General features: G+C 63.3%; 198 protein-coding genes and 2 pseudogenes (1 of these 200 cut by a window edge). 100 read left to right on the forward strand and 100 right to left on the reverse strand.

Annotated elements, in window-relative coordinates; translation table 11 throughout:
• The first annotated feature begins 501 nt into the window (after positions 1-501).
• Together rhtA and BLS75_RS07580 are read left to right on the forward strand one after the other, a co-directional pair.
• Positions 502-1,389, forward strand: coding sequence for a threonine/homoserine exporter RhtA (gene rhtA, locus BLS75_RS07575; RefSeq protein ID WP_072450574.1), 888 nt, complete (start codon positions 502-504; stop codon positions 1,387-1,389).
• Between the two features lie 158 nt (positions 1,390-1,547).
• Entirely contained in the window at positions 1,548-1,829 is a 282-nt protein-coding gene (locus BLS75_RS07580; protein WP_011062423.1) for a hypothetical protein, read from the forward strand.
• A 9-nt stretch (positions 1,830-1,838) separates the two neighbouring features.
• Here BLS75_RS07580 and BLS75_RS07585 read toward each other — a convergent pair whose 3' ends face one another.
• Positions 1,839-2,408, reverse strand: a complete 570-nt coding sequence (locus tag BLS75_RS07585; RefSeq protein ID WP_072450575.1) for a TetR/AcrR family transcriptional regulator — start codon at positions 2,406-2,408, stop codon at positions 1,839-1,841.
• A 93-nt stretch (positions 2,409-2,501) separates the two neighbouring features.
• Between BLS75_RS07585 and BLS75_RS07590 the strand changes: the two genes are divergently transcribed.
• Entirely contained in the window at positions 2,502-3,242 is a 741-nt protein-coding gene (locus BLS75_RS07590) for an SDR family oxidoreductase (RefSeq protein WP_072450576.1), read from the forward strand.
• A gap of 37 nt (positions 3,243-3,279) precedes the next feature.
• Entirely contained in the window at positions 3,280-3,876 is a 597-nt protein-coding gene (locus BLS75_RS07595; protein WP_072450577.1) for a 2-hydroxychromene-2-carboxylate isomerase, read from the forward strand.
• Positions 3,877-3,960: 84 nt separating this feature from the next.
• Here the strand turns inward: BLS75_RS07595 and BLS75_RS07600 are convergent, their stop codons facing one another.
• The 4 genes from BLS75_RS07600 to BLS75_RS07615 all read right to left on the reverse strand — a co-directional run bounded on the left by BLS75_RS07600 (position 3,961) and on the right by BLS75_RS07615 (position 8,182).
• Positions 3,961-5,769 carry an aminopeptidase P family protein gene (locus BLS75_RS07600; RefSeq protein ID WP_072450578.1) on the reverse strand — a complete coding sequence of 603 codons (1,809 nt, stop codon included), beginning with the start codon at positions 5,767-5,769 and terminating at the stop codon, positions 3,961-3,963.
• 55 nt (positions 5,770-5,824) lie between these two features.
• Positions 5,825-6,994 carry a cysteine desulfurase family protein gene (locus tag BLS75_RS07605; RefSeq protein WP_053159622.1) on the reverse strand — a complete coding sequence of 390 codons (1,170 nt, stop codon included), beginning with the start codon at positions 6,992-6,994 and terminating at the stop codon, positions 5,825-5,827.
• A 210-nt stretch (positions 6,995-7,204) separates the two neighbouring features.
• On the reverse strand, positions 7,205-7,819 hold the full coding sequence (locus tag BLS75_RS07610; protein ID WP_072450579.1) for a LysE family translocator: 615 nt from the start codon (positions 7,817-7,819) through the stop codon (positions 7,205-7,207).
• Positions 7,820-7,921: 102 nt separating this feature from the next.
• Positions 7,922-8,182 (reverse strand): hypothetical protein, encoded by a 261-nt coding sequence (locus tag BLS75_RS07615; RefSeq protein WP_019092950.1) that lies wholly within the window; start codon positions 8,180-8,182, stop codon positions 7,922-7,924.
• Positions 8,183-8,582: 400 nt separating this feature from the next.
• On the opposite strand from BLS75_RS07615, the gene msuE reads away from it, so the two are divergent.
• The 4 genes from msuE to BLS75_RS07635 all read left to right on the forward strand — a co-directional run bounded on the left by msuE (position 8,583) and on the right by BLS75_RS07635 (position 12,742).
• Positions 8,583-9,146 carry an FMN reductase gene (msuE, locus tag BLS75_RS07620; RefSeq protein ID WP_011062431.1) on the forward strand — a complete coding sequence of 188 codons (564 nt, stop codon included), beginning with the start codon at positions 8,583-8,585 and terminating at the stop codon, positions 9,144-9,146.
• Positions 9,147-9,155: 9 nt separating this feature from the next.
• Positions 9,156-10,295 (forward strand): FMNH2-dependent alkanesulfonate monooxygenase, encoded by a 1,140-nt coding sequence (ssuD, locus tag BLS75_RS07625; RefSeq protein WP_011062432.1) that lies wholly within the window; start codon positions 9,156-9,158, stop codon positions 10,293-10,295.
• A 134-nt stretch (positions 10,296-10,429) separates the two neighbouring features.
• Complete coding sequence (locus tag BLS75_RS07630; protein WP_011062433.1) at positions 10,430-11,617, forward strand: acyl-CoA dehydrogenase family protein; 1,188 nt, start codon at positions 10,430-10,432, stop codon at positions 11,615-11,617.
• A gap of 24 nt (positions 11,618-11,641) precedes the next feature.
• Positions 11,642-12,742, forward strand: coding sequence for a sigma-54 interaction domain-containing protein (locus tag BLS75_RS07635; protein ID WP_072450580.1), 1,101 nt, complete (start codon positions 11,642-11,644; stop codon positions 12,740-12,742).
• On the opposite strand, the gene BLS75_RS07640 is transcribed toward BLS75_RS07635, so the two are convergent.
• Positions 12,739-13,104 (reverse strand): antibiotic biosynthesis monooxygenase, encoded by a 366-nt coding sequence (locus tag BLS75_RS07640; protein WP_011062435.1) that lies wholly within the window; start codon positions 13,102-13,104, stop codon positions 12,739-12,741. The genes BLS75_RS07635 and BLS75_RS07640 overlap by 4 nt on opposite strands.
• A 108-nt stretch (positions 13,105-13,212) precedes the next feature.
• Between BLS75_RS07640 and soxR the strand changes: the two genes are divergently transcribed.
• From soxR to BLS75_RS07665, 5 genes are all read left to right on the forward strand, one after another.
• Positions 13,213-13,686, forward strand: coding sequence for a redox-sensitive transcriptional activator SoxR (gene soxR / locus BLS75_RS07645; RefSeq protein ID WP_011062436.1), 474 nt, complete (start codon positions 13,213-13,215; stop codon positions 13,684-13,686).
• A gap of 193 nt (positions 13,687-13,879) precedes the next feature.
• Positions 13,880-15,718, forward strand: coding sequence for an AAA family ATPase (locus BLS75_RS07650; protein WP_072450581.1), 1,839 nt, complete (start codon positions 13,880-13,882; stop codon positions 15,716-15,718).
• Positions 15,715-16,359: a 4Fe-4S cluster-binding domain-containing protein gene (locus BLS75_RS07655; protein WP_011062437.1), complete on the forward strand. Its 645-nt coding sequence runs from the start codon at positions 15,715-15,717 to the stop codon at positions 16,357-16,359. Before BLS75_RS07650 ends, BLS75_RS07655 begins: the two co-directional genes overlap by 4 nt.
• A gap of 15 nt (positions 16,360-16,374) precedes the next feature.
• On the forward strand, positions 16,375-22,692 hold the full coding sequence (locus BLS75_RS07660; RefSeq protein ID WP_072450582.1) for an AAA domain-containing protein: 6,318 nt from the start codon (positions 16,375-16,377) through the stop codon (positions 22,690-22,692).
• Positions 22,689-24,023, forward strand: coding sequence for a coiled-coil domain-containing protein (locus BLS75_RS07665; RefSeq protein ID WP_072450583.1), 1,335 nt, complete (start codon positions 22,689-22,691; stop codon positions 24,021-24,023). Before BLS75_RS07660 ends, BLS75_RS07665 begins: the two co-directional genes overlap by 4 nt.
• Positions 24,024-24,191: 168 nt before the next feature.
• On the opposite strand, the gene BLS75_RS07670 is transcribed toward BLS75_RS07665, so the two are convergent.
• The 3 genes from BLS75_RS07670 to BLS75_RS07680 all read right to left on the reverse strand — a co-directional run bounded on the left by BLS75_RS07670 (position 24,192) and on the right by BLS75_RS07680 (position 26,937).
• Positions 24,192-24,962: a MetQ/NlpA family ABC transporter substrate-binding protein gene (locus BLS75_RS07670; RefSeq protein ID WP_011062440.1), complete on the reverse strand. Its 771-nt coding sequence runs from the start codon at positions 24,960-24,962 to the stop codon at positions 24,192-24,194.
• Between the two features lie 82 nt (positions 24,963-25,044).
• Entirely contained in the window at positions 25,045-25,710 is a 666-nt protein-coding gene (locus BLS75_RS07675; protein WP_011062441.1) for a methionine ABC transporter permease, read from the reverse strand.
• 3 nt (positions 25,711-25,713) lie between these two features.
• Entirely contained in the window at positions 25,714-26,937 is a 1,224-nt protein-coding gene (locus BLS75_RS07680; RefSeq protein ID WP_015636476.1) for an SfnB family sulfur acquisition oxidoreductase, read from the reverse strand.
• A 283-nt stretch (positions 26,938-27,220) separates the two neighbouring features.
• Between BLS75_RS07680 and BLS75_RS07685 the strand changes: the two genes are divergently transcribed.
• From BLS75_RS07685 to BLS75_RS07730, 10 genes are all read left to right on the forward strand, one after another.
• A complete protein-coding gene (locus tag BLS75_RS07685) occupies positions 27,221-27,688 on the forward strand; it encodes a VOC family protein (RefSeq protein WP_072450584.1) in 468 nt (155 codons plus the stop codon).
• Between the two features lie 296 nt (positions 27,689-27,984).
• Positions 27,985-29,208, forward strand: coding sequence for a PepSY-associated TM helix domain-containing protein (locus tag BLS75_RS07690; protein WP_053159635.1), 1,224 nt, complete (start codon positions 27,985-27,987; stop codon positions 29,206-29,208).
• Positions 29,205-29,747: a hypothetical protein gene (locus tag BLS75_RS07695; protein WP_011062445.1), complete on the forward strand. Its 543-nt coding sequence runs from the start codon at positions 29,205-29,207 to the stop codon at positions 29,745-29,747. Before BLS75_RS07690 ends, BLS75_RS07695 begins: the two co-directional genes overlap by 4 nt.
• On the forward strand, positions 29,744-30,082 hold the full coding sequence (locus BLS75_RS07700; RefSeq protein ID WP_015636478.1) for a hypothetical protein: 339 nt from the start codon (positions 29,744-29,746) through the stop codon (positions 30,080-30,082). Before BLS75_RS07695 ends, BLS75_RS07700 begins: the two co-directional genes overlap by 4 nt.
• The gene (locus BLS75_RS07705; RefSeq protein WP_015636479.1) at positions 30,079-30,651 is read left to right on the forward strand and encodes a DUF6162 family protein; all 573 of its coding nucleotides are present in this window, start codon (positions 30,079-30,081) and stop codon (positions 30,649-30,651) included. Before BLS75_RS07700 ends, BLS75_RS07705 begins: the two co-directional genes overlap by 4 nt.
• 35 nt (positions 30,652-30,686) lie before the next feature.
• Entirely contained in the window at positions 30,687-31,616 is a 930-nt protein-coding gene (locus BLS75_RS07710) for a metal ABC transporter substrate-binding protein (protein WP_072450585.1), read from the forward strand.
• Entirely contained in the window at positions 31,613-32,356 is a 744-nt protein-coding gene (locus BLS75_RS07715; protein WP_015636481.1) for a metal ABC transporter ATP-binding protein, read from the forward strand. The genes BLS75_RS07710 and BLS75_RS07715 overlap by 4 nt, the downstream gene beginning before the upstream one ends.
• Positions 32,356-33,255 (forward strand): metal ABC transporter permease, encoded by a 900-nt coding sequence (locus BLS75_RS07720; RefSeq protein WP_047288112.1) that lies wholly within the window; start codon positions 32,356-32,358, stop codon positions 33,253-33,255. The genes BLS75_RS07715 and BLS75_RS07720 overlap by 1 nt, the downstream gene beginning before the upstream one ends.
• Positions 33,256-34,239, forward strand: a complete 984-nt coding sequence (locus BLS75_RS07725) for a metal ABC transporter solute-binding protein, Zn/Mn family (protein WP_072450586.1) — start codon at positions 33,256-33,258, stop codon at positions 34,237-34,239.
• 211 nt (positions 34,240-34,450) lie between these two features.
• Entirely contained in the window at positions 34,451-35,278 is an 828-nt protein-coding gene (locus BLS75_RS07730) for a class I SAM-dependent methyltransferase (protein WP_072450587.1), read from the forward strand.
• A 289-nt stretch (positions 35,279-35,567) separates the two neighbouring features.
• Here the strand turns inward: BLS75_RS07730 and BLS75_RS07735 are convergent, their stop codons facing one another.
• From BLS75_RS07735 to BLS75_RS07750, 4 genes are all read right to left on the reverse strand, one after another.
• Positions 35,568-35,792, reverse strand: a complete 225-nt coding sequence (locus BLS75_RS07735) for an MbtH family protein (protein WP_011062453.1) — start codon at positions 35,790-35,792, stop codon at positions 35,568-35,570.
• Positions 35,793-35,874: 82 nt separating this feature from the next.
• Positions 35,875-37,287, reverse strand: coding sequence for an aspartate aminotransferase family protein (locus BLS75_RS07740; RefSeq protein WP_011062454.1), 1,413 nt, complete (start codon positions 37,285-37,287; stop codon positions 35,875-35,877).
• A 235-nt stretch (positions 37,288-37,522) separates the two neighbouring features.
• Positions 37,523-38,848, reverse strand: coding sequence for an ATP-binding protein (locus BLS75_RS07745; RefSeq protein WP_072450588.1), 1,326 nt, complete (start codon positions 38,846-38,848; stop codon positions 37,523-37,525).
• On the reverse strand, positions 38,849-39,526 hold the full coding sequence (locus BLS75_RS07750) for a response regulator (protein WP_011062456.1): 678 nt from the start codon (positions 39,524-39,526) through the stop codon (positions 38,849-38,851). It lies immediately after the preceding gene.
• A 153-nt stretch (positions 39,527-39,679) separates the two neighbouring features.
• Between BLS75_RS07750 and dsbD the strand changes: the two genes are divergently transcribed.
• From dsbD to dsbG, 3 genes are read left to right on the forward strand one after another with little or no spacing between them, the layout of a single operon-like run.
• Positions 39,680-41,431, forward strand: coding sequence for a protein-disulfide reductase DsbD (dsbD, locus tag BLS75_RS07755; RefSeq protein ID WP_072450589.1), 1,752 nt, complete (start codon positions 39,680-39,682; stop codon positions 41,429-41,431).
• On the forward strand, positions 41,431-42,294 hold the full coding sequence (locus tag BLS75_RS07760) for a TlpA disulfide reductase family protein (RefSeq protein ID WP_072450590.1): 864 nt from the start codon (positions 41,431-41,433) through the stop codon (positions 42,292-42,294). Before dsbD ends, BLS75_RS07760 begins: the two co-directional genes overlap by 1 nt.
• Positions 42,270-43,037 carry a thiol:disulfide interchange protein DsbG gene (dsbG, locus tag BLS75_RS07765; RefSeq protein WP_011062459.1) on the forward strand — a complete coding sequence of 256 codons (768 nt, stop codon included), beginning with the start codon at positions 42,270-42,272 and terminating at the stop codon, positions 43,035-43,037. Before BLS75_RS07760 ends, dsbG begins: the two co-directional genes overlap by 25 nt.
• Positions 43,038-43,249: 212 nt before the next feature.
• Here dsbG and BLS75_RS07770 read toward each other — a convergent pair whose 3' ends face one another.
• The 5 genes and pseudogenes from BLS75_RS07770 to BLS75_RS07790 all read right to left on the reverse strand — a co-directional run bounded on the left by BLS75_RS07770 (position 43,250) and on the right by BLS75_RS07790 (position 60,705).
• A complete protein-coding gene (locus BLS75_RS07770) occupies positions 43,250-44,062 on the reverse strand; it encodes an alpha/beta fold hydrolase (protein ID WP_072450591.1) in 813 nt (270 codons plus the stop codon).
• 108 nt (positions 44,063-44,170) lie between these two features.
• Positions 44,171-44,526 (reverse strand): annotated as a pseudogene (locus BLS75_RS07775) (hypothetical protein).
• A gap of 728 nt (positions 44,527-45,254) precedes the next feature.
• Positions 45,255-46,304 (reverse strand): hypothetical protein, encoded by a 1,050-nt coding sequence (locus BLS75_RS07780; RefSeq protein ID WP_083533693.1) that lies wholly within the window; start codon positions 46,302-46,304, stop codon positions 45,255-45,257.
• 119 nt (positions 46,305-46,423) lie between these two features.
• Positions 46,424-47,461: a hypothetical protein gene (locus tag BLS75_RS07785; RefSeq protein WP_072450593.1), complete on the reverse strand. Its 1,038-nt coding sequence runs from the start codon at positions 47,459-47,461 to the stop codon at positions 46,424-46,426.
• A gap of 227 nt (positions 47,462-47,688) precedes the next feature.
• Positions 47,689-60,705, reverse strand: a complete 13,017-nt coding sequence (locus tag BLS75_RS07790; RefSeq protein ID WP_072450594.1) for a non-ribosomal peptide synthetase — start codon at positions 60,703-60,705, stop codon at positions 47,689-47,691.
• A 373-nt stretch (positions 60,706-61,078) separates the two neighbouring features.
• Between BLS75_RS07790 and BLS75_RS07795 the strand changes: the two genes are divergently transcribed.
• Positions 61,079-61,627 (forward strand): RNA polymerase factor sigma-70, encoded by a 549-nt coding sequence (locus BLS75_RS07795; RefSeq protein WP_011062465.1) that lies wholly within the window; start codon positions 61,079-61,081, stop codon positions 61,625-61,627.
• A 33-nt stretch (positions 61,628-61,660) separates the two neighbouring features.
• Here the strand turns inward: BLS75_RS07795 and BLS75_RS07800 are convergent, their stop codons facing one another.
• The 3 genes from BLS75_RS07800 to BLS75_RS07810 form a co-directional block, all read right to left on the reverse strand.
• Positions 61,661-62,020 carry a hypothetical protein gene (locus BLS75_RS07800; protein WP_041774396.1) on the reverse strand — a complete coding sequence of 120 codons (360 nt, stop codon included), beginning with the start codon at positions 62,018-62,020 and terminating at the stop codon, positions 61,661-61,663.
• Between the two features lie 95 nt (positions 62,021-62,115).
• On the reverse strand, positions 62,116-62,910 hold the full coding sequence (locus BLS75_RS07805; protein ID WP_019095084.1) for a substrate-binding periplasmic protein: 795 nt from the start codon (positions 62,908-62,910) through the stop codon (positions 62,116-62,118).
• A 96-nt stretch (positions 62,911-63,006) separates the two neighbouring features.
• On the reverse strand, positions 63,007-63,630 hold the full coding sequence (locus BLS75_RS07810; RefSeq protein WP_015636493.1) for a TetR/AcrR family transcriptional regulator: 624 nt from the start codon (positions 63,628-63,630) through the stop codon (positions 63,007-63,009).
• A gap of 186 nt (positions 63,631-63,816) precedes the next feature.
• Between BLS75_RS07810 and BLS75_RS07815 the strand changes: the two genes are divergently transcribed.
• The 8 genes from BLS75_RS07815 to BLS75_RS07850 all read left to right on the forward strand — a co-directional run bounded on the left by BLS75_RS07815 (position 63,817) and on the right by BLS75_RS07850 (position 73,161).
• Positions 63,817-65,607 (forward strand): acyclic terpene utilization AtuA family protein, encoded by a 1,791-nt coding sequence (locus BLS75_RS07815; protein ID WP_015636494.1) that lies wholly within the window; start codon positions 63,817-63,819, stop codon positions 65,605-65,607.
• Between the two features lie 10 nt (positions 65,608-65,617).
• Positions 65,618-66,487, forward strand: coding sequence for an SDR family oxidoreductase (locus BLS75_RS07820; RefSeq protein WP_019095082.1), 870 nt, complete (start codon positions 65,618-65,620; stop codon positions 66,485-66,487).
• A gap of 3 nt (positions 66,488-66,490) precedes the next feature.
• Complete coding sequence (atuC, locus tag BLS75_RS07825) at positions 66,491-68,107, forward strand: geranyl-CoA carboxylase subunit beta (protein ID WP_072450595.1); 1,617 nt, start codon at positions 66,491-66,493, stop codon at positions 68,105-68,107.
• A 41-nt stretch (positions 68,108-68,148) separates the two neighbouring features.
• Positions 68,149-69,306 (forward strand): citronellyl-CoA dehydrogenase, encoded by a 1,158-nt coding sequence (gene atuD / locus BLS75_RS07830; RefSeq protein WP_011062472.1) that lies wholly within the window; start codon positions 68,149-68,151, stop codon positions 69,304-69,306.
• Positions 69,303-70,100: an enoyl-CoA hydratase/isomerase family protein gene (locus BLS75_RS07835; protein WP_072450596.1), complete on the forward strand. Its 798-nt coding sequence runs from the start codon at positions 69,303-69,305 to the stop codon at positions 70,098-70,100. Before atuD ends, BLS75_RS07835 begins: the two co-directional genes overlap by 4 nt.
• Before the next feature lie 57 nt (positions 70,101-70,157).
• Positions 70,158-72,113 (forward strand): acetyl/propionyl/methylcrotonyl-CoA carboxylase subunit alpha, encoded by a 1,956-nt coding sequence (locus tag BLS75_RS07840; RefSeq protein ID WP_072450597.1) that lies wholly within the window; start codon positions 70,158-70,160, stop codon positions 72,111-72,113.
• 149 nt (positions 72,114-72,262) lie between these two features.
• Complete coding sequence (locus BLS75_RS07845; RefSeq protein WP_011062475.1) at positions 72,263-72,802, forward strand: 3'-5' exonuclease; 540 nt, start codon at positions 72,263-72,265, stop codon at positions 72,800-72,802.
• A 74-nt stretch (positions 72,803-72,876) separates the two neighbouring features.
• The gene (locus BLS75_RS07850; RefSeq protein WP_011062476.1) at positions 72,877-73,161 is read left to right on the forward strand and encodes a pyrimidine/purine nucleoside phosphorylase; all 285 of its coding nucleotides are present in this window, start codon (positions 72,877-72,879) and stop codon (positions 73,159-73,161) included.
• A 76-nt stretch (positions 73,162-73,237) separates the two neighbouring features.
• Here BLS75_RS07850 and BLS75_RS07855 read toward each other — a convergent pair whose 3' ends face one another.
• Positions 73,238-74,041, reverse strand: coding sequence for an MOSC domain-containing protein (locus BLS75_RS07855; protein WP_011062477.1), 804 nt, complete (start codon positions 74,039-74,041; stop codon positions 73,238-73,240).
• 82 nt (positions 74,042-74,123) lie between these two features.
• A complete protein-coding gene (locus BLS75_RS07860; protein ID WP_011062478.1) occupies positions 74,124-75,059 on the reverse strand; it encodes a chemotaxis protein CheV in 936 nt (311 codons plus the stop codon).
• A gap of 561 nt (positions 75,060-75,620) precedes the next feature.
• Here BLS75_RS07860 and BLS75_RS07865 point away from each other — a divergent pair.
• The 3 genes from BLS75_RS07865 (at position 75,621) to BLS75_RS07875 (ending at position 78,145) form a co-directional block, all read left to right on the forward strand.
• The gene (locus BLS75_RS07865; protein ID WP_015636500.1) at positions 75,621-76,058 is read left to right on the forward strand and encodes a hypothetical protein; all 438 of its coding nucleotides are present in this window, start codon (positions 75,621-75,623) and stop codon (positions 76,056-76,058) included.
• Positions 76,059-76,595: 537 nt separating this feature from the next.
• The gene (locus tag BLS75_RS07870; protein WP_072450598.1) at positions 76,596-77,489 is read left to right on the forward strand and encodes a sensor histidine kinase; all 894 of its coding nucleotides are present in this window, start codon (positions 76,596-76,598) and stop codon (positions 77,487-77,489) included.
• Entirely contained in the window at positions 77,486-78,145 is a 660-nt protein-coding gene (locus BLS75_RS07875) for a response regulator (RefSeq protein ID WP_011062481.1), read from the forward strand. The genes BLS75_RS07870 and BLS75_RS07875 overlap by 4 nt, the downstream gene beginning before the upstream one ends.
• A gap of 1 nt (position 78,146) precedes the next feature.
• Here the strand turns inward: BLS75_RS07875 and yegS are convergent, their stop codons facing one another.
• Positions 78,147-79,046: a lipid kinase YegS gene (gene yegS, locus BLS75_RS07880; RefSeq protein WP_072450599.1), complete on the reverse strand. Its 900-nt coding sequence runs from the start codon at positions 79,044-79,046 to the stop codon at positions 78,147-78,149.
• Between the two features lie 438 nt (positions 79,047-79,484).
• Between yegS and BLS75_RS07885 the strand changes: the two genes are divergently transcribed.
• The 13 genes from BLS75_RS07885 (at position 79,485) to BLS75_RS07945 (ending at position 95,012) form a co-directional block, all read left to right on the forward strand.
• Positions 79,485-80,918 (forward strand): undecaprenyl-phosphate glucose phosphotransferase, encoded by a 1,434-nt coding sequence (locus BLS75_RS07885; RefSeq protein ID WP_072450600.1) that lies wholly within the window; start codon positions 79,485-79,487, stop codon positions 80,916-80,918.
• Positions 80,919-82,376, forward strand: a complete 1,458-nt coding sequence (locus BLS75_RS07890) for a mannose-1-phosphate guanylyltransferase/mannose-6-phosphate isomerase (protein ID WP_015636503.1) — start codon at positions 80,919-80,921, stop codon at positions 82,374-82,376.
• A 68-nt stretch (positions 82,377-82,444) separates the two neighbouring features.
• Positions 82,445-83,221, forward strand: coding sequence for a polysaccharide biosynthesis/export family protein (locus BLS75_RS07895; protein WP_072450601.1), 777 nt, complete (start codon positions 82,445-82,447; stop codon positions 83,219-83,221).
• A gap of 18 nt (positions 83,222-83,239) precedes the next feature.
• Positions 83,240-85,234, forward strand: a complete 1,995-nt coding sequence (locus tag BLS75_RS07900) for a lipopolysaccharide biosynthesis protein (protein ID WP_072442890.1) — start codon at positions 83,240-83,242, stop codon at positions 85,232-85,234.
• The gene (locus BLS75_RS07905) at positions 85,234-86,430 is read left to right on the forward strand and encodes a glycosyltransferase (protein WP_072450602.1); all 1,197 of its coding nucleotides are present in this window, start codon (positions 85,234-85,236) and stop codon (positions 86,428-86,430) included. The genes BLS75_RS07900 and BLS75_RS07905 overlap by 1 nt, the downstream gene beginning before the upstream one ends.
• Positions 86,420-87,715, forward strand: a complete 1,296-nt coding sequence (locus tag BLS75_RS07910; RefSeq protein WP_065365491.1) for a cellulase family glycosylhydrolase — start codon at positions 86,420-86,422, stop codon at positions 87,713-87,715. Before BLS75_RS07905 ends, BLS75_RS07910 begins: the two co-directional genes overlap by 11 nt.
• 2 nt (positions 87,716-87,717) lie before the next feature.
• Positions 87,718-88,935 carry a glycosyltransferase family 4 protein gene (locus BLS75_RS07915; RefSeq protein WP_072450603.1) on the forward strand — a complete coding sequence of 406 codons (1,218 nt, stop codon included), beginning with the start codon at positions 87,718-87,720 and terminating at the stop codon, positions 88,933-88,935.
• The gene (locus tag BLS75_RS07920; RefSeq protein ID WP_065365489.1) at positions 88,926-90,026 is read left to right on the forward strand and encodes a glycosyltransferase family 4 protein; all 1,101 of its coding nucleotides are present in this window, start codon (positions 88,926-88,928) and stop codon (positions 90,024-90,026) included. Before BLS75_RS07915 ends, BLS75_RS07920 begins: the two co-directional genes overlap by 10 nt.
• Complete coding sequence (locus BLS75_RS07925; RefSeq protein WP_015636509.1) at positions 90,026-91,444, forward strand: O-antigen ligase family protein; 1,419 nt, start codon at positions 90,026-90,028, stop codon at positions 91,442-91,444. Before BLS75_RS07920 ends, BLS75_RS07925 begins: the two co-directional genes overlap by 1 nt.
• Positions 91,441-92,262, forward strand: a complete 822-nt coding sequence (locus BLS75_RS07930; RefSeq protein ID WP_072450604.1) for an acyltransferase — start codon at positions 91,441-91,443, stop codon at positions 92,260-92,262. Before BLS75_RS07925 ends, BLS75_RS07930 begins: the two co-directional genes overlap by 4 nt.
• 9 nt (positions 92,263-92,271) lie before the next feature.
• Positions 92,272-93,687: a lipid II flippase MurJ gene (locus BLS75_RS07935; protein ID WP_072450605.1), complete on the forward strand. Its 1,416-nt coding sequence runs from the start codon at positions 92,272-92,274 to the stop codon at positions 93,685-93,687.
• A gap of 16 nt (positions 93,688-93,703) precedes the next feature.
• Entirely contained in the window at positions 93,704-94,630 is a 927-nt protein-coding gene (locus tag BLS75_RS07940; RefSeq protein ID WP_011062494.1) for a glycosyltransferase family 2 protein, read from the forward strand.
• A gap of 127 nt (positions 94,631-94,757) precedes the next feature.
• Positions 94,758-95,012 carry a hypothetical protein gene (locus BLS75_RS07945; RefSeq protein ID WP_072450606.1) on the forward strand — a complete coding sequence of 85 codons (255 nt, stop codon included), beginning with the start codon at positions 94,758-94,760 and terminating at the stop codon, positions 95,010-95,012.
• A 45-nt stretch (positions 95,013-95,057) separates the two neighbouring features.
• Here the strand turns inward: BLS75_RS07945 and glp are convergent, their stop codons facing one another.
• Entirely contained in the window at positions 95,058-96,245 is a 1,188-nt protein-coding gene (gene glp, locus BLS75_RS07950; RefSeq protein ID WP_176876739.1) for a molybdopterin molybdotransferase MoeA, read from the reverse strand.
• 22 nt (positions 96,246-96,267) lie between these two features.
• A complete protein-coding gene (moaB, locus tag BLS75_RS07955; RefSeq protein WP_015636514.1) occupies positions 96,268-96,807 on the reverse strand; it encodes a molybdenum cofactor biosynthesis protein B in 540 nt (179 codons plus the stop codon).
• 242 nt (positions 96,808-97,049) lie between these two features.
• Between moaB and BLS75_RS07960 the strand changes: the two genes are divergently transcribed.
• Positions 97,050-97,271 carry a YgdI/YgdR family lipoprotein gene (locus BLS75_RS07960; protein ID WP_015636515.1) on the forward strand — a complete coding sequence of 74 codons (222 nt, stop codon included), beginning with the start codon at positions 97,050-97,052 and terminating at the stop codon, positions 97,269-97,271.
• Between the two features lie 72 nt (positions 97,272-97,343).
• Here BLS75_RS07960 and BLS75_RS07965 read toward each other — a convergent pair whose 3' ends face one another.
• The 6 genes from BLS75_RS07965 to BLS75_RS07990 form a co-directional block, all read right to left on the reverse strand.
• Positions 97,344-98,234: a pseudouridine synthase gene (locus BLS75_RS07965; RefSeq protein ID WP_041119365.1), complete on the reverse strand. Its 891-nt coding sequence runs from the start codon at positions 98,232-98,234 to the stop codon at positions 97,344-97,346.
• 79 nt (positions 98,235-98,313) lie between these two features.
• Positions 98,314-98,634 carry a hypothetical protein gene (locus tag BLS75_RS07970; protein WP_025127223.1) on the reverse strand — a complete coding sequence of 107 codons (321 nt, stop codon included), beginning with the start codon at positions 98,632-98,634 and terminating at the stop codon, positions 98,314-98,316.
• 40 nt (positions 98,635-98,674) lie between these two features.
• On the reverse strand, positions 98,675-99,121 hold the full coding sequence (locus BLS75_RS07975) for a S24 family peptidase (RefSeq protein ID WP_011062500.1): 447 nt from the start codon (positions 99,119-99,121) through the stop codon (positions 98,675-98,677).
• Positions 99,122-99,232: 111 nt separating this feature from the next.
• On the reverse strand, positions 99,233-99,469 hold the full coding sequence (locus BLS75_RS07980) for a glutaredoxin family protein (protein WP_011062501.1): 237 nt from the start codon (positions 99,467-99,469) through the stop codon (positions 99,233-99,235).
• A 69-nt stretch (positions 99,470-99,538) separates the two neighbouring features.
• A complete protein-coding gene (locus tag BLS75_RS07985) occupies positions 99,539-100,510 on the reverse strand; it encodes an acyltransferase family protein (RefSeq protein ID WP_072450608.1) in 972 nt (323 codons plus the stop codon).
• A gap of 36 nt (positions 100,511-100,546) precedes the next feature.
• Positions 100,547-101,641, reverse strand: a complete 1,095-nt coding sequence (locus tag BLS75_RS07990; protein WP_015636519.1) for an acyltransferase family protein — start codon at positions 101,639-101,641, stop codon at positions 100,547-100,549.
• A gap of 219 nt (positions 101,642-101,860) precedes the next feature.
• Here BLS75_RS07990 and BLS75_RS07995 point away from each other — a divergent pair, with 219 nt between their 5' ends.
• The gene (locus BLS75_RS07995; protein ID WP_072450609.1) at positions 101,861-103,816 is read left to right on the forward strand and encodes a monovalent cation:proton antiporter family protein; all 1,956 of its coding nucleotides are present in this window, start codon (positions 101,861-101,863) and stop codon (positions 103,814-103,816) included.
• A 62-nt stretch (positions 103,817-103,878) separates the two neighbouring features.
• Here BLS75_RS07995 and BLS75_RS08000 read toward each other — a convergent pair whose 3' ends face one another.
• A complete protein-coding gene (locus BLS75_RS08000) occupies positions 103,879-105,087 on the reverse strand; it encodes an ammonium transporter (RefSeq protein ID WP_072450610.1) in 1,209 nt (402 codons plus the stop codon).
• A gap of 335 nt (positions 105,088-105,422) precedes the next feature.
• On the opposite strand from BLS75_RS08000, the gene BLS75_RS08005 reads away from it, so the two are divergent.
• The 10 genes from BLS75_RS08005 to BLS75_RS08050 all read left to right on the forward strand — a co-directional run bounded on the left by BLS75_RS08005 (position 105,423) and on the right by BLS75_RS08050 (position 122,552).
• Positions 105,423-105,737 (forward strand): ElaB/YgaM/YqjD family protein, encoded by a 315-nt coding sequence (locus tag BLS75_RS08005; RefSeq protein ID WP_011062506.1) that lies wholly within the window; start codon positions 105,423-105,425, stop codon positions 105,735-105,737.
• 1 nt (position 105,738) lies between these two features.
• Positions 105,739-106,128, forward strand: a complete 390-nt coding sequence (locus BLS75_RS08010; protein WP_011062507.1) for a phage holin family protein — start codon at positions 105,739-105,741, stop codon at positions 106,126-106,128.
• Entirely contained in the window at positions 106,125-106,466 is a 342-nt protein-coding gene (locus BLS75_RS08015; protein WP_011062508.1) for a hypothetical protein, read from the forward strand. The genes BLS75_RS08010 and BLS75_RS08015 overlap by 4 nt, the downstream gene beginning before the upstream one ends.
• A 125-nt stretch (positions 106,467-106,591) precedes the next feature.
• Positions 106,592-107,755 (forward strand): EAL domain-containing protein, encoded by a 1,164-nt coding sequence (locus BLS75_RS08020; RefSeq protein ID WP_053153063.1) that lies wholly within the window; start codon positions 106,592-106,594, stop codon positions 107,753-107,755.
• 225 nt (positions 107,756-107,980) lie between these two features.
• A complete protein-coding gene (locus BLS75_RS08025; protein ID WP_011062510.1) occupies positions 107,981-109,312 on the forward strand; it encodes a deoxyguanosinetriphosphate triphosphohydrolase in 1,332 nt (443 codons plus the stop codon).
• A gap of 825 nt (positions 109,313-110,137) precedes the next feature.
• Positions 110,138-111,805 carry a ShlB/FhaC/HecB family hemolysin secretion/activation protein gene (locus BLS75_RS08030; protein WP_219737557.1) on the forward strand — a complete coding sequence of 556 codons (1,668 nt, stop codon included), beginning with the start codon at positions 110,138-110,140 and terminating at the stop codon, positions 111,803-111,805.
• A 104-nt stretch (positions 111,806-111,909) separates the two neighbouring features.
• Entirely contained in the window at positions 111,910-116,868 is a 4,959-nt protein-coding gene (locus BLS75_RS08035) for a hemagglutinin repeat-containing protein (protein ID WP_072450612.1), read from the forward strand.
• Positions 116,869-117,070: 202 nt separating this feature from the next.
• Positions 117,071-117,697 carry a response regulator transcription factor gene (locus BLS75_RS08040; RefSeq protein ID WP_019096116.1) on the forward strand — a complete coding sequence of 209 codons (627 nt, stop codon included), beginning with the start codon at positions 117,071-117,073 and terminating at the stop codon, positions 117,695-117,697.
• A 43-nt stretch (positions 117,698-117,740) separates the two neighbouring features.
• The gene (locus tag BLS75_RS08045; protein WP_072450983.1) at positions 117,741-119,483 is read left to right on the forward strand and encodes a response regulator; all 1,743 of its coding nucleotides are present in this window, start codon (positions 117,741-117,743) and stop codon (positions 119,481-119,483) included.
• 120 nt (positions 119,484-119,603) lie between these two features.
• A complete protein-coding gene (locus BLS75_RS08050) occupies positions 119,604-122,552 on the forward strand; it encodes an HD domain-containing phosphohydrolase (RefSeq protein ID WP_072450613.1) in 2,949 nt (982 codons plus the stop codon).
• A gap of 5 nt (positions 122,553-122,557) precedes the next feature.
• Here BLS75_RS08050 and BLS75_RS08055 read toward each other — a convergent pair whose 3' ends face one another.
• On the reverse strand, positions 122,558-123,040 hold the full coding sequence (locus BLS75_RS08055) for a GAF domain-containing protein (protein ID WP_011062515.1): 483 nt from the start codon (positions 123,038-123,040) through the stop codon (positions 122,558-122,560).
• Entirely contained in the window at positions 123,037-123,927 is an 891-nt protein-coding gene (locus BLS75_RS08060; protein ID WP_019092871.1) for an ATP-binding protein, read from the reverse strand. Before BLS75_RS08060 ends, BLS75_RS08055 begins: the two co-directional genes overlap by 4 nt.
• Positions 123,928-124,092: 165 nt before the next feature.
• On the opposite strand from BLS75_RS08060, the gene BLS75_RS08065 reads away from it, so the two are divergent.
• Positions 124,093-126,414: a hybrid sensor histidine kinase/response regulator gene (locus BLS75_RS08065; protein WP_011062517.1), complete on the forward strand. Its 2,322-nt coding sequence runs from the start codon at positions 124,093-124,095 to the stop codon at positions 126,412-126,414.
• Here BLS75_RS08065 and BLS75_RS08070 read toward each other — a convergent pair.
• The 3 genes from BLS75_RS08070 to msrB all read right to left on the reverse strand — a co-directional run bounded on the left by BLS75_RS08070 (position 126,398) and on the right by msrB (position 127,838).
• On the reverse strand, positions 126,398-126,859 hold the full coding sequence (locus BLS75_RS08070) for a MarR family winged helix-turn-helix transcriptional regulator (RefSeq protein ID WP_072450614.1): 462 nt from the start codon (positions 126,857-126,859) through the stop codon (positions 126,398-126,400). The genes BLS75_RS08065 and BLS75_RS08070 overlap by 17 nt on opposite strands.
• Positions 126,856-127,341 carry a glutathione peroxidase gene (locus BLS75_RS08075; protein WP_011062519.1) on the reverse strand — a complete coding sequence of 162 codons (486 nt, stop codon included), beginning with the start codon at positions 127,339-127,341 and terminating at the stop codon, positions 126,856-126,858. Before BLS75_RS08075 ends, BLS75_RS08070 begins: the two co-directional genes overlap by 4 nt.
• A 104-nt stretch (positions 127,342-127,445) precedes the next feature.
• Complete coding sequence (msrB, locus tag BLS75_RS08080) at positions 127,446-127,838, reverse strand: peptide-methionine (R)-S-oxide reductase MsrB (RefSeq protein WP_011062520.1); 393 nt, start codon at positions 127,836-127,838, stop codon at positions 127,446-127,448.
• A 224-nt stretch (positions 127,839-128,062) separates the two neighbouring features.
• On the opposite strand from msrB, the gene BLS75_RS08085 reads away from it, so the two are divergent.
• Positions 128,063-129,274 (forward strand): pyridoxal phosphate-dependent aminotransferase, encoded by a 1,212-nt coding sequence (locus tag BLS75_RS08085; protein WP_072450615.1) that lies wholly within the window; start codon positions 128,063-128,065, stop codon positions 129,272-129,274.
• A gap of 301 nt (positions 129,275-129,575) precedes the next feature.
• Positions 129,576-130,463 (forward strand): protease HtpX, encoded by an 888-nt coding sequence (gene htpX, locus BLS75_RS08090; RefSeq protein WP_015636531.1) that lies wholly within the window; start codon positions 129,576-129,578, stop codon positions 130,461-130,463.
• A 63-nt stretch (positions 130,464-130,526) separates the two neighbouring features.
• Here htpX and BLS75_RS08095 read toward each other — a convergent pair whose 3' ends face one another.
• Complete coding sequence (locus BLS75_RS08095; RefSeq protein WP_072450616.1) at positions 130,527-131,195, reverse strand: thiopurine S-methyltransferase; 669 nt, start codon at positions 131,193-131,195, stop codon at positions 130,527-130,529.
• Positions 131,196-131,297: 102 nt separating this feature from the next.
• Between BLS75_RS08095 and BLS75_RS08100 the strand changes: the two genes are divergently transcribed.
• Positions 131,298-132,065, forward strand: coding sequence for a DODA-type extradiol aromatic ring-opening family dioxygenase (locus tag BLS75_RS08100; RefSeq protein WP_053159698.1), 768 nt, complete (start codon positions 131,298-131,300; stop codon positions 132,063-132,065).
• A gap of 91 nt (positions 132,066-132,156) precedes the next feature.
• On the opposite strand, the pseudogene BLS75_RS08105 reads toward BLS75_RS08100, so the two are convergent.
• Positions 132,157-133,864 (reverse strand): annotated as a pseudogene (locus tag BLS75_RS08105) (DEAD/DEAH box helicase).
• 386 nt (positions 133,865-134,250) lie between these two features.
• Between BLS75_RS08105 and BLS75_RS08115 the strand changes: the two are divergent.
• Positions 134,251-135,042 (forward strand): crotonase/enoyl-CoA hydratase family protein, encoded by a 792-nt coding sequence (locus BLS75_RS08115; protein WP_072450617.1) that lies wholly within the window; start codon positions 134,251-134,253, stop codon positions 135,040-135,042.
• A gap of 49 nt (positions 135,043-135,091) precedes the next feature.
• On the opposite strand, the gene BLS75_RS08120 is transcribed toward BLS75_RS08115, so the two are convergent.
• Positions 135,092-135,847 carry a spermidine synthase gene (locus BLS75_RS08120; protein WP_011062527.1) on the reverse strand — a complete coding sequence of 252 codons (756 nt, stop codon included), beginning with the start codon at positions 135,845-135,847 and terminating at the stop codon, positions 135,092-135,094.
• Positions 135,848-136,009: 162 nt separating this feature from the next.
• Between BLS75_RS08120 and BLS75_RS08125 the strand changes: the two genes are divergently transcribed.
• On the forward strand, positions 136,010-137,356 hold the full coding sequence (locus BLS75_RS08125) for a class II 3-deoxy-7-phosphoheptulonate synthase (protein WP_011062528.1): 1,347 nt from the start codon (positions 136,010-136,012) through the stop codon (positions 137,354-137,356).
• A gap of 67 nt (positions 137,357-137,423) precedes the next feature.
• Here BLS75_RS08125 and BLS75_RS08130 read toward each other — a convergent pair whose 3' ends face one another.
• The 5 genes from BLS75_RS08130 to BLS75_RS32370 form a co-directional block, all read right to left on the reverse strand.
• A complete protein-coding gene (locus tag BLS75_RS08130; RefSeq protein ID WP_072450618.1) occupies positions 137,424-138,638 on the reverse strand; it encodes a winged helix-turn-helix domain-containing protein in 1,215 nt (404 codons plus the stop codon).
• Between the two features lie 64 nt (positions 138,639-138,702).
• A complete protein-coding gene (locus BLS75_RS08135; protein ID WP_041119391.1) occupies positions 138,703-138,924 on the reverse strand; it encodes a DUF1127 domain-containing protein in 222 nt (73 codons plus the stop codon).
• A gap of 130 nt (positions 138,925-139,054) precedes the next feature.
• Entirely contained in the window at positions 139,055-139,957 is a 903-nt protein-coding gene (locus BLS75_RS08140) for a hypothetical protein (RefSeq protein ID WP_072450619.1), read from the reverse strand.
• A complete protein-coding gene (locus tag BLS75_RS08145) occupies positions 139,954-141,411 on the reverse strand; it encodes a thiaminase II/PqqC family protein (protein ID WP_176876736.1) in 1,458 nt (485 codons plus the stop codon). Before BLS75_RS08145 ends, BLS75_RS08140 begins: the two co-directional genes overlap by 4 nt.
• A 447-nt stretch (positions 141,412-141,858) precedes the next feature.
• Positions 141,859-142,026, reverse strand: coding sequence for a hypothetical protein (locus BLS75_RS32370; RefSeq protein WP_015636538.1), 168 nt, complete (start codon positions 142,024-142,026; stop codon positions 141,859-141,861).
• 414 nt (positions 142,027-142,440) lie between these two features.
• Here BLS75_RS32370 and BLS75_RS08150 point away from each other — a divergent pair, with 414 nt between their 5' ends.
• Positions 142,441-143,010, forward strand: coding sequence for a peroxiredoxin (locus tag BLS75_RS08150; protein ID WP_011062532.1), 570 nt, complete (start codon positions 142,441-142,443; stop codon positions 143,008-143,010).
• 72 nt (positions 143,011-143,082) lie between these two features.
• Positions 143,083-143,937, forward strand: a complete 855-nt coding sequence (locus BLS75_RS08155) for a LysR substrate-binding domain-containing protein (RefSeq protein ID WP_041119395.1) — start codon at positions 143,083-143,085, stop codon at positions 143,935-143,937.
• On the opposite strand, the gene BLS75_RS08160 is transcribed toward BLS75_RS08155, so the two are convergent.
• Entirely contained in the window at positions 143,927-144,676 is a 750-nt protein-coding gene (locus BLS75_RS08160; protein WP_072450621.1) for a sulfite exporter TauE/SafE family protein, read from the reverse strand. The two genes, BLS75_RS08155 and BLS75_RS08160, sit on opposite strands and share 11 nt — an antisense overlap.
• 105 nt (positions 144,677-144,781) lie before the next feature.
• On the opposite strand from BLS75_RS08160, the gene BLS75_RS08165 reads away from it, so the two are divergent.
• The 3 genes from BLS75_RS08165 (at position 144,782) to BLS75_RS08175 (ending at position 146,908) form a co-directional block, all read left to right on the forward strand.
• Entirely contained in the window at positions 144,782-145,732 is a 951-nt protein-coding gene (locus tag BLS75_RS08165; protein ID WP_011062535.1) for a LysR family transcriptional regulator, read from the forward strand.
• 76 nt (positions 145,733-145,808) lie between these two features.
• The gene (locus tag BLS75_RS08170; RefSeq protein ID WP_011062536.1) at positions 145,809-146,270 is read left to right on the forward strand and encodes a MarR family winged helix-turn-helix transcriptional regulator; all 462 of its coding nucleotides are present in this window, start codon (positions 145,809-145,811) and stop codon (positions 146,268-146,270) included.
• Between the two features lie 218 nt (positions 146,271-146,488).
• Positions 146,489-146,908 carry an organic hydroperoxide resistance protein gene (locus BLS75_RS08175; protein ID WP_072450622.1) on the forward strand — a complete coding sequence of 140 codons (420 nt, stop codon included), beginning with the start codon at positions 146,489-146,491 and terminating at the stop codon, positions 146,906-146,908.
• A 71-nt stretch (positions 146,909-146,979) separates the two neighbouring features.
• Here the strand turns inward: BLS75_RS08175 and BLS75_RS08180 are convergent, their stop codons facing one another.
• A complete protein-coding gene (locus tag BLS75_RS08180; RefSeq protein WP_007931398.1) occupies positions 146,980-147,552 on the reverse strand; it encodes an elongation factor P in 573 nt (190 codons plus the stop codon).
• A 48-nt stretch (positions 147,553-147,600) separates the two neighbouring features.
• A complete protein-coding gene (gene earP, locus BLS75_RS08185; protein WP_072450623.1) occupies positions 147,601-148,734 on the reverse strand; it encodes an elongation factor P maturation arginine rhamnosyltransferase EarP in 1,134 nt (377 codons plus the stop codon).
• A gap of 123 nt (positions 148,735-148,857) precedes the next feature.
• Between earP and BLS75_RS08190 the strand changes: the two genes are divergently transcribed.
• Together BLS75_RS08190 and BLS75_RS08195 are read left to right on the forward strand one after the other, a co-directional pair.
• Positions 148,858-149,256, forward strand: a complete 399-nt coding sequence (locus BLS75_RS08190) for a hypothetical protein (protein ID WP_072450624.1) — start codon at positions 148,858-148,860, stop codon at positions 149,254-149,256.
• Between the two features lie 2 nt (positions 149,257-149,258).
• A complete protein-coding gene (locus BLS75_RS08195) occupies positions 149,259-149,741 on the forward strand; it encodes a GreA/GreB family elongation factor (protein WP_072450625.1) in 483 nt (160 codons plus the stop codon).
• 12 nt (positions 149,742-149,753) lie between these two features.
• Here BLS75_RS08195 and cysB read toward each other — a convergent pair whose 3' ends face one another.
• From cysB to BLS75_RS08220, 5 genes are all read right to left on the reverse strand, one after another.
• On the reverse strand, positions 149,754-150,728 hold the full coding sequence (gene cysB, locus BLS75_RS08200; RefSeq protein ID WP_011062541.1) for an HTH-type transcriptional regulator CysB: 975 nt from the start codon (positions 150,726-150,728) through the stop codon (positions 149,754-149,756).
• A gap of 111 nt (positions 150,729-150,839) precedes the next feature.
• A complete protein-coding gene (locus tag BLS75_RS08205) occupies positions 150,840-151,340 on the reverse strand; it encodes a universal stress protein (protein ID WP_011062542.1) in 501 nt (166 codons plus the stop codon).
• A 95-nt stretch (positions 151,341-151,435) separates the two neighbouring features.
• Positions 151,436-152,341 carry a 5'-nucleotidase gene (locus BLS75_RS08210; RefSeq protein ID WP_015636544.1) on the reverse strand — a complete coding sequence of 302 codons (906 nt, stop codon included), beginning with the start codon at positions 152,339-152,341 and terminating at the stop codon, positions 151,436-151,438.
• Positions 152,342-152,372: 31 nt separating this feature from the next.
• The gene (locus tag BLS75_RS08215) at positions 152,373-153,329 is read right to left on the reverse strand and encodes a putative 2-dehydropantoate 2-reductase (protein ID WP_011062544.1); all 957 of its coding nucleotides are present in this window, start codon (positions 153,327-153,329) and stop codon (positions 152,373-152,375) included.
• Positions 153,329-153,715: a thioredoxin family protein gene (locus tag BLS75_RS08220; RefSeq protein ID WP_072450626.1), complete on the reverse strand. Its 387-nt coding sequence runs from the start codon at positions 153,713-153,715 to the stop codon at positions 153,329-153,331. Before BLS75_RS08220 ends, BLS75_RS08215 begins: the two co-directional genes overlap by 1 nt.
• Between BLS75_RS08220 and BLS75_RS08225 the strand changes: the two genes are divergently transcribed.
• Complete coding sequence (locus tag BLS75_RS08225) at positions 153,714-154,148, forward strand: PilZ domain-containing protein (protein ID WP_011062546.1); 435 nt, start codon at positions 153,714-153,716, stop codon at positions 154,146-154,148. The two genes, BLS75_RS08220 and BLS75_RS08225, sit on opposite strands and share 2 nt — an antisense overlap.
• Positions 154,149-154,288: 140 nt before the next feature.
• On the forward strand, positions 154,289-155,365 hold the full coding sequence (locus tag BLS75_RS08230) for a 3-deoxy-7-phosphoheptulonate synthase (RefSeq protein WP_011062547.1): 1,077 nt from the start codon (positions 154,289-154,291) through the stop codon (positions 155,363-155,365).
• Positions 155,366-155,425: 60 nt separating this feature from the next.
• Here the strand turns inward: BLS75_RS08230 and BLS75_RS08235 are convergent, their stop codons facing one another.
• Complete coding sequence (locus tag BLS75_RS08235; RefSeq protein ID WP_011062548.1) at positions 155,426-155,707, reverse strand: GNAT family N-acetyltransferase; 282 nt, start codon at positions 155,705-155,707, stop codon at positions 155,426-155,428.
• Positions 155,708-156,349: 642 nt separating this feature from the next.
• Between BLS75_RS08235 and oprI the strand changes: the two genes are divergently transcribed.
• Entirely contained in the window at positions 156,350-156,601 is a 252-nt protein-coding gene (gene oprI / locus BLS75_RS08240; RefSeq protein WP_003448337.1) for an outer membrane lipoprotei OprI, read from the forward strand.
• Between the two features lie 126 nt (positions 156,602-156,727).
• On the opposite strand, the gene BLS75_RS08245 is transcribed toward oprI, so the two are convergent.
• The 3 genes from BLS75_RS08245 to BLS75_RS08255 form a co-directional block, all read right to left on the reverse strand.
• The gene (locus BLS75_RS08245) at positions 156,728-157,702 is read right to left on the reverse strand and encodes a L,D-transpeptidase family protein (protein ID WP_015636545.1); all 975 of its coding nucleotides are present in this window, start codon (positions 157,700-157,702) and stop codon (positions 156,728-156,730) included.
• 134 nt (positions 157,703-157,836) lie between these two features.
• A complete protein-coding gene (locus tag BLS75_RS08250) occupies positions 157,837-158,130 on the reverse strand; it encodes a hypothetical protein (protein WP_007931378.1) in 294 nt (97 codons plus the stop codon).
• 56 nt (positions 158,131-158,186) lie between these two features.
• Positions 158,187-158,792 (reverse strand): arylesterase, encoded by a 606-nt coding sequence (locus tag BLS75_RS08255; RefSeq protein WP_072450627.1) that lies wholly within the window; start codon positions 158,790-158,792, stop codon positions 158,187-158,189.
• A 10-nt stretch (positions 158,793-158,802) separates the two neighbouring features.
• Here BLS75_RS08255 and BLS75_RS08260 point away from each other — a divergent pair, with 10 nt between their 5' ends.
• The gene (locus BLS75_RS08260; protein ID WP_011062551.1) at positions 158,803-159,486 is read left to right on the forward strand and encodes an ABC transporter ATP-binding protein; all 684 of its coding nucleotides are present in this window, start codon (positions 158,803-158,805) and stop codon (positions 159,484-159,486) included.
• Positions 159,486-161,990: an ABC transporter permease gene (locus BLS75_RS08265; protein WP_072450628.1), complete on the forward strand. Its 2,505-nt coding sequence runs from the start codon at positions 159,486-159,488 to the stop codon at positions 161,988-161,990. The genes BLS75_RS08260 and BLS75_RS08265 overlap by 1 nt, the downstream gene beginning before the upstream one ends.
• 33 nt (positions 161,991-162,023) lie before the next feature.
• On the opposite strand, the gene greB is transcribed toward BLS75_RS08265, so the two are convergent.
• Complete coding sequence (gene greB, locus BLS75_RS08270; RefSeq protein WP_065365470.1) at positions 162,024-162,497, reverse strand: transcription elongation factor GreB; 474 nt, start codon at positions 162,495-162,497, stop codon at positions 162,024-162,026.
• A gap of 292 nt (positions 162,498-162,789) precedes the next feature.
• Between greB and BLS75_RS08275 the strand changes: the two genes are divergently transcribed.
• A complete protein-coding gene (locus BLS75_RS08275; RefSeq protein WP_072450629.1) occupies positions 162,790-163,419 on the forward strand; it encodes a response regulator transcription factor in 630 nt (209 codons plus the stop codon).
• Positions 163,420-163,550: 131 nt separating this feature from the next.
• Here the strand turns inward: BLS75_RS08275 and BLS75_RS08280 are convergent, their stop codons facing one another.
• The 3 genes from BLS75_RS08280 to BLS75_RS08290 all read right to left on the reverse strand — a co-directional run bounded on the left by BLS75_RS08280 (position 163,551) and on the right by BLS75_RS08290 (position 166,116).
• Positions 163,551-163,871 (reverse strand): hypothetical protein, encoded by a 321-nt coding sequence (locus BLS75_RS08280; protein WP_011062555.1) that lies wholly within the window; start codon positions 163,869-163,871, stop codon positions 163,551-163,553.
• A 285-nt stretch (positions 163,872-164,156) separates the two neighbouring features.
• Positions 164,157-164,591, reverse strand: a complete 435-nt coding sequence (locus BLS75_RS08285; RefSeq protein ID WP_072450630.1) for a DoxX family protein — start codon at positions 164,589-164,591, stop codon at positions 164,157-164,159.
• Positions 164,592-164,694: 103 nt separating this feature from the next.
• Complete coding sequence (locus BLS75_RS08290; RefSeq protein WP_072450631.1) at positions 164,695-166,116, reverse strand: MltF family protein; 1,422 nt, start codon at positions 166,114-166,116, stop codon at positions 164,695-164,697.
• A 235-nt stretch (positions 166,117-166,351) separates the two neighbouring features.
• Between BLS75_RS08290 and BLS75_RS08295 the strand changes: the two genes are divergently transcribed.
• From BLS75_RS08295 to BLS75_RS08305, 3 genes are all read left to right on the forward strand, one after another.
• Positions 166,352-167,158, forward strand: a complete 807-nt coding sequence (locus BLS75_RS08295; protein WP_011062558.1) for a TatD family hydrolase — start codon at positions 166,352-166,354, stop codon at positions 167,156-167,158.
• Positions 167,159-167,243: 85 nt separating this feature from the next.
• On the forward strand, positions 167,244-168,725 hold the full coding sequence (locus tag BLS75_RS08300; protein ID WP_011062559.1) for a methyl-accepting chemotaxis protein: 1,482 nt from the start codon (positions 167,244-167,246) through the stop codon (positions 168,723-168,725).
• Positions 168,726-168,842: 117 nt separating this feature from the next.
• Complete coding sequence (locus BLS75_RS08305; protein WP_026019949.1) at positions 168,843-169,205, forward strand: terminase; 363 nt, start codon at positions 168,843-168,845, stop codon at positions 169,203-169,205.
• Positions 169,206-169,209: 4 nt separating this feature from the next.
• Here BLS75_RS08305 and BLS75_RS08310 read toward each other — a convergent pair whose 3' ends face one another.
• The 3 genes from BLS75_RS08310 to BLS75_RS08320 form a co-directional block, all read right to left on the reverse strand.
• Entirely contained in the window at positions 169,210-170,007 is a 798-nt protein-coding gene (locus BLS75_RS08310; RefSeq protein WP_011062561.1) for an acyl-CoA thioesterase, read from the reverse strand.
• 109 nt (positions 170,008-170,116) lie between these two features.
• Positions 170,117-170,884 carry a CHAD domain-containing protein gene (locus BLS75_RS08315; protein WP_072450632.1) on the reverse strand — a complete coding sequence of 256 codons (768 nt, stop codon included), beginning with the start codon at positions 170,882-170,884 and terminating at the stop codon, positions 170,117-170,119.
• A gap of 143 nt (positions 170,885-171,027) precedes the next feature.
• Entirely contained in the window at positions 171,028-171,306 is a 279-nt protein-coding gene (locus tag BLS75_RS08320; RefSeq protein WP_011062563.1) for a hypothetical protein, read from the reverse strand.
• Between the two features lie 219 nt (positions 171,307-171,525).
• Between BLS75_RS08320 and BLS75_RS08325 the strand changes: the two genes are divergently transcribed.
• The gene (locus BLS75_RS08325) at positions 171,526-172,560 is read left to right on the forward strand and encodes a patatin-like phospholipase family protein (protein WP_011062564.1); all 1,035 of its coding nucleotides are present in this window, start codon (positions 171,526-171,528) and stop codon (positions 172,558-172,560) included.
• A gap of 15 nt (positions 172,561-172,575) precedes the next feature.
• On the opposite strand, the gene BLS75_RS08330 is transcribed toward BLS75_RS08325, so the two are convergent.
• The 6 genes from BLS75_RS08330 to kdpF form a co-directional block, all read right to left on the reverse strand.
• Positions 172,576-173,271: a response regulator gene (locus BLS75_RS08330; RefSeq protein WP_011062565.1), complete on the reverse strand. Its 696-nt coding sequence runs from the start codon at positions 173,269-173,271 to the stop codon at positions 172,576-172,578.
• Between the two features lie 101 nt (positions 173,272-173,372).
• Complete coding sequence (locus BLS75_RS08335; protein WP_072450633.1) at positions 173,373-176,024, reverse strand: sensor histidine kinase; 2,652 nt, start codon at positions 176,022-176,024, stop codon at positions 173,373-173,375.
• A 123-nt stretch (positions 176,025-176,147) separates the two neighbouring features.
• The gene (gene kdpC, locus BLS75_RS08340) at positions 176,148-176,693 is read right to left on the reverse strand and encodes a potassium-transporting ATPase subunit KdpC (RefSeq protein ID WP_072450634.1); all 546 of its coding nucleotides are present in this window, start codon (positions 176,691-176,693) and stop codon (positions 176,148-176,150) included.
• Between the two features lie 36 nt (positions 176,694-176,729).
• Positions 176,730-178,814: a potassium-transporting ATPase subunit KdpB gene (gene kdpB, locus BLS75_RS08345; protein WP_065365464.1), complete on the reverse strand. Its 2,085-nt coding sequence runs from the start codon at positions 178,812-178,814 to the stop codon at positions 176,730-176,732.
• 10 nt (positions 178,815-178,824) lie between these two features.
• A complete protein-coding gene (gene kdpA, locus BLS75_RS08350) occupies positions 178,825-180,519 on the reverse strand; it encodes a potassium-transporting ATPase subunit KdpA (protein WP_072450635.1) in 1,695 nt (564 codons plus the stop codon).
• 11 nt (positions 180,520-180,530) lie between these two features.
• Positions 180,531-180,620, reverse strand: a complete 90-nt coding sequence (kdpF, locus tag BLS75_RS08355; protein ID WP_019092894.1) for a K(+)-transporting ATPase subunit F — start codon at positions 180,618-180,620, stop codon at positions 180,531-180,533.
• A 342-nt stretch (positions 180,621-180,962) separates the two neighbouring features.
• Here kdpF and eat point away from each other — a divergent pair, with 342 nt between their 5' ends.
• Both eat and BLS75_RS08365 read left to right on the forward strand, forming a co-directional pair.
• Positions 180,963-182,327, forward strand: coding sequence for an ethanolamine permease (gene eat / locus BLS75_RS08360; RefSeq protein WP_011062570.1), 1,365 nt, complete (start codon positions 180,963-180,965; stop codon positions 182,325-182,327).
• A gap of 132 nt (positions 182,328-182,459) precedes the next feature.
• The gene (locus tag BLS75_RS08365; protein WP_011062571.1) at positions 182,460-182,627 is read left to right on the forward strand and encodes a DUF2897 family protein; all 168 of its coding nucleotides are present in this window, start codon (positions 182,460-182,462) and stop codon (positions 182,625-182,627) included.
• Between the two features lie 44 nt (positions 182,628-182,671).
• Here BLS75_RS08365 and BLS75_RS08370 read toward each other — a convergent pair whose 3' ends face one another.
• Both BLS75_RS08370 and BLS75_RS08375 read right to left on the reverse strand, forming a co-directional pair.
• A complete protein-coding gene (locus tag BLS75_RS08370) occupies positions 182,672-183,523 on the reverse strand; it encodes an urea carboxylase-associated family protein (protein ID WP_011062572.1) in 852 nt (283 codons plus the stop codon).
• A 15-nt stretch (positions 183,524-183,538) separates the two neighbouring features.
• The gene (locus tag BLS75_RS08375) at positions 183,539-184,192 is read right to left on the reverse strand and encodes a GntR family transcriptional regulator (RefSeq protein ID WP_072450636.1); all 654 of its coding nucleotides are present in this window, start codon (positions 184,190-184,192) and stop codon (positions 183,539-183,541) included.
• Between the two features lie 191 nt (positions 184,193-184,383).
• Here BLS75_RS08375 and BLS75_RS08380 point away from each other — a divergent pair, with 191 nt between their 5' ends.
• Positions 184,384-184,944: a TetR/AcrR family transcriptional regulator gene (locus tag BLS75_RS08380; RefSeq protein WP_072450637.1), complete on the forward strand. Its 561-nt coding sequence runs from the start codon at positions 184,384-184,386 to the stop codon at positions 184,942-184,944.
• A gap of 24 nt (positions 184,945-184,968) precedes the next feature.
• Here the strand turns inward: BLS75_RS08380 and BLS75_RS08385 are convergent, their stop codons facing one another.
• The 15 genes from BLS75_RS08385 to mtnA form a co-directional block, all read right to left on the reverse strand.
• Positions 184,969-185,763 (reverse strand): SDR family NAD(P)-dependent oxidoreductase, encoded by a 795-nt coding sequence (locus BLS75_RS08385; protein WP_072450638.1) that lies wholly within the window; start codon positions 185,761-185,763, stop codon positions 184,969-184,971.
• Positions 185,764-185,964: 201 nt separating this feature from the next.
• Positions 185,965-186,294, reverse strand: a complete 330-nt coding sequence (locus tag BLS75_RS08390; RefSeq protein ID WP_072450639.1) for a ComEA family DNA-binding protein — start codon at positions 186,292-186,294, stop codon at positions 185,965-185,967.
• A 111-nt stretch (positions 186,295-186,405) separates the two neighbouring features.
• On the reverse strand, positions 186,406-188,403 hold the full coding sequence (locus BLS75_RS08395) for a polysaccharide biosynthesis protein (RefSeq protein WP_176876740.1): 1,998 nt from the start codon (positions 188,401-188,403) through the stop codon (positions 186,406-186,408).
• A gap of 79 nt (positions 188,404-188,482) precedes the next feature.
• Positions 188,483-189,511: an MraY family glycosyltransferase gene (locus BLS75_RS08400; RefSeq protein ID WP_072450641.1), complete on the reverse strand. Its 1,029-nt coding sequence runs from the start codon at positions 189,509-189,511 to the stop codon at positions 188,483-188,485.
• A gap of 89 nt (positions 189,512-189,600) precedes the next feature.
• Positions 189,601-190,563, reverse strand: coding sequence for a UDP-glucose 4-epimerase family protein (locus BLS75_RS08405; protein ID WP_072450642.1), 963 nt, complete (start codon positions 190,561-190,563; stop codon positions 189,601-189,603).
• 439 nt (positions 190,564-191,002) lie between these two features.
• The gene (gene ihfB, locus BLS75_RS08410; protein ID WP_053153140.1) at positions 191,003-191,299 is read right to left on the reverse strand and encodes an integration host factor subunit beta; all 297 of its coding nucleotides are present in this window, start codon (positions 191,297-191,299) and stop codon (positions 191,003-191,005) included.
• A 140-nt stretch (positions 191,300-191,439) separates the two neighbouring features.
• Positions 191,440-191,721: a hypothetical protein gene (locus BLS75_RS32570; protein WP_072450643.1), complete on the reverse strand. Its 282-nt coding sequence runs from the start codon at positions 191,719-191,721 to the stop codon at positions 191,440-191,442.
• A gap of 200 nt (positions 191,722-191,921) precedes the next feature.
• Positions 191,922-193,616 carry a 30S ribosomal protein S1 gene (gene rpsA, locus BLS75_RS08420; RefSeq protein ID WP_007931318.1) on the reverse strand — a complete coding sequence of 565 codons (1,695 nt, stop codon included), beginning with the start codon at positions 193,614-193,616 and terminating at the stop codon, positions 191,922-191,924.
• A gap of 121 nt (positions 193,617-193,737) precedes the next feature.
• Positions 193,738-194,427 (reverse strand): (d)CMP kinase, encoded by a 690-nt coding sequence (gene cmk / locus BLS75_RS08425; RefSeq protein ID WP_072442823.1) that lies wholly within the window; start codon positions 194,425-194,427, stop codon positions 193,738-193,740.
• On the reverse strand, positions 194,424-196,631 hold the full coding sequence (locus BLS75_RS08430) for a bifunctional prephenate dehydrogenase/3-phosphoshikimate 1-carboxyvinyltransferase (protein ID WP_041752460.1): 2,208 nt from the start codon (positions 196,629-196,631) through the stop codon (positions 194,424-194,426). Before BLS75_RS08430 ends, cmk begins: the two co-directional genes overlap by 4 nt.
• 28 nt (positions 196,632-196,659) lie before the next feature.
• Positions 196,660-197,772 carry a histidinol-phosphate transaminase gene (gene hisC, locus BLS75_RS08435; protein ID WP_072450644.1) on the reverse strand — a complete coding sequence of 371 codons (1,113 nt, stop codon included), beginning with the start codon at positions 197,770-197,772 and terminating at the stop codon, positions 196,660-196,662.
• Positions 197,773-197,782: 10 nt separating this feature from the next.
• Positions 197,783-198,877, reverse strand: a complete 1,095-nt coding sequence (gene pheA, locus BLS75_RS08440) for a prephenate dehydratase (protein ID WP_072450645.1) — start codon at positions 198,875-198,877, stop codon at positions 197,783-197,785.
• Positions 198,877-199,962, reverse strand: a complete 1,086-nt coding sequence (gene serC / locus BLS75_RS08445) for a 3-phosphoserine/phosphohydroxythreonine transaminase (RefSeq protein ID WP_072450984.1) — start codon at positions 199,960-199,962, stop codon at positions 198,877-198,879. Before serC ends, pheA begins: the two co-directional genes overlap by 1 nt.
• Positions 199,963-200,026: 64 nt before the next feature.
• Positions 200,027-202,696, reverse strand: coding sequence for a DNA gyrase subunit A (gyrA, locus tag BLS75_RS08450; protein WP_011062585.1), 2,670 nt, complete (start codon positions 202,694-202,696; stop codon positions 200,027-200,029).
• Between the two features lie 354 nt (positions 202,697-203,050).
• Complete coding sequence (mtnA, locus tag BLS75_RS08455) at positions 203,051-204,127, reverse strand: S-methyl-5-thioribose-1-phosphate isomerase (protein ID WP_072450646.1); 1,077 nt, start codon at positions 204,125-204,127, stop codon at positions 203,051-203,053.
• Between the two features lie 109 nt (positions 204,128-204,236).
• Between mtnA and BLS75_RS08460 the strand changes: the two genes are divergently transcribed.
• The 5 genes from BLS75_RS08460 (at position 204,237) to BLS75_RS08480 (ending at position 209,098) form a co-directional block, all read left to right on the forward strand.
• Positions 204,237-205,568, forward strand: a complete 1,332-nt coding sequence (locus BLS75_RS08460; protein ID WP_072450647.1) for a TRZ/ATZ family hydrolase — start codon at positions 204,237-204,239, stop codon at positions 205,566-205,568.
• Positions 205,569-205,630: 62 nt separating this feature from the next.
• Positions 205,631-206,329 (forward strand): bifunctional 2-polyprenyl-6-hydroxyphenol methylase/3-demethylubiquinol 3-O-methyltransferase UbiG, encoded by a 699-nt coding sequence (ubiG, locus tag BLS75_RS08465; protein WP_011062588.1) that lies wholly within the window; start codon positions 205,631-205,633, stop codon positions 206,327-206,329.
• A gap of 3 nt (positions 206,330-206,332) precedes the next feature.
• Positions 206,333-207,004: an N-acetylmuramic acid 6-phosphate phosphatase MupP gene (mupP, locus tag BLS75_RS08470; RefSeq protein WP_011062589.1), complete on the forward strand. Its 672-nt coding sequence runs from the start codon at positions 206,333-206,335 to the stop codon at positions 207,002-207,004.
• A gap of 56 nt (positions 207,005-207,060) precedes the next feature.
• Positions 207,061-207,801 carry a YciK family oxidoreductase gene (locus BLS75_RS08475; protein ID WP_072450648.1) on the forward strand — a complete coding sequence of 247 codons (741 nt, stop codon included), beginning with the start codon at positions 207,061-207,063 and terminating at the stop codon, positions 207,799-207,801.
• A 370-nt stretch (positions 207,802-208,171) separates the two neighbouring features.
• On the forward strand, positions 208,172-209,098 hold the full coding sequence (locus tag BLS75_RS08480) for a GGDEF domain-containing protein (RefSeq protein WP_011062590.1): 927 nt from the start codon (positions 208,172-208,174) through the stop codon (positions 209,096-209,098).
• Between the two features lie 96 nt (positions 209,099-209,194).
• Here BLS75_RS08480 and BLS75_RS08485 read toward each other — a convergent pair whose 3' ends face one another.
• The 7 genes from BLS75_RS08485 to BLS75_RS08515 all read right to left on the reverse strand — a co-directional run bounded on the left by BLS75_RS08485 (position 209,195) and on the right by BLS75_RS08515 (position 217,016).
• Complete coding sequence (locus BLS75_RS08485; protein ID WP_015636578.1) at positions 209,195-209,980, reverse strand: iron-containing redox enzyme family protein; 786 nt, start codon at positions 209,978-209,980, stop codon at positions 209,195-209,197.
• A 44-nt stretch (positions 209,981-210,024) separates the two neighbouring features.
• Positions 210,025-212,484: an EAL domain-containing protein gene (locus tag BLS75_RS08490; protein WP_041119425.1), complete on the reverse strand. Its 2,460-nt coding sequence runs from the start codon at positions 212,482-212,484 to the stop codon at positions 210,025-210,027.
• 208 nt (positions 212,485-212,692) lie between these two features.
• Positions 212,693-214,474, reverse strand: coding sequence for an ABC transporter ATP-binding protein (locus BLS75_RS08495; protein WP_169892275.1), 1,782 nt, complete (start codon positions 214,472-214,474; stop codon positions 212,693-212,695).
• Positions 214,475-214,505: 31 nt separating this feature from the next.
• Positions 214,506-215,108 carry a DsbA family protein gene (locus tag BLS75_RS08500; protein ID WP_169892285.1) on the reverse strand — a complete coding sequence of 201 codons (603 nt, stop codon included), beginning with the start codon at positions 215,106-215,108 and terminating at the stop codon, positions 214,506-214,508.
• A gap of 36 nt (positions 215,109-215,144) precedes the next feature.
• Positions 215,145-216,086 carry an oxygen-dependent tRNA uridine(34) hydroxylase TrhO gene (locus BLS75_RS08505; protein WP_011062595.1) on the reverse strand — a complete coding sequence of 314 codons (942 nt, stop codon included), beginning with the start codon at positions 216,084-216,086 and terminating at the stop codon, positions 215,145-215,147.
• Positions 216,087-216,188: 102 nt separating this feature from the next.
• Positions 216,189-216,488: a BolA family protein gene (locus tag BLS75_RS08510; protein ID WP_011062596.1), complete on the reverse strand. Its 300-nt coding sequence runs from the start codon at positions 216,486-216,488 to the stop codon at positions 216,189-216,191.
• A gap of 12 nt (positions 216,489-216,500) precedes the next feature.
• Positions 216,501-217,016 (reverse strand): DUF2059 domain-containing protein, encoded by a 516-nt coding sequence (locus BLS75_RS08515; protein ID WP_015636579.1) that lies wholly within the window; start codon positions 217,014-217,016, stop codon positions 216,501-216,503.
• A 193-nt stretch (positions 217,017-217,209) separates the two neighbouring features.
• On the opposite strand from BLS75_RS08515, the gene BLS75_RS08520 reads away from it, so the two are divergent.
• Positions 217,210-218,604, forward strand: coding sequence for a class II fumarate hydratase (locus BLS75_RS08520; protein WP_011062598.1), 1,395 nt, complete (start codon positions 217,210-217,212; stop codon positions 218,602-218,604).
• Positions 218,605-218,677: 73 nt separating this feature from the next.
• Here BLS75_RS08520 and BLS75_RS08525 read toward each other — a convergent pair whose 3' ends face one another.
• The 3 genes from BLS75_RS08525 to pap form a co-directional block, all read right to left on the reverse strand.
• A complete protein-coding gene (locus BLS75_RS08525) occupies positions 218,678-219,637 on the reverse strand; it encodes a DMT family transporter (protein ID WP_019093385.1) in 960 nt (319 codons plus the stop codon).
• Between the two features lie 147 nt (positions 219,638-219,784).
• The gene (locus tag BLS75_RS08530; protein ID WP_072450649.1) at positions 219,785-220,969 is read right to left on the reverse strand and encodes a thiolase family protein; all 1,185 of its coding nucleotides are present in this window, start codon (positions 220,967-220,969) and stop codon (positions 219,785-219,787) included.
• A gap of 102 nt (positions 220,970-221,071) precedes the next feature.
• Positions 221,072-222,595 (reverse strand): polyphosphate:AMP phosphotransferase, encoded by a 1,524-nt coding sequence (pap, locus tag BLS75_RS08535; RefSeq protein ID WP_072450650.1) that lies wholly within the window; start codon positions 222,593-222,595, stop codon positions 221,072-221,074.
• Positions 222,596-222,744: 149 nt separating this feature from the next.
• Here pap and mnmC point away from each other — a divergent pair, with 149 nt between their 5' ends.
• The 5 genes from mnmC to BLS75_RS08560 all read left to right on the forward strand — a co-directional run bounded on the left by mnmC (position 222,745) and on the right by BLS75_RS08560 (position 230,069).
• Entirely contained in the window at positions 222,745-224,721 is a 1,977-nt protein-coding gene (mnmC, locus tag BLS75_RS08540; RefSeq protein WP_072450651.1) for a bifunctional tRNA (5-methylaminomethyl-2-thiouridine)(34)-methyltransferase MnmC2/FAD-dependent 5-carboxymethylaminomethyl-2-thiouridine(34) oxidoreductase MnmC1, read from the forward strand.
• Positions 224,722-224,924: 203 nt separating this feature from the next.
• Complete coding sequence (locus tag BLS75_RS08545; protein WP_072450652.1) at positions 224,925-226,697, forward strand: N-acetylglutaminylglutamine amidotransferase; 1,773 nt, start codon at positions 224,925-224,927, stop codon at positions 226,695-226,697.
• Positions 226,698-226,700: 3 nt separating this feature from the next.
• A complete protein-coding gene (gene ngg, locus BLS75_RS08550; protein ID WP_011062604.1) occupies positions 226,701-228,446 on the forward strand; it encodes an N-acetylglutaminylglutamine synthetase in 1,746 nt (581 codons plus the stop codon).
• Between the two features lie 126 nt (positions 228,447-228,572).
• Positions 228,573-229,757, forward strand: a complete 1,185-nt coding sequence (locus BLS75_RS08555; RefSeq protein WP_015636583.1) for an osmoprotectant NAGGN system M42 family peptidase — start codon at positions 228,573-228,575, stop codon at positions 229,755-229,757.
• Positions 229,758-229,841: 84 nt separating this feature from the next.
• The gene (locus BLS75_RS08560; RefSeq protein ID WP_011062606.1) at positions 229,842-230,069 is read left to right on the forward strand and encodes a YheU family protein; all 228 of its coding nucleotides are present in this window, start codon (positions 229,842-229,844) and stop codon (positions 230,067-230,069) included.
• A gap of 36 nt (positions 230,070-230,105) precedes the next feature.
• On the opposite strand, the gene BLS75_RS08565 is transcribed toward BLS75_RS08560, so the two are convergent.
• Both BLS75_RS08565 and BLS75_RS08570 read right to left on the reverse strand, forming a co-directional pair.
• Entirely contained in the window at positions 230,106-230,438 is a 333-nt protein-coding gene (locus BLS75_RS08565) for a YnfA family protein (RefSeq protein ID WP_011062607.1), read from the reverse strand.
• A gap of 65 nt (positions 230,439-230,503) precedes the next feature.
• Positions 230,504-230,686, reverse strand: the end of a protein-coding gene (locus tag BLS75_RS08570; RefSeq protein ID WP_072450653.1) for an SDR family oxidoreductase. Its footprint extends 633 nt past the window's final position; the window shows 183 of its 816 coding nt (coding positions 634-816); the start codon falls outside the window, past its right edge — the gene reads right to left on this strand; the stop codon is at positions 230,504-230,506.

The following is a 230,686-nucleotide window of genomic DNA, read 5'->3' on the forward strand; positions in this document are numbered from 1 at the left end:
GCATTCTACAGCAGCCTCATTTGCTGTCAAGTGATTTTTTTAAGAAGTTTTCAAAGTTTCCTTTTTAACTTCAACCACTTGCGCTTCCGATCTCTCGTTAGCGGGAGGCGAATTCTACAGCGTTACACGCTGCTGTCAACACCTCTTTTCAACCGCTTTCGACCGAGAGGACCGAATCGTTAATAAGGCGAAAACTGACTGCCTTACCAACTGCTTCCGACTTCGATGAACTGAAGCGTAACCGCTATCGAAAACTGCGTAACTCGTTGAATCTCAAGGAGTTTTCCGTTTCGACTGCGCCGGAAGTGGGGCGAATTATAGACCTGTAGAATCTGCCGTCAACACTTAATTTGCATTTTCTATGATCAGCCGCAAAACAGCCCATTCGCAGCTTCTATATAGAGGCGTAAAAAAGACCATGCGCACTATATTGCTCATCCGTGATTAGTTGAGCATCATGTTCCAGGTGCCTCTCCCCCAACACTCTGGATGACCCCTTGCATGAATGACCAACCGCGCAGCCTTGCCTCGACCCTGTTTCCGGTGGGGCTGCTGCTTATTGCCATGGCCTCGATTCAGTCAGGAGCCTCACTGGCCAAGAGCATGTTCCCAATCGTTGGCGCACAAGGAACCACAACCCTGCGGCTGATTTTCGCCAGCATCATCATGCTGCTTCTATTAAGACCCTGGCGCGCCAAGTTCACCACCAACACCCTGCGCACCGTGATCATCTACGGCATGGCCCTGGGCGGCATGAACTTCCTCTTCTATATGTCCCTCAGGAGTGTCCCTCTGGGCATCGCCGTCGCCCTCGAGTTCACAGGCCCTTTGGCAGTAGCCATCTATGCGTCACGCAAGGCCATAGACTTCCTGTGGATCGCTCTGGCTATCATCGGGCTGCTACTGCTTATTCCCACCGGAGCCACAGAAACAGCCATCGACCTGGTCGGTGCAGGCTATGCACTGGGGGCCGGGGTCTGCTGGGCGCTGTACATACTCTTCGGACAGAAGGCCGGAGCCGAGAATGGCATTCAGACCGCCGCTCTGGGCGTCATGATTGCCGCTCTCTTTGTCGCCCCCATAGGCATAGTCCATGCCGGCGCCGCACTACTGACTCCCTCCCTGATCCCGGTTGCCCTGGGAGTCGCCATCTTGTCCACAGCCCTCCCCTATAGCCTGGAGATGGTTGCCCTGACTCGCATGCCAGCCCGGACCTTCGGCACCCTGATGAGTATCGAGCCCGCGTTCGGCGCGCTTTCCGGCCTGTTGTTCCTCCACGAGTACCTGTCCCTGTCTCAGTGGACGGCAATCGCCTGCATCATCCTGGCTTCCGTAGGCGCCACCATGACCATGCGCCGCGAGGCCAAACCAATAGTTGCAGTTGATTGAGATTCAACTCTGGTAATTGGTGCTCATTTAGGCCATGTTTAGCCGGCTACTCAACGTCGCCCAGGGAGTTGCCGGACAGGGATATCGCACACGCAAAAGACGACAGGTAATGCAGTCACACTCGGACGTCAGATCCGGGGCTAGCGATAAGGACGGGGATGAAACGATTTTTGATACTGTTGGCCGTACTTGCAATTGCAGGCTGCGCGGCGACCGCGAAAACCGAAGTCAAACGGGGCAAGAAAGGACTCCACATCAACTGCTCGGGTTTATCTTCTTCCTGGGAAAAGTGCTACACCAAGGCGACTGAGTCCTGCGGCCCCAAAGGCTACAAGGTCATCGCCAAGTCCGGTGATGCCGTGGAAGACCCAGGCGACTACCCCTTCGGCCTGAACCCTGCCGGCTACACCAGCCGCAGCATGATCGTCATCTGCAAATAGCCTTGCCGGTCAACTTGCGGGCAGCCGCTCCAGCTGTCCGATGATCTGCTCATGGCTGGACGCCAGCACCTGACGCTGAACGGCGGGGTTCACCAGCATTCGCGCTACCACCAACGCGCCAACGCACTGGGACAGGATCGACCAGGCCAGGCTCTCGCTGCCCAGAGTCTGCGCCCAAGCCTGATGCAAGCGGCATATCCAGTCCTGCGCCTCCTGCCGCACCTCTAGGCTCCCCCGGGCAATCTCCGCACCCAATGCCGGCAGTGCGCAGCCAGCACCCGGCTGTAGCAGATGCGCCACGCTCAAGTACTGCTTCAGGCAGCGACGCAACTTCTCCTGATTCTGCTGCCCCTCCCCGCCCAGGCGCGCCAGGCTCTGGCTCAACTCGCGCTCGACAATCGAACTGAACAATTCGTCCTTGGAGGTGAAGTGGCTATAGAAAGCCCCGCCACTCAGGCCAATGGCTTTCATCAAGGCATCCACCCCCACAGTGGAAAAACCTTCGTTCTTGGCCTGCGCCGCGCTGCTTTGCAGCAGACGCTCGCGGGTTTCCTGCTTGTGACTGGCTGAATAACGCATTCCCTGACGGGCTCCCAAGTTTTCTTGACGACGGAAAAATCATAGCATAACGTTCGTTTAGTTAACGATCGTTTACCAAAGAGCGAACCTCCCATGACTGCAACCTTGAACAAGAACAAAGTCGTACTGGTAGTGGGTGCCGGCGACGCGACCGGCAGTGCCATTGCCAAGCGTTTCGCCGCCGAAGGCTTTATTGCCTGCATGACCCGCCGCAGCGCGGACAAACTGCAACCCCTGGTGGACGCCATCCAGCAGTCCGGCGGCCAGGCCCATGGTTTTGGCTGTGATGCACGCAAAGAGGAGGACGTGATCGCGCTGATCGAGGAGATCGAAACCCAGATCGGCCCTATTGAGGCGTTCGTCTTCAATATTGGCGCCAATGTGCCCTGCAGCATTCTTGAAGAAACCGCACGCAAGTATTTCAAGATCTGGGAAATGGCCTGCTTTTCGGGCTTTCTCAATGCGCGGGAAGTGGCCAAGCGCATGGCCAAACGCCAACGCGGCACTATTCTGTTCACCGGCGCCACCGCAGGCGTACGCGGTGCCGCCGGCTTTGCCGCCTTCGCCGGGGCCAAGCACGGCATTCGCGCCCTGGCCCAGAGCATGGCGCGGGAACTGGGCCCCCTGAACATCCATGTCGGCCATGTCATCGTCGACGGTGCCATCGACACCGATTTCATCCGTACCAGCTTTCCCGAAAAATACGCCCTAAAGGACCAGGACGGCATCCTCAACCCCGAGCATATCGCCGAAAACTACTGGTACCTGCACAGCCAGCCCCGGGACGCCTGGACCTTCGAGCTGGACCTGCGCCCGTGGAACGAACGCTGGTAAGGCCTTCTCCAATAACAACAATCAAGGAGTCTGAAACATGAGCAAAAAGGTGGAGTTCTTCTTCGACCTGGGCAGCCCGACCTCATACCTGGCCTATACCCAACTGCCAAAAATCTGCGCCGAAACCAATAGCCAGCTGGTGTATCAGCCCATGCTGCTGGGCGGGGTCTTCAAGACCACCGGCAACGCTTCCCCCATCAGTGTTCCCGCCAAGGGCCGGTACATGCTGCACGACCTGGCGCGCTTTGCCCGGCGCTATGGGGTGGAGCTCAACTTCAATCCGCACTTTCCCATCAATACCCTGCTGCTGATGCGTGCCACCACCGGGGTTCAACTGCGCCTGCCGGAACGTTTCGGTGAATTCCTCGACTGCCTGTTCCGTGCGCTCTGGGTGGACAAACGCAATCTCAACGACCCGGCCACCATCACCCAGGTCCTGGAACAAGGTGGCTTCGACCCGCAGCAGATCCTCGACCTGAGCAATGACGAAGAGGTCAAGGCCGCCCTCAAGGACAAGACCGAACAGGCGTTGCAAAAAGGTGTGTTCGGCGCGCCCAGCATGTTCGTGGGAGACGAACTGTTCTTTGGCCAGGACCGCCTGGATTTCGTCCGCGAAGCCTTGAACGCGCCGTAACCTGCCCTGTCCCTGGCAGCGGCCGCGCCATTGCCAGGAACCCATCGCGTGACGTCACCCGCCTTGCGCGGGCGACATCTTTCCTCAGATAGCCGCAGTACGAACCTGCAACCACTCTAGGGCCGGGCCCTCCAGCAGCGGGCTGAGGCGCCGGCGGACTTCAGCGTGATAGCCGTTGAACCATTCGCGCTCATCCTCGGTGAGCAGCGATGGCTCCAGGCAACGGGTATCGATCGGGCACAGGGTGAGGGTTTCGAAGTTCAGAAACTCACCGAACTCGGTCTTGCCCGCCTCACGGTTGAGCGCCAGGTTCTCGATTCGTACGCCCCAGCGGCCAGGGCGGTAGGTCCCGGGTTCGATCGAAGTGATCATCCCCGGTTGCATCGCAGTCTGCGGCGTCGCTGCGGCCTGATAGGCAATCACCTGCGGGCCTTCGTGAACGTTTAGAAAATAACCGACGCCATGCCCGGTGCCGTGCCCGTAGTCCACACCTTCGGCCCAGATCGGCGCCCGGGCGATGGCATCCAGCAACGGCGACAGAATGCCCCGCGGAAACTGCGCCCGGGACAGCGCGATAACGCCCTTGAGCACCCGGGTGCAATCGCGCTTCTGCTCGGCACTCGGCGTCCCCACCGGCACCATGCGCGTGATATCGGTTGTGCCCCCCAGGTACTGGCCGCCGGAATCGATCAGCAACAGGCCATCACCCTCGATCACCGCATGCTCTTCGGGCGTGGCGTGGTAATGGGGCATGGCGCCGTTGGCGTTGAACGCAGCAATGGTATTGAAGCTTAGCGAGACATAACCTGGGCGCCGCTCACGGGCGGCCGTCAGGCGCTCATCGATGGTCAGTTCGGTAATGCGTTCACGCCCCAGGGCGCTGTCCAGCCAGGCGAAGAATTCGCAGAGCGCCGCGCCATCCTGCTCCATGGCCTGGCGAATGTGCTCGGCGTCCGCCAGGCTCTTGCACGACTTGGCCAGGGTGGTGGGGTTGAGCCCCTCCAGCAGCTTCACCCCGGGGTTCAGGTGCTCCAGCAAGCCCGCGGTGACGCGCGCCGGGTCGATCTGCAACGCTACGCCTTCCGGCACTGCCTGCAAGGCCGCGGACACCTCTGAATAGTCGCGCAGGCTGACGCCATCCACCTCCAGTTGCGCGCGCAATGCCTCATCGACCTTGCTCAAGGCCACGAACAAGGTCGCCTGCTGCTGGCTGATCAGGGCAAAGGAGACAAACACCGGGTTGAAGGACACATCGGCGCCGCGCAGGTTGAACAGCCAGGCAATGTCATCGAGGGTAGCGATGAAATGCCAGTCGGCGCCGCGTTCCTTGAGGGTTGCGCGCAACGCCGCAAGCTTCTCGACCCGGCTCTGGGTGGCCTGGGGCGGCAAATGCTGATAGACCGGTTGATCGGGCAAAGACGGGCGGTCGTCCCAGGCTTCCTGTAGCAGGTCGATATCGGTACGCAGGCTGGCCCCGCGTTCCTGCAGCTTGCTGCCCAGGGTACGGGCCGAAGCCAAGGCCATGACCGCGCCGTCCACCGCCACCACCGCACCTTGCGGGGTCTGCTCGGCCAGCCAGTCCAGGGGGCCGGGCTGGCCCGGTTGCAACTTCACCAGTTCGATGCCGCTGCCCTGGAGTTCCTTGGTGGCCTGCTCCCAGTAACGGCTGTCGGCCCATACGCCGGCAAAGTCAGCGGTCACGATCAAGGTCCCGACCGACCCATGAAACCCCGACAGCCACTGGCGCCCTTGCCAGTAGCCCGGCAGGTATTCCGACAGGTGCGGGTCGGCCGAGGGCACCAGCAAGGCGTGAATGCCTTCGCGGCTCATCAGCTGACGGACATGCGCCAAGCGCTGGGGGACCACTCCATTGGTCGAAGGCTGGGTACTCATTGTGTCTCCTTAACCGGCTTAATCATTGTTATGGAAGATCGAAGTCACTCGACCCTCAAGGTTGTGTTGTGGCCCAGAACGCAGGGGCTGAGGCGGTCGCCGCCTGGATCAGTTGAGCGGCGCGATCCACATCCTGTTCGCAGGTGAAACGCCCGAGGCTCAAGCGGATGGTCCGCGCGGCCTGCCCGGCATCATGCCCCAGCGCCAGCAATACATGGGAAGGCGCATTGCTTGCCGAGTTGCAGGCCGAAGTCGCGGAAAAGGCCAGGGCCGCGCCCAACGCCGCCCCATCAAAACCTCCCTCGGTGAAGGTCAGGCTCAGGGTGTGGGGAATGCGCTGGGTAACACTGCCATTCAAGCGCAGGCCGGCGATACCCGCCAGTTGCTCCAGCAGGCGCCCGCGCAGACGCACGATGGCGGCGGTTTCTTCCTCGAACAGTTCGCCGGCCAGGGCGAAGGCGGCGCCCATGGCCGCGATCTGGTGGGTGGCCAGGGTTCCGGAGCGCAAGCCGCCCTCATGGCCGCCGCCATGAATCTGCGCCTGCACGTGTTGCTGCGCCCGCGGCCCGACATACAGCGCGCCGATGCCCTTGGGGCCATATAGCTTATGGGCCGAGAACGACATCAGGTCCACCGGCCACCGGGCCAGATCGATGGCCACCTTGCCCGCACCCTGGGCGGCATCCACATGCAACAGGGCGCCACGCTCACGCACCACCTGGCCAATGGCCGGAATGTCGTTGAGGGTGCCCAGTTCGTTGTTCACCAGCATCAGCGACACCAGGAAGGTGTCGTCGCGCAGGGCTTCGCTGACCGCTTGCGCGGTGATCAGGCCATCGGCATCCGGCACCAGGTAGGTCACTGCGACCCCGGCCTCCTGCAGTTGCCGGGCGGTGTCGAGCACCGCCTTGTGTTCGATCTGGCTGGTGATGACATGGCCGCCGCTCACGCCCCGGGCCTGCATCACCCCCTTGAGGGCCAGGTTGTTGGATTCGGTAGCGCCGGAGGTCCAGACAATCTGCTCGGGCTGCGCGCCGACCAGTTGTGCCACTTGTTGCCGGGCGCGCTCGACGTAACCCCGCGCTTCCCGGCCAAAGGCGTGTGAACTGGACGCCGGATTGCCGAAATGGGCGTTGAAACCCAGGCACTCCAGCATGACCTGAATGACTCGCTCATCCACCGGCGTGGTGGCGGCGTAGTCGAAATAAAGAGGACGCTTGTTCATGACTGAAAACCCGCAGAGCTTGTTCCAGGGTCGGCATATGCTGGCAAAAAGGCGAGGCAGCCATGCGCCGTGCATAGGCGGCGCGGCAACGGCTGGCCTTGAGCAATACCCGATCGGATGCAGTTAAAGAAGAACATCTTCGTTTAAAAGTGCGTAGGAACGCTCCTGCATCGCAGCTTACAGGCTCGAGGCAGCGCCATGAAGCGCCGTTCAACTCATCTTTTCGAACAACAGCGGTGCCAGGGAAAGCACCAGCAAGGCGGCCATCAACAGATTGAACAGGCGCAACCAGCGCGAGTTGCGCAACACATTGCGCAGCAGGCTGCCGCACGCAGCCCAGAGGCTCACCGTGGGCGCATTGATCAGCGCGAACACCGCGGCAATCACCAGCACATTGGTGAAGTAGCCCTGCAACGGGGTGTAGGTACTGATGGCCCCCACTGCCATGACCCAGGCCTTGGGATTGACCCACTGGAACGCCGCGGCGCCCCAATAGCCCAGCGGCCGGCCGTGGTGCTGCTGCTCATCGGACAGCGGCCCGGAACGGGCAATCTTCCACGCCAGGTACAGAAGGTACGCTGCGCCAACGTAGCGCAGCACGCTGTACAGCAGCGGGTAGGCCTCGAACACCGCCCCCAGGCCCAGGCCGACCGCCAGCACCAGGACAAAGAAGCCGCAGCTGATGCCGAGGATGTGGGGAATGGAACGGTTGAAGCCGAAGTTCACCCCCGAGGCCAGCAACATGGTGTTGTTGGGGCCGGGCGTGATGGAAGTGACCAGGGCAAACAGGGCGAAGGCCAACAGCAGGTCAGGGGAAAGGCTCATGGGGGCAAGATCCGGGGCAGGTCGATCAGGCCTCGACCCTAACCCAGCCTCAGGCTGAAACCCACGGACAGTTGCTGAAAACTTGGACCAGTACAGTTCTTCTCAACTGGCAGGTTGATGGCGACTGATATTGCGCTGTGCACTCATTTCACCCTGGCTGTCGAAGCTCGCCGGGCGGCCCAGCAACTCGGCCTTTTTCTGCTGGTATTCATCGAAGGACAAACCGCGCCGGTTCAACGCCTCCATAGCCAGCTCCCGGGTTTCCTGCGCGGTATAGGGCCGCAACTCCGGTGCACCGGGGCTGGCACAACCGGCCAGCACACTGGAGACCAACAACAGCAAGACAGCAGAGAAAGCCTTCATGGCGAGCACCTGGGGCGGGTTGCGAACAATGGACACAGGCTACTCGCGCGCCATCAGCGGCAAAAATCACCCTGCTCGATAGTGGCTATCGATCGTTCCAAGGCCAGGGCGCTGCTCACCCTCATATTCCATAAAACTCTATAAATATGGAAACAAGCTCTTTTGAGGAATAACAACAAGCCTTTATAACAGTCCCATCTCGCCCGCCAACTGTTGCCAGAGCAACTGTTGGCCAGGCAACAGCCGATCAACAAAACAGCGGTTGGGCAACAGCCCCCGGCAACTGCAGATCGGCGCAAAACCGCGCCGTACAAGGGCTGCAAGTCTTTGGTACAGCTCTTGCTCCAGAGCCCGGGACCTGCCACTGCTCGTTGAGCCACTGTTTAAAAAGGAACTGATCATGTCCCGCCCCTTGAACGTCGTAGCCCTTTCCGGTGGAACCTGGCGCCCATCGCGCACCCTGGTGCTGACCCAGGCCCTGCTGGCTGAACTGTCCGGGCACCTGTCCTTCAACGCCCACCTGATCGAACTGGGGGATATCGCCCGCCCGGTGGGTGCCGCCCTGTCGCGCCAGGAACTGCCGGCCGAGGTTGAAGCCGAACTCCAGGCCATCGAGAACGCCGACCTGCTGATCGTCGCCGCCCCGGTGTATCGCGGTTCCTATCCCGGCCTGCTCAAGCACCTGTTCGACCTGATCGATCTCAATGCCCTGATCGACACCCCGGTGCTGCTGGCCGCGACGGGTGGCAGCGAACGCCATGCCCTGGTTCTGGATCACCAGCTACGCCCACTGTTCAGTTTCTTCCAGGCCCTGACCCTGCCGATCGGCGTGTACGCCACCGAGGCCGACTTCAGCAATTACCAGATCACCAGCGAGCTGCTCAAAGCGCGCATCCAGCTCGCCGCCGAACGGGCCGCGCCGCTGTTTCGCGCCCACCCGACCCACCTGCTGAAAATCGCCTGAGGAGCTGTCATGGATGTGTTCTGGTTTCTTCCGACCCACGGCGACGGCCATTTCCTCGGCACTGCCCAGGGCGCGCGCCCGGTCACCCTCAACTACCTCAAGCAAGTGGCGCAGGCCGCGGACAGCCTGGGCTACCACGGTGTGCTGATTCCCACCGGGCGCTCCTGCGAAGACTCCTGGGTGATCGCCTCGGCCCTGGTGCCCCTGACCGAACGCCTGCGCTACCTGGTGGCGATCCGCCCGGGGATCATCTCCCCCACGGTTTCCGCGCGCATGGCCGCGACCCTGGACCGGCTGTCCAACGGACGCCTGCTGATCAACGTGGTCACCGGCGGCGACCCGGACGAAAACCGCGGCGACGGCAGCTTCCTCAGCCACAGCGAACGCTATGAAGTCACTGACGAATTCCTGCAGATCTGGCGTCGGGTGCTGCAAGGCGAAGCCGTGGACTTCGAAGGCAAGCACCTGCATGTGCAGAACGCCAAGGCGCTCTACCCGCCCGTGCAGAAGCCCTACCCGCCGCTGTACTTCGGCGGTTCCTCCGAGGCCGCTCATGAACTGGCGGCGGACCAGGTGGATGTCTACCTGACCTGGGGCGAGCCACCGGCGGCGGTGGCGCAGAAACTGGCCGACGTACGCGAACGTGCAGCGCGCAAGGGCCGCACGGTGAAGTTCGGCATCCGCCTGCATGTGATCGTGCGTGAGACCGAGGACGAAGCCTGGAAAGCCGCGGACAAGCTGATCGAGCACATCAGCGACGACACCATCGCCGCCGCCCAGCAGTCCTTTTCCCGCTTCGACTCCGAAGGCCAGCGGCGCATGGCAGCGCTGCACGGCGGGCGCCGCGACCAGTTGCAGATCGCCCCCAACCTCTGGGCCGGGGTCGGCCTGGTGCGCGGTGGCGCCGGTACCGCCCTGGTGGGCAACCCGCAGCAAGTGGCCGAGCGCATCAAGGAGTACGCGGACCTGGGAATCGAGAGCTTCATTTTCTCCGGCTACCCGCACCTGGAAGAAGCCTATCGCTTCGCCGAGCTGGTGTTCCCGCTGCTGCCGGAGCCCTATGCCAGCCTGGCCGGCCGCGGTGTCACCAACCTCACCGGGCCGTTCGGCGAAATGATCGCCAACGACGTGTTGCCCAACAGCCGCTGAAATCCCCAATGCTGTTGCAGGAGCCGGCTTGCCGGCGAAGGCGATCTTCCGGCCCGCTTCGCTGGCAAGCCAGCTCCTGCAGCTCGCAGCACCTTTTCCCGGCCGCCACAACGGCCACGAACGAGGAACACCGCGTGACTGCCAAACCGCAAAGCGCCCTGTTGTCCCCCCTGCAGACCGCCCGCCAACTGGCCGCCGAGTTTGCCCTGACCGCCGTCGAGCGCGACGAGCGCGGCGGCACCCCCAAGGCCGAGCGCGACGCGCTGCGCCAAAGCGGCCTGCTGGCCCTGAGCATTCCCAGCCAGTTCGGCGGGCTCGGCGCGCCCTGGAGCGAGACGCTGAACATCGTCCGCGAATTCGCCCGGGTCGACAGCTCCATCGCCCATGTCTTCGGCTTCCACCACCTGATGCTGGCCACCGTGCGCCTGTTTGCCAAACCCGAACAGTGGCAACCCTGGTTCGAACAGACCGCACGCAAGAACTGGTTCTGGGGCAACGCCCTGAACCCACTGGACACCCGCACCGTGGTCCGGAACCTGGGGGGCTGGCGCGAGTTTTCCGGCAAGAAGAGCTTCTGCTCCGGTGCCAGCGACTCGGAAATGCTCATTGCCTCGGCAGTGGACGAAAGCAATGGCGGCAAGTTGCTGATCGCCGCAATCCCCAGCGGCCGCAGCGGCATCACCCTGCACCACGACTGGAACAACATCGGCCAGCGCCAGACCGATAGCGGCAGCGCCACCTTCGAACGGGTACGGGTGGAGGAATCGGAACTGCTGCTGGACCCCGGCCCGCTGAGCACACCATTCGCCTGCCTGCGCCCGCTGATCGCCCAACTGACCTTCACCCACATGTTCCTCGGTATCGCCGAAGGCGCCTTCGAAGAAGCCCGGCAGTACACCCTCGGCGAAACCCGGGTCTGGCATAAGTCCAGCGCCCAGGACGTGCGCCAGGACCCCTACATACTCAGCCACTACGGCGAATTCTGGGTCGCCCTGGAAGGCATCCGCCTGCTGGTGGAGCGAGCCGCCGCGCTGCTGGACCAGGCCTGGGCCAAGGGCCCGGCCCTCAGCGCCGAAGAGCGCGGGCACCTGGCCACGGCCATCGCCACCGCCAAGGTCGCCGCCAGCCGCCAGGGCCTGGAGCTGTGCAGCCGCCTGTTCGAAGTCACCGGCGCGCGCTCGACCCACGCCTCCCTGGGCCTGGACCGGCACTGGCGCAACCTGCGCACCCAGACCCTGCACGACCCGCTGGACTACAAGCTTCATGAGCTGGGCGACTGGGCGCTGAACCAGTCCCTGCCAACCCCGACTTTCTACTCCTAGCCTTCTGTTCGACGGAGAGTGCCGATGCAGCTTCTGACCCTACCCCCTTCGCCCGCCCTGGCGACCTCGATCCGCGCCACCGCCCAGGTGTTCGAGGACCCGAAATCCCAGGCCCTGCTGGCGCACCTGCAACAGGTGGCACCGAGCGAAGCCAGCGTGCTGATCATTGGCGAAACCGGGACCGGCAAAGAGCTGGTGGCGCGCCATATCCACAACCTCAGTGCCCGGCGCAACCGACCGTTCGTGGCGGTGAACTGCGGTGCCTTCTCCGAATCCCTGGTGGAGGCGGAACTGTTCGGCCATGAGAAAGGCGCCTTTACCGGCGCCCTCAGCGCCAAGGCCGGGTGGTTCGAAGAGGCCGACGGCGGCACCCTGTTCCTCGACGAGATCGGCGACCTGCCCATGGCCATCCAGGTCAAGCTGCTGCGGGTGCTGCAGGAGCGCGAAGTGGTGCGCCTGGGTTCGCGCAAGAGCATTCCCATCGATGTGCGCGTACTGGCCGCCACCAACGTGCAACTGGAAAAGGCCATCAACGCCGGGCATTTTCGCGAAGACCTGTATTACCGCCTGGACGTGGTCAGCCTGGAACTGAGCCCGCTGCGCGAGCGCCCCGGCGACATCCTGCCGCTGACCCGGCACTTCATCGAGGCCTACAGCCAGCGCCTGGGCTACGGCAGCATCAGCATCAGCCCCGAGGCCGAGCACAAGCTCAAGAGCTACAGTTGGCCGGGCAACATCCGCGAGTTGGAAAACGTCATCCACCACACCCTGCTGATCTGCCGCAACGGGGTGATCCAGCGCGATGACCTGCGCCTGTCCAACATGCGCATCGAACGCGCCGACGACAACCACCCGAGCCACGACGACTCTGCCGAGGCCCTGCTGGAACGGGCCTTTGAAAAACTCTTCGCCGAACAGGCCGGGGCCCTGCACGAAAAGGTCGAGGATGCCTTGCTGCGCGCGGCCTACCGCTTCAGCCACTACAATCAGGTGCACACCGCCAACCTGCTGGGCCTGAGCCGCAACGTCACCCGGACCCGGCTGATCAAGATCGGCGAACTGGCGGTGAACAAGCGGCGCCCGATCGATGCGCCCAACGAGCGCACCCTGCAACTGTCGATCTAGCCCGGCAGGTCGCAGTGCAAGGCATTGTCGTGGCTACGGGCGATGCTGCTGCGCACCTGGAATGAACCGAAGGTCACGGTCTTGGCCTGGTGGGCGAGGATCAACTGCCAGAAATCCTGCTCGCCGTTCTCGAAGCGCCGGAACGCCGCTTCGCCGGCTTCCCGGGATTGCCATTGCAGGTAATTGAGCACCCGCCGGCCATCGTCGCTGGCCTGCACGCTGGCACTCAGGAAACCGCCATAGCCCTGGGCCAGGCGCTCGGTCTGCTCGGCCAGGGCCGAAACCAGGGCCTGTTGCTGATGGGGCTCGATCTCGAACTCGATCAATTGGGTAAAGCTGCGGGTCTTTTCAAAGGCGCTCATGGATCACTCTCCACTGGGGGCAAACAGAATATTGCTGTTGAATGCGCCGCAGGGTAAAACCTCTAGTTAAGTCAAGGTCAAGCGTATTTTTCCTCCCGAGGTCCACTGATGATCGAACCCGACTCCCGTCATAAAGAGCTGAGCGTCGGCCAACTGTCGGCCCGCAGTGGCGTAGCCGTCACCGCGCTGCATTTCTACGAAACCAAGGGCCTGATCCACAGCCATCGCAACGCGGGCAACCAGCGCCGCTACCCACGTTCGGTGCTGCGCCGGGTGTCGCTGATCAAGGTGGCCCAGCGCCTGGGCATTCCCCTGGCAGAGATCGGCCAGGCCCTGGCGACCCTGCCCGCCGACCGCGCGCCCACTGCCGCGGACTGGCAGCGCCTGTCGGAACAGTGGAGCCGCGAACTGGACGAACGCATCCGCCAACTGAGCCTGCTGCGCGAGCGGCTGAACCAGTGCATTGGCTGTGGCTGCCTGTCCATGGAAGGGTGCCCGCTGCGCAACTATGGAGATGCCCTGGGAGACGCCGGCCCGGGCGCCCGCCTGCTGGAGCCCGACGCCGCCACCGACACCCCGTAGCCAGCGCCTGCAGCAACATCGCGTTCATATCCGTAGGAGCCGGCTTGCCGGCGAAGGCGATCTCACGGGCATCTTCCCTCGCAAGCCGGATTCCCACTCAACGCTGACAGGTAAGAAAACCTGTGCAGCATCGTAAGTAAAAACGTCCCTATGCTAATGTCGCGTCCTGCTTCCTACGACGAGCTCCGCTTCCATGCCAAGGACTGCCACTTTCGAAAAGCCACGCTGGCTGCGCGATCTGCTGCGCTTTCTACCCCTGAAAAGCCAATTCGTCCTGTCCGGCAACGTCCGCGACCTTCAGGCCAGTGAGGTCGCCCCCGGGGTCATCACCCCCCAGCCTTTCAACCTCAATCTGCGCGACGAACTGCTGGCGGCGGGCTATGCCCATGTGCTGAGCTGGGACCCCCTTGGCGGCCTCAGGGTTTTGCTGCCCCCCGGCAGCGAGCCGGCCCAGGCCGACAACCTGCTGCGCGAGCTGGGCCTGACCCCGGTGGAAGGAGCGGCGCCGGCCGGCCTCGACCTGTTGTCGGCGACCTTGCCGCGCCTGGTGGAGCGCCAGGGCGCGCCCCTGGCCCTGATTGTCGATTTCGCTTCACGCCTGGTGATCCGCAACGACGCCCTGAGCGCCGCAGAACACCAGCTGTTCACCCAGGCCCTGGTACTGTCCCACCAGGCCCGCAGCCGCCCGGCCGGGGAGCTGCGCACGCCGTTCTTCAACAGCATTCTCTGGGTGGTGGAAAAGGAAGGCGACCTGCCCGACTGGATGCTGATCGACAACCCACGCCTGCGGCCGATTCCCGTGTCCAAACCCGACCAGCAGGCCCGCCAGGCCCTGGCTCCGGCACTGTTGCGCGGCCTGCCCGGCGCCCAGGAGGCCAGCGAAGAAAGCCGCGACAGCGCGGTGCGGGCCTTCGTCGAAAACACCGAGGGCCTGCTGCTGCTCGACCTCAACGCGATCGTCCAACTGGCCCGGGTCGAAGGCCTGGCCATGGAACGCATCGGCGATGCCGTACGCCGCTATAAAGTCGGGGTCACCGAAGACCCCTGGCTGAAGATCGACCGCCAGCGCATCCGCCAGGCCGACGGTTTCATCCGCCAGCGGGTCAAGGGCCAGGGCCACGCCGTGACCCACATGCTGGATATCGTCAAGCGCGCCATGACCGGGGTCGGCGCCAGCCGCAAGGGCAACCGGCCCCGGGGCGTGGCCTTTCTTGCCGGGCCCACCGGGGTCGGCAAGACCGAACTGGCCAAGACCATCACCAGCCTGCTGTTTGGCGATGAAAGCGCGTACATCCGCTTCGATATGTCAGAATTCAGCGCCGAACACGCGGACCAGCGTCTGGTAGGCGCGCCACCCGGCTATGTCGGCTACGACGTGGGCGGCGAACTGACCAATGCGATCCGCGAAAAACCCTTTAGCGTGGTGCTGTTCGACGAGATCGAAAAGGCTCACCCGCGGATCCTCGACAAGTTCCTGCAGATCCTTGATGACGGTGTGCTTACCTCAGGCCGGGGCGACCGGGTGTACTTCTCCGAGGCGCTGATCGTCTTCACCTCCAACCTGGGCATCTACCGCCAGGGCGACAACGGCGAGCGAGTCGCCAACGTCCAGCCCGGCGAAGCCTTCGAAGCGGTGCAAGGCAAGGTCCAGGGCGAGATCGAGCGCTATTTCAAACTGGTGCTCAACCGCCCGGAAATCCTCAACCGGATCGGCGAGAACGTCATCGTCTTCGACTTCATCCGCCCGGACATCGCCGAGCAGATCTTCCAGCAGATGGTCGGCAATATCCTCGCCGACCTGGCGGCCCAGGCCCTGCATGTGCAGCTCGATGACGACTCGCTGCACAACCTGCGCCAGCTGTGCCTGCAGGACCTGTCCAACGGTGGCCGGGGCATTCGCAACCAGTTGGAGGCGCACCTGCTCAACCCCCTGGCCCGGGCCCTGTTCGACCAGGATGCGCAGCCCGGCCAATCCTTCGAAATCCGCCAACTGCAGGCCGGCGGCCTGCAACTGCTTGCCCGCGCCTCGTGAACATCAGCCTGTCGCGGGTGCACTTCCCGGTCACCACCCTGGGGCCGGGGCAACGCCTGGGCCTGTGGTTCCAGGGGTGCAGCATCCGCTGTGCAGGCTGCATTTCCGCGGACACCTGGGGGCCGGGCAAGCACCCCTTGCCGTTGGCCCAGGTGCTGGACGACCTGCAACCCTGGTTGGCCCGGGCCGAAGGCATCACCCTGTCCGGCGGCGAGCCCTTCGACCAGCCCGAGGCGCTGCTGGCCCTGCTTCGAGGCCTGCGCGAGCGCACCGGGGTCGACATCCTGGTCTACAGCGGCCACTCCCTGGAAACCCTGCAACCGCTATTGCAACAAGCCGAAGGCCTGCTGGATGCATTGATCTGCGACCCCTTCGAGCAACAACAGGCGCAAACGCTGGTCCTACGGGGCAGCGACAACCAGCGCCTGATCTTCTTGACCGAGCTGGGCCGCCAGCGTCTGTCCACCTACCAGCGCCCGCTGCACCACGAAGACCGCGCGCTGGATGTGATGTTCGACGACGACGGCAGTGTCTGGATGGCTGGAATTCCCCGGCGTGACGACGTGCTGCGTCTGCGCGACCTGCTGCACGACCAGGGCCACCAACTCCAGATCAGCGCCCACACCTCACGCCGCCGTTAACCGGAACCGCTACCGATGATACGTTTTTGCCCCAATTGCCAGACTGAACGCCCACTGGCCGAAATTTTCTGTGAAGGCCAGGTAGACAACCGGGCCTGCGGCTGGGAACTCTCCGCCGAAGCGATTCATCCCGAAGGCTGGCGCCCACAACCGGTAGTCACCCTCGAAGCGCTTGAGCCGCAGCCCCCGGTCGCGGCGGACAGCGGCTCGCCCCTGCTCTGCAGCAACGGTCATGCCATGGCGGACGGCGACTTGATGTGCCTGGTCTGCGGCGCCGACCCGCTCGCCCCGGAGCAACAGCCACCCGCAGCGCCCCCAGCCGCCGACAGTGAAACCGTGATCGAAGGCTGGCGCCTGCTGCGCCAGATCAGCAGCGGCGGCGTGCGCGAGCGCTTTATCGCCGAGCACCGGGAAACCGCGCACCAGGCGGTGCTGACCCTGTACCAGGCCGGCGCCGAACCCGACCCGTCGGTGTACGAAGCCCTCAAGCGCCTGCCCCGGGAACACGTGCCGGAAATCATCCTCACCGGCCGCTGGGACGAGCGCGCCTTCGAAGTGGCTGAAGAACTCACCGGCGGCACCCTGGCCGACCTGGGGATCGTGGTCAGCGACAGGGCCGCGGTGCAGCACATCGTCCGTGAACTGGGCCAGGCCCTGCATGCCTTCAGCGAAGCCGGCCTGCGCCACCGCGACCTGCGCCCGGCGACCTTGCTGGTGCGCAGCCGCGAGCCCCTGGACCTGGTGATCAGCGGCTTCGGTTCGGCGCGGCTGTCGGAGTTCGACCTGGACATCGTCTCGCCCCTGGAAACCAGCCGCTACATGGCCCCCGAAGCCATTGCCGGGGGCGTGGCCGCAGCCTCCGACTGGTGGAGCCTGGGGATGATCCTGCTGGAACAACTGACCCAGGGAGAATGCTTCGCCGGCATCAATGCCAACGCCTACCTGATTCACATTCTGGCCAACGGCGTGCTGCTGCCGAACGACCTCGACCCGCGCCTGGAACTGCTGCTGCGCGGCCTGCTGGCCCGGGACCGCCACCAGCGCTGGCAATGGCCCCAGGTGCAGGCCTGGCTCCAGGGCGAAAGCCCCAGCGTCCCGGCCTCGGTCGCCAGTGAAGAGGACGCCGAGGAAGGCGCCAGCATCGCCCTGGGCAGCCGGCGCTTTCGCCGGCCAGGGCCGTTCGCCCTGGCTGCCGCCGAAGTCGAACACTGGCCCCAGGCCCTGGATCACCTGCTGCGCGGGGTGATCGTCACCTGGGCCGAACAGGCCGGTTTGCCCGCACGGCAGTTGGCGGGCCTGCGCCAGGTGGCCCAGCACGAAGGGCTGGACGATGACACCCGGCTCATGCTCGCCTTGAAACTGCTGAACCCGGAAATGCCCCTGATCCAACGCGGCGAGATCGTCACCCCCGGCTGGTTGCTGGAGCATCCCCTGGACGGTTACCGCTTGATCAGCGGCCCGGCCCCGGACCTGCTGGAACGCCTGGAGACCGAGCACTGGCTGTCGCGGCTCAAGCTGCGGGCCGAACAGGTACGCCAGCGCGCCCAGCACCAGGCCATCGAACTGGACGAGGAGCAACTGCGCATCTACCTGCTCTCCAGCTCCCGCGCCCGTCTGGCCGCACAGTGGGAAGAACGCCAGCGCCTGCTGCCGGACAGCGAGCACAACGGCATCCTGTCCCTGTCGGACCGCCGCTCCATCAGCGAAGAAGACCTGATCGTGCTGCTCAGCGCCGCCATCGGGCAGTTCCGCTCGGTGGACGCGATCCTCGAAGAAGCCGCCACCCTGGCCCGCGAAGCCGTGGTCCTGAGCTTCGATGCGGCCAGTGCGCGTGCCCTGCTGGGGCTGCCGCGCCCGGCCTTGTACCGTGAAGTCGACGAGCGCATCAGCGGCTTCGCCCGTTGTGGCGTGCCGAGCGTCGATGAATGGGCCGAGCAGTTCCGCCTGGAACGCCGCATGCCCCTGGCCAGGGCCCTGGTGCTGCTGGCCATCGGCGCAGAGCAGTGGCTGGAGCCGCAAAAGCAGCACTACGTGTCGCAGATCCTCGACTTCTTCGAGAAGAAGGTCGCCAGCGTGGTGCTGCGCGGCCCGCTGGTGCGCATGAGCATCGGCAAGACCACCGCCCGGGTCGACCTCAACGAATTGCACAGTGAGCGCAGCCCGGCCCCGGCGCTGCTGGATCACCTGGTGGCGCGCAACGCCCAGCCCATCAGCCTCGACCCGGCGTGCTTCGCCGAAAACCCGCAGCTGGATGCACGGCTCAACAGCCTGTACCGCCAGAGTTCGCTGTACAAGCGCGACACCGGGATCGATGGCCTGTACCTGGGCTTCCCCTTCCTCCTGACCCGGGACGCGCGTGGCACCACTCGCACTCGCATCGCGCCGTTGCTGCTGTGGCCGGTCAAGCTGCTGCTGGAGGTCGGCAGCCGCGGCAAGGTGGCCCTGGTCTTCGACAGCGAGCGTGAAGAGGTGCGCCTCAACCCGGGGCTCGACACCTTGCTGGGCATCGATGCCGCCAAGCTCTGGCGCAAGGCCGCCGACGAACTGCTGGGGCGCTCGGCGCTCAAGGCCGCCGACGTGATGGACGCCTTCGGCATGCTGGCCACGGCCAGCTCCCGGGTGCTCGGCAGCCTGCCGCCGCCGAGCACCGAAGTGCAGCCCTACCAGGATCAACTGGCCTGTGCCGCCGTGCTGTTCCATGTGGCCTTCATGGGCCAGGCCATTGGCGAGGACCTGCGCCAGCTCAAGGCCCTGCCCCCCGGCGGCACCGGCCTGGAAACCGCCCTGCGCCTGAACCCCGCGGAGCCCGACAGCGGCGACAGCGCTGCCACCGCGCTCGCGCCTGAACTGCAGCGCTTCTTTACCGTGGCCAGCGACCCCTCCCAGGAAGCCGCGGTGCTCCAGGCCCGACAGGCCCCCGGGCTGCTGGTGGAAGGCCCGCCCGGCACCGGCAAGAGCCAGACCATCGTCAACATGGTGGCCGACGCCATCGGCCGCCAGCGCAGCCTGCTGATCGTCTGCCAGAAGCACGCCGCCCTGGAAGTGGTGCACAAGCGCCTGGTGGCCGAAGGACTGGGCAACCGGGTGGTGATGCTCAACGACATCAACCGTGACCGCGAACCGGTGATCCGCAGTGTCCGCGAACAGCTTGAGGCCCTGTTCAAGGACGATGCCGTCCAGCAACCCTGGCTGCACCAGCGTGAACGCCTGGCGGCACGCATCGAAGCCCTGGAGGGCGAACTGGATCGCTTCCACCAGAGCCTGCACCGCATCGATGAACACTGTGGCTTGAGCTACCGCCAGTTGATCGGCGAGCTGATCGGCCTGGAACAGGGGCCAGCGGCCCTGGATGTCCCGGTATTGCGCCAGCACCTGGCGGCCCTGGACATCGCCAGCCTGACCCGTCTGGAAGAGGCCTGCGCGCCGCTGATCCGCCTGTGGCTGCCGGCCCGCTATGAACACAGCGCCCTGGCCCAGCTCCAGCCCTTCCCCACCGACGCCGCCACGGTGCAAGCGTTCAACCAGGGCTTCGAGCGCCTGCTGAGCTGCGAGGAACAGCGCCTGGAAACCCTGCAGGCGCACCCGGCCGACTTCGAAGTCGACGACCCGGCACCCTACCGCGCCTGGCTCGACCAGCACCTGCACAGCCTGCTGGGCCTGGACGATGAGCGTCGCCAACGGCTGGCACGCTGGCTCCCGCTGTTTCGTGGCAGCAACGGCCAGGCCGCAGAAGGCGACGGGCTGATCCAGGCCCTGCAGGCACTGGCTCAACAACTGGCACAGTGCGACGCCGCCGCTTACCAGGCCGACCTGGCGCCGGGCCTCAGCGCCCTGCCCGCGGCCCAACTGCGCACCCTGCAGCAACGCGCCCGCGCCGTTATCCAGGGTCGCTCCTGGCTGGCGCGGCTCAACCCGCTGCGCCTGATCCGCCAGCGCCAGTTGCTGGCCTTCCTCGCCGAACAGGGCGCCGCGGCCCAGCCGCAACGCCTGCCGGAACTGCTGGCGGCGGCCCTGCTGGAAAGCCAGTGGCGGCCCTTGCGCGCGCAGTTGCAACACCTGCATCAACAACTGAGCCTTGTAGAGATCGCCAGCGATTGCGGCCCGGGCCTGCTGCCGCAGGTACGCCAGGACCTCGGGCAACTGCAAGAAATGCGCGCCCTGGCCATGACCCTGGCGCAAGCCCCCCGGGCGGAGCAGTTGGATGCGGTGGTACTGACCGGCGAGCGGCGCTCCCTGGACAGCCTGCTGGCCGGCTACGACGCCGCGTTTATCCGCCACAGCGTGCGCCAGGACAGCCTGAATGCCCTGCAGCGCCTGGATCAGTGGCTGCAACCCGAGCTGCTGGGCCAACTGCGCCAGCGCGTGGAGCACAACCAGGGCAATCAGTCGGCCCTCAACCGCCTGCGCGACGCCTTGCCGACCCTGAGCGCCTACCAGGCTTTCCGGGCCCGGGCCGGCCAGCTGTCGCCGGCGGACCTGGAGTTGCTGGTAGTCCTGCGCGATTACCAGGACGCGCTCGACGCCATTCCCGCCGAGCAACTGGAAGCCGTGGTGCGGCGCATGCTCAACCGCGAAGCACGGCTGGGCTGGAAGCGCCAGATCGAACAACGCCAACCCGAGCTGATGCTCGAGCACAGCGAAACCGCGGCGAAGATCGCCAGCCTGGGCGAAGCCGACACCCAGATGCGCAACCTCAACCGTCAGTTGCTCAGTGAAGGCATCGAGCTGTCGCGCCTGGGCACCCGCAAACAGTGGGAGGACGTCACCCGCCTCACCGGGCGTCGTTCGCGACGCTTGCGCGAGTTCATGGAGATGGGCGCGGGGCTGGGGCTGATGAGCCTGCGACCGGTGTGGCTGATGAACCCGGACGTGGCCAGCCGGGTGCTGCCGCTCAAGCCCGGGCTGTTCGATACGGTGATCTACGACGAAGCCTCGCAGATGCCGGTGGAGTTCGCCCTGCCGACCCTGTACCGGGGCCGGGTCACGGTGGTCAGCGGCGACGAGAAGCAGATGCCGCCCACCGCCTTCTTCTCCAGCCGGGTGGAAAGCGACGAAGCCGAACTGTTCGATGGCGACCAGCCGGACGCCGATGCCGACGAGGAACAACGGGAGGCCTTCGAAGACACCTGGAACCGCCGCGAAATCAAGGACTGCCCGGACCTGCTGCAACTGGCTCGCAGCTCGCTACCCGCCACCACCCTGCAGATCCACTACCGCTCGGCCTACCGCGAGCTGATCGGTTTCTCCAACGCCTCGTTCTACGGCAACCGCCTGAGCATCCCGGTACGCCATCCCCAGGCCAATATCCTCGCCATCAAGCCGCTGGAGCTGATCCGCGTGGACGGCGTCTACCAGCAGCAGGTCAACCCCGACGAGGCCGAACGGGTGGTGGACTACCTGGCCGAGCTCTGGCAGGCGCCCTATGCCGAACGCCCCTCGGTGGGGGTGGTGACCTTCAACCGCAAGCAGGCCGACCTGATCGAAGAGCGCCTGGAGTTGCGCGCCGAGCAGGATCCGGCGTTTCGTGCAGCCTACAGCCAGGAGCGCGAACGCAGCGAGGACGGCGAGGACATGTCGGTGTTCGTCAAGAACGTCGAGAACGTCCAGGGCGATGAGCGCGACATCATCGTGTTCTCCTCGACCTTCGGGCGTAACAGCCAGGGCAGCTTCCGCCGCAACTTCGGGGTCCTGGGGCAGACCGGCGGCGAGCGCCGACTCAATGTGGCGGTGACCCGGGCCCGGCGCAAAGTGGTGATGATCACCTCGATGCCGATTGCCGATATCTCCGACATGCTCACCACCCAGCGCCCACCCGCCAGCCCGCGAGACTACCTGCAAGGCTACCTGGAGTACGCCCGTGCCCTGTCGGCCGGTGAGTTCGCCAGCGGCCACAACCTGCTGGGGCGCCTGGTCACCGAGCGCCAGGATGCAAAGGTCCAGCACAACGCCCACAGCGACGGCTTCACCCAGGCGGTGGCGGCGTACATCCGCACCCTGGGATGGAGCCCGGTCAGCGCCAACGAAGGGGATGCCTTCGGCCTGGACTTTGCCATCGAGCACCCCGATACCGGGCTCTACGCCCTGGGCATCGAATGCGATACCCCGCGCCACGGCCTCCTGGCCCGCGCTCGCTCCCGGGAAATCTGGCGCCCTTCGGTGCTGCGCCGGGCCATTCCCCACCTGCACCGGGTCTCGTCGCAGGCCTGGTACCACGACCCGCAAAGCGAGCGCGCTCGCCTGCAGGCCGCCATCGAGCAGGCCCTGCAGCCGCTGGCCGGTGCCGATTCGGTGACGCAGCCCCAAGCCCTGGCAGACACGGAGCAAACCCCATGAGCGGCCCGAAAGTGGTGCGTATCGTCACCCGTGAAGAAATCCTGGAGATCTGCGCCGGTCACCTGCGGCGCCTGGAGCAAGCTATTGCCCGCTGGGAAGAGCAGGCACAACGCCTGGGGCAACTGACCGAACAGGAACGGGCCGCCACCCACGAGCGGTTCAAACAGTTGCGCCAGTTGATCGAGGCCGATCGCCTGCAGGACCTGCAAAAGCAGGTACCGATCGAGATCGAGTTCCTCAAGGACGATCTGCAACAACGGGAAAACCGCGCGGTGCAGCAAGCCACGCAACAGCGCCAACTGGCCCGCCGTCAGCGGGAAAACGCCGCCACCCTGCTGGGCGCCCTGCAAGGCAAGCCGCTCGCAGCCCAATTGCTGGAGCCGTTGCGGGCGATTGCCGATGGGCAGCCGGTGCCGGCTGTGGAGTCGATCCTGGCCCAGGGTTTCGCCAGCCTGGGGGCGGCAGTCGAAGAACAGGGCCTGAGCGAGGTCCAGCAGCAACTGGCCCGGCGCCTGCAAGGCGAAACCCCAACCCAGACCCTGGCGCAGTGGCGCGCCGCCCATGAGCAAGCGGAACCCAGACTGGAACGCATCGAGCAGCACATTGCCCAGTTGCTGACCCTTGATGATCAGGCCAGCGCCGAACCCTACCTGGCCAAGTTGCGCCAGATAGATGCAGAAACCCGCGTGCAGCAGCGCAACCTGCTGCTGGACAGCCTGGTGCTGGAGCTGGCCCAGGCCACCCGCGACAGCCAGGAGCGCCGCGCGCGCCTGGCGCGCCTTGAGGAACTGGCCAGCGAAGTGGCGACCTTGTGCCCCGCAACCGCCGAGAACGAGCTGGCCCAGGCCGGCCAATGCAGCCTGGCCCATATGGCGCCAGTGGACGGGCTGATTGCCCGTTTCAGTGCGCTGATCGAAGCCGAGCTGCAACAACGCGCCGCCCTGGCCCGCCGCCAGGCGGTACTCGAAGGGCTGGCCAGCCTGGGCTACGAAGTTCGCGAGGGCATGGCCACCGCTTGGGCCCAGGACGGCAGGGTGGTGCTGCGCAAGGGCGCCACTCCGGGGTATGGCGTGGAGGTGGGCGGCAATGCCGACAACGGCCGGTTGCAGGTACGCGCGGTAGCCCTCAGCGCCCAGCGCGATACCCAGCGCGACAAAGACATCGAGACCATCTGGTGCGGCGAGTTCCAGCGGCTGCAAGCCCTGCTGGCGGCCCGTGGCGACGACCTGAGCATCGAGAAAGCCCTGGCCGTAGGGGCGGTGCCGCTCAGGGAGGTGCTGCTGGACGACACCCAGCAGCAATACCGGGAGCAGGCGCAACAGCGCACCTGACCCGCCTCGCCCTGTGGGAGCCTGCTTGCCGGCGAAGGCGATCTCGCGGGCCTCTTCGCTGGCAAGCCAGCTCCTACAATCCGCCTCCCCGTAGGAGCCGGCTTGCCGGCGAAGGCGATCTCGCGGGCCCGTTCGCTGGCAAGCCAGCTCCTACAAGGGGGCAGATGCTCAGAAGCCGGGGGCGATCTGGCCTTTGTAGCGGGTCAGGATGAACTGGCGCACGGCATCGGAGTTCAGCGCCTTGGCCAGTTTCTGGATCCGCGGGTCGTTGATGTTGTCCGGGCGCGCCACCAGAAATTCGATGTACAGGTCCTTGCCCTTCTCCACGATCAAGGCGCTGTTGGTATCGATCCCGGCTTCCAGGGCGTAGTTGGCGAAGACAAACGCCAAGTCCACCTGGCTTACCGAGCGGGCCAGCAAGGCGCCTTCCAGTTCACGGATCTTCAGGTGCTTGGGGTTCTCGACAATGTCGCGCTGGGTGGCCAGGGTGTTGCTCGGGTCCTTGAGCTTGATCAGCCCCGCTTCATCCAGCAGCACCAGGGCCCGGCCGGTGTTCACCGGGTCGTTGGGAATCGAAACGCTGGCCCCGTCCTTGAGCTCGGCGATGCTCTTGATCCTGGTGGAATAGGCGCCGAACGGTTCGATGTGCACCCCCACCACGGGCACCAGGTCGGTGTGCCGGGTCTTGTTGAAGTCATCGAGGAACGGCCGGTACTGGTAGTAGTTGGCGTCGAGGTTCTTCAGCGCCAGCTGCTGGTTGGGCTGGATGAAGTCGGTGAACACCTTGATCTGCAGGTCCACGCCTTCCTTGGCCAGTTGCGGTTTGACGAATTCGAGGATCTCGGCGTGGGGCACCGGGGTCGCGCCCACCAGCAGCTTTTCGTTGGCGTTGACGCTCAGGGACAGTACGGCGGCCAATACGGCCAGGGTCTTCTTCATGGGTTGCTCCTAAGGCAGAGGCAGGCAGCCGTCGTGGGGCGCACGTGGGGCCGTGTTTCGGGTTGGGTTCGAAGAAATCGCTTCAACGGCGGCTGTAGTGCGCCACCAGGCGGTCACCGGTCATCTGCAGGGCCTGCACCAGCACCAGCAGCAGGACCACGGTGACCACCATCACATCGGTCTGGAAACGCTGGTAGCCGTAGCGGATGGCCAGGTCGCCCAGGCCGCCGCCACCGATCACCCCGGCCATGGCGGTGTAGTCCACCAGCACGATGGCGGTCACCGTGACCGCCGCCAGCAGACCGCCCCGGGCTTCGGGCAGCAAGGTGTGGCGAATGATCTGCCAGGTGCTGCCGCCCATGGCCTGGGTCGCTTCCACCACCCCGCGGTCCACTTCCCGCAGGGCGGTTTCCACCAGCCGGGCAAAGAACGGCGTGCAGCCCACCACCAGCGGCGGGATAGTGCCCGGCACGCCAAGCGAGGTGCCCACCAGCAAGGTGGTCAGGGGAATCAGCACGATCAGCAAGATGATGAAGGGCAAGGAGCGCAGCATGTTGACCAGCACCGACAGCACCCGATACAGGCCCACCGCTTCATGCAACTGGCGCTTGCCGGTGAGAAACAGCAGCACGCCCAGGGGCAGCCCCAGCAGCACGGTAAAACCCAGGGCCGCGCCGAGCATGCTCAGGGTATCGACGCAGGCCTGGGCGATATCGGCCCAGTAAATGTTCTTGAACAGTTCGGCCATGGTTCAGGACCAGTCATGGCGCGGTGGCTTGATGTCGTTGAGCAGCCAGTTGCCCACCACGTGGTATTTCCAGCGCACCGGGTCGTGCAGGGTATGCACCCGGGCGTTGCGCCAGTGGCGGTCGAAGTTGTGGCGCTTGAGGGTGGAACGGGTGCCCCCCAGTTCGAACAGTTTGTTGCTGGCCTCGATGGCGATTTCGGTGGTCAGCACCTTGGCCTTGGCCACCGCCAGGGAGGCCCGGGCCACATTGTCTTCATCGGGTGCCGGGCGGGCCGCGTCCAGGGCCAGGCCGGCCCGTTCCAGCAGGGCCTCGGCGGCTTCCAGGCGAATGTCCAGGGCCCCCACCTGGATGATGGTCAGCGGGTCTTCACTGGCCTTCTCCACCCCTGCATCGATCCACGGCCGGGCATGCTCACGCACGAAGGCGATGGTGTCGCGCAGCGCCGCCCGGGCAATCCCGGCGTCGATGGCGGCCGTGGTCAGCTGGGCGAAGGGCCCGGCCAGGGTCGGGCTTTCGTAGGAACGGTAGGTGGGAAACAGGTTGAAGGCCGGCACCTTGAGGTCCTGGGCCAGTACGGTGCCACTGGACGTGGTGCGCTGGCCGATGCTGTCCCAGTCGTCGATCACCGCCAGCCCCTCGCTGCCCCGGGGCACGAAGGCCAGCTGGCCCCTGCCCTGCTCGTCCAGGGCCAGCACTGCCAGCCAATGGGCATACAGCGAACCGGTGCAGTAGCCCTTGCGGCCATTGATCACATAACCGTCACCCGAGCGGCGGATAGTGGCCTGGATGTCCTGGACGTTCTTGCCGCCGGTTTCCGACAACGCATTGGCAAAGCGATGGCCTTGCAGGGCCAGGGCGAAAAAGTGCGCCTGTTGCTCCGGCGTGCCCTGCAGGCGGATGTCTTCCAGCAGGCAGTAGTGGTTCTGCGGGATCTGCCCCAGGGACGGGTCGGCAGCGGAAATGATCGCGATGACCTCGGCCAGCACCGCATAGGACACCTGGGCGCCGCCGAATTCGCGAGGCACACTGATGCCCCACAAGCCACTGTTGGAGTACAGGTCGACCACCTGCGCCGGTACTTCCCGGGTACGGTCGCGCTCGGCGTCCTGCTCCAGCAGGATCGCGGCCACTTGCCGGGCCACGGCCAGGGCTTCGGCGCCATCGCGGATCACATGGGCAGCGGGAGTGTGCAGGGGATAAACGGCAGATTCAGGCAATGCAGGCATACGGCGCTCTCGGGCGAATGAAGGTGACTGCCGCTCATTGCAGCTTCTGTGCCTAAAGCCTGCCCCAATGAATTCAAGGACTTGGGTGGGTATTTCGCCCCTGCATCAGGCCCTCTACCGGGCAGATTGCTGGAACGCTGTTGATGGGCCAACAGTAGGCCAGTGTTGCCTGGACGACACCTCGTCGGCCCGTGCCAGGCAGGCAAGGGCCCGGGTATAGAGTGAAGCCTGCTCCACGCGGCGTCAGCGTCGCCCCCAACAACAAGATCAAGGAGAAACCCTGATGAGCGTCAATCCCATTCCCGAAGGTTTCAGCGGCGTCACCCCCTACCTGGGCATCCAGCGCGCCGCCGAGGCCATCGAGTTCTACAAGAAGGCCTTCGACGCGGTGCAGATCATGCGCCTGGACATGCCCGACGGCAGGGTCGGCCATGCCGAACTGCGCATCGGCGGTTCGGCCATCATGCTCGGCAGCCCTTGCGAACAAACCCCGATGGGCAGCCCGGAAGCCCACAAGACATCGGTCGGGCTGCACCTGTATGTGGAAGATGTCGACAACCGCTTTGCCCAGGCGATCGCCGCGGGCGGCACCGAAGTGTCGGCGGTCAAGGACCAGTTCTACGGCGATCGCAGCGGCAGCCTGCGCGACCCTTTCGGGCATGTGTGGTTCCTCGCCAGCCGCAAGGAGGAACTGAGCGCCGAGGAAATCGGCCGAAGGGCCCGGGAAATGTTCCAGCAACAGGCCGGCTGAGCCTGCCCCTGTAGGAGCCGGCTTGCCGGCGAAGGCGTCTCGCGGACCCGTTCGCGGGCGAGCCCGCTCCTACGGGGCCATGGGCATTGGCCAAACCAGTCAAGCAGCGGCTTTCACGAGGGTTTCGCAGCTTCGTAACATTTACTTTCATATCGCCTTTCGGGATTTACGATTCTCATTCGTCTTAATTAGATGCAGCAGGCCGCGTTGGCCCAGGCTATGCCCGGCGCTTTTTGTCCCGGGCCCGGTCCCGGGTTCCAGTGCCGCTCCATTCCTCGAATCAAGACGCCCATTCAATGTCGAAGAAGTCCCGTTCAAAAATCTGGTTTCTGGTGCACAGCTGGCTGGCCCTGCCCATCTGGTTCTTTGTGCTGATTGTCTGCGTCACCGGCACCCTGGCGGTGGTCAGCCAGGAGATCGTGTGGCTGGCCAACCCCGACGTGCGCGCCAGCAAGCCCAGCGATGACGCACAACCGCTGAATTACGACCAGATCGTCCAGGCCATCAAGCGCGCCGAACCCCAGACCCGGGTGGACACCATCGTCACCCCGGATGAAAGCCACTTCGCCCTGAGTGTCAGTGTCAGCTACCCGGACGGCCGCTCGCCGACGCTCTACGTCAACCCCTACACCGGGGTGATCCAGGGCACCAGCCCGCAGTTCGATTTCCAGGGCTTCACCCGCGCCCTGCACGGCTGGTGGCTGGTGCCCTTCACCAACGGCTACAGCTGGGGCTGGTACCTGGTGTCCTTGCTGGGCCTGCCCATGCTGGTGTCGCTGATCACCGGGCTGGTGGTCTACAAGAAGTTCTGGAAAGGCTTTCTCAAGCCGACCCTGCGCCTGCGCCATGGCGCACGGATCTTCTGGGGTGATTTCCATCGCCTGAGCGGTATCTGGTCAATCTGGTTCATCGCGGTGATCTCCATCACCGGCACCTGGTTCATGATCGAAGCGATTCTTTCGGACAACCACATCAGTATCTCCAGCGAACCCGTGGTCCCGGTGATCGCCCGTGAACAAGTGCCGACCACGGGCGATGGCAGCCCGGCGCCGATGATCGGCCTGGACCAGGCCATCGGCATTGCCACACAGAAAATCCCCGGCTTCGACATCAGCTTCGTCAGCCTGCCGAGCAACGCCTACAGCCACCTGTATGTCGGCGGCCGCGGCTGGTATCCGCTGATGTACCAGACCGCCAACATCAACCCCTATACCGGCTCCCTGGACACCTCGCACCTGCTGGCAGACCGCAACACCCTGGAGTTCGTCACCGAATCCATGCGCCCGTTGCACACCGGTGATTTCGGCGGCCTCTGGATCAAGCTGATCTGGTTCTTCTTCGGCCTGGTGCTGAGCATGATGGTCCTCAGCGGCCTGCTGATCTGGACCAAGCGCACCGCCCTGGCCACCGCCAACGCCCTCAAGCGCGAAGAAAAGGCCGCCCGGGCGCGCCCCGCCAGCAAACCCGCCCAGGCACCCGCCCCGGCCATGAGCGCCGAAACCTCGGAGAGCACCCTGTGAGCCAGACCAGCACCGCCGCCGCGCCTTCGAACCTGAGCCGGCTCTGGCACAAGTGGCGCTTTCACCTGAACATCCTGCTATTGCTGATTCCCCTGGGCTTCATGCCCAAATACTTCGCCGACGTTGCCCTGTTTCGCGGCGAAAGCGGCCTGGGTGAACGGGAGATCGGCGAGATCCAAGTCGGCCCCTGGAGCCTGCGCCTGGCGGAAATGCGCAACGAAGCGCCACGCAGCGATGGCCCCGCCGGTTACCTGAAAAGCTTCAACGCCGCCCTGTGCCAGGCCTGCATCGAGCCGGTCAAGGCCACCTACCTGCGCATCGGCAAGCCCCGCAGCCTGCGGGCCGCCGGGGTGATCTTCTTCGGCAGCCCGTACCGCATGGGCGCCAGCCTGCCCATCCCGGAAAAGACCAAGGCCGATTCCGAGCTGTGGATCACCATGGAAGGCTGGGACGGCAGCATGCACCAGGCATCCATTCCCCTGAGCCAGGCGTCACCCGCCACCGTGGCCTGGCTCGAAAAACAAGGAGGCAAACGATGAGTTGCGCAGTATCCCCTCGACGCCTTGGCGCCCTGGCCCTGTTGTTGCTAGGCGGCGCCTTCAGCCACAGCGCCCTGGCCCACAACCCGATGTGCGAGTGCAAGGCCATAGACGCCGAGCAGATCCGCTGCACCGGTGGTTTTTCCGATGGCAGCGGCGCCCCGGGGGTGACCCTGGACGTGATCGGCTACGACGAAACCATCCTGGTGCCGGGCAAGCTGGGGGCCGACTCGACCCTGACCTTCAAGAAACCTTCCAGCGAGTTCTACGTACTCTTCGATGCGGGCCCCGGCCACGTGGTCGAGATCGACCAAGCGGATATCGAGGCCCCATGACTCCTGCCACCACCCAGGTCGTGCGCCCCGCCGGCGCCGGCCATGAAACCCTCTATGTGCTGTTGCTGTGTGCACTGATTCTGAGTGTGGCTGCCACCGTGGTGCTGTGGCGCGGCGAAGAAACCGCGACCGGCAGTGTCGCCAGCCACCAGTTGGACGCGCGCCGCGACCTCAGCGCCGGCGAGCAAGGCATCTATGCCGACCTACGGGTGACCCTCGACGAAATCCACCTGCTGCGCGCCGAAAGCCAGGACCTGCCGACCCCCGAGGAACTGGCCGGCGAAGGCTTCGCACCCTTCGCCCAGGACGCCAGCTCGGTGAGCCGCGGTGGCCATATCTGGACAGTGCAGAACCAGGCCTACCTGGGTCTGAGCCAGAACCCGCAAGTGGCCGGCTCCTTTCTGATGCGCATCGACGCCGAAGATGACACCCAGGTGGATATCTGGCTCAACCGCGCCCCTTCCGCCGCCCTGCCCGCTGACCTGGGCGACGAACCACTGGCCGCCGCCGGCTGGCAACAGGTGGTGGCGCAATTCGATGCCGGAGTGACCCGCCAGCATCGCCACTGATCATTCGCATTCACCCGAGAGAAGACCGCTTGCCCATGCCTATTTCATCTCAACGCCGCCCCTTTCTGCAGGTGCTGCTGGTCAGCCTGCTGGCCCTGGTGCTCAGCCCCCTGGCCAGCGCCGACCCGGCCAAGCGCCTGCGCATCGGTATCACCCTGCACCCCTACTACAGCTACGTGGCCAATATTGTCGGCGACAAGGCCGAGGTGGTGCCGCTGATTCCCGCCGGCTTCAACCCCCACGCCTACGAACCCCGGGCCGAGGACATCAAGCGCATCGGCACCCTGGACGTGATAGTGCTCAACGGCGTGGGCCACGATGACTTCGCCGACCGCATGATCGCCGCCAGCGAGCGCCCGGACATCCCGGTGATCGAAGCCAACGAAAACGTGCCGCTGCTGGCCGCCACCGGGGTGGCCGCGCGAGGCGCCGGCAAAGTGGTCAACCCGCACACCTTCCTCTCCATCAGCGCCTCCATCGCCCAGGTCAACAACATCGCCCGGGAGCTGGGCAAGATGGACCCGGCCAACGCCAAGACCTACACCCATAACGCCCGCGCCTACGGCAAGCGCCTGCGGCAGATGCGCGCCGACGCCCTGGCCAAGCTGACCCAGGCGCCCAATGCCGACCTGCGGGTGGCCACGGTGCATGCTGCCTACGACTACCTGCTGCGCGAGTTCGGCCTGCAAGTCACCGCGGTGGTGGAGCCGGCCCACGGCATCGAACCCAGCCCCAGCCAGTTGAAGAAGACCATCGACCAACTGCGCGAGCTGGACGTCAAGGTGATCTTCTCGGAGATGGACTTCCCCTCCACCTACGTCGACACCATCCAGCGTGAATCCGGGGTCAAGCTCTACCCGCTGTCGCACATTTCCTACGGCGACTACAGCGCCGACAAGTACGAGAAGGAAATGAAGGGCAACCTCGACACCGTGGTCCGGGCCATCCAGGAGGCCGGGGCATGACCGCCATCGAGACCCTGCTGCGGGGCCCGGCCATCGAGTTCGACCAGGTCAGCCTGACCCTGGGCCGCACCACCATCCTCGATCGCGTCGCCTTCCAGGTGCAGCCCGGCAGCGTGCACGCCCTGGTGGGCCCCAACGGCGGCGGCAAGAGTTCGCTGATCAAGACCCTGCTGGGGCAGATGCCGCACCAGGGCCAGTTGCGCCTGCAGTGGCCGGATGCCCCCGGCACCATCGGCTACGTGCCCCAGGCCCTGGAGTTCGACCGCGGCCTGCCCATGACCGTGGACGACTTCATGGCCGCCATGTGCCAGCGCCGCCCGGCCTTTCTCGGCCTCAGCCGGCACTACGCCCAGGCCATTGGCGAGGCCCTGGAACGAGTCGGCATGCAGGACAAGCGCAAGCGGCGCATGGGCGCCCTGTCCGGCGGTGAACGCCAGCGGGTACTGCTGGCCCAGGGCCTGATCCCGGCACCGCAACTGCTGGTACTGGATGAGCCGATGTCGGCCCTGGACGAGGCCGGCATCCAGGTCTTCGAACGACTGCTCCACGACTGGCGCCAGAGCGGCATCACCCTGTTGTGGATCGAGCACGACCTGGAGGCCGTGGGCCGCCTGGCGGACCGGGTCACCGGCCTCAACCGTCGGGTGCTGTTCGACGGCCCGGCGCAGCAGACCCTGACCCCGGAGCGCCTGCTCAGCCTGTTCTCCACCCATCCACGAGCCGCCGGGAGCGCCGCCTGATGACCTATGAAGCTTTTCGCCTGATGGTCCAGGGCTGGGCTTCGGCCGGCTACCTGCCCGAAGCCCTGGCCTACGGGTTCGTGGTCAACGCCCTGCTGGCCGGGCTGCTGATCGGCCCGGTGCTGGGCGGCCTGGGTACCCTGGTGGTGGTCAAACGCTTCGCCTTCTTCTCCGAAGCCGTGGGCCACGCGGCGCTGACCGGGGTGGCCATCGGCATCCTCCTGGGCGAACCCTACACCGGCCCCTACGGCAGCCTGTTCGGCTACTGCCTGCTGTTCGGCATCCTGCTCAACTACCTGCGCAACCGCACCGGCCTGGCCCCGGACACCCTGATCGGCGTGTTCCTCTCGGTGTCCCTGGCCCTGGGCGCCAGCCTGCTGCTGATCCTCGCCGGCAAGATCAACGTGCACATCCTGGAAAACGTGCTGTTCGGCTCGGTGCTCACGGTCAACGGCAGCGACCTCTTGGTGCTGCTGATCGTCGGCGCCCTGGTGCTGGGCCTGAGCCTGCCGTTGTACAACCGCATCATGCTGGCCAGCTTCAACCCGCAGCTGGCGGCGGTACGCGGCGTAGCGGTGAAGGCCCTGGACTACCTGTTCGTGATCCTGGTGACCCTGATCACCGTGGCCGCGGTCAAAGTCATCGGCGCCATCCTGGTAGGCGCCCTGCTGGTGATTCCGGCCGCCGCGGCACGCCTGCTGAGCCAGTCGCTCAAGGGCTTCTTCTGGATCTCGGTGAGCATCGCCACCGTCAGCACCCTGTGCGGCATCCTGCTGCCGATCGTCTTCGACCTGCCGGTGCCCTCCGGCGCCGCGATCATCCTGGTGGCCGGTGTCGCCTTCGCCCTGGCCGCCATCGCTCGCGGCACTGTCCCCAGCCTGAAAGGGAATATCGGATAAATGCACAGTTCATTGCCTCACCTGTCACTGCGTCGCCTGACCCTGGCCCTGGCCCTCGGCGGCCTGATCGTTACTCCGGCCCTGGCCGAGCGCGACCACTTCGAACCGATGCGCGTGGTCGCCAGCCACGGCATGGGCAACACCGCGCTGCACAGCGCCACCTCAAGCAAATCACCGACGGTGCTGGCTTCCCTGCCGGTGACTTTCGGCCTGGGGCAGATCCTGCTGCAGGGTACCGACATCAAGCTGGAACGGGCCGCCCCGGCCAACCTGCCGGGCTCGCGGCAGACTGCCTATTTCACCGGGCGTGGCGCTCCGGCCCTGGCCAAGCTGGCACTCAATGCCGACGCAGTGATCGGCCTGCGCTCGATCTGGCCGGACGACCCGCTGTACCCCAACGCCCGGCGCAGCAACATCCGCATCGTCGAGATCGACGCTGCACGCCCGGTGGACGGCGCCCTGCCCGGGGTGGCCCTGCAACCGGGCAAGAGCGACGGGCTCAACGCCCAGCCCTGGCTGTCCAGCAACAACCTGGGGCGCATGGCCGACGTGCTGGCGGCGGACTTCGCGCGGCTGGCGCCCGAAGCCAAACCGCAGATCGAAAGCAACCTGGCAGGCCTCAAACAGCGCCTGCTGAAACTCAGCGCCGACAGCGAAGCGCGCCTGGCCGAGGCCGACAACCTCAGCGTGCTGAGCCTCTCCGAGCACTTCGGGTACCTGGTCAGTGGCCTGAACCTGGAACTGCTGGAAGTGGACGCCCGGGCCGACAACGAATGGACCCCCGAGGCCCTGAAAAAGCTGCAAGCCCGGCTCAAGGACAACGATGTGGCCCTGGTCCTGCACCACCGCCAGCCGTCCGATGCACTGAAAGCCGCCATCAGCGCCGGCGGCAGCCAGCTACTGGTGCTGGAAACCGACAGCGCCGACCCGCTCGCCGAACTGGAAGGCAACCTACAGAAAGTCACCCAGGCCCTGAGCCTGTAGCCGCTGCCGCAGGCTGCGAACGGCTGTGCAGGAGACGCTGCTCTTGAGATCGCTGAAGGTCCTGCGGACCTTGGCGCAGCTTCGCCATGGCTCGGCAGCGGCTACAGTCGGGGTCAGGGGGCCGGGGCCGCTTACATATTCCCTCAAGATCGCGCGCATTTTCCGGTGCTAGTCTGCGCTTCGCCAAAAGCCCAGAGAAGAAGCCCGCGCCATGAGCGACTACGTAAAACTCAACAAGACCAACTGGGACGAACGCGCGCCCCTGCATGCCGCCTCGGCGGACTACGCGGTGCAGCGTTTTGTCGACGAAACCGGCTATCTGTCCGACGTGGTGCAGTTCGACCGGCCCTTGCTGGGGGATATCCGAGGCCTGCGCGGGGTGCATCTGCAATGCCATATCGGCACCGACACCCTGTCCCTGGCCCGCCTCGGTGCGCAGATGAGCGGCGTGGATTTTTCCCCGGCGTCCCTGGCTGAAGCCCGGACCCTGGCCCGACGCTGCAATACGCCTATCGACTACCACGAGTCCGACGTGTTCCTGGCCGCCGAGGTACTGCCCCAAGGCAACTTCGATCTGGTCTACACCGGCATCGGCGCCCTGTGCTGGCTGCCGAGCATCGAGCGCTGGGCGCAGACCGTCGGCGCCCTGCTCAAGCCCGGTGGCCGGCTGTTCATCCGCGAAGGCCACCCGATGCTCTGGGCCATCAACGAAGATCACCACGACTCATTGCGGGTGGAACTGCCCTACTTCGAAACCCGCGAGCCTCTGGTCTGGGACGACGAAAACACCTACGTGGAAACCGACAGCCCCCTCAAGGCCACCATGACCCACGAATGGAACCACGGCCTGGGAGAGATCATCAGCGCCTTGCTGGCCCAGGGCCTGGACATCACGGGACTGGTGGAGCACCAGAGCATCCCCTGGGAAGCCCTGCCCGGGCAGATGGTGGTGGATGAACGCGGCGAATGGCGACTCAAGGAAGCGCCATGGCGCCTGCCACTGAGCTACACCTTGCAGGCCGTCAAGCGCGGGGGCTGATCGCCCGGCATGAAAAACCGCCAAGCTCAAGAAGGCAGCGCCTCTGTAGCCGCTGCCGCAGGCTGCGCACAGCTCCGTAGGAGGCGCTGCTCGTGAGATCGCTGAAGGTCCTGCGGCCCTTTTCGCAGCCTCGCCACGGCTCAGCAGCGGCTACAGAACAATCTTGATCCGGGATCTTTGTAGCCGCTGCCGCAGGCTGCGAACGGCTCCGCAGGAGGCGCTGCTCGTGAGATCGCTGAAGGTCCTGCGGCCCTTTGCGCAGCCTCGCAGGCTCGGCAGCGGCTACAGGTCAGCCGGCTACGGCCTGCTGGTCCATCTTCTGGCGCAGGCTCAGGGGACGCATGTCGGTCCAGACTTCTTCGATGTAGGCCAGGCAGTCCTTCTTGAAACCGCTCTTGCCCACAGTGCGCCAGCCCTGGGGCACGGCCTTGTAGTCGGGCCAGATCGAGTATTGCTCTTCATGGTTGACCACCACCTGGAACAGGATGTCCTCACGGTCGAATACTGAAGTCATTGCTTGTCTCCATCACTGATAAGGTTCGCCGCGCTCAGCGCACGGCGGTTGTGTAGAAGGAACGAAACGGCGGGGCAAAAAATTAGAGGCTGGCCACTGCCGCCGCTACGGCTTTACTGAAGATCTGGGCCACCTGGTCGATCTGCGCTGCGGTGATTACCAGCGGCGGCAGGAAACGCACCACGGCGCCGTGGCGCCCGCCCAGCTCCAGGATCAGCCCGCGCTTGAGGCATTCGCGCTGCACCAGCGGTGCCAGGCGCGCATGCTGGGGTGGATGGCCCTGGGCATCCGGCACGCCGGCCGGGTCCACCAGTTCCACCCCGAGCATCAGGCCACGACCACGGATATCCCCCAGTTGCGGGAAGTCGCGCTGCAGGATCAGCAGGTGCTCGCGCAAGCGCTCGCCCATGGCCGCCGCGTGCTCGGGCACCCGGTGTTCCTTGAGGTAGCGCATCACCGCGGAACCGGTGGCCATGGCCATCTGATTGCCGCGGAAGGTGCCGGCGTGGGCACCCGGCTGCCAGGTGTCGAGCCAGTCGCGATAGACCATCACCGCCAGCGGCAGGCTGCCGCCGATGGCCTTGGACATCACCACCACATCGGGAATGATCCCCGCGTGCTCAAAGGCGAACATCTTGCCGGTGCGACCGAAGCCGCTCTGGATTTCATCGACGATCAATGCCACCCCGGCCTTCTCGGTGATGCGGCGCACGCCTTGCAGCCATTCCAGGTCGGCCGGGATCACCCCGCCCTCGCCCTGCACCGCCTCGACAATCACTGCCGCTGGCAGGGCCACCCCGGCTTCCGGATCGGTGAGCAGGTTTTCCAGGTAATGCAGGTTGACCTTGACCCCTTCGGCGCCCCCCAGCCCGAACGGGCAGCGGTAGTCATAGGGGAACGGCAGGAACTGCACGCCGTTGTTCAGCAGCCCGGCCAGGGCGCGCTTGGGCCCCAGGCTGCCCATCAGGCTCAGCGCACCCTGGCTCATGCCGTGGTAACCGCCCTGGAACGACAGCACGGTGCTGCGCCCGGTAGCGGTGCGCGTAAGCTTCAGCGCGGCTTCCACGGCATCGGTGCCGGTGGGGCCGCAGAACTGGATCCTGGCCTCGCCAGCCAGGGCCTCGGGCAACAGGCCGAACAGGTCCTGGACGAACTGATCCTTGACCGGGGTGGTCAGGTCCAGGGTCAACAGCGGCAATTCATCGGCCAGCACCTGCTGGATCGCGGCGATCACCACCGGGTGGTTGTGGCCCAGGGCCAAAGTCCCGGCACCGGCCAGGCAATCGATGAAACGCCGACCCTCGACGTCTTCGACGTGAATGCCGCTGGCCCGCTTAAGGGCCAGGGGAATGCGCCGTGGATAGCTGCGGGCATTGGATTCCTGGCGGCTCTGGCGGGCCAGCAGGGGCGACTCGTCGAACTGGTAAAGCGTCTCTTGCGGGGCGGCGCCAAGGCCCACCGGCGAATCTTCCATCAGGCTGGTAACGGCTGACATGTCTCGAACCCTCACGCTGCAATTTGAGCAAAACGGCCACCGGCCGGATGCGCAGCCCAAGCGCGGGCGCGCACTGACAGGTTTTCCTGTTCTAAAAACGCTTCAGCGCGGTGGGGATTTACACCCCGGGGCGAGGAAATTGCACATGCCGCCCCGTAGGAGCCAGCTTGCTGGCGAAGGCGGTCTCAAGGGCCCCTTCGCTGGCAAGCCGGCTCCTACAGGGGAAGGTGATGGGTCAGGCGCGGTGGGCAGGCAGGGTCAGCTCGACTCGCAGGCCATCGGGGCGGCTGTCGAAATTCAGCTCGCAACCACAACGCTGGACGATGGCCTGGACAATCGCCAGGCCCAGGCCACAGCCACTGCTCTGGCTGTCGCGCCAGAAGCGCTGGGTCAGGTGCTGCAAGTCTTGCGCGGGAATGCCCGAACCATGGTCGCGGACCTGGAAACGCACCCGGGCGCCGACTGTCTCCAGATTCAGCTCCACCGGGCATTCTTCAGGGGTGTGGCGCAGTGCGTTGTCCAGCAAGTTGCGCAAGGCAGCGATGGCCAGGGTCGAGGGCATTTCCACCGCAGCCTCGCCGGCCTTGCCTTGCATATGCAGCTTGACCCGGGCCCGAGCGCCCACGGCGGCGTCCTGGATCGCCAGGCGCGCCACCTGTTCGGCAGTACAGTGCACGCCGTCGTCGAACGACAGGCTGCCCTCGACCCGGGCCAGCAACAGCAACTGCTCCAGGGTGCGGTGCATGCGGTCGGCGCCCTCCTCGGCCCGGGCCAGGGACTGATCCCGGGCCGCACCTTCGGTCATGCGCGCCACTTGCAGGTGGGTCTTGATCGCGGTCAGCGGGCTGCGCAATTCGTGGGCGGCGTCACCGGTCAGGCGGCGTTCGCGCTCGATGGTCTTGGCAATGCGCTGGAACAGCTGGTTCTGGGTTTCCAGCAGCGGCCGCAGCTCGCTGGGCATGGGCTGGATCTGCAACGGTTCCAGGGAGTCGGCGCTGCGGCGCATCAGCGCGTCGCGAATCCGGTTCAGCGGGGCCAGGCTCTGGCCGATGCCCAGCCACAGCAGCCACAGGCAGCCGAGCAGGGCCACGCCCACCGGCACCGAAGCCGCCAGCAGCACCGACATGTTCAGGGCTTCGCGCTCGACCTGGCGATCCGCGGTGGTGATGCGCATGTCGCCGCGCACCAGGGTGAAGGTGCGCCAGGGCGCGCCGTCGATCATCTGGTCGTGAAAGCCCAGCTTCTCGGCTTCCAGCGGGTGCTCCGGAGTGCTGTGGCTGCGGGCCAGGATCTGCCCGCGCAGGGAACTGACCTGGCAGGCCATGCCGCCGGGGATGGTCAGGGCCGCGCTGTTGATCTGGTTGCTCGGGCCATGGGACGGCAGCGCCGGCATCTGCTCCAGCAGCCCGGCGACCATGCGCGCCGAGGCGACCAGGCGCTGGTCCAGGGAAAACATCATCTGGTTGCGCAGGTCACTGAGCATCCAGGCCGCGGCCAGGGCCCAGATCAGGATGAAGGCAGCGCCCAGGGTCATGCTCAGGCGCAGGCGCAGGCTTCTCACTTAGCGGTTCTCCTCACCGTCGGCCGGGCCCAGGCGATAGCCGAGGCCGCGCACGGTTTCGACGATGCCGTTGCCGAGTTTGCGCCGCAGGTGGTGGATATGCACATTCAGCGCGTTGCTCTCCAGCTCATCGTTGAAACCGTAGACGCTGTCCTTGAGTTGCTCGCTGGACAGCACCCTGCCACGGTTGTGCAGCAGCGCCTGGAGCAGGGATTGCTCGCGCCGCGAGAGGTCCACCGGTTGGCCGCCGAGCAGGGTTTCCCGGGTGCTCGGGTCATAGGTCAAGCGCCCGTGCTCGATCAGGTTGACGCTGCGCCCCGCCACCCGGCGCAACAGGGTGTGCAGGCGCGCCGCCAGTTCCCGCAGGTCGAAGGGCTTGAGCAGGTAATCGTCGGCACCGGCCTGCAAGCCATCGACCCGGTCGGTCACCGAGTCGCGGGCGGTGAGGATCAGCACCGGAATCTCCAGGCCCTGCTGGCGCTGCTGCTTGAGCAGCTTCAAACCGTCTTCATCCGGCAGGCCAAGATCCAGTACCATCACGTCGAAATCGGCCACGCCGAGCATGGCCCGCGCTGCCGAAGCGGTGGCCACATGCTCGACCGTCAGGCCCTGGGCCGTGAGGCCGGCGACTATCCCGCTGGCAATCAGCTCATCATCTTCACAGACAAGTACGTGCATGGTCGGTCCTGTACAAAGGCGTTGATTAAGCGGGCTGCGGATTAAGCGGACATTATGCCCGCCGTTTCCTGGCCACAAGCCAAGTATGGTTAATCATCGGTTAATCAGGACCGGCCATTGTGCTCGCAACTTGCACCGGTTTAAGGCTTGGCCATGCGTCGATTGTTTCTCCTGTTGTTCATGCTCTTCACCACACTGGCGCACGCCGGCAACAACCCGTTCGAGGTCAAGCCCGACTTCCTGCCGGTGGGCAAGGCCTTCGTCTTCACCTCCGAGCGCCTGCCTTCAGGGGAAACCCAGCTGTTCTGGCAGATCGCCGACGGCTACTACCTGTATCAGAAGCGCCTGAAATTCGACGGCGTGGCGCCAGAGCTGCAACCCACCCTGCCGGCCGGTGAAGACCACAGCGACGAATTCTTCGGCCAGCAGACGGTGTATCGCCAGGGCCTGGAAGTGAAGCTGCCGGCCGCCGCCAGCGGCAAGGTCAAGCTGGGCTGGCAAGGCTGCGCCGACGCCGGCCTGTGCTACCCGCCGCAAACCCTGGAAGTGGACCTGGGCGGTGCGCCGGCAGTGGCCGCCAGCAACGTCGCGCCCACCAGCAATGGCTCGGCCCAGGACCAGTTGCTGGCCAATGACCTGCAACACAAATCCTGGGGCCTGGGCCTGCTGGCCTTCTTCGGTTTCGGCCTGCTGCTGGCCTTCGCCCCCTGTTCGCTGCCGATGCTGCCGATTCTGGCCGGCATGGTGGTGGGCAGCGGCGCCAGCCCGCGCCGGGGCCTGGCCCTGGCCTCAAGCTATGTGCTGTGCATGGCCCTGGTGTATGCCGGCATGGGGGTAATCGCCGCCCTTTTGGGCAGCAACCTGCAAGCCTGGCTGCAACAACCCTGGGTCCTGGGCAGCTTCGCCGCGCTGTTCGTGCTGCTGTCGCTGCCGATGTTCGGCTTCTTCGAGCTGCAGATGCCGGCCCTGCTGCGCGACCGCCTGGAAGGCGCCAGCCGCCAGCGCCAGGGCGGCAGCCTGATTGGCTGCGGCATTCTCGGCGCGCTGTCGGCCCTGTTGGTGGGCCCGTGCATGACCGCGCCACTGGCCGGCGGCCTGCTGTACATCGCCCAGACCGGCAACGCGCTGTTTGGCGGCCTGGCCCTGTTCGCCCTGGGCCTTGGCATCGGCCTGCCGCTGTTGCTGCTGGTGACCCTGGGCAACCGCTTCCTGCCCAAGCCCGGCCCGTGGATGAACCTGCTCAAGGGTGTATTCGGCATCCTGTTCCTGGGCACCGCCATCTACATGCTGCGCCCGGTACTGAACCCCGGCCTGTGGATGGGGCTGTGGGGCGCCCTGGCCCTGGTGGTGGCCTACTGCGCCTGGCAGCAACGGGCGATTGCCGGCCGCTTGCTGCACCTGTTCGGTGCCGGCGCGCTGCTGTTCGCGGCCTGGGGCGGCATGCTGCTGGTGGGTGCCGCCGGTGGCGGCGACGACCTGTGGCGGCCGCTTAAGGTCTACAGCGGTGGCCCTGTGGCCAATAGCGTCACGGCCCATGATGCCTTCACCACGGTGAAGTCCCCCGCCGAGCTGCAAGGCGCCCTGGACAGCGCCCGGGCCCAGGGCCAGTGGGTGCTGCTGGACTACTACGCCGACTGGTGCGTGTCCTGCAAGATCATGGAGAAAACCGTGTTCGGCCAGCCTCAGGTGCTGGAGGCCCTGAAGGATGTGCGCCTGCTGCGCCTGGACGTGACCCTGGACAACGCCGACGGCCGCGAACTCCTGAGCCGCTACAAGGTGCCGGGGCCACCGAGCATGCTGTGGATCGGCCCGGACGGCAGTGAACGCCGCAGCCAGCGCATCACCGGCGAAGTGGATGCCAACGCCTTCCTGCAACGCTGGACCCAGACCCGGGAAGCCCGTTGATGCTGACCTTTACCATCGGCACCTTTGCCATCGCCCTCAACCACCTGCTGCTGATCAGTGCCCTGGCCCTGGCCACCCTGGTGGGCTGGCGCGTGGCCAAGCGCGGCGGTGACAACCCCGAGTCCGTGCTGTTCAGCCTGTTCCTTTTGGGCATGCTCGCCGCCCGGGTCAGTTTCGTGCTCGCTTACTGGAAGCACTACCAGCACGACCTGTGGATGATCATCGACCTGCGCGACGGCGGCTTCCTGGCCTGGCCGGGGGTGATCGTCATGCTCCTGGCGGCCCTGGCCTGGGGCTGGAAACGCCCGGCGCTGCGCCGCCCATTGGGTGCCGGGGTGGCCAGCGGCCTGGCCTTCTGGCTGCTGGCCACCCTGGCCCTGACCCTCTACGACCAGGGCACGCGCCTGCCGGAAGTGGCCCTGCGCAATGCCGCCGGCGAAACCGTGCAACTCACCGACTACCAGGGTGGCCCGCTGGTGATCAACCTCTGGGCCACCTGGTGCCCCCCGTGCCGGCGGGAGATGCCGGTGCTGGAGAGAGCCCAGCAGCAACGCCCGGACCTGACCTTCCTGTTCGTCAACCAGGCCGAAAGCATGCAAAGCGTCAGCACCTTCCTGGCCACCCAGGACCTGAACCTGGACAACGTGCTGTTCGACGGCAGTGGCCGCCTGGGCAAGGCCGTGGGCTCCATGGCCCTGCCGACTACGCTGTTCTATAGCGCCGATGGCCGCCTGCTGGGCAGCCACCTGGGGGAACTCTCGGAAGCCAGCCTGGCCCGGGCCCTGGAAAACTTCGACGACGCCCACCCGACCTCGGTCGCCCCTTCAAGGAAACTGCCATGCCCTTCATCCGCCACTTGCTGAGCCTGTCTTTGGGCGCGGCGTTGCTCAACGCTCCGCTGCTACAGGCCGAGGAACTGCCTGCGCCCATTCGCAAGATCGAAGAAAAAGGCGCCAAGATCATCGGCAGCTTCGACGCCCCGGACGGCCTCAAGGGCTACGCCGCGCAGTACCAGAACCGCGGCATGACCCTGTACCTCACCCCTGACGGCAAGCACGTGCTGCTGGGCAACCTCTACGATGCCGACGGCAAGGACCTGAGCGCCGAACCGTTGCAGAAACTGGTCTACGCGCCCATGGCCAAGGAAGTCTGGGGCAACCTGGAAAAGAGCAACTGGATCGCCGACGGCAAGGCCGATGCACCACGCATCGTCTACCTGTTCAGCGACCCCAACTGCCCCTACTGCAACATGTTCTGGGAACAGGCGCGGCCCTGGGTCAAGGCCGGCAAAGTGCAGTTGCGGCATATCATGGTGGGCATCATCCGCGAAGACAGCCCGGGCAAATCCGCCGCCCTGCTGGCCGCCAAGGACCCGCAGCAGGCCCTGCAGGATCACGAAAAGGCCGGCAAGGGCAGCGCCCTGAAACCCCTGGCCAGCATTCCCGCAGCGGTGCAGGCCAAACTCGACGCCAACATGAAACTGATGGAAGAGCTGGAGCTGTCGGCGACCCCGGCGATCTTCTACCTCGACGACAAGGGCGAGTTGCAACAGCAGCAAGGCGCCCCGGCCCCGGGCAAGCTGACGCAGATCCTCGGCCCCAAATAACCCCGCCCCTTCCCCATAGGAGCCGGCTTGCCGGCGACGGCGTCCGTCAGGCTAGCGCCCGGCTTGCGGGCCTCTTCGCTGGCAAGCCAGCTCCTACAACGCGTATCCCACCCGTAGGAGCCGGCTTGCCGGCGAAAGCGCCCGTCAGGCGGGCACCTGGCTTGCGGGCCTCTTCGTTGGCAAGCCAGCTCCTACAACGGAAGAATCAGGCTTCAGCCGTCGCGCTGTAAAAACGCCAACAAGGCCCGGGTCACGAATTCCGGGTTTTCCCGGCTGGAAATATGCCCCGCGTCAGGAACCCACTGGTAAGGGCAGCCAATGCGTTCGGCCATCTCGAGGGTTTCCGCAGGTGGCCGCGGCTGGTCCTGGTCGCCACACAGCAACAAGGTGTTCGGCCCATCCAGGTGCTGCAGCTGATCCAGCACATCCGCCCGGCTGAAAGTGATGCGCCCCATGGGAATTACGCTCTGGCGCAGGCGCTCGGCCGGCAGTGCCGCGAGGCTGGCACGAAAATCCTGGAACAGCGCCGACTGCCGATCGATCCCCGGACGGAAGAAGATCGGCACCACGATGTCCAGCAGCGGCTCGGCGATCAGGCCGCTGTCCTCGATCTGCTGGAACAGGGAAAAGTAATACTGCCGGGTCGGTGCAGGCTCGGCGCCCAGGTAAGTGTCCATCAGCACCAGGCCGTCGATACGCTGCGGCGCCGCCAGGGCCAGGCGCGCGCCCCACATGCCCCCCACCGACAAGCCCACCAGGGTTACGCGCTCGATCTGCAAATGGTCGAGCAAGGCCAGCATCTGCCGCGCCACATCATCCAGCGACGCCGTGCCCTCAGGCAGCGCCCCGGACTGGCCATGGCCCCACAGGTCCACCGCGATCACCCGATACTGCGCCGACAGCGCATCGATCTGCGGCGCCCACATGCCGGTGTCCCACAAATAACTGCCGGCCAGGAACACCACCGGCCCCTGGCCCTGGTCGAGGTAGTGCAACGGTTGTCCATCGATGGTGGCGAACGGCATGGGCTAGCTCCTGCAAGGAAATGACGAAAAAGGTCCGACAGACTGTGCCGTGAAAAAAGCCCAGTCAATCGAACCCGTCCGACAAAACGTATCAGGAGATGCCCGGATTCAACGCCCGCGCTGACCGTCGAGCAAGGCTTCGACCACGGCCCTGGCCATTTCCACGGAATGCACCATGGACCAGATCAGCCCGCGCTCCAGGCCGCTGCCCTGCTGGGTGATTTCATCGCAGACCTCTTCGGCGCATTTGAGCAGCAGCGCCACATGCACCAGGGCCTCTTCGGCGCTAACGCCTTCGCGCACGCTGAACAGCGAGTCGGGGAAACGGGTTTGGCTTGGGTCGTGAGCTGGAACAGCGCGGGGTCCAGCGGTTGCCGGGCCAGGGCCACGCGCAGGGTGGCGTTGGCGGCCTTGAGGGCGGGATCGCGATAGGACGTGGGTGGATCGGGGACGAGCTTTTTCATGGTCAAACTCCTGGTAATGACAAGGAGCCGACACCGTTCGCTTGCACACGAATAAGGTGGCAGCCGTACGCGGGTGTGCAAGACCGAGTTACCAGAACCCCGGCAGATCCGAAGATCTCCCGCGCACGGCCGCCATAACACGGCGAACATGAAATCGCTCAGGCATGACTGAGCGCTTATGCGTCTGGTAACAGTCGGACTTGCACATCCGAGCCATCGATTGGGCGATGGCTCCAGCACCCTAGCCCGCCCACCAGGCGCATTCAAGCGGCCCGCAGTTTCTCGGAAATGCCTTACAAAAGAAAGCGACTAAACACCATTCCAGCGACCTTCCAGCTCGTTTCCGAAACCACCTTGCCCCAATCGGCATAGGCCTGTGGACCTATGGCCCTGCGGACCTGTAGCCGCTGCTGAGCCTTGGCGAAGCTGCGAAAAGGTCCGCAGGACCTTGCTTGGCGATCTCCCGTCAAAGACCTGAGGCGGCCTTGAGATCGCCGCGTCTGCTGCGCAGCCGTACGCAGCCTGCGGCAGCGGCTACAGGGTTGCCAGGGGTTGCTGTAGCCGCTGTCGAGCCTTGGCGAGGCTGCGAAAAGGTCCGCAGGACCTTGCTTGGCGATCTCCCGTCAAAGACCGCTGGCGGCCTTGAAATCGCCGCGTCTGCTGCGCAGCCGTACGCAGCCTGCGGCAGCGGCTACAAAAAACCGATTGGCATCAGCCGCAAGCATGACTCAACGGTATTCTTCCGGCGCTTCGCGTTCGAGGATTTCCTCCAGGTCGCTCAGGTCACCGCGCTCCTTGAGAATGCCGCTGACCTGGTCGATCCACGCCTGCTCCGAGGCAATCCCCGCCCAGGACTGGCTGCCGAAGCCGTGATACGGCCGGTCGTCGAAGGTGCTGATCAGCAACTGGTTGAAGCGCCCGGTGTCCAGTTTTTTGCGCTGGATTTGCACTTGCAGCGCCCCCAGCACCTTCTGCTGCTCTTGCGGGTTGGGGCGATAGCGGTAGAGCCGCGGCGAGCTGAGCACCAGAAACTCCGGCGGCAGGTTTTCATCGATGGCCGCCTGCAGGCGGTAATGGCCATCGAGAATCAGATAGCAGCTCAGACCGGTGACGTACCACAGCAGGATCGGCGGCAAGCTGCCTTCGCGGGCCTTTTTGCGCCACCACTTCAAGCGCCCGGAATGCGGGTCCACGGCATGCAGGCCGACTACTGCGCCACCGTACTCTCCCAACCCGACCCAGCGCGCCGTACCGGCCTGTTGGTTGTCGAGGATGTTGCGACCATAGATCGCCCACTGCGGCATATGGCTCAGGGCATCTTCACCGCCCTTGAAGTACCAGGCTTCGGTGCCCTCCAGCAGCGGCCGCATCGGTTTCTGCGATGCCGGGCGCAGGGCCCGCACCAGCCAGTAGCCGGGGTAAAAGAAGTCCGGCTGGTGCTGCATCAATTGCTCGACGAAGAAGCGACTCCAGGCCTTGAGGCGCAACGCCGGGTCGAGGCGCGCCTGTTGTTCCACCTGAGGCGAGTCGATGGGGCCCACCAGGGTTTGCGGCAGTTGCTCCGGCAGGTGATTGCGCACCAGCCATACGCCATACAGGCAGCGGGACATGGTGCCCCAGAGCAGGGTCTGGTCGCCGAGCACCAACTGCATACGGCTGTTGTTGCCACTGAGCAGGCACAGGTTGGGCTTGCCGCTGGCCGGGCGTTTGACGTCCACGCCGAGGCCGTTCCAGTGGCCGGCCAAATCCTCGATATCACGCCAGAAAATCTGTTCCACGATTGTCCCTAATCCTTGATCAATGACCGGCCCTGTGGCGGGCAGGCGCGACTATAGCAGAGGGCTGGAGGGCGCATTCGCCTGTAGGAGCTGGCTTGCCAGCGAAGGCGGCCAGCGCCTTACCCATGGCGGCCAATGACCGCGTCTACTTCGTCTGCCAACCCTTGCCCGCCCAGGCACTGACGCACCTCGTCGCACCACTGCGACTCCGGCTCATTGCCGGCCCAGGCCGGGGTAGCGCTGCGGTACTGCGGCCGGTCATCGAACGCCTGGATCAGCACCCGGTTGAGGTTCTCGGTGCTCAGGGCCGGGTTGCGCGGCACCGCGTCGCCGCGCTTGCGCAGTGAATCCATGACTCGTTGCTGATGCTCCAGGCTCGGTGCGAAGCCGCGCTCGCGGGTGGCGCTGAGGACGACGAATGATGGCGCGAGGTTTTCCGCGATGGCCGCCTGCAAACGGTAATGGCCATCGATCACCACGTAGGACGCCAACCCGCCGACGTACCACAACAGGATCGGCGGCAGGTTGCCTTCGCGGGCCTTCTTGCGCCACCACTTCAGGCGCCCGGCCTCGGGGTCGACACGGTGCAGGCCGATGAGCTTGCCGCCGCCATGCCACCAGTCGATCCACTCCAGGGTCTGGGGTTGCAGGTTGTCGAGAAAATCCTCGCCGTACAGGTGCCAGTTGGGCACATGGGTCAAAGGGTCGATCACCGAGGTGAAGCGCCAGTGGTCCAGGCCGCTCGCGGTGCTGGAGGGCTCCGGCAGCAGGCCCTGGGCCAGCCAGAAACCGGGGGTGAGGAAGTGCCGGGCGCTTTCACTGAGACGGCTGACGAAATAGCGGCTCCAGGCCTTGATCCGCAGCTCGGGCGCCAGGGCGGCGTGCTGCTCCACGGTGGGTGAGTCAATGGGTGCCAGCAGCCGGCATTCGGCGCCGTCCGCCAGCGGGTTGCGCACCAACCAGACGCCGCCGTGGTCCCGGGCCAGGGTGGCCCAGAACAAAGGCGTGTCGTGGTGCATCAGCTTGATCCGGGCATTGGCGCCGGTGCGCAGGTACAACGGCGGTCTGTCCGTGGAGCCCGGTTCGACCTCGACACCGAGGCCACTCCAATTGCCCAGGGAATCTTCGATGTCGCGCCAGTAAAGCTGTTCTGCCATGGTTCCGGTCCTTGAATGAAAACGCCCGGCGCAGGTGCTTGGACCTGGGCCGGGCGCGATCATAGCAGAGGACCTGCGGGCCTCTTCGCCCGTAGAAGCCGGCTTGCCAGCGAAGGCGTCGGCCAGGACGATGCAAGGCTTGCGGGCTTCTTCGCCGGCAAGCCGGCTCCTACGCCAGATGTCGGTCCTCCTGCTGCGCGAACAACGCCCCACCGCTCATCCGTCGATCACAGCCCCTCCAGTTCGGCCATCAGGTCGCTCAGCCGATCCACTTTCTCCTCGCTGATTTCATTGGCCCCCAGGCCGTCGATGTACGCGGCCAGCTCCTGCACCGTGCTGCATTCGAACATGGCCCGCAGCGGCACGTTGCGTTGCAGGGTCTTCTGTACCCGTGAAGCGATCTGGGTCGCCAGCAGGGAATGCCCGCCCAACTCGAAGAAGTTGTCGCGCACGCCCACCCGTTCGACCTTGAGCACCTCGGCCCAGATGTCCGCCAGGGTTTGCTCCAGCTCATTGCCCGGCGCTTGATAGTCCTGGCTCTGCAGCTGGCCGATCTCCAGGGCCGGCAGGGCCTTGCGATCGAGCTTGCCGTTGGCGTTGAGCGGCAGGTGCGCAAGCCACAACCAGTGCAGCGGCACCATGTATTCCGGCAGTTCGGCGCGCAGCCGCGGCTTGATCCGCTCCAGGCATTCGCTCGGGCTCAGGTTCGTGTCACTGGCCACCAGGTACCCAACCAGGTGCTTGCCGTTGACGCCCTCCTGCACGCCCACGGCGGCATCGCGCAATTCCGGCTGTTCATGCAGGCGCGCTTCGATTTCCCCCAGCTCGATGCGGTAGCCGCGGATCTTCACCTGATGGTCAATGCGGCCAACGTATTCCAGTACGCCGTCGCTGCGCCGGCGTGCCAGGTCGCCGGTGCGGTACAGGCGTTCGCCCGCTGCACCGAACGGATGGGGCACGAAGGCCAGCGCGGTACGCAACGGGTCGCTGACGTAGCCACGGCCAACACCGGTGCCAGCCACGCACAATTCACCCACCGCTCCCAGGGGCACCAGCTCCAGGGCTTCGTCCATCAGGTACAGCTGGTTGTTGTCGGTGGGCGTGCCGATGGGCAGGTAGGCGCCACGGGTCGAGGCCATATCGACACGGAAGAAGGCCACGTCATCGGAGCACTCCGCCGGGCCGTAGGCGTTGACCAGGCCGACCTGTGGATAACGCAGCAGCCACTGGTGCGCCAGCTCGGGCGGCATGGCCTCGCCGGTGGGCAGCATCCAGCGCAGGCCATCCAGGGCGATGGCGTCCTGGGCGAGCATGCCCTGGATCAGCGACGGCACGCTCTCCAGCACCGTGATGCCCTGCTCCTCGACGTGGGCCAACAGCCCCTGGGGATCGTGGGCGATGGTGTTGGGCACGATGTCCACCCGAGCGCCGAACAGCGGTGCGGCAAGGAACTGCCAGACCGAAATGTCGAAGCTCTGGGACGCGGTCTGGGCGATCACGTCGGCCTCACTTAAGTGCAGGTACGGCACCTTGCTCAGCTGGTTGTTGAGCATGCCGCGCTGCTCCACCATCACGCCCTTGGGCAGGCCGGTGGAACCGGAGGTGTAGATCACATAGGCCAGGTTGTCCGGCGCGCTGTAGCGGCCCGGGTTGTGCTCGGCATGCCCGGCGGCTTGCAGCTCTTCCCAGACCAGCAGCCGCGGACGCCCGGCACAGCCGAACTCGTCCAGCAGGGCCTGGGCCTGTTCGCGGCAGGCCGCGGTGCAGACCAGGATCGGCGTGCGGCTGAGCTCGATGATGCGGCCCAGGCGCTGGCCCGGCAGGCCCGGGTCCAGGGGCAGGTAGCCGGCCCCGGCCTTGAAGCTGCCGATGATCATGCCCAAGAGTTCCAGGCCGCGCTCGGCCAGCAGGGCCACCGGCTGATCAAAGCCCACGCCGTTGGCAACCAGGGCGTGGCCCAGGCGGTTGCTGCAGCGGTTCAACTCGGCATAGCTGTAACGCTGGTCCAGGCAACTGGCGGCGATGCGTTGCGGATGAGCCGCCACCTGGGCCTCGAACAGTTCCACGTAGCTGCGCTCCAGCGGGTACTCATGCTCGCTCTGGTTGCAGCCGGCCAGCAGGAAGTCCTGCTCTTCTTCGCCCAGCAGCGGCAGTTCGGCCATGTCGCCATGAAAGCCCTGCATCAGCGCCAGCAGCAGGCGCTTGAACTCGCCGAGCATGCGCTCGATGGTCGCCTGCTCGAAGTAGCGCTGGTCGTAGGACAGGTGCAGGCCCAGGTCATCCCCCGGGTAGCACACCGCGGTGATCGGGAAGTTGGTGTGGGTACGGCCGGAATCCGAACTGGCGTTCAGGCTCTGGGCACGGTCCAGCACCGAGACTTCCACCGGCGCGTTCTCGAACACGAACAGGCTGTCGAACAGCGGCTGGCCCTTGGGCAGTTCGCTGGTTTCCTGGATCGCCACCAGCGGCAGGTACTCGTATTCGCGCAGCTGCATGTTGCTGTCGAGCAAGGCGCTGAGCCACTGGCGCACACTGCAGCGCTCACCGTCCTGGGGCAGCTTGACCCGCAGGGCGATGCTGTTGATGAACAGGCCGACGGTGCGTTGCATCTCCGGCATTTCCACCGGGCGCCCGGCCACGGTAACGCCGAACAGTACGTCGCGATCGCCGCTCATGCGCCGCAGCACCAGGGCCCAGGCCGCCTGGGCAAAGGTGTTGATGGTGAGCTGATGCTGCTGCGCCAGTTCCCGCAGTTGCGCACCATCCCGGGCATCCAGGCGGGTGTAGCAGTCGCCGACGATCATGCCGCCGCTGTCACCGGCGTGTTCGCGCAGGAACGGCCGGTCGCTGGGGATCGGCGTGGTGCGTTCAAAACCTTCAAGGTTCTGTCGCCACCACTGCCGCGCCTCGGACAGGCTCTGGTGCTGCAGCCAGCCGATGTAGTCGCGGTAACGCGGCGGCACCGCCAGCTGCGCCTCGCGGCCTTCACCGAGGGCGGTATAGATTTCGAAGAAGTCGTTCATCAGCAGCGAGCGGCACCAGGCATCGATGAGGATGTGGTGGTTGCTCATCATGAACCAGTAGCGCGCAGCGCCGACGCGGATCAGCCGCAGGTGGAACGGCGCCTGGTTGAGCAGATCGAAGCCGGCCTCGCGCTCCTGCTTATGCAAGGCTTGCAGCTTGGCTTCCTGCTCGGCCTCGGGCACCGCGCTCCAGTCGAGAAACTCGATCGGGGTGCGGCCCGGCTTGTGGATAACTTGCAGCATGTCTTCGCCGACGTTCCAGCAAAAAGACGCGCGCAGGGCTTCGTGGCGCGCCACCACCGCCTGCCAGGCCTGGGCGAAACGCTCCGGGTCCAGTTCGCTGTTGATGCGGTAGCGGTCCTGCATGTAATACAGGCCGGTGCCCGGCTCCAGCAGGGTGTGCAACAGCATGCCCTCCTGCATCGGGGTCAGCGGGTAGACATCCTCGATCTGCACAGCCGGTACCGGCAGGCCATCGAGCTGGGCCTGGGTCAGACGCGCCAGGGGGAAGTCCGACGGCGTCAGGCCACCGGCATCGTCCTTCAGGCAATGGGCGATCAGGCTGTGCAGCTCACCCAGGTAGGCGTCCGCCAGCTCGCCGATCAGCTCGGCGTCGAAACGTTCGCTGCTGTAGGTCCAGCGCAGCACCAGCTCGCCGCCATACACCTGGCTGTCGATGCTCAGTTCGTTGGGCAACGGTGCTTCCGGTGCATGGGCCGGGCCCACGGATTCATCCAGCGGGCGCAGCAAGGCGTCGGCGCCGAAGCTCTGGTCGAACTGCCCCAGGTAGTTGAAGGTCACCGGCGCCAGCGGCAGCGCTGCCAGGGCCTCGCGGCAGGCGTCATCCGCCAGGTAGCGCAGCACGCCGTAACCCAGGCCCTTGTGCGGCACGGCCCGCAGTTGTTCCTTGATGGCCTTGATCGAGGCCCCCTGCCCGGCCGCTTCTTCCACCTGCAACGGGGTCAGGCGCAGTGGATAGGCGCTGGTGAACCAGCCGACGGTGCGGGTCAGGTCGATCTCGTCGAACAGCGCCTCGCGGCCGTGGCCTTCCAGTTGCACCAGGGCCGAAGGCTGCCCGCTCCAGCGGCACAGCACCCGGGCCAGGGCGGTCAGCAGCAGGTCGTTGACCTGGGTACGGTAGGCCGCCGGCGCCTGTTGCAGCAGTTGCCGGGTGCGCTCGGCATCCAGGGTCACGCTGTGGCTGCGGGCCTGCTGATGCTGCTGGCTGCCAGCGGCATTCAAGCCTGGCAGTTGCGCGGCCGGGCCGGCCAGTTGCTGCTGCCACCAGCCCAGCTCTTCACGCAGGGATTCGCTGCCGGCATAGGCTTGCAGGCGGCTCGACCAGTCCCGCAGGGCACTGGTCTTGGCCGGCAGCTTCAGGGCCTTTCCGGCTTGCAACTGACGATAGGCGTTTTGCAAATCTTCCAGCAGCACGCGCCAGGACACACCGTCCACCACCAGGTGGTGGACGGCCAGCAACAGGCGTTGCTCGCCTTCAGGGCCGTCCACCAGCACCGCCCGCAACAGCGGCCCGTGTTCCAGGTCGAGGCTGCGCTGGGCGTCGGCGAACAGTGCCTCGCAGGTGGCCATGGACGGCACCCGCACCTGCCACAGCAAGGGAGCATCGGACAACGGCAGGTACTCGGCGCGCCACTGCCCGCCCGCCTGGTTGAAGCGCAGGCGCAGGGCGTCGTGCTGCTCCACTAGCGCCAGCAGGGCTTGCTCCAGCAACTGGGCATCAAGGACACCCAGCGGCTCCAGCAGCAGCGCCTGGTTCCAGTGCTGCGGCTGGGGAATGCGGCTGTCGAAGAACCAGTGCTGGATCGGCGTCAGCGGCGCTTCGCCACTGAGCTGGCCCTGCTCGGCGCTGACGCGCTGAGTGTGGCTGGCGACCCGCGCCAGGGTTTGCACCGTCTGGTGCTGGAACAGATCGCGCGGGGTGAAGTGGATCCCCAGCTGGCGGGCGCGGCTGACCACCTGGATCGACAGGATCGAGTCGCCCCCCAGTTCGAAGAAGTTGTCGTTGAGGCCCACTTGCTGCACGTTCAGCACTTCGCCCCAGACCCTGGCCAGGGTCTGTTCCAGCTCGTTGCTCGGCGCCACGTACTGCTGGCGGTTGAGCTCCGGGTCCGGCAATGGCAGGGCCCGGCGATCGAGCTTGCCGTTGGCGGTCAACGGCATGCTGGCCAGGAGGATCAGGTGGGTCGGCACCATGTAGTCCGGCAACTGGGTTTTCAGCTGCTGCTTGAGGGCTTCACGCAGGTTGGCCTGCTGCACCTCGTTGTGCTCGGCCACCTCGGTCACCAGGTAACCAGCCAGCTGCTTGCCGGCCGGGGTATCCAAGGCCAGCACCACCGCTTCACGCACGGCCGGATGATCCAGCAGGCGGGTTTCGATTTCCCCCAGCTCGATGCGGAAACCGCGAATCTTCACCTGATGGTCCACCCGGCCGATGTATTCCACCTGGCCGTCGGCGCACTGGCGCACCAGGTCCCCGGTGCGATACAGGCGCCCGCCATCGGTGGCGAACGGATCGGCGACAAAACGCTCGGCACTCATCCCCGGACGACGGTGATAACCCTGGGCCAGACCGGCGCCGCCGACATACAGCTCACCGGTCGCCCCTTGGGGCACCAGCGCCAGATCGGCATCGAGAATGTAAGCCACCCGGGCCCCGACGATGCTGCCGATGGGCACGCTGGCCACGCCTTCGGCCAACTGCTGCGGCGCCAGGCTGGCCAGGGGCATGACCACGGTTTCGGTGGGGCCGTAGGCGTTGAAGAACAGGTTCGGCTGGAAGGCCGCACGGATGCGCTGCAGGTGTTCGCCGGTCAGGGCCTCGCCGCCGGTGATGCACATGCGCACCGGCAGGGTCTGCTGCTGGGTCGCCAGATGCTGGGCCAACTGGCTGCCGTAGCTGGGGGTGAAACCGAGGATGCTGATGCGGTGCTGACGGATCAGTTGGCAGATCTCTTCGGCGTCCCACTGGCCCTGGGCCCGCAGTACCACCTGGGCGCCGCTGAGCAGCGGCACCAGCAAGCGCTCGGTGGCGGCGTCGAAGTTGATGGAATAGAAGTGCAGCTCGCAGTCATCCGGGCGCATGCCGAAGCGGCGGATCACCGCCTGGCAGTGCATGGCGATTTCCCCGTGGGACACCACCACGCCCTTGGGCTGGCCGGTGGAACCGGAGGTGTAGATCAGGTACGCCTGATGCTGGGGCAGGCTGATGAAGGGCAATTCGCCCGCCGGGTAGTCGGCCAGCAGCGCACCGTCCTCTTCCAGGCACCAGCGGCCGACTCCGGCCGGCAGCTCGCCCAGGGCGGCGAACATCCGCGCATCGCTGAGCAGCAGGCCGATGCCGCTGTCTTCGATCATGTAGTGCAGGCGGTCCAGGGGGTATTCCGGGTCCAGGGGCACGTAGGCGCCGCCGGCCTTGAGAATCGCCAGCAGGCCGACGACCATTTCCAGGGAACGCTCCAGGGCCAGGCCGACTCGCACCTGCGGGCCCACACCACGCTCACGAAGCATCCAGGCCAGGCGGTTGGCGCGGCTGTCCAGCTCGCTGTAGCTCAGGGTCTGTCCGGCGAAGGTCAGGGCCGGGGCGTCCTTGCGGGCCAGGGCCTGTTCGCTGAACAGGTGGTGGATGCACTGATCCAGGCGTTGCTCGCCAGGCTCGACGCTCAAACTGTCCAGCAGGTGCTGCTGTTCATCGGCCTGCAGCAGTGGCAACTCGCACAGGCGCCGTTGCGGGTCGTCGATCAGGACCTGCAGCAGATTACGCCAGTGGCCGGCCATGCGCGCAATGCGCGGCTCGTCGAACAGGTCGGTGCTGTAGGTCAGGCAGCAGCCCAGGCGCTGATCCAGGTCGGTGACTTCCAGGTTGAGGTCGAACTTGGTGGCCCGGGCATCGTTGACCAGGTATTCCACGGTCATGCCCGCCAGTTGCCGGCTTTGCTGGAATTCCCAGCGCTGGACGTTGCACATCACCTGGAACAGCGGGTTGTAGGCAGTGCTGCGCGGCGGTTGCAAGGCTTCCACCAGATGATCGAACGGCAGGTCCTGGTGCGACTGGCCCTCGATCACGGTGTGGCGCACCTGCTCCAGCAACTGGCCGACACTCATCTGCCCATCGAGCTGGCAACGCAGCACCTGGGTGTTGAGGAAGGCGCCGATCAGCCCTTCGCTTTCCGGGCGGATGCGGTTGGCCACCGGCGCACCGATGCGCAGGTCGCTCTGGCCGCTGTAGCGGTACAGCAGCACCGACAGTGCGGCGGTCATGGTCATGAACAGGGTCAGGCCGTGCTCGGCATTGAAGGCCCGCACCCGGGCCGCCAGCTCGTCGCTCAAGTCGAAGCGGTACAGCTCGCCCTGGTGGCTTTGCACCGCCGGGCGTGGCCGGTCGCTGGGCAGCTCCAGCAGCGGGTGTTCGCGGCCCAGTTGCCCGGTCCAGTAGTCCAGCTGGCGCTGTCGCTCGCCGGATTCCAGCCACTGGCGCTGCCACACGCTGTAGTCCAGGTACTGCACCGGCAAGGGTTCCAGGGGCGATTCGCGGTCGTCGAGGAAGGCTTCGTACAGCGCGCCCAGCTCGCGGGCGAAGATGTCCATGGCCCAGCCTTCGGTGACGATGTGGTGCAGGGTCAGGACGAAGTAGTGCTCCTGCTCGCCGGCCTTGACCAGGCAGGCGCGCAGCAAGGGGCCGGTCTCCAGGTCGAAGGGCTGGTGCGCTTCGCTGTCCGCCAGTTGTTGCAGGCGCTGCTGCCGCGCATCAGGGGCCAGGGCCGAGAAATCCTTCCAGGCCATGCGCAGGCCGGTGTCGGCATGCACCTGCTGGCGGGCCACGCCGTTGACGCTGGGGAAGGTGGTGCGCAGGGTTTCGTGACGCAGGATCAGCGCCTGCAACGCCGCCTCGAAGCGGCCCACGTCCAGCACCCCGGACAGCCGCGCCATGCCGCCGACGTTGTAGGCCGGGCTGTCGGGCTCCATCTGCCAGAGGAACCACATGCGCTGCTGGGAATAGGACAGCGGCACCGGCTGGCTGCGGTCTACCCGGGCAATCGGCGGCTGCTGGTTGCGCGCGCCGGACTCCTGGATCAGCAACACCTGTTCGGCAAAGTCCCCCAGCTCGCTGGCTTCGAACAGCGCCCGCAGTGGCAGCTCGACGTCGCAGGCCTGGCGGGTGCGGGAAATGATCTGGGTGGCCAGCAGCGAATGCCCGCCCAGGGCGAAGAAATCGTCCTTGAGGCCGATGCGTGGCTGGCCCAGCACTTCGCGCCATATAGCCGCGATCTGCTGTTCCAGTTCGGTGCTCGGTTCGACGTGCTCGCGCACCTGCCATTGCGGCTCCGGCAGGGCCCGGCGGTCGAGCTTGCCACTGGGGCTCAGGGGCATGGCGTCCAGACGCACCAGTTGCGCCGGCACCATGTATTCCGGCAGCTCGGCGGCCAGGGCAGTTTTCAGCCGGGCGCTTTGCTGCTGTTCATCTTCATCGTGCGCATTGGGCGTGTAGTAGCCGATCAACTGCGGGCCGGCCAGGGTGTCGCGCACCAGCACCGCGGCCTGGGCCACGCCGTCCTGGGCCAGCAGCCGCGCTTCGATTTCCTGCGGCTCGACCCGAAAGCCCCGCAGCTTGACCTGCTGGTCGAGGCGACCGAGGTATTCCAGCACGCCGTCGGCGCACCAACGCACCCGATCCCCGGTGCGGTACAGGCGCGCGCCCTCCGCGCTCAGCGGGTCGACCACAAAGCGTTCGGCGGTCAGCGCCGGGCGTCCCAGGTAACCCCGGGCCAGGCCCTGGCCGCTGATGCACAGCTCACCCGGAACTCCCGCCGGCAACGGATTGAGGTCCGCGTCCAGCACCCGGCACACCACGTTGCCCAGGGGCCGGCCAATGGGCGAACGCTCGCCGTCATCGACTGAACACTGCCAATGGGTGACGTTGATCGCGGTTTCGGTCGGGCCATAGCGGTTGTGCAGTTGCGCATTGGGCAACTGCTGCAACAGGCGATTGCGCAGCTCGGCCGGCAGGGCTTCGCCACCGGAGAACACCCGGCGCAGGCTGTGGCATTCGGCGCTCAGCGGCTCATCGACGAACAACTGCAACAGCGGCGGCACGAAGTGCAGCGTGGTAACGCCGTACTCCTGCACCAACTGGGCGATGCGATGGGGATCGCGGTGCTCGCCGGGGGCGGCGATCAGCAGGCGGCAGCCGGTGATCAACGGCCAGAAGCACTCCCACACCGACACGTCGAAGCTGATGGGGGCTTTTTGCATCAGCACATCGTCGGCCTGCAACTGGTAGCTGTCCTGCATCCATTGCAGGCGCTCCATCAGCGCGCGATGGGTGTTGCCGACGCCCTTGGGCTGGCCGGTGGAACCGGAGGTGTAGATCACGTAGGCCAGGTGTTCGCCGTGCAGGTGCAGGCCCGGCGCGTGGCTCGGCCAGCTGTCGAGCTTGAGGCTGTCCATGGCGATGGCGCTGACACCCGGGGCTTCGGGCATCCGGCCCAGCAGATGGGTCTGGGTCAGCAGCAGGCCCACGCCGCTGTCTTCGAGCATGTAGGCCAGGCGTTCGGCAGGGTAGTCCGGGTCCAGGGGTACGTAGGCGCCGCCGGCCTTGATGATTGCCAGAAGGCCGATCAGCAGTTGCGGCGAACGCTCGGCGGCGATGGCCACGCACACGTCCGGGCCGACGCCCTTGTCCCGCAGGTAATGGGCCAGGCGGTTGGCCTGGGCGTGCAGTTCGGCAAAGCCCAGTTGCCCGCCGTCCCAGACCAGCGCGGTGCGTTCCGGGCTCTGGCGCAGCTGTTCGTGCAGGCGCTCCGGCAGCCACTGTTCGGCCGGCGCGCAGGGGGCCACGCTCCATTGCTGCAGTTGCGCCGCTTCGGCGTTGCCGAGCAACGGCAAATCGCCCAGGGCGCAGTCCGGTTGCAGGCAGGCATGCTCCAGCAGGCTGATGAAATGCCCGGCCAGACGTTCGATGCTGGCCGCGTCGAACAGCTCGTCGGCGTAGTCGAAGGCCAGGCTCAGGCGGCCGTTGCGGTCCTCTTCGCTGTGCAGTTGCAGGTCGAACTTGGCCTCGCGGCTGTGCCACGGCAGCTCTTCGGCCAGCAGCCCCGGCAGGCGGCGCAAGGCACTGAGGTCGCGCTGCTGGTGGTTGAACATGACCTGGAACAGGCCCTGCTCACGGGCCTCGGGGAAGGCTTCGAGCAATTGTTCGAAAGGCAGGTCCTGGTGGGCCTGGGCCTCCAGGGCGGTGCGGCGGGTCTGCTGCAGCAGGTCGGCGAAGGACTGGCGCGAATCCAACTGCCCGCGCAATACCTGGGTGTTGATGAAAAAGCCCAGCAGGCCCTGGGTTTCCAGGCGCGGGCGGTTGGCGTTGGGCACACCGATGCGGATATCGCTCTGCCCGCTGTAGCGGTGCAGCAGGGTCTGGAACGCCGCCAGCAACAGCATGAACGGCGTGGCCTGCCGAGCCTGGGCGGTCTGGCGCACGGCTTCACTGAGGCTCGCGCTCAGGCGCAGGTCATGGCGCGCGGCGCTGTGGCGGACCTGGGCCGAACGCGGGTGGTCGGTGGCGAGGTTCAACACTGGGGCTTCGTCCGCCAACTGCTGTTTCCAGTAGTCCAGCTGGCGCTGGCCTTCGCCCTGGGCCAGCCACTGGCGCTGCCAGCTGCCGTAGTCGGCGTATTGCAGGGCCAGGGGCGCCAGCTCGAGGCTCTGGCCCTGGGCCGCGGCGGCATAGAGCCGCGAAAACTCGTCGATCAGCACATTCAGCGACCAGCCGTCGGCGATGATGTGGTGCAGGGTCAGCAGCAACTGGTGTTCTTCGTCATCCAGGCGCACCAGGGTCGCCCAGTACAGCGGCCCCTTCTCCAGATCGAACTGGGTCCGGGCCTCGTCTTCGCGGATCTGCCGCGCCCGGGCTTCACGCTCGGCCGGTGGCAGGTCGCTGATATCGATCACCTGCAGGTTGAATTCGCCGGCGGCATCCACCTGTTGCAGGGCCTGGCCGTCACGCTCGAAGAAGCGCGTGCGCAGCGCTTCGTGGCGCTGGATCAGTTGCTGGAAGCTGGCGCGCAGGGCCTCTTCGTCCAGCTCGCCGCGCAAGCGCAGGCCGCCGGGAATGTTGTAGGCGCTGCTCTGCGGGTCCAGTTGCCAGGTGATCCACAGGCGGTTCTGCGCCAGGGATTGGGGCAGCGGCTGCTGGCGCGACAGGGCATTGATACTGCCCTGGGCCACGCCGCCGTCCTGCTGCTGGCGCGCCACGGCAGCGCTGAAGGCACCCAGGGTCGGAGCCTCGAACAGCAGGCGCAAGCCCAGTTCCAGCCCCAGCTCTTCACGCAGGCGGGCGATCACCTGGGTAGCGGCAATCGAGTTGCCCCCCAGGAGGAAAAAGTGATCGTCGGCGGCCACTGAAGCGCATTGCAGTTGCTCTTGCCAAATGCGCCCGATCAGGGCTTGCAGCGCGTCACCGGCGCTTTCTGCGGCGTCAGCCGTTGCGCTGCCGGCCTGCGGGAACAGCGCGTAGTAATCCAGGCTGCCATCGGCCAACCGCGTGCGGCAGGCGGAACGCTGCAACTTGCCGCTGGAGGTTTTCGGCAGGGCCCCGGGGTTGAGCAGCACCACCACGCTCGGCGCTTCCTGGCAGGCTTCGGCCACCGCCTGGCGGATGGCCTTGATCAGCGCCTCGGGGGGCAGGATCTTCTGCACGCTGCGGCTGATTTCCGCGGCGATGCCGATGCCTTCCTGGCCCTGCTCGGTGACCGCAAACGCCGCCACCCGGCCCTTGCGCACCACTTCCACCTCGCGCTCGATGGTCTTTTCGATGTCCTGGGGGTAGAGGTTGTGCCCGCGCACGATCAGCAGGTCCTTCAGGCGCCCGGTGATGAACAGCTCGCCATCGCGGATAAAGCCCAGGTCACCGGTGCGCAACCAGGTACGACCGGCATGCTGGACGAAGGTCTTGGCGGTGGCTTCAGGATTGCGCCAGTAGCCATGGGCAATGCTCGGCCCGGCGGCCCAGACTTCGCCAATACGGTTGTCAGGCAATTCGCCCAGTTGCTGCGGATCCATCACCAGCACGGCGTGTTCCGGCTGGCTGAAGCCGCAGCTCATCATCGCACTGCCCTGCCCCGGCTCGGCGCGGTTCTGCGCCAGGGCCTGGTCGTCCAGGTGCAGGGCCGGGATGCCCTGGCCGCGCACGCCACCGGCCACGAACAGGGTGGCTTCGGCCAGGCCGTAGGAGGCGAGGAAGTTTTCATGGCTGAAACCGCAGGCGCTGAACTTCTCGGCGAAACGCTCCAGGGTGTCCAGGCGGATCGGCTCGGACCCCGAATAGGCCACGCGCCAGCCGCTGAGGTCGAGGCGCTCCAGGGCCGACTCGCTGACCCGTTCGCTGCACAGGCGGTAGGCGAAATCCGGGCCGCCGCTGATGGTGCCGCCGTATTCGCTGATCGCTTCCAGCCAGCGTACGGGCCGCGCCAGGAAGTAGGCCGGTGACATCAGCACACAGGGCACGCCGCTGAAAATCGGTTGCAGCAGGCCGCCAATCAAGCCCATGTCGTGGTACAGCGGCAGCCAGCTGACGATCACGTCGTCCGGGTTGAGGTCGATACCGAAGCCGCGACGGATCAGCAGTTCGTTGGCCACCAGGTTGCCATGGCTGACCTGCACGCCCTTGGGCAGCGCGGTGGAGCCCGAGGTGTATTGCAGGAAGGCGATGTCGTCGCCCTGCAGCGCCACGGCCTGCCAGTCTTCGGCCAGCCCGGCTTGCAGGGTGTCCACACACAGCAGTTGCGGCGCGCCTGGGGCCTTGAGTTCGTCCATCTGCAACAGTGAATCCCGCAGCCCGGCGCTGGTCAGCAGCAACCGTGGCTCGGCGTCGGCCATGATGGAAATCAGGCGCTCCTGGTGATGACGACGGGTGGACTCCGGCGGATAGGCCGGCACCGCGATCACCCCGGCGTACAGGCAACCGAAGAACGCCGCGACGTAGTCCGGGCCGCTGGGAAACAGCAATACCGCGCGATCGCCGAACTCGGCGTTGGCTTGCAGAGCCGCAGCAATGGTGCGCGCACGAAGGTCCAGGTCCCGGTAACTGAGGACCACGCTCTGATCCTGCTCTTCGGCGAGAAAGCGCAACGCCACTTGATCAGGTGCCAGGACTGCCCGGCGTTGAAGGGCTTGGGCCAGGGTGCTGGGGAGTTCGAACGCGTCCGTCATGGGGTTTCCTGCCAGGATTGTGCTTGCAATGGAGAGCGGGCCCTGCTCTCCCATAACTTTAATAACTATCTATCAATCAAATAGTTATAAGAAAGTCGTGGGCATCCGGAGGGCGCCGTGGCCGGGTCTGCTACCCGGAATCTTTCTCCAATGAGAACGGATGACGTCTTGAAATAATTAGTCCGCATCCTGCCCTTCAAGGCCTGATCCAGCCCACTGACGAGCAGCCGTTCGCAATCTGCACTGACAGAGAGCATTAGTTCTTTTTCTCAATTGACAATCATTATCATTCAGCCTAATTTGTCGCTCGATGTGTAGGACGGGTCAGATTTTTCTGACGTCCCACTAACCTCTTTGCAACAAGGTGATTTCCATGACGGAACAAGTATCCACAAGCAGGTGCGATTCACCGTTACTCCAGGCTTTTGTCGACAACCGTCTGATCCTGGTGAAGATTGCAGCCCGCATTACTGGCTGCCGATCCCGGGCTGAAGACGTGGTTCAAGATGCGTTTTTCCGCCTGCAGTCGGCGCCGCAGATCACCTCCTCGTTCAAGGCCCAGCTCAGTTACCTGTTCCAGATCGTGCGCAACCTGGCCATCGACCACTACCGCAAGCAGGCGCTGGAGCAGAAGTACTCGGGTACTGAAGAGGAAGGCTTGAATGTGGTTATTCATGGCGCTTCACCTGAAACCTCCCACATGAACTTTTCCACCCTGGAAAACATCGCCGAAGCCCTGACCGAGCTGCCCAGCCGCACGCGCTACGCCTTCGAGATGTACCGCCTGCATGGCGTCCCGCAAAAGGACATCGCCAAGGAGCTGGGGGTATCGCCGACCCTGGTCAACTTCATGATTCGCGATGCCCTGGTGCATTGCCGCAAAGTCTCGGGCAACCGCCCCGATACCTTCGCCCGTCGCTGACTGGCGCCCTGCATGACCCGGCTTGAAGGGTGCCTACACCTCAAGCAGGCCACTGCGGCCAAGCACCAGTAACGCTGCACGTTTATGCAACAGATCGAACTCCTGCTGGCAGAACCGACAACGGTCATGCGCAGCACAGGGCGGCGCGTGGGCGCCTGGCGCCGGCCGCTGCGCACCTGGCGGGTCCAGATACAGGGCATGTACCTGGGCCGACAGCCAGAAAGCCAGCCGATCCTGGCGCGCCGCCTCGGCTGCCTGGGCATCCACCGGCACGGGCGCCTGCCCCCGGCCCCGCAGAGACTCGAACAGCCTTTGGCGGGCGATGACCTCATCGATTCCCGTGAGCTGGCTAGTGGGCAGGGCTGCAACATTCAGCGGATCAACAGGGGACATGGCAGCGCTCACCGTCGGTTGGGCATTCAACCAAGTGACGTGGGCCGCCGCCGGAAATTTAGCCCGTCGCGGGCCGGGCCGGTCGCTGCGTGATGTCAGGCGTGGGGCACGCTCATCACCACAATGCGATAGGGATCGAAGATCTTGTGCATCTGGCCGTTGTCCCGCAGTTTTTGCAGGAGCCCGGAAAAGTCTTCGGCCGTGATCGGCGCCTTGGGCCGGATCAGGGCGTAATGGTGGTAGACCTGATCGATGCGTTCGGAAACCAGCAACTGCTCCGTGCTTTCGGCATTGCGCGCCAGGAAGTCGCTGAGGTAGGAGCGGGTCACCAGGGCGATGTCCGCCCTGCCCCGCAGGACCATCAGCAGGTTGCTGTCATGGGAATAGGTCAGGGTGGCGTTGTAGGTGTCGGCCAGGAACTTGGGGTCGGCGTTGAACTGGGCGAAGGCGTAGTGATAACCGCTGAACAGAGCCAGGCGCTTGCCCTTCAGGTTGGCGAAATAGTCCTGCTGGCGCCCGCCCTGACGCTGGGCGACGAAAATTTCCGCGTCTTCCAGGCCCATGTCGACACTGGTGTGGGCAATGTTCTGCCAGCCCCAGGCCGGGTTCTCGAAGATCGCCAGGTCCACCCGGCCCTGCTCGAAATCGCGGAAACGCCGGGGAATCGAGGTGGGCACCAGGACGAACTGATAGTCGCTCTGGGACTGGTTGAGGGCTTCCACCAGTTGCGGCAGCAAACCGGTGTCGGCACCGGTTTCTGGACGGACGGTATAAGGCGGGAAATGCGCCGCCGCGACCCGCACCAGCTGCGCCGAGGAGGCCGGACAGACCCAAAGTGTTGCCAGCGCCAGCAAGAGCATTCGCAAGGCTGACCGCAGCGGCAAGGACATCAAGGCAACACACCTCAAGGAAATGAAAATGAATGAGCTAAAGCTAGGCGTTTTCAGCCACTTCGACAACGTTGCCACGCACAATTAGCCAGCCGCTCAATGATCCTTGAGCACCAGCAGCAGGGCCTCCTGGGCCAGCTGTTCCAGAGTCATGCTGCCCTCGGCACGAAACCAGGTGGTGGTCCAGGACAGGGCGCCGGTGAGAAAGCGCCGGGTAATGAACACATCGCCCTTGATGAACCCCGCCTCCTTGGCCTCCCCCAGCACCTGCAGCCAGATCTGTTCGTAGATATCGCGCAGCGCCAGGACGGCTGCCTGGCCTTCCGGGGACAGTGAGCGCCACTCGTACACCAGCACTGCCATGGCTTCACCGCTGCCGCCCATGATCGACTGCAGTTCACAGCGGATCAGCGCCAGCACCCGTTCGCGCACGCTGCCGGCCTCGGCCAGTTCAGCGCGCATCAAGGCGGTGTTGTAGTGGATGGTTTCCTGCATCACCGCCCGCAGGATGTCGTCCTTGCTCTTGAAGTGATGAAAGATGCTGCCCGACTGGATGCCCACCGCGCTGGCCAGGTCACGCACGGTGGTGCGCTCGTAACCCTTGTTGCGAAACAGGTGCGCTGCGGTTTGCAGCAGTTTGCCCCGGGCGCTCTCGGGGTCGGTCACCTGGCCACTGGCGATCAGCTCGCGTACTACCTGCAGGGCTTTTTGCTCGTCCACCGGTGTTCTCCTACCTTCACGTCATCAATAGCTCAGCGTAACCCGGCAAATCCGGGCGCGGCGCGCGCAATTTAAGCCTCTGCCGGTTACCAAGCAAGCGCTTGGCCAGAAGAATAGGCCAACGTATTTACAAACCAAGCGCTTGCTTGGTAGCCTCCTCGCAGTTCTTCATTCGAGAGCCCTGTCATGACCAAGACCGTAAGAATCGGCTGCGCCAGTGCCTTCTGGGGCGACACCAGCAGCGCCGCGGCGCAGTTGGTGCAAGGCGGCCGCCTGGACTACCTGGTGTTCGACTATCTGGCAGAGATCACCCTGTCGATCATGGCCGGGGCGCGCATGAAGGACCCGACGGCGGGCTACGCCACGGATTTCGTCGAGGTGCTCAAACCCTTGCTGGGCTCGATCCGCGAACAGGGCATCCGGGTCATCAGCAACGCCGGCGGGGTCAACCCGCAGGCCTGTGCCAGTGCCTTGCAGGCCGCCTGCGAACAGGCCGGGGTGGCGCTGAAGATCGCCGTGCTGCTGGGGGACGACCTGCAACCGCAGTTCAAGCAGTTGAGCGACGCCGCCATTGTGGAGATGTTCAGCGGCGCGCCACTGCCGCCAATGTGCGTCTCCACCAATGCCTACCTCGGTGCCCCGGGCATCGTCGAAGCGCTGCGCCTGGGGGCGGATATCGTGATCACCGGCCGCGGCGTCGACAGCGCGGTGGTCAGCGCCGCCCTGGTCCACGAGTTCAACTGGTCCTGGCAGGATTACGACCGCCTGGCCCAGGCCGCCCTGGCCGGGCACATCATCGAATGTGGCGCGCAGTGCACCGGCGGCAATTTCACCGACTGGCGCCAGGTGCCGGACTACGAACATATCGGCTTCCCCATCGTCGAGGTCGGCGCTGACGGCCAGTTTGTGGTCGGCAAGGCACCCGGTACCGGAGGGCTGGTGAGCCCGCTGACGGTGGGCGAACAACTGCTGTACGAAATTGGCAACCCCAGGGCTTATCTGCTTCCGGATGTGGTGTGCGATTTCTCTCAGGTGGAACTGCGGCAACAGGGCCCGGAAAGGGTTCATGTACAGGGTGCCAGGGGCCTGCCCCCCAGCCACCAGTACAAGGTCAGCGCCACCTACCCGGACGGCTTCCGCTGCACCGCCAGTTGCCTGATGGCCGGGATCGACGCGGTTGCCAAGGCGCACCGGGTCAGCCAAGCGATCATCGACAAGACCAGCGAGATGTTCGCCCAGCGCGGCTGGGGGCCCTACAGCGAAGTGAACATCGAACTGCTGGGCAGCGAGGCCACCTACGGCCCCCACGGCCAGCGCCAGGACAGCCGCGAGGTGGTGATCAAGCTGGCGGTGCGCCATCCGAACAAGGCGGCGCTGGTGCTGTTCTCCCGGGAAATCGCCCAGGCCGCCACCGGCATGGCCCCGGGGCTCACCGGCATCGTCGGTGGCCGGCCGACGGTGTACCCGGTGATCCGCCTGTTCTCCTTCCTGCTGGACAAGGACGCCTGCCGGCTGGAGATCGACCTTGCCGGCCAGCGTCACCCTTGCGCCCTGCCGCACACCGACCGCCTGGACCCGGCGGCCCTGCCCGCCCCCCATTCCCTGCCCGCCCCCCGCGGCCGCGCCGATGCCAGCGTGGCGCTGGTGAAGCTGGCGGTGGCACGCTCCGGCGACAAGGGCAACCACAGCAATATCGGGGTCATGGCGCGCCACCCCGACTACCTGCCGTGGATCGCCGAAGCCCTGACTCCCGAGGTGCTGGTGGACTGGATGGGCCATGTGCTGGACCCGGTGCATGGCCGGGTCCAGCGCTGGTACCTGCCGGGCACCCATAGCCTCAACTTCCTGCTGGAGAACGCCCTGGGCGGCGGCGGCGTCGCCAGCCTGCGCATCGACCCGCAAGGCAAGGCCTTCGCCCAGCAGTTGCTGGAAATCCAGATCCCGGTGCCGCAGAGCATCGCCGACGCCGTCAATTAAAGGAGCTGCCGTGGTGTACGACTCGATTTTCAAAGCGCAATTGTTCGCCGGCCAGACCATCATCGTCACCGGCGGCGGCAGCGGTATCGGCCGCTGCACTGCCCACGAACTGGCGGCCCTGGGGGCCCAGGTGCTGCTGGTGGGGCGCAAGGCGGAAAAACTGCAGAAGGTCGCCGGCGAAATTGCCGAGGACGGCGGCAAGGCCGACTGGCAGGCCTGCGACATCCGCGACGAGGAAGCGGTCAAGGCCCTGGTGGCCCGCCTGATGGAGCGCTTTGGTCCGATCCATGGCCTGGTGAACAATGCCGGCGGCCAGTACCCGGCGCCCCTGGCCTCGATCAACCAGAAGGGTTTCGAAACCGTGCTGCGCACCAATCTGGTGGGCGGCTTCCTCATGGCCCGGGAAGTGTTCAACCAGTCCATGAGCCGCCACGGCGGCAGCATCGTCAACATGCTCGCCGACATGTGGGGCGGCATGCCCGGCATGGGCCACTCCGGTGCGGCGCGCTCGGGAATGGACAACTTCACCAAGACCGCCGCCTACGAATGGGGGCACGCCGGGGTGCGGGTCAACGCGGTGGCGCCGGGCTGGATCGCCTCCAGCGGCATGGACACCTATGAAGGCGCGTTCAAGGCAGTGATCCCCACCCTGCGTGAACACGTACCGCTCAAGCGCATCGGCAGCGAATCGGAAGTCAGCGCCGCCATCGTTTTCTTGCTCAGCCCCGGCGCGGCCTTCATCAGCGGCAGCACCCTGCGCATCGACGGCGCCGCCAGCCTGGGCAGCCGTGCCTGGCCCCTGGGCAAGGCACGCAACAGCGAGTCCTACAACGGCTTCCATCGCGCCTACCTGCCCGACGTACTCAAGGGCGAGGAATAAGCCATGCCGGTGATCCAGTCCCAACTCGACCCCCACGGTCCGCAGTTCGCACAAAACCGCGCAGCCATGCTGGCGGGCCTGCAACAGTTGCAGGAACTGCAGCAGAACCTGCTGGCCAAGGCCGCCGAAGCCAAGGCCAAGTTCGACCGGCGCGGCCAACTGCTGCCCCGCGAACGCCTCAACCTGCTGCTGGACCCGGGCGCGCCGTTTCTCGAGCTGGCCAGCCTGGCCGGCTACAAGCTGCACGACGACAAGGACGGTACCCAGGCCGGCGGCGGCCTGATTGCCGGCATCGGCTATGTGTGCGGCGTGCGCATGCTGGTGGTGGCCAACAACTGCGCGATCAAGGGCGGGACTATCTCCCCCAGCGGCCTGAAGAAATCCCTGCGCCTGCAACAGATCGCCATGGAGAACAAACTGCCAGTGGTGACCCTGGCGCAAAGCGGTGGCGCCAACCTCAACTACGCTGCGGAAATCTTCGTCGAAGGTGCACGCAGCTTCGCCAATCAGGCGCGGATGTCGGCCATGGGCCTGCCGCAGATCACCGTGGTCCACGGCTCGGCCACCGCCGGCGGCGCCTACCAGCCCGGGCTCTCGGACTACGTGGTGGTGGTGCGTGGCGAGGCCAAGCTGTTTCTCGCCGGCCCGCCGCTGCTCAAGGCCGCCACCGGTGAAGTGGCCACCGATGAAGAACTGGGGGGCGCCGAGATGCACGCCCAGGTGGCCGGCACCGCCGAATACCTGGCGGAAAACGACGCCGACGGCATCCGCATCGTCCGCGAGATCGTCAGCCTGTTGCCGTGGAACGCCCGACTGCCAGTGCAGCCCGCCAGGACCTGGAACGAGCCGCTGTATCCCATCGACGAGTTGCTCGGGCTGATTCCCGACGATCCGAAGAAGCCCTACGACGCCCGGGAAATCATCGCCCGCCTGGCAGACGGCTCGCAGTTCCTGGAGTTCAAGGGCGAGTTCGATGCCCAGACCCTCTGCGGCCACTTGCAGATCCAGGGCCGGCCCTGCGGCTTTATCGGCAACAACGGCCCGATCACGCCCCAGGGCGCGAGCAAGGCCGCGCAATTCATCCAGCTCTGTGACCAGAGCCAGACCCCGCTGCTGTTCTTCCACAACACCACCGGCTTCATGGTGGGCACCGAATCCGAGCAGCAGGGGGTGATCAAGCACGGGGCGAAGATGATCCAGGCGGTGGCCAATGCCCGAGTGCCGAAGCTGACCATCGTGGTCGGTGGCTCCTACGGCGCCGGCAACTATGCGATGTGCGGCCGTGGCCTGGACCCGCGCTTCATCTTCGCCTGGCCCAACAGCCGCACCGCGGTGATGGGCGGCGCCCAGGCCGGCAAGGTGCTGCGCATCGTCACCGAGGCCAAGCATGCGAAGAACGGCCAGGAAGCCGACCCGAAGATGCTCGACATGCTGGAACAGGTCACCGCGCAGAAGCTCGACAGCCAGTCCACGGCGCTCTACGGCAGCGCCAACCTGTGGGACGACGGGCTGATCGACCCGCGCGATACCCGCACTCTGCTGGGCTACCTGCTGGACATCTGCCATGAGGCGCAGGTGCGCGAGCTGGCGCCCAACAGCTTTGGCGTGGCGCGGTTTTGATAGGACATTTCGCGGTCTGACCCCACTTGAGGAGAACAACAATGATCTTCACCCAGGAACACGAAGAACTGCGGCGCACGGTGCGCCAATTTGTAGACCGCGAGATCAACCCCCACGTCGAGGAATGGGAAAAGGCCGGGCGCTTTCCCATCCACGAGATTTTCCGCAAGGCCGGTGAACTGGGGCTGCTGGGCATCTCCAAGCCGGAAAAATTCGGCGGCATGGGCCTGGACTACAGCTACTCCATCGTCGCCGCCGAGGAGTTCGGCACCATCCATTGCGGTGGCATTCCCATGTCCATCGGCGTGCAGACCGACATGTGCACCCCGGCCCTGGCGCGCTTCGGCTCCGATGAACTGCGCGACGAGTTTCTGCGGCCGGCCATCACGGGCGAGCAGGTCGGCTGCATCGGCGTCTCCGAAGTCGGCGCCGGTTCCGATGTGGCCGGGCTCAAGACCCACGCCCGCAAGGACGGCGACGACTACGTGATCAACGGCAGCAAGATGTGGATTACCAACTCCCCCAGCGCCGACTTCATCTGCCTGCTGGCCAACACTTCGGACGACAAGCCCCACGTCAACAAGTCGCTGATCATGGTGCCGATGAACACCCCGGGCATCAGCCTCAGCTCGCATCTGGACAAGCTCGGCATGCGCAGCTCGGAAACCGCCCAGGTGTTCTTCGACAATGTGCGGGTGCCTCAACGCAACCGCATCGGCCACGAAGGCGCCGGTTTCATGATGCAGATGCTGCAGTTCCAGGAGGAACGGCTGTTCGGCGCGGCGAACATGATCAAGGGCCTGGAGTACTGCGTGGACAGCACCATCGAGTACTGCAAGGAGCGCAAGACCTTCGGCAGCCCGCTGATCGACAACCAGGTGATCCACTTCCGCCTGGCCGAGCTGTCCACCGAGATCGAGTGCCTGCGGGCCCTGGTCTACCAGGCCACCGAGCAGTATGTACGCGGCCAGGACGTGACCCGGCTGGCTTCCATGGCCAAGCTCAAGGCCGGGCGCCTGGGCCGCGAGGTCAGCGACAGTTGCCTGCAATACTGGGGCGGCATGGGCTTCATGTGGGATAACCCGGTGGCCCGGGCCTATCGCGATGTGCGCCTGGTGTCCATCGGCGGCGGTGCCGACGAGATCATGCTGGGGATCATCTGCAAGCTCATGGGCATCCTGCCAGGGAAAAAGAAATGAACCCGCTCCCTGCCTGCCAGACCCTGCTGCTGGAGCCGCGCAACGGCGTGCTGTTCATCAGCCTCAATCGCCCGCAAAACCGCAATGCCATGAGCCTGCAGATGGTCGCCGAACTGCGCACGGTGATGGCCGCGGTCCGTGACCGGCGCAGCGTCCGTGCCCTGGTGCTGCGCGGCACCGGCGAGCACTTCTGTGCCGGTGGCGACCTCAAGGACATGGCCGGCGCCCGGGCCCATGGCAGCGCCGCCTACCGTGAACTGAACCGGGCCTTCGGCGCCCTGCTGGAAGAAGCGCAGCACCTGCCCCAGGTGCTGGTGTGTGTGCTGCAGGGCGCGGTGCTGGGGGGCGGTTTCGGCCTGGCCTGTGTCAGCGACATCGCCATCGCCGAGCACTCGGCCCAGTTCGGCATGCCGGAAACCAGCCTGGGCCTGCTGCCCGCGCAAATTGCCCCGTTCGTGGTGCAGCGCATCGGCCTGGCCCAGGCCCGGCGCCTGGCCCTGACCGCCGCCCGTTTCGATGGCGCCCAAGCCCAGCGCCTGGGCCTGGTGCACTTTGTCGAGAACGATGCCAAGGCCCTGCACGAACGCCTGGAGCAGCAGCTTTCCCTGGTGCTGCGCTGCGCCCCGGGGGCCAACGCGGCGACCAAGGCCTTGCTCCTGGCGAGTGTCGACCAACCGCAGGGGCCATTGCTGGACCAGGCCGCCAACGACTTCGCCGATGCAGTCCTGGGTGAGGAAGGGGTCGAGGGCACCCTGGCCTTCGTGCAGAAACGCAAACCGGCCTGGGCCAACTGAGCCCTTGTAGGAGCCGGCTTGCCGGCGAACGCCCCCCACCGATTCCCGGGAGCCTGTATGCCCAATTTCAACAAGATCCTGATCGCCAACCGTGGCGAAATCGCCTGCCGCATCCAGCGTACCGCCCAGGCCCTGGGCTATCGCACCGTGGCCGTGTTCAGCGATGCCGATGCCGAGGCCCTGCATGTGCAACTGGCTGACGAAGCGGTGCATATCGGCCCGTCCGCGGTACAGCAGTCCTACCTCGACGGCGCCGCGCTGCTGGAAGCGGCACGGCGCACCGGTGCCGACGCCATTCACCCGGGCTACGGATTTCTTTCGGAAAATGCCGAGTTCGCCGCCGCCTGTGAAAGCGCCGGCCTGGTGTTCATCGGCCCCAGCGCTGCCGCCATCGAGCTGATGGGCAGCAAGCGTCGCTCGAAGATCGCCATGCTCGAAGCCGGCGTGCCGTGCATCCAGGGCTATCAGGGGGCGGAACAGGACGACGCCACCTTGCAGCGCGAAGCCCAGCGCATCGGCTATCCGCTGATGATCAAGGCCAGCGCCGGCGGTGGCGGGCGTGGCATGCGCCTGGTACACCAGGCCGGCCAGTTGCTGGAAAAGATCCGCACGGCCCGCTCCGAAGCCCTGCACGCCTTCGGCAGCGACGAACTGATCCTGGAGCAGGCGCTGATCGAGCCGCGGCACGTGGAGGTGCAACTGTTCGGCGACCAGCATGGCCAGTTGATCTACCTGGGTGAGCGGGATTGCTCGATCCAGCGCCGCCATCAGAAGGTCATCGAAGAGGCGCCCTGCCCGGTCATGACCCCGGAGCTGCGCCAGGCCATGGGCGAGGCAGCGCTCAAGGCCGGGCGGGCGGTGAACTATGTGGGCGCCGGTACCGTGGAATTCCTCCTGGATGCGAGCGGGCAGTTCTATTTCCTGGAGATGAATACCCGGCTGCAGGTGGAGCACCCGGTCACCGAACTGGTAACGGGCCTGGACCTAGTGGCCCTGCAACTGCAAGTGGCGGCCGGCGAGCCGCTGCCCCTGGGCCAGGAGCAGGTGCGCCTCGACGGCCACGCCATTGAAGTGCGGCTGTATGCCGAGGACCCGGCACAGAACTTCCTGCCGCAGACCGGCCAGATCCTGCGCTGGGAGCCGGCACCGGGGATCCGCACCGACCATGGCTTGCAGGAAGGCCAATGGATCAGCCCGTTCTACGACCCGATGCTGGGCAAGCTGATCGCCCACGGTGCTACCCGCGAAGAGGCGCGGCGCAAACTGCTGCGTGGCGTCGAGGATTGCGTGCTGCTGGGGCTGGAAAGCAACCGCCGGCTGCTGGCCAACCTGCTGCGCCACCCGGTGTTCGCCAGCGGCCACTTCAGCACCGCCTTCATTGCCGAGCATTTTGCCCAGGACCCGAGCCTACGACCCCAGGAGCCCACTGCCGAGGAACTGGCCATCGCCGCTGCGCTGTTCCACCACCACAGCGCCAGCGCCCATGGCCCGGCGCTCAATGCCTGGAGCAACAATGCCGGGGTGCCCCTGGACTACCGGCTCGGGGTGCAGGACCGGCAATGGTCGCTGCACCTGAACGCACTGCCCTCGGGCGCTGTGCAGGTGCGCCAGGGCGATGGGCTGCTGGAGCTCAAGGTACGCAGCGCCGATGGCCGGCGGGCCAGCCTGGAGATCAACGGCATTCGCCGGCCGTGCGCCTATCGGCTGGAGGGCGGGGAGCTGTGGTTGAGCAACGCCAAGGGCAGCCTGCACCTGGTGGATCGCACCCATGCCCCGGCCCAGGGCCAGAACACTGCCTCCAGCGGTACGCTCAAGGCGCCCATGGACGGGGCGATCGTCGATGTACTGGTCAGTGAGGGCATGCACGTAAGCAAGGGCCAATTGTTGCTGGTGCTGGAGGCGATGAAGATGGAGCACCCGCTCAAGGCCGGGATCGACGGGGTGATCACCCGGGTCCAGGTCAACCTCGGGGACCAGGTGAAAAACCGCCAGGTACTGGTGGAAGTGGAGTAGCCCGGGCACCTTCCAGCAGATCCAGGCAGACGGGGCATCGGTCGGGACGATGCCCCCTCGATGCGCTCAAGCAGCCGTCCCCCTAGGCGGATGCCTCGGCTTTGGCTACGCTCAAGCCTCTTCAGGATGTTTCAAGGCTGGAATTCGTGATGCCCCACTGGCTGGTAATAGATCTGGAAGCCACGACGGATGAAGGGGGCTGGCCGGTGAGCGAGATGGAAATCATTGAGATCGGCGCCACCCTGGTCAACCGTCAGGGCCGGGAACAGGACCACTTCCAGCGTTTCGTCCGCCCCTTGCGGCGCCCCATGCTGACGCCGTTCTGCCGCGAACTGACCCACATCACCCAGGCCAATATCGACAGCGCCGCGCCCCTGAGCGAGGTCTGGGGCCTGTTCGAGCGCTGGCTCGGCCAGCATCAGCCGCGCCTGGAAGGCTGGGCCAGCTGGGGCGACTACGACCGCAAGCAGTTGCAGCTGGAATGGCACAACCAACAGCTGCACAGCCTGCTCAATGAGGTGCCGCACATGAACCTCAAGCAGCGCTTCGCCAAGGCCCGGCGCCTGGAGCGGCCCCTGGGGCTCAATGCAGCCCTGCAACTGGCCGGCATGCAGTTTACCGGCCAGCAGCATCGGGCCCTGGAAGATGCGCGCAATACAGCACGCTTATTACCGCTGATTCTTCCTTGACGGCGGCAGGTGACGGCCCTGAAGGCCTTGTGCATACTGGCCGCCCTTTTTGACCCTTTCTTGAGGAATCGCCCATGTTTAAAGTCAACGAGTACTTCGACGGCACCGTCAAGTCGATTGCCTTCGGCACGGCCGAAGGCCCAGCCACCATTGGCGTCATGGCCCCGGGCGAATACGAGTTCGGCACCGCACAACGGGAAATCATGCACGTGGTCTCCGGCGCCCTGACCGTGCGCCTGCCAGACAGCGCAGACTGGGAAACCTTCCCGGCCGGTAGCCAGTTCAACGTTCCGGCCAACAGCAAGTTCCAGCTCAAAGTCGCAGTGGACACCGCCTACCTGTGCGAATACCGCGGCTGATCGAGCATCGCGGCGTTACCCCGGAATAAAAAATGCCCGTCTCCCAGGAGACGGGCATTTTTCGAGGTGGCACCGGTTATTCGATGACCGTCACCGCCATCCCTACCTGCAAGCGACCGTTGCCATCATTGACCAGGTTCTGGCCGAACATCGCCCCATCGGCCTGGGCCCGGTACTTCTGCAAGGTGGCCAGAGGTTCGCGGTCGGCACTGCGCTCGCCGGTCTGCGGATCGATGGTGGTGAGAATGCAGCGCGAGCATGGCTTGACCACACGGAACTCGACATCGCCGATACGCACGCGTTTCCAGTCGTCCTCGGCAAAGGCCGCACTGCCCTCGACCACCAGGTTCGGTCGAAACCGCAGCATCTCCAGGGGCCGGCCCACGCGAGCGACCAGGTCATCCAGGGAGGCCTGGCCAATCAGCAGCAGGGGAAAACCATCGGCGAAGGCCACCTGGTCATCGTCCCTGCCATAACCGGCGGCGGTGCTCCGTGCCCGCTGCGCAGGAACCTGCACCAGGCGGCTGGGCTTGCCGATGAATTCGCTGACCCAGGCCGCGGCTTCGTCCCCCGCATCGGGAACCCGCAAGGTGTCCTGCCAGATGGTCACGCCGCGCAACGGTGCATCCGCACCCGGCAGCGCTACTTCAAGGGTGGAGTGGCCGGGGGCGCTCAGGGTCAGGCCACCCTGGTCATTCCACAAGGCCGACAGCTGACTCATCCGCGCTACGGCGCGCTGGGTCAGAAAACGCCCGCTGGCCTCATCCACCAACATCCAGCGGCGATCCCCTTGCAGCCCGAGCTTGTCCAGGCCGATCTGTTGCAGGGTTTCGCCCCTGGCGGATTTCAACGGGTATCGGTAAAGCGCGCTAAGACGCATGTCCAGCTCCCTGTATGGGCAAAAGCGCTCACCCTATACCAGCATCTAGCCGAAACAAAGGAGCGCCGGCGCAAGGCCCGTGTCAGGCGTCGGCTTCGTCCAGCATCAGCCGTTGGCGGACCACGTCCACCAGCTTGTCCGGCTGGAACTTGGACAGGAAGTTGTCGCAACCGACCTTCTTCACCATCGATTCGTTGAAGCTGCCGGACAAGGAGGTGTGCAGCACCACATAAAGCCCGCGCAAACGCGGATCGTTGCGGATCTCGGTGGTCAGGCGGTAGCCGTCCATTTCCGGCATTTCCGCATCGGTGAACACCATCAGCAGCTTGTCGGTCATCACCACGTCGGTGTCGGCCCAGGCCTTGAGCATGTTCAGGGCCTTGAGGCCATCACTGGCGATGTGCATCTTGACCCCGAGCTGGCCGAGGGTGTCGCGCAATTGCGAGAGGGCCACGTTGGAGTCGTCCACCAGCAGCACTTCGCGGCCACGGGCACGCTCCAGCACCGGATCTTCCAGCTTGTCCCGGGAAACCTTGGCGTTGTAGGGCACGATTTCCGCCAGGACCTTTTCCACGTCGATGATTTCCACCAACTGGTCATCGACCTTGCTGATGGCGGTCAGGTAATGCTGGCGCCCGGCGCTGGTGGGCGGCGGCATGATGGCTTCCCAGTTCATGTTGACGATGCGGTCCACGCCACCGACCAGGAACGCCTGCACCGAGCGGTTGTACTCGGTAACGATGATGGTGCTGTTGGGGCCCGGGACCAGCGGGCGCATGCCGATGGCCTGGGACAGATCGATGACCGGCAGGGTCTGCCCGCGCAGATTGACCACCCCACAGACAAAGGGATGGCGCTGAGGCATCAGCGTCAGCTTCGGCAGTTGCAGCACTTCCTGGACCTTGAACACGTTGATCGCGAACAGTTGCCGGCCGGCCAGGCGGAACATGAGGATTTCCAGGCGATTCTCACCCACCAGTTGCGTGCGTTGATCTACCGTGTCGAGAATGCCGGCCATTAATGACTCCTGGGCTTGTTCTGATGAATTCACTAAAGACAGATATCGGCCGGGTCTGCCGTATCTTGACCCGCATGCAAATTGCCACACAAAGCCGTTGATGTCACATTAACATCATGCTTTACTGGCGCGGTCAATTCAGCACCACCCTCTGCGCCGGCCAGACCTCTATTTCGGTGCAAGGTTCCCGTGCCTAGGGGAATCCCCTATCAACAATCAGGACCAGCCTGATATTCGCGATATCCAATAGCCATTAATGTGACGCCATTCTCATTGCATGAACGGAGTCAGGCTTTTGTTTTTGATCGCAGAAAGGTGGCTTGGCCCCCTTTCAAGCCCCACTACCCTCGCTCATCCTGCCCCAGCGCGCTTGCGCCGCCTTGCTGTGGCCGGCATGCGCGCACGGACCGGGTTCGAGGCCACTCGACTCGCTCGGCAGGCTGCGACCGCAGGCAAGCATTCAGCTATAACGTCAATCCAGCTGCACCTATCGCGTCCAACTTGCAAACCGTTCAGCCAACGCCCTATCAAGCCATCGGACACGCAGTCATGGAGATAAGCATGCTAAAGGACGGCCACGAGTGCGCCACACCGCTGCCCGAGTTCCTGCTTGAAGCCCAGGCCCTGCTGGCCAGATCGGAAGACTGCCTGAGCCACCTGCACCTGATCAGAAACGATGAAGAAGCCATCAACTGCCTGCTCGCCAGCCTGCTGAGCCTGGCCCAGGCCGCGGCCCGCCACGCAGTCAGCCCGCTGGCCGAATTCTCCCTGCATATTCATGGCGTGCTCAAGCGCACCCCCCATCCCCTGGACCTCAACGATCCGATCCTCGACGCCTTGAAGAGCTGCCTGACGCTGATGGCCTGGCAACTGGAACTGATCGACCCGCGCAACGGCCAGCTCAATCTGGACGACAGCGAACAAGTCATGCTGATCGAAGAACTGACGGAGCAAGTGGGACAGAACTGTAACTGCACATATCCATCTTGCAGCCACTGAAGTTGTATTTATCCGGCGGGGCAGCGGATAAAACTCTCGCCGATCACCGCCCTACTGCACAACATCGACAAAATATCGGGCCAACTGCCAAGCACCCGGTCGTTATTGATTAATTCATACCCAAGAGCGACATCAATCACTCCATAAAGCCAACTAGCAAGGTCACCGGGACTTGCTGTTCAACGCGCTGTGCATGCGGGCAAACCCGCTCCCCAGCACACTTTGCGCGATGTTCGGGCGCACGTGGCGCCAATGGTACCGACGTACCGCTACCCTCCAGTTCCTGACTCTGAAGTCCTATATGACTGAGCGTATAAACGCGACCGACGGTATCTTCGGTGGTATTATGCGGCGCATAAACGGACACAGTTAATGGCACATTGATTCCAATGGCGGCAGTTACTACTCAGCCTGTACAACACGAACAGACAGCGTTGATTGAAACCGGGTATTCAAAGAGCATCGTTTCCCAAACAAGCCTCGTCATCCATACTTGACCGGGCTCTTCGCAGCGAACATCCATTGGCTCCATCCGCTATGTACGCCAGCCTCAAGTCATTCTTCTCTTGGCCCCCCTCCCGTGATCACCTGCGCTGGCTCAGCCTGTTGCTGTGCTCCTGCTCGACCCTGGCCAGTGTGCTGGTCTACTGGTTGGGCCGGCCTCTGCCTCTGGGGTTGCTGGTCATCAACGTGGCGGCGCTGGCCTGCATCTGGATGCAATACGGTTATTCGCGCAAATCCATCCGCTTCCAGCCCCAGGAACTCGCCGAGCGCCTGCTGGAGGTCAAGGAAAACGAACGGCACCGTCTGAGCCGTGAACTGCATGACGACATCGGCCAACTGCTGACCGCCGCCAAGCTGCAGACCGACTGGCTCAAGCGCCGCCTGCCGGACGAGTTGCAAGAACATTGCGTGGTGCTGGGCACCACCCTGGAAGAGACCCTGGCCAAGGTGCGGGACGTCTCCGCCATCCTCAACCCGCGGCAACTGGCCAGCCTCGGGCTGGAAGCCAGCCTGCGCGCCCACCTGCTCAAGACCCTGGAAAACACCTCGGTGCACTGGAGCCTGGAGTGCCACCAGCGCCTGGCGGGCATTCCCGAGGAAATGGCCGTTGCAGCGTTTCGCATCACCCAGGAAGCAGTGACCAACATCCTGCGCCACGCCCAGGCGAAAAACCTGCTGGTACGCCTGCAACGACTGCCCGAAGGCCTGTCGCTGTTCATCAGCGATGATGGCCAGGGTTTCGCCCCGGCCAGCGACCCGGGCGCCCAGGGCCAGCGCGGCATGGCCGGAATGCAGGAACGAATCAGTCAGTTGGGCGGCCTGTTGAAGGTCACCAGCGAGGCCGACCAAGGCACACAGATCGAAGCACTCTTTCCCTGGGCCCCTCGCACTCTGGAGCGGGCCAGCACGAATAAGGTTTTACATTGACCTGTAATTTACTCTTGGTGGATGACCACTCGCTCATCAGGGCTGGCGTGCGTGCCCTGGTCATGGACATTCCCGGATACGCGGTGATCGGTGAGGCGGACGATGGCTCGTTCCTGCTGGAAATGGTCGAAAGGCTGCATCCGGACATCATCCTGCTGGACCTGTCGATGAAACACACCGGCGGCCTCGACGCCCTGCGCCGGCTCAAGGCGCTCCACCCGCAGAGCAAGGTGCTGATCCTGTCGATGCACACCGACCCGGCCCTGATCATGCAGGCCCTGGAATGCGGCGCCCACGGCTATCTGCTCAAGGACACCACCGCCACAGAACTCGAACACGCCCTCCAGGCCCTGCGCAACAATGAACGCTACCTGAGCCCGGCCATCGCCCACACGGTGATCAACCAGGCCCTGACCCGGGCTCAGAAGCAACCTCCGCCACCGGAGCAGAACCACAACCTGACGGCCCGCCAGCTGGAGATCCTGCGGCTGATCGTGCGCGGCAAATCCACCCGGGAGATCGCTCTGGGCCTGGGCCTGAGCATCAAGACCGTGGAAACCCACCGCTCGCAGATCATGAAGCGCCTGCAGATCTTCGACGTTGCCGGGCTGGTGCTGTTCGCCGTGCGCGAACGCATCATCAGCCTCGACGACTGACTCAGCGGGCGCCTCCCAGCAGCGGCGAATCCTCGGGCAGATGCACCTGCAACGCGCCAGGACGGGCGGTGAAACGCAAGGTATCGCCCTGCAGCGGCTCGCCGTCGAGGTTGATGTCCAGGCCTCGGGACGCCTTGATCTCGACCCAGGGCAGGCGTGCCCGGACAAACAGATTGTCGATCCCCAACCCGCCCGCCAGCAGGTTCTTCAATGTGCCCACCAGTTCCTGGGGCGCCGGCAGGATGCTGATATCCAGCAAGCCGTCATCGGCCAGGGCCCCCGGGCACAACTCGTGCCCGCCGCCCGCTTGACGGCCGTTGCCGATACCCAGGGCCAGAAGTTCGCCATGCCAGTGGAAACCCGGCCCCTGCAACTCGCCATAGGCCGCGCTCAGCTCGGCAAAACGTGACAGACCGGTGAACAGGTAGGCCGCGCCCCCCAGGACCTTCTTCAAATCCTCCGAGGTGTTGGCGGTGACCTGGCTGCCAAAGCCGCCCGTGGCCATGTTGAGGAACATCTGCCCGCCGACCTCCCCCAGGTCGATCGCCCGCGCCGGCACATCCAGCAGGTCCAGGGCCGCCGCCGGGGTCAGCGGCACGCCGGCAGCCCGGGCAAAGTCGTTGGCGGTGCCCAGCGGCAACAGCACCAGGCTGGCCGGGGCGTCGGCATTGGCCAGGGCTTCGGCGATGTCCCGCAGGGTGCCGTCGCCACCGCCGGCAATCAGCCGGGTATGGCCGGCAGCCAACGCCTCCTGCACCAGGCGCTGGGCATCCCCCGCCTCCCAGGTCAGGCGCACCTGCAAGTCCCAGCCGGCGGCGCGCCGGGCCTCGACGGCCGCGCGCACCTCCTCGTTGAGGGCCTGTTTGCCGTGCAGTATCAACAATGCCTTGCGCTCACTCATCAGCCCTGACTCCGGTTATGGATTCCATGAAGGATGTTGACCCTGCCGCCCGCAGAAAAAGTCTGTCGTCGGAATTTATTTTTTTGCCGGAAGCAGTCTGGCCATGGCCCCCCCGGCAATCCGGCAGCTTAGCCGCAGGGAGGCAGGGATTCGTCCGGCACGGTCCGGCTTCCAATTAGCGGGTCGCTGTTTCATGAGCTTTACTGACCCCTGTCGTTTAGATGAGGAAGTGCAGGTCATCACCTTGACCGGCGCCGGGGCCCCACCTGAATACGCAGAGGGCACGGTTTTCCCACTTGAATGCCGACCACGCCTGGGGATGAAGGGACGTGGCTTTTTTCGGTGCCGGGACCAGACGACGGGAAGTCGCAAACATTGCGAACTTCCTCGCGATCTCTCCAGTCAACCGATGTGCCTTAGGTCGAGGGAATTGATCTTATGCGGTTGCAACCTGTAGACAGCCTGTTACTGACTCGCCCCAGCATGGTCGAGTACTTCCTGTTCGGCATCCGTGTGGTTCATGGGCTGACTGCAATCCTTCCCGGGCTATTGCTGATCCTGCTGTCCAACAACAGCCAGGATGCCTTGAAAAGCGACCTGACCCTGCTGGTGTTCTTCGCCCTCATCAGCGTGCTGATCTTCCAGGCCCTGGGGGTGTACGCCGAATCCATCTTCAGCAACCAGCTGCGCTTCCAGCTGACCCTCTTCGCCTGGGCCTCGTCCTTTTGCGTGCTGCTGTTCATGCATCACTCGATGAAGATGTTCAACACCATCGGCAACCCCGAGCTGTTCGGCTGGTTTGCCGGCAGCTTCGTGCTGTTCGGCATCGAGCGCCTGGTGCTGCTGACCCTTTTCCAACAGTTGATGCAGCGCGGCGTGTTCTTGCAGAACGCGGTGATTCTCGGCGCCACGGAAAACGGCCAGCGCCTGGCCGAATACCTGGCCCAGCATCAGGACATCCGCTCCGGAGTGACCGGTTTCATCGACGACCGCATCGGCCGCCTGCCCAAGACCCTGTGCAACCTGCCGCTGCTGGGAAACTCCAGCGACCTGGAGCGGCTGATCCGCGAGGAAAAGGTTACCCAGGTCCTGGTGGCGCTGCCCTGGTCGGCGGAAAACCGCATGGCCTATGTCATCCGCGAGTTGCGAAGGCTGCCGGTGAACGTGCTGCTGGTGCCCGACATGGTGGCCTTCCGGCACGCCCACAACCGCATCACCGAAGTCGCCAACCTGCCGATGTTCAACGCCTCCGAAGTACCGTTGCGGGGCTGGTCGCCGTTCTTCAAGCGCCTGGAAGACATGGTGCTGTCGAGCATCGCCCTGGTGCTGCTGTCGCCGGTGATGCTGCTGGTGGCACTGGCGATCAAGCTGGACTCCAGCGGCCCGGTGCTGTTCAAGCAGAAACGCTACGGCTACAACAACCGGCTGATCGAGGTCTACAAGTTCCGCTCGATGCACCAGCACATGGCCGATGCACATGCCGAAAAGCAGACCACCCGGGGCGACCCGCGCATCACCCGGGTCGGGCGCTTCATTCGCAAGACCAGCCTCGATGAACTACCCCAGCTGTTCAATGTGTTCGGCGGCAGCATGTCCATGGTCGGACCGCGCCCCCATGCCACCGCGACCAAGGCCGCCGGCATTCTCTTCGAAGAGGCGGTCAAGGAGTACACCTCGCGCCACCGGGTCAAGCCGGGGATTACCGGCCTGGCGCAGATCAACGGCTATCGGGGCGAAACCGATACCCTGGAAAAAATCGAGAAACGTGTCGAGTTCGACCTGGAATACATCGAAAACTGGTCGGTCTGGTTCGACCTGTACATTCTCTTCCGCACTGTTCCATCCGTGATCATGACCCGCGAGGCCTTCTGAATGAGCACACTCATTCCCTGCATCATTGCTGGCGGCGCCGGCACCCGCCTGTGGCCGGTATCCCGCGAGGCGATGCCCAAGCCCTTCATGCGCTTGCCAGACGGCGAAAGCCTGCTGCAGAAAACCTTTGTGCGCGCCACCGCGCTCAAGGACGTCGGCCGCCTGTTGACGGTGACCAACCGCGAGGTGTTCTTTCGCACCCTCGACGACTATCGCCTGCTGAACAAGGCCAGGGTGGAGCTGGACTTCATCCTTGAGCCGTTCGGGCGCAACACCGCACCGGCCATCGCTGCCGCCGCCCTGCACGTGAGCCGCCTGTATGGCGATGACGCACAGCTGCTGGTGCTGCCCGCCGACCACCTGATCAAGGATGTGCAGGCTTTCGCCAACGCCGTGGACAGCGCCCGGCAGTTGGCCGAGCAAGGCTGGCTGGTGACCTTTGGCCTGGTACCCACCCACGCCGAGACCGGCTTTGGCTATATCGAGAAAGGCCAGGGCCTGAACAAGGACAGCTTCCAGGTCAGCCGCTTCGTCGAGAAACCCGACGCCGCCACCGCCCAGCGTTATGTCGATGGCGGCCTGCACCTGTGGAACGGCGGGATGTTCTGCATGCGTGCCGACGTGATCCTGCAGGAGCTGCGCGAGTTCGTGCCCGAGGTGGTCAGCGCCGTCGAACACTGCCTGGAGCAGAGCCACCGCAAGGAAGGCAAGCACGAACTGCAGGTGGAGCTGGACGGCGACAGCTTTGCCCAGGCCCCGGACATCTCCATCGACTACGCGGTGATGGAGCGCTCGAAGAAAGTCGCCGTGGTGCCCTGCCAGCTGGGCTGGAGCGACATCGGCTCCTGGCAGGCAGTGCGCGAGCTGACCCCGGCGGACGAACATGGCAACCAGTGCAACGGCGAGACCGTGCTGCACGATGTCAGCAACTGCTATATCGACTCGCGCAAGCGCCTGGTGGGCGGGGTCGGGCTCAACAACCTGATCATCATCGACACTCCGGACGCCCTGCTGGTGGCCGACGGCAACCGCAGCCAGGACGTCAGGCTGATCGCCCAGGAACTCAAGCGCCTGGGCCACGACGCCTACAAGCTGCACCGCACCGTGACCCGCCCCTGGGGCACCTACACCGTGCTCGAGGAAGGGCCGCGCTTCAAGATCAAACGCATCATGGTCAAGCCCAATGCCTCGCTGTCGCTGCAGATGCACCACCACCGCAGCGAACACTGGATCGTGGTCAGCGGCATGGCCCGGGTCACCAATGGTGAGGACGAATTCCTGCTCAATACCAATGAGTCGACCTTCATCAAGCCCGGCCGCACTCACCGCCTGGTCAATCCCGGGGTGATCGACCTGGTGATGATCGAAGTGCAGAGCGGTGAGTACCTCGGCGAAGACGACATTGTGCGCTTCAACGACATTTACGGGCGGGCTCCCGCCGAAGCCGCCAAGACCTGAACTGACGCTCCAAGCAGCAATCTGGCCCGACAGGGAGTTGTGACTATGCACGCCAGGAAGACCGCTCGATGAAAAGACTCCTGCTGATTTCCAGTGTTCTCATGCTCTGCGCCTGCTCCATTCCGGCAAAGGTGGAACTGCCGCCCAGCCAGGACCTGGAGGCCGCCCATCGGGCCGGCGATGCCCTGGCCGGCCAGCCGTTGCCGCCCCAGCGGATTCGCCCGGGGGACACCCTGCGCATCGTCCGCAACACTGGTGAGGCGCCATCGATCTCGGCATTCACCGCCAACTCGATCTACGAACTGACGCTGTTCACCGTGCTCAACGATGGCACCTTCGCCTACCCCTACGCCGGGCAGGTCAAGGCCGCGGGGCTGACTCCGCAGCAACTGACCCAGGTCCTGGAAAACAAGTTGAAGAACATCTATCAGGACTCGGCACTGACCGTGAACATCAACCAGGCACCGGGCAACACCGTGTTCGTCGGCGGCTCGGTACGCAACCCGGCGTCCCTGCCGGTGACCGTGACCACCACCCTGGAGCAGGCCATAGTCGGCGCCGGGGGCCTCTTGAACGTGGGCGACAGCCGCAATATCGCCCTGCTGCGCGAGGGCGAGGACGGCCGCTACAAGACCTATTTCTTCGACTACCGCAAATTCATGATCGCCGGCAACGCCGGCGCCGCCCCGGTGCTGCTGCAACGCGGCGATGTGGTGTTCGTGCCCAAGTCCAGCGTCGGCAACGGCATCGAGTGGGTGGACGTGTACCTCAACCAGTTGATTCCGTTCACCAAGTCGATCGGCATCGGGGCGAGCTACGAAATCAACCGTCAATCCACCAATTGATCGCCAAGGACAGCCCATATGATCAATATCCGTTCCTTTCGCGATTTGCTGCGGTTGTTCTTCATCTTCAAGCGCGAGGTCAAGATCACCGTCCTGGTGACCTTCGTCATCATCCTGCTGGGTGCCTTCCTGCTGCCCAATCGCTTCGAGTCCACCGCCCTGCTGCTGGTCAAGCCGGGGCGCGACACCAGCACCCTGCCGATCGAGATCGCCGATCGCCAGGCTGTGGTGATTCCCAGCGCCCAGCGTGATCCGATCATCGATGAGGAGCGCATCCTCGGCGGCGAACCCATCGCCCGCAAAGTGGCGGAAAAGTACCTCGACGACCTGTCCCGCCAGCCCCAGCCAAGTGGTGCCCTGGCCACCCTCAAGAACGCCGTGAAGGGCGCGGTGGAAGGCATCGTCGACCTGCTGCGCGGGGCCCTGCAACTGGTGGGCCTGGTGGAGAAGCAGACCCCGGTGGAACGCCTGACCGAACGCATGTTGAAAAGCTTCAGCGTGACCCACGCCGCAGGCTCCTCGGTGATGGAAGTGAGCTTTACCTGGAACGACCCCAAAGTGGCCCAGACAGTGGTCAAGAGCTGGATCGAGCAGTACCAGCAGGAACGCGCGCAAACCCTCGGGCGCAAAAGCCTGTACGCCTTCTATGAAACCGAAAGTGGCGCCACCAACCAGCGCATTCTCGGCTACAAGAAGCAGATCGCTGACTACCTGAACCAACTGGGGGCGGTGAGCATCGAGGAGCGCCTGAACGATATCTCGCGCAATCTCAACAACCTCAAGGGCGAACACCTCAATACCACCCGAGCAGTGGCGTCCACTCGCAGCGGCCTGGAGACCATCCAGAAGCAGCTCAACAGCATGAAGAAAGAAATCAGCATCGGCCGCCAGATGAGCCTCAACCCGGACCGCCAGGACCTGCAGCAGCGGATCAACGCCAAGCAGATCGAGCGTCAGGAAATGCTCCGCACCTTCAAGGAAGGCGCCCCTCCGGTTCGCGCCATGGATGCGGCAATCGCCAACCTGCAAGCCTTGCTGAAATCGGAAAGCGGCACTGTGCAACGCAGCGAAAACCTGGCCCCGAACCCAGTCTACACCCGCCTGCAGAACAGCTTCGCCGACCAGCAGGCCAGCCTCAGCCGCCTGCAGACCCAGGCCGCCCAGCAGGAAACCCAGTTGCTCAAGCTCGAACAGGAACGGCGCCAGGCGCTGGCCGTGGAACCTGAACTGGCACGCCTGCAACGGGAACTGAGCGCGGCGGAAAAAAGCTTCGCGCTGTACAGCGACAGCACCGAGAAAGCCCGCATCGACCGCGAGCTGGACCAGAGCCAGATCAGCAACATCGCGGTGATCGAAGAAGCCACCTTCAAACCCAGCCGGGTCTTTCCCAAGAGCCTGAGCATGCTGCTCGCCGCCATCCCCCTGAGCCTGGCGGTGGGCCTACTGGCGCTGTACTTCTTCTATCTGCTGGACCAGCGCATCCATGACGGCGACCAGATCGAGGAGCGCTTCGGGGTCAAGGTCTGGACCAGCCTGCAAGACCTCGACAGCCACCTGCCGCAACGCAACAGCGCCTTCACCGCCAGCCTCTACCGCCTGTACGGCATCCTGCCCCTCAAGCAGGTGGCCCTGCAGGGGCTGGTGATCGGCCTGACCTCGGCACGCCGCGGCGAAGGCGTGAGCTTCGTCACCGCGCACCTGCGCGACCTGCTCCAGGAGCGCGGGCACGTGGTGCGGGTCAATGGCGCACCCAACGCGGTGCCCGGCGAAATCGTCCTGCTGGAAGCCTCGGGCTTCTTCTCCAACCAGGAAGCCTTCGTCAGCCTGCGCGAGGCCGACCTGATCGCCCTGATCGTCGAAGCCGAAACCACCACGGTGCCCGTGCTGCAAAACGCCCTGTCGATTCTCACCACCGCCTTCAAGCGGGTCGACGGCATCATCATCAACCGCCGGCGCTTCGGCATCCCGGAGAACGTGCTGAACTTCCTGGCGCGGATCAGGAGCCCCCACTGATGCACATTGCCCTGCTGGCACCCATGCCTCCCGAGCAGAACGGCATTGCCGACTACGCCGCGCACCTGCGTGCCGCCCTGGAAGGCCTGGGGCTGAAAGTCAGCACGCCGCTGGCCGGGCTGGGCAACGACCCGCAACGCGCCATCGAGCGGGTGGCGCACAGTGACTGGCAGGGGATCGACCTGGTGCACGCCGAGCTGGGCGGTGGCCGGCTGGCGGAGTTTCATGCCCTCAAGGCGTTGCGCGAGCGTTTCCCCAGCCTGCCGCTGAGCGCCACGGTGCACGACCCCGAACGCCTGGTCTGGCGCCGGGCCAGCCTGCCCTGGCCGCTGTCCCTGGCCACGCGGCTGCCCTCACCGCTGCCACAGATCGCCACGGTACTGACCGACCCCTTGTGCCTGCACGAAGAAAAGCAGCTGGCCCGCAGCCTCACCCGGCTGATCACCCTGACCCACGCCGGCGGCGCCTGCCTGCGCCAGCGCATGGGGTTGCGTGCGGAGCAGATGGTGGTGATCCCCCATGGCAACCTGGCCATCCCCGCCCGGCCGCTGCCGCCGCTGACTCCGTTGAGGCTGCTGTATTTCGGCTTCATCTACCGCGGCAAGGGCATCGAGGATCTGCTGGATGCACTGGCCATGGCCTTCGCCCAGCAACCGGCAATGCGCGAGCGCATGCGCCTGACCCTGGCCGGGGGCAGTGAACCGGAAATGGCCTTCGGCAGCGCCGGCAGCTACCTCGACCAGTTGCGCCAGCACATCCAGCGCCTGAACCTGCAGGACAGCATCGACTGGCAACTGGACCTGCCGGCCACGGACATTCCCAAGGTGATCCAGGCCCACCACGTGATGGTCCTGCCCTACCGCGAGTCGAGCAAGCTCAAGCTCCTGGGCACGCTACGGGGGACCAGCGGCGCCCTGTCCTGGGCGGTGGCCTGCGGCCGCGGCGCCATCACCTCCGACGCCCGCTCCTTCGCCGAAGAGGTGGCCCAGGACAACGGCGTGATCTTTCCCCAGGGCAACGTCGCCGCCCTGGCCGCCGAACTCAGCCACTTGTGCGCCAGCCCGGAACGGGTGGAGCGCTGGGCCGAGCACGCTGCGGTGATCGGCTCCCGGCGGGTCTGGAGCCATACCGCCGAGCGCTTTGCCCGGGTGTTCAGCGATGCCTGTGGAGGCCCGGCCCATGCCTATGCGACGTAGCTCGGCGATTGCCCTGCTGGTGCTCGCCTGCCTGTCCTGGAACGCCCTGGCGGATACCACCCTGCGCGCGCCGCGAGCGGTGGTGTGGAAGGATTTTCTCGGGGTCAACGCGCAGTTCCAGTACTTCACCCCCGGCGTCTACCAGAAGCAGATGGACCGGCTCGATGCCCTGGGCCTGAGCTGGGTCCGCCTGGCCATTCACTGGGCCATGATCGAACCCAGCGAGAATGACCTGCAGCTGGACACCCTGGACGCCGCGATGAACGCCATGCAGGGCCGCCAGTACCGGGTCCTGGCCTACATGGTGGGTTCGGCGCCCTTCGCCGCCAACGTGCCCAGCGGCTCGCCCCCTTCCGACCAGTACCCGCCCAAGGACTTCAACGTCTTCGCCCAGCGCATGAAAATGCTCGCCCAGCGTTATCCCCAGGTGAACACCTGGCAGGTGTGGAACGAACCCAACATCGTCTGGCTGCCCAAGGAAGACCCCGACGCCTACGACCAGTTGCTCACGACCACCACCAGCGCCATTCGCGCGGCGATTCCCGACAAGCCTGTAGCGACCGCGGGCATGGCCTACTACAGCCAGATGCGCAGCACCCCGGGGCTGATGCTCGAAGACCTGCTGCAACAGGGCCTGGGCACGGAAAACCTGATTGCCGCCTACCACCCCTATTCCGAGCTCCCGGAAGGCGACGATGCCGCGGCCCAGGATTTCCTCGTACGCGGCAACTTCCTCAACAACGCGCTGCACAGCCAGGGCGTGCAACAGGTCTGGGCCACCGAGTGGGGCTGGTCGAGCTACACCAGCGGAGCCCGGGAAATGCAGGCGATGATCGGCGTCAACGGCCAGGCCGACTACACCCTGCGCCGCCTGGCCCTGATGGCGGCCATGGACTACCAGCGGATCTTCCTGTTCAACCTCAGCGACCTGGATGCCCGCGCCAGCAACCGCGACCAGTCCTACGGGCTGGTGGACCTGGCCGGCGAACCCAAGCCGGTCTACAACGCCCTCAAATATTTTCTCGACACCACCGGGCCGAGCCTGGCCCCGGCTGATCCCCCCGGCCTGAGCAACGCCCCGAGCGACTTGTACAGCATCGCCTGGACCCGGCCCGACGGCTCCCACGTCTGGATGTTCTGGAGCGCCAGCGGCGCCAGCCTGCAGGTTCCCGGGCTCAACGCGGCCACGCTGCATGATCCGCTGACCGGCACCCGCACCGAGCTGAGCGGGCAAGCGGGCCTGAGCGTGCCGTTGAAAACCAGCCTTCAACTGTTGGTGTGGTGAGCATGAAAATCCTCTGGACCCTGCCCTACCTGCCCTGGCCCGCCACCAGCGGCGGCAAGACCCGGCAATACCACCTGCTGCGGGCCCTGGCCGCCCGCGGGCACCGCATCACCTTGCTGGTGCAATCGAAAACCCCGTTGGACGACGCCACCCGCGCGGCCCTGGAGCCCTGGCTGGAACGCCTGATCGTGCTGCCGCGGCGGCCGTTGCGCAGCCTCAAGACCCTGTTCTCGGTGCTGTTCGCGCCCTACCCCATGCTGGCCGACGTCAACGGCTTGGCCGTGCCGCTGCAACAGCGTTTTCGCGAGCTGTTGGAGGAACCCTGGGACGTGATCCAGATCGAGCACAGCTACAGCTTCCAGCCCTTCGAACAGCCGCTCAAGCAATTGCAGCGCCCGTTCATCCTCACCGAACACAACGTCGAGTCGGCCCTCGGTGCCGCCAGCTACGACCGCCTGCCGGCCTGGTCGAAACCCTTTACCCGTTACGACCAATGGCGCTATCGGCGCTGGGAACGCCGGGTGTTCCAGCAGGCGGCCCGGGTCATCGCGGTGACCGAACAGGACGCCCTGACCCTGGCCCGGCTGAGTGGCAAACCGGCCGCGGTGGTGGTCAACGGCGTGGACTGCGGGCACTACGCCGCGGTGCAACCGGACCTTGGCAGCCAGCGCCTGCTGTTTATCGGCAACTACGAATACAGCCCCAACCTGGATGCGGTGCAATGGGCCCTGGAAGAGATACTGCCGCGCCTGTGGGCCATCAACCCCGAGGTGCACTTCGCTATCTGCGGCTACGCCCTGCCGAACAGTTTCCGCCAGCGCTGGACCGACCCGCGCATCGAGTGGCAGGGTTTTGTCCCCGACCTGCGGGACCTGCAACGGCGCTCGGCGCTGTTCTTCGCCCCGCTGCGCCAGGGCGGCGGCTCCAAGCTCAAGGTCCTGGAGGCCATGGCCGCCGGCCTGCCGGTAGTCACCACGGCCCAGGGCAGCTCCGGGCTGCAGGTGGAGAACGGCCAGCATTACCTGGGCAGCGAAGATCCCGGGGCCCTGGCGCAGATTCTCGCCCAGGCCCTGGCCGATCCCGAGCGCCTGCAACGCATCGGCGCCGCCGGGCGCGACTACGTGCTGGCCCACCATGACTGGAGCGCCGCGGCGGCCCAGCTGGAAGCGGTCTATCACCAACTCCCCTCTGACAAAGAAGAAGTGTCCGTATGCGCATAGGTCTGGATTACCGCCCCGCCGCGGGCTACAGCAACAGTGGTATCGGCCGGCAGAACCTGGCACTGGAAGACGCCCTGCGCGCCAATCCGCAGGTCAGCCTGCAATTGTTCGGCGTCGCCCCGGAAGACCATCCGCTGCGCCGCCGGGTGCATTGCCCCAGGTGGGGCGCACCACTGCAGGGGGTGCATCGCCTGCCGAACCGGCTGCGCTTCGAGGGCGGTTTTCTGCCCGAGGCCCTGCGTGAGGCCGAGGTGGAGCTGTACATCTGCAACTTCAACATGGGCCTGCCCCTGGGCAGGAAACCTAAGAACCTGCGCTATGTATTGCAACTGCATGACCTGTTCCAACTGACCCTGACCAACAGCCACGGATCGCGGCTCAAGGAGCGGGTCTATGGCCTCACCGACAAGCTCTCCATCGGCCATTCGGTAAAGCAGGCGGACCGCATCTGGACACCTTCGCAGTACACCGCCGACGAACTGGTGAAGCTCTTTCCCCAGGCCCGGGACAAGGTCCGGGTGCTGCCCAACCTGGTTACCGGTTTCCAGGGCGAACCCGCCGACATCCGCGACCTGCAACTGCCCGAGCGCTACTGGCTGGCGGTGGGCACCCGCGAGCCGCGCAAGAACATTCCCTGGTTCGTCGCCGCCTGGCAGGCCGCGCGCCAGCAATCCCCGGACGTACCGGAACTGGTGCTGATCGGCGCACCGGAACACCTGCCCAGCGAGCTGCGCGCCGTGCATGGCCTGCACTTTCTCAACGACCTCAGCGACAGCCAGTTGCATGGGGTGTACCGCCAGGCCCAGCGCCTGTGGCAGCCCTCCTACGCCGAGGGCTTCGGCCTGCCGGTGATCGAGGCCCTGAGTGTCGGCACTCCGGTGGCGGTGGCCAGCGGCTCGGCCCTGGACGAGATCACCCCGGCGGGCAGCCCGCGCTTCTCGCCCACCGACAGCGCCGCGCTGAGCCAGTTGATGGTGCAACTGGCCAGCGCCCCGCCGGAAGACCCCGCCCCCCTCAAGGCCTGGGCGGCCGGCTACGCCGAGGATGCCTATCGCCAGCGCTTCAATGAATTGCTCGAGGAGCTCAAGTAATGCCCATCGCCCTGCCGCTGGCGCTGATCTTCGGCCTGGTTTTCGGCGTGCTGATCTGGTTGCTGCCAGCGCTCAAGGTGCTGGTGCTGATGGTCGGCATCGCAGCGGCGGTGACCGTGGTCCGCCAGCCCATGCGCGGGCTGTTGCTGTTCGCGGTACTGGCGACCTTCCTGCCCTATTCGACGGTGCAGATCGGCCTGCGCACCACCGTCTCCGAAGCCCTGCTGCTGTTGGTCTGGGCCAGCATCCTGGCCCAGGGGCTGTTCTCCAACCTGCCCCGGCCGCCCAGGCTGCTGCGTACCGAGAAGCTGCTGCTGGCCCTGATGGCCTTCAGTGCCCTGCCCTTCATCATCGGCCAGGTGACGGTGAACGCCGATGGCAATGGCCCCGTGAACTGGGTCCGCTGGTTGCTCAACCTCTCGGCGCTGTTTCTGGTGCGGCGCCTGTTGCAGCAAGCCAAGGCCCGGGAGCAACTGGTCTGTGGCCTGTTGCTGGGGACCCTGCTGCTCCTGCTGCTGTCGATCCCGGTGTTTCTGAAGAACGGCAGCGCCACGGCCATGACCCCGATCCTCGAAAAGCTCGGCTACGGCGGCATCGCGGTACTGGGCGACAGCCTCAGCGCCCTGGCCAATCGCATGGGCTCGCCGTGGATGCACCCCAACGTCACCGGCGGCGCCATGGCCCTGCTGCTGCCCCTGGCCTTCTGTTTCGGCCTGACCCGCAGCGGCTGGCAGCGTAACCTCGGCCTGGCGGTGGCCTTGCTGGGGGCCGCCGGGTTGCTGCTCTCCGGTTCTCGCGGAGCCTTGCTCAGCCTGCTGATCGTGCTGATCTGGATGGCCCGCCAGCGGGTGCCCTACACCGGGCGCATGCTGATGGGTGGCTTCGTTCTGGGGGCCTTGCTGCTGATGTCCTATCCGCCCTTGCAGGACCGCCTGCTGACCCTGTTCACCTCCAACGATGCCAGCACCAGCGTGCGGGTCGACGAGTACTCGCACTTCCCCGCCGCCATGGCGATGTTCCCCTTCGGCATTGGCTTCAAGGTCGACCCACCCGTGCCCGGCACCGGCCTGTGGGGGATTTCCAACCTGTGGCTGAACTACATCTACAAGATCGGCGTGCCCGGCATGCTGCTGTTCGTCGCGGTGATCTGGAGCTGGTGGCGGGAAACCCGGGTTCCCGGGGTGGCCATCCAGTTGAATCGGGACAACGCCCTCTGGCTGGGCAGCGGCGCCGGCCTCAGCGCCGCACTGATCAGCGGCCTGTTCGACCATTACTTCAGCTTCACCCAGGTGTTGATCGCCCTGTTCTGGCTGCTGCTGGGCCTGAACCTGCATGAAGCCAGACGCCTGCGACTCAAGGCCGGCGCTGCGGCGCCCAGGGTTACTCCAGACTCCCCACCCTCAGGAATCCAGCCATGAAACATCGCCTCTTCCACTCGCAGAACCTGAAACAGGCCTTGCCTGACTATGCGCAGAAAATGGGGGTGAGCCTTGCAGAACTGGAGGCGGCCTATCAGTGGATGCTGGAGAACGACGTCGTGTTCGAGCAACCGCTCAAGGGCAACGTGCTGACCTACATCAGCTACCTGAACATCGAATCGAAGATCGAGCCGCCCCTGCCCCGGCGTTTCTACAAACTGCTGGGCCACGAACTCAAGGGGGCGCTGATTCCCATGTACGGAATCAACTGGCCGACCCTGCGCGACCGCATGCTGCGGGTCTGGGAGCAGATCTACAACATCCTCATCTGCAAGATCCCCAGCCACACCCTGCGCCTGTTCTGGCTGCGCCTTGGCGGCGCGAAGATCGGCAAGGGCTCCACGGTGTGGCGCAATACCGAGGTGCTGGGTGTCGACAGCCTGCGCATCGGCCAGGACAGTACCGTGGCCTGGCACTGCCAGTTGGACGCCCGGGGCGGGCTGATCATTGGCGACCATGTGACCATAGCCTCCCATGTGCTGATCATCGCCGGTGGCCACGACCTCAAGGAGCCGGAATTCTGGGCCATCGGCGGGCCGATCTACATCCATGACTACGCCTGGATCGCCAGCCGCGCCCTGCTGTCGTTTGGCGCCGAAATCGGCGAAGGCGCGGTGGTCGGCGGGCAGACCGTGGTGTCCAAGCCGGTACCGCCCTACGCCATCGTCAGCGGGCCGGACGCGGCGATCAAGGGCGAGCGCTGCCGCAACCTCAACTACAAAGTGGGCGGCAAAGGCCTGTTCACTTTGTTCCACTAAGCCCGGCCCATGTTCGGCGCGACGCTGTGGTTGACCCTGGCCACCCTGACCGGGCTGGCCGCCGGCTTTGCCCGGGAATGGCTGCTGGTGGCGGCCTGGGGCGCCAGTGGCCAGAGCGATGGTTTCCTGGTGGCGATGTTCCTGCCCGAGGCCCTGCGCATGGCCCTGGCTGCGGGCCTGCTGAGCGCCGCCGCGCTGCCGCTGTACCAGCAGCGCTCGGCCGGGGAGCAACAGGCCTGGCTCAGTGCCCTGGCCCCCCGCCTGTTGCTGTGTGGCCTGCTGCTGGCGTTGCTGCTGAGCCTCGGCGCGCCGCTATGGGTACGCCTGATCGGCCCCGGCCTGGGCAGCGACGGTTATGCCCTGGCCAGCGGCGGCCTGCACTGGCTGGCCTGGTGCGCGCCGGGGTTCATTCTCCACGGCCTGTTCTGCGTCCCTCTGCAGGCTCGCGCCCGCTTTGTCCTGGCGGGCCTGGGCTCGCTGCTGTTCAACCTGCCGCCAGTGATCTACCTGGCAAGCCTGCACCATGCCGCCACCCCCACCGGGCTGGCCGCGGCCTGTGTGCTCGGCAGCCTGCTGATGCCAACGGTGCTGTTGCCGAGCCTGCTGCGCGATGGCTGGCAGCCCTGGCGCATGCAGGCCGCGCCCGGGGCCGGGCGCGAGTTGCTGCAACGCATCGGCCCGCTGCTGAGCAGCAACCTCGCCAGCCAGGGCCTGGCCCTGCTGGAGCGCATGGCGGCCTCATTGCTGGGTGAAGGGGCGGTTACCTGGATCAACCTGGCACGCAAGCTGATCAACCTGCCGCTGATCGCCCTGATGAGCCTCAATCAGGTGCTGCTCGGGCTGATGAGCGGCAGCTCCGGCGAACAACGCCTGGACCTGCTGCGCAAAGGCCTGAGCAGCGCCACCCTGCTGACCATTCCTGCGGTGGTCGGGCTGATTGGCGCCGCCGCCGCGCTGGTGCACCTGCTGCTGCCCGATCAAGCGGCGGACAGCCCCTTGCCGGAGCTCTTGGCCTGGTTCTCGGTACCGCTGATGTTCGGCGCCTGGAACGCCCTGCTGGCGCGCTACGCCTATGCCGCCGGCGACACCCGCATGCCGCTCAACTGCGAACTGGCCGGCAGCCTGCTCAATGCCCTGCTGCTGGCGGCGCTGCCGTATTTCCTCGGTTTGATCGGCATCGCCCTGGCGGCGATCTGCGGGGTGATCCTCACCGGCCTGCTGCTGATGCGCCGCCAGCAGTTGCTGGGGCTGGTGCCTTGGCGCAGTCATTGGCTGATCGGCCTGGGTGGCATGGCCCTGGCGGCGCTGTTCCTGCATCCGCTGACCTCGATCTGGTGGCAACTGGGCCTGAGCAGCGCCTGCGGCCTGCTGCTGTTGCTGATCCTCGCGGCCTGGCTGCGGCCCTGGCGCCAGAACCTGACCTGAACCGGAGGCTTGGACAATGTCGACACTGCGCGTGGCCTGTGTGATTCCCACCTACAACGGATGCCAGGACCTGGCGCGGCTGCTGGATTCCCTGGAAATCCAGAGCGCGCCCTTCGATACCCTGATCGTCGACTCCAGCTCCAGCGACGGCACCTACGAGCTGGCGCTGGCACGCTGTGCCAATGTGCTGCGCATCGACAGCCGCGACTTCAACCACGGCGGCACCCGGCAACTGATGGTGGAGCGCAACGCCGACTACGACCTCTATGTGTTCATGACCCAGGACGCCTACCTGGAGGATGCCGAAGGTCTCGCCCGCATCGTCGCGCCCTTCGCCGACCCGCAAGTGGGAGCCGTGTGCGGTCGCCAGTTGCCGCACCTCGATGCCAGCCCCCTGGCCAGCCATGCGCGGTTGTTCAACTATCCGCCGACTTCCCAGGTGAAAAGCCTGGCCGATGTGCCGGCACTGGGGATCAAGACCGCCTTCATGTCCAACTCGTTTTCCGCCTACCGGCGCGAGGCGCTGATGCAGGTCGGCGGCTTTCCCAACCACGTGATCCTGTCCGAAGACATGTATGTGGGCGCGAAGATGCTGCTGGCCGGCTGGAAGGTTGCCTATGAAGGCAGCGCCTGCTGCCGCCACTCCCATAACTACAGCCTCAAGGAAGAGTTCCGCCGCTACTTCGACATTGGCGTATTCCATGCCCGGGAACCCTGGATCCGCCAGGCCTTCGGTGGCGCCGGTGGCGAAGGCCTGCGCTACGTCCAGTCCGAACTGCGCTTCCTCGGCCCCGGGCGCCTGGGGCAGTGGCCCGGGTCGCTGCTGCGCAACGCGGTGAAGCTCTTCGCCTACAAACTCAGCCAGCAGGAGCGCTACCTGCCCCTGGGCCTGAAAAGAAAGCTCGGCATGTACAAGCGCTATTGGGACAGCCCCTATGCCTGAACCGAGCCCCCAGGCCTAAAGTGAATTTTCTGACCGAAGAAAGAGAATCACCTGAATTGACCCTGCGGGGCCAATCAGTGACTGTGCATGTCAGGCACTGACGCCTCATACAAGGAAGTGCACCGTCATGAAAGACAAGGAGTTTTATCCGCAAGCGCGATCACCGCTCAAGCATCTGCAGGACCAGCCCTGGGTGGCCGCCCGCTCCCCCCGGGAGCTGGACCTGCCTCTTTCCTCGCAGCCGCTGCCGCGTCATTGTCGGCACCTGTCGTGGCTCAAGCGCCTGGCCAGGGCGGTACTGGCCGCTGCACTGCTGGCGGGCCTGGTGACCTGGGGTTTGCACAGCCGCTTCGGCCTGTTGCTGCTGTTGCTGCTGCGTTAAACCGCTCGGCGCGGGCCGGTGGCAGCCGGGCCCGCGCTGCCGGGGTCAATCCAGCACTTCACTCAGGGGAATGAAGTTGACCCGATCGCCCTGCACCAGGGTCCGCCCTTCAAGCACCTCCACCAGCCCTTCGGCCCAGGCCGCACTGCGCAACACGCCCGAGCTCTGGTTGCGGTAGATAATCGCCTGCCCATTCTCCAGGCGCCCCCGCAGGTACTCGCGGCGATTACCGGGCTGGGGCCAGGCAAAACCCGCCGGCACCTGGAAGCTCAGGGGCTGCACCTGCCGCACGCCCTGGCGACGCAACAGGTAGGGGCGCGCCAGCAGGGCGAAGGTCACCAGGGTCGATGCCGGATTGCCGGGCAGGCCGATCACCGGCACACCGCGAAAATGGCCGAAGGTCAACGGCTTGCCGGGCTTGATCGCCAGCTTCCACAGGGCCAGCTCGCCCTCTTCACGCAGGGCGATGCCCAGGAAGTCCGCCTCTCCCACCGAAACACCACCGGTGGACAGGATCAGGTCGACCTCCCCCAGTTCCGCCAGGCGCTGGCGGGTCGCGGCCAGATCGTCAGGGAGGATTCCCGCATCCAGCACCTCACAGCCCAGGCGCTGCAACCAACTGCACAGCACCACCCGGTTACTGTTGTAGATCTGGCCCGGCCCCAGGGGCTGGCCAGGTTCCACCAATTCGTCACCGGTGGACAGCACCGCCACCCGGACCCGGCGCACCACTTCAAGCTCGGCGCACCCCAGGGAGGCAGCCAGGCCTTGCTCGATCGGCCCCAGGCGAGTGCCAGCCGCGAGCACCTGCTCGCCCACCGTAGTTTCCTGGCCCTGAGGGCGAATGTTCTGACCCAGTTGCAGAGGTTCGCTAAACAGCACGCGCTGATCGTCCTGGACCTGGGCGTTTTCCTGCATCTCGACGCAGTCCGCCCCGGCCGGCACCGGCGCACCGGTGAAAATCCGCGCGCAGGTCCCGGGCTGCAGTGGCTCAGGCGCCTGACCGGCAAAGATCCGCTGACTGACCGGCAGGGGTTCCCCCCGCCAGTCCTCCAGGCGCAGGGCGTAACCGTCCATGGCGCTGTTAGGCCAGGGAGGCAGGTCCAGGCTGGATATCAGCGCCTCGGCCAGCACCCGGCCCTGAGTCGCCGCCAACGGCAAGCGCTCACGCTCGAGGATGGGGGCCGAACCGGCCATCGCCAACAGGCGCTCCAATGCCTCTTCCACCGGCATCAGCGCGCCCTGCTTGCCCGGCTTACCCGCGGGATTCACAGGGTGCCGCCTGTTTCAGGTGAGGAACGAAATTGCACGGCCGGTGCCGCGAATCCAGCTGTTCGGCGAGGATGCCGTCCCAGCCGGTGCGCACCGCATTGGTGGAACCCGGCAGGCAGCACACCAGGGTGCCATTGGCCAGCCCTGCCAGTGCCCGGGACTGCACAGTGGAGGTGCCGATATCGGCGACCGATATCTGCCGGAACAGTTCGCCAAAGCCGTCGACCTGCTTGTCCAGCAGGCAGGCCACGGCTTCCGGGGTGCTGTCACGGCCAGTGAAGCCGGTACCGCCGGTGATCAGCACCACCTGCACCACGTCGTCGGCAATCCAGGTCGCGACCTGGGCGCGGATCTTGTACAGATCGTCCTTGAGCAGCACCCGTGCCGCCAGACGATGGCCGGCGGCGCCCAGGCGCTCGACAAAGACCTGCCCGGAGGTGTCGGTTTCCAGGGTGCGGGTATCACTGACAGTCAGTACCGCAATGTTCAGCGGCGCAAAAGGTACATCAGCCTTGGCTTTCATAGGCTCGATCCAAAGGTAGGAGAAACAGCCCGTTGTTATATCACAGCGCTCCGGCCTGCCGCCGCTGTGGCCTCGGCAATAGCCCCCAGTGGGTAGACGCTGTTGCGAACTCGGCTAATCTGCCGCGGCGAACGCCTGCGATCTGCCCGGCAACGTGGCAGAATGTCCCTGGCCAAGGAACTTGCAGACGTTGTATACGTCTGAAGACCAGCACTCAAAAGTACTCATTTCGGAGACACACAATGACTCAACGGACCCTCGCCACTCTCATGCTCGCACTGGGCCTGGCCACTCTCGCCGGTTGCGCCTCGCCGACAGTGATCACCTTGAATGACGGTCGCGAAATCCAGGCCGTCGATACCCCTAAATACGACAAGGATTCCGGTTTCTACGAGTTTGAACAGCTGGACGGCAAGCAGACTCGCATCAACAAGGATCAGGTCCGTACCGTCAAAGAGCTGTAAGCCTGACGGTTGTCGACCTGAAAACAATAGAACCCGCCTGGTGCGGGTTTTATTGTTTCTGCGCCTGGGTATTCACCACTGCAGGCTGATGCGGCTCTCGAACTCGCGTTCCTGCCCGCTCAACGGGTCGATGAAACGCAGCCCCTGGGCCAGCAGCTTCAGCGGCCGGGCATAGTCGTCCTCGATGTCCTTGAGCACCTCGGGATAAAAGGGATCGTTGCAGATCGCCGCTCCCAGGGCATTCATATGCACCCGCAGTTGGTGCTTCTTGCCCGTGACCGGGTACAGGGCGTAACGCCACAGCTCGCCGTGTTTCTCCCTGACCTCGATGGCTGTTTCGGTATTGCTTGGCCCCTGCGCTTCTTGCATGCGGAAGAAGGGCTCACCGTCCACCAGCCGGCTCTTGTGCAGCAGCGGAAAGTTCAACTGCGGCAAGGCAGCGGCAATCGCCTCGTAGCGTTTTTCTATCTTGCGGGTGGGAAACAGCGCCTGATAGGCCGAGCGACTGTCTGGGTTCGCGGAGAACAGCACCAGCCCAGCCGTATGCCGGTCTATACGATGCAGGGGCACCAGGTGCGGGTTGCCCAGGCGCCGGATCAAGCGCCGCAGCAACGTCTGCTCGACGTACTCTCCTGCCGGGGTCACCGGCAAAAAGTGCGGCTTGTCCGCCACCACCAGATGCTCATCGGCGTAGAGGATGGTTTCCTCGACCGGAATCACCTTTTCATCCGGCACCTCGCGAAAGTAGTGAATCCTCAAGCCTTCGCGATAGGCCAGCTCCAGACTGATGGGCTGGCCCTGCCCGTCCAGCACCCGGCCACGGGCGATACGGTCCAGCCACTGTTCGCGACTGATGGCCTTGAAGTGATCACACAGGCAATCCAGCACCGTCGCCCAGGAGCCCGGGGGCAGGTACAGGGTACTGGCCTGATGCTGTGCAGCGGAAAAAGGTGCGGATGACATACAAAAAGCTCGAAGGATCAATGCAGGGCGGCATTATCCAACAGCCGCCACAAGGAACCTAGGAACAGTTTCCGAGGTTTCAGGCGCAGGACTGCTTGGCCTGGGCCGCGGCCTCGGTGAACTCCTTGAGCCAGCGCAATACATCCACCGCCTCCCAGCGGCCCGGATCGTAGAGGGCGTACAACAGCCCCTGGTAACCCACCACATCCAGTTGCCGGTGGTAGCCCGCACGCTGGAACAAGGCTTCGATCTCGGCAAAGCAGGTGTTGAAGTGCAGCTTGTTGAAAGGCGTCTTGCCTTCGGTGACCAACCCGTCCAGGCGCAGCTCAAGCACCGCTTCACGCACCACATCGGTGGACATGCTGTTCACGCTGTTTTTCAGTTGTTCGACATTGACCATCATCTATTCCTTTAACGGTTTGAAGCGTCCACCACACTCATCAGGGCTGCTTGCGCCCCACATAACTGACCACCCACAACACCACGCCCCAGATCTCGATCGAGCCCAGGTCATCCAGAACGATGGAGGGGATTGAAGGGCGCGCCGCCTTGAGCAGCAAGCCGCCACGAGGATCGGGCGCCAGCAGGCGCAGCGAGTATTCGCTGGCGCCCTGGGCCCGAACCACCAGGTACTGGTCGACCGCCGGAGTGGCCGAGCGGTCGACGATCAACCGGTCACCAGGGTAGATGCCGAACCCCAGCAGGTTGTCATCGTCCACCAGCAGGCCATGGATCTGCGGCGCGCCCAGGCCCAGGGTCCGGTCGAGGGAAAAACCGCTGCCGCTGGGACCATCGGCCAACGCCGCAGGCTCGCTGTCACCCAGCGGCGCAAAGCGGGCTGGCATCGGTTGCGAGCGTTCGGTACCGGTCAGGAAAGTGAGAGACATGGCGAGACTCCTCGATAGCTGTATATGCATACAGTAAACCAATCGAGAGCTCTCGCCAATGAATTCGCACGATGAGCGACGGGCGGAAACCCTGCCCACCCCCCTGGTGCATCAGCGCAGGAAGGCCACCACTTGCTCGGCGTCGAAGGGCCAGCCCAGCTCGGCGCCAGTATCCACCCGGCGCAGTACCGGGATGCGCAGGCCGTAGCTGTCGAACAGTTGCTGGCTGTCGGCGATATCCACCAGTTCGACCATCAGGCCGTGTTCCACCAGGGGCATCAGCTCGGCCTCGGCCAGTTCGCACAGGTGGCATCCAAGGGTGCCGAACAATTGGCATTCAGGGGGCATGGCTGGGCAACCAAAAAAGAACAGGTGCCTATTCTAGGCCCGAGAGAAAAAGCCGTCGACCAGGCGCCCTCAGAGAATGAAACGGACCCGGCGACTGGCCATGATCAACAGCGGCGCAACGCCAAAGGCCAGCAGCAGGACCAGCCCGGCCATGCCGTTGCCATAGGCCATGCCCAGGGACAAGGCGCCGAAGATGAACCAGGGATGCACGTAATACACCGCCGAAGACAGCTTGGCCGCGAAGTTGCTCCGGGAGGCCCGGAAGTACACCTGGGGCAACAGGAACAGGGCCGGAGCAATAACCAGCAACGAGGCGAGGAAGTCGAAATTCTGCTCTACATCGGCGCGCAGGGCGAAGTTCAGCGCCGCCTCGGCCAGGATCAGCCCCAACCCCAGCACTAGCCAGCAGCACACCCCGCGCCGGCTGAGCCGCTCTGCCAAGCAATGCCGGGCACAAAGAAAGCCGATGGCCATGAACGGGAAGCCCATGAACAGGAAATTGCGCGCGGTGTAGTCGTTCTGATTGAAGTGCTGGAGAAAGCCGTTGGGCAGTTCGTAGTAGACCCGCGCGTACTGCAGGCCCAGACCGATGAGGAACGCCGTCAGGGCCAGGCCGATCAGCGCACTTGAACGCCAGCGACGCAGCACCAGCAGCATCGCTGCGCCGCCGAGCATGCCCACCAGGTACCAGAGGTGGAAATAGCCGATCAGCAGCTTCTTCACGACCCCCAGCACCCCGCCCAGGCTGGCGATCGTGCTCGGGTCGATGTACTGCGGGCTGTAGACCAGCATCCAGAACAGGTAGAGCAGAAGGCCGCGCTTGAACCACTGGGCGAAGGAGTGGCCGCTCTCCAGGGTCTGGAAGAGGTAGTAGCCGTTGATGATGAAGAACGTCGGCACCGCCACCCGGAACAGGCCGTTGCACAGCAAGTAGCCGACCCAGGTGTAATTGCCCCCCAGCAGCTTGCAGTGCAGCGCCACCACCATCACCGCCAGCAGGACTTTCAGCGCGTCGAGGTTTGCGTTGAGCACTTTCGGCATCGATGGCTACCCGAGTAAGCAGGAAGGGCCGGACGACTACACCGGATCGTAGTGTTTGCGACGGGGGGCGGTACTGAACCGGCGCTTGCAGTAGGCCGTGGCACGATCGAGGATCGGCTTTTCATAAAAGTGATAGCCAACCCAGCCATAGCAGACCACCGCCGTCATCATCAGCACGATGAAGGCCAGGTTATCCACATAGCTCTCGGGCCAGGCGCCGATCACCTGCCAGGCCCGGCCGACGACCCCCAGCACCAGTAAGTGGGATAGATAGATGGTGTAGGACATATCACCGGTGGCTGTAAGAAACCCTGGCATACGGATCAGTTGCCGCCGCTCCAGCAAGGCCAGGGACAGGGTCAGGGTACCGAAGGTCAGGCCCACCGCGAGCATCCTCGGCAAGCCCTCGGTGAAGAACAGCTGGTACGCGTAGATCAGCGGAAACCCCACCAGCAGAGCCGCCGCCAGCGCGACCCAGACCAGCGCCGTCGGCACCCTGGCGCTATGGGGCCCGTAGAAGAACAGCGCCAGGGCACTGCCGGCAATGAATTCCAGGGCGTAGGGATGGAGGATGATCTTCAGCGCCGGGGAATAGTCCTGCCAGTTCTGCAGCAGGTTGAACAGCACCAGCGCCACCGCCCACAGCAGCAGGATCAGCGGCAGGCGCTTTTCCTTGAAGAACAGGAACAGGGTGAACATCAGGTAGAACCACAGTTCGAACAGCAGCGACCAGGCCACCATCACCAGCAGCACCCGGTCATTGGGCAGCAGCAGGAAGGACATCCACAGGTTGGAGCCGCCGTGGGAGCTGTTCACCAGCGCCGGCTGCCACAGATACACCCCCAGGGTGATGAAGAAATACAGCCAGTAGGTGGGGTAAATCCGGGACAGGCGGTTGAACAGGAAGCGCTGGGTCTCGACGGTTTTCTGAAAGCGCCCACGACTGACGATGACCATCACGAAGCCGCTGATGACAAAGAACAGGTCGACCCCGAGCTGGAAGAAATTCAGCATGACCGGCAGCAGGATGTCACCGCCCGAATACTTGATTTCCACCGACATCATGTGGAACAGCACCACGCCCAACACCGCGGCGCCCCGCAACCCTTGCAGTGAATACAGACGCTCCATACACCTCTCCGACACCTCACTGGCAGGGTCCTGTGGATAACCCCGTCACCCGGGCACCGCCTTTATCGACAGTTTCTGAGCATAGCGAAGGCTCATGAATATGAGACATTCTCGACAAACAATGACCTGAATCAGCGTCACTCTCTGCCGCCCGGGTAATCCTCGCGCCTTTTTTGCCTCTAGGCTTGCCTTGCCCGCCCCCCTGTCCGGAGATGCCCGTTGTTTGCCAATCTGCTGATCATTCTTGCCTCCTCGCTGGTGGTGATTGCGCTGTTCCGGCGCCTGAGCCTGCCCCCGGTGCTGGGCTATCTGTCGGTGGGCCTGATGGTCGGCCCCACCGCGCTGGACTGGGTCAACGACAGTGAGGACCTGCCCGACCTGGCGGAACTGGGGGTGGTATTCCTGCTGTTCTCCCTGGGCCTGGAGTTCTCCTTGTCGAAGATGCTTGCCCTGCGCCACGTGGTGTTTGGCCTGGGCAGCCTGCAAGTGCTGTGCACCGGCTTGATCCTCGGGGTCCTCCTGGCCCTGTTCGGCATGCCCCTGACCGCAGCGCTGATGCTCGGTACCGGGCTGGCCCTGTCCTCCACCGCCATCGTCAGCAAGGAACTGACCAGCCTTGGCGAGATCTTCAGCAGCCACGGGCAGAACGCCATTGGCGTGCTGCTGTTCCAGGACGTGGTGGCGGTGCTGTTGCTGACCCTGGTGCCGGTCTTCGCCGGCAGCAGCGAGCACGCCTGGTACTGGGCCCTGCCGGCGACCCTGGGCAAGACCGTGGTGCTGTTCGTCGGCCTGCTGCTGGCCAGCCGCTGGTTGTTGCCGCGGCTGTTCCATGAAGTGGCCGCTTCGCACTCCGCCGAACTCTTTGTGCTGCTGGCCCTGGTTATCGTCCTGCTCACCGCCTGGCTCACCCACCTGCTGGGCCTGTCACCGGCCCTGGGGGCCTTCCTCGCCGGCATGCTGCTGGGGGAAAGCCATTACCGGCATCAGATCGAGGCCGACATCCGCCCGTTCCGCGACATTCTGCTGGGGCTGTTCTTCGTCAGCATCGGCATGCTCATCGACCTGCAACTGTTCATCGACCATGCCCTGCTGATCACCGGCCTGACCCTGGCCCTGCTGCTGATCAAGGGTTCGGTGGTGGCGACCCTGCTCAAGCTGCGCGGCAGCGATGGCGAAACCGCCTGGCGCAGCGGCCTGGCCCTGGCCCAGGGCGGTGAATTCTGCTTCGCCCTGATGGCGCAGATGCAGCTCAGCCAGATGATCCCGCCCGACATCAGCAGCCTGCTGCTGGCCGCCACCTTCTGCTCGATGCTGGTAACCCCGCTGTTGCTGCGAGCAGCGCCGGTCATCACCGCCCGCCTGCACCGCAAGCCCAACCAGGCCGCGCAACTGGAGGAAATCAGCGCGCAGAACGCCGAGCTGCAAGGCCATGTGCTGATTTGCGGGTATGGCCGGGTCGGCCAGTCCATTGGCCGCTTCCTGCGCCACGAGCAACTGCGCTACATCGCCCTGGACGATGATCCGGTACGGGTCCAGGAAGCGTCTGCGGGAGAAAGCTGCGTGCACTACGGCGACTGCCGGCGCGGCGACCTCCTGGCCGCAGTCGGCCTGGAACGGGCGCGGCTGCTGGTGATCGCAGTGGACAAGAGCGATATCGCGCTGACGGTGCTCAAGGCGGCGCGGCGCCTGGACCGCACGGTGCCGATCCTGGTGCGCACCCGCGATGACAGCCAGTTGGCGGAACTCAAGGCCGCCGGCGCCAACGAAGTGGTGCCCGAACTGCTGGAGTCGAGCCTGATGCTCGCCTCCCATGCCCTGATCATGCTCGGCCTGCCGGAGCAGCGAGTGCAGAGCACCGTGGATGAAGTGCGCCACAGCCGCTACCAACTGTTGCACGGCTTCTATCACGGCACCCAGAACAGCGCCCAGGACAACCGCGAACCGCCGACGGTGCAGATGCACGCGGTCAACCTCGACGCCGATGCCCATGCCTGCAACCGGCCATTGCAGGAGTTGGGCCTGGAGGCACTGGGCGTGGATATACGCGGGGTGCAACGCGATGGCAACGACCTGCCGCTGAACCCCAGCCCGCGCCTGCAAGCCGGCGACCGGGTGCTGGTGTCCGGCCCGCAGGCGGCCATCGAGGCTTGCGAAGCACGCCTGCAAGCCGGTTGAAGCCACCCAGACCAAACCCCGGGCGGCGAGCGCCCAGGGTCATCAATACCAGGGGCGTCGTTTCAGTCCTGGCTCACCGCGCCGATCTTGTGCAGCGACAGGTCGGCGCCGTAGTACTCCTGTTCCTGGGTCAGGCGCAGCCCGCAGACCGCCTTGATCACCCCATACACGGCCAGGCCGCCCAGCAGCGCCACCGCCACCCCGAGGCCGGTGCCGATCAACTGGCTGACCAGGCTGACCCCACCCAGGCCGCCCAGGGCACTCTGGCCAAAGATCCCGCAGGCAATGCCGCCCCATACACCGCACAGGCCATGCAACGGCCAGACCCCGAGCACGTCGTCGATCTTCCATTGGCTCTGCGCGGCGATGAAGCACCAGACGAACAGCGCTCCGGCAATGGCGCCGGTGATCAAGGCGCCCACCGGGTGCATCAGGTCCGAGCCGGCGCAGATCGCCACCAGCCCGGCCAGCGGGCCGTTATGCAGGAAGCCCGGGTCGTTGCGGCCGACGATCAGCGCCGCCACCGTGCCGCCCACCATGGACATCAGCGAGTTCACCGCCACCAGCCCGCTGACGCCCTGCAAGGTCTGGGCGCTCATGACGTTGAAGCCGAACCAGCCGACAATCAGGATCCACGAGCCCAGGGCCAGGAACGGAATGCTCGACGGCGCGAACGCCACCAGCTTGCCGTCGCGGTAGCGGCCATTGCGCGGCCCCAGCAACAGCACCGCGGCCAGGGCCAGCCAGCCTCCCATGGCGTGCACCACCACCGAGCCGGCAAAGTCATGGAAGCCGGCACCGAAGCGCTGCTGCAACCAGGCCTGCACCCCGAAGTTGCCGTTCCACACCAGCCCTTCGAAAAACGGGTAGACAAAGGCCACGATCAGCACCGTGGCGCACAATTGCGGCACAAAACGCGCGCGCTCGGCGATGCCACCGGAGATAATCGCCGGGATCGCCGCAGCGAACGTCAGCAGGAAGAAGAACTTCACCAGGCCGTAGCCGTGATCGGCACTGATCACCGCCGCCGGTTGCAGGAAGCTCACGCCGTAGGAGATCCAATAGCCTATAAAGAAATAGGCCAGGGTCGAGACGGCGAAGTCACTGAGGATCTTCGACAGCGCATTGACCTGGTTCTTCTGCCGGACGGTGCCGACTTCGAGGAAGGCAAAGCCGGCGTGCATGGCCAGGACCATGACCGCCCCGATCAGGATGAACAGGGTATTGGAACCGTGGACCAGGGTGTCCACAGCGCTTTGCAGATTTTCCATGGAGTAGGCAGATCCGAAATCGGCCAGCCGTTCCCTGGCAGGGCGCCCCGCTCCTTGCACCAAGTTGGCTCCCGGGCGCGCCATTGCACGCATTCGGTGAACCGTTTTGGCGCGCCGGGGGCGGCACGACAAACCACGGGGTGAGGACTGACCTGAGGTTATGGTTTTCTTGGCCAGGGTTTACGCGGGCTACAGCGCGACCCTCGCTCGTTTTCGGCGCAGGCCCGGGGCCTGGCGCACCAGGACAAAGCAAAAGCTGTACCAGACAATTGCAGTGAACCTTCGCCCAGGGCTCACACTCATAGCTCACACAAGCAACTAACGGAGATGGAACCATGGCCAGCAAAACGGCAAAGACGGCTCAAGAAGTACTGATGGCGGATTTTCAGGCACTGGTCAGTGACACGGAGCGTCTGCTGGAACACACCGCGACCCTGGCCGGCGACCAGGCCGACGAGTTGCGCGAGCAGATCCACGACAGCCTGCTCAAGGCCCGGGAGACCCTGCAACTGACCGAAGACTCCCTGCGCCAGCGGGGCCAGGCAGCGGTCACCGCCGCCGAGGACTATGTGCAGAGCAACCCTTGGCAATCGGTGGGCATCGCCGCCGGCGTGGGCTTCCTGATCGGCCTCCTGGCGACGCGGCGCTGATATGGCTATCGGCGAATCCACTTCGTCCGGCAGCGGCCCGAGCGCGTCTTCGCGGCGCCTGGGGGCGGCAGTCCTGGGGCTGCTGCACAGCCATGTCGAGCTGTTCGGCATCGAGTTGCAGGAGCAGAAAGCACGCACCGTGAGCCTGCTGCTGTTCGCCGGGCTGGCCCTGGTGTTCGCCCTGCTGTTGCTGGTGGGGCTGTCGGCACTGGTGCTGATCCTGTTGTGGGACAGCTATCGCCTGGCTGGAATCATCGGCCTGTGCGTGTTCTACACCCTGGCGGCGATCTTCTGCGGATTGCGCCTCAAGGCAGCGATCTTCGATGAATCCTCACCTTTCCACGCCACCCTCGAAGAGTTGGCCAATGATCGGGAGCGCCTCCTGCCATGAAACTGCCTGAAGTCCCGCAGAACACTTCACGCCGGGAAATGCGCAAGGTACTGATCCGCCTGCGCATGGAAATGCACCGCCAGGAAATCCGTCACGAGTCCCAGCAACTGCTGCAACCCCTGCAACGGGTCCGCGGCCTGGGGCAGAGCTGGCAGGAAGGCTTGGGCATCAAGCACGCCCCGCTCTGGGGCGTGGCAGTGGTGACGCTACTGGGCTTCATCACCGGCAAGGGTGCCAAGAGCGGCGGTGCCGGCGGCCTCACACGCCTGGTTCGCCTGGGCACCACGCTGGTGCCGCTGATCAAGCTGGTGATGCAAGGCTCCTCGCGCAAATCCTGAGCGGCGCTATCTGGCTGCATTCTTGCTAAGCAACCCGGATCGGCCCCTTTACCCAGGGGCCGGTTCGTGGCCGCCTCCCCGTCAGCCACGGCCCTACTCCACCCAGACTCTTGTAAGGAGGCCCTGTGATCGACGGGCAACCGCTCGCCTGCTTCCAGCCCTTCATCGACACCGCCACCGGGCGTATCGCCGGGGTCGAAGCCCTGGGCCGCCTGCGCCAGGACAATGGCCAACTGGCGTCCGTGGGGCCGCTGTTCGCCGATCCTCGAACCCCCTCCAGCGCCCTGCGCCGCCTTGACCGGCTGATCCGCGACGACGCCCTGCGGCGCCTGCACGAGGCACCCGCGGACTGGTTCCTGAGCCTGAACATTTCCCCCCGATGGATCAGCCGCCTGCGCCCCGGGCAGCCCTTGCCCAGCCTCAAGCAATTGCAGCAGAACCGCGTAGACCCGCGGCGCATCGTGTTCGAGATCACTGAACTGGGGGGCAACAGCCAACGCCTCAGCGAAGTGGTGGCGCGCTATCGTCAGGCCGGGGCACGGATCGCCATCGACGACTTCGGCGCCGGCTACTCGCAACTGGACCGGGTGCTGGCCCTGCAACCGGACATCCTCAAGCTCGACATGCGCCTGTTCCAGGCCGCGGCCCGGGGTGGCCCCAGCAGCGACGTGGTCAAGGCCCTGGCGCAGATGGCGGAGAAGACCGGCTGCTGGATCATCGCCGAAGGTGTGGAAACCGAAGCCGAACTGGATTTCGCCCTGGAGTGCGGCTCGCGCTATGTACAGGGCTTCCTGTTTGCCCAGGCCGAGCAACAGTTTTACCCCAGCGATGCCTTCGTCCAGCCCTTCGCCCGCCTGCGCGAGCGCTACGTGCGGCACAAGCTGGCCGAACGCAACCGGCTGATGCGCATGCGCCTGCAACTGGCCGAGCTGATGAACCTGCTGCAGGCCTGGGCCCAGGCCCAGGCGCCCATCAGCCAACTGCCCCGGGTCGAGGCCTTTCCCTGGCTACTGCGTTTCTATCAGTGCGACCGCCATGGCACCCAACTGACCCCGAACCTGGAATGGCGCCACAACAGCTGGCAGGCCGACAGCAGCTACGTTGGCCACAACTGGTCCTGGCGCCCGTACTTCTATCACCTGCTGGCCGAAGGCTGGGAGGAGCGACGCCTGACCCTGTCCAACACCTACCGCGACGCCACCAGCAACCAGTATTGCCTGACCGCCGGGCAGTTTTTCGACAACGGCCAGCGCCTGCTGCTGATCGACATCGACGCGGCCGGCCTGTAACCCCGTCCCGTTTGCCGGCGAACGCAGCGCCACGATGGATGCACGAACTGCGGGCCCTTTCGCCGGCAAGCCGGCTCCTACAGGTGGGCCGCAGGCCAGGTCATTTCCGTGCAGGAGCTGGCTTGCCAGCAAAGGCGTCGACACAAGCGCAGACCATGCGCCTCTTGCGGCCACGCTCGAGAAACCGGAAGCTCTGCCCTTCAGTTTTTTTCGGAGAGACCCGCCTTGGATTGGCAGACCCTGCTCAACCGCGAACGCCTCGGAAAGCCAGTGCACAGCCCGGAAGAACTCGGCCGTAGCCCTTTCCACAAAGACCACGACCGCATCATCTTCTCCGGTGCCTTCCGCCGCCTGGGGCGCAAGACCCAGGTGCACCCGGTGTCCAGCAACGACCATATCCACACCCGCCTGACCCACTCCCTGGAAGTCAGCTGTGTAGGTCGTTCCCTGGGCATGCGCGTCGGCGAGACCCTGCGCAGCGCCCTGCCCGATTGGTGTGAGCCCAGCGACCTGGGGATGGTGGTGCAATCGGCCTGCCTGGCCCACGACATCGGCAACCCGCCCTTCGGCCACTCCGGGGAAGACGCCATCCGCCACTGGTTCCAGCAAGCCGCCGGGCGGGGCTGGCTGGATGCGATGAGCGAGGCCGAACGCCAGGACTTCCTCAACTTCGAAGGCAACGCCCAGGGCTTCCGGGTGCTCACCCAGCTCGAATACCACCAGTTCGATGGCGGCACCCGGCTCACCTACGCCACCCTCGGCACCTACCTCAAGTACCCCTGGACCGCGCGCCATGCCGACTCCCTGGGCTACAAGAAGCACAAGTTCGGCTGCTACCAGAGCGAGCTGCCGCTGCTGGAACAGATCGCCCACAAGCTGGGCCTGCCACAGCTGGAAGACCAGCGCTGGGCCCGGCACCCGCTGGTGTACCTGATGGAAGCGGCGGACGACATCTGCTACGCCCTGATCGACCTTGAGGACGGCCTGGAGATGGACCTGCTGGAGTACGCCGAAGTCGAGGCGTTGCTACTCGGCCTGGTGGGCGACGACCTGCCGGAAACCTATCGCCAGCTGGGCCCCAGCGATTCGCGCCGGCGACGCCTGGCAATCCTGCGGGGCAAGGCCATCGAGCACCTGACCAACGCCGCCGCCCGGGCCTTTGTCGAACAGCAGGACGCCCTGCTGGCCGGCACCCTGCACGGCGACCTGGTGGAGCACATGCATGGTCCGGCCAAGCGTTGCGTACTCAATGCCAAGGATGTGGCGCGGCGCAAGATCTTCCAGGACAAGCGCAAGACCCTGCACGAGATCGGCGCCTACACCACCCTGGAGATCCTGCTGAACTCCTTCTGCGGCGCGGCGCTGGAACAGCATGGCGGCAAGACCCCCTCGTTCAAGAACCGGCGGATCCTCGACCTGCTGGGCAATAACGCACCGGACCCGAACTGGCCGTTGCATACCTCGTTCCTGCGCATGATCGATTTCATCGCCGGCATGACCGACAGCTATGCCAGTGAGATGGCCCGGGAAATGACCGGGCGCTCCAGCCCGCAATAACCGTCATTCATCAAGTGCCCGGCCACTGTGCCAGGCACTTGATATGACCTGCGACATCCAATCTGCAACTAAGGGAATCCCCTAGCCAGAGTATCGCTACATAGTTTTCTATACGTCGATAATTTCGCCGGCGGCACCACCAGAAACTATGGGTGCAGTGCAGAATTCTTACCACCAAGACATCTAAGGAGATCCCCTAGCAACAACAGCCCGATCAAACAAGAACAACAATAGAGCAACTACTCAAACAGAAAGAGTAAGTAGCCGAAAACACTTGGCGCTCGCAAGTTGATATACGAACTGACGATTACAGAATTAAACATCCAGTTAGCCATTCAACCAAACATCCTACCTTTGAATAATTCACCCGAGCGCCACACCCCTTGCCAATCAGGGCTGACAAGCAAATTCCGTTAGCCTTCTATGTATTTACAATTTACGTACAAATAGCCTTTTGGGTTTCGGATAGTCTCGATTTCACAGGCTATTCCCCCCGCTGACCACCCCCGGAAAAATTAATTTTGCGCTGCGCTGTAACGTTTCCACTGCAACTCACTCAACCCTTTTGTCATACCTGAATTTGCACTAACCCATCCGGCACTTACTCAGGAACTGTCACTTCCGAGCACTTGAGCACTGAACCTCAGATATAGATATCGAAGGTATCTAGCGTTCACAGGGCAGAACTAAAAGCGACGCCACTAGTTGAGCCTCATACCCGGCTTTCCGAGTGTCTGTCACTTCGTCTTATTACAGTAAGGATGCCAAGTGCCCTATTCATTACGCACTGACCGCTCCCTTCTCCCCCACACCAGCACTTGGTGCCTGGGACTGCTGCTGGGCCTGACGTACCTGACGCCGGCCCTGGCCGATAACCTGCAACCGGGCCAGGAAGCCCTGCGCCTGCAGCAACAACAGCAACGGGACCTGCAACAACTGCAACTGGAACAGCGCCAGCGGCAGATGCAGCGCGGCAGTTTCAGCAGCACCCCGGCGGCCCCCAGCCAACCTGCGCAGACTGCCAGCGACGAGCGCTGCTGGCCCCTGAGCGGCACCCGCATCGGCGGCGTCAGCCTGTTCGACAAGGCCCGGCTCAACGCCTACATCAAGCCGTATGTCGCGCCGTGCATGGGGGCCAATCAGATCAACCAACTGCTGGCGGCCATCACTCGCCTCTATGTAGAGGCCGGCTACATCGCCAGCCGCCCTTACCTGGCCAGCACTCCGGCGGCCGGGCACAGCCTGGATATCCTGGTAGAGGAAGGCTACGTCGAAGCCATCGAACTGGCCGACCAGAGCCTGCCGGTATCCCTGCGCGGCGCTTTCCCGGGCATGCTCGGCAAGCCCCTGTACCTGCGGGACCTGGAGCAGGGCCTGGATCAACTGAACCGCCTGCGCTCCCTGGACCTGACCGCCGACATCGCCCCCGGCAGCCAGCCCGGAGCCTCGCGGATCATCCTGCGCTCGCGCAGCAGCGCCGCACGCTGGGGCCTGGGCCTGGGGGTGGACAACCTGGGCAGCGCCGGCACCGGGCGTGACCGGCAGTCGATCAACCTCAATCTCGACAGCCCGTTGCAGATCAACGATGCGCTGAACCTGAACTACAGCGACACCCTCAACCACGGCCCGCGCTACAGCCGCAGCAGCAGCCTGTTCTACTCGGTGCCCTACGGCTACTGGACCTACAGCCTGTTCGCCAGCCATGCCGAATACCGCGCGCCGCTCAAGCTGCCCCGCACCACCTTGTACAACAGCGGGCGTACCGACATGGTCAGCGGCCGCGCCGACCGGGTGCTGTGGCGCGACCAGAGCCACCAGCTCAGCGCCAACCTGCAACTGGCCTACAAGGATGTGGACAGCTACCTGCAGAAGGCCCACCTGCAGATCCAGAGCCCGACCCTGACCGTGGCCGAAGCCGGGCTCAACCTGTTCTGGCTCGACAGCGCAGTGTGGAACCTGGATGTGAATTACGCCCAGGGCCTGACCTGGTTCGGCGCCGACCGCGACTCGCAGCAGGTACAGCGCAACCTACCCCAGGCGCAGTTCCGCAAGTACCGCGCCGGCCTCAGCCAGTGGCGCAACGGCCAGCTGGGCACCCAGCGCTGGCAGTGGCAGAGCCAGCTCTCGGCGCAGTACAGCCCGGACCCGCTGCCGGCCATCGAACAACTGCTGGGCACCGACGATTCGGCGGTGCGCGGCTATCGCATCAACAGTGCTTCCGGCGCCATTGGCGCGGTATGGCGCAACACCCTGCGCCTGCCGCTCGACAACGACCTGCCGGTCAAGATCACCCCGCGCCTGGGGCTGGACAACGGCTGGATCAAGGCCGAGCACGGCGCCCGGAGCCGGCAGCTGAGCGGTGCCAGCTTGGGGCTCAACCTGAGCTGGAAAAAACTCCAGGTCGACCTGGACTACCAACGCAGCCTCAACACCCCAGAAGGTTTCCGAACGGAGCCGGAAGTCTGGCTGGCCAGGTTCAGCCTGCAGATTTGACCCGACCGCCGATTAGCCTGAATCAACCGACGAACCTGAGCATCACGCGCCGTTGCCCCCTTAGAAAGCAACGCCCGGCTCACCCCACTCAGAACGAGGTTCTCATGCCTGACAACACTCACAGGTTCCACCTTTCGCCCCAGGGCACATTGCGCTGGACCATCGCCGGCCTGCTGCTGGTCTCCCATCTGCCCCTGGCCCTGGCCGGCGGGATCACCGTGGCCGAGGGGCCCGGCGGCATCCCCCAGCTGCAAAACCAGGGTGGCGTACCTATCGTCAACATCGTCGCGCCCAATGCCGGCGGCCTGTCCCACAACCAGTTCCTGGACTACAACGTCGGGCAACAGGGCGTGGTACTGAACAACGCCTTGCAGGCCGGGCAGTCGCAACTGGCCGGGCAACTGGCGGCCAACCAGCAGTTCCACGGCCAGGCGGCCAGCGTGATCCTCAACGAAGTGATCAGCCGCAATGCCTCGCAACTCAATGGTGCCCAGGAGATCTTCGGCCGCGCCGCCGACTTCGTGCTGGCCAACCCCAATGGCATCTCGGTCAATGGCGGCAGCTTCATCAACACCCCCAATGCCAGCCTGGTGGTGGGCCGCCCGGAACTCCAGGACGGCAAGCTGCAAGGGCTCAACACCCAGGATGCCCGCGGCCAGTTGGCTATCCAGGGCGGTGGCCTGCGCAACGCCGAGGGTTCGATCAATCTGATCGCCCCGCGCATCGACAGCCAGGGCGCCCTCAAGGCCCGAGACCAGTTGAATGTCACCGTCGGTCGCAACCAGCTGGACTACCCCAGCGGCCAGGTGCGTAACGTCGACCCGGCAAGCCGCACCCAGGAGCAGCGCATCGACGCCAGCCTGTTCGGTGCCATGCAGGCCGGGCGGATCAATATCGTCAGCACCGCCGAAGGTGCCGGGGTGCGTGTCGGCGCCGTCCAGGTGGACGGCCGCGACGGGGTCAAGCTGAGTTCCGCCGGTGACCTGGACATCCGTGGCCAGGCCGTGGACAACAGCCTCGACGCGATCCGTGCCGGGGTCAGCAGCCAGGGCGACATCGAGCTGCACGGAGCCAAGGACCTGACCCTGGCCGCCACCGATGTCAGTGGCCGCAACGTCAAGCTCGACGCCGGGCGCAACCTGACCCTGAGCAGCATCGAAAGCCGCAAGCTCCAGGAAAAACGCCAGCAATGGGAAAACAGCACCATCGGCATCACCTGGGAAACCTACGACAGTACCCACACCGACAGCGACAGCCGCCAGCACGGTAACAAGGTCGTCGCCCGGCAGGATGCCGAGCTGAATTCCGGCGCCAGCACCCAGATCCAGGGCAGCAGCGTCGAGGCCGGCAATCGCCTGAGCGCCCAAAGCGGCGGCGACCTGCGCCTGACCGCCGCCACCGAGACCCACACCCAGCGTGACCAGGGCCAGCATCGCAAGCACCTGTGGAAGGAAAACTGGGACAACGCCAGCAGCGAGCAGCGCACCGTCACCAGCCAGCTCAAGAGCGGCAAGCAGCTGGAACTGACCAGCCAGCAGACACTGCAACTGCAGGGCGCCGAGCTGCACAGCCAGGGCGACATCCTGCTGAGCGCCAAGGACGTCGACATCACCAGCGCCAGCCGCCAGCAGAGCCAGAGCAACCAGCGCTACTCCGGCGACCTGGTGGGCGGTGGCTTCTTCGGCAAGAACGCCGACGGCGACCAGGGCAAGACCCAGAACCAGGGCAGCAAGGTCAACGCCGACGGCAAGCTGATCGTGCGCGCCGACAGCGTACGCATCAGCGGCAGCCAGGCCCGGGGTGGCACCGAGGCCAGCGTCATCAGTGACAAGGGCGCGCTGACCATCGACGGCGTGCGGGACACGTCCCACAGCAACAACCACAGCAAGGACAGCAAGTTCTTCGGCATTGCCAAGGACGAGAGCCGCCAGCAGAACAAGGGCAGCACCACGGTCGGCAGCCAGTTGCGCTCGGACAGCAACCTCAAGTTGCAAAGCGCCGAGGACCTGACCGTCAGCGGCTCCCAGGTTGCCGCAGCAGGGGCACTGGACGCCAGCGCCAAGGGCACGATCAAGGTCGCGGCCGCCGAAGACACCCAGCACGACAGCAGCAGCACCCAGAAGCGCGGCTTCGACGCCTACGCCAAGGAAAATGCACCGGGCACCGGCCAATACCGGGCCGGGGTGCGCTACCAGGATCAGCAGCGCAACGACAGCAACGACAGCACCCGGCAACAGGCCTCCAGCCTCACCGGCGGCACCCTGGCGGTCACTGCCGGCGAAGATCTCAAGGTGCAAGGCAGCGACCTTGCGGCCACGGCCGGCGATGCCAGCCTGAGCGGCAAGCATGTGCAGTTGCTGGCCGCGGACAACACAACCGAGAAGCACAGCGACAGCACCACCACCGGCGGCGGTTTCTATTACACCGGCGGCCTGGACCGGGCCGGCAACGGCGTGGAAGTGGCGCACAACAGCAGCCAGGACAGCAGCAGCAAGAGCACCGCGCAAACCAGCAACATCGGCGCCAGCGGCAACCTGACCATCAACGCCGGCAACCGCCTGACCACCGAAGGGGCCCAGGTCAAGGCTGGCGGTACCTTGCAGGTCAACGCCGGCGAGGTGGTGAACAAGGCTGCCCGCAACAGCGAAACCAGCCACCACCAGGACAACAACTGGGCAGTGGATGTCGGCGCCAACGTCGAATACAAGGGCGTCACCCGGCCGATCGAGAAGGCCATCCAGGGCGTGGCCCAACGCAAGTTCCATCAACCGGGAGTACTCGATGCCCTGGAACAGCCCAACGTCGGGCTGGACGTGGACGTCAGCCACCAGAACCGCCAGCTGGACAGCAGCAGCGGCACCGCAGTGGTCAGCCAGTTGAGCGGTGGCCAGGTCGAGGTCAAGGTCAAAGGCCAACTGCAGGACCAGGGCACCCAGTACCGTGCCACTGATGGCGCGGTGAAAATCAGCGCCGACAGCCTGCTGGCCAGCGCCGCCAGCAACAGCACCAGCAGCAGCGAACAGGCCCTGGATGCCAAGGCCGGCGTGCGGGTCTACACCAATACCGGCGAGGACCTGAACATCCGCGGCAGCGGCGCCGGTGGCAGCAGTACCGTCACCAGCAGCAAGGACCAGGCCCAGGTCGGCAGCTACAACGCCAGCCAGGGCGTGGACATCCAGCTGGCCGGCGACGGGCGCTTCGAAGGCAGCCAGTTCAATGGCGGTCAGGGTGGCGTGAAGCTCAAGAGCGGCGGTGAACTGGCGCTGAACCAGGCCAATGACCGCCAGAGCAGCAGCAACTCCAGCCTGCGTGGCGACGCCTCGCTGACCCTGGGCACCACCCCGGGCAGCAACGGCGGCAACCTCAACCTGGGTGCCGGTGTCCAGTTGGACCACAAAAGCCTGGAGCAGCAGGACAGCCAGGCGCGGGTCGCCAGCATCCAGGGCCAGGGCCCGGTGCAGCTCGACAGCGGCGCCAACCTGACGCTGCAAGGCACGCAGATCGGCAACGCGGCACGGCCTACCGGCGATATCCGCCTGGACGCTGGCGGCAAGCTGGACCTGCAAGCCGCCGTGGACACCCACACCAGCCAGGGCAGCAACCTGGGTGGCGGGCTCACCGCCGGTGCCAGTAAAACTAGCAGCGAGCAAAGCAGCGGCAAGAGCGCCAACCTCAGCGCCAACTTCAACATTGGCCGGGTCTCTGAAAACGACCAGGGCCAGCGCGGCGCGCAACTCTACAGCCAGGGCCAGGTCCTGCTGGGCAGCGCCGCCACCGGCGACGACGCGATTCACTTGCAGGGCACCCGGATCGATGCCGGCAAGGTCGTCCTGGATGCGGCCCAGGGCGGCATCTTCCAGGAGTCGGCGCACTCTACCCAGGCCCATGACAACTGGGGCCTGACCCTGGGCGCCGGTGGCAGCATGGGCAAGACCACCCTGGCCGATGCCAGCGAGCACGACTCGCCGAAAATCGACCGCGGGATCAACGCCCGGGCCAAGATCGACGTCGACCAGCGCCAGAGCACCACCCAGCACAACAGCCTGATCAAGGCCGACCAGGTGGTCCTCAACAGCGCCGGCAACGTGCATCTGGCCGGGGCCAACATCGACGCGCAACGGGTCGACGGGGCCATCGGTGGCCGCCTCGACATCGAAAGCCGCCAGGACCGCCTGCGCAGCACCCAGGTCAATATCGACGCCAAGCTGGAGGTGGCGAAGAACCAGCCCGGGCTGGTGGACAAGCTGGCCAAGCCGGCCGGCCCGCTCAAGGACGACCTGAAGGCCAAGGCCGAGAAAGGCTTCGACAAGCACCGCGAGAAACTGGAGAACGCCGTGGACAAGGGCGTCGACAAACTCGGCTCGGCCAAGGACAGCGTGGTCGCCCAGGCCAGCAACGCCAAGGAGCGCCTGGGCGAGAAGCTCAGCCGCAGCGGCAGCTACGACGTCAACCCCGAGCCCCGTGGCGCCTTTGGCAACGGTGTGGACAAGGCCAAGAGCTACCTGGCCGACAAGGCCGACGCCGTGGGCAATGGCTTCTCCAGCCTCAAGGAACGCTTCTGGCCGAAAACCAGCGACAGCTACTCGGTCAGCGAAAAGAACACTACCGGCAGCAAGGTGGCCAACACCGCTGAAGGCGTGCTGTTCGGCGACAAGAGCGGCAACACCTCCTACACCCCGACCTTGAACCTGGGCTTGAGCCATGCTGGCAAGGACAGTGTGGAGCAGGCCTCGGGCATCCGTGGCCAGCAAGGGGTGAACCTGCGGGTCAGCGGCGAAACCACGCTCACCGGTGCACGCATCGGTGCCAGCGAGGGTCGGGTCGACCTGGGGGGCTCCAAGGTCACCAGCAACGCCCTGGCCGGCTCGGACTACCGCGTTGATGCCGGGCTCAACCTGTCCAAGTCACCGGTCAACCTGGTCCTGGGCGCCGGTAGCGAGCTGACCCGCAAACAGGACGAAGCCACCAGTAAGGACCAGGTGTTCAACCTCGGCCCGCTGCGTGTCGGCGGTCACAGCAACAGCCAGTTGCTGCAAGCCGGTATCGATCAGAAAACGCCATGAGGCCATGGCCGCCCTCCCTCCTCGGAGGGCGGCCTGGGTGCCCCACCCTGTTGAACTTCCATTAGATGCCAACTGCCTGTAATCCCTCCCCTTATTCTGTGTAAGACGCTTCCTAGATTGCGTCTAACCGCTCTTTCGCAACTTTTCCCCTCCATCAGCTGGGCTAACGTTCGGGCTTTCCATTGGTCGGCTGGAGGCCTGTATGGGCTCGGTACTAATCATTGATGATCATCCCGTGGTGCGCATGGCCATTCGTATCCTGCTGGAGCACGAGGGGTATTCGATCGTTGGTGAAACCGATAACGGCGTCGATGCACTGCAGATGGTCCGTGATTGCGAACCGGACCTGGTCATCCTCGATATCTGCATTCCCAAGCTGGACGGGCTGGAACTGCTGGAGCGCCTCGGCAACATGCCGAGGCGCTCGCGGATCCTGGTCCTGACCGCCCAGTCCGCCGCCCTGTTCGCCAACCGCTGCATGCGCGCCGGGGCTTGTGGCTACGTCTGCAAACAGGAGGACATGAGCGAGCTGCTCAGCGCCATCAAGGCAATCTGCAGCGGCTACAACTACTTCCCCAGCCTGGCCCTGCAGGTTGACCGCAACACCCTTGGCTCGCCGCTGGAGTTGGCGCAGTTCAACTCACTCAATGACCGGGAGTTGATGGTCCTGCAGCTGTTCGCCATGGGCCAGACCAACAAGGAAATTGCCGCCGGCATGTTTCTCAGCAACAAGACCGTCAGCACCTACAAGAAACGCATCATGCAGAAACTAGCGACCACTTCGATGAGTGAACTGGTGGACATGGCCAAGCGTAACGCATTGATATGAACCGCCAGCCAGCCCCTTCCCCGATGTGCCGGGTACCCTGGCCATGACTCCGGCCCTGCTGCCGATGGGCGTTGCTGCCCTGCTGTTGCTGTCGATTGTTGCCGGGCTGGGCCTGGCCTGCCTGTACCGGCAACTGCGCCAACACCGGCAACAGGTCCAGGCGCTGCAACAGACGGTGGCAACCCTGGGCACCAGCCTGCAGCAGGCCGAACGGGCCAACCGCCTGAAAGGCCAGTTCCTCGGCCACCTTGGCCATGAGATCCGCACACCACTGAACGCCTTCATCGGCCTCCTGGAGCTGGTGCTGCAACGCACCGAGGCCGGCTCAGCCAACCGTGTTTCCCTAGAGCTGGCCCTGGGTGCCGCCAGTGACCTGCGGGAGCTGCTCGGCGACCTGCTGGACATCAGCCGGATCGAGTCCGGGCAACTGCAACTGAACCCGGCCTGGACCTGCCTGAGCCACAGCGCCGAGGCAGTGCTGGGGGTGTTCCAGGCCCTGGCCCGGCAGAAGAACCTGGACCTGAGCCTGGAATTCCAGGCTCCGTCCCCCGAACCCCAGGTACTGGTAGATGGCCTGCGTTTCAAGCAGATCCTGACCAACCTGTTGAGCAATGCCCTCAAGTTCACCCGACAGGGCAAGGTGCAGGTCAAGCTGCAATTGCTGCCGGCGGCGCGCCCCGGGCACTTCGACCTGCTACTGCGGGTGCTGGACACCGGCATCGGCATTCCCCCACAGGAGCGCCAGCGCCTGTTGCAGCCCTTCGCCCAGGTGGAACCGACCAGCCAGTCGCCACGGGACAGCAGTGGTCTGGGCCTGCCCATCAGCCATCAGCTGTGCCTGCAGATGGGGGGCAGCCTGAGCCTGCATGGCCGCACGGGCCCCGGATGCGAAGTGCAGGTCAGGCTGACCTTGCCCGGCCGCACGGCCGTCGCCCCCAGGCCCGTCGCCGCCACGCCGGCTGCAGCCCAACTGCCGCTGGATGTGCTGCTGGCAGACGATCACCCTGCCAGCCTGACCTTGCTGCAAGGGCAACTGGAGCACCTCGGGCACCGGGTCACCTGCGCCGGGAACGGGTTGCAGGCCTATCAGCTATGGCGCGAGGGCGATTTCGACCTGCTGATCGTCGACTGCAACATGCCCTTGATGAATGGCTACCAACTGGCCGAGGCCATACGCCGTAGCGAAGGTTCCGGCCCGGCGGTCAACCTGATCGGCAGCAGCGCCAGCAACGACCCGCAGACGCATCAGCGTGGCCTGGATGCCGGCATGCACGATTGCCTGTGCAAGCCCCTGGGGCTGGAGTTGCTGGGCTCGCGCCTGGCGACGCTGCGCCCCCTGCCAAGGCCGGACAGTTTCAGCATAGAAGCCTTGTTCACCCTGACCCATGGCAAGCCGCAGCTTGTCCGGAGCCTGCTGGAAAAATTGTTGCAGTGTTGCCGTGAGGATCGCCACCTGCTGGGGAGGATACCGCCCGACGATTTCGCCGCCCTGCTGGAACTGGCCCACAAGATCAGGGGCTCGGCGCTGATGGTCCGGGCCACACCCCTGCAGAACTGCTGTGAAAACCTGGAGCGGGCTTGCCTGGAACGGGCCGGGGCTACCGTCATCAGCACCGCTGTGCGCGCCCTGGACCTGGCCCTGATACGCCTTGCCCAATCCCTGCACCGACACCTCGAAGGCCAGGCTCAATCGCAACCTGCGCTGCCCCACGAAGCAACCCTGCCTGCCTCTTGCCAGGAAAATAGCAAAAGGCCAGTATTGCCTCGCCGTCAGCCACACCCATGAAACCCGTAGCAACGGTTTCCTCGACACCCTCGGTCCCCGGTAAAGCCAAGGCAGGCAGTGCCAGCCTTAACTATGCTTGGGTCCTGAGCCATGCCTCGTGTGCCTTTGGAGTGAATTGGAATGCTGAGCACCCTTGCCTTAGCGCAACGCCGCTTTCCTCTGCATATCCATATCAGTGCAATGTTCACCTTGCTGTTGCTCCTGACGGGTGTGGTGCTGGGCCTCTACAACTACCAGCAGACCACGCGGCTGATCCTCGACAGCAGCGAAAAGCTTTTCCAGCGCATCGAGCTGGATGTACGCAGCGACGTCAAGGCCACCTACGATCCCATGCGCCATCTGCTCAGCCTGCTGGCGGGCTCGCCGGCGGCCCAGGCGGCGAACCTGGAAGACCGGTTGACCCTGCTGCGGCCTTTCAGCCAGGCCCTGCTGGACAACCCGGACCTGGCTTCGCTGTACCTGGGCTACGCCAATGGCGATTTCTTCATGGTGCGGCCACTGCGCAATCCGCAGATCCGCGAGAGGCGCCAGGCCCCGCAGAGCAGTGCCTACGAGGTGTGGAGCATCGAACGCGACTCGCGCACCGGCCAAGTCCATTCCCAATCGCTGTTCTATGACCCCACGCTGGTATTGATCGACCGCCTGGAGCACCCCGACGAGCGCTACGACCCACGTAACCGCGACTGGTTCTCCAGCGCCCGGGGCGACGCCGACCAGATCACTACCCGCCCCTATGTGTTCTTTTCCACCCAGAACGTCGGCACTACCCTGGCCCGGCACAGCGGCAAGATGGCCGTGATCGCCGCCGACCTGACCCTGGAACAGCTGTCCTCGACCCTGGCCAAGCACCGCGTCACACCCTCCACCGAGGTTGCCCTGCTGGATGACCTGGGCAACGTCGTGGCCTACCCGGACAGCCAGAAGCTGCTGCCGGAACAACGCAGTGCGCGGCTGGTCAAGGCGAACGACCTGAGCCCGGCGCTCGCTGCCCTGATGCGTGGCCAGACCGAAGGCGGCCATCTGCAGGCCCAGGGGCGCAGCTGGATTGTCGCCAGCGGCCATATCGCCGAGGGCGGCCCCGGCGGCTTGCAACTGGCGCTGCTGGTGCCCGAGGACGAACTTCTGGCCGACGCCTATCGCCTGCGCTGGCAAGGCGCGCTGATCACCCTCACCACCCTGCTGCTGTGCCTGCCCCTTGGTTGGCTGATCTCCCGGGTCCTGGTACGGCCGCTGCACGCCCTGGTGCAGGAAGCCGACGCGATCCGCAGTTTCGATTTCGACTATCCGGTTTCCCGGCGTTCACCGGTGCTGGAGGTTGATCAACTGAGCATCTCGATGGCGCGGATGAAAGACACCCTGGCGAGCTTTTTCGAGATCAACGCCAGCCTGTCCGCCGAAACCCGTTTCGACCCGCTGCTGCAACGGGTGCTGTTCGAGACCGTGAAGATCGCCCAGGCCCAGGCCGGCCTGATCTACCTCTGTGAAAGCAAGGGCACGCGCCTGGAGCCCCATGGGCTGATCATCGATGGCCAGCCCCAGGACATGACGCAGTTCCCCATCGGCTCCCGGGAACTGGCGGACAGCCGGACTCCCGAGTGGCTGAGCCAGCTGACCCACAACGACAGCGTGGTCACCACCCTGGGATTCGATCAGGCCGCGGACCTGCAGAGCGTGTTGCTGGCCCTCGACAGTCCCAGTGCGCACCTGATGGGCATCCGACTGCGCAACCGGCACAACGAAACCATAGGCATGCTCCTGCTGTTCCTGGTGGACAGCGGCGCCGAGGCCGACCTGGACAAACTCAGCCCGGACCGCATCGCCTTTATCCAGGCCGTGTCCGCCACCGCCGCCCTGTGCATCGAGAGCCAGCGCCTGCAGAACAAGCAGAAACAGTTGCTGGATGCCTTTATCCAGTTGCTGGCCGGGGCCATCGACGCCAAGAGCCCCTACACCGGCGGCCACTGCCAGCGGGTACCGGCCTTGACCCTGATGCTGGCCGAGGCGGCCGCCGCCAGCCAGGACCCGCGATTCGCTGCCTACCAGCCCGGCGAGGACGAGTGGGAAGCCTTGCACATCGCCGCCTGGCTGCACGACTGCGGCAAGGTCACCACCCCGGAATACGTGGTGGACAAAGCCACCAAGCTGGAAACCCTGAACAACCGCATCCATGAAATCCGCACCCGCTTCGAGGTGCTCAAGCGCGACGCCTGGATCGACTACTGGCGCGCCCTGGCCCTGGGCGGCGACGAACAGCCTCTTGCCGCCGAGCGCGAGGCCCGGCTGCTGGCCCTGGACGATGACTTCGCCTTTGTCGCCCGCTGCAACATGGGCACCGAATTCATGGCCGAGGCCGATCAGCAGCGCCTGCAGCGCATCGCCCAACGCACCTGGAGCCGGACCCTGGACGATCGCCTGGGGGTTTCCTGGGAGGAGAACCAGCGCCAGGAACGCACCCCGGCGCCGAGCCTGCCGGTGCTGGAACCGCTACTGGCGGACAAGCCCGAACACCTGCTGGAGCGCAGCGCCACGGAAGTCATGGCGGCGGACAACCCCTGGGGCTTCAAACTGCAGGTGCCCAGCCACAAGTACAACCGTGGTGAGCTGTACAACCTGAGCATTGCCCGGGGCACACTGACGGCCGAAGAACGCTATGTGATCAACCACCACATCGTGCAGACCATCATCATGCTCGAGCACCTGCCCTTCCCCAGCCACTTGCAGAACGTGGCGGAGATCGCCGGCGGCCACCACGAGAAGATGGACGGCACCGGCTACCCCAAGCAGCTCAAGCGCGAACAGATGAGCCTGCCCGCGCGGATGATGGCCATCGCCGACATCTTCGAGGCCCTGACGGCGGCAGACCGCCCCTACAAAAGGGGCAAGACCCTGAGCGAGGCGCTGAACATCATGGCCATGATGTGCCGCGATGCCCATATCGATCCCGAGCTGTTCGAGCTGTTCATCCAGCAGCGGATCTACCAGCGCTACGCGGAGCGTTTCCTGACGCCGCAACAGGTCGACCCGGTGGACCAGGGTTCACTGCTCAAGAAGGCGGGCTTGAGCACCTGAGGGCTTCAGCAGTCGCTCAGGCGCAGAAAGATCGCCGCCAGTTGCTCGATTCCCGCCTGGTCGGCAACACCGAAGCGCGCCAGCTTCGGGCTGTCCAGGTCGAGCACGCCGATCAACCGGCCGTCCTTGACCAGCGGCACCACCAGCTCGCTGTTGGAGGCGCTGTCACAGGCAATGTGCCCGGCAAAGGCGTGCACATCTTCCACCCGCTGGGTCTGCAGAGTCGCCGCCGCGGTACCGCAGACGCCACGGCCAAACGGAATCCGCACGCAGGCGATCTGCCCCTGGAACGGCCCGAGCACCAGCTCCTGGTTGCGGTTGAGGTAGAACCCCGCCCAGTTCAGGTCCTCCAGCTGGCTATAAAGGAAGGCTGAAAACTGCGCAGCGTTGGCGATGAAATCACGCTCATCGGCCAGCAGCGACTCCAACTGCGCGCACAGCAGCCCGTAACCGTCCAGGCCTTGGCCGGCGCTTTGCAAATCGATCATGCTTTTTGCTCCAACAACTGCAGGCCCACCCAATAGCGGGCAAATTGATAGGCACAACGGCCATTGCGGTTGCCCCGGCCGGTGGCCCAGCGTACCGCGAGGATGTCCAGTTCTTCGTCACGCTGCCAGTCGAGGCCGGCCTTGCGCGCCAGTTCGCCGATCCAGTGCTCCACCACGTTGAGGAAGTGCTCCTGGGTGAAGGGATAGAACGACAGCCACAGGCCGAAACGGTCCGACAGGGCGATCTTGTCTTCCACGGCTTCACTGGGATGCAGCTCGCCGTCGACGCGCTTCCAGTTCTCGTTGTCGCTTTCCTTTTCCGGCACCAGGTGCCGGCGGTTCGAGGTGGCGTACAGCAGCACGTTCTCCGGGGCCTGCTCCAGGGAGCCGTCGAGCACGCTCTTGAGCACCCGGTAATCGCCCTCGCCGGCCTCGAACGAGAGGTCGTCGCAGAACAGCACGAAACGCTGGGGCAGCTTGACCAGCTGTTCCACCACCCGCGGCAGGTCCGCCAGGTGGTCGCGCTCGATCTCGATCAGCCGCAAGCCACCCTTGGCGTGCTCGGCCAGCAGGGCCCGTACCAGGGAAGACTTGCCAGTGCCACGCGAGCCCCAGAGCAGGGCATGGTTGGCTGGCAGGCCGTCAAGGAACTGCTGGGTGTTGCGCGCCAGTTGCTCACGCTGCTTGTCGACCCCGATCAGGTCGCTCAGGCGCATGTCCAGGCTGACTTCCAGCGGCAGCAGGAAACCGCTGCGCCCTTCACGCTGCCAGCGGGCCGCCAGGCACTGATTCCAGTCGATGGGCTGGCGCAGGGTGGGCAACAAGGGTTCAATCCGCGCCAGAACCGCATCGGCACGTTCAAGAAATGCATTCAATCGAGCATCCACGACTTTTCCTCAGGCACGTTCAAGGTAATGATGCGGCACACAGAGCAAACGCAATCCCGATCAAGGGGTCTATCGCTTTATCAGCTGCTGCCCGGCCAGCCCGGCAACCGAAAATGATCAGCTATGCTTGCGCAGCGAAGGGAAACGAAAGTGGTTCAACCCCCCATGGATATCAAGTTCACCAACCGCCTGTCCTATAAACAGGCCCGGCTCACCGTGCTGGTGGGTTTCATTCTGGGGACCGCGCTCAGTCTGCTGCAAATCGGCATCGATTATGCCAGCGAAGACGCCTCCATCAATCGTGAAATCCAATCGCTGCTGGAAATCAGCCACAATCCGGCCTCGCGCATCGCCTACAACATCGACGCCGAGCTGGCCCAGGAATTGACCCTGGGCCTGCTGCGCTCCCCGGCGATCATTCGCGCGCAATTGATCGACAACAACAATACCCTGCTGGCCAACGTCGAACGGCCACCGCAACAGAGCCGCTATCGGGCCATCAGCGACTTCCTGTTCGGCGCCGATCGCCAGTTCGAGGATCGCCTGTATCTGAGCCACCTGCCGGAGGAGTCCCTCGGCACCCTGCACCTGGATGTGGATACCTACGCCTTCGGCAGCCGTTTCCTGCGGCGTGCCGAAGTCACCCTGATCAACGGGTTCGCCCGCAGCCTGATCCTCACCGGAATTCTCCTGGCGCTGTTCTACGTGATGCTGACCAAGCCTTTGGTGCGGGTGATCCGCGAGCTCAGCAGCCGCGACCCGCGCAGCCCGAAACAGGCCAAGCTGGACTTTCCCCATGGCCACGAGAACGACGAGGTCGGGGTGCTGGTCAAGGTGGCCAACCAGCAGTTCGACATCATGGCCACCGAGATCCAGCAGCGACGCAACGCCGAAAACCGCCTGACCGAATACCTCGGGCAGCTGGAGAACATCGTCTCGGCACGCACCACCGAGCTCAAGGCCAGCAATGCCCGGCTCAGCCAGTCCAACGAGGAACTGGAGATCGCCCGGCGCACTGCCCTGGACATGGCCCAGGCCCGGGCGGCATTTCTGGCCAACATGAGCCACGAGATTCGCACCCCGCTCAATGGCCTGCTGGGGATGATCGCGCTGTCCCTGGACAGCCCGCTGAACCCCGAGCAGCGCCAGCAGCTGTCGATTGCCCATGACTCCGGCAAGGTCCTGGTGGAATTGCTCAACGATATTCTCGACATGTCCAAGTTCGACGCCGGGCAACTGGAGCTGGAGCGAATTCCCTTCGATCTCGGGGTACTGGTGGAGGACACCGCCAACCTGCTGTCGCAAAACGCCGCGGCCAGCGTGGAGCTGGCCTGCCTGATCGCCCCGGACTTCCCCGCCCTGGTACTGGGGGACCCGACCCGGGTGCGGCAGATCGTCAGCAACCTGCTGTCCAACGCCCTCAAGTTCACCCGTTTCGGCCGCGTCGATGTGCGCCTGAGCACCCTGGGCGACGGGGTGCGCATCGAGATCTGCGACACCGGCATCGGCATCGCCCAGGAAGCCCAGGTGCGCATCTTCCAGCCCTATACCCAGGCCGGCGCCGGCATCACTCGCCAATACGGCGGCACCGGCCTGGGCCTGGCCCTGACCTACAACCTCTGCGAAGCCATGGACGGCCGCCTGAGCATCAGTTCGGAAGTCGGCTTCGGCAGCCAGTTCTGCGCCGACCTGCCGCTGCCCTGCCACACTCCGGCCGCCCCGCCGCCGGCGCTGGCCGGGAAGATCATCGCCATCACCGAGGCCGGCAGCGGCCTCGCCGAGCTGCTGGCCAGCCTGTTGCCCAGTTGGGGCCTGAGCTATCAGCGCTGTGATATCGAGGACTCCCTGGCCGGCCTCGACCCCGACCTGCTGATCACCGACTGCCCGGAATGCCTGTTCGGCCTGCGCCCGGCGATCCGCGCGCCAATCCTGCTGGTGACCGCCTATGGCAGCTTCCTGCCCAGCGAAGAGGCCAACGCCCTGGCGCCGCTGCAACAGCAGGCCCGGCCCCTGGCGCGCAATGCGTTGTATCAGACCCTGCGACGCTCGTTGCTGGGGGAAACCATCACCCTCAACGACGCCCAGCTGGAAATGCCGGTGCAACGGCGCCGGGCGGACATTCTGCTGGTGGAGGACAACCCGGTGAACCAACTGGTGGCCAAGGGCATGCTGAGCAAGCTCGGCTGCGCGGTGACCGTGGCCGCCCATGGCGCCGAAGCCCTCAATCAGTTGGAGCTGCATCGTTTCGATCTGGTGCTGATGGACTGCAACATGCCGGTCATGGATGGCTACGAAGCCAGCCGGCAGATCCGGCGCAGCGGGCGCTGGCCGGATCTGCCGATCATCGCCCTGACAGCCAACGCCATGCCCGAGGAACGCGAACGCTGCCGCGCCGCCGGCATGAGCGACTACCTGGCCAAACCGTTCCGGCGCGAGGAGCTGATCGCCCTGCTCGACCTCTGGGTGCCGACTACGACAAAGCTTTGATCTGCTGCAGCAGTTGATCCAGGCCGGCGCGCAGCTGATCGAGGTTATCCAGATCGATCCCGCTGTCGCACAGCAGCGCCGCCTTCAGCGGCGGCACCTGCTCACGCAGAGCCAGGCCGCTATCGCTCAAGCTCAAGTGCACCTCGCGCTCGTCGCGCCCGGACCGCTGGCGCTGCACCAGTTGCAACTGCTCCAGACGCTTGAGCAACGGGGTCAGGGTCCCGGAATCCAGGGCCAGGCGCTCGCCCAGGGCCTTGACCGTCGGCAGGGACGGAGGCGTTGCCTGCCATTCCCACAGCACCAGCATCACCAGGTACTGCGGGTAGGTCAGGCCCAGGCGGTCGAGCATCGGCTTGTAGCCACGGACCACCGCCCGCGAGGCGGCGTACAGCTTGAAGCACAGCTGGGAATCGAGTTTCAGTGAATCCACGGACAGGTCGTTCATTTGAGCAGGGCTTCGATCTCGCGGCTCAGGTCCTGGGGTTTGGTTGCCGGAGCGAAACGCTTGACCAGCTTGCCGTCCTGGCCGATCAGGAACTTGGTGAAGTTCCACTTGATGCCTTGGGAGCCAAGCACGCCGGGTGCGCGCTTTTTCAACTGCGCGAACAGTGGATGGGCCCCGGCGCCATTGACCTCGACCTTCTTGAACAGCGGGAAACTCACACCGTAGTTGAGCTCGCAGAACTCGGAGATCGCCCCTTCGTTGCCTGGTTCCTGCTTGCCGAACTGGTTGCAGGGAAAGCCCAATACCACCAGCCCCTGATCCTTGTAGGTCTGCCACAGCTCTTCGAGCCCCTTGTATTGCGGGGTGAAGCCGCACTTGCTGGCAGTGTTGACCACCAGCACGGCCTTGCCGGCGAAGTCCGCCAGGGTCTTTTGTTCACCCTTGATGGTGGTGCAGGGAATGGTCAGCAGTGAGTCGGTCATGACGGCAACTCCATGTGTGGAAGTAAGAGGCAGCAAAATAGCGCTCAATTAAATTGCATGCAATTTAATTGAACAAAAGGCGATTCCGAAGAATCGCCAACCGGTCAGCGCGGCACCAGGTCCAGGCACACCGAGTTGATGCAGTAACGCAGGCCGGTGGGCGGCGGGCCGTCCGGGAACACGTGGCCCAAGTGCGCGTCGCACTTGGCGCAGACCACTTCGGTACGGATCATGCCGTGGCTCATGTCACGGATCTCCACCATGGCGCTGTCGGCAATGGGCTCGTAGAAACTCGGCCAGCCACACCCGGAATCGAACTTGGCCTTGGAATCGAACAGCGGCTCATTGCAGCAGATGCAGTGATAGACCCCATCGGTCTTGGTGCCGTTGTACTTGCCCGAGAAGGGCCGTTCGGTGCCCTTGAGCCGGCAGACGTTGTACTGCTCCGGGTCGAGCATCGACCGCCATTCTTCCAGGGTTTTTTCCAGCTTTTCCATGGTCCTTCCTCTGCAACGGAAAAAGCCCGATCTGTGTCTTTTCCACGGATCGGGCGGCACGTATGATTGCGCCTCGTCAGACGCCAGTCTGGCAGCCGCGTTACACCCATTCAAACGGATTTTGCCGCAGCCGGTGCGGGTTACAGGCCGGTGAGACACGGCAGGATTCCCAGTACGGTAGTTCATCCTCCGCCTGGATCGTTCATTTTCGGGAACACATCGCCATGCAGGTCAGCAAATCGAACAAGCTCGCCAACGTCTGTTATGACATTCGCGGCCCAGTGCTCAAGCACGCCAAACGTCTGGAAGAGGAAGGCCACCGCATCCTCAAGCTGAATATCGGCAACCCGGCGCCCTTTGGTTTCGAAGCGCCGGACGAAATTCTCCAGGACGTAATCCGCAACCTGCCCACTGCCCAGGGCTACAGCGACTCCAAGGGCCTGTTCAGTGCCCGCAAGGCGGTGATGCAGTACTACCAGCAGAAGCAGGTGGAAGGTATCGGCATTGAAGACATCTACCTGGGCAACGGTGTTTCCGAACTGATCGTGATGGCCATGCAGGCCCTGCTCAACAACGGCGACGAAGTGCTGGTGCCGGCCCCCGACTACCCGCTGTGGACCGCCGCGGTGAGCCTGGCCGGCGGCAACCCGGTGCACTACCTGTGCGACGAGCAGGCCAACTGGTGGCCGGACCTGGCCGACATCAAGGCCAAGATCACCCCGAACACCAAGGCCCTGGTGATCATCAACCCGAACAACCCCACCGGCGCCGTCTACCCCAGGGAAGTGCTGCTGGGCATGCTGGAGCTGGCCCGCCAGCACAACCTGGTGGTGTTCTCGGACGAGATCTACGACAAGATCCTCTACGACGACGCCGTACACATCTGCACCGCCTCGCTGGCCCCGGACCTGCTGTGCCTGACCTTCAACGGCCTGTCCAAGTCCTATCGGGTAGCCGGTTTCCGCTCCGGCTGGGTGGCCATTTCCGGTCCCAAGCAGCATGCCCTGAGCTACATCGAAGGCATCGACATGCTGGCCAACATGCGCCTGTGCGCCAACGTGCCCAGCCAGCATGCGATCCAGACCGCCCTGGGCGGCTACCAGAGCATCAACGACCTGGTGCTGCCCCCGGGCCGCCTGCTGGAACAGCGCAACCGCACCTGGGAACTGCTCAACGACATTCCCGGGGTCAGTTGCGTCAAGCCCATGGGCGCGCTGTATGCCTTCCCGCGGATCGACCCGAAGATCTGCCCGATCCACAACGACGAGAAGTTCGTCCTCGACCTGCTGCTCTCGGAAAAGCTCCTGGTGGTGCAAGGCACGGCCTTCAACTGGCCATGGCCGGATCACTTCCGCGTCGTGACCCTGCCGCGGGTGGATGACCTGGAGCAGGCCATTGGTCGGATCGGCAGCTTCCTCAAGTCCTACCGCCAGTAACGGAAAAATCGCAGTGCGATCCTTCTCTGGTCGCACTGCGATTAATTCAGCAACACATCTTCACTGCCCTGCTCCACTCCCCTTCTATAAGCTTGCACTTTCCGTCCTGCCCACTGTCACACGTCTGCACCGCAGCCGGGTGGCGGCCGCCCTGGCGTTGGCTCATGGCGTTGAACTACAAGCGTCTAGACCCGGCCTGTGCGACACAGTTTGAAATAGAAGCCGTATTGAATAGGCGGTTGTCGCACCTTATATACCCCGCAGTACGCTACATCTTTAGCTTGAGGAGATTTCTACAACCATGATGCGAATCCTGCTGTTTTTGGCCACTAACCTTGCGGTCGTGCTGATTGCCAGCATCACCCTGAGCCTTTTCGGCTTCAACGGGTTCATGGCGGCCAATGGGGTTGATCTGAACCTCAATCAGCTGCTGATTTTCTGTGCGGTCTTCGGTTTTGCCGGTTCGCTGTTCTCGCTGTTCATCTCCAAGTGGATGGCGAAGATGAGCACCAGCACGCAGATCATCACCCAACCGCGCACCCGCCATGAGCAATGGTTGCTGCAGACCGTCGAGCAACTGTCCCGCGAAGCGGGCATCAAGATGCCCGAAGTGGGTATTTTCCCAGCCTATGAGGCCAACGCCTTTGCCACCGGCTGGAACAAGAATGATGCGCTGGTAGCCGTCAGCCAGGGCCTTCTGGAACGTTTTTCGCCCGATGAAGTGAAAGCCGTGCTGGCCCACGAGATCGGCCACGTCGCCAACGGTGACATGGTGACCCTGGCACTGATCCAGGGTGTGGTGAACACTTTCGTGATGTTCTTCGCACGGATCATCGGCAACTTCGTCGACAAGGTGATCTTCAAGAACGAAGAAGGCCAGGGCATCGCCTACTACGTGGCGACCATCTTCGCCGAACTGGTTCTGGGTATCCTGGCCAGCGCCATCGTCATGTGGTTCTCGCGCAAACGCGAATACCGCGCCGACGAAGCCGGCGCCCGTCTGGCCGGCACCAACGCGATGATCGGCGCGCTGCAGCGCCTGCGTTCGGAACAGGGCCTGCCGGTGCACATGCCCGACACCCTGAATGCCTTCGGCATCAACGGTGGCATCAAGCAGGGCCTGGCTCGCATGTTCATGAGCCACCCTCCGCTGGAAGAGCGTATCGAGGCCCTGCGTCGTCGCGGCTGATCCACTGCAAGGCAATACCCAAAAGGGCGACGCAAGTCGCTCTTTTGCTTGGCCGCCAAAAACCTATCTCGCGGTACCCTGCTTGCTCAGGCGATAGACCCTCTCCACCAGCCGGGTCACGCCACCCTGGAGAAACTTCCAGCTCTCGCCAAGAATGTCGCGCTCCGTTTCTACATGCAGTTGCCAGACGCCCCCCAGACGTTGCCGGACCTCATCGTCGAGCACCGCAAATGGCGGGCCGTCCAACTGCTCTTGGGCGTAATCCATGGTGATCAGCAGCCCCTTGCTGCCATTCGGCAACAGGCCATTAAGGTGAGCGGCATAGCGCTGTCGCATGGGCGAGGGCAAGGCAATCATGGCTGCACGGTCATACAGGGCCGTGCAATCAGCGGTGTCCTCGGCGGTCAGGGCAAAGAAATCGCCGCACCAGAGCTCAATGGGCCCGTGGGCGTAGACCTTGAACACCCCGTGCTGGCTGATCTGCGGCTGCAACTGGTGCTCACTAAAGAAATCCTCCACCGCCTTTTCCGCCAGTTCGATGCCCAGCACCTCGAACCCTTGGTCGGCAAGCCAGATCAGGTCCAGGCTCTTGCCGCACAAGGGCACCAGCACGCGGCTTTGCGCCGCCAGGCCCAAGGCCGGCCAGTACTGCTGCAGGTAAGGGTTGACCTCTGCCAGGTGAAAGCCGATCTGATCGCGCTCCCAGCGCTTTTGCCAAAAGTCCGCTTGCATGAGAAGTCCTTAAAATTCGATCAAAAAGCGCTAAAACTTATATTAGATTTAGATCATTGATCTGATTGAAGATGGCGCATCTTAACCTTCAGGAGCCTCTTCATGCTTCCCAGCCTGTTCATCTCCCACGGCTCTCCCATGCTGGCGCTGGAACCCGGCGCCAGCGGCCCGGCCCTGGCTCGCCTGGCAGCCGAGCTGCCCCGGCCCAGGGCGATCCTGGTGGTCTCGGCCCACTGGGAAAGCTCCGATCTGCGAGTCAGTTGCAACCCGCACCCGGAAACCTGGCACGACTTTGGCGGCTTCCCCGCCGCGCTGTTTGCCGTGCAATACCCGGCCCCGGGCGATCCGGAACTGGCAGCCCAGGTAGTGGAGCTGCTCCAGGCCGAAGGCCTGCCCGCCCAACTGGACAGCCAGCGCCCCTTCGACCACGGCACCTGGGTACCGCTGTCGCTGATGTACCCGCAGGCGGACATCCCGGTGGTCCAGCTGTCGCTGCCCAGCCGCCTGGGCCCGGCCCTGCAGACCCGTATCGGCCATGCCCTCGCGGGCCTGCGGGAACAGGGTGTGTTGCTGATCGGCTCCGGCAGCATCACCCACAACCTGCGGGACCTGGACTGGCACGCTGGCCCGGAAAGCGTCGAACCCTGGGCCAAGGCCTTTCGCGACTGGATGATCGACAAGCTGGCGGCCGATGACCAGGCGGCCCTGCATGACTACCGCCAGCAGGCACCGAATGCCGTGCGCAGCCACCCCAGTGATGAACACCTGCTGCCGCTGTATTTCGCCCGGGGCGCCGGTGGCGAATTCAGCGTGGCCCACCAGGGCTTCACCCTGGGCGCCCTGGGCATGGACATCTACCGATTTGGCTGATGGCCGCCAGCGCCAAGGCAAATGACAGGCAAAAAAAATCCCCGAACCAGTCGGGGATTTTTTATGCCTGATCAATCAGCCCAGGGGCCGATCAATCTTCGCGATAGCGACGCAGCTTCAGCTGCTTGCCGGCAACGCGAGTGTCCTTGAGCTTGGTCAGCAGACGGTCCAGACCGTCCTCCGGCAGCTCGACCAGGCTGAAGCTGTCACGCACCTGGATGCGGCCGATAGCTTCACGGGCCAGGCCGCCTTCATTGAGGATCGCGCCCAGAAGGTTCTTGGCAGCGATGCCGTCACGGGCACCCAGCGCGGTACGGCAGCGTGCACGACCTTCGCCCAGAGGCATTGGCGCGCGACGCTCACGGTCACCACGATCAGGACGGTCACCGGAACGCTCAGGACGATCGCCACGTGGGGCGCTGTTGGGCACCAGTGGACGCTCTTTCTCGATCGCGGCCAGGTTCAGCGCTTGACCGTTGGTAGCCTTGCGCAGCAGGGCTGCGGCCAGGGCACGCGGGCTGCAACCGATGTCGGCGGTCAGGCGATCAAGCAGATCACCGTGGGTCGCTTCAGCATCAGCCACCAGCGGCGACAGGCTGTTGGTCAGCTTCTTGATGCGGGCATCGAGAACGGCTTGGGCGTCCGGCAGGCGAACTTCGGCAACCTTCTGACCGGTTACACGCTCGATCACTTGCAGCATGCGGCGCTCACGTGGAGTCACCAGCAGCAGCGCGCGGCCTTCGCGACCGGCACGGCCGGTCCGGCCGATACGGTGCACGTAGGATTCCGGGTCGTACGGCATGTCCACGTTGAATACGTGGGTGATGCGCGGTACGTCCAGACCACGGGCGGCTACGTCGGTCGCCACAACGATGTCCAGGCGGCCATCCTTGAGGGAGTCGATCACGCGCTCACGCTGGTTCTGGGCGATGTCGCCGTTCAGCGCAGCGGCTTTGTAGCCTTTGGCTTCCAGGGCACTGGCCAGGTCCAGGGTCGCTTGCTTGGTGCGCACGAACATGATCAGGGCGTCGAAATCTTCAACTTCCAGCAGGCTCAGAACGGCAGAGGTCTTCTGGTCGGCGTGAACCAGCAGGTGAGCCTGCTCGATTGCGGTGACGGTCTGGGTCTTGCTCTGGATCTTGACGTGTTTCGGGTCCTTCAGGTGACGCTCGGCGATGGCCCGGATCGACTGCGGCAGGGTGGCCGAGAACAGTACGGTCTGGCGGGTCTCCGGCATGGCCTTGAAGATCACTTCCAGGTCATCCATGAAGCCCAGCTTGAGCATCTCGTCGGCTTCGTCGAGAACCAGGTGGTTCACGGTGGCCAGGACTTTTTCGTCGCGACGCAGGTGGTCGCACAGACGGCCCGGAGTGGCGACAACGATCTGTGCGCCATTACGGATTGCTTTCAGTTGTGGGCCCATCGGCGCACCGCCGTAGACGGCCACAACAGTCACGCCCGGCATTTGCTTGGCGTAGGTTTCGAAAGCGGTTGCTACTTGCAGCGCCAACTCACGGGTTGGGGCCAGGATCAGAGCTTGCGGCTCGCGCTTGGACGGATCAATGCGGTGCAGGATAGGCAGGGCAAAGGCAGCGGTCTTACCGGTACCGGTTTGCGCCTGACCAATCATATCGTGACCGGCAAGGATGATCGGGATCGACTGCTGCTGAATAGCCGAAGGCTCTTCATAGCCGGTAGCGACTACTGCAGCGACAATATTGGGATGAAGTTCAAGAGCGGCGAAGCCGCCGATTTCCTGGGTCATGGGTCTGCCTCTAAGTGCATCCGCAAAGACCCATGCTCCAAAGCTGCGCATGCCGTGTAAGACTCAAGAGTCACCCTGGCAGCTTTGTCGGCGGGGATTTGCGAAAACGATTGGATGAATGGATCGTCAAGGATAGTCCGCGCAGCGGACAAGCAGCCGAAGCTGACTTCGGGGAATTGCATTACCTAAACGTGGCCCGGCTAAAGGCCGGCGCGCACTATACCGGAATTACTCAAAAAAGGGAGTTTTTTTTATCGGAAAAATCCGCTGAACACCCGATTGTCATGGGCTTTGCGCAGACTTCGGCGGCGCGCTATTTTGCTCAGGCCCGGCGCTGTTGGTCATCGCGCTTAAACGGTTCACCTTTGTGCACGAAACCGCCCGCGCCAACCTCCCCTCTTTATTCCCAGGACAGCGCTCATGAATCAGCCCAGTGCCAGCCGTGTCAGCCGTGAACTACGTGGTCACCTGTTCCTTATCGGCCTGGACCGGGTGGCCAAGCGCAATGCCTTCGACCTCGAGCTGCTCAACCAGTTGAGCCTGGCCTACGGCGAGTTCGAAGCCAGCAGCGAGGCGCGAGTGGCGGTGGTGTTCGGCCACGGCGAGCACTTCACCGCAGGCCTGGACCTGGCCAATGTCGGCGCCGCCCTGGCCCAGGACTGGCAAGCACCAGCCGGTGGCTGCGACCCCTGGGGCGTGCTCAGCGGCCCACGGGTGAACAAGCCGGTGATCGTCGCCGTACAAGGCTACTGCCTGACCATCGGCATCGAGCTGATGCTGGCCTCCGACATCAATCTCTGCGCCAGCAATACCCGCTTCGCGCAAATGGAGGTGCAACGCGGAATCTTCCCTTTCGGCGGCGCGACCCTGCGCCTGCATCAACTGGCCGGCTGGGGCAATGCCATGCGCTGGCTGCTGACCGGGGACGAATTCGATGCCCATGAAGCCCTGCGCCTGGGCCTGGTGCAGGAGGTCATGGCCAGCGAAGACCTGCTGCCCCGGGCTATCGAACTGGCCGAACGGATTGCCCGCCAGGCACCGTTGGGGGTGCAGGCGACTCTGATGTCGGCACGCCAGGCCAGGCTCGAAGGGGAAACGGTGGCCGCCCAGGGGCTGGCGCCGCTGGTGCACAAACTGATGAACAGTGAGGACGCCAAAGAGGGCGTGCGAGCGATGATCGAAAAACGGCCCGGGGTGTTCAAGGGCTGTTGAACAGGGGCCGGCAGATCGGCTTCGCCGGCCAGCCGGCGCCAGCAAGGGCTTATGTGGCCGGGCGGATCGCCTTGATCAAGGGTTGCAGGGAGTAGCCCAAGCGTGGGGCCAGGGCTTGGGCCCGGGCATTCAGGCCTGGCAGGTCCAGCTCTTGGTCGAGGTCGGACGGCACGATCAGAATCACGTTGCCCTCCTTTACCGGCAACTCCCAGTAATGGCGGTGATAGAGCCCGCGCAACAGGGCGGCGCCCAGGGGCTTGCCATCATCGGTGGCCCACTGATTGATCACCAGCCAGCCGCCGGGGTTGAGGCGCTTCTGGCAGTTCTCCAGAAACCCCCAGGCCAGATGCCCGACGCCGGGGCCGACGTCGGTGTACAGGTCGACGAAGATCAGGTCGGCGGATTCAGCACTGTCCAGCAGCTCCAGGGCATCGCCGACTCTTATATATAGACGCGGATCGTCGTCCAGCCCCAGGTACTCGATAGCCAGGCGCGGCACGTCCGGTCGCAGTTCGATGGCTTCCACATCTTCCAGGGGCAGGAACTTCAGGCAGGCCTGGGTCAGGGTGCCGGCGCCCAGCCCGAGAAACAACGCGCTCTCCGGCGCCTCATGGCACAGGGCACCGATCAGCATGGCCCGGGTGTAGTCGTACTCCAGCCAACTGGGGTCCGCCGTGAACACACAGCTTTGCTCGATGGCATCGCCAAATTCGAGAAAACGATAGTCCGCCACTTCCAGGACCCGGATCATGCCGAATTCGTCATGCACTTCGGCGAGCAGGCGCTCGACGCGCTCCTCAGTCATTTCATCTCCTAGCCGCGCGGGCACAGAACCTTGCCGGCGCGATAAACCAACCGCTCGGCAGCGAGCGGGAAAGGCGCGATTGTCGGCCAAGCGAGAGGAGCAGGTCACGCACTAATTTGCTGCTAACATGCCTCTCCCACCGTTAAAGCACTCGAGTCTGCGATGAGCCAACCCTGGAGCCCCGACAGCTGGCGCGCCCTGCCGATCCAGCAACAACCCCACTACCCCGATGCCGCGCACCTGCTGCAGGTCGAGCAAAGCCTGGCCAGTTATCCACCGCTGGTGTTTGCCGGTGAAGCCCGGGAGTTGCGTCGCCAGTTTGCCGAAGTCACCCAGGGCCGGGCGTTCCTGCTGCAGGGTGGCGATTGTGCCGAGAGCTTCGCCGAATTCTCCGCGGCGAAGATTCGCGACACCTTCAAGGTGCTGCTGCAGATGGCCATCGTCATGACCTTTGCCGCCGGCTGCCCGGTGGTCAAGGTCGGGCGCATGGCCGGCCAGTTCGCCAAGCCGCGCTCGGCCAACGATGAAACCATCAATGGCGTGACCCTCCCAGCCTACCGGGGCGACATCGTCAACGGCATCGGCTTCGATGAAAAAAGCCGGGTGCCGGACCCCGACCGCCTGCTGCAGTCCTACCACCAGGCCACCGCCACCCTCAACCTGCTGCGAGCCTTCGCCCAGGGCGGTTTCGCCGACCTGCACCAGGTGCACAAGTGGAACCTGGATTTCATCGCCAACTCGGCCCTGGCCGAAAAGTACAGCCAACTGGCAGACCGCATCGACGAAACCCTGGCCTTCATGCGTGCCTGCGGCCTGGACAGCGCGCCGCAACTGCGCGAAACCAGCTTCTTCACCGCCCACGAAGCGTTGCTGCTCAACTATGAAGAAGCCTTCGTGCGCCGCGACAGCCTGACCAACGACTACTACGACTGCTCGGCGCACATGCTGTGGATCGGCGATCGCACCCGGCAACTGGACGGCGCCCACGTGGAGTTCCTGCGCGGGGTGAATAACCCGATCGGGGTCAAGGTCGGCCCGAGCATGAACACCGACGAACTGATCCGCCTGATCGATATCCTCAACCCGGAAAACGATCCCGGCCGCCTCAACCTGATCGTGCGCATGGGGGCGAACAAGGTTGGCGATCACCTGCCACAGCTGATTCGCGCGGTGGAAAGCGAAGGCAAGCAGGTGCTGTGGAGCTCGGACCCGATGCACGGCAACACCATCAAGGCCAGCAGCGGCTACAAGACCCGGGATTTCGCGCAGATCCTCACCGAGGTCAAGCAGTTCTTCCAGGTCCACCAGGCCGAAGGCAGCTATGCCGGTGGCATCCATATCGAGATGACCGGGCAGAACGTCACCGAATGCATCGGCGGTGCCCGGCCGATTACCGAGGATGGCTTGTCGGACCGTTACCACACCCATTGCGACCCGCGGATGAATGCCGACCAGTCTCTGGAACTGGCCTTCCTGATTGCCGAGACCTTGAAGCAGGTCAAACGCTAAGAGCGCTTTCGCCGGCAAACCCGCTCCTGCAAGGGCTGTGTAGGAGCGGGCTGGCCCGCGAAGCTCTTCACCCCAGCACCTCACGCAGGCGTCGCGCGCCATCACGCTGGCAATTGAGCTGAATCTGTTCCAACCCCAGCCAGTCGGCCATCTTTCGCAATTGCAGGGCCAATGCCCGGACACCCTCGTCGTCCAGACCGAATGGCTCCTCATGCACCGCGTGCACCGCCAGACGCCCCTGGGCCCGCTCCGCCCGCAGGTCGACCCGGGCGGCAATCCGCTCGTTGTGCAGGAACGGCAGCACATAATAGCCATAGACCCGCTTGTGCTCAGGCGTGTAGATCTCCAGGCGGTAGCGGAAATCGAACAGCCGCTCGGTACGGCTACGCTCCCAGATCAGGGAATCGAAAGGTGACAACAGCGCGCTGGCTTCGACCTTGCGCGGCACCCGCGCCTCGGGCAGGCAATAGGCACTTTGCTTCCAGCCCTGGACCTCACAGCCCAGCAGTTCGCCGGACTCGCACAACTCGGCAAGCCGCGCGCGACTATCGCCGGGATCGAGGCGAAAGTAGTCCCGCAGGTCCTTTTCCGTGGCTACCCCCAGTGCCCCGGCCGCCTGCAGCAGCAACCGGCGCTGGGCCTGGGCTTCCTCCAACGGCATCTGCTGGAGGATCGCCGCCGGGATCACTCGTTCCGGCAAGTCATACAGACGCTCGAAACCGCGGCGGCCGGACACCGTCACCTCACCGGCAGCGAACAGCCATTCCAGGGCATGCTTCTCATCGCTCCAGTCCCACCAGGGGCCGGCCCGTTCTTCGCGGGTGGAGAGGCTGCCGGCCCCCAGCGCGCCCTGCTGCTCCACGGCCGCCAGCACCCGGCGCAGAGTGGCCTGGCGTTCCTGGCCGAAACGCGCCAGTTGCGAGTAGATACCCTGCCCCTGGCGTGCGCGCTGCATGCGCCAGCGCATCAAGGGGTACATGGACATCGGCAGCAGCGAGGCCTCATGCCCCCAGTACTCGAACAAGGTGCGCTGGCGCCCCTGGCTCCAGGCGGCCTGATCGAGCAGCGGCTGTGGATAACTGCCAAGACGGGAAAACAGCGGCAAGTAATGGGCGCGCACCAGGGCGTTGACCGAATCGATCTGCAACAGGCCCAGGCGCTCGATCTGCTGATTGAGTCGGGAGGCCTTGATCGATGCCGGCGGCTGGCGCCCGCCGAAGCCTTGGGCGGCCAGCGCCAGCCGGCGGGCCTGCTTGAGCGAGAAAGAAGGTAGTGCGGGCATGAGCGTCTCCTGGTCTGCCCGCACGCTAGCGCACCCTGGACCGGCTTGTGTAGTGGTCACCGGGTTATTTGTGCATCGGGTCGTCCCAGAACGGGCGGACCGCTTCATGCTCCACATCCGCCCGGCTCAGCCCCAGGTCATGCAGGGCCGAATCGCTCAGGCCGGCAAGCATCCGGCGCTCCTGCGCCAACTCGTGCCAACGGACCACCTGGCGCCATAGTGCACGTAACGACAACGCCTGAATTGGCAGTTTGTGAACCAGCAGATAACCCTTTTGCGCTTTCATGATCCTGTCCTCCAGTGGGGATGAGCACAGTCTCTTCCCCGCACAAGGATCAATCCAACGAATGTTTCTTATGCAATACATCTCATGGTTTGATGCATTGGTTCCCCGCCAGTGTTTCCGGGAACCACTTTCAGATCCGGTAATCCCCGGGCCAGCCGCCCAGTGGATCGCGACCGAAACCATCGAGGCTGGCCGCCGCCGACTCTTCACAGGCCAGCAGGCTGTAGCCGCCAAGATCATCGGGCAACGGCAGAGCCGAAGGGGGAGTCAGGACAATGGACGGGTGCAGTTGCCCGAGCAACTCTTGCACCGTGCTGCTGACCGCGGGCCGGGCGCCGTTGATGGCCAGCACCGCCGCCTGCGGGGTCAGGGCTTCGGCAAGGATGGTGTAGCCATGGTTACTGCAACTGACCGGCAACCGGTGTTCCTGGCGCTGTTCCTCGATGACGCGGGCCGGCTGCTCCTCCACCGACAGGACCACCCCGCAACAGCCGGTTGCAGCAATGATCCGCGCGTCCGGGTAGTGGTTGCGCAGGCTGCTGTAGGTGGACTGCTTGCCGGTGAGCACGATCAGGCCATCGCGCCCATGAAACTGCCGCACCAGCTCTGCCGAGGATTCCTCACTGACCCGCAGCCAATCCTGTACGCCAAGCACGGCCGCCAACTCGCCAATCACTGCACTGGCCTCCTGATAACGGTCGTGACGCACCGACACCGTGGTGGGTATGCCCATCAAGGCAAAGGGCGCGGCGCGGCGGATTGCATGCAGACAAAAGCCGTAATAGGGCAGCAGGCACAGGACTTCCTGGCCATAGCCCTGGCCCGCCCCCTGATCATCCAGGCTCTCCCTGGCGCGAATCAGCCCCCAGCGAAACAGCGACAGGAGCTCGCCATGCAACACATCGCGCCACTTTTCCAGAGCCATCCTGGGTTCTGGCAAGCGCCTGGCCAGGGCCTCGAAGTCATCATGCTCGAATAACAATTCCTGCAACTGCGCCAGGGGCTCCAGGTTCTGGAAATAGGGCTGGTTCATGTTGCGCTCCAGGCCTGGCGCTGCAGCACCGCGTCCTTGCCGGTGCAATAGTGCTGGCGGATGCCATCCAGAAAGCTCCAGGCCAGTGACGGCAGCATGGCCGCACGTGCCACCGAGTCACGGCCCACGTCGCCCCGCGCCAGCAGGTACTCGATGTTGAGCGACGGCCGCTGATCGTGGCCCAGCTCGTCATCCAGTTCGTCATGGGCCGCCATGGCCCCCAGCAACGCTGCACAGCGCGGGTTGTTGGCGGACACCTGCGAGTAGAAACGCAGGTGACGATCATCGCCACGGCATTCGCTCAGGCTTTTTTGCAGATAGGTCGAACCGATCAGGTAGCCCTTCCAGTCATGCCGTGCCAGGTCGCTGAGATAACCGACAAAGGCAGTGGTGGTCGGCAAGGGTCGCATCGCTTCCGGGCGCCGGACTCCCAGTTCGCGCAGCCTGGGCTTGAGGATGTCGCAGTGGGTCAGCTCATCCTGCAGGTGCTGCAACAGGTTCTCGCGGATCCGCGCATCCGCACAGGCGGCAATGGCCGGGCTGACATGTCGGGTCGCCGAGGCCAGGTAATGATAGTTCTCCAGCATGTAGCCGATGATCAGCTCATCCGCGCAGCCCTCGGTCATCTGTTGCCACAGGCCGTGGCCGTCCACCGATACCAGCCAGTCGGTGGTCATCTGCTCGATGGCCGCCACACTCTCGGCGCTGGAGCTCTGGCCATTGAGCAACTGCTCATGCACCTGGCTGATCAGTGCGCCAAAAGGCGCCGGGCTCATGACCAGTTGCGTCATTCGCGGCCCCAGGGCATAGCAGGACGCAACGACGGTATCGGCAGGGTTGTCATCGCCGCAACGCTCACCGTTGACCAGGCTCATCACACTGGACGGCCAGACCGGCAGGCCCTGGAAAATTTCCACGTCCAGGGGCGAATCAGCGGCGTGCAACAGTTGGTCCAGCCCCTCCTCGGCCACCAGTTGGGCCGCGGTGACAATGGAGCTGGCACATCCCTGCTCCAGCGCAGTCAGCCAGCGGTAGATCATTTCGCTGAGGCTGCAGACTGCATTGAGCACCGTGGCCACTACCGGCGCGGGGTAGCAGTCCTGGGTGCGCACGGCCTTCTTCCAGTTATCCGAATGCCCATACTGGATGTCGGTGGAAAAATGCCCCAGCACCTTGTCTGTCGCCTTGCGGCTCAACAGGTTGTGGCCCACCAGCAACTCATGCCAACCCAGCACCGCCTCCTGCTCCACCGAGGAGTGCTCCATGAAACCGGAGCAGGCCGCCGACACCAGCTCGCCCATGGCCGCGATCTGCCGGGACAGGTGAATCCACTCCAGGGTTGCGGGCAAAGGCCGGGCCAGCCTGACCATGTCGCCGGAACAGCCGATCAGCTCCAGGGCCTCATTGAAGAACTGCGCATGATCCCACTCCTCCAGCGCATGCCTGGACAGCATCAGGGAGATCGGCGACAACCCTATGCCCGGGCTGACCGAGGGGCACATCCTCGAGGCCGCGGCAGCCAGGTAGTGCCGGGTTTCCAGGATATAAGCGTAGAGCGCAGCTTGATCACCCTCTCTTATCTTTCGCCAGATGGGGTGACCATAAACAAACTCTTCTGCAGCGGTATATTGCTCGTTCAGCAGAAAAATAACTTCTTCCGCATTGAACTGGGCGCCCAGCGCCGACAAGTTGAGACTCTGGGCAATGCGTTCGACAATAAAAGCATTATCACTAAGTGTAGAGATAGGCGCTTCCAGACTTCCCAGCAGCAGTACCGAGTGACTGCCGATAGTGCTGCGCGCTAAAAATGGAGGGCTACGCAACGGTTCAGATATATCGATATGAGTAGTTCGAGTAGTGAGGTCCATTTCTGATCCTGCCCTCCAAAGCGTTAGCGTCATTTACTCGACGATGGCTGCCCTAAGTTGCTTCGCCGCCTTCTCCGTACGTTCCACCAGGCCCACCAGCGCCTTGAGGTCTTCCGGCGCCAGCTTGCCGGCCTTGAGCTTGGTCTTGAGCTGTGTCAGCTCGGCAGTGGTTGGCTCAGTGTGTTCCGCTTTCACGTTCATGAAAGGACCCTCCAAAGTTGGTCGCAATCCCAGTACAGACCATCTGTACATGGCAAGCGCAACACTAGTAGCGGATGTTTCTTTAGGCAAACCCAAACAACGACAAAGTTGACCATTAATCGGCCCAGGGCATATTCATTGATTTTTATCGCGCAGCGAAATTAGCAAACGACAACTTATAGCCAACACTCCAGACCTTTTTGAAAACTTATAGCCAGCACCGATAAGGCTTATCGCCAATAACACAGCACAACTAAAGCCAAAGACAAAACCAATAAAAGCCACGCGCATTAATTGCTGGATCGAACATCATTTATCCGCAGTACTACTTGAACTGAAGGAGCACTATCGACACTCTGTTATCCAGCTATCCCTATTGCGATTGCCCAGCACTACTGATCAGGAGGAAGCGTCATGAGAGACATGCTGAGCGTGGACTGGTCGCGTATCCCGCCCCCCCAGGACGATGGCGCAGCCCGTCACTTGCAAGGCCTGCACTTGCCAGGGCTGCGATTGCCCTCCACCTCGGGCGAAGGGGTCGACCTGTCGACGCTGCCCGGCATAACGGTGCTCTATGTCTACCCGCGCATGGGACGACCGGATTTGCCGCTGCTGGAGGGCTGGGACATGACCCCCGGCGCCCGCGGCTGTACCCCGCAGTCCTGCGGCTTTCGCGACCTGGCCGAGGAACTCGCGGCCGCCGGGGCGGCGAACCTGTTCGGCCTCTCGAGCCAGGACAGCGACTATCAACGTGAAGCCGTCGAGCGACTGCACCTGCCCTTTGCCCTGCTCTCCGATGCACAGGGGCAATTGACCGAGGCCCTGGGGCTGCCGATGTTCGAATTGAACGCCACCCGCTTCCTGAAACGCCTGACTCTGATTCTCAAGGCCGGGCAGATCGAAAAGGTGTTCTACCCGGTGTTTCCACCGGACCAGAACGCCCGGCAGGTGCTGGCCTGGCTGCAAGCGCAACGCCAGGGATGACGCCGTGGCCTTTCGAGGAATAAGATCAGGCCCAGGAATGCTTCCTGCCCCATGCATCTCAGGATTTGATCAATGTCCCAGTTCCCCAGCATCGACACCGAAGTGCTGCGCACCTTCGTCGCCATCGCCGATGAAGGCGGTTTTACCCGGGCTGGAGAACGGGTCAACCGCACCCAATCGGCGGTGAGCATGCAGATGAAGCGCCTGGAAGAGGACGTGCTGCAACGCCAGCTGTTCCAGCGCGACGGACGCCAGGTCAAGCTGACCGCCGAGGGCCAGGTACTGCTGGGCTATGCCCGGCGCATCCTGAAACTGCATAGCGAAGTGTTCAATACCCTGCGCGAACCGCACATGGTGGGGCTGGTGCGCATTGGCACGCCGGATGACTATGTGATGCGTTTTCTGCCGGGGATTCTGTCGCGCTTCGCCCAGAGCTACCCGCTGATCCAGATCGAAGTGCATTGCGAATCGTCCAAGCAACTGCTGCAACGCCAGGACCTGGACCTGACCATCGTCACCCGAGAGCCGGGCAGCGAGATCGGCCAACTCCTGCGCAAGGAGCGCTTCGTCTGGGCCGTGGCCCAGTGCTTCACGCCCCATGAACAGACGCCACTGCCACTGGCGATGTTCAACAGCGACTGCTTTTGCCGGCTGTGGGCCTGCAACGCCCTGGATGCCATCGGCCTCGACTATCGCATTGCCTACAACAGCTCCAGCCTGTCGGCAATCATGGCGGTGGTCAGCGCCGGGCTGGCGATCACCGCGCAGCTGGAAAGCCTGATCACGCCGGACCTGCGCATCCTTGGCGAGAACGAAGGGCTGCCGGAGCTGCCCGAGGCCAGCATCATGCTGCTGCGCAACCTCAACCAGCCCTCGCCCATCACCGAATGCCTGGCCGAACACATCGTCGAAGGCTTCAAACTTTAAACGCCAGCATCACCGCACACACCACCAGGAAGCCGCAGAACAGGCCGCGCAACAGCCGCTCGGGCAAGGCGTGGGCGACCTTCACCCCCCAACTGATGCTCAGCAAGCCACCGGCTGCCAGCGGCAGACCGATCGCCCAGTCCACCTGATGGTGAAAGCCATAGGTCACCAGGGTGACCCCGGTGCTGGGTAGCGCCAGCGCCAGGGACAAACCCTGTGCTACCACCTGGGTGGTGCCGAAGACACTGGTCAGTACCGGCGTGGCAACCACTGCGCCCCCCACCCCGAACAGCCCACCCATGGCCCCGGAAGCGGCGCCCAATACCCCGAGCCAAGGCCAGGGGTAACGCATCCCGCTGCTGGCCGGAGCACTGGCCATGAACATGCGCAGCAGGTTGTAGGCCGACAGCACCAGAAGAAAGGCGACAAAGCCGATGCGCATCTTCTGTGCATCGATGCCCACCGCCCAGATCGAGCCCAGCCAGGCGAAACTGAACCCCATCAGGGCCAGGGGCAAGGCGTGGCGCGCCTCTATGCGGTTGCGCTGGTGATAGCGCCACAGCGCGAGTAGCACATTGGGTACAACCATGACCAGCGCCGTGCCCTGGGCAATCTGCTGGTCCAGGCCAAACAGCACGCCGAGCACCGGAATCGCGATCAAGCCACCGCCAATACCGAACAGCCCGCCCACCGTGCCCAACGCCGCGCCCAACAACAGATACATCATCAACTCGATCACAACCGCTCTCCTCACCTGAGAGCTGCATGCTACGCAGTCGGCCCTGGCACGGAAACGCATAGCAACGCACAATGGCTTTGCCGTTTTCGCATAAGCGAGTTGATCATGAATCCCAATACACTGACCGAACAACTGGGGCTGTTTCTTGATGTGCTGGAAGCGGGCAGCTTTTCCGCCGCGGCACGCCGCCATCCGCTGACGCCCTCCGCCGTGGCCCGGCGCATCGACAGCCTGGAAAACGCCGTGGGCACCACTCTGTTCATGCGTACCACCCACGCCGTGGTCGCCACCGCCGCCGGCCAGGCCTTTGCCGAACGGGCCCGGCGTATCGTTGCCGAGCTGCAACTGGCTCGGGCCGAGGCAGTTTCCCTGAGCCATGCCCCGGAAGGCCTGATCCGCATCGACGCCCCCGCTGCCTTCGGGCGCCGCCACTTGGCGCCGGCCATTGCCGATTTCCTGGTGCTCTACCCCGGGCTGGATGTGCAGTTACACCTGATCGACAGCTTTGTCGACATGCAGGGCTCCCACCTGGGCAAGGTCGACCTGGTGCTGCGCGCCGGCCAGCGCGTGGACACGCGGATGGTCGCCACCTCCCTGGCCAGCATCGTGCGTATCGCCTGTGCCAGCCCCTCCTACCTGAAAAGCCGCGGCACCCCCAGCCACCCCGCCGAACTCAGCCAGCACGACGGCCTCGACTGGGATGGCCTGGCGCCGCTGTTCGCCTGGCGCTTCGAGCTTGACGGCCAGGTGCAGAGCCATCGTCCGCAGCGTATACGCCTTGGTGCCAACAACGCTGAAGCCCTGCTTTCCGGGGCCTTGGCCGGGTTGGGCATTGCCCACCTGCCCACCTGGCTGGTGAGTGAATACCTGCTGCGCGGCGAACTGGTGCCGCTGTTCTGCGAAGGCGGCCTGCCCAAGCCGGAAACCGCCGGCATCTACGCCTTGCGCATGGAACAGCACCCCAATGCCCGTAGCCGCCTGCTGCTGGAGTACCTGAAAAGCCGCTTCAGCCCGGTTCCGCCCTGGGACCTGGCATTGCAAAGCGCGATGGGCTGAGACCTGAGGAGAATTATCTGGCGCATTAAAGACTCGCCCGCTAGATTCATGACCATTAATGATCAAGGCCGCCAACATGACCACCGAACGCTCCCCCCTGGACTCCTGCGATCAACTGCTGCTGGACAACCAGGTGTGCTTTGCCCTGCACTCCACCTCGCTGATGCTGACCAAGGTCTACAAGCCTCTGCTGCAGAAGCTGGGGCTGACCTACCCGCAGTACCTGGCAATGCTGGTGCTCTGGGAACGGGACGGGCTGACGGTCGGCGAGATCAGCCAGCGCCTGCTGACCGACCCCGGTTCCCTGACCCCGCTGCTCAAGCGCCTGGAGGCCGAAGGTCTGCTCAGCCGCACCCGCAGTCGGGAAGATGAACGGGTGGTGATTGTCCAACTGACGGAACAGGGCCGGGTGCTGCGCGAGCAAGCCCGGGACATTCCCCAGTGCATCCTCGGGGCCAGCGGCCGGAGCGTGGAGCAATTGCGTCAGTTGCAGGAAGATTTGCAGGTGTTGCGCGGGCATCTGCAGGACAGTCTTTGACGCTTTACTGGCAAGCCAGCCCCCTACGGCTAGGGCTAGCTTCTCAACCGAAAAAATATCTTTTTCAGAATCAATGAGTTGCCCATGACTCAAGGCTAATGAAGAGATTTTCAGCAAAATTTATCTTGCGCGCTAAATATTAGCGAGATACATTTATTTCGCACTTACTTAGCGCGCAAATAATTAGCGCAAAAATCACCTACCACGAGGCTTCCACCATGCAAACTCTCTACACCGCCGTTGCAACCGCCACCGGTGGCCGTGATGGCCGCGCTGTTTCCAATGACCAGATCCTCGACGTCAAACTGGCCACCCCCAAGGAACTCGGTGGTGCCGGTGGCCAGGCGACCAACCCTGAACAGCTGTTCGCAGCCGGTTACTCGGCCTGCTTTATCGGTGCCCTGAAGTTCGTCGCCAGCCAGAGCAAGCGCAAGATCCCGGACGACGCTTCGATCACTGCCCATGTCGGCATCGGCCAGATCCCCGGCGGCTTCGGCCTGGATATCGACCTGCATGTGAGCCTGCCCGGCCTGGCCCAGGACGAAGCGCAAAGCCTGGTGGATGCCGCGCATCAGGTCTGCCCCTACTCCAATGCCACCCGTGGCAATGTGGATGTGCGCCTGCACGTTTCGGTCTGAAACGGCAAATTCCAGGCATAAAAAAGCCCGACTCAAGGTCGGGCTTTTTCGTCTACAGGGGCGAGCCAGGTTTAAACCTTGGCGCGGCCTTTGTAGGAACCGCCTTCGCGGGTATCGATCTCGATCATGTCGCCGATTTCGATGAAGTCCGCAACGCTCAGCTCGGTACCGTTTTTCAGTTTGGCAGGCTTCATCACCTTGCCCGAAGTGTCGCCGCGCGCGGAACCTTCGGTGTAGTCAACCTGGCGCACGATGGTGGTCGGCAGGTCAACGGAAACCAGACGGTCTTCGAAGAACACGGCTTCGCAAACGTCGGTCATGCCTTCTTCGATGAACGGCAGAACCGCTTCGATGTCTTCGGCGTTCAGCTCGTACATGGTGTAGTCAGTGGTGTCCATGAACGTGTAGGTGTCGCCGCTGATGAACGACAGGGTCGCTTCTTTGCGATCCAGGATCACGTCGTCCAGTTTGTCGTCCGCACCGTAAACGGTTTCGGTCTTGTAACCGGTCAGCAGGTTCTTCAGCTTGGTCTTCATGATCGCGCTGTTACGACCGGACTTGGTGAATTCAGCTTTCTGAACCAGCCAAGGATCGTTGTCGATACGGATCACGGTACCGGGTTTGAGTTCTTTACCAGTTTTCATTGCGAATATCCGAATTTGGATGGGATTTACAAAAATCTAGGCCGCGTATCATATCCAATTTAGGTAAAACTGCACCAGCGCCGCAGCAAGATCGGGCTGGGAGCCTTGTTCCAGACACCATTGCTCGGCGTGCGCGGCGACTTCCGGCCAGTATTGCAGCAGGTTTTTCCAGGGTTCGGCCATCGATGCTTCGCTGTTCCAGGCCTGCCACAGGGCCAGTACTGCAGCCTTGGCCCCCGGGGAAAGGGTGCGGGTATAGAGGCCGAGAAAAGCTTCGAGCTTGTCCAGGTGGATGTCTTCATCCTGGCGATAGATATGCCAGAGCATCGGACGCCCGGCCCATTGCGCCCGAACGAAGGAGTCCTCCCCGCGCACCGCGTTGAAGTCGCAGCACCAGAGCAGCCGGTCGTAATCCTCCTGGCGCACGAAGGGCAGCACCTGAACGGTCAGCGACTGGCGTACCTGGGGACAGCCCGGCGCCAGCGGTTCCTCTCCCAGCCAGCGCTGCACATCGGCCAGAACGCGGCCTTCGGGCACCAGCAGATGAGTCGGCTGCCCGTCGTCGGCCAGGGCCTGCAACCAACTGGCAACCCCGGCATTTTCGTAGGCGAACAGCGAGATCAAGCGACTGCCGGCAACAGGCGATGCGCCCAGGGATTTCAGGAAATCCAGCCGGGCCTGGGGCCTGTCCTGGAAATCCCGGCGCTGCTCGAGCAGCCCGGCCTCGCGCAGCAAGCCGCCGGTATCGGCCTGGAATCCGGGAAAGAAGAAGTACTTCTGCACCCCGCGAAACTTCACGGAAGGCAGGCCATGGCACCCGCCGACCCAGTCCTCGGCGCTCAGGTAGTCCAGGTTCAGCCACAGTGGCGCACGCGCACGGTCGGCCATGGCGTCCATGTAGGCGTGGGGCAACTGGCAGGCGAAAGCCGCGATCACCACATCGGCCGCCGCCTCGTCCGGCCACTGGACGGGCCAGTGCCGCACCTGGACGCCATCCTGAATCTGGCTGGCCTTTTGGCTATCGATCTGCGGGCAGATCTTTTCGAAAGCGCGCAAATCATCGACCCACAGCCGCACCGCACATTGATGCTCGGCCACCAGTTGCCGGGCCAGGCGCCAGGTCACGCCGATGTCGCCGTAGTTGTCGACCACGCTGCAGAAAATATCCCAGGAGGCTTTCATTCCACTCCCCGATTGGCAAAGGCGCCGATTGTCCGCATAAATGCTCCTGCGCAGAAGAGCCAACCGCGATTATCTTCGTGCGACAATCGGCCCTTGCCCAACACCGCCCGCCAGGAGGCAGCCATGTCCCATCGTCCCACCGCACGTCGCTCCTTGCGCATCAGTTTCAACTTCCTGGCGCACACCGCCAGCATTGCCCTGGGCCTGTGGCTGGGTTTCCTGGCGATCGCCCTGACCTGCTGGCTGGCCTCGCACTACCTTTTCAGCCAGCAATTGGCTCCGGTCGCACAAGCGGTGCAGCAGTTGGCAAAACCACCGGTGGCCGCGCCACCTGAGCCACAGAACCGAATGTTCGAGCAGTACCAGGAAAACCTGCGCAAGAACGAGGAACTGCAATCCCTGGACAACGCCCGCAGCAACCTGCGCAACCTGTCCAACCCCAAATGCCAGTTCTGGTTGCAGCAGGACCAGACCGCGCCGAGCGAAAAAAGCCGGGCCAACGTCCTGCAATTCTGTAATTGACCATGAATAAACAGTCCGTCTGCCAACTGATTCTGCACCAGCTCCGGGACGACCTGGAGGTCGCGGTGCGAGCGGCACAAACCGCTTACGAAACCGCCACCCACGAAGAAAATATCGCCGAGAACAAGTACGACACCCTGGGGCTGGAAGCTTCCTACCTGGCCGCCGGCCAGGCTCGACGGGTCGAGGAAATCCGCCAGGCCCTGGGCCTCTGGCAGAACCTGAGCCTGCGCCCTTATGACCCGCAGAAGGGGATTCAGATCGGTGCGCTGTTGGGGCTGGAAGATGAGAACGGCCACGAACAGTGGCTGTTTCTCGGCCCGGATGGCGCGGGCCTGAAGGTCTACGTAGTGGGGCAACTGGTGACCGTCATCACCCCCCGCTCGCCCCTGGGCAACAGCCTGCTGGGCAAGTTCGAGAACGATGAGGTGGAGATCGTGGTGGCGGGCGCCCGGCAACAGTTCACTGTCACCGAGGTCCGCTAGGCAGGCTGGGGATCAGTGGACCGGCAATTCGACGCCGTCGAACAGCTCTTCCAGTTCCTGCTTGTTATGGCAGGCAATGGCCTTGGCCATGACTTCGCGGGTCAGGTGCGGGGCGAACTTCTCGATGAAATCGCACATGAAGCCACGCAGGAAAGTGCCGCGACGGAAACCGATCTTGGTGATGCTCGATTCGAACAGCTCGCTGGCATCCAGCACCACCAGGTCGCTGTCGAGCTTGGTGTCGACCGCCATCTTGGCCACGATGCCCACGCCCAGGCCCAGGCGCACATAGGTCTTGATCACGTCGGCGTCGGCAGCGGTGAATACTACCTTGGGCGTCAGGCCGCGATGGCTGAAGGCTTCGTCCAACTTGGAACGACCGGTAAAACCGAACACGTAAGTGACGATCGGGTACTCGGCCAGGGTTTCCAAGGTCAACTTCGGCAGCTTGGTCAGCGGGTGGCCCTGAGGCACTACCACGCAGCGGTTCCAGCGATAGCACGGCATCATCACCAGGTCACCGAACAACTCCAGGGCTTCGGTAGCGATGGCGAAATCCACAGTGCCGTCAGCGGCCATTTCGGCAATCTGCATCGGCGAACCCTGATGCATGTGCAAGGCCACATCCGGGTACTGCTTGATAAAGCTGCTGATCACCGGTGGCAAGGCGTAGCGCGCCTGGGTGTGAGTAGTGGCTATGGACAGGGTGCCCTTCTTCTCGTTGGAGAACTCCTGGGCGATCTGCTTGATGCTTTCGACCTTGCGCAGGATCTCGCCGGCGGTGGTGATGATGCGCTCGCCGGCCGGGGTCACGCGGGTCAGATGCTTGCCACTGCGGGCAAAGACCTCGACCCCGAGTTCGTCCTCGAGCAGACGGATCTGCTTGCTGATACCCGGTTGCGATGTGTAAAGGCTTTGCGCGGTAGCGGAGACGTTGAGGTCGTGGTGCGCCACTTCCCAGATGTAGCGCAATTGTTGAAGCTTCATATCAATCCCTCAAAGCAGGTAGACGCCACGGGTATCAGCGACGGTATATAACTATATTAATGGTCAGGAGAATAAATCTAGAACTTTTATTCAGAATTTTCCATTCCATCCTCAGGTATCGCCCTGACGTCGACGCTGCACCAGAGGCACCAGGTAAACCGGGACTTTGGCCAGTTGCAGAACTCGCGTTGCGGTACGCCCCAAAGGCGTTTGCGCCCCCACCCCATGGCTGTGACTTCCTACGATCAGCAAATCCACAGAGAGTTTCCCTGCCTGCTCCAGAATCACCTGGGACGGGTCCCCCTGAAGCACCCGCACCGACTGGATCAAGGTCAGGTCCTGCATCCCCTCCCCCAGTTCCTCGCGAAAACTGTCCAGCACCCGTTGCTCTATATTGGCCATCACTGTATTCAGGCCCTGGCGGTGAAACTCATTCAGCGACTGCTCATCCAGGTAGCTCTGCAACACTGATTCGGCGAACAGGCCCATGGGCTCCACGGCGTGCACTACATGTAAGTCGGCATTGAACGTTCGAGCCAGCTCCAGGGCATGTTGCATCACAAAGGGCGCATACAGACCGAGGTCAGTGGCATACAGCATCGAACGAATCATATGACCTCCTCAACTGCCAAGATGGCGGAGATTGATTCAGCTTAGCAGTGCCTGGAACTGTGGGAGGTCCGAGGAAAAACCACGGATTTTAGGACTCAAGCCTTGGTTTCGTTGCTCACGCCGTGCGGCACGTGACCGGTGGCGACCACTTCGCGAGCCAGCTCGCAGTGACCGGCCTGGTCGTCGAAGAACACGTCGGCTGCAAAGGCTTCGAGGAAGGCGGCTTTTTCCAGCCCGCCAAGGAACAGCGATTCGTCCAGGCGGATGTTCCACTCGCGCAAGGTGCGGATTACCCGCTCATGGGCCGGCGCGGAACGGGCTGTCACCAAGGCGGTACGGATCGGACTGGCCTCATCGGAAAACTCTCCCTGCAGCAGGTTGAGTGCCGCCAGGAACCCCTTGAACGGCCCGCCCGGCAACGGTTCTCGTGCCGACTGCCGCTCACTGGCCTGGAATGCCTCCAGGCCGCCGGACTGGTAGATACGCTCCGAGTCATCGGAAAACAGCACCGCATCACCGTCGAACGCTATGCGCAGTTCGCCATTTTCGGCGCGCCGGGTGCCGCCGGACAGAATGGTTGCCGCAGCAAAGCCGGCCTCTAGTGCACTGCGCACATCATCGGCATGGGTGGAGAGAAACAGGTCGCTGCCAAAGGCCGCCAGATAGGGATAAGGGCTGCGCCCGCCGACGAAGGCTGCTCGGGAAATGCCCAGGCCGTAGTGCTCGATCGAGTTGAACACACGCAACCCGGTGTCGGCACTGTTGCGCGAGACCAGCACCACTTCGACCCGGGCTCGGCCCAGGCTGGCATTGAGGCTGAGGAGTTTCTTGACCAGAGGGAAGGCATCACCGGGCTCGAGGACTTCCTCTTCATGTTCGATCTGGTACTGCCGATAGGCCTCGACCCCCTGGGCCAGATAGACCTTGTGGCTGTCGCCCAGGTCGAACAGCGCCCGCGACGAGATCGCCACCACCAGCTTGCCATCCAGGCCCTTTGCCATATTTCATCCCCTTAAAGGTAATAAGCCCAACTCAGGCGTGGTGCCGGTCGATGAAACTCAAGGCCTGGTACAACGCCTGGATCTTCGGCAGCTCACAACCTGCGGCCCGCGCTGCCGCCAAGGGTGCAGCATAGATAGCTGCCAGTTCCAGAGGACGCTGGTGCAGGAAGTCATGGTACATGCTGGGCCAGTAATCCGGCATGTGCTCGGTGGACTTGAACAGTTGCTGCGCATAGGCCGCAGGGATGACATGCCCGCAAGCCGCCGCCCCTTGCAGCACTTCCTGCATCAGGTCCTGGATCAGCTCGCGGCTGGCGGGGTCGGCCATCAGTGGCGTGGTACTGGCTCGGAGCAGAACCGACAGGCCGTTATACGGGACATTCCACACCAGCTTCTGCCAGCGCGCCTGCTGCAGGTTGCCCATGGCCTGGGAATCGAGCCCCGCCTCGCGAAACAGCGCGGCGCCCTCCTCGACTATCGCCTGGCTCAGGGTCGCATCGGCACTGGCCGGGCCACTGTGGTAACCCAGGTTTACCGCGCCAAGCGCCTGGTGCTCGATCTGCCCGGGCCCGGCGCGGTGCACACAGATAAAGCACAAGCCGCCCAGAAGATGCAGCGAATCGGGAAGCACCGCGCGCAGGTCGTCTTCGACATCCAGCCCATTCTGCAGCACCAGAACCTTGGCATCGGTGGCCGCGGCCTGAATGATCGCCGGCGCCAGATCAAGGTTGCTGGTGGTCTTGGCGCCCACCAGCAGCCAGTCGCAAGGCGGCATCTGTTCGGCATTGGCGTAGGCCTGCGCCGGCTTCAACGTCAGCTTGCCGTGCTGGCTGCTGTTGACTTGCAGCCCATGCTCGAGCACTGCCGGATATTCGCTGCGCAATAAAAAGTGCACGTCGAAACCGGCACGTGCCAGCATCACCCCGTAAAAACCTCCGATCGCTCCGGTCCCGATAATGCCTACACGCGGTTTACGGCCTGCACCCATCAAGGCAACTCCTCTGGTATTCGATTAAGCGCCTGACGCAGGCTCTCGCTGAGATCCTGCTGCGTCAGGCGCGACTGTAGCGCTCCATGAAACTCACCGTCGCGGACCACGAACAAAGCTGGCAAGTGGAACACCTGATAGCGCTGAACCGCACCGCCATTATCACCCGCATCGACCCAGCAAAGACGGTCGATGGGTAGCTCCAACTCCGGCAACCGCGCCCGGGCCCAACGGCAACTGGAACAGCCGACACTGGTGAAAACAACCAGGGAAACGCCGCCAAGGGCCAGTAATTGCTGGTCGATATCGAAATCGGTCAGTTCCAATTCGAGCACTATACTGGGGGAAACAATGTCAAATGGACGACACTCGGAGTCTGCGGTCATGGGACGTTTTCTGCCTCATCCTGATGATGTTCCGGTTGAACTGACCTTGCGCAAGCACGCCTGTATTTCACGCCAGCGGTTGCACACTATCAGCCTCGGTGGCATGGCGTGCAATTACCACCGTGCCTGGCGCCGCGGTACCGCGCTGGAGGTGTACATGCCGACGCTGGGGGATAACGCCCGTTACAACGGCTATGTCGCCTGGTGCCTGAAACGCAAGCGTGGCTACCTGGTGGGCATCGCGTTCGTCGACGAACAAACGTTGTTTGGCGCGCGCATGGGTGAGCAGGTGTGCCAGATCGCCCGCTACTGTCGCCTGCATGAACCTCAGAGCGAACAGCAATGCATTGAGGCACTGGCGCTGGATTGGGTCGAGCAGCACGCAGAAGACTATTCCGAAGACCGTGTGCACCAGGCCTTTGTACAGCCATAGCCCAATAAAACCGCCACCTGCCCATTGTAGAGTCACCGGCTAACGCGCTAAGGTTCCGCTCCCCGACGCGCTCAAATCCGCTGTGCTCCGCCGCGCGGGGATCGCTGGCGGCCGGCACCCGTGACCTGACGAGTAACACGATGGCTGATTTACCGATCAACGACCTTAACGTCGCCTCCAACGAGACCCTGATCACCCCTGATCAACTCAAACGAGACATCCCGCTGAGCGACACCGCCTTGCGCACCGTGACCAAGGGTCGCGAAGTGATCCGCAATATCCTCGACGGCACTGATCACCGCCTGTTCATCGTCATTGGGCCCTGCTCGATCCACGACATCAAGGCAGCCCACGAATACGCCGAGCGGCTCAAGGCACTGGCGGCTGAAGTTTCCGACACCCTGTACCTGGTGATGCGCGTTTACTTCGAGAAACCGCGGACCACCGTCGGCTGGAAAGGCCTGATCAACGACCCTTACCTGGACGACTCGTTCAAGATCCAGGACGGCCTGCACATTGGTCGCCAATTGCTGCTGGACCTGGCTGAAATGGGCCTGCCTACTGCCACTGAAGCCCTGGACCCGATCTCCCCGCAATACTTGCAGGACCTGATCAGTTGGTCGGCCATTGGTGCACGTACCACCGAATCCCAGACTCACCGCGAAATGGCTTCGGGCCTGTCCTCGGCCGTGGGCTTCAAGAACGGCACCGACGGTGGCCTGACTGTGGCAATCAACGCCTTGCAGTCGGTTTCCAGCCCTCACCGTTTCCTGGGGATCAACCCTCAGGGCGGCGTGTCGATCGTAACCACCAAGGGCAACGCCTACGGCCACGTGGTGCTGCGCGGCGGCAACGGCAAGCCCAACTATGACTCGGTCAGCGTCGCCGTCTGCGAGCAGGCCCTGAGCAAGGCCAAGATCAAGCCGAACATCATGATCGACTGCAGCCACGCCAACTCCAACAAGGACCCGGCACTGCAGCCGCTGGTTATGGAAAACGTGGCGAACCAGATCCTCGAGGGCAACCAGTCGATCATCGGCCTGATGGTGGAAAGTCACTTGAACTGGGGTTGCCAGGCGATTCCGAAGAACCTGTCGGAACTGCAGTACGGCGTATCGATCACCGATGCCTGCATCGACTGGGAAAGTACCGAGAAGACCCTGCGCGGCATGCACGCCAAGCTCAAGGACGTCTTGCCGAAACGCGATCGCAGCTGACCCTTTCCTGCAGACACAAAAACGCCGGGCCAAGCCCGGCGTTTTTCATGGTCGCCCCGGTCAGAGCTTTGCTGCGTGGCGCTGATGACGCTCCATATAGCGCTCTACGTACGAGCACGACGGAATCACTGTGTAGCCCATGCGTTCGGCGTACTCCAGCGCCTGCTCGGTCAACGCCGCAGCAATACCGCGCCCACGCAGTGCGTTGGGCACGAAAGTACGATAGATATCCAGGGTCTGCTTACCCAGGTCCATATAGGTCAGGTAGGCACGATGACCGTCCACATTGGTCTCGAACTGATGACCAGCCTGGTCATGGTGGATGGACAACGCCTCGCTCATCACTACTCCTTGCGGGTCTGGAATGCTGACCCCTACCTTACCGATGTTTTTCCGGCGAAGGAACAACTTACGCCACCTCGTGCCTGTCGGCCGCCCCGTAGAAGCTCTCGTCCTTGCGCCATCAGCACGTTACAAAATATAGGCGCCATTGGCACAAATGCTCAAGCCACACTCGTCACAGATCGGCGCAAAACCTTGTTGAGGCTGTGTACGATCCTTAGTCGGGATCGATACCCAAACGTCTTGAGACGGTACATCGCCGGATGCTGAAACATAAGACGAGCGCCGCCTCTTAAAGTCACCCACAAGATGCTTAAACATAGGTTCAGGGCTGAACAAATTCTGAAGAAAAGTGCAGTCGACACAATATAGACCGACTTTAGCCTAGGCTCTGAAACAGCGCCTGGAAACTCCGATAACGATGCTGGCAAACAAGCAGCATTCGGCCCCGGAGCTTCGTCGCTGAATATTTTTTATACAACCCGCTAAAAAGTTGCTCGAAAAAGAAACAACGCCTAGAATTTTTTTTGCTTCTTGCGCTACGTCAGTTTACTTACTACAAGTAATGGGTAGTATGTACGCCGGCTATTTCCTCACTCTGAGGTGATAGCTACTAATAGAAAGTCCTTGAAGGGGAACACGATGAACAACGTTCTGAAATTCTCTGCTCTGGCTCTGGCCGCAGTTCTGGCTACCGGTTGCAGCAGCGTATCCAAAGAAACCGAAGCTCGTCTGACTGCTACTGAAGACGCAGCAGCTCGTGCTCAGGCTCGTGCAGACGAAGCCTATCGTAAAGCTGATGAAGCTCTGGCTGCTGCTCAAAAAGCACAACAGACTGCTGACGAAGCTAACGAGCGCGCTCTGCGTATGCTGGAAAAAGCTAGCCGCAAGTAATAGTCCCTCGGGATTGTTATCGAGCCGATCCATTTTTTGGATCGGCTTTTTTATTGCCCGGAGTTCTTCACCGGCAATAAAAAACCCGCCGCTACCAGCAGGTATCGGCGGGTTGCACTTAAGCGCTTACTGCTGCAAATCGTAGGTCGCGTTGGACATTGTTGTCACAGGCGCTGTCGTCGGCACGGCGATCTCCACCGGCAAGCCATCTTCGGCTGCCACTACATCACGCACCACATCCCAGTTCATGCGCAGGTTGTTGGCCAGGTCCTCACGCTTGAGCAAGGCATTGATCACTGCAGTGTGCTTGTCGACCACCGAAGGATTGCCTTTGTCATCCAACGGCGTATGAGCTTCCAGGTAGACTTTCCCGCCGCTGATACCGAACTTGTACGGATCATTGATGATGCGCACCGAAGTTCCCACCGGCACCATGCCGGCCATCTCCAGCACGTTGTTGTTGAGCATGCGGAAACAGCCGTGGCTGGTGCGCATGCCGATACCGAACTTCTTGTTCGAACCGTGAATCAGGTAACCCGGTGTGCCAAGGGTGAACTTGAATGGCCCCAAGGGGTTGTCCGGCCCAGCCGGTACCACGTTCGGCAAGGGGTCACCGTCGGCGGCATGCTCGGCCTTGATCGAAGCCGGGGGCGTCCAGGTCGGATTCGGGGTTTTCGCGGTAATGCTGGTGTGTGCGATCGGTGACCCCCAGCCTTCACGACCAATACCCAGCGGGAAGGTGTAAACCACGTTCCGACCCTTGGGATAGTAGTACAGTCGATACTCAGCCAGGTTGATCACGATGCCTTCGCGCGGCCCGGGCGGCAGAATGAAACGCGTAGGCAGGATCACCTCAGTGCCCGCCCCCGGCAGCCAGGGATCGACCCCCGGGTTGGCCGCGACCATTTCCAGGTAACCCAGGTCGTAGGTCGTGCCCAGGTCGGCGAAGGTATCCTCGTACTTGGCCTTGATCACCTGTACCTGGCCGACGATGTCTTCACCCGGCGGCGGTAGAGGCAATTCCAATGCGGCAACAGGACCGGCCACACACAAGGCGGCGAGTGTCAGGCAGCGGGTGACGACAGGGAGGCGGGGCAACATCCGGATAATCCTTCGCATGAACAACGAATGAAAGAAACACGATTGTACACCCCGCCCTCCGGCTTCGGCAGCCAGGCCGGGGAGACAAGCGCAGACACATGAATTCCCTGTCGAAACGGCCTGCTGGCGACCGCCTACAACTCGAAACGCAGCTCAGGCCAGATTGGCGGCGTGCCACGTTTTTGCGACTCCAGAATCGCCCGGCACAACGGGCAGAGTCGCTGGTCCTGGAAAATCGTCCGATCCACGCTCGACCAGCGCGGTTGCGCGGGCAACAAAGTGCCGCACAAGGTGCGGTCGGCAGAGCCGCCCAACTCCAGTTGACGCGTCACCAGATGCACCCGAACTTCCTGGCAGGCGAACAGGTCAAGCTGCTCATCAGGCTCGATCAGTTGATAGGCAAACAGGGACCAGGCGGGACGCGGCATCGGGGGCTCCAAATCGGGGGCGCCACATTAGCCGAAACACTGTCACTAGAAAAGCGTCAAAGCAGCGGTTTTAGCGTCGGCCAGACATTTTCCAGCAACTTGCCCTGGGCCGCTGCCGCAGGGTGCAGACCGTCTGCCTGCATCAGTTCGGAATGCCCCCCGACCCCGTCAAGAAAAAACGGCACCAAGGCTACCTTTTTCTCGCTGGCCAACTGGCTGTAGACCTGGGAAAAGGCCTGGGTATAGCGCACGCCATAGTTGGGCGGCAATTGCATGCCTAAAAGCAGCACCTTGGCACCCTGGGCCTGGGAGCTGTCGATCATCGAAGCAAGATTTTGTTGCAATTGCCGGGGCGGCTGGCCGCGCAAGCCATCGTTACCCCCCAACTCGAGAATCACCACTTCAGGCTTATGCTCTGCAAGCAGCGCCGGCAGCCGCGCCTGGCCCCCGGCACTGGTGTCACCACTGACCGAGGCATTGACTACCCTGTCGGTAAAACCCTGGTCCTTGAGCCTCTTTTCCAGCAGAGCTACCCAGCCCTGGCGGGTATCCAGGCCGAAAGCCGCACTGATACTATCGCCAACGATCAGGACCGTACCCGCCGCTACGTTCTGGGCCATGCACATCAAGGCCAGGCCGGCACTCAAAAACCATACACGCATCGGATTCTCCATGGGCGCAAGCATTCTCACTGCGCGGAACCTTAGCAAAGTGGTTCCCAGCGCGGAAGGTGAACTGACCATCCTGCATGAACTCAGCCTCGAGCTGAACCAGGGCGACAGCCTGGCCATCGTCGGCGCCTCCGGCTCCGGCAAATCGACCCTGCTGGGCTTGCTGGCGGGGCTCGACCTGCCCAGCAGCGGCGAAGTCACCCTCGCGGGCCAGGCCCTGAGCCAGCTGGACGAGGATCAGCGGGCCCGTATCCGGGCCGAGCATGTAGGATTTGTCTTTCAGTCCTTCCAATTGCTCGACAGCCTCAATGCCCTGGAAAACGTCATGCTGCCCCTGGAGCTGGACGGCCGTCGCGATGCCCGCGAGCGGGCCACCGAACTGCTGCAGCGGGTCGGCCTTGGCCAGCGCCTTAGCCACTCGCCACGCCAGCTTTCCGGTGGCGAACAACAGCGGGTAGCCATTGCCCGGGCCTTCGCTGCCGAACCCGATGTGCTGTTTGCCGATGAACCCACCGGCAACCTCGACAGCCATACCGGTGAACGCATCAGTGACCTGCTGTTCGAACTCAACAAGGAAAGCGGCACCACCCTGGTGCTGGTGACCCATGATGAACGCCTGGCCCATCGTTGCCGGCGCCTGATCCGTCTTGAAGCGGGCCTGCTGGTCGCCCCTCTGGAGCCCTGATGGCACGTCTGCCGCTGCCGCGCCTGTTCAGCCTCGCTGTCCGCCAACTGTTGCGCGATGCCCGTGCCGGAGAGTTGCGGGTACTGTTCTTCGCCTTGCTGGTAGCGGTTGCGGCCAGCACGGCCATCGGCTACTTCGGTGCACGCTTGAACGGCGCCATGCTGTTACGCGCCACCGAGTTCCTCGGCGCAGATCTGCTGCTGGAAGGCAGTTCCCCAGCACGCCCGGAACAGCTCGACAGCGGCCTGAAACTGGGGCTGGATCATGCGCGGATTGTCGAGTTCTCCAGCGTCATTGCCACCGACAATGCGATCCAGCTCTCCAGCATCAAGGCCGTCGACGAAGCCTACCCCCTGAGGGGGCAGCTCAAGAGTGCCCCAGCCCCCTATGGGGTCGAGGAGCCCGGAGGCGGTCCCGCGCCCGGAGACGCCTGGGTCGAACCGCGCTTGCTGACTGCGCTGGACCTCAAGATTGGCGACAGCATCGACGTCGGCATGAAAACCTTGCGCCTGGCCAGGGTGCTGACCTACGAGCCTGACCGGGCCGGCAACTTCTACAGCCTGACGCCCCGGGTCCTGATCAACCTGCAAGATCTGCAAGCCACCGGCGTGGTCCAGCCTGGCAGCCGGGTCAGCTTCAAGGAGCTGTGGCGCGGACCGGCTCCGGCGCTTGAGGCCTATCGTCAACAGATCAAGCCGGCGCTGGCCGCCAACCAGCGGCTGCAGGATGCCCGCGATGGCAACCAGCAGATCGGTGGAGCCCTGGGCAAGGCCGAACGTTATCTGAACATGGCCAGCCTGGTAGCGGTGCTGCTGTCAGGGGTTGCAGTAGCCTTGTCGGCCAATCGCTTCGCCACGCGACGCTTTGATGCCAGCGCCCTGCTTCGCTGCCTGGGCCTCTCACGCCGGGAAACCATGCTGCTGTTCAGCGTACAGCTGGGCGTTCTGGGTCTGCTGGCCAGCCTCAGTGGGGCGTTGCTGGGATGGCTGGCCCAGCTCGGCCTGTTTTACCTGCTACATGACCTGCTGCCCAACGACGTACCACCCGGAGGATTGCTACCCGCCATCGCCGGCATCGGTACCGGGCTGGTGGCCCTGGCCGGATTCGCCTTGCCGCCCCTGGCTGCGCTGGGACGGGTGCCGCCGCTGCGCGTACTGCGGCGCGACCTGCTGCCAATCCCCTCCAGCACCTGGATGATCTACGGCGCCGCTCTGTTGGCCCTGGGCCTGATCATGTGGCGCTTGAGCCTGGACCTGGTGCTGACCTTCGCCCTGCTGGGCGGTGGCCTGCTGGCGGCACTGGTATTGGGTGGCTTGTTGTTGCTGCTGTTGCAAAGCCTGCGGCGCCTGCTGGCCCGCGCCGCCCTGCCCTGGCGCCTGGGCCTGGGCCAGTTGCTGCGTCACCCCCTGGCTGCGGCCGGGCAATCCCTGGCTTTCGGCCTGATTCTGTTGTCCATGGCGCTGATTGCCCTGCTGCGTGGCGAACTGCTGGACACCTGGCAAAACCAATTGCCGAAAAATGCCCCCAACTACTTCGCACTGAACATTATGCCGGCGGAAAAACAGGCCTTCAGCGAGCGCCTGGTGCAGCTCTCCGCCCCTTCGGCGCCCTTGTACCCCGTGGTTCCGGGGCGCCTGGTGAGCATCAATGGCGAGCCGGTAAGGGAGATCGTCAGCAAGGATTCCAGCGGTGATCGGGCCATACAACGCGATCTGAGCCTGACCTGGGCCGCCGATCTGCCCAGCGGCAACAGCATTATCGAGGGCAGTTGGTGGTCAGCCCAGCCGGATGACGGGTTGCCCGGCGTCTCGGTCGAGGCCAAGGTGGCGCAGAGCCTGAAGCTTAAGCTGGGTGATCACCTGACCTTCACGGTCGCCGGCGCCAACCGGGAGGCCCGGGTCACCAGCCTGCGCAGCATCAACTGGGACAACTTCCAGCCGAACTTCTTCATGATCTTCCAACCGGGCACCTTGAAGGATCTGCCCGCCACCTACTTGACCAGCTTCTACCTGAGCCCTGGGCACGATCAGCAGATTGTCGAGCTGTCCCGGGCCTTCCCGGCAGTGACCATCCTTCAGGTCGAAGCCCTGCTGGAACAACTGCGCAGCATCCTGGCCCAGGTCACCCTGGCGGTGGAATATGTGTTGCTGTTTGTCCTGGCGGCAGGAATGGCAGTGCTGTTTTCCGGGCTCCAGGCCACCCTGGACGAACGCATTCGCCAGGGGGCGCTGCTGCGTGCCCTCGGGGCCGAGCGGCAACTGCTGGTGAAAGCCAGGCGGATCGAGTTCGGCCTGCTGGGCGCAGTCAGCGGCCTGCTGGCAGCACTGGGGTGCGAACTGGTCAGCCTGGTGCTCTACCGGTTCGCTTTCGATCTGCCCTGGCACCCGCATCCATGGCTGTTACTGTTGCCTCTGGTGGGGGCGCTGCTGGTAGGCGGGGCGGGAGTTTTCGGTACCCGTCGAGCATTGAACGCCAGCCCGCTGAATGTATTGCGCGAAGGTTGAAAGCCCAAGGCTCGCCTGCCCAGGTCGGCGAGCCTACTTCACATAATCGATCTGGTTGATCCACCAGCAGGTTTCACCTGCCGGGGTGTGGACAACGGCCTCGTCACCCACTTCCTTCTTCAGTAACGCCCTGGCCATGGGCGAATCGATGGAGATGTAGTCCTTGCGCAGGTAGATCTCGTCGTAACCGACGATACGAAAGCGCTTGATCTCGGCCACCTCGTTTTCGACTTCGACCCAAGCACCAAAGAACACCCGCCCCTCCTGCTCAGGCGCGTAGGAAACCACCTTCATGTCTTCCAGGCGCTTGCGTATGTAGCGCACCCGACGGTCGATTTCCCGCAGAAGCTTCTTGTTGTACTGATAGTCCGCATTCTCGCTGCGATCGCCCAGCGAGGCCGCCCAGGTGACCTTCTGCGTGATATCCGGGCGCTTCTCCCGCCATAAATAGTCCAGCTCTTGTTTCAGAGCGTCGTAACCATCCTGTGTGATGAGCTTGGTACTCAATTGGCTAATCAGCCTCCAGCCTTATGCATGCTGCGCATTAGTTGTATGAGCCGACAAAGCCGGCACGTCATGAGCGGCATCTGCCACCGATCTATGGACATCACTATCAGATTTGTCCGATTTAGATTTCAGAGAGGTCAGCCAATCATAGGGCCAAACAGCCGAGCCGTACGGCCCAGGGCATAGGTTCGACAAGAGCGTCGGCAATCGGCACGCCACACTGCTTGATACCCATTCCCCACAGAGCTAGCCAATAACTACCAACACCTCAAAAGCAAAGGGAAAGTACCACATGGGCAACATCATTATCGTCGATGACCATCCACTGATCAGACTGGCCATCAGGTCGGTGCTGGATCCTCATAATCACAATATCGTCGCCGAAGCCGACAACGGTGCCGATGCCGTGCAACTGGTGCGCAAACACCTGCCGGACCTGCTGATCCTCGACCTGGGCATCCCCAACCTGGATGGGTTCTCGGTCATCGCGCACATCAAGTCCGCCGGGCTGCACGTCAAGACCCTGGTACTGACCTCAAGTGATTCGAAAAACTTCGCCCTGCGCTGCCTGCAAGCCGGAGCCGCAGGTTTTCTGTGCAAGACCGAGAACCTTCACGAATTGGCCAATGCGGTAAAGGCCATCCTTTCCGGGTACAGCTACTTTCCGGAAGACACCATTAATATCCTGCAGCAGAACACCAACGCCGCCAACCAGGAGAGTGTGTTGATTTCCCGCCTGACCGACCGCGAGATAACAGTGCTGAAACTGCTGGCTACCGGTCTGAACAACCAGCAGATTGCCGATGCGCTGTTGATCAGTCACAAGACCGTCAGCACCTACAAAGTGCGGTTACTCAAGCGTTTCAATGTGTCCAACCTGGTGGCCTTGGCCGAATTGGCCAAACGCAATGCCGTAGTTTGATCATCAAGCCATTAATCGCCACCAAATGACGGACAACCGCCACGACTGAAGACTTTCCAGCCGGTGTCTGTTCAATGGAGTTCCGATCTGTACAAGGCGCAGTTCAGCAGCCGTGATGCACTACCGGCGGGTCAACTGCTGAACTGGCGGCGGATGATCAACCCCTGGCGAGCGACGCGGGTCAGTTGCTTGATGACTTCCGCAGCATCCGCCGCACTGGGTGCCGGAATGACCGCCAGATCGAAGCTGTCACTGGCAAAGCGTGCCAGGGACTCACCTTCTTCGACAAATTGAATCAGAAACGCCGCTGGGCCCGGGGAACGTCGTGGCCAACCGTCGAGATAACGCAATAGTGTGGGCTGGTGCTTGCCACCCAGGAGGATTTTCGGATTGCGCTGGGAAAGACTCGCCGTGATCGGCGCAAGACGTACAAGGGGGCGTGGTGCATTCATCGTATTGTGTCTCTGCCTCAGATTTCTGCCGGGCAGGTGAGAGGCAACACCGAACCAGCGCTTTAGCGGTATTTCGAAGCCTGACTATAGCTTCTATCAGTGATCTTTCGACTCACCTGGCGCCCCGCAAGTAGCTGTTTAAATCGGCGCATGAGCAGCATCCTAGAGAAGCCGGCAGGTCAGTGTCAAGATTTGTCAGCAACGAAAAAGGCCTGCATTCGCAGGCCTGGGATAACTTCTCCCACGGCTGATCCAGAGCCTCTGGAACACCGCCCGCGCATCGACTTACCTGGCGATTGCCGCATCCAGGGACAGCTTGCCGGCCCCCTCAATCAGAACTGCAACAGTGCCGCCAAGCAGTGCCAGAGCGAACTCATAACCGTTGTTGGCCATGAACAGGCCATGGCTGATATGCACCGAGAAAATCGCCACCAGCAAGGTAAACGACAGGCCCAATGCAGCGGGACGCGCCAGCAGGCCAATGATCAGTGCCAGACCGGCAAAGAATTCGGTGCCCCCCGATAACAACGCCATCAAATAGCCGGGAGCCAGGCCGATACTCTCCATCCACTGCGCCGTTCCCGCCAGACCGCCACCACCAAACCAGCCAAAGAGTTTCTGCGAGCCGTGAGCCACGAAGATGATGCCGACGAAGATCCGCAGTACGGTCAAGCCGTAGCCCGCGCGAGTGCCCAGTAGCTTGTTGGTCAGTGTGCTCATGCTGTGTAGTCCTGTGTGAAGGTAGGAAAGTTGGTCGCCATACTAATCAGTTTTAATCATGTTAAAAGCGGAAATTACTCAAGAAAATAATCGATTTTTTAGATCATTTACGTGACGCAACTTTCCGCTCCGGAGGCTCCAGGGAGTCTCGTTCACGATCAAAGGCCAGATAGTATTTGTTGACGCTATTAACATAGCTGACGGCCCCCATGCCCACTTGCTCCATGGCGATGCGCTCCACCTGGAAGAACCACTGGTTGGGGTTGAGCCCCCGCCGCCGGGCTTCACTGCGCATACCCTGCACCCGCTCCGGCCCCATGTTGTAGGCCGCCAGCACAAATGCCATGCGCTCGCGCTCATTGAGTTTGGGGCTGGCAAAAAATTTACGGCGAATCATCGCCAGGTACTTGGCCCCTGCTTGCACATTGCTATCTACGGACTGAATATTGTTGACCCCGACCCGCTGCGCTGCCGAAGGCGTGATCTGCATCAGCCCGGTAGGGCCGCTGCCGCTTCTGGAAGGGGGTTGCAACGCTGACTCCTTGAACGCCAGCGCCGCCAGGTTCAGCCAGTCCATGCCCTGTTCGCCGGCATGCTTCTGCAAAACCGGACGCAATTTTTCCAGACGCTGACGGTCGGCCCGGGCCAGGGGATAGTGCACCTGATACTGGCGTCGGTAGATACGCAGGAACGCCACATCCTGATCCGCCGGCGCCTTATAGGTCTTGAGGAAGCGGTCGATACTCGCCCGCAGCATCGACGCATCGCGCCGGACAAACCAGTGTTCTTCACCCGGCTCACTGATCTTCAAATGCCTATCCAAACGCAATTTGGGCAGGATCTTGCTCCAGCGTTCGGCAATCGGCTGCTCGACAACCGTCAGGTGGAAAATGCCGCCCTGGACCATTTCCAGCACATCCTCCACCGCCAGGCTGGGGTCGACCCACTCCACCTTGATCGGCGCCAGCTTGTGCAGGGCCAGCTTCTGATTGATCTGGCTGACCGCGTCCCCCGCCGCACTACCGGTAGTCAGGGTCAGGGTCTTGCCGGACAGCTGTTCGATCCGTGTATAACGGCGCTCACCCTTGATCCCGACCAGCAGCAGGGGAACATTACTGACGATCGGGTCGCTGGAACTGACCGCATTTCCGGGCTGGGCTTCCAGCAGCTCACCAGGCGCCACCAGGTCGCCCTCGCCCCGCTGCAATGCACCCAGCAATTGATCCTTGGCTTTGGGAATGATCTTCAGGCTGATTTCCTGGCCGTCGCGAGCATGGCCATTGAGGTACTGCTCGAACGAGCGCAGGCGGTGGTACTCGACACCTATGGCCTGGCCCTGGACTTCTCCGGAGCTATTGCGGCTCTGATTGACCAGCACCCGGAGTACCCGGCTGCTGCGGATTTCCGCCAGGTCGCGCACTTTTCCCGTGGCGTGCGCTTCCAGTGGCCCGGGCAAGCGCGCCAGCGCCGGCAAGGGCAGCAGCAATGACAGGCACAGCGCGAGCAATATCGAGGATCGGGTCATCCGTTCTCCGCAAAGAATACTGTTCAACCCTTCGTCGCTTTTTGAAGAATTGATTGCCAGAAACAGAGCGCCTTGAGCGCTGGCAAGCTGCGAAAGACCCGTGCAATGGCGCTGAAGAACGTGGCCGTTGCTCTGGTCCGGCAGCAAAAGACAGCTATAACTCGTTGTAGTTCTTGGTTTTTCTTATAAATCTACAGCTCTGATATGCTTTCCGGCCGCAGGCGGAGATAGCACCATGCAACTCATCGATATCGGCGTCAACCTGACCAATCCCAGTTTTGCCGAAAAACACCAAGCCGTTCTCAATCGTGCTTATGAGGCTGGGGTGTGCCAGTTGGTCCTCACCGGAACCAGCGTCGAAGGCAGTGAACAGGCCCTGGAGTTGTGCCAGAAACTGGACGCCGACGGGCAGAGACTGTTTGCCACCGCCGGGCTGCATCCCCACAGCGCCAGCGACTGGAATGCCGACAGCCCGCGACGCTTGCGCGCTCTGCTTGGAGAGCCACGGGTACGCGCCGTGGGCGAATGCGGCCTGGACTTCAACCGGGACTTCTCTCCCCGCCCGCAACAGGAAAAAGTCCTGGAAGAACACCTGGCCCTGGCTGTCGAGTTGCAGCTGCCAGTGTTTCTCCACGAACGTGACGCCAACCTGCGCTTGCTGGACATCCTGCGGGATTTCCGTGATCGCTTGCCGGCTGCTGTAGTCCACTGCTTTACCGGTGAACAAAAGGCCCTGTTCAGCTACCTCGACCTGGACCTGCACATCGGCATCACAGGCTGGATCTGCGACGAACGCCGCGGCACCCACCTGCACCCGCTGGTACGCGACATCCCCCGCGGGCGCCTGATGCTGGAAAGCGATGCCCCCTACCTGCTACCCCGCAGCTTGCGGCCAAAGCCGAAAAATGGTCGTAACGAACCGGCCTATCTGACCGAGGTTTTACGAGAAGTTGCGTTGCACCGCGGTGAAACCCTAGAAGACCTTGCAAGCCACAGTACCGCCTGCTCTCGGGCGTTTTTTCGCTTGCCAGAGATTGCTTGACCCACATCAAGATTTTTCCGAGATCATGGCGGCACAATAATGGCACCTTGCCAATACTGTTTCGCTCAATCAGAGAAGACCTTCCATGGGTGCCTGGCTTAGCAATATCTCGCTGAAGTACAAATTCTGGGCGGTCAATGCAGTCGCCTTCGTCACCACCTTGTTATTGGTGCTGTACGCCGTGCAACTGGAGCAACAGGCTCGCAGCCAGACAGCCCAGGCTGCCGCCCAGGCCGAGGCGAAGCTGCTCGGCGCCTGGCCCGAAGGACAGGCGCTGCCCAGCGCCGAACACCTGTTGTATTTCTCCCGGGGACAGACACCCAGCCTCAACGAGCAGACTCTCAGCGAACTCAACGGCGCCAACGGCTGGGTCGAGCTCAACCCTATGCCGCTGTTCGGTGAAAATCCGCTACTGGGCGCTGACGTGATCCAGCGCGCCGACGGCCAGCAGGTCGCCGTACTGGCCTACGCCCCGAGCCTGGCCCAGGTCTTCAGCGATCGTTTCACCAATTACGCCGTCGCAGTGTTCATCCTGATGTTCGCCATGCTCTGCGCCTCGCAGTTGCTGATCCGTTTTCTCCTCAGCCAGCTCAACACCCTCAAGGACGTCATGCTGCACGTGGAGAAGACCGGCGACCTGTCTGCTCGCGTGCCGCTGTCCTGCAAGGATGAGGTGGGTCAGATGGCCAGCGCCTTCAATGCCATGCAGGCCGGATACCAGCGGGTAGTCAATACCGTGGCCAATACCGCCCGGCAGCTGGACCAGGGCGCCGCACGCCTGGCCTCGAGCATGAACGATGTACGCCACGGCATGCTCGGCCAGCAGAGCGAAACCGATCAGGCCGCCACGGCCATCAACGAGATGTCCGCCACCGTCTATCACATCGCCCAGCATGCCGGTGCCACCCGGGACCTGTCGCAGACCGCCGACACCCTGGCCGGTACCGGCCATGAAGTGGTGGGCCGGGTGCAGAAATCCATCGCCGGGCTTTCCAATGGCGTGCAGCAGACCGCCGAGATGATTCAGAAGCTCGCCGAGGACAGCCAGAAGATCAATGGCGTGGTCAACGTTATCCACAGCATCGCCGAGCAGACCAACCTGCTGGCCCTCAATGCCGCCATCGAAGCCGCTCGAGCAGGGGAAATGGGCCGCGGTTTTGCCGTGGTAGCAGATGAAGTACGCAACCTGGCCAAGCGTGTGCAGACCTCCACTGACGAGATCACCAGCATGGTCTCGGCCCTGCAGGCCGGCACCCGGGATGCCGTGGATTTCATGCAGGAAAGCTCGTTCAAGGCCGATGACTGCGTGCAACAGGCCCAGGAAGCCGGCGCGGCACTGGCGGAAATCACCGGCGCCGTAGCCCAGATGCGCGAAAGCAACACGCAGATCGCTGTCGCAGCGGAACAGCAGAGCCAGGTAGCGGAAGAAATGAACCGGGCGGTGGTGAGCATTCGCGATGTCACCGAGAACACCGTGCAACAGACCGTTGCCTCGGCCACCACCAGCAGTGAACTGGCGACCCTGGCCGGTGAGTTGAGCAAAGCCATAGGCCAGCTGAAACTCTGATCCGAGTGCCTCTACCCCCCTACTGGCTATCGCACCGATAGCCAGCCTTGATTCGCCGCCATCCCAACTGGCCCCTATCCTTGGTTCATGAGTCTTAAAGAACTAAGGATGATCATCATGGGCAAACGTCACCCCAACCTCCCCGCCTGGCAATGGCGCGTCTACCCGCAGAATCACCAGCACCCTGCCAATCTGGTATTGCACCTGATTGCCGTACCGCTATTCATCATCGGTTTTCTGCTGATTGTTTCGGGCGTGTTTTCCTTGAGCTTCCTGAGCCTGGCCATCGGTGTGGTCGGCATCCTCGCAGCCCTGGGCCTGCAGCGCCACGGACACAGCCTGGAGGCCCAGGCCGCCGAGCCCTTCAGTGATCGCAAGGATGCCGTGCAACGGCTGCTGGTGGAACAGTTCGTGACCTTTCCGCGCTTTGTCCTGAGCGGTGCCTGGTGGCGTGCCTGGTTGCAGCGCCACCGGCACTGATGGCTCAGGCGAAGATGGTCACCGTCTGGCGGCTCAGGGCGATCAATTGGCCCTCAGCATTCCACAAGGCCGCTGCCGCATGCCCGTAGCCGTCACGCGCGTGTTCGATTTCCACCCGGTACTTGCACCAGTCCAGAGTGCTCAGTTCCAGCAACGGCTGGACGAACTCGATGGTCCAGGTCAGGGTGCTGCCCGCGGCGGGCTTGGTCAGGTGCGGCAACAGCGCCGGCGGCCAGGCATCCACCAGTGCCAGGATATGCGCCTCGGTGACCGGTTCTTCCTTCACATCCCCACGCAAGCGCACCCAACCGCCCATGTCGCGGGAACGATTGCCGGTGAATGGCAGGCCACCGATGCTCCAGCGCATTGCCAGATGACGCATGAACTCCGGCGTCACGCCCTGGATATAAGGCAGCTCCTGGCAATCATCCCAGTGTTTCATTTCGGGCGCAGGTTCGGCGGCCACACTGACGGACGATTCACGGGAAGCGCCAAAACTGCCCTGCACCAGAGTCACCACCTGACCCTCCTGCATGACCCGCCCCAGTACCTGGCTGACGGCCTTGCCTTCGCGCAGCACATCCACCTCGAAACTGACCGGCACATCTGGCGCCACCGGGCCGACAAAGGTGACCGCCAGCGACCGCACGGGGCGGTCCGCCGCAACCTTGGCCCGCATCGCTTCATACTGCAGAGCAACCACCAGGCCACCGAAACTGGCGCGCCCCTGGGCCCATTCCGCCGGAATGGTCAGCGCCTGGGGCTGGCCGCGAACGGCTTCGAGCAAATCATAGAAACGCATGAAAACCTCGGGGGACAAAAAATAGACTGAGGGATCTTAACCAGCGTCGCAGAGCCACACAGCCATTATTCCGGCCAAAGCAGCGGACAGATAAGCCGCCCTTCGGCCCTCACCGCTTGAAGCAATCGCGATGCAGTTGCTCCAGCACCTGATCGGAACGGGCCTCGGCCTTGAGCATGGTTCTGCGCCAGACCGCCACACAGGGCAGTAAATCCAGTTGCTGCTCGGCCTGGGCCAGCCATTGCCAGCAATCATGCCAATCGCCCAGGGCGCTCTGAGCCGCCTTGAGGCGCTTCATCGCCTGGAAGGGCAAGCGATCCAGCTCGGGATAGGCATCGGCGGCGTAACGCACCCGCTTGATCAGCAGACGCAGGCGATGACGGTCGTGGGCAGGGTCCAGCAGCGCCTGGCCCAAGGCTTTCCACTGCTTGGCCAGGCGTTTTTCGATACTGCCGCGCAGGCCCCGCAGCAAACCTTGGCGCTCAGAGGCCCGGAGGAACCTGGGGAAGACATCCAGCACCAGAAACAACTGCGCCAATTCCGCCCCCGCGGCCACTGCCGAGTACTCATGCAACAGCTGTGAGGTACGACGGTCGGCAGCGGCATGCTGGCCATGCTGATGCAGATAGGCCGCCAATACTTCACGATCACGAATCGGCGTCGTCACCCGCCCCACTTCGCTGGCCGCGGCTTCCAGTTGCTCCACTCCGGGCAGGCCACGCAACGGGCGCAACAGGCTGCGCAAGCGTCGCACGCTGATGCGCAGATCATGCAAGGCCTCGGCATCCGTGGCGGCCGACAAGCGGGCCTGACAAGCCAGCAAACTCACTTCCAGGCCCAGAACCTGAGCCACCAAACGATCAACCAAGGCAGACATCAAGGCTTCCCCAACACGAGTCAAAAGCCTGACTTCGGCTTATCCAGTTCCAAGAACGGCACCGCGAACCGGCGACAGGCATTGCGCCAGATCATTCAGGTTCGCGGTGATGATTGTCGGACCAGCTTAGCGGCTGTCGCGGCTCAGCGCCCGGCCCGGGATTCACGAATGTAGAAACGCGCCTTCTCGGCCTTGTTGGTGCAGCCTTCGAAGGCTTCGAACTGCTGCTGGGTCTTGGCGCCGGTCAGCAGCGACAACGCCTTGGAGTAACTCACGGTGCCAGCGAAACCTTCGGCCTTGGCCAGGTCCAGCTCGTGCCAGGCAGCGTCCAGCTGCGTGCCGCAACTGTCACGGTAGGCAGTCTTGCCTGCACAACCGGTCAATACCAACGCAATCAGGGGCAGGCAGATCCAGGCTTTCATCGATGACACCTCAAGATAGGGAAAACAGTCGTACAGGTTAAGACGATGGCCGCAGGAAAAAGTGCCAGTCCCACCCCTTGGAAAATATAGCTGCAGGAGCATAGCCTCGCGGCCCCGGCGGCCCTAGAAAAAAACTCACAGGCCCCGCAGCGCATCAGCAATTGAACCACGAGGCGCTATGGGTGCATTGTTGCAGCCTGTTTGTCGAAGGGACGAATCATGAGCAAACGTGTCGCATTGGTCCTTGGGTCGGGGGGCGCTCGCGGTTACGCCCATATCGGCGTCATCGAGGAAATCGAAAAACGCGGTTATGACATCGCCTGCATTGCCGGCTGCTCGATGGGCGCAGTGGTCGGCGGCATCTACGCCGCAGGCAAGCTCGCCGAGTACCGGGAATGGATCGAAAGCCTGGACTACCTCGACGTGCTGCGCCTGGTGGACGTGAGCTTTCGGCTGGGGGCGATTCGCGGCGAGAAAGTCTTCGGCCAGATCCGCAAGATCGTCGGCGAAGTGAACATCGAAGACCTGCGCATCCCCTATACCGCCGTCGCCACCGACCTGACCAACCAGCAGGAAATCTGGTTCCAGGAAGGCTGCCTGCATCAGGCCATGCGTGCTTCCGCCGCGATCCCCAGCCTGTTCACCCCGGTCATGCAGGGCAACCGCATGCTGGTGGACGGCGGCCTGCTCAACCCGCTGCCCATCGTTCCGGTGGTTTCCAGCCACTGCGACCTGATCATTGCGGTGAACCTCAACTCTACCAACCAGCGCCACTACCAGTTACCGGTGATCCAGCGCCCACCCGCGTTCAAGAGCCGCTTTGACAGCCTGATCAACTCCCTGGGCTCACACCTGCCGTTTCGCCGCAAGCAGGCCGAACAACTGCTACTGCTCGAGCAGGAAGCTTTCAAGAGCGAAGCCGCGGAGATCAATCCATGGGTCGAGGGCGCCGAGCCGGAAGCCCAGCAACCGGCCGCCGCGCCGCAAACCGACGGCGCGCCGAAATCCGCCAGCGGCTCCTTCATCATCGACAACGTCGGCCCGGCGTCATTGCTGGACCTGGTCAACCAGAGCTTCGAGGTCATGCAGACCTCCCTGGCGCAGTACAAGATCGCCGGTTACCCGCCGGATATCCTGATCAACGTGCCCAAGCGCGTCTGCCGCTTCTTCGAGTTCTACAAGGCGCCGGAGCTGATCGCCCTGGGCCGTGAGATTGCCAGCGATACCCTGGACCGCTACGAGCAGGACCAGTAGCGAAAGGCCGCAAACTCAGGAATCGGCGCCCAGCAGGCGGTAGCCGACCCCCGCCTCGGTGACGATGAAGCGTGGCCGGGTCGGATCGTCCGCCAGCTTCTGGCGCAAGTGCCCGACCACGATCCTCAGGTAATGACTGTCCTCGGTGTGGGTCGGGCCCCAGATGTCCTTGAGCAGTTGCTGCTGGGTAATTACCCGCCCCGGGTGCCGCGCCAGCTGGGCCAGCACCGCATATTCCTTGCGGGTCAGGGCCACTTCGACACCGTCCAGCAGCACCCGCCGATAAGCCAGGTCGACCGTCAGCGGCCCCACTTGCAACGCCGCCTCCTGCACTTCCCCGCTCGGCGCCTGGCGCAACAGGGCGCGAATCCGCGCCAGGAACTCCTGGATACCGAAAGGCTTGGTCACATAGTCGTTGGCACCACCATCCAGCGCCTCGACCTTCTGCAACTCGCTGGCACGCACCGAAAGCACCAGCACCGGCACCGCCGACCACTCGCGAAACTCGCGCAGCACCTGCTGCCCATCCATGTCCGGCAGCCCCAAATCAAGTACCAGCAGGTCCGGCTTGTTCAAGGCGGCCTGGGCCAGGCCTTCGGTGCCGGTCCCGGCTTCAATCACTTTGTATCCCTGGGACGCCAGGCTGATGCGCAGGAACTTGCGAATCTGCGGCTCGTCGTCGATGACCAGGATGGTCGCGGTCTGGCTCATGGTTTCAGTTCAAGACAAATTAAGAGGCAAAAGCGTAGCGCAAGGCATGCCGCATCCGTGTGGCGCTGACGCGGCAAGGCCGCAGCGCGTTCTACAGGTATTCACAGGTCGGACTCAAGCTCCGGCTGGGTCTGCAACGGCAGGTGCAAGGTGATGCATGTCCCCTTGCCGCCAATGCCCTCAGCGACACTGATATGCCCGCCATGGGCGCCGACCATGCCCTGGCATATCGCCAGGCCCAGGCCGGTGCCTTGCCCGCCGCGGTCGCCACGGGCAGCGGTGTAGAACATGTCGAAGATCTTTGCCCGCTCATCCTCGGGAATCCCCGGGCCCTCATCACTGACGGCGAAGCTCAATTCCTGCTCGCTGGCACTGACTTTCAACTGCAGATGGCCCTGGGGTGGCGAGAAGCGGGCAGCATTCTCCAGCACATTGACCAGCGCCTGCTCGATCAGCGCCGCATGAACGTAGAGCAAGGGCAAGTCCGCTGGCAGTTCGGTGGCCACTTGCAACGGCGCCAGCACCGCCCGCAGGCGGTTCAGGGCACTGCCGACGATATCCCCCGGCGCGACCCAGTCCCGGGCCAGCTTCAGGGCCCCATGGCCGAGCCGGGTCATGTCCAGCAGGTTCTGTATATAGCGGTCCAGGCGCTCGGCCTCATCCCGCGTGCCCTCCAGCAGCTCTCGCCGATCTTCCAGGGGGATCGCTTCCCCCAGGGCCAGCAGGCTGTCGATACTGCCGCGCATTGAGGTCAGCGGTGTGCGCAGGTCATGGGATACCGAAGCCAGCAAGGCGCTGCGCAACTGTTCGGTCTCCCCGTGCAGCCTCGCCGCTTCCAGGTCCTCGGCCAGCCGCGCCCGTGCCAGGGCCTGGGCCAGTGGCTGGCTGAGCGCAGTGAGCAGGCGCCGGCGCTGGCCGCTGAACTCCTCGCCCTCACGGGGGCAGACACCGAGCAACCCCAGGGGCCCGTCATCCACCGACAGCGGCCACCACCACCATCGACCAAAGGGCAAGGTCCCGGTGCCCAGCCCCGCCGGCTGGTCATGCTGCCAGGCCCAGTCGGCCGCCGCGCGCTCGGCCTCGGAGAACTGCGGCGAACCACCGGTCTCGACTTTCCATCCACCCTGCCCGTCGCGGTTGATCAGGCAGACACGCAACTCGTCGCGACCATTCAAATGCTGGGCCGCGGCGCTGATCACCGCTTGCCGGTCAGTGGCGGCAGTCAACTTGCGCGACAGGTCCAGGAGCTCGCCGGTTTCCTCCTGGGTATCGCGCAAGGCCTGCAACTGCCGGCGCTGGCGGGCCGCCAGATTGCCGGTCAGCGCGGCCATGAGCAGGAAGAACAGCAGGGTCAGCACATCCTCTTCCCGCTGGATGGCCAGGGAGAAGTTCGGCGGAATGAACAGGAAGTCATAACTGAGAAAGGACAGCGCCGCGCAAGCCAGGGCCGGCCCCAGGCTGCTGCGCACTGCCACCAGCAGCACCGCGGCGAGGAACACCAGGGAGATGTTCGGCAACGGCAGGACACTGGCCACCCCCCAGGCCAGGGCGCTGGCCAGGAGGGTGGCCAGGACTGCCAGGACGTAGTCGAACCAGATCAGCGAATGCTTGACCCGCAGGCCCGGCTGATGGGGCTGGGGCTCGCTGTCCAGGACATTGATCTCCAGGCCATCCGCATTGCGCAGCAAGCGCGCCGCCAAGCCGCCACCGAACCAGCGCCGGCGCCAGCGGCGCCTGGACTGCCCCACCAGCAGCAGGCTGGCGCGACGCTCCGCGGCGTGCTGGATCAGGGTCTTGGCCACCTCGCCGGCGCGCAACAGGACCACTTCCCCGCCCAGGCGCTCGGCCAGTTGTTGAGCGGCCTGCAAGCGCAAGCGTGCCTGCTCGTCGCGCAACCGGCCGTTATCCACATGCACCAGGCTCCAGGGCAGGTGGCGACGCTGAGCCACACGGCTGGCGTGACGTACCAGCCGCTCGGCCTGGGCATCGCCGTCGATACCCACCAGCAGCCGCCCGCGCACCGCTGGTGCCGCCTGCCCCAACTGGCGATAGCCCTGGGCCAGGTCGTTGTCCACCTGGGCGGCGGCGGTCTGCATCGCCAGTTCGCGCAGGGCGGTGAGGTTGGTCTGGGTGAAAAATGCATCGATGGCCGCCCGCGCCTGCTCCGGCACATAGACCTTGCCGTCCCGCAGACGCTCCAGCAGCTCTCGGGGCGGCAAGTCCACCAGCAGCAACTCATAGGCCTCTTGCAACACCCAGTCAGGCAGGGTTTCGCGCACCTGGACCCCGGTAATGCCGCGCACCTGGTCATTGAGGCTTTCCAGGTGCTGGACATTGACCGTGGTGAAGACGTCGATCCCGGCCGCCAGCAACTCCTGAATGTCCTGCCAGCGCTTGGCGTGCCGGCTGCCCGGGGCATTGCTGTGGGCCAGTTCGTCCACCAGTACCAGCTTGGGCTTGGCCTTGAGCAGGCCGTCGAGGTCCATTTCCTCCAGCAATACGCCACGGTATTCCGAACGCACCAAGGGCTGCTGGGGCAGCCAGCTCAACAAGGCTTCGGTCTCGGCGCGGCCGTGGGTCTCCACCACCCCGGCAAGCACCTTGACCCCTTGGCGCAGTTGGCTATGGGCCGCCTGGAGCATGGCGTAGGTCTTGCCAACCCCGGGGGCGGCGCCCAGGAACACCTTGAGCCGGCCGCGGCCGTCCCGTGGCAGCTCGGCTAGCAGCGCGTCGGCGCGACCGGAATCACTCATGGGTTATCTCTCTGCGACAAGACATTCGGTTCAATCTGCGCTCACTTCAGTTGCGTTTGCCAGCGCTCCCTGAGGCTGGAAGCCCCCGCGGGGCATTTTGCAGCCTCGCAGGTTCGGCAGCGGCTACAGCTGTTCCAGGGCCAGGTTCAGGGCCAGTACATTGACCACCGGCGGCCCCACCAGCGGCTGCTCTATATGGGCGTCCACCAGGGCCTGCAATTTGGCTGGCGACAGGTTGCGCGCCGCCGCGACCCGCGCCAGTTGATAGTCAATTGCCTGCGGTGGCAAGTGTGGATCGAGGCCGCTGCCCGAAGTGGTCAGCAATGCCAGGGGCACCGGCCCCTGCCCCGGTACCAGGAGCTTGTTGGCATCCTCGATCACCCGCGTGGCCAGGGCCGGATGGCTCGGCGCCAGGTTGCTGGCAGAGCTGGATACCGTGGCAAAGGCCCCCGCCGAAGGGCGCGGATGGAACCAGGCATCACCGACGAAATCCTGGGCGATCAGGGCCGAACCCCGCACCCTGCCGTCGGCATCGCGCACCAGGCTGCCATTGGCTTGTTGCGGGAAGGCCAACTGGGCCACGCCGGTCACCACCAGGGGATAGGCCACACCGGTGATCAGGGTCATCAACACAATCAGGCTCAAGGCCGGACGCACTACGCTAGTCATCTCTCACTCCTCGATTCGTTCAGATCTGCAGGCCGGTTACACCAGGTGCAGCGCAGTCAACAGCATGTCGATCAGCTTGATCCCGACAAAGGGCACGACGATGCCACCCACGCCGTAGATCAACAGGTTGCGCCGCAGCAGGTGCGCGGCACTGGCCGCCTGTACCCGCACCCCACGCAATGCCAGGGGGATCAGCACCACGATGATCAGGGCGTTGAACACGATGGCCGAAAGGATTGCGCTCTGCGGGCTGGCCAGCCCCATGATGTTGAGCACCCCCAGCTGTGGATAAATCGCCGCGAACAGTGCCGGCAGGATGGCGAAGTACTTGGCCACGTCGTTGGCGATGGAGAAGGTGGTCAGGGCACCCCGGGTCACCAGAAGCTCCTTGCCGATCTGCACCACATCCAGCAGCTTGGTCGGGTCGCTGTCCAGGTCGACCATGTTGGCCGCTTCGCGCGCCGCCTGGGTGCCGTCGTTCATGGCCATGCCGACATCGGCCTGGGCCAATGCCGGTGCGTCGTTGGCGCCGTCACCGCACATGGCCACCAGACGCCCGTCGTTTTGCTCGTGGCGAATGCGCGCCAGCTTCTTCTCCGGCGTGGCCTCGGCCAGTACATCGTCGACACCGGCTTCGGCGGCAATGGCCGCGGCGGTCAGCGGGTTGTCGCCGGTCACCATCACGGTACGGATACCCAGCTTGCGCAACTCGGCGAAACGCTCGCGAATGCCGGGCTTGACCACGTCCTTCAGGTGAATGGCGCCGAGCATCCGGCCCTCGGCACAGACCAGCAGCGGGGTGCCGCCGCTCTGGGCGATCTTGTCGATCTCCCGGGACAGGGCCGGTGCCAGCTCGCTGCGTTTGAGGCCGACGAAACTCAACACCGAATCCACTGCCCCCTTGCGATAGACCCGGCCCTGGTAATCGACCCCGGACAATCGGGTTTCAGCGCTGAAAGGCACTGCCGTCAGCAGATCGCTGCCCGGCTCGGGCTGTGGATAAAGCTCCCGCAGGTACTCGACGATGGACTTGCCTTCGGCAGTGTCGTCCGCCAGGGAGGCCATCAAGGCCGCTTCGGCCAGTACCTGGGCACTGACGCCCGGCGCCGGGTAGATGGCGCTGCAACGGCGGTTACCGAAAGTGATGGTGCCGGTCTTGTCCAGCAGCAACACGTGCACGTCACCCGCCGCCTCCACCGCACGCCCGGACTTGGCGATCACGTTCAAGCGCACCAGGCGGTCCATCCCGGCGATCCCGATGGCCGAGAGCAGGCCGCCGATGGTGGTGGGGATCAGGGTGACCAGCAGCGCCACCAGGAACACCAGCGGCAGGCTGCCATTGGCAAAGTGGGCGAAGGGCTGCAGGGTCACCACCACCAGCAGGAAGATCAGAGTCAGGCCGATCAGCAGGATATCCAGGGCCACTTCGTTCGGTGTCTTCTGCCGCTTGGCACCTTCCACCAGAGCGATCATGCGGTCCAGGGTCGACTCGCCGGGGTTGCTGGTAATGCGCACCAGCAGCCAGTCGGAGACCAGCCGGGTGTTGCCGGTCACCGCCGAACGGTCACCGCCGGATTCCCGGATCACCGGAGCCGATTCACCAGTGATTGCCGCTTCGTTGACCGCGGCGATACCTTCGATCACCTCGCCATCGCCGGGAATCATTTCGCCGGCTTCAACCCGCACCACGTCGCCTTTGCGCAGATTGACCGCCGGCACCAACTGATAGCTTCCGTCGCTGGCCCGGCGGCGGGCGCTCAAGCCCTCACTGCCGGCCTTGAGGCTGTCGGCGCGAGCCTTGCCGCGGCCTTCCGCCAGGGCCTCGGCGAAGTTGGCAAAGAGCACCGTGAACCACAGCCAGAGAGCAATCTGGGCGGCGACGAAGGTCGGCACTGCGGTGTCCGGAATGAAACACAGCACGGTGGTCAGGATCGCTGTCAGTTCCACCACCAGCATCACTGGCGAGCGCTGCAACTGGCGCGGGTCAAGCTTGACGAAAGCCTGGATCAGCGCCGGGCGCCACAGGGCAGAGATTGCGGTACTCGCCACTTCGGCCTTGGCCGGCTGGCTCTTGGCGAGCGCATCGGCGGCTTTGTTCGAGGCAGGAACATGCATATTCATCATCAGGTCCTCAGAAGCCCATGCTCAGGTGTTCGGCGATTGGGCCCAGCGCCAGGGTCGGCAGGAAGGTCAGGCCGCCCACCAGCAAGATGGTCACGGTCAGCAAGGCCACGAACAGCGGGCCATGGGTGGGAAAACTGTTCTGCCCGATGGGTGCGGTCTTCTTCATCGCCAGGCTGCCGGCCAGGGCCAGCACCGGCAGGATGTAGCCGAAGCGACCGATCAGCATGCCCAGGCCCAGCATCAGGTTATGGAACGGGGTATTGGCGCTGAAGCCACCGAACGCCGAGCCGTTGTTGGCGCTGGCCGAAGTGTAGGCGTAGAGCAGTTGACTGAAGCCATGGGGCCCCGGGTTGCTGATGGCTGCTGCCGGCCCCGGCAAGCTGGCGGCCAGGGCGCCCAGCACCAGGACGCCGATGGGCATCACCATCAGGGTCACTACCAGCAACTGCACCTCCTTGGCCTGTAGCTTCTTGCCCAGGTATTCCGGGGTGCGACCGATCATCAGCCCGGCCAGGAACACTGCGATCAACACGTTCAGCAACATGCCGTAGAGGCCCGCGCCGACGCCGCCGAAGATCACTTCGCCGACCATCATGTTGATCAGCGCCACCATGCCGCTCAGCGGGTTGAGGCTGTCGTGCATGCCATTCACCGAACCGTTGGAGGCCGCAGTGGTGGTCACCGACCAGAGCACCGTGGCAGTGGTGCCGAAGCGGGCTTCCTTGCCTTCCAGGGGCGCAGCCTGCTCTACCGCTGCGTTCTGCAACGCCGGGTTGGGTTGATACTCCGCCCACAGCGAGGTAGCACCGCCGATCAGGAACAAGGCGAACATGCAGGCGATGATCGCCCGGCTCTGACGCAGGTCCTTGACGTAATGGCCGAAGGTGAACACCAGGGCCACCGGAATCAGGATGATCGATACCAGTTCGAACAGATTGCTCCAGGCCGTGGGGTTCTCGAACGGGTGCGCCGAGTTGACGCCGAAGAAACCGCCACCGTTGGTGCCCAACTGTTTGATGGCAATCTGACTGGCGGCCGGGCCCAGCGGAATGACCTGGTCATTGCCCTGCAGGGTCAGGACATCCACGTAATGGGCAAAGGTCTGGGGTACGCCCTGCCAGACCAGGAACAGCGCCAGCAGCAGGCACAGCGGCAGCAGGCCGTAGAGGGTGGCGCGGGTCATATCGACCCAGAAGTTGCCCAGGGTGCGCACCGAACGCCGGCCAATGCCGCGGCACAAGGCAACCAGCACCGCCAGCCCGGTGGCAGCGCTGACGAAGTTCTGCACGGTAAGGCCGACCATCTGGCTGAGGTAGCTCAGGGAGGCTTCGCCGCTGTAGGACTGCCAGTTGGTGTTGGTCATGAAACTGACTGCGGTGTTGAACGCCAGCGTCCATTCCTGCCCCGGAAGATGCTGCGGATTGAGCGGCAGGTGATCCTGAAACAGCAAGATGGCAAACAGCAGGACAAACCCGGCCAGGTTGAAGGCCAGCAGAGCCAGGGTGTATTTCTGCCAGCTCTGCTCAACCTGTGGATCGACCCCGGAGATTCGATAGCAGACACGCTCCACCGGGCCCAGAACCGGGGTCAGCCAGGTGCGCTGGCCCTCCATCACCCGGTAGTAGAAGCGCCCCAGCCAAGGTGCGGGCAACAGCACCAGAGCGAAGAAGGCGAGGATCAGCCAATAGTCATAACTGTGCATAACCGCAGCTCCTAGTTCCGATCCGCGCGCAGCAGCGCAACCAATAGATAAATGAACAGGCCCACTGCCAGCAGCAGCGACACCGCGTCCAGAATGTTCATGGAATGTCTCCGTGGTACGGCGATTGCCGCGAATGCAGGCATTGTCCGCAGGGTGCCTGTAAAGGAACGAGATCGACGGGGCGGGCAGCGCATAAAGAAAGCGTAAAGACTGGCGTCATCCAGCCTTTACGAGGGGCGATGAAGCGCATCGCTCGCTTCTGGAGCGCGGCTGCCCCGATGCGAGGCATCACGCCCCCATGCACTGAAGGTCAATAGTGCTAAAAATCGGCGAAACATCCTCGATACGACAGCTTTTCGTGCATTACGACGGTGTTCCAGGAACTGGCATGGGCACTGCACAGAACAGCCGCGAGCACGTCCTAATCGTTCAGGGAGCAACCGATGAACACACAACTCAAGCCCACCTTGGGCACGCTGCATTTATGGGGCATCGCAGTCGGACTGGTGATTTCCGGGGAGTACTTCGGCTGGAGCTATGGCTGGGGCGTGGCAGGAACCCTGGGGTTTCTCGTGACCTCGCTGATGGTGGCGACCATGTATACCTGCTTTATATTCAGTTTCACCGAGCTGACCACGGCGATTCCCCACGCCGGAGGCCCGTTTGCCTACAGCCGTCGCGCCTTTGGTGAAAAAGGCGGCTTGATCGCGGGGCTGGCCACCCTGATCGAATTCGTCTTCGCCCCTCCCGCCATCGCCCTGGCCATCGGCGCTTACCTGAACGTGCAATTCCCGGCCCTGGATCCGAAACATGCCGCGGTTGGCGCCTACATCGTATTCATGGGCCTGAACATTCTTGGGGTGAAACTGGCAGCCACCTTTGAACTGGTGGTCTGCGTGCTGGCGGTGGCCGAACTACTGGTGTTCATGGGCGTGGTGGCCCCGGCCTTCAGCTTCAGCAACTTCGCCCTCAATGGCTGGGCAGGCGCCGACGCCTTCGGCGCCCCGGCAATTGCCGGGATGTTCGCCGCCATTCCCTTCGCCATCTGGTTCTTCCTGGCCATCGAAGGCGCGGCCATGGCTGCCGAAGAAGCCAAGGACCCCAAGCGCACCATTCCCAAAGCCTATATCAGCGGCATCCTGACCCTGGTGCTGCTGGCCATGGGGGTGATGTTCTTCGCCGGCGGCGTGGGGGACTGGCGCAGCTTGTCGAACATCAACGACCCGCTGCCCCAGGCGATGAAGACCGTTGTGGGTGACAGTTCCGGCTGGCTGCACATGCTGGTATGGATCGGCCTGTTCGGCCTGGTGGCAAGTTTCCACGGGATCATCCTCGGCTACTCGCGCCAGTTCTTCGCCCTGGCCCGGGCCGGTTACCTGCCTGCCTCCCTGGCCAGGCTGTCGCGCTTTCAGACGCCACATCGGGCGATCATCGCCGGCGGCCTGATCGGCATCGCCGCCATCTACAGCGATGGTCTGATCAACCTTGGCGGCATGACCCTCACTGCCGCCATGATCACCATGGCGGTGTTCGGTGCCATCGTGATGTACATCATGAGCATGCTCAGCCTGTTCAAACTGCGCAGGGCGGAACCGAATCTGCCACGCAGCTTCCGCGCCCCGGGCTATCCGCTGGTGCCGGCCATCGCCCTGGCACTGGCCGCGGTCTGCCTGGTGGCCATGGCCTGGTTCAATGCCCTGATCGGCCTGATATTTCTGGTGTTCATGGCCCTGGGCTTCATCTACTTCCTGCTGACCGGGCAACTGCGGGCCGACGCACCGGTGGACGCCATGCTCACCGGCCGTTGAACCGCGCTCTGCTCGCACCAGGCGGATCAGGCATACAATGGAACCACTGCGAAGCGCTTTAACTCAAAGCGTTATAGGCAGGCCCGAAGGCGAACCTTCGCCTGCGGGCTACTGCCCATTAAGGAGAGCCCTATGCCCTGGTATGCCTGGTTGATTCTGGTGGTTGCTATCGGTTCTATCGTTGGCGGCTTGATGATGCTGCGCGACACCGCCAACAAGGTCGAGCTGACCGATGAGCAACGCAAGCGCGTGGCCGAGCGCAACGCACAAATGGATGCCAAGGAAGCGCAGGATCGTTAAGCCTACAGCCCCTTCACCCTAACGTGCAGGGGTTGCCTGGATGCTCAGCGCTCCCATTCGGCCTTGGCAATGTGCAACCCGTGCTGGCCCTTATAGGCTGCACGTTGCGGCTGGCTCCAGCCTTCGAGCAGCGACTCGTCCAGACGATAGATTTCCACTCCCAGTGGACGGCACACGCTTAACGGATCCTGAGCTTCAGGCCCCCACATCGGCAAGGACAGATCTCCGCCCGGACAGGTCGACAATGCACAGAGCAGGTCGATTTCGGCGAAGAACTCCAGATAATCCCCCTTCTGCGCCGGGCAGGCCTTCATGAAGTACATGTCGTCATGGTTCAGGCCCGTGCACTGGAAGATGTTCAACACATCATGCACATCGAACTCGGTCAGGCCATGAGGCAGCACTGCCCGCGTCAGGTTGGAATGGCAGTGATGGTGAAAGTCCTCGCCGGTAAGCATGCGATTCACATAGGGGTCGCAACGGGTGCCCAGTAGATCGTGCAGACGGCCACCATGCTCGTCGATGCCGTAATGGGCCAGGCTGTCATCGGTGATGGTCACCAGCGGCCGCAGAAAAGGCAGGTTCGACCAGAGCCGGTCGTGGGTACTGACATGCGCCCCCTGCAACTGCCGGGTGCGCGCAGCCCAGAGGCGCTCACGCGGATCGTTGGCATTCCATACGTTGAAGTCGCCCACCTGCGGCCCTACCGGGGTGGTCACCCGAAATACGTGCCCGGCGGGCACCTTCCAGGCGCGTCCGGTACGAATCGGAACCTCGAACTGCTCGATCAGATGGCGTTGGCCTTGATTGTGCCGAATGCGCTCGTAAAACGCCTTATCCACCTGTAGCGCCGAACCTTTACTGACCTGATAAGCCGCTGGATAGTCTTTGTACATGGGTATCGCCCTCTTTCAGTGACACAGGGATTGGTCGAGCATGTCCAACAGCAGGCGCTCCGAGTCGTCCAGATACAACTCCATGGCCTCGATGGCGGCCGCCTTGTCACCCCCCAGAAGCCATTCATGGATCTGTCGGTCACGGACCAGCCAGGGCGCCTGAAACCGCGCCTCATCCGGCGCCGTACAAAACACCAGGCGCAACTGCGCCACCACGTTGGTGAAGAACTCATCGAATAGTGGCGAGCCCAGCAACCCCACCACATGCTGGTGAAAACGCAGGCCATGGGTTCCCACGGCGCGCCAGTCCTCGCGCTCCCGGGCAAGCTCCGCCGCTTCCATGGCATCGAGCATGCGATCGGACTGGTACTCGCGTAGCGGGCGAGCATTGGCGATGGCCTGCAACTCCAGGGTACGGCGCACTCGAAACAGATCCCGCACGTCATCAGCACCAAGGCGACGGACCACTACGCCTTTGTGCCGTACGTACCAGGTCAACCCTTCCTGCCCCAGACGGTGCAGGGCTTCACGGATGGTATTGCGTGAGGCGCTATAGGCACTGACCAGCTCGCTTTCCACCAGCGCCATTCCGGGCAATAAACGACCACCGATGATGTCAGCCCGCAGTTCCACAGTAATGTGATCCGCCAGGGATAGTCCGTCGCTCATGGGGCACCTCACGATTGTTCAACAATTCATGAACAGCAGGTAATCACTTATCGTGCCAACTTCAATCACCCCTTATGCCCTCACGAAAAGCTGTCGGGAAGCTGTCAACGCTGACAATCCCTGCCTAGAAGTAGGGGCATGATCTGAGAATCCTTGGTTAAAATGGTCTTCTAGTTGCGGAGGTTTCTCAAATGCGTTACTCGCCAGACCATAAAGCCCAGACTCATCAACGCATTATCCAGGAAGCTTCAGAACGTTTTCGGCGTGACGGGATAGGTGCAACAGGTCTACAGCCCCTGATGAAAGCCCTGGGGTTGACCCATGGCGGCTTCTATTCCCACTTCAAGTCCAAGGATGAACTGGTAGAAGAAGCCCTGCGCGCCGCCGCCCAAGAGCTGGACGTCCATTGCGCTGCACTGTTCGCACAAGAGCATCCACTGCCAGCCTTTATCGATAACTACCTCTGCGAGTGGCACCAGAAGTCCCCTCATCAAGGCTGCCCGCTACCGACCATGAGCTCGGAACTCGGCCAGCGCGGGCAACCCAGTGCGACTACAGATGAGGTGCTCAACACCAGGCTCGAACAACTAGAATCGGTGCTGGAAGGCGAACAGAAAGCCGAGCGAAGCCTGATGCTCATGTCCACCTTGGTCGGTGCACTCATGCTTTCTCGCAGCGTGGAAAACCCGCAGTTGGGAACTCGGATACTGGAGGTGGTTCGCGAGGGCCTGAAGCAACAGGAGCGGCGCTGAAGCGATACGCTCCACCTACTCTTCTTATTTATAGCGAGCGGCCGCACTGCTCCTGGACAGATTGGGGCCAAGAGCCAAGCGTGCCGCCACCAAAGCCTGCCAATCCGCAGGATCGGGTAGCGAAGGCAATGTAATCAACTCGCCCTGATCCAAGCCGCTCAACGCTGCATCGACCATCTCCTGTACCTCCATCACCATTTCCGCCGGAATGGTCTTGGCATCGAGCCCTGAACGCTCCCAGATCTCGGTACGAGTGACACCCGGCAAGACAGCCTGGACACGAACCCCGCTACCCTTCAACTCAGCCTGCAGCGACTGAGTCAAACTGAGTACATATGCCTTGGTTGCACTATAAGTCGCGTTGAAACGCTCAGGAATCAAGGCCACCACCGAGGCAATATTGATAATCGCCCCACGCCCAGTCGCAGAGAAACTCGTTGCAGCCACCCCGGCCAGCCGGGTCAGTGCCACTACATTGAGCTGAATCATGTGTTCCATCTGATCCAGGTCGGCGCCAGCCAAAGCCCCGCTGGCAGCTACTCCCGCATTGTTCAGCAGCAAGCTGATACGGGATTCGTCGCGCAAACGTTGCTCGACACTCAGCAAGTCCTTCTTGAGCGTCAAATCCGCCTTCAACACCTCCACCTGCACGTTATATTTATCGCTCAACGCATTGGCTGCCGCCTTCAAACGTCCCTCATCCCGAGCAACCAGCAACAAATCAAAACCTCGCGCCGCCAGTCGCTCGGCATAAACCGCTCCAATACCGGATGAGGCCCCAGTGACCAATGCTGTACCTTGGGATTGAATCGAACTCATAGCTGGACTCCTGACAATGCATGAAAGTAATGAGCGCCTTCGGCCAGAAACATTTGGCGCCCGAAAATATTATTATCATAATATTTCCGAATCATCATGAAAATAATCAATCCAGGCAATAGAGATACACTGTCAGCTACCCCACTCATGAAATGCAAAAGGCCGGTCATAGACCGGCCTTCAAACGTTATGCGGGAGAACTCAATTGACTTCGAGCTTATCCAGATTTCGTTCCAGAATCGCCCTCCCAATCCCCTTGACCTCTAGCAACTCGTCCACCGAAGCAAAGGGCCCATTTTCTTCCCGATAAGCAACAATCGCCTTGGCCTTGGCAGCCCCCACCCCAAAAAGCTCGCGTTGCAGCACAGCCTCATCCGCCGTATTGAGATTGACCTTGCTCGCTTGAATCGGCGCCTGCTCCGCCACTTGCGCAGAACCGGGCTGGGTCTTAGGACCCGGCGCTGCTTGAGTGACAAGTGCAAAGCTGGCGAGAAAAGCAAAGATCAATGAGATGAAAAAAGAGTTACGCATAGTGACGCTCCATGACATCGAGTAAGGAAAGCAGCTTTCCAAAGCTGCCTTCCAAACCTAGGTTGATGCCACGGGCAAATCAAAAGCCAGAGAGTTACTGCTTATGTAGATTCAAGGTTTGAGACGACGCTGCTGATAGACCCAGTCGACGATTTCACCATCCGGTGTGTAGCCACTTACGGTCTCGCGAAGCAACTGGCGAACTCTTGCATAGTCGTCCAACTCAAGGGCTGCAAGGAGTTCAGCGAGCTTCAGCTTGAGTGTTTCCCACGGTAGATGATCCTCGTTGGCACTCATGATCATCGGGTGCTGAGTAGCGGCGACGTTGTCTCCAATCAGCAACTCTTCGTAAAGCTTTTCACCAGGCCGCAAGCCAGTAAACTCAATCGCGATATCACCATGAGGATTTTTTTCCGAGCGAACACTCAGCCCGGAAAGATGAATCATTTTTTCTGCCAGCTCGACAATTCTGACTGGCTCGCCCATATCCAATACAAATACGTCCCCACCCTGCCCCATCGAACCTGCCTGAATGACCAATTGGGCAGCCTCTGGGATGGTCATGAAATAACGGGTGATCTTTGGATGCGTAACCGTTAATGGGCCACCAGACTTGATCTGCTTATGGAATAGCGGAATAACCGAACCTGAAGAGCCCAGTACATTCCCGAAACGGACCATGGTGAAACGAGTTTTATTAACCCGTGACACATTTGACAAATCATCGAACAGAACCGGGGCCAGCTCCTTGCTCAACGCCTGCAACGTAAGCTCCGCCAGTCGTTTGGTACTACCCATGACATTGGTTGGGCGAACCGCCTTATCCGTAGAAATCAATACAAAGTTGGCTACCCCACATTGCAGTGCGGCCTGCGCGGTATTGAGCGTCCCCATGACATTATTAAGTACACCTTCAGCGATATTATGTTCTACCATCGGAACATGCTTATATGCAGCCGCGTGATAAACCGTATCGACGCTCCAGGTCTTCATGACTGACAGCAACTTCTCGTAGTTGCGTACCGAACCAAGAATTGGCAATAGTTTTACAAGCCGAGACTCTCTCGATACACGCTGTTCAAGTTCGGACAAGATACTGTAAAGATTAAACTCACTGTGATCGAGCAATATTAGCGTGCTAGGGTCCTGGAGCAGAATCTGCCGACAAAGTTCAGAACCGATAGACCCTCCAGCACCTGTCACCAGAACTGTCTGCCCCTTTATACAATGCGCCAACAGGTCAACTTGAGCCGGGACCGCGTCACGCCCAAGCAGATCAGCTATGTCCACCTCTTGAATGTCATCGACTTTCACTCGGCCACTGGCAAGATCCATGAAACCGGGAACACTTCGTACATGTAAGGGGAACCCTTCCAAATACCCCAGAATCTCTCTTCGACGGCTACGACTGGATGAGGGAATTGCCAGGAGAATCTCTTCTGCCCCCGTGTCATCAATCATTTGCTGCAAATGCTTGGGTTTATACACCTGCAGCCCGGCGATCATCCGATCGGCAATACTGCCGTCATCATCGATAAAGGCCACAGGACGCATCAACCGCCCCAATCGCAACGCCGCCACCAGTTGATTGCCTGCCGCTCCAGCACCGTAGATAGCCACCTTAGGCAAACCATCATCACGATTGGTAAAAGGTACATGCTGGGCGGTGGTGAACCAGTCACCAAGAAAGTACTGACGCATCGCCAGCCTAAGTCCACCAATCATCACCATACTCAACCACCAATAGTTGAATACGATTGAGCGCGGCACCACGGTCTGGTGATTGCTATACACATAGACCACCAGCGCGAGAGTCAAAGCCGACAGGGTTACGGCCTTGACGATAGCAATAAGAGCATCGTTACCGAAGTAACGCATGACCGCGCGATACATCCCGAACCGAATGAACAGAGGAATGGCAACTATAGGAGCGCTGGCGAATAGCCAGAAATGCACAATGAAAGGATTGTTCAGATCGTCAAAACCCAACCTGACGACAAATGCCATCCATAGAGCGACCCACACCAGCAAAATGTCGGTGACCACCTGCAGCACCCTCTTCTGCCGCCGCGGGAGCTTCAACAGAAGTGTTCGTATCTTATCCATAATTCCTTTTTCGAACCTCGGCCTTCAGCCTCGATCTATGTTGCATACTGATGGAAAGCGCCCTATTTGGTAGTCCCGAATACTAGGCAGTATCAGCCTGTTTCTCCAACTCACCCGCCCGAAACCTGAAAGCAAGTAAAACCAGCGGCGCGTAAGCCAGTGCTAGACCAATAATACCATCCAACCCGAACAGCCCCACGCCTATGGCGATTGGCAGAAGCCAGAGTGTATTGATACCCAAGACCGCCAAGGTCACTGGTAGATGCCGACCAAACTGGCGGGAGGCGAACTGATAAGCATGACTACGATGCGCTTCATAGACCTTGTCTCCGCGAACTAACCGCCGAGTCAGAGTAAAGGTCGCATCAACAATGAAGACGCCAAGAAGAATCAACCATACCCAAAGAAAGCGCGAGGATGCCCAGGCTGCTTGTACGGAAAGTATCCCCAGAACAAGTCCAAGAAAACCGCTGCCAGCGTCCCCCATGAAAATACGTGCAGGAGGGAAGTTCCAGTAAAGGAAACCCAGCACTGCCATCGACAATAACAGTGGCAGCCAAATCAATGATGGAGCATCAGCAAACCAGTAAATTACGCAGGCACCAAGACATGTACTCACAGCCTGAACACTGGCAATCCCATCAATACCATCCATGAAGTTGTATAGATTGAGCATCCAGACCAGATAAAAAACTGCGCAGATATGTCCCAACCATGAAAGATTGAGATCCATGCCAAATACATTAATCGCAGGCAATCCACCTAGCCAAGTCAGAGCCCATATCGCCGCGATAAAGTGCGCAAGCAGTCTCCAACGCGCTGCTATATGCCCATGATCATCTAAAAAACCAACTACAGCTATCAGGGCACCTGCTCCCCATAAAGCCCCTATGGAAAGCAGAGGAATATCTACCAGCACGCTTAGCAGAGGCGCAGCAGCCAGAAAGCTCAGGACAATTGCAACGCCCCCCCCTCTGGGGGTAGGCACGGTGTGAGAGCTGCGACTATTGGGAACGTCCATCAAGCTGCGAGCTAGAGCATAGCGTCGCAACACCCACGTTAGCAGAAGCGAAACACTGGCTACTACTAACATAAAGAACCAAATCACCATGTAACTTCAATCCTTAAAGCGCATGAAAAATCGATAATCATTAGAGTCATACCCTTTAAACCAGAAAGCCTCTTCAAATGAGTTAAAACTCAAGCACAACTATCAATAAAGTATTTCGCTGTAGCATCAAGTGCTTTATTTACACTCAGAGGAGGAGCCCACCCCAATAGCTCAAGATTCTTGGATATATCAACCTGAAGAGAACCACACAGCCGTTGGGAAATGGATTTTTTACCCAACAATGCAGCACTAAAACTCAAGATCCCACTGGGGATGGCCAGCAGACGAGCAGGCTTACCCAATGCATTACCCATTCTTTTTAGCAGTTCGGTTGTCGAAAGATCGTCCCCATCACTAACTAAAAACACCTGATTGGCAGCTAGCGGATGATCAATGCACGTAACTATCAGATCCACCAAATTATCTAATGCCACCAAACTCCGGCGGTTATCTATTGCCCCAAAAGGTAAAGGAACTCCCTTATACAACCAGCGCATCATATTAAGAAAGTTAGCTTTAACGCCAGGACCGTATACAAGAACTGGGCGAATAATTACAACTTCCATTCCCGTTTGAGAGGCAATGAGAGCCAAGCCCTTTTCCGCTTCCATTTTGGAAATACCATATGGATCTGTAGGGGCAGGCTCATCATCAGCAGTATAAGGAACATTGAGTGATGTCCCCTCACCATTAACCTTGATGGAACTGATAAAAACGAATCGACCTACACCACGCTGGGCAGCCTGGCGAGCCAAATTTAGCGTCCCTTCCACATTGACCTTCCGGAAGGCCTCGAGAGGATCGAGTGAGGACTCATGCATTACATGGACACGGGCAGCGGCATGTACTACGACATTGCAATCAAGCAATATCGAACTCCAGTCCGTCAGACCATCAATCTGTTCTACCTGAGTAACAGACGTGGTAGCCGCTAAAGCCGGAATGGGCTTTCGCACCACGACAGTTAACTTATGGGGTGAATTTTTAGATAAACACTCATGAACAGCGCCGCCTACAAAACCGGATGCTCCCGTCAAAAGGATCCTGGCCATTATCTACCGTACCTTCTAAAACTGGCGCCACAGAGTAGTATCTGAAACACTCGAAAATGACATTATGCGCCGTCAACAACCTGCCGAGCCATACTATCCATCAAAAAAACATCCCGGTCTCAATGCAACGCAGAATACCGCAGACACAGCTCAAGATAATCGCGCAAGCAGCAGAGCTGCCATCGCAAAGCATCATTCAATATCAAAATGACCCAAAGCCCACTTCGGCTGAAAGAAGAACAATCAACCCTGCGAGATTTTAAGATGGTAGAAACAAGGGAGTCGCTAGGAGAAACCTAGGACCGACACTATAAAAACAGCTTAAAAGCAATCCCACTCAAGCCAATGACCTGTTCGATCACCGACAAGCATTCCGCCTTCCTCTGCGAGCGAACAGCATACTAAAAGCGACTTCATCTAGAGTGTTTTTATCTTAGGCTCACAGGCCATCCACCTCCTCTTCGTTAACTCGATCACGAAGCTCCTTACCCGGCTTAAAGTGGGGAACGAATTTTCCATCCAAGCTAACTGACTGACCTGTTTTTGGGTTACGACCTACCCGAGGCGCACGATAGTGAAGCGAAAAGCTACCAAAGCCACGAATCTCAATTCGATCGCCAGTGGCTAGGCATTGAGACATCTGTTCAAGCATCGTCTTTATCGCCAACTCGACATCCTTGGATGAGAGCAGCCCTTGATGGGTGACAATTCGTTCGATTAACTCCGACTTCGTCATATTTTTCCCTTCTTTTTCAAGCAGCTAGGTCAGTGCTTCAAAGGTTTTAGCATGCTCTGAGGGTTTTGAACAGCCCATCTGCGACGCTAATACAAACTCCTTTCTTGCAGAAGATGCCGTGACAAAAACGCAAAGCCGCCCTATCGACACATGACCAGTATCGTTCGGGTCAGATAACCCGCCGGATTCCAACCGAAGGGATAATCCCCCTCCTCATCCTTGGCATCACTGGACTTGGTAATGACCTTGTAGCCATTGGCCTTACACTCACGCGCAGCACGCTTGTAGCATTTGTCCCAATCCGACCCCAGCCCCGAACAGTCAATTTCTATGCCACTGACCCCGCGCACCGCATGGGTCTTTACATTGGTCGTACACCCAGTCAAAAGAAGCACCAAAACTACGACACCCAACCTGCTCATGCTCTTCCTTAAGGCAGCTTATGCTGCTTGAGTAATGCACCCATTGGGTAAGCCTAGACCCTGACACGGCAGCCAACCCACCTAAGAAAGAGACAACTCATTGCACAGATTGGTTTCCCCGGCCCCCTGCTCTGACCCTCTCGAATTTCAGGCACAAAAAAGGGCGACCGAAGTCGCCCTTTTTTATGGTCTGACAGAACTTAGTTCTGCTTTTCCATTTGTGCACGCAGCAGGTCACCCAGAGTAGTAGGACCAGCAGCGATATCCGAAGCAGCTGGCTTGTCGCGCAGGCTCTGGATAGCTTCTTTCTCGTCTTCAACGTCTTTCGACTTGATCGAGAGCTGGATTACACGGCTCTTACGGTCAACGCTGATGATCTTGGCTTCAACTTCTTCGCCTTCTTTCAGAACGTTACGCGCATCTTCGATGCGGTCACGGCTGATTTCGGAGGCTTTCAGAGTAGCTTCGATATCGTTAGCCAGGGTGATGATGGCGCCTTTGGCGTCAACTTCTTTTACAACACCCTTAACGATTGCGCCTTTGTCGTTCTCTTGAACGTACTCGGAGAACGGATCGCTTTCCAGTTGCTTGATACCCAGGGAGATGCGCTCGCGCTCAGGGTCAACCGACAGGATAACGGTGTCCAGCTCGTCGCCCTTCTTGAAACGGCGTACGGCTTCTTCGCCCACTTCGTTCCAGGAGATGTCGGACAGGTGAACCAGACCGTCGATGCCACCGTCCAGACCAATGAAGATACCGAAATCGGTGATCGACTTGATGGTGCCGGAGATCTTATCGCCCTTGTTGAACTGGCCAGAGAAGTCTTCCCATGGGTTGGACTTGCACTGCTTGATGCCGAGGGAGATACGACGACGCTCTTCGTCGATGTCCAGAACCATAACTTCCACTTCGTCGCCGACTTGTACGACTTTCGAAGGGTGGATGTTCTTGTTGGTCCAGTCCATTTCCGAAACGTGTACCAGGCCTTCGACGCCTTCTTCCAGCTCAGCGAAGCAACCGTAGTCGGTCAGGTTGGTTACACGAGCGGTAACGCGGGTGCTTTCTGGGTAACGAGCCTTGATAGCAACCCATGGATCTTCGCCCAGTTGCTTCAGGCCCAGGGAAACACGATTGCGCTCGCGATCGTACTTCAGAACCTTGACATCGATCTCGTCGCCAACGTTGACGATTTCGGAAGGATGCTTGATACGCTTCCAAGCCATGTCGGTGATGTGCAGCAGGCCATCGACGCCACCCAGATCGACGAATGCGCCGTAATCGGTGAGGTTCTTGACGATACCTTTGACTTGCTGACCTTCCTGCAGGGATTCCAGCAGAGCTTCACGCTCAGCGGAGTTCTCGGCTTCGAGGACGCTGCGGCGGGAAACGACAACGTTGTTGCGCTTCTGGTCGAGTTTGATGACTTTAAACTCGAGCTCTTTGCCTTCCAGGTGCGTGGTGTCGCGCACTGGACGGACGTCAACCAGAGAACCTGGCAGGAACGCACGGATGCCGTTAACGTCGACAGTGAAGCCGCCTTTAACCTTACCGTTGATAACGCCCTTGACCACTTCTTCGGCTGCGAAAGCTGCTTCCAGAACGATCCAGCATTCAGCGCGCTTGGCTTTTTCACGGGAGAGCTTGGTTTCACCAAAGCCGTCTTCAACCGAATCCAGAGCAACGTGAACTTCATCACCAACATTGATGGACAGTTCGCCAGCATCGTTGTAGAACTGCTCAAGCGGGATCAGCGCTTCAGACTTCAGACCAGCGTGAACGGTTACCCAACGCGCTTGGTAGTCGATGTCGACGATAACACCGGTGATGATGGAGCCTGCCTGAAGGTTCAGGGTTTTTAGGCTTTCTTCAAAGAGTTCCGCAAAGCTTTCGCTCATTTTAATTCCTGTTGATAAGGGCGAAGAATCCGCCCATCTGCCACATCCCAGACGATGTGGGTTACGTTCATATAAAAGAACGATCGCAGGACTATGACTGGTCCCCTGCAACCCTTCTTGTTCACCCGGTGATATCGCGAATGGCGATTTCACTCAAGATGCGTTGCAACACCTGATCGATGGACAACTCCGTGGAATCCAGCTGTATGGCGTCAGCCGCCGGCTTGAGCGGGGCCACCGCTCGCTGGGTATCGCGCTCATCACGCGTACGGATCTCATCTAGCAGACTCGACAGACTAACACCATCGACCTTTCCCTTCAACTGCAAGTAACGGCGACGAGCACGCTCCTCGGCACTGGCAGTCAGGAAAATCTTCAACGGAGCGTCGGGAAACACCACGGTTCCCATGTCGCGGCCATCGGCAACCAACCCCGGCGGCTCCTGAAAGGCACGCTGACGCTGCAGCAGGGCGTCTCGCACAGCAGGCAACGCCGCAACCTGAGAAGCCCAGGCCCCGACCTGCTCGTTGCGCAGGTCATCCGTCACGTCATCACCCTCAAGAATGATCCGCTGCGGATGGTTCTCGGTAGCCCCGAGAAACTGCACATCCAGGTGAGCCGCCAACAATTTCAGCGACTCTTCATTGGTCAGATCGACGCCATGATTGCGCGCAGCGAACGCCAGCAGCCGGTACAGCGCTCCGGAGTCCAGCAGACACCAGCCCAGATGCTTGGCTAGCTTCCCGGCAATGGTGCCCTTACCCGAACCACTCGGCCCATCGATGGTGATCACCGGCGCCTTGATATTCACGACTGGGCCTCTTGCGCGACACGGATCCCCACTTGCGCGCACAGCGCAAGGAAGTTCGGGAACGAGGTCGCGACGTTGGCGCAGTCATGAATGCGGATCGGCGCATTGGCGCGCAGCGAGGCAACACTGAAAGCCATGGCGATACGGTGGTCACCATGCCCATGAACCTCCCCGCCGCCGATCTGGCCACCCTCGATGATGATGCCGTCCGGGGTCGGTTCGCACTTGACCCCCAGGGTCAGCAGGCCATCAGCCATCACCTGGATACGGTCAGACTCCTTGACCCGCAGTTCTTCAGCGCCACGCAGCACCGTGCGCCCTTCGGCGCAAGCGGCCGCGACGAACAACACAGGGAACTCATCGATTGCCAGCGGTACCAACTCTTCGGGAATCTCGATCCCCTTGAGCTTGGCGGCGCGCACATGCAGATCGGCAACCGGCTCGCCACCCACTTCGCGCTGGTTTTCCAGACGAATGTCAGCGCCCATCAACCGCAGGATATCGATCACACCTGTACGGGTCGGGTTGATGCCCACGTGCTCCAACACCAGTTCGGAACCTTCGGCAATGGATGCAGCCACCAGGAAGAACGCCGCGGAAGAAATGTCCGCAGGCACCTCAATATGGGTTGCCTTGAGCTTGCCGCCGGATTCGACTGAGGCCGTGGCGCCGTCGACACTCACCGAGTAGCCGAAGCCACGCAGCATGCGCTCAGTATGGTCACGGGTCGGAGCCGGCTCGGTGACCGTGGTTTTCCCTTCGGCATATAAACCCGCCAACAACAGGCAGGACTTAACCTGCGCACTGGCCATCGGCAAGGTGTAGGTCAGCCCCTTGAGCTTATGACCGCCACGAATCACCATCGGCGGGCGACCCTCGGCAGCAGTCTCAATGACCGCGCCCATTTCCCGCAGCGGGTTCGCCACACGATTCATCGGACGCTTGGACAGGGACGGATCGCCAGTCAACGTGCTGTCGAAGCTTTGTGCAGCCAGCAAGCCCGACAACAGGCGCATCGAGGTACCGGAGTTCCCCAGGTAGATCGGCCCCGGAGCCGGCTTCAAGCCGTGCAAGCCAACACCATGAATGGTCACACGACCATGATGCGGCCCTTCGATGACCACGCCCATGTCGCGAAAAGCCTGCAAGGTCGCCAGAGCGTCTTCACCCTCGAGGAAACCTTCCACTTCAGTGGTGCCCTCAGCCAGCGAGCCAAGCATGATCGAGCGGTGAGAAATCGACTTGTCGCCCGGTACACGAATCCGCCCAGACAGGCGGCCACCAGGATTTGCCAGAAAAATCAGATCGTTGGAGTTCATAGCGTCCACATAGGCCCGGCGGGCCAGGATTTTACCGAAATGCTCGCGGGCAACCCGGGCGCGAGTGAATACGCCCAACAATTGATGCCCGTCCCCTGCATCGACCGCGTCACGCAGAGCGTCGAGGTCGTTGCGAAATGTATCGAGTGTGCGCAGTACCGCCTCGCGATTGGCAAGGAAGATGTCGTGCCACATGACCGGGTCGCTGCCGGCGATTCTCGTGAAATCGCGGAACCCGCCCGCAGCGTAACGGAAGATATCGAGATTTTCACTGCGCTTGGCCAGGGAATCGACCAGACCGAACGCCAGCAGGTGCGGCAAATGGCTGGTCGCCGCCAGGACTTCATCGTGACGCTCGACCTGCATGTGCTCGACATCCGCCCCCAGCTCACGCCAAAGCCTGTCGACCAGGTCCAGCGCCGCGGCATCAGTCTGCTCCAGAGGCGTAAGGATCACCTTGTGCCGACGAAACAGCTGCGCGTTGGAGGCTTCCACACCACTCTGCTCGGAGCCCGCAATGGGATGCCCCGGGACAAAACGCGCAGGCATGCCGCCAAAAGCTTCTTGCGCAGCGCGCACCACATTGCCTTTGGCGCTGCCGACATCGGTCAGCACCGCCTGGCCCAGATCCATGCCGGCAAGCAGAGCCAGCAGCTTTTCCATGGCCAGGATCGGCACCGCCAGTTGAATCACATCGGCGCCCTGGCAAGCCAGGACCAGATCCTCTTCACAGCGATCCACCACCCCCAGTTCGACCGCCAACTGGCGTGACTGCGGATCCAGATCGACACCGACTACCTCGCGACACAGGCCACTTTCACGCAAACCCTTGGCAAAGGAACCGCCAATCAACCCCAGGCCGATCACCACCAGGCGACCGATCATAGGCACAGCAGATTGCATTGGAATGACATCAAGCACGGGCCAGAACCTTGGCCAAAGCCTCAAGGAAACGAGTATTTTCCGCCGGCAGGCCGATGGTGATACGTAAATGATTTGGCATGCCGTAGTTGGCCACCGGCCGCACGATCACCCCCTCGCGCAACAACCCCTGGAAAATCGGCGCAGCCTCACGCCCCAGGTCCACGGCAATGAAATTGCCCTTGGAAGGAATCCAGCTCAGGCCCAGATCACGGAACCCCGCCTCCAACTGCTGCATGCCGGCCTCGTTCAGACGACGACTCTCAGCCAGGTAGTCCACATCCTCAAGTGCGGCGCAAGCCGCAGCCAAGGCCAGGCTGTTGACGTTGAAAGGCTGGCGCACGCGGTTCAGCACATCCGCCACCACCGGGGTCGACAGCCCATAACCGACCCGCAGGGCTGCCAGGCCATAGGCCTTGGAGAAGGTTCGCGAAACCAGCAGGTTCGGGTAGGCCGCCAGGAAGTCCAGGCCATCCGGCAGGTCGCTGCCTTCGGCGTACTCGATATAGGCCTCGTCCAGCACCACCAGCACGTGGGCCGGTACATCCTGCAAAAACTCGTCCAGCTCCTCGGCACCGAACCAGGTACCGGTCGGGTTGTTCGGGTTGGCGATGAACACCACGCGGGTCCGATCATCGATCGCCTTGAGCATGGCTGGCAGGTCATGCCCCCAGCTCTTGGCCGGAACCACGCGAGCCTGGGCTCCGACAGCCTGGGTAACGATGGGGTAGACGGCAAATGCGTGCTCGCTGAACACCGCATTCAAGCCAGGCGCCAGGTAGGCACGAGCCACCAGCTCCAGAATGTCGTTGGAACCGTTGCCCAGGGTCACCTGGTCGATTTCCACACCGCAGCGCTCGGCCAGCAGGGACTTGAGGGCAAAACCGTTGCCATCCGGATAACGGGTCAGCTCGGCAAGCTCGTCGCGAATCGCCGCCAGGGCCTTGGGGCTGGCGCCCAGCGGGTTTTCATTGCTCGCCAGCTTGACGATGGTGGCCGGATCAATGTCCAGCTCACGGGCCAGTTCGTCCACGGGCTTGCCCGGAACGTAAGGCGAAAGTTGTTGCACGCCTGGTTGTGCCAGTGCGAGGAAGTCGCCACTCATTGTTAAAGCCTCAGAGAACCGCTTTCGGGTAGGAACCCAGCACCTTGAGTGCTACTGCTTCCTGACTGATCTTTTCCAGCACACCCTTGACCAACGGATCACGGTGGTGGCCGACGAAGTCGATGAAGAACACATAGGTCCATTTGCCACTGCGCGAAGGTCGGGTCTCGATTCGAGTCAAGTCGATGCCATTGTCGTGGAATGGCACTAACAGCTCGTGCAAGGCACCGGGCTTGTTGCTCATGGACACGATGATCGAGGTCTTGTCGTCGCCGGTCGGCGGCACTTCCTGATTACCGATCATCAAAAAGCGCGTGGAGTTGTCCGGACGATCCTCGATTTTCTCTGCCAGGCGCGTCAGGCCATACAGGCCTGCCGCCATGTCGCCGGCGATCGCCGCCGAATTCCACTCGCCCTTGACCCGCTTGGCCGCCTCGGCGTTGCTGGACACCGCCACGCGCTCGACATTCGGGTAATGGGCGTCCAGCCACTTGCGGCACTGGGCCAGGGACTGGGCATGGGAATAGATGCGACTGATGCTGTCGGTCTTGGTGTTCTCGCCCACCAGCAGATGATGGTGAATGCGCAGTTCGACTTCACCGCAGATCACTATGTCGTGCTCGAGGAAGCTGTCGAGAGTGTGGTTCACCGCACCCTCGGTGGAGTTTTCCACCGGCACCACGCCGAAGTTCACGGCGCCGGCCGCCACTTCACGGAACACCTCGTCGATCGCCGCCATCGGCTTGCTGATCACCGCATGACCGAAGTGCTTCATGGCCGCGGCTTGGGTGAAGGTACCTTCAGGACCGAGGTAGGCCACTTTCAATGGCTGCTCCAGGGCCAGGCACGAAGACATGATTTCGCGGAACAAGCGCGCCATCTCTTCATTGCCCAGCGGCCCCTGGTTGCGCTCCATCACCCGCTTGAGCACCTGGGCTTCACGCTCGGGACGATAGAACACCGGCACTTCGCCTTCGGCGAGGGAGCCCATCTTGACCCGCGCCACTTCCTGGGCACAGCGCGCGCGCTCACTGATCAGTTCCAGGACCTTCTCGTCCAGGGCGTCAATACGCAAGCGCAGGGCCTTGAGTTCTTGCTCAGACATCAGCCGTGTTCCTTCTCGAACTCCGCCATGTAGGCCACCAGCGCATTGACTGCGTTGATGTCCACGGCGTTGTAGATGGAAGCGCGCATGCCACCCACCGAGCGGTGGCCCTTGAGGTTCAACAGGCCGCGAGCCTCGGCGCCCACCAGGAACGGTTTGTCCAGGCGATCGTCGGCCAGACGGAACGGTACGTTCATCCAGGAGCGGTCGGTCTTGTTGATCGGGTTGCTGTACAGGCCGCTGGCGTCGATGAACTCATACAGCGTGCGCTGCTTGACCTCATTGAGCTTGGCGATGGCTTCCACCCCACCCTGCTCCTTGAGCCATTCGAACACCAGGCCGGACAAGTACCAGGCCAGGGTCGGCGGTGTGTTGTACATCGAGCCGTTGTCCGCCGCGACCTTGTAGTCGAGCATGGTCGGGCACAGCGAACGGGCACGCCCCAGCAGGTCTTCGCGAATGATGTTCACCAGGATGCCGCTGGGGCCGATATTCTTCTGCGCGCCAGCGTAGATCATGCCGAAACGGGAGATATCCACAGGGCGCGAGAGGATGTCGGACGACATGTCGGCCACCAGGGGAACGTCGCCGGTTTCCGGGATCCAGTTGAATTCCAGGCCGCCAATGGTTTCGTTCGGCGCGTAGTGCACGTAGGCCGCATCTTGCGACAGCTGCCATTCATTCTGGCCGGGAATTGCGAAATAGTCGTAAGGCTTGGCAGTGGCCGCCACATTCACCTGCCCGTAGCGGGAGGCTTCTTCAATGGCTTTCTGCGACCAGATACCGGTGTCGACATAGTCGGCCTTGCCACCCTCGGGCAGCAGGTTCAGTGGGATCTGGGCAAATTGCTGGCTGGCGCCGCCTTGCAGAAACAGCACTTTATAGTTCGAGGGGATATTCAGCAGATCACGCAGATCCTGCTCGGCCTTGGTGGCAATGGAAACGAACTCATCGCTGCGATGGCTCATTTCCATGACCGACAGGCCCTTGCCATGCCAATCCAGCAATTCGGCCTGGGCACGCAACAGGACAGCTTCAGGTAGCGCAGCGGGACCTGCGCAGAAGTTATAGGCTCGTTTGCTCACATCCACTCTCGCTATGCATTCACGGTAGCGGACAGAGCAAACACTCTGCCCTGCTACGATTTATTTAGTCTTGCGACTCTTCTTCGCCTGCGGCGTCTGCCTGTTGGCCTTCGGCTGCCTCATCGGTATCGGCAACCGCATCCAGCACGGCTCCCTCGAATTCAGCACCCTCTTCACCTTCGAACTCTTCGCCCTCGATTTCCGATGGCTCCTGCACCCGCTCCAGGCCCACCAGGGTTTCATCGCTGGCCAGCTTGATCAGGGTCACTCCTTGAGTGTTACGGCCCAGGCTCGACACTTCGTCGACACGAGTACGCACCAGGGTGCCCTGATCGGAAATCAGCATGATCTCCTCACCATCCAGCACCTGCACCGCGCCAACCAGGCGACCGTTACGCTCGTTGCTGACCATGGCGATAACGCCCTGGCCGCCACGCTTGTACTCGGGGAACTCGCCAATGGCGGTACGCTTGCCGAAACCACGCTCGGAGGCGGTGAGGATCTGGCTGCCTTCTTCCGGAATCAGCATGGAAATCAGCTTCTGACCTTCCGCCAGGCGCATGCCGCGCACACCGCGAGCGGTACGGCCCATGGCGCGCACGTCGGACTCCTTGAAGCGAGTGACCTTGCCTCCGTCGGAGAACAGCATGACTTCACGCTCGCCATCGGTGATGGCGGCACTGATCAGCACGTCGCCTTCGTCCAGCTCCAGGGCGATCAGGCCCACGCTGCGCTGACGGCTGAAGGACTCCAGCGGGGTCTTCTTCACGGTGCCGTTGGCGGTCGCCATGAAGATGTAGTGACCTTCGGTGTACTCCTCTACCGGCAGCATGGTGGTGATGTATTCACCCTCATCCAGCGGTAGCAGGTTGACCAGCGGACGACCGCGTGCGGCACGGGATGCTTCAGGAATTTCATAAGTCTTCAGCCAGTACACCTTGCCCTTGCTGGAGAACAGCAGCAGCGTGGTGTGGCTGTTGGCAACCAGCAGGTGAGCGATGTAGTCCTCATCCTTGACGCCTGTGGCCGACTTGCCTTTACCGCCACGACGCTGGGCCTGGTAGGCAGCCAGCGGCTGGGTCTTGGCGTAGCCGCCGTGGGAAATGGTCACCACACGCTCTTCTTCCGGGATCATGTCACCCAGGGTCAGGTCGAGGCGGGCATCGAGAATCTCGGTGCGGCGCACGTCGCCGTATTCGGCGCGGATCACTTCCAGCTCTTCGCGGATCACTTCCATCAGGCGCGTGGCGCTATTGAGGATGCGGATCAGCTCGCCGATCTGGTTGAGGATCTCCTGGTACTCGGCCAGCAGCTTTTCGTGCTCCAGGCCAGTCAGGCGGTGCAGGCGCAACTCCAGAATGGCTTGTGCCTGTTCCGGGGACAGGAAGTACTTGCCGTCGCGCAGACCGTATTGCGGATCAAGGTTTTCCGGGCGGCAGGAATCCGCACCGGCACGCTCGACCATGGTCATGACCGCGCTGGACTCCCAAGGGGTGCTGATCAGCGCTTCCTTGGCTTCCGACGGCGTCGGCGAGGCCTTGATCAGGGCGATCACCGGATCGATGTTGGACAGGGCAACGGCCTGGCCTTCAAGGATGTGGCCACGCTCACGAGCCTTGCGCAGCTCGAACACGGTACGCCGGGTAACGACTTCACGACGGTGACGAACGAAGGCTTCCAGCAGATCCTTGAGATTGAGGATCCGCGGACGGCCGTCGATCAGCGCCACGATGTTGATGCCGAACACTGCTTGCAGCTGGGTCTGGGCGTAGAGGTTATTGAGGATCACCTCAGGCACTTCGCCACGACGCAGCTCGATCACGACGCGCATACCGTCCTTGTCGGACTCATCGCGCAGTTCAGTGATGCCTTCGAGTTTCTTCTCTTTCACCAGCTCGGCGATCTTCTCGATCAACCGCGCCTTGTTCAGTTGGTAAGGCAGCTCGGTGATGACGATCTGTTGGCGGCCGCCAACCTTGTCGATGTCTTCGATGATCGAGCGGGCACGCATATAGATGCGGCCACGGCCGGTGCGATAGGCCTCGATGATGCCTTCGCGACCGTTGATGATCGCCGCGGTCGGGAAATCCGGGCCGGGGATGTACTGCATCAGCTCGTCGACAGTCAGCTCGGGATTGTCGATCAGCGCCAGGCAACCATCGATGACTTCACCGAGGTTGTGCGGCGGAATGTTGGTCGCCATGCCCACGGCGATACCGCTGGAACCGTTGACCAGCAGGTTGGGGATCTTGGTCGGCATGACCGCCGGGATCATCTCGGTGCCGTCGTAGTTCGGCACCCAGTCCACGGTTTCCTTGTGCAGGTCGGCCAGCAGCTCGTGCGCCAGCTTGGTCATGCGAACTTCGGTGTATCGCATGGCCGCCGCGTTGTCGCCGTCGACCGAACCGAAGTTACCCTGGCCGTCTACCAGCAGGTAGCGCAGGGAGAATGGCTGGGCCATACGAACGATGGTGTCGTACACCGCGGTATCACCGTGCGGGTGATACTTACCGATCACGTCACCGACAACACGGGCAGATTTCTTGTACGGCTTGTTCCAGTCGTTACCGAGCTCGCTCATCGCGTACAGCACACGCCGGTGCACGGGCTTCAAGCCATCGCGCGCATCAGGCAGTGCCCGCCCGACGATTACGCTCATCGCGTAGTCGAGGTAGGACTGTTTCAGCTCGTCTTCGATATTGACCGGGAGGATTTCTTTGGCCAGTTCGCCCATGAGAAGCCTGATTCCTTTTTCTGGTGAAACTTCGTCACATCCATATGGGACGAACGAAGCTCGCCGCTGCAGGCCTAGTGCCATGCACCGACTTACGACAAATCAACAAGTTATGCCATGGATTTGCGCAGTGAAGGCAGCCGCGTCGGACCACCTTGGAAACCGCCGGATGTTATCACAATCGCCGCCACGCACCTATCCCCCTGACGCGCATGGAGCATAGTTAGTTGACCGGTGACAGCCTGATAAGAGACGAGAGGGGCTCAGAGGCCAAATTCGCACATAATTAAGCGCTTTTTTCTGAGCTGACAGCTTTCCCGGGAAGCCGGCACTGACGACTTGCCCGGACACTCGTCAGTGCAAGCGCTTGCGGCACATCAATTGAGCCATCTTGGCCGTGTCCGGCCGCTCGACAACGCCCTTCTCGGTGACGATGGCATCGATCAGGTCCGCTGGCGTGACATCGAACAGCGGATTGAAGCCTTCTACTCCCTCCCCCATGCGCTTGCCCGCGATCTCCAGCAACTCCTCGCCCGCCCGCTCTGCCAAGGGAATGTCATCACCGCTGGCAAGGCTCATGTCGATGCTCGAACTGGGCGCCACCACCATGAAGCGAACACCGTGGTGCATGGCATTGACCGCCAGCTGGTAAGTGCCAATCTGGTTCGCTACATCGCCATTGGCAGTGATGCGGTCCGCCCCCACCACGACCCAGGTCACGCCCTTGGTCTTCATGATGTGCGCGGCGGCTGCATCGACATTTACCGTTACCGGAATGCCTTCGCTGGCCAGCTCCCAGGCCGTCAGGCGCGAACCCTGCAACCAGGGCCGGGTTTCATCGGCGTAGACCCGCTCCACCATACCTTCCAGCCAGGCCGCGCGAATCACCCCCAGGGCCGTGCCAAAACCACCGGTGGCCAGGGCGCCGGTATTGCTGTGAGTCAACAGGGCCTGGGGGTTGCCCTGATGCCGCCGGATCAGGTCCACACCCAACTGAGCCATGGTCAGGTTGGCTTCGCGATCGCTCTCATGAATGGCCAGGGCTTCAGCTTCCAGCGCTGCCAACGGATCAGCATGTTCCCTGACCCGCTCCAGGCGCTCGCGCATGCGATTGAGCGCCCAGGACAGATTCACCGCCGCAGGAGCGGCATCCGCCAGCAAGGTGAAATCCTGTTCCAGCGCCGTAAACCAGTCGCCACCTGCGACAGATCGTCCTCGCGCCGCCAGAACCAGGCCGTAGGCAGCACTGATGCCAATGGCCGGCGCCCCACAGACCACCATCGAGCGAATCGCCTCGGCCACTCCAGCGGCGCTGTCATAGGCAATCCAGGACTCCTCGAAAGGCAAGGCCCGCTGATCGAGCAGGTACAGAGTGCTATCCCGCCATTCAATGGCCCTGACTTTCTCCGCAGCCAACAGACGATCGCGCATCCCTCACCCCGCACTCATGAACAAAAGCCGCCGATTATAGCGATCCCCCTGCCAGGACGCTCGGGTATACTTCGCCATCCTTTTATATAAAGCCCTGGACCGATATTCGATGCCGAACCGCGACATTGCGCTCGACCTGCTGCTGCTCCCGACCTGGCTGGTGCCGGTGGAGCCGGCCGGCGTCGTCCTCAGGGAACACGGCCTGGGCATTCGTGACGGGCACATCGTGTTCATCGGCCCACGCACCGAGGCCTTGAAGTATCGCGCCACGGAAATCCGCGAACTGCCCGACACTCTGCTCACCCCGGGCCTGATCAACGCCCACGGGCACGCCGCCATGACCCTGTTTCGTGGCCTGGCCGATGACCTGCCGCTGATGACCTGGCTGGAAAAGCACATCTGGCCAGCCGAAGCCAAGTGGGTGGATGAAGCCTTCGTCCGCGACGGCACCGACCTGGCCATCGCCGAGCAGATCAAGGGTGGCATCACCTGTTTCTCGGATATGTACTTCTTCCCGAAGGTTGCCAGTGAGCGGGTGCACAACAGCGGCATGCGAGCACAGGTCGCCATCCCCATTCTCGACTTCCCGATTCCCGGTGCCCAGGATGCCGACGAAGCCATCCGCCAGGGCGTAGAGCTGTTCGGCGATCTCAAGCACCATCCGCGGATCAACATCACCTTCGGCCCTCATGCACCCTACACCGTTGGCGACAAGAACCTGGAAAAAATCCGGATCATTGCCGAAGAACTCGACGCTGCGATCCACATGCATGTGCATGAGACCGCCCACGAGGTGCAGCAATCCGTGGAACAGCACGGTGAGCGACCACTGGCGCGCCTGGCTCGCCTGGGCCTGCTGGGACCACGCTTCCAGGCCGTTCATATGACCCAAATCAGCGATGACGACCTGGCTTTACTGGTAGAAACCAACACCAGCGTCATTCACTGCCCGGAATCCAACCTGAAACTGGCCAGCGGCTTCTGCCCTGTAGAACGCCTGTGGCAGGCCGGAGTCAACGTGGCGGTAGGCACCGATGGCGCCGCCAGCAACAACGACCTGGACCTGCTGGGGGAAACCCGTACCGCCGCGCTGCTGGCCAAGGCCGTGGCCGGGTCGGCTACCGCCCTGGATGCCCATCGCGCACTGCGCATGGCTACCCTCAACGGCGCCAGGGCCATGGGCCTGGAAAGCCAAATGGGCTCCCTGGAGATCGGCAAGGCCGCAGACCTGACAGCCTTCGACCTGTCCGGTCTGGCCCAGCAGCCGATCTACGACCCGGTGTCGCAACTGATCTACGCCACCGGCCGAGACTGCGTGAAACATGTATGGGTCGCCGGCAAGCAACTGCTGGATGACCGACGCCTGACCCGCCTGGACGAGCATCAGCTGGGCGCTACCGCCCGCGACTGGGCCCGGCGCATCAGCGGCCACCACCCATAACCCGGGCCTTGAGCACAGGCTCGAGGCCCGACAGAGAATTTTCTAGCTTTGGAGCACTACCCATGAGCAACGTCGACCACGCTGAAATCGCCAAATTCGAAGCCCTGGCCCATCGCTGGTGGGACCGTGAAAGCGAGTTCAAGCCCCTGCACGACATCAACCCCCTGCGGGTAAACTGGATCGACGAACGGGTCGGCCTGGCGGGCAAGAAAGTCCTCGACGTCGGTTGCGGCGGCGGCATCCTCAGCGAAGCCATGGCCCAGCGCGGCGCTACCGTGACCGGCATCGACATGGGCGAGGCCCCGCTGGCCGTGGCGCAATTGCACCAGTTGGAATCCGGCGTCAACGTCGAGTACCGGCAGATCACTGCCGAGGCCCTGGCCGAGGAAATGCCCGAGCAATTCGACGTGGTCACCTGCCTGGAAATGCTCGAGCACGTGCCGGACCCTTCGTCGGTGATTCGCGCCTGCTTCCGCATGGTCAAGCCCGGTGGCCAGGTGTTCTTCTCCACCATCAACCGCAACCCCAAGGCCTACCTGTTCGCCATTATCGGCGCTGAATACATCATGAAGCTGCTGCCGCGCGGCACCCACGACTTCAAGAAGTTCATCCGCCCATCCGAGCTCGGTGCCTGGAGCCGCTCTGCCGGCCTGACCGTCAAGGACATCATCGGCCTGACCTACAACCCGCTGACCAAGCACTACAAGCTGGCCCCGGACGTGGACGTCAACTACATGATCCAGACCCTGCGAGAGGAGTAAGACATGGCTATCAGAGCCGTTCTCTTCGACATGGATGGCACCCTGCTCGATACCGCTCCGGACTTCATCGCGGTGTGCCAGGGCATGCGCCGTGATCGCGGCCTGCCGCCCATCGCCGACCAGCACATTCGCGACGAGATCTCCGGCGGCGCCCGCGCCATGGTGGCGGTGACCTTCTCCATGGACCCCGAGTCCCCGGGCTTCGAGGAACTGCGCCTGGAGTTTCTCGAGCGCTACCTCAAGCATTGCGCCGTGCACAGCAAGCTCTTCGACGGCATGGCCGAGCTGCTGGCAGATATCGAAAAGGCCCACCTGGTCTGGGGCGTGGTCACCAACAAGCCGCTGCGCTTCGCCGAGCCGATCATGCAGCAACTGGGGCTGGCCGAGCGCTCGGCACTGCTGATCTGCCCTGACCACGTGAAGAACAGCAAGCCCGACCCCGAACCGCTGATCCTGGCGTGCAAGATGCTCGACCTGGCCCCGTCCAGCGTGCTGTTTGTCGGCGATGACCTGCGCGATATCGAATCCGGCCGCGATGCGGGCACCAGGACCGCTGCGGTGACCTATGGCTATATCCATCCGGACGACAACCCACGGCACTGGGGCGCCGACGTGGTGGTCAGTCACCCGCTGGAACTGCGCCAGGTTCTGGACAACGCGCTGTGCAGCTGCTGAGCAGCGGCATGCCCGGCTAAGCGCCGGGGACGATCCAATTTCTGTTGAGGCCTTTTATGTTTGATTATTCCGCTCGCCCAGAACTGCTCAAGGACCGGATCATTCTGGTCACCGGCGCCGGTCGTGGCATCGGCGCCGCCGCCGCCAAGACCTTTGCCGCTCATGGCGCCACCGTGCTGCTGCTGGGCAAGACCGAAGCCAACCTGACCGAGGTCTACGACGCCATCGAGGCGGCCGGCCATCCGCAGCCGGCGGTAATCCCGTTCAACCTGGAAACCGCCCTGCCGCACCAGTACGACGAACTGGCGGCCATGATCGAAACCGAGTTCGGCCACCTCGACGGCCTGTTGCACAACGCCTCGATCATCGGCCCGCGCACGCCTCTGGAGCAGCTCTCCGGGGAGAATTTCATGCGTGTGATGCAGGTCAACGTCAACGCCATGTTCATGCTTACCAGCACCCTGCTGCCCCTGCTCAAGCTGTCCCAGGATGCATCGGTGGTCTTCACCTCCAGCAGCGTTGGCCGCAAGGGCCGGGCTTACTGGGGCGCCTACGGCGTGTCGAAGTTCGCCACCGAAGGCTTGATGCAGACCCTGGCCGACGAGCTGGACACCGTGGCTCCGGTGCGTGCCAACAGCATCAACCCAGGCGCCACCCGCACCAGCATGCGGGCCCAGGCCTACCCGGGAGAAAACCCCAGCAACAATCCGACCCCGGAAGAAATCATGCCGGTCTATCTGTACCTGATGGGGCCGGACAGCACCGGGATCAACGGTCAAGCCTTCGACGCGCAGTAATACCCCCTCCCGTTCGTCGCGACGGAATACCGTCGCGACGCCTCGGCAATGCCTACCCCGCGTAGGTTTCAAGCCAAACAAATGTCATTTTTGACGACAGCCTTTTTACGCCGAAACCCAAGCTACTGAATCCAAACAAGTTTTCCCAATATGAACCGAATGGCACGAGTTTCGCTCTAACGACACTCAATACACAGTGCATTGACGCTGTGGAAAACGGCTTGCGCTGAGGGCTTTATAGCCACAGGCGAGACGGCCTAAAATATGCGCGTTGTCCTACGGGACTGATGGAACAGTATGACGCGCAGCTCTGAGCCGCTCTCACCCAGGCAGTTAGACCGTACACAGTGCTCAGGGGGCTCAAGCTCAGATGAAAACACCGACCCAGACCAACGCAATTGACTTCGATAGCGCCAAATTGCAACGCCTGGGCTTTGGCCAGCAGTCGCCACTGATCAAGCAGCCCATCAGCCTCGCCCAGTTGCGCCAGCAACTGGGCCTGCAGCTGCAGACCAGCCTTGAACCGCAACGCATCCTGGGCCTGTTCTTTCGTGAGGTTCAGCGCCTGGTCCCCCTGGATGCCCTGCAGTACCAGCACACTCCGAGCGACCTGCGCCTGGAGTTCGGCCAGCGCGGCCATCACTCCATCAGCTACAGCCTGAGCCACGAAGGCGAACCGATGGGCGAGCTGGTCTTTCGCCGCAACCAGCGCTTCAGCGAATCAGAACAGGGCTCCCTGGAATCGCTGCTCTCGACCCTGCTGTACCCGATGCGCAATGCCCTGCTGTATCGCGCCGCCACTCGCAGTGCCCTGCGGGATCCGCTGACTGATACCGGCAATCGCATCGCCATGGACCAGACCCTGCAACGGGAAATCGAAATGGCCCGTCGTCACCTGCTTCCACTGTCGCTGCTGATGCTGGACATCGATCATTTCAAGCGCATCAACGACAACCACGGCCACAGCGCCGGCGATCAAGTGCTCAAGGCCGTTGCCGCGGCAATCAAGGGGCAATTGCGCAATGTCGACATGGTGTTTCGCTTTGGCGGGGAAGAGTTCTTGATCCTGCTGTCCAACACCGGGCGCGAAGCCGCGGCGATGGTGGGCGAGCGTCTGCGCCATGCCGCCCAGGCCCAGGACTACCGGGCCGATGGTCAGCCGATCGAACTTACCGTAAGCCTGGGGTGTTCGACTCTGCTACCGGGAGAATCCGCAGAAAGCCTGTTGCGACGCGCCGACAGCGCGCTGTACGTGGCCAAGCGCGAAGGGCGCAACCGCCTGGCAATGGCGGGCTGAGCACAAGGTAGCGCCCTGCCCCATTGATGCACGGGCAACTTCATCACCCCACACGTCCAGCGTGCGCGGCAATCGAAGCGCCCGACATTCCCTGACTCAGCCTTCGGCCAGTGCCAGGCGCTCGCGGGTCACCGCAGTCTTTTCCTGCTGCATGCAGCGTTCCAGGAACAGGTACATATAGTCATAGCTCTTGCAGATGGCCTGACGCAGCTCGACCTGCAGGGCCTTGCTCGGGTTCAGCCCTGCCAGGGTGACGATGATTTCCAGCGCTTCCCAGGGATGGGCGTCGTCGTACTGGGCATGCATCTTCAGCCACTTCATGGCACGTTTGCGATCCTCTTCCGGGAACGCCGCGGCATAGATGCCGTTGGAACACACCAGCGCCGACCACTCGCCCGTGGCCCCTTCAATGGCGTAGTTGGTGGCGGCAATGGCCACGATCAGGGAATCGGCAGAACTGGTATGCCAGCACCAATGGCTCAAGGCATGCAGCTCTGGCGGTACTTGCTGGGCCTGCAGGTCTTCCAGGGTCACGCCATGGGCCCGGCTCCAGTGCACCCAGTAATCGGCATGATTGAGCTCGACCCGGATATTGCGCATTAGCCAACGACGCGCCATGTCTTCGCCGGGATGGCGGGCAAAACGGGTCTTGGTCAGGTTTTGCGCCATGTACAGGGCGAACTGTTCAACCACCGGCCAGCCGCCAATCAGATACTGACGCATGACTTTGGCACTGAGTTTGTTATCGCGCATGCGCTGGTACAGCTCATGCTCCACGACGCGGCGCTTGCTCTCGCTGCAGTCCTGGATCAATTGCTGGGTCCAGGCGGGGTAACTGGCAGCTTCCATGAGCGGGCCGGTTCGGCTGAATGTGTCGATCACTGTCGGGCTCCTTTTGATTGTGATGTACGGATCCAAAAGAGGTTTCAACGGAACGTACCGGGCGCCTTGAACAACAGTGGCTGTGGTCTCACGGGTCGACACTGCAGGCTGTCACAGGTGAACAATTGCGGGCGTTCAATAATGTAGCCTTGAGCATAATCCACGCCGATCTCAAGCAATGCCTGCTCGATCTGCGGTGTTTCAACAAACTCGGCAATCGTGCGCTTACCCATGACATGCCCGATGTGGTTGATCACTTCGACCATGGCGCGGTTAATCGGGTCGTCCAGCATATCCTTTACGAAACTTCCATCGATCTTGAGGAAGTCTACAGGCAAATGTTTGAGATAAGCGAACGACGACATTCCCGCACAAAAATCATCCAGGGAAAAATGGCAGCCTAAGCCCTTGAGTTCATTTATGAAACGAATGGCACTGCCCAAATTGGCAATCGCACTGGTTTCAGTAATTTCAAAACAGATCAACTTTGGCGGTACGCCATAGACGACAAACTGCTCGCGCAAGAAGTCGAGAAACGCATCATCACCGATGGTGATACCCGACAGGTTGATGGCGCACATTGCCATTGGCCCTTCACGGCCTTCGGCAATGCATTGGGCAATGATCTTGAATACGTTCTGTACCACCCAACGGTCCAGAGAGGTCATCAGGCCGTAGCGCTCCGCCGCCGGAATGAAGCTGTCCGGCAGAATCATCCGGCCCGCCTCGTCATGCAGGCGCAACAGAATCTCCACATGCCCGCCGCCACGCTCGACATGCCCCAGGGCGGTGATCTCCTGCGAATAGAGGCAGAAGCGGTTTTCCTCCAGCGCCATGTGCAGACGCTGGACCCAGGCCATCTCGCCAAAGCGCAGCGACAGCTCGGAATCGTCGGCATGGTAGACCTGCACCCGGTTACGTCCCTTTTCCTTGGCCATGTAGCAGGCCATGTCCGCCGCTCTCAGCGAGGCTTCGAGGGTGGTCGGGGTCTGGGCGATGTGCACCAGGCCGATACTCACGGTGGTCACGAAGGGCCGGCCTTTCCAGACGAAATGCAGATTCTGCACGGTCTGGCGCAGCCCCTCGGCAATCTTCTCCGCGGCCTCTGGCGAGCAATTTTCCAGGAGGATGCCGAACTCGTCCCCACCCAGCCGTGCCAGGGTGTCGCCTTCGCGCAGGCCCGATTGCAGCAGCGCGCAGATATGCCGCAGCAGCTCGTCCCCGGCAGCATGGCCACAGGTGTCATTGACCAGCTTGAACTGATCCAGATCGAGGAACATCAGCGCATGCCGTGCCGGCTGGCGAATCAGGCTGTGCAGGGCCTGCTCCAGGCGGAACTCGAACTCCCGGCGATTGGCCAGGCCGGTCAGGGCGTCATGGGTCGCCTGCCAGGAGAGGTTGGCGATGTATTGCCGTTCCTGGGTCATGTCGTGCAGCACCAGCACCGTGCCGCTGACCTTGCCGGCATTGCGGATCGGCGCCCCCACCAGGGTCACCGAGACCGTGCTGCCGTCCAGACGCTGGATCAGTTTGGAATGCTCGCTGCCGCCGCTGAGCTGACCGCTGAGGATGTGCTCGATGAGGGTAAAACCGTCAGCCTGGGCATTTTCATCCAGCAGGTTGAACAAGGCTGCCAGGGGCAACCCCACTGCCTGCTCGGCCTTCCAGCGAGTCAGGTCCTCTGCCGCCGGGTTCATGTAGGCGATAGCACCTTCGACGTCGGTGGTGATCACCCCGTCGCCGATGGACTGCAGGGTGATCTGCGCCCGCTCCTTTTCCAGTTGCAGCGCGTCGGCAAAGGCATGGCGCTGGGCCAGCAGTTTGTGCGTGCGCAGCAGGGCCAGGGCAATCAGCACCAGCGCGGTTGCCAGGTTGGTCACCAGCAACAGCCGCAAGATCACCCGCGAACCCTCGCCCAAGGCATCGCTGAAGGCCTTGGCAGCGGGAGTGACGCCGTCATTGATGGCGAAAATCTGACTCTTCCAGCGCTGCACGTCGCCTTCGCTGGCGCTGTTGCTGCCGATCCTCTGGTGCATCTCCCGGGCCACGGTGTCCAGTTGCAACAGGTATCCGTCCCCCACGGTCCACAGATCGATGGCCTTTTCCAGGTAGCTGAAATGACGGAAGTTGAGGTACAGCCAGATCAGGCTGGAGACATCGTCCGGGTGATTGCCGCCCTTGAGGATGCCCAGGCGTGCGGCCTCCAGATCCGGTGGCTGGTGATCCAGGGCAACCCGCAACTCATGCCCGCCCTGGGGCACGGCAATTGCGTTCTGGTACTTGAGGAAAGTGCCTTCGTCGCGGCTGTCGGCATACAGATTGAGGTAGTAGATGGCATCTTTCTGGCCCTTGGACCAGAGGCTTTCACCTGCCACATAGCCCCGTACCGCCGACAGTACGTACAGGCTGAGGCCGCCCAACAGCGCTTGAAATAACACCACGGCGATGAAGGGCCAGACGATGCCCAACAAGCGCGGCGTTGTGAAAGTCCGCTTTTGCTTCATGAGGGTCCTTGCTTGCGCACAGCCAAATGAACACCCAGTAGTTGCGCCTCAGACAGCACAGGTTAGGCCAATTTCCACAGAACCGGCGCAGGGCAGGCTGCCGCTGGCGCAGACCGGCTGGGGAAACGGGCCGCCGCACTAAAGCTGAAACGGTTGTTCCACCAGGAAATTCAAGCACTAAGCACAGAAAGACGGATAAAACTCAAGGCTATCGAACCTGCTGCAAATGCCCGTACAGCTTGGCGTAAAGGCCGCCATCGGCAATCAGCTGCTGATGGTCGCCATCTTCGGCAATCTGCCCGCCATCGAACACCAAAACCCGGTCCGCCTGTTTTACCGCTGACAAGCGATGGGCAATGATCAGCGTAGTCCGCCCACGCAGAAAACGCGTCAAGGCCTGATGCAGGTTGTACTCGGTGGCGGCATCCAGGGCGGAAGTGGCCTCATCGAGGATCACCACCTTGGGCTCGGCCAGAACCATCCGCGCAATCGCCAGGCGCTGGCGCTGGCCCCCGGACAAACGCACGCCGGAACGCCCCACCACGCTGTCCAGCCCCTGCGGCAAGGCCCTGACGGTAGCGTCCAACTGGGCAATTTCCAGGGCCTGCCAGCAGGCTTCGTCACTGCGCTCGCGCCCCATGGCCAGGTTGGCGCGGATGGTGTCGTTGAACAGCGCGGGATGCTGCAACACCACCGCCACGTTCTCCCGCACCGTCTCCAGGCCAATTTCCTGCTGGGTCGAACCACCAAAGCGGATCACCCCGGTCTGCGGTGTGTAGAGCCCCAGCAGCAACTGCACCAGGGTGCTCTTGCCGCCACCGCTGGCACCGACAATGGCTACCTTTTCACCGGGAGCGATGGACAGGTCCATATTGTCCAGCACCCGCTCGTCACCGTAGCCGAAGCTCAAGCCGCGGACCTCGATGCCGACGGTCTCGCGCCCCACGAACGGGTCCGCACCCGGGCCGTACTGCGGTTCGTCGGCCCGCGCCAGCAGCTCGTTGATCCGGGTCAGTGCGCCGCCCGCGGCGTAGTAGGCGTATTGCAGGTTCAGCAACTGTTCCACCGGCCCGATCATGAACCACAGGTAACTGAATACCGCCAGCATCTGGCCGATGGACAGGTCGGAGAACAACACGGTCAGCATCGCCGCCGCGCGGAAGATATCGATGCCGAACTGGAATAGCAGCCCGCTGGCGCGGCCCGAGGCATCGCTTTTCCATTGCGAGGCCACAGCGTAGTCCCGCACCTCCTCGGCACGCCGCCCCAGGCGCCCGAGAAAGTAGCCCTGGCGATTGCTCGCGCGAATTTCCTGGATAGCCTCCAGGGTCTCGGTCAGGGCCTGGGTAAAGCGCGAGGTGCTGTCGTTTTCCAGCTTTTTCAGGTGCTTGACCCGCTTGCCCAACTGCACCGTGGCGAAGATCACCAGCGGGTTGAACAGCAGGATCAGCAAGGCCAGTTTCCAGTGCATCCACATCAGGATGCCCGCTGTGCCCACCAGGGTCAGCATGGCCACCAGGAAGCGGCTGAGGGTCTCACCGACGAACTTGTCCACAGTGTCCAGGTCGGTGACCAGGTGAGTGGTGACCGTACCGCCCCCCAGGCTTTCGTATTCCCCCAGGGAAATGCGCTTGAGCCGCTCGATCAGTCGCACGCGGATGCGGTAGACGATGTCCTTGGCCAGCCCGGCAAACAGCCGCGCCTGAATCACGTTGAACACCAGCGCCGAGCAGCGCAGGATCAGCGTCACCATGAGCATCAGGCCGATATAGCCAGCGGCACTCTGCCATCCCTGGGGCAGGAAGCGGTTCATCACCTGCAAAGCGGCATCGCCGTGCCCCAACAGCACCTCATCCACCAGCAAGGGCAGCAGCAGCGGGATCGGCACACTGCACAGGGTCGCCAGCACAGCGACGCCGTTGGCGATCCACAGAGATTTCTTGTGCTCAAGAGCCAGGCGACGGATATGCGCCCAGCTCAGGCGATCGATCGGCTTACCGCTGACGCTTGAATCCACCGGTTCAGGCACAGGCGGCGCGCTCCAACCAGCGCCCCAACAGAGGGGACAGCTCGCTCAGCGGCTGATAGCCGTTGGTCAGCAATGCCAACTGGCCATTACGCTCGGCCAGCAAGGTAGGAAAGCCGGCGATTCCCAGGTCCTGGACCCAGGTGAAATCCGCCGCGGTAGCCACATGCTGCTCGGCTCGGTCGAAGGCCTCGGCGAATTCGATGCGCGGCACCCCTGCCCGCTCCGCCAGCTCCACCAGCACACTGGCCAGGGTGACATCCCGGCCTTCGACATAGAACGCCTGCTGGATCAGCCCCAGCAGGGTCCAGGCGCAGTCCGCCGCCAGGCCACGTGCGGTGACGATGGCGCGACAGGCCGGTTCGGTGTCATAGACAAAGCCATCGGGCAAGGCGCCCTCGAAGCCGAACGGTTGGCCGGTGGCCTGGTGCACCGCCTGCCAGTGCTCGAGGATGTAGCGCCGGGTATTGGGTTCCAGGGCCGCACCGCTACCGGTACGCAAGCCCCCCACCACCAGGTGCACCTCGACCCCGGCGGCCCGGGCCTGCTCCGCCAGGGCCTGGGCCACGGGCGCAAAGCCCCAGCACCATGAACACATCGGGTCCATCACATAGAGCAGGCGGGCAGACATGGCTCAAGCCTCGGAAGAAGATTGCTTGTAGTTGTAACCAATCGGGTGCGGCATGTTGCGAGCCTTGGCCAATTCGATCTGCTTCTGCCGGTCGATGGCGCTGCGGCGGGTCTTCTCGCTCAGCTTGTCCCAGCAGTGCGGGCAGCTGATACCAGGCACATAGTGCTCGGATGCACGATCCTCGACGCTCACTGGAGTACGGCAGGCATGACATTGATCGTAGTCGCCTTCGCTCAGGTCGTGGCGCACGGTGACCCGGTTATCGAACACGAAGCAGTCGCCCTGCCATTTGCTCTCTTGCTGCGGTACCTCTTCGAGGTACTTGAGGATCCCGCCCTTGAGGTGGAACACCTCGTCGAAGCCTTCGCTGAGCATGTAGCTCGAGGCCTTCTCGCAACGGATGCCGCCGGTGCAGAACATCGCCACCTTCTTGTGCTTGCTCGGGTCGAAGTGGGCTTTGATGTAGTCCGGGAACTCGCGGAAGCTGGTGGTCTTGGGGTCGATGGCGCCTTCGAAGGTGCCAATGGACACTTCATAGTCGTTGCGGGTATCGATCAGCAGCACTTCCGGATCGCTGATCAGGGCGTTCCAGTCCTGAGGCTCGACGTAGGTCCCGACCTTCTTGTTGGGATCGACGCCGGGCACGCCCAGGGTAACGATCTCTTTCTTGAGCTTGACCTTGGTGCGGTAGAACGGCTGCTCGTCGCAGTAGGATTCCTTGTGATCGATATCCACCATGCGCGGGTCGTTCTTCAGCCAGGCCAGCAGCCCGTCGATGCCTTCGCGGCTGCCGGAAACCGTGCCGTTGATGCCTTCTTCGGCAATCAGCAAGGTGCCCTTGATGCCGTTGTCGAGCATTGCCTGCAACAGGGGCTCACGCAGGTTGACGTAATCTTCGAGGGTGACGAACTTGTACAGTGCCGCCACGACAATAGGTTGTGCCATGGGTAATCTCCAGGTGGCTACCCTCGTAAAGGGTGAACCGGATGCAAAAAAAAACGCGCCGGCATAAGCGGCGCGTTGCGGATTCTAACAAAAAAACCGCGGTTAATGCTGACTGCCACCGGCACAGGTCGGCGAAGCCGGAGCCACACCGATCTTCGACCATTCCTCAGGCGTATAAGTGTGCAGCGCCAACGCATGGAACTGGCCCATCAGCTCACCCAGGGTGGCGTAGACCTTCTGATGGCGCTTGACGCTGTTGAGGCCGGCGAACTGTTCGCTGACCAGTACCGCCTTGAAGTGGGTTTCCAGGCCACGGCTGTGCATGTGGCTTTCATCCAGCACTTGCAGGTGCTCGGGCTGCAATGCCCCGAGCGCCGCTTCGATACGTTGTTGCATGGTCATTGCGGGCTCCGCTTACTTCTTCTTCGCCGGGGCAGCCTTGGGCTCGAGCTCGGCGGTCATGTCGGCCAGCAGCTTGTTCACCACCGGTACCGCGCTTTCCAGCTTGGCCTGGGTCATCTGCGCCGATTGCTGGGTCAGCTGGGGCATTTTTTCCAGGACTTTCTTGCCCAGTGGCGACTGATAGAAAGCCACCAGTTCCTTGAGCTCCGATTCGCTGAAATTGCTGGTGTAGAGCTTGACCATGTCCGGCTTCAGCTTGTTCCAGCCAATGGCCTGGTCCAGGGCGGCATTGGCCTTGGCCTGGTAGGTTTCCAGCAGGGCACGCTTGGATTCCGGGGCTTTGGTCTGCTCGAAGCGCTGGGCGAACATTTGCTGAACTTGCATGTACACCGGGGTACCGAGCTTGTCCGCATGGGCCAGGGTCAGGAAGGCCTCGGCACTGGCGTTGTGGCTGGCGGTATCGGCAAGAACCTGGCCGCTGGCACACACCAGAACAACCGCGGTACAGATGGCACGAAAACGGGTCATCGAGTTTCCTTTATCTAGCAGGCGAGGTAGAACCCCAAGGGCGCCCATTCTGCGCCTATTAATCCGCGTCCCTCAACCCCACGCCGACCGGCCCCCCATTTTGCTCGGCCATGGCGGGGAAAAACCCCCGGCATGGAACCCGAGCCGCGGATCACGGCCTAAACTGGCCTGTCAGACTAGGAGGATTGCCACGATGAACCGAATCGAAACCGACAGCCTGGGCCAGGTTGAAGTCCCGCAAGAAGCCTACTGGGGCGCGCAGACCCAACGTTCGCTGGTCAACTTCGCCATCGGCAACGAACGCATGCCCTTGGCGGTGCTGCATGCCCTGGCCCTGATCAAGAAAGCCGCGGCGCGGGTCAACGACCGCAACGGCGACATCCCTGCCGATATCGCCCGCCTGATCGAACAGGCCGCCGACGAAGTGCTCGCGGGCGAGCATGACGACCAGTTCCCTCTGGTGGTGTGGCAGACCGGCAGCGGTACCCAAAGCAACATGAACGTCAACGAAGTGCTGGCTGGACGGGCCAACGAGCTCGCGGGCAACCCTCGGGGCGGCAAGACGCCGGTGCACCCCAATGACCACGTCAATCGCTCGCAAAGCTCCAACGACTGCTTCCCCACTGCCATGCACATTGCGGCGGCCCAGGCCGTGCAGTTCCAGTTGCTGCCAGCGATCACCGAGCTCTCCGGCGGCCTGGCCGAGCTGTCGGCGCGGCACATGAAGCTGGTGAAGACCGGTCGCACCCACATGATGGACGCCACCCCCATTACCTTCGGCCAGGAAATCTCGGCCTTCATCGCCCAACTGGGGTACGCCGAGCGCGCCATCCGCAGCGCTTTGCCGGCCGTCTGCGAACTGGCCCAGGGCGGCACCGCGGTAGGCACGGGGCTCAACTCACCCCACGGTTTCGGCGAGGCCATCGCCGCCGAGTTGGCGGCGCTCTCGGGCCTGCCCTTCGTCACGGCGTCGAACAAGTTCGCCGCCCTGGCCGGCCATGAACCACTGACCAGCCTTTCCGGCGCCCTGAAGACCCTCGCCGTGTGCCTGATGAAAATTGCCAACGACCTGCGCCTGCTGGGCTCCGGGCCACGGGCAGGCCTGGCCGAGGTCAAGCTGCCCGCCAACGAGCCCGGCAGCTCGATCATGCCCGGCAAGGTCAACCCGACCCAGTGCGAAGCCCTGTCGATGCTGGCCTGCCAGGTCATGGGCAACGATGTGACCATCGGCTTTGCCGCCAGCCAGGGCCACCTGCAACTGAACGTGTTCAAGCCGGTGATCATCCACAACCTGCTGCAATCGATCCGCCTGCTGGCCGATGGCTGCAGCAACTTCCAGCACCATTGCATCGCCGGGCTGGAGCCCGACCCGCAACAGATGGCCGCGCACCTGGAGCGCGGGCTGATGCTGGTGACCGCGCTCAATACCCATATCGGCTACGACAAGGCCGCCGAGATCGCCAAGAAGGCCTATGCCGAGAACCTGACCTTGCGCGAGGCGGCGCTGGAACTCGGGTACCTGACCGATGAACAGTTCGATGCCTGGGTCCGCCCGGAAAACATGCTGGAGGCCGGGAAGCAGGGGTAAGACCGCAGTCGCCTTCGCTAGCGAGCCAGCTCATGCCACAACCCGACTGCAGGAGCTGGCTCGCCAGCGAAGCTCAGCCCGCCGCGATCCGCTGCCGCCGCGCTCGCAACCCCGCCATCAGCGACGGACCCAGTGCCGTCAGCGCCGACCCCAGCACCACCAGCAGCGCCCCGCCATAGCCCAGGCCATTGATCTGCTCGGCCTGCACATACTCGGGCCAGAGCCAGGCGGCCCAAGCCACCGCGACAAAGGTCACCAGCGGCGTAATGGCCAGGGTCGCGCTGACCCGCGACGCTTCCCAATGGGCCAGAGCCTCGGCAAAGGCGCCATAGGCAATCAGGGTATTGAGGCAGCACGCCAGCAACAGCCAACCCTGCAACGGGTTCAATTCCAGCGCCTCCAGCGGGTGAGCCCAAGGGGTGAGCAACAAGGCGCAGAACAGGTAGATCACCATCATTACCTGCAGGGAATTCCACACGCTCAGCAGTTGCTTCTGGCCCAGGGCGTAGAAGGTCCAGACCGCGGAAGCGGCAAGAATGGTCAGGACCCCCGCGGTGTAGTCGCTCAGGGAAGTCAGCAGTTCGCTCAGGCGCTGATTGAAGAACAGCCCAAAGCCGATCAGCAGCACCAGAAGCCCCAGGCCCTGGCCGAGACTGAACCGCTCCTTGAATACGAACAGGCTGGCGATCAATAGCAGGATAGGCCCCATCTGCACCACCAGTTGCGCGGTGCCCGGGCTCAACAGATTGAGGCCCATGAGGTACAGCACGTAATTGCCTACCAGGCCACAGACCGAGATCGGCACCAGCCAGATACCCTTGGGCCCCAGCACCCGCCAGCGCGGCAGGCGCCCCACCGCCGCCAGGTAGGCCAGCAGGCAGCCACCGGACACCGTCAGGCGAAACCAGGTCACGGTGACCGGGTCCATCACTTGCAGTACCTGCTTGAGCTTGATGGGCAGGATGCCCCACAACAGCGCGGTCAATAAGGCCAGGAACAGACCATAGACCCAGCGACCGGACGAGACGTGCATGCGAACCCCACAAGGCCTTACGAGCAAGGCTCACATACTAGGCCCGCGCCGGCAGCCGACACAGAGACAGTTGGCGACAAAGCGCAAACAGGATTGTGCAGGTCGCAAACCGGCCCCACGGGAGCCGGCTTGCCGACGAAGCGAAACCTAGCGTACCGCCTCGAACAACCCCGTGGCCCCCATGCCGCCGCCCACGCACATGGTGACGATGCCATAGCGCAGGTTGCGCCGCTGCAGCTCGCGCACCAGATGCCCGACCTGACGCGAGCCGGTCATGCCGAACGGGTGGCCGATGGAGATCGAGCCGCCATTGACGTTGTAACGGGCGTTGTCGATCTCCAGGCGGTCGCGGGCATACAGGCACTGGGAAGCGAACGCTTCATTGAGCTCCCAAAGATCGATGTCAGCCACGCTCAGGCCCTTGGCCTTGAGCAGCTTGGGCACCGAGAACACCGGGCCGATACCCATCTCGTCCGGCTCGCAGCCGGCCACGGTAAAGCCGCGGAAGAACGCCTTGGGCTTGAGCCCCAGGGCCAGGGCCCGCTCCAGGCTCATCACCAGGGTCATCGAAGCACCGTCGGACAGCTGCGAGGAATTGCCCGCCGTCACCGAACCGTCGTCGGCAAACACCGGCTTCAACGCCGCGAGATTTTCCAGGGTGGTGTCGGGGCGGTTGCAATCGTCGCGGTCCACCACGCCATCAAGGATCTGCACCTCACCGGTGTTCTTGTCCTCGACCTTGTACTTGACCGTCATCGGCACGATCTCGTCGCTGAAAAGGCCGGCGGCCTGGGCCAGGGCGGTACGCTGCTGGCTTTGCAGGGAGTAGCGGTCCTGGGCTTCGCGGCTGACACTGTAGCGCCGGGCCACCACTTCGGCGGTCTGGCCCATGGGGAAGTAGATGCCCGGTACCTGCTCCTTGAGCAGCGGATTGACCAGGTTTTCGGTGTTGACGCTCTTCATGGTCAGGCTGATGGATTCGACGCCACCGGCCACGATGATGTCGCTGCAGCCGGAGGCGATCTGGTTGGCGGCGATGGCGATCGCTTGCAGGCCCGAGGAACAGAAGCGGTTGAGGGTCATCCCCGCGGTACCGGTGCCCAGGGCCGAGAGCACCGCGACGTTGCGCCCTATGTTGAAACCCTGGGCCCCTTCATTGGAACCGGCGCCGACGATGCAGTCCTCGACACTGGCCGGGTCGATGCCGTTGCGGGCGAGCAGCGCATTGACGCAGTGGGCGGCCATGTCATCCGGACGGGTCTGGTTGAACTTGCCCCGAAAGGACTTGGCCAGGCCAGTCCGTACGCTGTCGACGATCACCACTTCACGCATGACGCACCTCATTGTTGTTGGCGGCAGGAAGAGCATCGAGCATAGATCCCCCTCCTGTCCCGCCGCGACAATCATTCACTGGGCGTATGCGCGACCATCGACCTACTTCTTGTCTTTCTTGTCTTTCTTGTCGTGCTTGTCCGAGCGCTCGAACGCGGCTTCCAGCGCGCGGTTGATGGTGCGCAGAACCTTGACCCGGGCCCAGCGCTTGTCGTTGGCCTCCACCAGAGTCCAGGGCGACACCTCGGTGCTGGTGCGGTCGACCATGTCGCCGACGGCAGCGCGGTAATCGTCCCACTTGTCGCGGTTGCGCCAGTCGTCCTCGGTGATCTTGAAACGTTTGAAGGGAATCTCCTCCCGGGCCTGGAAGCGCTCCAGCTGGGTGTCCTTGTCGATGGCCAGCCAGAACTTGACGACGATCACCCGGGCATCGGCCAACTGCTCCTCGAAGTCGTTGATCTCGCTGTAGGCCCGCAACCAGTCGGCGGGGCTGCAGAAGCCCTCGATGCGCTCCACCAGCACCCGGCCGTACCAGGAACGATCGAAGATGGTGAACTTGCCCCGGGCCGGGATATGCCGCCAGAAACGCCAGAGATAGGGCTGGGCGCGCTCCTCTTCCGTGGGCGCGGCAATCGGCACGATGCTGTACTGGCGCGGGTCCAGGGCCGCCGCGACCCGGCGGATGGCCCCGCCCTTGCCCGCCGCGTCGTTGCCTTCGAACACCGCCACCAGGGCGTGCTTGCGCATGCGCTTGTCCCGCAGCAGGCCGGCCAGGCGCGCCTGCTCGGTAATCAGTTGTTCTTCGTAGTCGTCCTTGTCCAGGTGCTGGGTCATGTCCAGGCTGTCCAGCAGGCTGAGCTGATCCACCGCCGGAGGCAGCGGCGCCGCGTTGACCTGGGTGGCTCGCAGGGGCTGGCGGTTCAGCGCGCTTTGCAGCCCTTCCAGGAGAATCCGCCCCACGGTAAGGCTGCGGTAATGCGGATCGACGCCCTCGATCACGTGCCAGGGCGCATAGTCGCGGCTGGTGCGGCGCAGCACGCGCTCGCCGTACTTGACGAACTTGTCGTAGGTTTCTGACTGCTGCCAGTCCAGCGGGCTGATGCGCCAGCTGTGCAGCGGGTCGTCCTGCAACGCCTTGAGGCGGGCCTTCATCTGTTTCTTGGACAGGTGGAACCAGAACTTGAAGATCAGTGCGCCTTCATCGCAGAGCATCTTCTCCAGGCGCTCGGCGCCGTTGATCGCCTGGTCCAGGCGTGGGTCCTTGATCTCGCCATGGACCCGGCTCTGCAGCATCTGGCTGTACCAGTTGCCGAAGAACACCCCCATGCGCCCCTTGGCCGGAAGCATCCGCCAGTAGCGCCAGGCCGGTGGCCGCGACAGTTCCTCGTCGGTCTGCTGGTCGAAGGTGCGCACCTCGATCAGCCGCGGGTCCATCCATTCGTTGAGCAGCTTGACCGTCTCGCCCTTGCCCGCACCCTCGATCCCGTTGATCAGCACGATCACCGGAAAGTTCGCCTTCTGGCGCAGTTCGAACTGGGCTTCGAGCAAGGCCTCGCGCAACGCCGGCACCTCGGCATCGTAGGTTTCTTTGTCGATGGCGTGACCGATTTCAGCGGATTCGAACATGGGTGGCTCCCTTCCAAGAATTTTCCAAGACTAGCGGATCGACCTCGGCCAGGGAAAACAAATCCCCCGAACCTGCAGCGCCTTGCCATGGATCAAGCGCCGCCGGCGCGATGGGCTAGAATGGCCGCCTTGCGCAACATGAGCCGAACATGATCCCTGAACTGCCCCACGCCCAGCTCGACTGGGACGACCAAGGACGCCCGCGCTCGCGGGTCTTCGACGATGTGTACTTCTCCAGCGAATCGGGCCTGGATGAAACCCGCCACGTGTTCATCGAACAGAACCGCCTGGGCCAGCGCTTTGCCGCCCTGGCCGATGGCGAACGCTTCGTTATCGGTGAAACCGGCTTCGGCACCGGGCTGAACTTTCTCTGCGCCTGGCAGTTGTTCCAGCAACAGGCCCCGACCGGTGCCCGGCTGCATTTCGTCAGTGTGGAAAAGTACCCCTTGAGCCCTGCCGACCTGCAACGGGCCCTGGCCCTGTGGCCGGAACTGGCGAGCCTCTGTGCACCGCTGCTTGAGCAGTACGTGGCAGTGCATGGCGGCTTCCAGCGCATCGTGCTGGAGGGCGGGCGAGTGACCCTGACCCTGCTGATCGGCGATGCCCTGGAGCAACTGCCGCAACTGGACGCCCAGGTCGATGCCTGGTTTCTCGACGGTTTCGCACCGGCCAAGAACCCCGACATGTGGACCGCCGAGCTCTTCGCCGAACTGGCGCGCCTGGCCGCCCCAGGTTCCACTATCAGTACCTTCACCAGCACCGGCTGGGTGCGCCGGCTGCTGAACAGTGCCGGCTTCAAGATGAAACGTACCCCGGGCATCGGCCACAAATGGGAGGTACTGCGAGGCGAGTTCCTCGGCTGGCCGGAGGATGCGCCGGCGCCGGCCAGGGCCAGGCCCTGGTTCGCCCGCCCCGCACTGCGAGAGAAGACCGCCCTGGTGATCGGCGGCGGGCTGGCCGGTTGTGCCAGCGCCGCCAGCCTGGCCGCCCGCGGCTGGCAGGTGCAATTGCTCGAGCGTCATGCAGAGCTGGCCCGGGAGGCCTCGGGCAATCCCCAGGGCGTGCTCTACCTCAAGCTCTCGGCCCACGGCACCGCTCTGTCGCAGATGATCCTCAGCGGCTTCGGCTATACCCGGCGCCAACTGGAGCACCTGCAGCGCGGCCAGGACTGGGATGGCTGCGGCGTGCTGCAACTGGCCTTCAACGCCAAGGAAGCCGAGCGCCAGGCCCAACTGGCCGCGGCCTTTCCCGCCGACCTGCTGCACCTGCTGGACCAACCCCAAGCCCAGGCCCGGGCCGGTATCGGCCTTGAGCACGGAGGCCTGTTCTACCCCGAAGGTGGCTGGGTGCATCCGCCGGCCCTGTGCCAATGGCAGGCCAGCCACCCGCGGATCCAGGTCCTGGCACACCGGGAAGTCCTGGAACTGCGCCGGGTCGATGAGCAATGGCAAGCCTGGGACGGCGACCGGATGCTGGCCAGCGCCGCGGTGGTGATCCTCGCCGGTGCGGCCGAGATCAAGCGCTTCCCGGCCAGCGCCGACCTGCCCCTCAAGCGCATTCGCGGGCAGATCACCCGCCTGCCCCAGACCGCACAAAGCCAGAGCCTGGCCACGGTGGTCTGCGCCGAAGGCTACGTCGCCCCCGCGCGCCTGGGGGAACACACCCTGGGCGCCAGTTTCGACTTCAAGAGCCAGGACCTGACCCCCACCAGCGCCGAGCATGCCGGCAACCTGGAGATGCTGCGGGAAATCTCCAGCGACCTGCTGCACCGCCTGGGTGCCGAGCAACTGCCCCTGGACAGCCTGCAAGGCCGCGCGGCCTTTCGCTGCACCAGCCCGGACTACCTGCCCATCGTCGGCCCCCTGGCGGACCCGCTTGCCTTTGCCGAAACCTACGCCGCCCTGGGCAAGGATGCGCGCCAGGTGCCGGACCTGCCCTGCCCCTGGCTCGACGGCCTGTACATCAACAGTGGCCACGGTTCCCGTGGGCTGATCACCGCGCCGCTGTCCGGCGAGCTGCTGGCCGCCTGGCTGGAAAACGAGCCCCTGCCCCTGCCCAGAAGCGTGGCCGAAGCCTGCCATCCGAACCGTTTTGCCCTGCGTCGCCTGATTCGCGGCAAGGCCTGAAGCAGAGCGGCGGCGCTGACTTTCCAGCGCCGCCAATGGCCGCTGGCCAGCACCAAGCACTACATCCAACCGTCCGGCCCCACTCAACTGCTTATAACCGATCGATCTAAAACTCCCGAGTTACGCACAGGTCAGTTTCCAGGTAGCCGCCCTTTTGACGGCGGCAGATTGACTCTCCCCAACGGAAAAACCGGTAAGGACTTATGTGCGGACTAGCTGGCGAATTACGCTTTGATCATCAACCTGCCGACCTGGCAGCGGTTGAACGAATCACCCACCACCTGGCCCCTCGCGGCCCGGACGCCTGGGGCTTTCACAGCCAGGGCCCGATCGCCCTCGGCCATCGACGGCTGAAAATCATGGACCTTTCGGACGGCTCGGCGCAGCCCATGGTCGACAACCAACTGGGCCTGTCCCTGGCCTTCAATGGCGCGATCTACAACTTCCCCGAACTGCGCGCCGAACTGGAAGCCAAGGGTTATGCCTTCTATTCCGGCGGCGACACTGAGGTGTTGCTCAAGGGCTACCACGCCTGGGGCGCGGACCTGCTGCCCAAGCTCAACGGCATGTTCGCCTTCGCCATCTGGGAGCGCGATGCCCAGCGCCTGTTCATCGCCCGCGACCGCCTCGGGGTCAAGCCGCTGTACCTGTCGCGCACCGGCCAGCGCCTGCGCTTCGCCTCGGCCCTGCCGGCGTTGCTCAAAGGTGGCGACATCAACCCGTTGCTCGACCCCGTGGCGCTCAACCACTACCTGAACTTCCATGCCGTGGTGCCAGCACCGCGAACCCTGCTGGCAGGCATCGAAAAACTGCCGCCGGCCACCTGGATGCGTATCGAGGCCGACGGTCGCACCGAGCAGCAGACCTGGTGGACCCTGCCCTACGGCCCCCGTGCCGACGAAACCAACCTGACTCTGGAAGACTGGCGTGACCGGGTGCTGGACAGCACCCGTGAAGCGGTGGCCATCCGCCAACGGGCAGCGGTGGATGTGGGCGTGCTGCTGTCCGGCGGTGTCGACTCCAGCTTGCTGGTGGGCCTGCTGCGAGAGGTGGGGGTGGACAACCTGTCGACCTTCTCCATCGGCTTCGAGGACGCCGGTGGCGAGCGGGGCGACGAGTTCCAGTACTCCGACCTGATTGCCCGGCACTACGGCACCCGGCATCACCAGTTGCGCATCGATGAACGTGAAATCATCGAACAGTTGCCCGCGGCCTTTCGGGCCATGAGCGAGCCGATGGTCAGCCACGACTGCATCGCTTTCTACCTGCTGTCCCGGGAAGTGGCCAAGCACTGCAAGGTAGTGCAAAGCGGCCAGGGCGCCGACGAACTCTTTGCCGGCTACCACTGGTACCCGCAGGTGGACGGCGCCAGCGACCCCTACGCGGCCTACCGTGCGGCCTTCTTCGACCGCAGCTACGACGACTACGCGGCCACCGTACAACCGCAGTGGCTGACCGCCAACGATGCCGCCGGGGATTTTGTCCGCGAGCATTTCGCCCAGCCCGGCGCCGACGCAGCTGTGGATAAGGCCCTGCGCCTGGACAGCACGGTGATGCTGGTGGATGACCCGGTCAAGCGTGTGGATAACATGACCATGGCCTGGGGCCTGGAGGCGCGCACGCCGTTCCTCGACTACCGCCTGGTGGAGCTTTCGGCCCGGGTGCCGGCGCGCTTCAAGTTGCCGGACGGCGGCAAGCAGGTGCTCAAGGAAGCTGCGCGGCTGGTGATCCCCAGCGAGGTGATCGACCGCAAGAAAGGCTACTTCCCAGTGCCGGGCCTCAAGCACTTGCAGGGCGCGACCCTGGAATGGGTACGCGAACTGCTGCTGGACCCGAGCCAGGATCGCGGCCTGTTCAAGCCGGCCATGCTCGACCGCCTGCTGACCGATCCCCAGGGCCAGTTGACGCCCTTGCGCGGCTCCAAGCTGTGGCAACTGGCGGCATTGAACCTGTGGCTCAGCGAACAAGGAATCTGACCGATGAAAGCTCACGCCACGGCTTACAGCCAACGCCTGCTGCGCGGCCAGGCGCCGTCCTATGAACGCCTGCAGGCGCGCTTCGCCGAAGACGGCAGCGAACCCGGGTGCGAACCGATCGCGGTACATTGCGGTTGGGGCCGCCTGCTGATCGGCCATACCTTTCCCGACCCCACCAGCCTGGCCGGGGAGTTGCTCAACGAGCGACCTGGCGAGCGCGACATCGCCCTGTACGTGGCGGCACCACAACAAGTGCTGGGGCTGGAGCCGGCGCAACTGTTCCTCGACCCTTCCGATACCCTGCGCCTGTGGTTCAGCGATTACCGCCAGGCCACTCGGGTATTTCGCGGTTTCCGCATCCGTCGCGCCCAGAGCGAAGCCGACTGGCAAGCCATCAACCAGCTGTACCAGGCCCGCGGCATGCTGCCCATCGACCCGCAACTGCTGACCCCGCGCCATCAAGGCGGGCCGGTGTACTGGCTGGCCGAGGACGAAGACAGCGGCGCGGTGATCGGCAGCGTCATGGGCCTCAATCACCACAAGGCCTACCAGGACCCGGAACACGGCAGCAGCCTCTGGTGCCTGGCAGTGGACCCCGACTGCAGTCGCCCGGGCGTCGGCGAAGTGCTGGTGCGCCACCTGATCGAACACTTCATGAGCCGCGGCCTGAGCTACCTCGACCTGTCGGTGCTGCACGACAACCGCCAGGCCAAGAACCTCTACGCCAAACTCGGGTTTCGCACCCTGTCGACCTTCGCCATCAAGCGCAAGAACGGCATCAACCAGCCGCTGTTCCTCGGCCCCGGGCCCCAGGCGGAGTTCAACCCCTATGCGCGGATCATCGTCGAGGAAGCTCATCGCCGGGGCATCGATGTTCAGGTGGATGACGCCGACGCCGGGCTATTCACCCTCAGCCACGGCGGGCGCCGGGTACGCTGCCGGGAATCGCTGAGCGATCTCACCAGCGCCATCAGCATGAGCCTGTGCCAGGACAAGAGCCTGACCCACAAGGTGCTCAAGGGTGCTGGCTTGAACCTGCCGGCGCAGCAACTGGCGGGCAACGCCGATGACAACCTGGGCTTTCTCGACGAGCACCAGCGGGTGGTGGTCAAGCCCCTGGATGGCGAACAGGGACAAGGCGTGGCGGTGGATCTGCGGACCATCGAAGAGGTGCAAAAGGCCATCGACCACGCCCGCCGCTTTGACAGCCGGGTATTGCTGGAAAGCTTCCACGAAGGCCTGGACCTGCGCATCCTGGTGATCGGCTTTGAAGTGGTGGCAGCGGCTATCCGCCGTCCCGCGGAAATCATCGGTGATGGTCAGCACTCCATCGGCGCGCTGATCGAAGCCCGCAGCCGTCGCCGCCAGGCGGCCACCGGCGGCGAGAGCAAAATCCCCCTGGACCAGGAGACCCAGCGCACCCTGCACGCCGCCGGCTACGACTACAACAGCGTACTGGCCGCCGGGGAGCGGCTGTTTGTACGGCGCACCGCCAACCTGCACACCGGCGGCACTCTGGAAGACGTCACCGGCATCCTTCATCCGACCCTGGCCGACGCCGCCATCCGCGCAGCCCGTGCCCTGGACATTCCCGTGGTGGGCCTGGACCTGATGGTGCCGGCGGCGGATCAGCCCGAGTACGTGTTCATCGAAGCCAACGAACGCGCCGGGTTGGCCAATCACGAACCGCAACCCACCGCCGAACGTTTTGTCGACCTGCTGTTTCCCCACAGCCAACCGGCGCCGTGATCCTTCGCCGGCAAGCCGGCTCCTACCCTCACTGGTAGGAGCCGGCTTGGCAGCGAAGGCGCCCCCTGGCCCTCCATCCATGCCCTCATCGAAACCATCGATGGCCGTTTCTCATCAGGAGTTTCCATGACCCGCAAGATTCCCGAACCCGACCTCGCCTACCTGCAGAAAGTCCTCCTGGAAATGCTCGCCATTCCCAGCCCCACCGGCTTTACCGACACCATCGTGCGCTATGTCGCCGAACGCCTGGAAGAACTGGGCATCCCCTTCGAGCTGACCCGTCGCGGCACCATTCGCGCCACCCTCAAGGGCCAGAAGAACAGCCCGGACCGGGCCGTCTCGGCGCACCTGGACACCATTGGCGCCAGCGTGCGCGCGGTGAAGGACAACGGCCGCCTGACCCTGGCCCCGGTGGGCTGCTGGTCCAGCCGCTTTGCCGAGGGCAGCCGAGTCAGCCTGTTCACCGACAACGGCGTGTTGCGCGGCAGCGTCCTGCCGCTGATGGCCTCCGGGCACGCCTTCAACACCGCGGTGGACGAACTGCCCATCAGTTGGGACCACATCGAGCTGCGCCTGGATGCCTACTGCACCACCCGCGCCGACTGCGAATCCCTGGGGATAGGCGTGGGTGACTTTGTTGCCTTCGACCCCTTGCCCGAGTTCACCGAAAGCGGCCATATCAGCGCCCGGCACCTGGACGACAAGGCCGGTGTCGCCGCGCTGCTGGCCGCGCTCAAGGCCATAGTCGACAGCGGCGAGCCGCTGATGATCGACTGCCATCCGCTATTCACCATCACCGAAGAAACCGGCAGTGGTGCAGCAGCGGCCCTGCCCTGGGACGTCAGCGAGTTCGTCGGCATCGACATTGCCCCGGTCGCCCCGGGCCAGCACTCCAGCGAACATGCGGTGAGCGTGGCCATGCAGGACTCCGGTGGCCCCTACGACTATCACTTGTCCCGCCACCTGCTGCGCCTGGCCGGCGAACACGAGTTGCCGGTGCGTCGCGACCTGTTCCGCTACTACTTCAGCGACGCCCATTCGGCGGTCACCGCCGGCCACGACATCCGCACTGCGCTGCTGGCCTTCGGTTGCGACGCCACCCACGGCTATGAGCGCACTCATATCGACAGCCTGGCGGCACTCAGCCGCCTGCTGGGGGCCTACATCCTCAGCCCGCCGGTATTTGCCAGCGACGCGCAACCGGCCCAGGGCTCACTGGACCGCTTCAGCCATCAACTGGAGCACGATGCACAAATGGAAAGCGATACCCGGGTGCCCTCGGTGGACAGCCTGGTGGGGCAGAAATCCTGAACCCGCCCCGGAGTTTGTGCACGCCCTGGCTGGCGGCACGGCCCCGGGCGCAGTAGGATCCCGGATTGTTTGCCGGAGGCCCCCATGCTGATTCCCCACGACCAACTTGAAGTCGACACCCTGACCCGCCTGATCGAGGACTTCGTAACCCGCGAGGGCACCGACAACGGTGATGAAACGCCCCTGGAAACCCGTGTGCTGCGGGTGCGCCAGGCCTTGACCAAGGGCCAGGCGGTGATCGTCTTCGATCCGGACAGCGAACAGTGCCAACTGATGCTCAAGCACGATGTGCCCAAGGAGCTGTTCGACTGACCCTGCCCCCGGCCCAGCTTCTCTGGGCCGGGTTATTCAGCCATTGGAAAAGCGCGGGCCGAACAGAATCACACTGGCCCCGATCACGCACAGCGCCAGCCCCAGCCAATCCGAACCCAGGGGCCGTACCCGCTCCACCACCGCCAGCCAGCCAATCGAAGCGACGATATAGATGCCTCCGTAGGCGGCATAGGCGCGCCCGGCGTAGGTGGCCTCGACCTTGGTCAGCAACAGGGCGAACAGGGTCAGGCTGACCAGCGCGGGAATCACCCACAAGGCACTCTTACCCTGACGCAGCCACATCCAGAACGCATAGCAGCCGGCGATTTCAAACAACGCGGCGAGGAAGAACCACAGGTAATTGAGCATGCAGGAACTCGTCAGGATTGTCGGATGCCGGCAACCCTAACGACGCCCAGGGGGATTGGGCAAGCTCAACTGGCGCTTTGCTTGGCCTTGGCGCGCATCTTGTCGGCCATCAGGGTCATTTCGTCGTACAGCGCCTGGGGATTTTTCTGCTTCAGGGCCCAGGCCATGCGGCCCTGCTCGTGGGGCAGGATCATGAACTGGCCGGCATCGACCTGGGCATGGATGTAGTCGGCGATCTCGGCGGCGGT

The sequence above is a fragment of the Pseudomonas sp. NFPP12 genome (genome assembly GCF_900103205.1).
Lineage (GTDB): Bacteria > Pseudomonadota > Gammaproteobacteria > Pseudomonadales > Pseudomonadaceae > Aquipseudomonas > Aquipseudomonas protegens.

Bases quoted from the DNA above. Each gene is read 5' to 3' on its own strand.
- rhtA (WP_072450574.1), top strand. From the start codon at position 502: ATGAATGACCAACCGCGCAGCCTTGCCTCGACCCTGTTTCCGGTGGGG.
- BLS75_RS07580 (WP_011062423.1), top strand. From the start codon at position 1,548: ATGAAACGATTTTTGATACTGTTGGCCGTACTTGCAATTGCAGGCTGC.
- BLS75_RS07585 (WP_072450575.1), bottom strand. From the start codon at position 2,408: ATGCGTTATTCAGCCAGTCACAAGCAGGAAACCCGCGAGCGTCTGCTG.
- BLS75_RS07590 (WP_072450576.1), top strand. From the start codon at position 2,502: ATGACTGCAACCTTGAACAAGAACAAAGTCGTACTGGTAGTGGGTGCC.
- BLS75_RS07595 (WP_072450577.1), top strand. From the start codon at position 3,280: ATGAGCAAAAAGGTGGAGTTCTTCTTCGACCTGGGCAGCCCGACCTCA.
- BLS75_RS07600 (WP_072450578.1), bottom strand. From the start codon at position 5,769: ATGAGTACCCAGCCTTCGACCAATGGAGTGGTCCCCCAGCGCTTGGCG.
- BLS75_RS07605 (WP_053159622.1), bottom strand. From the start codon at position 6,994: ATGAACAAGCGTCCTCTTTATTTCGACTACGCCGCCACCACGCCGGTG.
- BLS75_RS07610 (WP_072450579.1), bottom strand. From the start codon at position 7,819: ATGAGCCTTTCCCCTGACCTGCTGTTGGCCTTCGCCCTGTTTGCCCTG.
- BLS75_RS07615 (WP_019092950.1), bottom strand. From the start codon at position 8,182: ATGAAGGCTTTCTCTGCTGTCTTGCTGTTGTTGGTCTCCAGTGTGCTG.
- msuE (WP_011062431.1), top strand. From the start codon at position 8,583: ATGTCCCGCCCCTTGAACGTCGTAGCCCTTTCCGGTGGAACCTGGCGC.
- ssuD (WP_011062432.1), top strand. From the start codon at position 9,156: ATGGATGTGTTCTGGTTTCTTCCGACCCACGGCGACGGCCATTTCCTC.
- BLS75_RS07635 (WP_072450580.1), top strand. From the start codon at position 11,642: ATGCAGCTTCTGACCCTACCCCCTTCGCCCGCCCTGGCGACCTCGATC.
- BLS75_RS07640 (WP_011062435.1), bottom strand. From the start codon at position 13,104: ATGAGCGCCTTTGAAAAGACCCGCAGCTTTACCCAATTGATCGAGTTC.
- soxR (WP_011062436.1), top strand. From the start codon at position 13,213: ATGATCGAACCCGACTCCCGTCATAAAGAGCTGAGCGTCGGCCAACTG.
- BLS75_RS07650 (WP_072450581.1), top strand. From the start codon at position 13,880: ATGCCAAGGACTGCCACTTTCGAAAAGCCACGCTGGCTGCGCGATCTG.
- BLS75_RS07660 (WP_072450582.1), top strand. From the start codon at position 16,375: ATGATACGTTTTTGCCCCAATTGCCAGACTGAACGCCCACTGGCCGAA.
- BLS75_RS07665 (WP_072450583.1), top strand. From the start codon at position 22,689: ATGAGCGGCCCGAAAGTGGTGCGTATCGTCACCCGTGAAGAAATCCTG.
- BLS75_RS07670 (WP_011062440.1), bottom strand. From the start codon at position 24,962: ATGAAGAAGACCCTGGCCGTATTGGCCGCCGTACTGTCCCTGAGCGTC.
- BLS75_RS07675 (WP_011062441.1), bottom strand. From the start codon at position 25,710: ATGGCCGAACTGTTCAAGAACATTTACTGGGCCGATATCGCCCAGGCC.
- BLS75_RS07680 (WP_015636476.1), bottom strand. From the start codon at position 26,937: ATGCCTGCATTGCCTGAATCTGCCGTTTATCCCCTGCACACTCCCGCT.
- BLS75_RS07685 (WP_072450584.1), top strand. From the start codon at position 27,221: ATGAGCGTCAATCCCATTCCCGAAGGTTTCAGCGGCGTCACCCCCTAC.
- BLS75_RS07690 (WP_053159635.1), top strand. From the start codon at position 27,985: ATGTCGAAGAAGTCCCGTTCAAAAATCTGGTTTCTGGTGCACAGCTGG.
- BLS75_RS07700 (WP_015636478.1), top strand. From the start codon at position 29,744: ATGAGTTGCGCAGTATCCCCTCGACGCCTTGGCGCCCTGGCCCTGTTG.
- BLS75_RS07705 (WP_015636479.1), top strand. From the start codon at position 30,079: ATGACTCCTGCCACCACCCAGGTCGTGCGCCCCGCCGGCGCCGGCCAT.
- BLS75_RS07710 (WP_072450585.1), top strand. From the start codon at position 30,687: ATGCCTATTTCATCTCAACGCCGCCCCTTTCTGCAGGTGCTGCTGGTC.
- BLS75_RS07715 (WP_015636481.1), top strand. From the start codon at position 31,613: ATGACCGCCATCGAGACCCTGCTGCGGGGCCCGGCCATCGAGTTCGAC.
- BLS75_RS07720 (WP_047288112.1), top strand. From the start codon at position 32,356: ATGACCTATGAAGCTTTTCGCCTGATGGTCCAGGGCTGGGCTTCGGCC.
- BLS75_RS07725 (WP_072450586.1), top strand. From the start codon at position 33,256: ATGCACAGTTCATTGCCTCACCTGTCACTGCGTCGCCTGACCCTGGCC.
- BLS75_RS07730 (WP_072450587.1), top strand. From the start codon at position 34,451: ATGAGCGACTACGTAAAACTCAACAAGACCAACTGGGACGAACGCGCG.
- BLS75_RS07735 (WP_011062453.1), bottom strand. From the start codon at position 35,792: ATGACTTCAGTATTCGACCGTGAGGACATCCTGTTCCAGGTGGTGGTC.
- BLS75_RS07740 (WP_011062454.1), bottom strand. From the start codon at position 37,287: ATGTCAGCCGTTACCAGCCTGATGGAAGATTCGCCGGTGGGCCTTGGC.
- BLS75_RS07750 (WP_011062456.1), bottom strand. From the start codon at position 39,526: ATGCACGTACTTGTCTGTGAAGATGATGAGCTGATTGCCAGCGGGATA.
- dsbD (WP_072450589.1), top strand. From the start codon at position 39,680: ATGCGTCGATTGTTTCTCCTGTTGTTCATGCTCTTCACCACACTGGCG.
- BLS75_RS07760 (WP_072450590.1), top strand. From the start codon at position 41,431: ATGCTGACCTTTACCATCGGCACCTTTGCCATCGCCCTCAACCACCTG.
- dsbG (WP_011062459.1), top strand. From the start codon at position 42,270: ATGCCCTTCATCCGCCACTTGCTGAGCCTGTCTTTGGGCGCGGCGTTG.
- BLS75_RS07770 (WP_072450591.1), bottom strand. From the start codon at position 44,062: ATGCCGTTCGCCACCATCGATGGACAACCGTTGCACTACCTCGACCAG.
- BLS75_RS07785 (WP_072450593.1), bottom strand. From the start codon at position 47,461: ATGGCAGAACAGCTTTACTGGCGCGACATCGAAGATTCCCTGGGCAAT.
- BLS75_RS07790 (WP_072450594.1), bottom strand. From the start codon at position 60,705: ATGACGGACGCGTTCGAACTCCCCAGCACCCTGGCCCAAGCCCTTCAA.
- BLS75_RS07795 (WP_011062465.1), top strand. From the start codon at position 61,079: ATGACGGAACAAGTATCCACAAGCAGGTGCGATTCACCGTTACTCCAG.
- BLS75_RS07800 (WP_041774396.1), bottom strand. From the start codon at position 62,020: ATGTCCCCTGTTGATCCGCTGAATGTTGCAGCCCTGCCCACTAGCCAG.
- BLS75_RS07805 (WP_019095084.1), bottom strand. From the start codon at position 62,910: ATGTCCTTGCCGCTGCGGTCAGCCTTGCGAATGCTCTTGCTGGCGCTG.
- BLS75_RS07815 (WP_015636494.1), top strand. From the start codon at position 63,817: ATGACCAAGACCGTAAGAATCGGCTGCGCCAGTGCCTTCTGGGGCGAC.
- atuC (WP_072450595.1), top strand. From the start codon at position 66,491: ATGCCGGTGATCCAGTCCCAACTCGACCCCCACGGTCCGCAGTTCGCA.
- atuD (WP_011062472.1), top strand. From the start codon at position 68,149: ATGATCTTCACCCAGGAACACGAAGAACTGCGGCGCACGGTGCGCCAA.
- BLS75_RS07835 (WP_072450596.1), top strand. From the start codon at position 69,303: ATGAACCCGCTCCCTGCCTGCCAGACCCTGCTGCTGGAGCCGCGCAAC.
- BLS75_RS07840 (WP_072450597.1), top strand. From the start codon at position 70,158: ATGCCCAATTTCAACAAGATCCTGATCGCCAACCGTGGCGAAATCGCC.
- BLS75_RS07845 (WP_011062475.1), top strand. From the start codon at position 72,263: ATGCCCCACTGGCTGGTAATAGATCTGGAAGCCACGACGGATGAAGGG.
- BLS75_RS07850 (WP_011062476.1), top strand. From the start codon at position 72,877: ATGTTTAAAGTCAACGAGTACTTCGACGGCACCGTCAAGTCGATTGCC.
- BLS75_RS07855 (WP_011062477.1), bottom strand. From the start codon at position 74,041: ATGCGTCTTAGCGCGCTTTACCGATACCCGTTGAAATCCGCCAGGGGC.
- BLS75_RS07860 (WP_011062478.1), bottom strand. From the start codon at position 75,059: ATGGCCGGCATTCTCGACACGGTAGATCAACGCACGCAACTGGTGGGT.
- BLS75_RS07865 (WP_015636500.1), top strand. From the start codon at position 75,621: ATGCTAAAGGACGGCCACGAGTGCGCCACACCGCTGCCCGAGTTCCTG.
- BLS75_RS07870 (WP_072450598.1), top strand. From the start codon at position 76,596: ATGTACGCCAGCCTCAAGTCATTCTTCTCTTGGCCCCCCTCCCGTGAT.
- yegS (WP_072450599.1), bottom strand. From the start codon at position 79,046: ATGAGTGAGCGCAAGGCATTGTTGATACTGCACGGCAAACAGGCCCTC.
- BLS75_RS07885 (WP_072450600.1), top strand. From the start codon at position 79,485: ATGCGGTTGCAACCTGTAGACAGCCTGTTACTGACTCGCCCCAGCATG.
- BLS75_RS07890 (WP_015636503.1), top strand. From the start codon at position 80,919: ATGAGCACACTCATTCCCTGCATCATTGCTGGCGGCGCCGGCACCCGC.
- BLS75_RS07895 (WP_072450601.1), top strand. From the start codon at position 82,445: ATGAAAAGACTCCTGCTGATTTCCAGTGTTCTCATGCTCTGCGCCTGC.
- BLS75_RS07900 (WP_072442890.1), top strand. From the start codon at position 83,240: ATGATCAATATCCGTTCCTTTCGCGATTTGCTGCGGTTGTTCTTCATC.
- BLS75_RS07905 (WP_072450602.1), top strand. From the start codon at position 85,234: ATGCACATTGCCCTGCTGGCACCCATGCCTCCCGAGCAGAACGGCATT.
- BLS75_RS07910 (WP_065365491.1), top strand. From the start codon at position 86,420: ATGCGACGTAGCTCGGCGATTGCCCTGCTGGTGCTCGCCTGCCTGTCC.
- BLS75_RS07915 (WP_072450603.1), top strand. From the start codon at position 87,718: ATGAAAATCCTCTGGACCCTGCCCTACCTGCCCTGGCCCGCCACCAGC.
- BLS75_RS07920 (WP_065365489.1), top strand. From the start codon at position 88,926: ATGCGCATAGGTCTGGATTACCGCCCCGCCGCGGGCTACAGCAACAGT.
- BLS75_RS07925 (WP_015636509.1), top strand. From the start codon at position 90,026: ATGCCCATCGCCCTGCCGCTGGCGCTGATCTTCGGCCTGGTTTTCGGC.
- BLS75_RS07930 (WP_072450604.1), top strand. From the start codon at position 91,441: ATGAAACATCGCCTCTTCCACTCGCAGAACCTGAAACAGGCCTTGCCT.
- BLS75_RS07935 (WP_072450605.1), top strand. From the start codon at position 92,272: ATGTTCGGCGCGACGCTGTGGTTGACCCTGGCCACCCTGACCGGGCTG.
- BLS75_RS07940 (WP_011062494.1), top strand. From the start codon at position 93,704: ATGTCGACACTGCGCGTGGCCTGTGTGATTCCCACCTACAACGGATGC.
- BLS75_RS07945 (WP_072450606.1), top strand. From the start codon at position 94,758: ATGAAAGACAAGGAGTTTTATCCGCAAGCGCGATCACCGCTCAAGCAT.
- glp (WP_176876739.1), bottom strand. From the start codon at position 96,245: ATGCCGGTGGAAGAGGCATTGGAGCGCCTGTTGGCGATGGCCGGTTCG.
- moaB (WP_015636514.1), bottom strand. From the start codon at position 96,807: ATGAAAGCCAAGGCTGATGTACCTTTTGCGCCGCTGAACATTGCGGTA.
- BLS75_RS07960 (WP_015636515.1), top strand. From the start codon at position 97,050: ATGACTCAACGGACCCTCGCCACTCTCATGCTCGCACTGGGCCTGGCC.
- BLS75_RS07965 (WP_041119365.1), bottom strand. From the start codon at position 98,234: ATGTCATCCGCACCTTTTTCCGCTGCACAGCATCAGGCCAGTACCCTG.
- BLS75_RS07970 (WP_025127223.1), bottom strand. From the start codon at position 98,634: ATGGTCAATGTCGAACAACTGAAAAACAGCGTGAACAGCATGTCCACC.
- BLS75_RS07975 (WP_011062500.1), bottom strand. From the start codon at position 99,121: ATGTCTCTCACTTTCCTGACCGGTACCGAACGCTCGCAACCGATGCCA.
- BLS75_RS07980 (WP_011062501.1), bottom strand. From the start codon at position 99,469: ATGCCCCCTGAATGCCAATTGTTCGGCACCCTTGGATGCCACCTGTGC.
- BLS75_RS07985 (WP_072450608.1), bottom strand. From the start codon at position 100,510: ATGCCGAAAGTGCTCAACGCAAACCTCGACGCGCTGAAAGTCCTGCTG.
- BLS75_RS07990 (WP_015636519.1), bottom strand. From the start codon at position 101,641: ATGGAGCGTCTGTATTCACTGCAAGGGTTGCGGGGCGCCGCGGTGTTG.
- BLS75_RS08000 (WP_072450610.1), bottom strand. From the start codon at position 105,087: ATGGAAAATCTGCAAAGCGCTGTGGACACCCTGGTCCACGGTTCCAAT.
- BLS75_RS08005 (WP_011062506.1), top strand. From the start codon at position 105,423: ATGGCCAGCAAAACGGCAAAGACGGCTCAAGAAGTACTGATGGCGGAT.
- BLS75_RS08010 (WP_011062507.1), top strand. From the start codon at position 105,739: ATGGCTATCGGCGAATCCACTTCGTCCGGCAGCGGCCCGAGCGCGTCT.
- BLS75_RS08015 (WP_011062508.1), top strand. From the start codon at position 106,125: ATGAAACTGCCTGAAGTCCCGCAGAACACTTCACGCCGGGAAATGCGC.
- BLS75_RS08035 (WP_072450612.1), top strand. From the start codon at position 111,910: ATGCCTGACAACACTCACAGGTTCCACCTTTCGCCCCAGGGCACATTG.
- BLS75_RS08040 (WP_019096116.1), top strand. From the start codon at position 117,071: ATGGGCTCGGTACTAATCATTGATGATCATCCCGTGGTGCGCATGGCC.
- BLS75_RS08045 (WP_072450983.1), top strand. From the start codon at position 117,741: ATGACTCCGGCCCTGCTGCCGATGGGCGTTGCTGCCCTGCTGTTGCTG.
- BLS75_RS08050 (WP_072450613.1), top strand. From the start codon at position 119,604: ATGCTGAGCACCCTTGCCTTAGCGCAACGCCGCTTTCCTCTGCATATC.
- BLS75_RS08055 (WP_011062515.1), bottom strand. From the start codon at position 123,040: ATGATCGATTTGCAAAGCGCCGGCCAAGGCCTGGACGGTTACGGGCTG.
- BLS75_RS08065 (WP_011062517.1), top strand. From the start codon at position 124,093: ATGGATATCAAGTTCACCAACCGCCTGTCCTATAAACAGGCCCGGCTC.
- BLS75_RS08070 (WP_072450614.1), bottom strand. From the start codon at position 126,859: ATGAACGACCTGTCCGTGGATTCACTGAAACTCGATTCCCAGCTGTGC.
- BLS75_RS08075 (WP_011062519.1), bottom strand. From the start codon at position 127,341: ATGACCGACTCACTGCTGACCATTCCCTGCACCACCATCAAGGGTGAA.
- msrB (WP_011062520.1), bottom strand. From the start codon at position 127,838: ATGGAAAAGCTGGAAAAAACCCTGGAAGAATGGCGGTCGATGCTCGAC.
- BLS75_RS08085 (WP_072450615.1), top strand. From the start codon at position 128,063: ATGCAGGTCAGCAAATCGAACAAGCTCGCCAACGTCTGTTATGACATT.
- htpX (WP_015636531.1), top strand. From the start codon at position 129,576: ATGATGCGAATCCTGCTGTTTTTGGCCACTAACCTTGCGGTCGTGCTG.
- BLS75_RS08095 (WP_072450616.1), bottom strand. From the start codon at position 131,195: ATGCAAGCGGACTTTTGGCAAAAGCGCTGGGAGCGCGATCAGATCGGC.
- BLS75_RS08100 (WP_053159698.1), top strand. From the start codon at position 131,298: ATGCTTCCCAGCCTGTTCATCTCCCACGGCTCTCCCATGCTGGCGCTG.
- BLS75_RS08115 (WP_072450617.1), top strand. From the start codon at position 134,251: ATGAATCAGCCCAGTGCCAGCCGTGTCAGCCGTGAACTACGTGGTCAC.
- BLS75_RS08120 (WP_011062527.1), bottom strand. From the start codon at position 135,847: ATGACTGAGGAGCGCGTCGAGCGCCTGCTCGCCGAAGTGCATGACGAA.
- BLS75_RS08125 (WP_011062528.1), top strand. From the start codon at position 136,010: ATGAGCCAACCCTGGAGCCCCGACAGCTGGCGCGCCCTGCCGATCCAG.
- BLS75_RS08130 (WP_072450618.1), bottom strand. From the start codon at position 138,638: ATGCCCGCACTACCTTCTTTCTCGCTCAAGCAGGCCCGCCGGCTGGCG.
- BLS75_RS08135 (WP_041119391.1), bottom strand. From the start codon at position 138,924: ATGAAAGCGCAAAAGGGTTATCTGCTGGTTCACAAACTGCCAATTCAG.
- BLS75_RS08140 (WP_072450619.1), bottom strand. From the start codon at position 139,957: ATGAACCAGCCCTATTTCCAGAACCTGGAGCCCCTGGCGCAGTTGCAG.
- BLS75_RS08145 (WP_176876736.1), bottom strand. From the start codon at position 141,411: ATGCTGTCCAGGCATGCGCTGGAGGAGTGGGATCATGCGCAGTTCTTC.
- BLS75_RS32370 (WP_015636538.1), bottom strand. From the start codon at position 142,026: ATGAACGTGAAAGCGGAACACACTGAGCCAACCACTGCCGAGCTGACA.
- BLS75_RS08150 (WP_011062532.1), top strand. From the start codon at position 142,441: ATGAGAGACATGCTGAGCGTGGACTGGTCGCGTATCCCGCCCCCCCAG.
- BLS75_RS08155 (WP_041119395.1), top strand. From the start codon at position 143,083: ATGTCCCAGTTCCCCAGCATCGACACCGAAGTGCTGCGCACCTTCGTC.
- BLS75_RS08165 (WP_011062535.1), top strand. From the start codon at position 144,782: ATGAATCCCAATACACTGACCGAACAACTGGGGCTGTTTCTTGATGTG.
- BLS75_RS08170 (WP_011062536.1), top strand. From the start codon at position 145,809: ATGACCACCGAACGCTCCCCCCTGGACTCCTGCGATCAACTGCTGCTG.
- BLS75_RS08175 (WP_072450622.1), top strand. From the start codon at position 146,489: ATGCAAACTCTCTACACCGCCGTTGCAACCGCCACCGGTGGCCGTGAT.
- BLS75_RS08180 (WP_007931398.1), bottom strand. From the start codon at position 147,552: ATGAAAACTGGTAAAGAACTCAAACCCGGTACCGTGATCCGTATCGAC.
- earP (WP_072450623.1), bottom strand. From the start codon at position 148,734: ATGAAAGCCTCCTGGGATATTTTCTGCAGCGTGGTCGACAACTACGGC.
- BLS75_RS08190 (WP_072450624.1), top strand. From the start codon at position 148,858: ATGTCCCATCGTCCCACCGCACGTCGCTCCTTGCGCATCAGTTTCAAC.
- BLS75_RS08195 (WP_072450625.1), top strand. From the start codon at position 149,259: ATGAATAAACAGTCCGTCTGCCAACTGATTCTGCACCAGCTCCGGGAC.
- cysB (WP_011062541.1), bottom strand. From the start codon at position 150,728: ATGAAGCTTCAACAATTGCGCTACATCTGGGAAGTGGCGCACCACGAC.
- BLS75_RS08205 (WP_011062542.1), bottom strand. From the start codon at position 151,340: ATGATTCGTTCGATGCTGTATGCCACTGACCTCGGTCTGTATGCGCCC.
- BLS75_RS08210 (WP_015636544.1), bottom strand. From the start codon at position 152,341: ATGGCAAAGGGCCTGGATGGCAAGCTGGTGGTGGCGATCTCGTCGCGG.
- BLS75_RS08215 (WP_011062544.1), bottom strand. From the start codon at position 153,329: ATGGGTGCAGGCCGTAAACCGCGTGTAGGCATTATCGGGACCGGAGCG.
- BLS75_RS08225 (WP_011062546.1), top strand. From the start codon at position 153,714: ATGGGACGTTTTCTGCCTCATCCTGATGATGTTCCGGTTGAACTGACC.
- BLS75_RS08220 (WP_072450626.1), bottom strand. From the start codon at position 153,715: ATGACCGCAGACTCCGAGTGTCGTCCATTTGACATTGTTTCCCCCAGT.
- BLS75_RS08230 (WP_011062547.1), top strand. From the start codon at position 154,289: ATGGCTGATTTACCGATCAACGACCTTAACGTCGCCTCCAACGAGACC.
- BLS75_RS08235 (WP_011062548.1), bottom strand. From the start codon at position 155,707: ATGAGCGAGGCGTTGTCCATCCACCATGACCAGGCTGGTCATCAGTTC.
- oprI (WP_003448337.1), top strand. From the start codon at position 156,350: ATGAACAACGTTCTGAAATTCTCTGCTCTGGCTCTGGCCGCAGTTCTG.
- BLS75_RS08245 (WP_015636545.1), bottom strand. From the start codon at position 157,702: ATGTTGCCCCGCCTCCCTGTCGTCACCCGCTGCCTGACACTCGCCGCC.
- BLS75_RS08250 (WP_007931378.1), bottom strand. From the start codon at position 158,130: ATGCCGCGTCCCGCCTGGTCCCTGTTTGCCTATCAACTGATCGAGCCT.
- BLS75_RS08255 (WP_072450627.1), bottom strand. From the start codon at position 158,792: ATGCGTGTATGGTTTTTGAGTGCCGGCCTGGCCTTGATGTGCATGGCC.
- BLS75_RS08260 (WP_011062551.1), top strand. From the start codon at position 158,803: ATGGGCGCAAGCATTCTCACTGCGCGGAACCTTAGCAAAGTGGTTCCC.
- BLS75_RS08265 (WP_072450628.1), top strand. From the start codon at position 159,486: ATGGCACGTCTGCCGCTGCCGCGCCTGTTCAGCCTCGCTGTCCGCCAA.
- BLS75_RS08275 (WP_072450629.1), top strand. From the start codon at position 162,790: ATGGGCAACATCATTATCGTCGATGACCATCCACTGATCAGACTGGCC.
- BLS75_RS08280 (WP_011062555.1), bottom strand. From the start codon at position 163,871: ATGAATGCACCACGCCCCCTTGTACGTCTTGCGCCGATCACGGCGAGT.
- BLS75_RS08285 (WP_072450630.1), bottom strand. From the start codon at position 164,591: ATGAGCACACTGACCAACAAGCTACTGGGCACTCGCGCGGGCTACGGC.
- BLS75_RS08290 (WP_072450631.1), bottom strand. From the start codon at position 166,116: ATGACCCGATCCTCGATATTGCTCGCGCTGTGCCTGTCATTGCTGCTG.
- BLS75_RS08295 (WP_011062558.1), top strand. From the start codon at position 166,352: ATGCAACTCATCGATATCGGCGTCAACCTGACCAATCCCAGTTTTGCC.
- BLS75_RS08300 (WP_011062559.1), top strand. From the start codon at position 167,244: ATGGGTGCCTGGCTTAGCAATATCTCGCTGAAGTACAAATTCTGGGCG.
- BLS75_RS08305 (WP_026019949.1), top strand. From the start codon at position 168,843: ATGGGCAAACGTCACCCCAACCTCCCCGCCTGGCAATGGCGCGTCTAC.
- BLS75_RS08310 (WP_011062561.1), bottom strand. From the start codon at position 170,007: ATGCGTTTCTATGATTTGCTCGAAGCCGTTCGCGGCCAGCCCCAGGCG.
- BLS75_RS08315 (WP_072450632.1), bottom strand. From the start codon at position 170,884: ATGTCTGCCTTGGTTGATCGTTTGGTGGCTCAGGTTCTGGGCCTGGAA.
- BLS75_RS08320 (WP_011062563.1), bottom strand. From the start codon at position 171,306: ATGAAAGCCTGGATCTGCCTGCCCCTGATTGCGTTGGTATTGACCGGT.
- BLS75_RS08325 (WP_011062564.1), top strand. From the start codon at position 171,526: ATGAGCAAACGTGTCGCATTGGTCCTTGGGTCGGGGGGCGCTCGCGGT.
- BLS75_RS08330 (WP_011062565.1), bottom strand. From the start codon at position 173,271: ATGAGCCAGACCGCGACCATCCTGGTCATCGACGACGAGCCGCAGATT.
- BLS75_RS08335 (WP_072450633.1), bottom strand. From the start codon at position 176,024: ATGAGTGATTCCGGTCGCGCCGACGCGCTGCTAGCCGAGCTGCCACGG.
- kdpC (WP_072450634.1), bottom strand. From the start codon at position 176,693: ATGACTAGCGTAGTGCGTCCGGCCTTGAGCCTGATTGTGTTGATGACC.
- kdpB (WP_065365464.1), bottom strand. From the start codon at position 178,814: ATGAATATGCATGTTCCTGCCTCGAACAAAGCCGCCGATGCGCTCGCC.
- kdpA (WP_072450635.1), bottom strand. From the start codon at position 180,519: ATGCACAGTTATGACTATTGGCTGATCCTCGCCTTCTTCGCTCTGGTG.
- kdpF (WP_019092894.1), bottom strand. From the start codon at position 180,620: ATGAACATTCTGGACGCGGTGTCGCTGCTGCTGGCAGTGGGCCTGTTC.
- eat (WP_011062570.1), top strand. From the start codon at position 180,963: ATGAACACACAACTCAAGCCCACCTTGGGCACGCTGCATTTATGGGGC.
- BLS75_RS08365 (WP_011062571.1), top strand. From the start codon at position 182,460: ATGCCCTGGTATGCCTGGTTGATTCTGGTGGTTGCTATCGGTTCTATC.
- BLS75_RS08370 (WP_011062572.1), bottom strand. From the start codon at position 183,523: ATGTACAAAGACTATCCAGCGGCTTATCAGGTCAGTAAAGGTTCGGCG.
- BLS75_RS08375 (WP_072450636.1), bottom strand. From the start codon at position 184,192: ATGAGCGACGGACTATCCCTGGCGGATCACATTACTGTGGAACTGCGG.
- BLS75_RS08380 (WP_072450637.1), top strand. From the start codon at position 184,384: ATGCGTTACTCGCCAGACCATAAAGCCCAGACTCATCAACGCATTATC.
- BLS75_RS08385 (WP_072450638.1), bottom strand. From the start codon at position 185,763: ATGAGTTCGATTCAATCCCAAGGTACAGCATTGGTCACTGGGGCCTCA.
- BLS75_RS08390 (WP_072450639.1), bottom strand. From the start codon at position 186,294: ATGCGTAACTCTTTTTTCATCTCATTGATCTTTGCTTTTCTCGCCAGC.
- BLS75_RS08400 (WP_072450641.1), bottom strand. From the start codon at position 189,511: ATGGTGATTTGGTTCTTTATGTTAGTAGTAGCCAGTGTTTCGCTTCTG.
- BLS75_RS08405 (WP_072450642.1), bottom strand. From the start codon at position 190,563: ATGGCCAGGATCCTTTTGACGGGAGCATCCGGTTTTGTAGGCGGCGCT.
- ihfB (WP_053153140.1), bottom strand. From the start codon at position 191,299: ATGACGAAGTCGGAGTTAATCGAACGAATTGTCACCCATCAAGGGCTG.
- BLS75_RS32570 (WP_072450643.1), bottom strand. From the start codon at position 191,721: ATGAGCAGGTTGGGTGTCGTAGTTTTGGTGCTTCTTTTGACTGGGTGT.
- rpsA (WP_007931318.1), bottom strand. From the start codon at position 193,616: ATGAGCGAAAGCTTTGCGGAACTCTTTGAAGAAAGCCTAAAAACCCTG.
- BLS75_RS08430 (WP_041752460.1), bottom strand. From the start codon at position 196,631: ATGATCGGTCGCCTGGTGGTGATCGGCCTGGGGTTGATTGGCGGTTCC.
- hisC (WP_072450644.1), bottom strand. From the start codon at position 197,772: ATGAGTGGCGACTTCCTCGCACTGGCACAACCAGGCGTGCAACAACTT.
- pheA (WP_072450645.1), bottom strand. From the start codon at position 198,877: ATGTCTGAGCAAGAACTCAAGGCCCTGCGCTTGCGTATTGACGCCCTG.
- gyrA (WP_011062585.1), bottom strand. From the start codon at position 202,696: ATGGGCGAACTGGCCAAAGAAATCCTCCCGGTCAATATCGAAGACGAG.
- mtnA (WP_072450646.1), bottom strand. From the start codon at position 204,127: ATGCGCGATCGTCTGTTGGCTGCGGAGAAAGTCAGGGCCATTGAATGG.
- BLS75_RS08460 (WP_072450647.1), top strand. From the start codon at position 204,237: ATGCCGAACCGCGACATTGCGCTCGACCTGCTGCTGCTCCCGACCTGG.
- ubiG (WP_011062588.1), top strand. From the start codon at position 205,631: ATGAGCAACGTCGACCACGCTGAAATCGCCAAATTCGAAGCCCTGGCC.
- mupP (WP_011062589.1), top strand. From the start codon at position 206,333: ATGGCTATCAGAGCCGTTCTCTTCGACATGGATGGCACCCTGCTCGAT.
- BLS75_RS08475 (WP_072450648.1), top strand. From the start codon at position 207,061: ATGTTTGATTATTCCGCTCGCCCAGAACTGCTCAAGGACCGGATCATT.
- BLS75_RS08480 (WP_011062590.1), top strand. From the start codon at position 208,172: ATGAAAACACCGACCCAGACCAACGCAATTGACTTCGATAGCGCCAAA.
- BLS75_RS08490 (WP_041119425.1), bottom strand. From the start codon at position 212,484: ATGAAGCAAAAGCGGACTTTCACAACGCCGCGCTTGTTGGGCATCGTC.
- BLS75_RS08500 (WP_169892285.1), bottom strand. From the start codon at position 215,108: ATGTGTTCATGGTGCTGGGGCTTTGCGCCCGTGGCCCAGGCCCTGGCG.
- BLS75_RS08505 (WP_011062595.1), bottom strand. From the start codon at position 216,086: ATGGCACAACCTATTGTCGTGGCGGCACTGTACAAGTTCGTCACCCTC.
- BLS75_RS08510 (WP_011062596.1), bottom strand. From the start codon at position 216,488: ATGACCATGCAACAACGTATCGAAGCGGCGCTCGGGGCATTGCAGCCC.
- BLS75_RS08515 (WP_015636579.1), bottom strand. From the start codon at position 217,016: ATGACCCGTTTTCGTGCCATCTGTACCGCGGTTGTTCTGGTGTGTGCC.
- BLS75_RS08520 (WP_011062598.1), top strand. From the start codon at position 217,210: ATGAACCGAATCGAAACCGACAGCCTGGGCCAGGTTGAAGTCCCGCAA.
- BLS75_RS08525 (WP_019093385.1), bottom strand. From the start codon at position 219,637: ATGCACGTCTCGTCCGGTCGCTGGGTCTATGGTCTGTTCCTGGCCTTA.
- BLS75_RS08530 (WP_072450649.1), bottom strand. From the start codon at position 220,969: ATGCGTGAAGTGGTGATCGTCGACAGCGTACGGACTGGCCTGGCCAAG.
- pap (WP_072450650.1), bottom strand. From the start codon at position 222,595: ATGTTCGAATCCGCTGAAATCGGTCACGCCATCGACAAAGAAACCTAC.
- mnmC (WP_072450651.1), top strand. From the start codon at position 222,745: ATGATCCCTGAACTGCCCCACGCCCAGCTCGACTGGGACGACCAAGGA.
- BLS75_RS08545 (WP_072450652.1), top strand. From the start codon at position 224,925: ATGTGCGGACTAGCTGGCGAATTACGCTTTGATCATCAACCTGCCGAC.
- ngg (WP_011062604.1), top strand. From the start codon at position 226,701: ATGAAAGCTCACGCCACGGCTTACAGCCAACGCCTGCTGCGCGGCCAG.
- BLS75_RS08555 (WP_015636583.1), top strand. From the start codon at position 228,573: ATGACCCGCAAGATTCCCGAACCCGACCTCGCCTACCTGCAGAAAGTC.
- BLS75_RS08560 (WP_011062606.1), top strand. From the start codon at position 229,842: ATGCTGATTCCCCACGACCAACTTGAAGTCGACACCCTGACCCGCCTG.
- BLS75_RS08565 (WP_011062607.1), bottom strand. From the start codon at position 230,438: ATGCTCAATTACCTGTGGTTCTTCCTCGCCGCGTTGTTTGAAATCGCC.